Here is a 230,686-nt window from a genome sequence, read left to right as displayed (position 1 = left end):
CGGACAAAAACCTGCGTATTACAAAACGGGTAGCGCAACCGTGCAGCGGCCAGTGCTGCGCTACGACATCACGCGCAACATCCTGAAAATCATTGCCGCTGACCCCGACACGGCCAGCCAGAGCGCCAACGTAATGCTGTACCGCGGGGCCAAACGCTTGGCGCTGAAGCCCAGCTACACGGTGCAAGGCCAGAATACGTATCTGTTCGACCTGCGCGCCGGCTTGCCCGATTCCATGCAATTTGGCCGCACCACGCGCCGCTTCGACCGGCAGGCCATTATTCCGGCCGGCGAGGATTTTTCCTTTTCGAATGCCCATCTCAACCTGAGCTTCGGCCCGCAGACGCTGTTTGATACGCTCTACCTTCAAACTTCTTACAAAGACGGCCTCTGGACGGTGCAGAATCAGCGCACGCCGCTGGCGCAGCCGCTGCGCATGACCCTGAAGCCCGAGCAAGAGGTGGTAGATAAAGAGCGCTCGGCCGTGTACATGATCAATGCCAGCGGCGGGCGCCTCTACCAGGGTGGCAAGTGGAACGGCAACGAGATTACGGTGCCGATCAAGCTGTTTGGCTCGTTTCGGATTCTGGCCGACACCATTCCGCCCACGGTAAAGCTCACCCGCAAATCGCCGGCTGGCCTCAGCTTCCAGGTGGGCGACAACCTGTCTGGGTTGTCGAGTTACCGGCTGCTCGTGAACGGCAAGTGGCGCTTGCTGCGTTACGAATACAAAACGGCGACGCTCTTCACCGATAGCCAAGACCATACGGTACCCCTGACGGGCGAGGCCGAGCTTCACCTCACCGACCAAGCCGGCAACGAGAAAGTGCTCGCTTTTCGGATCTAGCTTTTAAATCTGCGTAAAAGCTGTGGGGGCTGTTTTGCCAGTAGGTAAGCAGTTTCCACGGCTTTTCGTTTACCATCCCTCCTACCCATGAAAACCCGCCGCCCTATTCTGCTTGCTGCCGCTGCCACGGCAGCCGTAGCCACTTCAACCTGGCTCTACAACCGTGCCCGCCAGCGGGCCTCCCTTCCCGTATCCCGCTACGTCGATCTGAAGCGCTATTCGGGCCTGTGGTATGAGATAGCCCGCCTGCCTACGCGCTTCGAAAAAGGCTGCCAGCACGTCACAGCCCACTACCACCTGCGCTCCGACGGCAAAGTTGACGTTGTTAATACATGCCACCAAGACGGCGTAAATGGCCCCGTAGAATCGGTGAAAGGCGTGGCCCGCGTGGTTGATCCTGAAACCAACGCCAAGTTGAAAGTCAGCTTTTTCTGGCCTTTCGAGGGCGACTATTGGATCTTGGATTTGGACCCGCTGGATTATCGCTACGCCTTGGTAGGCGAACCGGGCCGCAAAAACTTATGGCTTTTGAGCCGGACGCCGCAGTTGCCCCGGCCTACCCGCGATCACCTGGTGGGCATTGCCCGCTCGTTGGGCTTTCCGGTAGAAAACCTCATTTTTACAGCGCAACCCCTCATCACCAACCCCTAACGCTCTAGCCATGTCCCTGCAAGCCGGCGATCCTGCTCCCGCTATCGAAGCCCACGACCAAGATGGTAACCTCGTACGTCTCAGCGACTTCCGTGGCAAAAAAGTGGCGCTTTATTTCTACCCCAAAGACGATACGCCCGGCTGCACGGCTCAAGCCTGCAACCTGCGTGACCACCAGGAAGAGCTCACGGCCAAAAACGTGCAGGTAATCGGGGTGAGCGTCGACGATGAGAAATCGCACAAGAAGTTTGCGCTGAAATACGACCTGCCCTTCCCGCTGCTGGCCGATACCGATCAGAAAATCGTGCAGGACTACGGGGTGTGGCAGGAAAAATCGATGTACGGCCGCACCTATATGGGCACCGTGCGCACCACCTTTCTCATTGATGAGCAGGGCGTTATCGAAAAAGTTATTACCAAAGTCGATACGAAAGAGCATACGGCCCAGCTCGTATAAGCACGTTGCAAGGCAGCTTCTCGTAATCCCTTCATTATCAATAAAATACATAATTGATGATGAAGGGATTATTGCGTTATGGGAGTTTATTGCTCGATGTGGCTTGGGCTGCATCGGGTCGGACTCATTTCTACCTTTGCCACCGTTCAAAAGCAATAATCTTTTACACAATCGATTGTGTTGGCTTCAGCAAGAATACTAACTTTGCCCATCTACCCTTCTCAACCTAACCCAATGCAGGAAGCCCCTACCACTCCCGACGTACAACCCGAAATCCAATATAGGCAGCCGGAGCGCTCCGTGGCCGAGCTGAAACAGCTGGCGGCGCAGGTGCGGCGCGACATTGTGCGCATGGTGCACGCCGTTAATTCTGGCCACCCCGGCGGCTCGTTGGGCTGCACCGATTTGCTAGTGGCGCTGTACTTCCGCATCATGAAGCATAACTCCGAGTTCTCGATGGACGGCGTGGGCGAAGATCTGTTTTTCCTGTCCAATGGGCACATTTCGGCTACCCTGTATTCGGTGCTGGCGCGTTCGGGCTACTTCCCGGTGAGCGAGCTGGCTACGTTCCGCAAGCTCAACTCGCGGGTGCAGGGCCACCCAGCTACGGAAGAAGGCTTGCCGGGCATTCGCATTGCCTCGGGCTCGCTGGGCCAGGGCTTGAGTGTGGCAACGGGCGCGGCGCAGGCAAAAAAACTCAACAACGACGACCGCCTTGTGTACGTGCTCATGGGCGACGGCGAGTTGGAAGAAGGACAGGTGTGGGAAGCGGCCCTGTATGCCCCGCACCACAAAGTCGATAACCTCATTGCCATCGTCGACCGCAACGGCCAGCAAATCGACGGCCCGACCGACAAAATCGGGGGCCTCGGCGACTTGCGCGCCAAGTTTGAAGCCTTCGGCTGGCGCGTGCTCGAAACCGACGGCAACCAGTTTGAAACCTTGCTCCCGACCTTGGAAGAAGCCCGCAGCTATGTCGGCCAAGGCCAGCCCACGATGATTCTGATGGACACGCAGATGGGTTTCGGCGTCGATTTCATGATGGGGTCGCACAAATGGCACGGCGTAGCCCCAAACGACGAGCAACTGGAAAAGGCACTGCAACAATTGCTGGTGGAAGAAGCCAGCGATTACTAACGATTTGATAATGAGATATTTACTTGAGTAACAATACAATATATTGATACTCAAGCGTTTGTATTTGGTGTAAATTCCTTCGGCTTTAGGCTACGATAAAAGTATGCGCGGTTCAGGGGTTGTTGTTCGGTGGAGCCTGTTGCTGAGCTTCTGGTGGGCGCTTGGTGCGCCGGCACGCGCTCAAAACGCACCGCCTGAAAAGCCCCGCGTGACGCGCATTCTGTTTCTGCTGGATGCCTCAGGAAGCATGTTAGCGCCTTGGGAAGGCCGGCCGCGGATGGACGTAGCCAAAGGCTTGTTGGTCAAAATGGCCGATTCGCTCAACGCCTACCCCAACTTGGAGTTGGGTCTGCGGGTGTACGGCCATTTGTACCCGAAAGAAGAAAACAACTGCGAGGATTCGCGCTTGGAAGTGCCTTTTTCGGTCAAAAATGCCAAGGCAATAAAAGACAAGCTGAAGCAGATTGAGCCGCGCGGCAACACGCCGATCACGTACTCGCTGCAACAGGCCGCTAACGATTTTCCAACTGACAAAACCGCCCGCAACGTCTTGATTCTCATTACCGACGGCCTCGAATCGTGCAAAGGCGACCCGTGCGCTACTTCCTTGGCGTTGCAGCGCAAGCGCATTTTTTTAAAGCCGTTTGTGATCGGGATTGGGGCGGAACGGGAGTTTGGCAAGCAGCTCGAATGCCTGGGGCGCTACTACAACGCGGCCGATGTGAAAACTTTCCGCACCATCCTCAACGATGTAGTGGCCCAGACGCTGGCCAAAACCACGGTCAGCATCAACCTCACCGACGAAAACGGCCGCCCAGTGGAGTCGAATGTCAACATGACCTTCGTCAACAACGTGACCGATCAGCCGGAGTACAACTACGTCCATTTCCGCGACGCCAAAGGCACGCCGGATGTAGTTGACATCGACGCCTTACAGAGTTATGACCTGATTATCAACACGGTACCGCCAGTGCGGCAGGAGAACTTGGCGATTCGGCCGGGCAAAGCCAACGTGTTCAGCTACAAAACGCCGCAAGGTACGCTGTGGCTGCAACCGCCAAACCTGACGCCTAACCCCTACGGCACGATGCGCGCCGTGGTGCGGCAAGCGGGCAATCCGGCGACGGTGGTGGCGCTGTCGTTTGGCGCCAAACAGAAACTTTTGGCCGGTAACTATGAAGTGGAGTTGCTCACGCTGCCCCGCATCATGCGCCGCATCACGGTGAAGCAGGGCCAGGAAACGGCCGTGACCTACGATGCACCCGGCACGCTCAACATCATCACCGATCTGAAAGGCTACGGCAGCATTTATAAGCTCAACCAAGACGATTCGCAAACGTGGGTGTACAACCTCCCCGACGGTGGCAGCAGCAAAATCAACCTGCCGATGCAGCCCGGCCCCTACCGAATCGTGTTCCGCACGGCCACGGCTACGGGCAGCAAGTTTACCGATGTGCGGAGCTTCACCATCCGCAGCGGCCAAACAACTTCGGTTAACCTGTTTAATAAGTAATGCCACAAAACATTAATAATCAGGCATATAAAGAATCGTTTAAACGCGATGGCTATGCCATATTACCTGATCTGTATAGCTCAGAAGAAGTATTAGCCTTAGTAAACACAATCGAAAGCGCTCCGACTACAACTCCCAATTTTCGACGAAGCCAGGATTTGTTTGCGATTCGTAATCTGCTGCATGAGATCCCAGACTTAGCGCCATTACTCTGGACTGTAAAGCTTCGTCAATTACTATACTCGCTTTTCAACAGTACACCACAACTTGTCAAGGCAACTTACTTTGACAAGCCCGCTAAATCAAACTGGCTTGTTGCTTGGCATCAAGACCTGATGATTAGTGTCGATCGTCGCCAGGAAATACCTGGTTTCGGTCCTTGGACCAATAAGCAAGGCGACGTGGCCGTGCAACCAACTCGTGAGATCTTGTGGAAGATATTGTCACAGTGCGCATTCACCTCGACGACTGCGATGCTAGCAACGGGGCGTTGAGAGTAGTACCTAGCTCGCACAACTGCGGCGTTATCCGGAGCGAAAGCTTGCCGACATTAACACCAGAGGCAGTCCTATGCCCAGTGAAGTGCGGTGGCGTAATGCTAATGAAACCACTGCTTCTTCACACGTCTAACCGTAGCACCGCGCCGCTCAACCGGCGCGTTATCCACCTTGAATTCTCCTCTTTAACATTGCCCTCTGCTCTCCGTTGGCGCGAACAGTTTGATTTTTCTGCCCCAGCTAAGCATAGTGCATCTTACTGAAAATCATATTCCAACCTTCCTACATGAAAGAATTCCCCTACTCTGAATCAAAAGATACCCGCTCGGGCTTTGGTGCTGGCTTGCACGAATTAGGCAAGAAGAACCCCAATGTGGTAGCGCTCTGCGCCGACCTTACTGGCTCGCTCAAAATGGATGCTTTCAAAAACGACTTTCCAGAGCGTTTCTTCCAAGTAGGCATTGCCGAAGCCAACATGATGGGCCTCGCCGCGGGCATGACCATTGGCGGCAAAATCCCGTTTACGGGCACGTTTGCCAACTTCAGCACCGGCCGCGTCTACGACCAAATCCGGCAGAGCATTGCGTATTCGGGCAAAAACGTAAAGATCTGCGCTTCGCACGCCGGCGTGACGCTGGGCGAAGACGGTGCCACGCACCAGATTCTGGAAGACCTCGGGATGATGAAAATGCTTCCGCACATGACCGTCATCAACCCCTGCGACTTCAACCAAACCAAGGCCGCTACCATCGCCATTGCCGAGCACGAAGGCCCTGTGTACCTGCGTTTTGGCCGGCCAGTAGTGCCCAACTTTACGCCCGCCGATCAGGAGTTTAAAATTGGCAAGGCCGTGCTGCTGAACGAAGGCACCGACGTGAGCATTTTCGCGACGGGCCACTTAGTGTGGAAAGCCATCTTGGCCGGTAAAATCCTGGCGGAAAAAGGCATCAACGCCGAAATCATTAATATCCACACTATCAAGCCTTTAGACAGCGAAGCCATTTTGCAATCGGTGCGCAAAACGCGGTGTATAGTGTCGGCCGAGGAACATCAGTTCAACGGCGGCCTCGGCGACAGCATTGCGCAGCTACTAGCCCGCGAAGAGCCGTTGCCGCTGGAAATGGTCGGCGTCAACGACAGCTTTGGCGAGTCCGGCACCCCCGACCAATTGATGGAGAAATACAAGCTCAACGAAGCCGCGATTGTGGCCGCCGTCGAGAAGGTAATGAGCCGCCGGAAGTAGGTTGTAAGCCTAATGAAAAGAAGCCGCTCCGATTTCTGCTAAGCAATCGGGGCGGCTTCTTTTTGTTAAGTATCACGGCGGCTGTTAGGTTAGTATAAGCGCCAAGGCGGTCGTGTATTAGTATCTATTGCTTAGCGCCGCATTCGGCGCAAAACCGCTGATCAGCCTTTAAAGTAGTGCCGCAATCGACGCAGAACTTGTCTTTAGCCTGAGTGGCACTGGGCGTCCCACATTGCGGACAGAATTTTTGACCGGGGCTGAGCTTGCTTTGGCAGTTGCTGCATTGTACCAACCCGCCCCGGCTCAGGAAATCCAAGTCCTTGGTATAATCTTGCTGGCGCGTTTTGGTGTGGATTTGCTCACTGGTAGCCTGGGCCTGCTGAGCCGATAATTCCTCGTGCTCGTCGGGGGCACAGGATTCGCACAGGCCCGCTTGGTGGTTCCAGCACACATCGGGGCACACCCAATGCCCGCAACGGGTACACTGCTTAAAGTACTGCTTGCCTTCCTGCACCGCCTTTTCCAACGCGGCGTCGTGCGCTTTTCCGCCAACGGCACGCTGCACGTGGTAGGCGGCGCTCCCCGCATCGGAGAAGCTGCCACCAAAGAAGCTCCCGGCAGCTCGCATCAGCTCCCCAGCGATGCCAATGGCATTCGGCTGGAACTGCGACATATGCCCGTTATGACACTTGTCGCAGTAAAACTTAAACTGAAACCCTCGGTCAGTGGATAAATCGTCGTGGTTGGCGACGAACTGAATCATGTTGCTCATAGCTGAATAGCACAGGAAGTGAATGGCTAAAAGTAGCTATATCTCACTATTTATATATGCCTCAGGTGGTCCTTTCGAAGGAAATCAGACCGTATACTTGCATTCACTTCGAGGCCTTCGTCCTCATTGCCTATGCGCCTTTTGTATCTTCTGCTCTCCTGCTTCCTAGCCGTATTTCTCACTTCTTCCGCAAAAGCCCAAAACCAGCAACAGCGCGACACTACCCTTATCGTGTATACCGGCCAGCTGACGGGCGCGTACAGCCGGGGCGGCGTGAGCCGCACGTTATTATCTACTACACAGGCTGTTACGTTTACACGCGGGCAGCATTACGGATTGCCGCTAACGGGCAGCTTTATTTACGGCAAGCAGGACCAGTTGCTGAAAGAACGGGAGTTGCTGCTCAATGCCACGCCTTACTACTACAAAGGCCGATTTCGAGCCTACGCCATTGGCGGCTTCGAGCGCAGCAACCTGCGCGGCATCACCAGCCGCGTGCAGCTGGGCGCGGGGCCGGGCTGGGCCTTTTATTCCGATACGCTGGGCCGGGAAGTATCGGTGAGCAACCTCATCATACGCGAGAAAACCAACTTTCTCAACGGCACCGCCCGCCTTACCACCCGCAACTCGGCCCGCCTGAAAGTGGCTTATTCTCAGTCCTTTCTGACGCTTAGCTCGGTTACGTTCTACCAGCCATCCGTGGTGGATTTTGGCGACTACCGCTTCAGCAACCTTACCACATTGGCGCTCAAGCTGCCACACAAGTTTTCGGTCAACTTCAGCTACAACTACACCCACGAAAGCCGTGTGATCGAGGGCAAATTCCCCGACAACACCAACATCACGGTGGGCGTCGCCTACTCTACGACGCGCTGATCGCGCGATAAGCTTTTGCGCCACCCAACCGAAACCTATGGCCCGGTGGCGGGTTGTTTGGGCCAACACGCACCAACTCTCTGCTGTATGAAGCGCATCACCGACGAAGACATCCGGGGCATGGAAAAGGTCTTTCGCCTTAACCTAATCAACTCCGTGACGGGTTACAAACCGGCCAACCTCGTCGGGACGGCCTCGGCGGAAGGCGCTACGAATCTGGCTATTATCAGCTCGGTGGTGCACATGGGCTCCAACCCCGCCCTGATTGGTTTCATCCTGCGCCCTACCACCGTCGAGCGCCACACTTACGACAACATTCTGGCCACGGGCTGCTACACCATCAACCACGTGCACGCCGGCTTCGTGGGCGAGGCGCATTACACATCGGCCAAGTTTCCGCGCGAAGAATCGGAGTTCGATACCTGCGGGTTCGGAGCCGAGTTTTTGGATGGATTCGGTGCGCCCTACGTGCGGGAAAGCCGCATCAAAATGGGCCTGAAGCTGCTGGAAGAAGTGCCCATCAAAGCCAACGGCACCAGCCTGCTGATCGGTACGGTGCAGTCGCTGTACCTGCCGGAAGACCTGATCGCCGAAGATGGCTCCTTGGACTTAAACGGCGTCGAGGACGTCTGCATTTCCGGCCTCGACACCTATCATGCGGTGCGCAAAATCGCCGCGTTTGAGTACGCTAGAGTTGGCCAAGGACCAAAACACAAGTAATTGATGATCAATTACTTGTGTTTTAAAAAATACAACCTATTGTCGGCGCAAGGTTGGGGCGTCGCGCCAGGCGGGCAGCGTTTGACCTTTGGCGTTGGCGGTATACACTTCGGCCTTATCGGCATCGGGGCCGGTACCAATGAGCAACGACAGCGACTTAGCACTGCTCACGTATTCGGAAGCGCCGTAGGCCGTTTGCGTCTTGGTATCGATGGGCACTTCGGCCGCCACATAGAAACTGGGCTTTAGGTCGGCCGTGCCAGTGGTATAGGAAATGCGCTTGCCGCGCTCCGTCACCTCGGCGGCGTAGCGCAGCGTGGTAAAATTGCGGCGCGTAACCGTCAGTTTGTAGGTACGGTCGCCGGCTGAGGCTGCGTACACTACCGACTGGCGCTTAGGCAGTTCCGCCGGAAACGCCACTGAATCGTGCTCTCCGATGATTAGCCATTGGCCCCGCACCGAATACTTCTCGCGGTCCATGAGCTGCTTCAACTCTTGCAGAAACTGGGGCGAGAAATTCGTAGTATCCAGGGCAGTAGGCGGTGCACCGGGCTTGGTAGCCACCCGCGGGCGATTGGTTTCCGCAGGCATTACGTTGGAGTTGGGCTGCGAACGCTCATCTTGCAGGCTGCCGGTGCAGGAAGCCAGAACAGTGATGAGCGAAAAGGGAAGCAAGAAACGGCTGAAACGCATGCACGAATATCGGAATAGTTCGTACTTGCTGTTGATGCGGGTCACGTAAGCTATGCGCAGGAATCTTCGCAATGGAGTTCTAAAAACAGGGTAACCAATTGAATTTTATATAAATACCTTTTTGCATTTCTACTTAATTAAACCTTCCCCTCTCGCCCGCATCCAACCCGGTACTTACCCGCCGCCCCTAACCCTATCTCCTGCTTGGAAGACCAGGAAATCCTCGTCAAGTTCGCCGACCCTGCCGCCCGCAATGTGGCCTTCAACCAGCTGGTGCGCAAGTATCAGCAGAAGGTGTACTGGCACGTGCGCAAAATGGTGATCGACCACGACGATGCCGACGACCTAACCCAGGATGTTTTTGTGAAAGTGTGGAACCACCTGGGCAACTTCCGCCAGGATGCTTCTTTGTACACCTGGATTTACCGCATCGCTACCAACGAGTGCCTGAATTTCCTGTCGTCGAAGCGGCGCAAATTCTTTCTGCCGCTCAACGACATCACCACTGAATTGGCGGCCAAAGTAGAAGCCGACCCCGCGCTGGCCGGCGACGAGATAGAGCAAAAGCTGCAAAAAGCCATTTTGCGCCTTCCCGATAAGCAGCGCCTCGTTTTCAATATGCGCTACTACGACGAGATACCGTACGAGCAAATGGCCGAAATTACCGGCACCTCGGTGGGCGCGCTAAAAGCGTCTTACCACCACGCCGTCAAGAAAATAGAACAGTACGTTACCCAACATTCTTAAACCTTGTGCCTCGCAGGAGGTCAAAGAACTATGAAACAGGAATTTCGTCTGGACGATCACATTCGCCGGCCGCAGCCGCTGGCACCGCCCCCAGACGGGTATTTTGATCGGCTGCCCATGCAGGTGATGCAACGCGTGCAACCCGGCCCCGCGCGGCGGTCGGCAGGCGCCTGGGGCTGGCTAACCACGCTCCCGATGCCTCTGCGCACGGCGCTGGCTTCGCTGGTACTGCTGATTGGGTTTGCCGTCACGTTCTTCGTGAGCCAACCGCCTACTTCGTCTACCTCACCCGATGCTTCTCTGGCTGCGGTGCCCCGCGCCCAGGTCGAGCAATATTTGCTTTCCAACGACGACCGCTTAAGCCTGACGGACTTGGCCGAGTTTACGTCGTTGAATGCCGGCGACGTCGCCGATGGCTACCTCAGTGCTTCCCCCGACGAAGTACAGGCCGCCCTCGATGCGCAACCGCTCGACGAGAGCAACTATTTGTAACGCATTATCAATCAGTCACTTATTGCACGCCCTATGAATACTCTACTTCGCCGGTTGCTGGGAGTGCTGCTGGGCCTGGCCCTTATGGGGCAGGTGCATGCGCAGCAATCGCGGCAAGAACGGCTTAATCAGCTTGAAAACGCCAAAATCGCCTACCTCACCGACAAGCTTTCGCTTTCGCAGGAGCAGGCCCAACGGTTTTGGCCTGTGTACAATGAGTTTACGGACAAGCGCCGCGACCTAAACCGCCGCATGCGCCAGCTCCGCTCCACCCCGACCGACGGCCTTTCCGACAAGCAAATCCGTGACAACCTCACCCAGGGTCTTGCCCTGCGCCAAAATGAAGTAGACCTTGAAAAAGACTACTTCAACAAAGTGCAGAAAGTGCTGTCGATGCAGCAGGTCGGGAAGCTGTATGCCGCCGAACGCGAATTTACCAAAGTACTGCTTCGGCGCCTCGACGGGCGACGGGGTGCACCCGGACCGGCCGGCGAAGCCTCCAACTAATTGCAAATCAAATAATTACAAAAAAGGCTGCTTCGGCAGCCTTTTTTGTTGAATGGCGTTCGCATGATGTGGGTTCGCTAACTTGGCAGTCGCGGCCGTACCTTTGTCGGCCCCAATCTGTTACCTGCTTACCATGCCTACACCTCGCCAACTCTTTCTGCGCCACCAAGCCCAAACCTCCGATTTTCCGCTGTTGTTGGAAATCGAGCGGGCGGAAGGCGTGTACATGTACGGTTTCGACGGGCGGCGCTACCTCGATTTGATCTCGGGCATTGGCGTCAGCAACGTGGGGCATCGTCACCCGCGAGTTATCCAAGCCATTAAGGATCAATTAGATAAATACCTGCACCTGATGGTGTACGGCGAACTCGTGCAGGCTCCGCCCGCCGAACTGGCTTATGCCCTACACCAAACCCTGCCCGCGCACCTCGACGCGGTGTACTTCACCAATTCCGGCGCTGAAGCCGTAGAAGGCGCCCTCAAGCTGGCCAAACGCCACACGGGACGCACCGAATTTATTTCCTGCCACCGGGCGTACCACGGCTCCACGCACGGCGCGCTGTCGGTAACGGGTTCCGAGGGCTTCAAGAACAGCTACCGGCCGTTACTACCCGATGTTCGCCACATCGAATACAACGACTTCTCTGACCTTCAGCACATTACTGAGCGCACGGCGGCCGTCATCATCGAAACGGTGCAGGGCGAAGCGGGCGTGCGCGTGCCGCTCCACAACTACCTTCAGGCGGTGCGTCAACGCTGCAACGAAACCGGCACCTTGCTGATTCTGGACGAAATCCAGTGTGGCTTTGGGCGCACGGGCACATTCTGGGCCTTCGAGCAGTTTGGCATCGCGCCCGATATCTTGCTGTGCGCCAAGGGAATGGGCGGCGGCATGCCCATCGGCGCTTTTATTTCTTCGCAGGAAATTATGGCCGGCTTCAAGACCAACCCGATTCTGGGGCACTGCACCACGTTTGGGGGCCATCCGGTGTCGTGCGCGGCGTCTTTGGCCACGTTGCGCACCATTCAGGAAGAAAACTTGCTGGCGGGCGTGGCGGAAAAAGCGGCTTTGTTTCGACAGTTGTTGCAGCATCCGGCCATTCGGGACGTGCGCGGCTGCGGCTTATTGATGGCCGTGGAGTTCGACTCGTTTGAAGTGCTCAAACCCATTATCGACCGGGCCTTGGAGCACGAAGGCATCCTGACGGACTGGTTCTTGTTCTGCGACAATTCGTTACGCCTGGCTCCGCCCCTAATCATCACCGAAGCCGAAATCGTCGAAGCGTGCGCCGCCTTGTTGCGCGCCATCGACTACGTGGCGGGCGCAAAATAAAGCCATCTCGTTCAATGCCTTTCATGGCATCGAACGAGATGGCTTTATAGGTATTTGCTTATCAAGCAGTTAATAGGCTGCGCCTATAAGTGGCTATCGTTGTAGTTCAGGAAAGCCTGTGAGTCCTCCTTGATCTGTTCGCGGGGCAGGCCGTCTTTCACGCCCATTGAAATTTTGCGCACCAGCACGCCCACAATGGCTTTGCGAAAGCCCAGTTTTTCGGCCATGTTGATGCAAAAATCCATCTCGTGGTCGTCCACGACACCGTCGGCCAGCATCATGTCTACCAAGTCAAAGATCTGATCGAAGCGCTCGGAATCGTTCTCGGGAATCAGCATTTTCGTCCCGCCCGTGTTCGCCACGATGCTCCGTACCTCATCGGCTCGCATGCCATTTTTCTTACCTACCGCCACAATGAAGCTCATTTCACGTTCATCGATGTGGCCGTCGGCCTTGGCAAGTGCCGCCAAGTTCATCAGATGGCTTTTGACTTTTTTGGTCTGCTCATTTTCAAAAAAACCAAACATACGGGGCGTTGCTTAAGTAAGCGGAATGGACTACGGGGTGGGATTCCTGCCCGAAAGGGCAAAATGAGCGCAGCAGGGTGGGTAAGTTAGCCGAAACGCAGATTTGATCCTATAGCTCCGCATACGCAATTCGCAAAAAAATAGCCGTTGCGTTTCCCGTATTTTGCCTTTATCGTGGGCAGAGGCTTTACTTTCAAAACGGATTTGCCACCTTTGCGCCGCCCAATTCGGGCAGCATTTGCTTACCAAGATTATGATGAAACGCATTGCAGTTTTCACCAGCGGCGGCGACTCGCCCGGTATGAACGCCTGCATTCGAGCCGTCGTGCGGACGGCTGTGTATCACGGCATTGAAGTATACGGCATCATGCGCGGCTACAGCGGCATGATCAAGGGCGAATTTGTGAAGCTCGACTCGGCAGCCGTATCCAATACGGTGCAGAAAGGCGGCACCATTCTCAAATCGGCCCGCAGCCAAAAGTTCATGACCAAAGAAGGCCGTCAGCAGGCTTTCGACCAGCTCGTCAACAACGGCATTGATGGACTGGTGGCCATCGGCGGCAACGGCACCTTCACGGGAGCCATGCTGTTTGAGCAGGAATTTGGCATCCCGACGGTGGGCGCGCCCGGCACCATCGACAACGACCTGTTTGGCACCGACTACACCATTGGCTACGATACGGCCGTGAATACGGCGCTGGAAGCCATTGATAAAATCCGGGATACAGCCGACTCGCACGACCGCTGCTTCTTTATTGAAGTGATGGGCCGCGACTCGGGCTACATTGCCATTCCGTGTGCCATTGGCGGCGGCGCCGAGATTGTGATGGTGCCGGAAACCCAAATGTCGACGGAGGCCGTGATCGAAACGCTTCAGAACGGCTGGAAACGCTCCAAAACCTCGTTTATCGTCATCGTAGCCGAGGGCGAGGAAGAAGGCAACGTGCATAAAGTGGCGCAGCGCGTGAAGGAAGCCATTCCGGAGCTTGACACCCGCACGACCATCATCGGCCACATCCAGCGCGGTGGCTCCCCTACTGCCTCCGACCGCCTATTGGGATCTCAGATCGGCATTGCGGCCGTAGAAGGCCTCATGAACGGCATGCGCAACGTGATGGCCGGCATCGTGGACCGCAAGCTGGTGTACACGCCCTTCTCCGACACCATCCACAAGAAAAAGCTGCTAAACCAGAGCTTTATGCGCATGGTGGAGATTCTGTCGGTGTAATATTGCGTAGCCCAAAGAGTATTTAGGAAAGCCAACCGCAGCAACGCGATTGGCTTTCCGTCTTTTTAGCCAGCCTGTAAAATCTAATTTAATTTCTTAACAATCAACTACTTATCCACCACATGCTCACTCTGTAAGCGCCGCAAATGCCTCGTCGGGGTGCAGCCACTGGTAGGCCGGATCGCGGCGAAACCACGTTAGCTGGCGCTTGGCGTAGCGGCGGGTGTTGCGCTTGAGCAGTCGCACGGTTTCGGGCCAGTCGTGCAGCCCGTCCAAGTACTCGAAGATTTCCTGGTAGCCGACCGTGTGCAGCGCGTTGTGGGCACGATACGGTAGTAATGACTCCACTTCTTGCAGCAAACCAGCTTCCAGCATCTGGTCAACGCGCGTATCGATGCGGTGGTAGAGTTCTTCCCGTTCCCGCGTGAGGGCCACTTTCACGATGCGAAACGGCCGCGGGCCGCTCTTGGTTTCGGTGTGAAAGCTCGAAAATGGCTGCCCCGTACTTCGAATCACTTCTAGCGCCCGCAGCACGCGCTGGTGATTATGGCGGTCAATTCGATTATAGGTAACTATATCATTATCAGATAGTTCTACAAGCATGGCTTCTAGTCCTTTTTCAGCTAGCTCCTGGTGCAAAGCCGCCCGGATTGCGGGATTGGCAGCGGGCAGCTCGTCGAAACCTTCGGTGACGGCTTGCAGGTACAGCCCCGAGCCGCCCGTCAGAATGACCACTTCGTGCCGTTGAAACAATTCCTGCAACAGCTGCAAACAGTCCGTTTCGAAACGGCCGGCATTGTATTCTTCCGTAATGCTGTGTGAGTCAATGAAATGGTGCGGCACACCTTCCATTTCGGCGGCCGTCGGTTTGGCGGTGCCAATGCTCAGCTCGCAAAAGAACTGCCGCGAATCGGCCGAAACGACTTCCGTTTGGAAATGATGGGCCAAACGCACGCACAGCGCGGTTTTGCCCACGGCCGTAGGCCCGGCCACGACCAGCAAAGTAGGCTGGTGCTCGAATGCGGTCATTATACTCATGCGGAAATTGGTTGGGGAGCCCACAACGACTCATACAGTGCCAGCAAGACCTGCTCCTCGCGTTGCCAGTTCAATTCTTGGCGGGCGCGGCGGCAGTTTTCAGCCAGTTGGTGATAGCGCGCCGGCTCGTCGCGGAGCAGGCGGTTGAGGGCGGCCGCAACGGCTTGGGGCGTCAGGCTGACTACTTCAGCCACGTCAAACTGCTGATTCAGAAGGCTGTACTCCGGAAAATCGACAATTACCTGCGGAATACCGGCGTGCAAGTAATCGAAAAACTTGTTGGCCAGCGAGTAGTAATAGCTCAGGCCAGTGTTTTCGAGCAGCATAATGCCCACCGTCGCCTGTCGCGTTATTTCCTGCAAGGCCGCGGGCAGTACGTACCCTCGAAACTCTACCTTGCCGGAAGCCAGTAGCCCCAGCGCCGCCGCTCGCGCTCGCATGATCTCCGACAGATCGCCTTCGCCGCATATCAGCAACTTATTGTCTACCAGCGACATAGCATCCAACAACACTTCAAGCCCGCGCCCGACATTCAGGGCGCCTTGGTAAAGAATATAGCCCTGGGGCGGAGCAGCATCCGGCGCGGGCGGCAGGTTGCCGGGCGCGAGCCGGCTGATGTTGCGCACCACGGCAAATGCCCGCCCGTAACGCTGCCTGAATACCTCAGCCAGCGCCGGCCCCACGGTGTAGGCCAACGCGGTGCGGGGCACCACAAACCGTTCTACGGCGCGCCACACTCGTTGTACTGTCGGACGCGCCACTACTTCCGGCACTTCGGTAAACAGCTCATGGGCATCGTAGACGAAGGGTTGCTTGGCGAGCCGCGCCCGCAGCCACACGGGCAAGGCCGTGTCTAGGTCGATGGCGCACCAGGCGTCGGCACGCTGCCGCAGCAAATAAAAAAAAAGGCGAAGGTTGAACTCTAGGTAAAAGAACTTGCCTTTATTAAACCAACAACGCAACCGATGTTGGCGGTACCTTTGGGCCGTGAGCTTTTCCGACTTAGGCCGCTCCCGCCCCACCAGCAGCACCCGGTAGCCTTGCTGGGCTAAGCTACTGCAAATGCGCTGCATACGTTGGTCGTAGTTCAGATCGGTAGTTACCGCAAAGAGCAGGGAGCGCATAAGCAGAATACTTCCGTTGGGCGAGAGAGCAGGTGGTGAAAAACGTGTTTTTTTGGATATTTTTGACAAATTTAGAAAGTTAAAACCGCGCTTCGTCCGTAAGTACCGGTTTCTGGACTTACACCGCCGCTCTCATTACTTCTAATGCCTATTCCGCCTGTTTCATCAGCTTCCCCAACGGCTTCTAGTTCTCCGTCTACGAGGCCCGAGGATTTTTATCGTGCCCTCTTCGACGAAGCTTACGACGCCCTGCTGCTCTACGATGAGCACGGCACGCTGGTGGATTGCAACCAAACGGCCTTGCAGTGGCTGGGCACCACCCGGCCGGCATTGCTGAAATCAGACCTGATGGCGTTTGCCGTACCAGCTACCAATGGCTCCGGCGACTATTGGCGCTCGGCCACGGCGTTGCACGAAGCCATCCTTAGCACTGCCAAGACCGGCCGCACGTACGCGCGGTGGTGGCAGGGACGCCACTCCGCCGACCGGACGCCGCTTAAGGCGTGGGCCACGCTCCACCGCGTGCAGTGGCCCGGCGGCACAAGGGTGCAGCTTACCTTACGCACCGAAATAGCCGAAGAACAGCCCAAAACACAAGTATCTGATAGTCAAGTAGTTATATCGCATAACGCCATTCAGCAACGGATGCGCGACATGCTTAGCCGCGCGGATCTGGCTTACATTTTCTGCGACAACAACGGCATTATCCGGGAGGCCAATGATTTCTTCTTGGATTTTACGGAGTACCAGCGCGAAGAAATCATTGGCCGCAACTACCACGACCTGTTTACGCCGCCTTCGGAGCGCGCGCTGCGCCGCAAAGTATTTGCCTCAGCAGTAAGCGAAAAAAAGCTGTCGGAATACTACGAGCGCATCCTGCTGACGAAGGGGGGCCAGACCCGCATGGTACACTGGAACACGGAGCTCGCCTACGATGCCGAAGGCAATGTTAGCGGGCTGTGGTCCATTGGCCGCGACCTGACCGACCGCCACGTTGCGGCGCGCGCCCTCAACGACAACCGCAACCGCCTCCAGGATTTCCTCGACAATGCCCACGACCTGATTCAGAACCTAAGCATTGACAACCGCTTTCTGTTCGTGAACAAGGCTTGGAAGGAAAAGCTCGGGTACACCGACGCCGACCTGCCCCACCTCACGCTCAACAACGTGGTGCACCCCTACTACAAAGCCAAGCTGCTGTATCAGCTGCGCAACTTGTACAAGGGCGAAAAGGTGAATAAGCTGGAAACGGTGTTTCTGACCAAAACGGGCAAACCCGTGCACCTGATCGGTAGTATTTCGTGCTCGTGGCAGGACGAAGAGCCGGTAAGCACCCGCGCCATTCTGCACGACATCACCGACCGCATCAAGGCCGAGCGCTTGCAGAAGGTGTACTATAGCATTGCTAATCTGGCCATTAGCTCCAAAGACTTGCACTCGTTGTACGGGGCCATTCACCGGGAGCTGAGCAAGATTATCGAGACTAACAACTTCTACATCGCCCTCTGCGACGAGGATCGTACGCAGCTGCAGTTCGTGTACTTCGTCGATCAGAACACGCAGGGCGAGCAGACCGTCACTTCGCGGCCCTTCTCTTCGGGCATCTCGGAGTACATCATCCGGACCGGGCGGCCGCAGTTTATGCTCAAGGCCGAGCTTCAGGAACTCATTGCCAACGGCACCACCACGGCCTTTGGCCTGATGCCGGAGGTGATGCTGTGTTCGCCGCTGAGCATTGGCGAACGCATCATCGGCGTTATCGCCGTACAGGATTACCACAAAGCCGATGCTTACGCGACGGGCGACATCGAGATTCTGCACTTTATCTCCAACCAAGTGGCGCTGGCCATTGAGCGGAAACGCAACGAAGTCCAGATCAACAAGCAAAACGCACGGTTGAATGCCATTTTTGAAAGCGGCACCCACTTGATGTGGTCCGTGGACACGCACTCGCGCCTGACCTCTTTCAACCGCAATTACGCAGCGTATTTCCTGCGCCGCAACGGCGTGTACCCGGTCCTCAACGTCAATCTGTGGCAGGCCGACCTGGCCATGATGGAAGACGACGCCCGGCACTCCTTCATCGAGGGCTACAAAAAAGCGTTTCAGGGCCAACCCCAACGCTTCGAAGTGCGGCTGCGCGACTCGCGCGGGCTGGATACGTGGCGCGAAATCTACCTCAACCCGATTTACCTCGACGACGGCTCGTTCGAGGAGATTTCGGGCATTGCCCACGACATCACCGAGAAGAAAAGCTCGCAGTTGGAGCTGGCTTCGCAGGAAGAGAAGTTCCGCGCGATTTTCGAATCGTTTCAGGACATCTACTACCGCACCGACGACCACGGCCTGCTCACCATCCTGAGCCCTTCGGTAGAGGAAGTGTTGGGCTACAAGCCCGAGGAGGTGCTGGGCACACGCATCATCGATTATTACGTCGACCCGCTGGACCGTGATCGCCTGCTTGAGGAAGTCAAGCGCGGCGGTGGTGCTTTGCGCAACTTCGAAACGGCCATTCGCCACAAAGACGGGCACCCCGTTAGCGTCCTGATTAATGCGCGGGCCGTTTCGGGAGAAATGTCTGGTACTGAGGGCATTGCGCGCGACATCACCGATCTTAAACAGATCGAGGACGAGCTACGCCACGCCAAGGACGAGGCCGAACGCGCCCTGGATGCCAAGACGCAGTTCTTGGCCAACATGAGCCACGAGCTCCGCACGCCGATGAACGGCATCATCGGCATGATCGATTTGCTGCACCAAACCGTGGCTTCCGAAGAACAGGAAGACTACGTGGATACACTGCGCAAGTCGTCGGACGCGTTGCTGGCCATTCTCAACGATATCCTAGACCTGTCGAAGATTCAGGCGGGCAAGCTCGTGCTCAACGAAAGCGGCATCGACCTGCACTACACGCTCGACAAGCTGCATTCGTTGTTTGCCAACCGCGCCAACCAGAAGAATCTGCGCTTTACGTACCACATCACGCCGCACACGCCGCGCTTCATCATCACCGACGAAACGCGCCTGCTCCAGATCCTGTCCAACCTGACGTCCAACGCTATCAAGTTCACGCCGCAAGGCACAGTGAGCATCATCGTGTCGTCGGTTTCGACGGATGGGGAGGAACACACGTTGCGGTTTGCGGTGCAGGACTCGGGCATTGGCATTTCCTTGGAAAACGAAAAGCTGCTGTTCACCAACTTCACCCAGCTCGACACGACCCCAACCAAGTCGTTTGGCGGCACAGGACTGGGTCTGGCGATCAGCAAGCAGCTGGCGGAACTGTTGGGCGGTGATATTGGAATGATTTCCAACCCCGGCGATGGATCAACCTTCTGGTTCACAATACGTTGCCGCGTTGCTCTCAACGAGGATGCCATTGTACAGGAGCGCCTTGCTTCCCGCGATCGGTCGCAGGAAGTGGTCCGTTTCGAATCGTCGCCGCGGGTGCTGCTCGTCGACGACAACCCGATCAACCAGAAGGTAGCCATCCGCTTGCTCGACAAGCTGGGCTGCCGCGTCGATGTAGCTGGCGACGGCTTCGAAGCCATCAGCCGCGCGACTACGCCGAAGGTGAAGTACGACGTGATTTTCATGGACATCCAGATGCCGGAAATGGACGGCGTGACGGCCATGCGCGAAATCCGGGAGCGCCTGGGCGACCAGTGTCCGCCGGTAGTGGCCATGACGGCGTATTCGATGAAAGAAGATGCCGAGCGCTTTGTGCAGGAAGGCATGGACGACTACGTATCGAAGCCCGTCAAGACGCAGGACTTGTATGCGGTGCTACGCCGTTGGACCAATCCGGCTGCTACGCAGGACAAAGCCTCCGCGGCCTTGGGGCAAGCCGAGCCCGAAGAAGTCGCTCAGGATTCGATCTGCATCGACCCGGAAGTAGTTGAGCAGCTGCGCCAGCTGGGCGGCATCGACTTTGCGGCCGAGCTCTACACGGATTTTGAGCGCGAAGCCGGTCAGCTACTCGAAGAAGCGACCGCGCTAATGGACAAGCAGCAGTACGCCGAAATTCTGCCGCACCTGCACCAACTCAAAGGCACCGGCTTTACGCTGGGAATCAATGAGTTGGGCGAGCGTGCCAAATCATTGGAGCACGACATCAAAAAGGGACAATTCGCTACCGTCGAGCAGGACTTTAAAGATCTGCTGCGTTTATTTGCGCAATTTATCGCGGCTTACCCCGCGGTTACGCGGGCCAATTGAACTACTTTTCCTTAATCTTACTACCATACCACAACTAGCACCACAATTCCTCTCCCATGGCCGAGAATAAAACGATTCTAATTGCGGAAGACAGCTCCGTAATTCTAAACCTGACCAAGAAAATCTTGGAGCTCCAAAAATACCGCATTGTGTCGGCCAAAAATGGTGGCGAAGTAATCAAACAAGTTGAAAGCCAGCCAATTGACTGCGTGCTGATGGACATCAACATTCCGGTGAAAGACGGGATGGAGTGCACGCGGGAAATCCGTCGCAACGCCGATCCGCGCATTGCGCAATTGCCTATCATCGCCATCACCGGCAACGCCAACAACTACTCGATGGAGCAGTTTCGGGAAGCCGGCGTAACGGATTACTTACCCAAACCCCTTGATTTTGACGCACTTGTACGCGTGGTAAAACAATATGTAGGGTAAATACGGAAGTGAGATGCAGGAAGTGAGGTATGAGGCTAGCTTAAAGCAGAATCAGCGTATAGAGTCTCATCGCTCCCTTCTCAGTTCTAACTTCTAACTATGGAAATTACATTTCTCGGGACGGGCACGTCGCAGGGGGTACCCGTTATTGGGTGCCATTGCAACGTGTGCCGTTCCGTTGATTTTCGGGATAAGCGGCTGCGCGTATCGGTGCACCTGCGCGTGCAAGGCAAGAGCATCATCATCGACTCCGGCCCCGACTTCCGGCAGCAAGTACTGCGCGAGCGGATCGATCACCTTGATGCGCTGGTGTTTACGCACGAGCACAAAGACCATACGGCCGGCATGGACGACATCCGGGCGTACAATTTCCGGCAGCAGCAGGACATGCCGGTGTATGCCGAGCAGCGCGTACTCAACCAGCTGCGGCGCGAATACGAATACATTTTTGCCGAAAAGAAATACCCCGGCGTACCGCAGGTAAACACCATTCCGATTCTGAGCGACACCAACAGCTTTTCGGTAGAAGGGGTTGAATTTCAGCCTATTCGAGCACTGCACTACAAACTACCCGTGCTTGGGTTTCGGGTCGGCAACTTCACTTACCTCACCGACGCCAACTACCTCTCGCCTGAATCTCTGGAGCTAATGCGCGGCTCGGAAGTAATCGTCCTCAACGCGCTGCGCCACGAGAAGCACATTTCGCACTTCACGCTTCGGGAAGCCGTGGACATCCTGACCGATTTGGCCCCGCGCCGCGGCTATCTTACACACATCAGCCACCAACTGGGCCGTCACCGCGAAGTGGAAACAGAGTTGCCGGATTTCGTCCGGTTGGCTTATGATGGACTTCGGGTAAGCATCTAATTACAAATCACTTGCATAAATAATAACCCAATAGCCTACTTGGTAAGCTAACGCTCACACTCATGCACAACAACTACTATTTCCTGCGCCAGCTGGCCCCTGCACTCACGCGGCAACTCGCAGGTTTTAAAGTTGTTACTTGCTTTTCGCAGGAGAAGGACGAGTTGGTAATTGGTCTGACCAACGGCACCACCGAATTTTGGCTGAAGGCCCAGCTTTCGGCTACTTTCCCGGCGCTGGCACTACCCGATACGTTTCACCGTGCCCGCGCCAATTCCGTCGATTTGCTGCCGGATTTATTGGGCCGAACTGTAGCCGACGTGAGCGTATTCCCGCACGATCGGGTCCTGCGATTTGCCTTCGCTGATGGTGCTACGCTCCTACTGAAGCTGTACGGCCCGCGGCCCAACGCCGTATTTCGGGCTGCGCCGGATGCCGCGGCGGAGCTGTTTCATCAGCGATTTACGGCCGATGCTACGCTAGCGCCTGCTTTGCCGGCTACTCCCCTTGCACACACCGATCCGTTGAAGCGTTATCCGGCGCTCGGAGATCTCCCCCCCCGCTATCTGCGCACCCACGGCTACGACACGGCAGATGCGGCTGAGCGTGAGCATCTTGTAGCAGACGTCGTCGCGCGGCTCGAAAGCCCAACAGAATATTACCTCGTCTCGGTTGAGGGACGTACACGGCTGAGCTTGCTGCCTGTGGGGCACATCGAGCAAACGCTCCCAGCCCATCCGGTGGCCGCGCTACGAGCTTTCGTGCCGATGGTCTTGAGCCGTCGGGCCTATGAAACTGAGCTTAAGCAGCTGCGTCAAACCCTCGAACGCCGTGCCGAAGAAGCTACCAACAGCGCATCTCAGGCCCGGCAGCGGCTGCATGCCTTAGAACATGGCGCGAGCTACCGCCAGACCGCCGACCTGATAATGGCGCACCTGCACGAAATTCCGACGGGAGTAGCGCAGGCCGACCTGTTCGATTTTTACCAAGACCAAGTGCGTACGGTGAAACTCAAGCCCACCGAAACGCCCCAGCGCACAGCCCAAAATCTCTACCGCAAGGCCAAAAATCAGCAGATCGAAACGCGCCAGCTTCAGGAGCGCATCGAGCGGCGCGAAACGGAGGCGTTCTGGTGCCTCGAACGGCTAGAAGAACTCGCTTCCCTGACTGATTTGCGCGCATTACGCACCTGGCGCAAGCAGCACGCTCTGGAGCCTGAAACTAAAGCCAAAGTCGCCACGGAGTTGCCGTTTAAGGTGTTCGAAGACAGTGGCTTTACCATCCTGGTGGGCCGCAATGCTCAAAACAACGACCTGCTTACCCAACGCTACGCCCACAAAGACGATCTGTGGCTACACGCCAAGGACGTAACAGGCTCGCACGTCGTGATCCGGCACCGCGCGGGGCAAACCGTGCCCGACCCCGTAGTAGAGCGTGCGGCGCAACTGGCCGCTTGGTATTCGCGGCGCAAAAACGATTCGCTGTGCCCGGTCACGGTCACGCCCAAAAAGTTCGTGCGCAAACCCAAAGGCGCTGTAGCCGGGTCGGTAGTGGTGGAGCGAGAGCGCGTGGTATTGGTAGAACCGGTCAATCCGTTTGAGCGCAATAGCTAATCGACTCTGCTATCTATTGCTGCGCAAACTCTTGATACACAGAGGGTTATAACAAAAAAGCCCAACCTAAAAAGGTTGGGCTTTTGAATGTGCGCGCGGGGAGATTCGAACTCCCACACCCGGAGGGCACCACCCCCTCAAGATGGCGTGTCTACCAGTTTCACCACGTGCGCAGGGACTGAAGCAACGCTTTGTTAAACAGAAGCAAGTGCTTCCGGCTTCGCTGAGGCGGCGAAGCGAGGACAAAAGTAGATACTTGCGACAACCGGTGCAAGCTGGCCGGCATATTTTTTCAGCCTGAAGCTCTTAAGCGCAAGTTAAAAGCGAGCTTAGAAGCTTGTAATCAGCGGCAACGGTAGTTCATTAGCCGCTCATTTATTGGCCCTAATTTTAATTTTTTAATGGCGACTTGGACCACTTGCTCTTTGGCCGGTCACATAAAGGCATAATTTCTGCAAACGCTTTTACAGCACTTCTTTACCCTAACCTTCTCCCCACCTATGCAACAACTTCTGAAGGAAGAAAGAACTGAGAACAAAACGGGCACCTTTTCTTCCGCTATCGGGCGATTTGCAGAACAGATAACCAAGTTTTCCGGCTCTACGCTCGCTTTCAGCCTTGCCACGCTCCTCGTACTTGTGTGGGCGGTTACGGGCCCGGTGTTTAAGTATTCCGAAACGTGGCAGCTGGTCATCAACACCGGCACGACCATCATCACCTTCCTGATGGTGTTCCTGATTCAGCGGGCACAGAACAAAGACTCGCTGGTTTTGCACCTGAAACTCAATGAGTTGCTGGCGGCCACGCAAGGCGCCAGCAACCGCCTGATCAACGCGCAGGACTTCACGGAAGAAGAGATTAATACGCTGCATCAATATTTCTGCCTGCTGGCCGAAAAGGCCAAAGCCGATAAAGATTTGGGCCATACGCACTCCGTGGAAGAAGCCGAAGAAAACCACGAGAAGAAACGCAAGGCACACTTCCCTGCCGAAGCGAGTAAGTAATCCAACAAAAAGCCCCTGCCAAATATGGTAGGGGCTTTTTGTTGCGGGGTTGTTGGATGAGGGCTAGCTCTGGGCCAATGGGGTGTTAACCACATGTTCCGACAAGAACCACGCTTGCAACTCATTGGTCCGCATCACGTTGCTTACGAGCAAGTCGTTGGTACCGTCGTCGCCGGCGTCGGCCGCTTTCTTGGCGTAATCATGGCAGTTTTTCAGGATGATTCCGTGGGCTTTAGCCAAACGCGACACCTGCACCGGCGCTTCCTCCCGATCGCGAGGGATGCGCTCGAGGCTGGTTTGTTCGGCCACGTCGTGGGCCATTGCAATAGCAACACCACCCAAAATCTGGATGCGCTCAGCAATGGTATCGACCAACTCGTTTTGCTCTTCGTAGTGCTTGTCGTAGAGCAAGTGCAGCTGGTAGAAAGTAGGGCCTACAACCTGCCAGTGGTGCTTTTTGTACATGTCGCGCAGCGTGATGGTGTCGGCCAGCATCTGATTGAGCTGCGTTACGCTTTGCTGGCGCACATCGTCGGGCAACGCAATTTGCAGGCGTTGCTTTACGGTGCCGTAGCGCTGAAGCGCAGCGGGCGGATTTTGCTGCTGGTTCAGGATGGGCTGCACGCTTACTTCGGCGCGAGCATCAGTTGCGGGAGCCGCCTTTTTGGACGCCGTACGCGAAGCAGGAGCGGCGGCAGCTTTTTTGCTGGTGGTTTTGGTTGCCATAATAGATGAAGGGAATTATTCTCGGTTGTGAACGCTGTAAATCAGCAAGCTGAAGCGTGCTTTTCTATGCCTTACAGTACGCGGTAGCAACGAGCAGGTTAGGCCAACAGGCCAAATCTTCTGCTACCCGCCGTGTAATATTTTGCGGTCGGACAAATCCGGCATTGGGTGGGCCTTGTTTCTATCTTTGGCATCCCCACGCTTTTTGATCTTCCCTCCTCCAACCCGACTCTGTCCGTGAACGAAGCGCATATCCACCTGCTCCTGAACCATACACCTATTTTGGGCAGCTTATTTGGGCTGGTGTTGATGCTGGCGGGCATGATCCGCCAGAATGCCGTCGTGCTGCGTACGGGTTTGGTTACGTTGGTAGTGGCAGCGGTGCTGGCCATGCCCACCCAACTCACGGGCGAAGGCGCCGAAAAAGTAGTCGAACACCAGCCTGGTGTGAGCCGCAGCCTTTTGCACGAGCACGAAGAAGCCGCCGAGCTGGCTTTCTGGGTGCTGTCTACTACAGGTGCGCTGGCGTTGGGCAGTGTGCTCCTGCTCAACCACCAACACCGGCGGGCCGCGTTGCTCGCCCGCTTCACGCTCGCGGGTGCCCTACTCAGTTTCGGCCTGATGGCCCGGGCTGGCAACCTGGGCGGCCAGATTATGCATCCCGAAACCCGCAGCGATTTTGTATCGAATGCTTTCGAGAACGAGCACAACGCCTCCAACAAGTTGCCGTAAGTAGGTTGGCGGGCTAAAAAGACAAATTGCAAACATTTGATTATCAAACATTTATAAAAATGCCATTTCCATTCTTTGGTGACGACAAATCGACGGTAGCCCGTCTGCTGGCCACCCTCCCCCAGACGGGCCGCCTCGAATGGATTGGGATTCGGCCCGTGCGCCGCGAGCCACTCGTGTCGCTGCCCGAAGTCGAAGTCCTGACCGATGCGCACCTGCGCGGCGATCATGCTCGTATCAAGCCCGGTGGCAAGCGCCAGATCACGCTCCTACAGCACGAGCATCTGGCGGCAGTAGCAGGCTTTTTGGGGCTCGATGCGCCCGTTGAGCCGGGTCGGTTGCGCCGAAACTTGGTTGTTAGCGGCCTGAACCTGCTAGCGCTCAAGAACCGGCAGGTGCGCATCGGCGAGGAAGTAGTGTTGGAAATTACAGGCGAATGCCACCCGTGCTCGCGCATGGAAGAAGAGCTAGGCCCCGGCGGTTACAACGCCATGCGCGGCCACGGCGGCCTCACGGCGCGCATTGTGCAAGGCGGCCTCATCCGCACCGGCGACCCTGTGCGGGTAATGGAGTAACCCACAGCTAAATGCAGAATTGCAGTTTTTTTATGCTGCTTTTTAGCATAAAAAAACTGAGTTTATAGGGCAACGTTTCGAAGCAAACCCTTCTAGCTGAGAGGGTAATTTATTTATACAGAGAAGCTTATTACATCAACATAACATCCGCTCCAGTCGCGGGCAACGAATGGCAAAAGCCATCTTTTTACTTTTCAAATAATAAAGCAGATTGTTTGAAAAGCAGAAAAACGGCTGTACTTTGTTTCATGTCAGTGAAACGAGACGACAAGCGGGACCAAATTCTGAAGGCGGCTAGCCAGTGCTTTAGCCGGTTTGGGTTTGAAAAAACGACGCTGCAAGACATCGGGGCGGCGGCGCGATTTAATAAGGCGTCGCTGTATTATTACTTCAAAAACAAGGAAGATCTATTTATTCAGGTGGTGATGCTGGAGGCCGAGCATTACCTGAATGGGCTGCAAAAGCAGATAAAGCCGCTCGATCGTGCCGCCGATAAGATTGTAGCCTACCTCACCGGCCGCCTCGCCTACTACCGACAAGTCCTTAACCTGCACCAACTTAGCATCGAAAGCCTGCAACGCTTCGAGCCCATGTTCGACGACGTATACCAAGCCGTGCGCGAGCAGGAACTGGCATTTCTGAGCCAACTCCTGCGCGAAGGCGTCGAAGACCGCGAGTTTCTGAAGCTCAACGCCGAGCGCGCCGCCGACGCGCTGCTTACCGTCGCCGATGGCATTAAGCACGAGGCCGTGCAACGCTCCCGCACGGCTTTCGCGCAGGAAGTGGACTATGCGCCGGTGCAAGAAAAGTTGCAGTATACCCTCACGCTGCTACTAAACGGCCTACGGAAGTAAGCACATCTACTTCACTACCAGCATACTAACTGCCGACGGACGCTTGGCGTCGTGGTAGAGCCGGATGGTGGCTTTCTGGAAATCCTTGGCGTCGGCGGTTGGGATGTTCACGAACGTTTGGGGATTGCGGTCGACGAGCGGAAACCAGGAGCTTTGCACTTGCAGCATCAGGCGGTGGCCTTTTTTGAAGGTGTGCAGTGCGTCGTTGAGCTCGTATTTCACTTCGGCAACCTTACCGGGCTGGAAAGGCTCGGGCTTCTCGAAGCTGTTGCGAAATCGTCCGCGAATCACTTCCGCTCTTACAAGCTGCTGATACCCATTTGCTTGCGTATTCTTCGCATACGAGGCAGGAGCTGCTGCCCCGGCAGGCAGCACGTCGATGAGCTTGACTACAAAGTCGGCGTCGGTGCCCGTGGTGGTTACAAACAAGTCGGCGGTGAGCGGCCCAGCTAACGTCAGGTCTTCGGTGAGCGGCGCGGTCTGGAAGGTGAGCACGTCGGGGCGTTTGCTGGCAAAGCGTTGGTCTTCAACCATATACTCGTTGTTGCGGTGCGCGTACACGCCGTCGGTGTAGGGCACGGGATTGGCCGGGTCGCTGACGTATTCGTTGGAGCTTTCGGCAACGGTGGGTTTACTGAAGGAGAGCTGATTGGCGGGCTGAAAAAACAACGTGCGGGGCTGTGCGGCTTTGGGTGGCCACGTGTCGTAGGTTTGCCATTCGTTGATGCCCGTGTTAAACACCGTTGCTTCAGCCGCCCCGAACGAGCCTTTTTCTTTGAGGTAGTGGTTAAAAAACTGGGTTTCCAGCTTTTCGCGGTAGTATTTGGCCGTATTCTGCCCGAAATTCAGCGGGCCAAATTTGCTCCAGTCGGCACGGGCCCACGCGCCGTGCGTCCAGGGGCCCATTACGAGGCGGTTGTCGGTGCCAGGGTTCTGTTTCTCAAGGGCTTGATACGTTTTCAAAGCCCCAAACAAATCCTCGGCATCAAACCAGCCCCCGACCACCAACACCGCGGGTTTCACGTTTTGCAGGCTCGACCGGATGTTGCGGGCTTTCCAATACGCGTCGTAGGTGGGATGCGCCATGTACTCGTTCCAGGTTTTGGCGCGGTTGTTAAAATACTGGGCGCTGTTGGCGTTTTTGATGGGTCCCAGTTCCAGAAAGAACTTGTATAAGTCGGTGGGTTTGGCGGCGAACATCTCCGCGTACTCCGCCACGGGGCCTTGGCGGGGCGCGTCGAAGTAGTTCATAAACTCGAAGTTATCGAGCAGGTAAAACGCGCCGCGGTGGTTGGCATCGTCGCCGATAAACTCGTCTGTTACAGGTGCTTGCGGCGATACGGCTTTCAGGGCCGGATGTGCGTCGGGCAGCGCGGCCGTGGCGTAGAAACCCGGATACGAAATGCCCATCAGCCCCACGCGGCCGTTGTTGTTCGGCACGTTTTTGAGCAGCCATTCGATGGTATCATAGGTATCGGAGCTTTCGTCGGTTTGCTTGCCGCTGTTGCCGGGCACGTTGGGCGTCATTTCCTCAAACTGGCCCTCACTTTTGTACCGACCCCTAACGTCTTGATACACAAATATATACCGTTCACGCGAAAGCTCCTCGCTCGGACCCGGCCCGCGTTTGCGGTAATTCGACTCGCCGTAGGGCGCGGCCGAATACGGCGTGCGTTCCATCAGAAACGGATATTTCACGTTTGCCGCGTCTTTGGGCACGTAGATTACCGTGTAGAGCTTCACCCCGTCGCGCATCGGAATCTGGCGGTCGAGCTTGGTGTAGTTGGCGCGCATGAAAGCCGTATCGGCCGCCGGCGTAATCTGGAGTTGAGCCAGTGCCGTCGGGGCGCTGGCTAGGGCGACGAGCAGGGCCGCAACGGAAACAAGACGGGTCATGGAGGAAAGCTACGGAAACGGCGGAAGCTTTAGATGAAGCACGATTTCAACGCAACTAAATAAGCCCCGAAAATTCTGGGTTAACGCCAAAGCCTAAAGTAGGACTAGCAGCTAAAAGCCAGTTCCCCTCCTTAGTTAAGGAGGGGTTAGGGGTGGTTGGCAAGCATCAGAACTAATTCTAGTTCTAGATTCTAACTCTAACCTTTCAACCACCCCTAGCCCCTCCTCAGCTGAGGAGGGGAATTAGTTTTTAGACCTATGCATAATTCATTATTAATCAATAGCTTACCTATTCACCGCCATACCTGCTCTTTCCGCTTTTGCCGGCGTCCATGCGCACGATTTTGGGCGTAAACGAGCCCAGTACATCTACCAAATCGCGCTGGTGGGCCATTACTTGGTGAATGTCCTTATAAGCCATGGGGGCTTCGTCAAGGCCCCCGCCGATGAGTTCGATGCCGTGGTCGCGGAGGTAGCGGTGCACCTCCCCTTCCTTGAGTGTTTTCATGGCTTGGCCGCGCGACATCCGGCGGCCGGCGCCGTGCGAGGCCGATTGCAACGAATCGCGCTCGCCGCGCCCGCGCACGATGAAGCCGGGAGCCGTCATGGAGCCCGGAATGACACCGAGCACACCTTTGCCGGCCGGCGTCGCGCCCTTGCGGTGCACAATGGCTTCGCGCCCGTCCGATAGCGTTTCTTTCCAGGCGAAGTTGTGGTGGTTTTCGACTTGAGCTAATGCATTCTCGCCCAAGGCTTTGCTGAGCCGGCGGTGTATGTCGTGGTGACAGGCCGAAGCATAGTCACCGGCCAAGTTCATGGCCCGCCAGTATTCTTGCCCTGCTTGGGAGTTCATGTCGAGCCACGCGAGGTAGCGTGCTTCGGGCGGCAGCGGGCACTTGTTCATGGCCACTTTGGTATAGTGCTGCGCGATGGCGGCCCCCAGCCCGCGCGAGCCGCTGTGCGAAAGCAACCCCAAATACTGACCAACCGGAAGGTTCAGCTCGTTGTCTTCGGCCGATATCTCCACCACACCCCACTCCACGAAGTGGTTGCCGGAGCCCGACGAACCCATTTGGTTGATGGCAGCTTCGCGCTTGCCGCGCACCACCGCAATTTCCTTGAATTCCGGGCGCTCCAGCACTGGGTCGTCGGAGGGGTTTTTGAAGACTTCCTTGCCGCCAAAGCGGGTGTTGTTCAGCAGCAGCTTGCGCAACTCCTGCGCCCGTTGGTCGAGGTAGCGCGGCGGTAAGTCAAACACCGACAAGCACATCCGGCAGCCGATGTCCATACCCACACCGTACGGAATCACCGCATTATTCGCAGCCAGCACGCCGCCGATAGGGAGGCCATAGCCCTGGTGCGCGTCGGGCATGAGAGCGCCGTCGAGGGTGATGGGCAGCTGCATGGCCGTATCCATCTGCTTGCGGGCGCCATCTTCGATGAAGGCGTCGCCGTAACGACGATAATCCTTGATTTCGAGGTTGAGCTTGACGTCGCGGCTGGGCTGCGGCACGAGTTTCTGCGCCAAGGGCCGCCAATCTTCGTCGCGCACAAACTTGTACGGATCGGTTTGGATTTCCTGCAACAACGCCTGCGCGCTGCCTTTATCCAGCTTTCTAAACTGCCGCTGGTCCAAAATATCCAAGGCCAAACTGATGGCAGCCTCGTCGGTAAAACCGAGCTGCCGGAGGTCTTTGCTGTGCAGTTTGTTTGTCGCCTTGGCCATGATCTACAGTTGGTGGGTGGCGTCTGTAGTAGCGCGGGGAAGGCAAGTCAGGTTATAGCCGAGCTTGAGACGGTTGCTAACGCGCGCAGCCCATAGTCACATAATACATTGATATGCAGATAATTATGTAACCTGTTTTTTTAATCTTGCTGCGAAGGCAAGTGCTCGTGGGCTGGCGCGACGTCGCGGTGAAACAGGCGGTAAGTCAGGGCCAAGACTACGTTGTTTTTGGCCGAGGTATTCTGCGGGACGAACTGCCCTTGCTTCACAACGGGCAGGTTGTAATTGGCTTGATTTACCCAACCGGCTTGCAGGGTCAGGTGCTGGTTGAATTGATAACCGGCCCCCGCATACACTCGGTTGCGCTCAAACACAGGCCCTTTCGGGTTGAGAAATACCTCGTCGTAGATTGACAGGAAGACGGTTTTGGCGGCAATGGTTTTGGCATTCAGCGGGATGAAGGTGTTGAGCCGGTACCGGATGCGGTTGCGCGTCGCCGAACTGTCGCCGCGGTAGTCAAACCAGCGCTGCTCCATGCGGTAGCGGTGCTCGATCTTCACGCGCTCGAGGTACTGATTGAGCACCAGTTGCAGCCAGAGGCGTTTTTCCACGTTGAGCGGCCCGTCTTCGAGCGCTTTGTAGTCGGAGGTGGAGTAGCGGCCGCCGGCGAGCATCACCGTGAAGTTTTTGTCGAGGTCGTAGCTCACCCCACCTTTCAGCTCGTTGTAGAAATACTGCCGGAAAAGCGCGTTGGTGCGGGCCTGCACCTCCGCAAAACCGCCCCACTTCTTTTCCGGGCTGCCCGGCAGCTGTACCGTCCCGATAAACCAGCTGCCCAAGGGCTGGGCCGGGTTGGCGGGCGTTTGGGCCTGAGCAGCCTGCATGCCGCTGCCAGTTAACGCCATCACAAAACCCAACACGAGTAAGCACTTGTTCATCAACATGTTGGAAATGGATTTAAATGAACACAAGCGTTCCTGAACCCCACTACGAAAAATTGCTAACGGCCAGCACAAATATAGAGGTCGCTCAGAAGCGAAAGCCATCCCGCGGTTTCGCAAGTCGGGAAAGCAAAAAGGAGCACGGTAGAACCGTGCTCCTTTTCAGGTAACTTATTTTTGATCAACAACTTACATACTGGCACCTTCCATCCGCACAATGCGGGGCGTGAAGGTGCCGAGCACGTCCACTAACTCTTGCTGGCTTTGCATCACGGCGTGGATGTCTTTGTAAGCCATGGGTGCTTCGTCGAGGCCGCCGCCGATGAGCTCTACGCCGTGCTGGGCGAGGTAGCGCCGCACTTCGGCTTCGCCCAGCTCCTGCTTGGCCCGCGTCCGCGACATCCGGCGGCCGGCGCCGTGCGACGCCGAGGCCAACGATTCGGCCACTCCCCGGCCCCGCACAATAAAGCCGGGCGCCGTCATCGAACCCGGAATCATGCCGAGCACACCTTTGCCGGCCGGCGTGGCGCCCTTGCGGTGCACGATTACCTCGCGGCCGTCGGCCATGCGTTCTTTCCAGGCGAAGTTGTGGTGGTTTTCGACTTTCGCCAAAGGCTTCTCGCCCAGAGCTTTGGCAATGCGGTGGTGAATCTGGGAGTGGCACGCCGAGGCGTAATCACCGGCCAGGTTCATGGCTCGCCAGTATTCCTGCCCCAACTCCGTTTCGAGCGACAGCCAGGCGAGGTGCTTGGCTTCGGCCGGCAACTGGCAGTTTTCCATCGCGAGCTGCGTGTAGTGGTTGGCCACGCTGGCCCCCAAACCCCGCGAGCCGGAGTGCGAGAGCAAGCCCACGTACTGCCCCAGCGGCAGCCCCAGCTCGTTTTGCGGTTCGGTGATATCCACGATGCCGAACTCCACGAAGTGGTTGCCGCCCCCCGACGTCCCGATTTGTGCCGCGGCCGTGGCTTGCTTGTTGCGCAGAAAACCAATGTCCTGAAATTCATTGCGTTCGAGCACGGCGTGGTCCATTTTGCGGCCGTGCTGGAAACCGTCGCGGTTCCCGAACCGCGTGTGTTCGAGCAAAAGCTTGCGCAGCTCCTGCACCCGCTGCCCCAGAAACTGCGGCGGCAAGGGCAACACCGACAACGCCATCCGACAGCCAATGTCGACGCCCACGGCGTACGGAATCACGGCGTTATCTGTCGCCAATACGCCGCCGATGGGCAAGCCGTAGCCGTGGTGGGCGTCGGGCATCAGGGCGCCAGCTACTGTCACGGGCAGCTTCATGGCCGTTTCCATCTGATGGATAGCGCCTTGCTCGATGTGTTCGGCGCCGTACAGGGCATATTCCTTGCGCTCAGCCAGGGCAATGTGGCGGCTGGGCGGCGGCAAGAGCGCGGCGGCTACGTGGCTCCAATCGAGGTCGGTGGAGAACTCGGTGGGCGTTTGCAGCACCCGCTGCAAGAGCGTTATCTGATCGGTATGCGAGAGTTTTTTCAAATGCTTGCGCTGCAATTGGGCCAGCGCCAAGCCAATGGCCCGACCTTCTGGAAAACCAAGTTGCCGAAGGTCATTGCCGCGTAATTGTTGTGCCATAAAAGGGGAATTTTAAAAGGAGAAAAGCGAAGCCAGCGGGCTTGGGCAGGTTATCTATCCAAGCAGTTCAGGGCCGCAAAGCGGTGAAGATGCTTGCGGAAAATCCGCACGATGGCTTTTCTAAATTTGCTGATGGTAAATACGTTTTTCATATATATTTGATTATCAATTATTTATGAAATTACATTAACACAACTCGATACCCAATCACTGAGCACCCACTGGACGACATCCGGTGTTTGGGAAGGCTACGGAAAGGGGCAACGGGCGCTGAGTCTTCCTGCTCTACCCAACTGAGCTACCATCGGCCCAGGAGCCAATGAGCGGGACTCGAACCCGCGACCAGGCGATTAAAAGTCGAAGTAAGACTCGGCTACGGCACCCACCGGCGCATTTTTCACTGGGGCAACAAGCGCGCAACCATTGGTCCTGCCCTACCAATTTGCCAGCCGCAGTGCCGAAGCACTACTTCGGGAGTCGAACCCGCGACAGGACCTATTTTTGGAGCGAAGTACGGCTGCCCTACGGCACCCAGTGAAGTAGTTGACGACGATCAAACCGCGGGGGTAACTGGCGAGCAGCGGAAGTATACGGCCAAGGCCGCTCTGCTCTACCTACTGAGCTACTTTCGCAGCCTGAGCCAGTGTGCGAAAGGCGGGGCTCGAACCCGCGACCCGAAGTAACGCTGCTCTACGACACCCGGCGGATTGATTATGCATCTCTTGCCAACGGACAAGGGCAACAGGCGATCGGCGTTGATCTTACACTTGCTTGGCAGCAAGGCCGGGATTCGAACCCGCAGACGTGGCCTGGCTATTGAGCTGGCACGCCCGAAGAAAAATCCCGAAGTAACGCCTATCTACGGCACCTTGCGCGTTGGCGGAAATCAATAATTGATAATTGGCTAATCGATTGGTTTTCATTTTATTAACTAAGTAATTAAGACGTAGTGGGAACGGCAACCGCTTTCTTATTTGCCGCTCCCACGGCCGCGTGTTTACAATTCTATTTTTTCAATTTCGGTCAGGGCGGTGCCGCCGTTTTCCAGCGCGTGGAGCACGTCGAACACTTTATCCGACCAGCCCGCGATGAGGAAAACCCCATCGGCAGCCTGGACTTGCACCGGCGTGGTGCCGTGGCCGGCCAAGTCGAACAGGTAGAGCCGGGCTTGCGGGGCCACCGTGCGGCGGTATTCGCGCCACTCGTGGGCCAGCGTGTCTTGGTGGCCACGGCTGTCCCAGAGCTGGCAGTCGGTGAACACCAGCACTTTATCGGCCCGCTCGCGCTGCTCCCGCAGGTCGCGGATGACCAAGTGCCCGTTGGTGCTGTAGCCCACTTCGCCTTCGCGGCGGTACAACTCCTGCACGTTGCGCAACACTTGGCCCTGGGGCAACGCCACGCGCTTCCAACGGTCGCCGAACATGCCGGTAACTACCTGCTTACAACGGCTTTGTAGGAGCATGCCGAGCACCAAGCCCACGTCGTAGAGCAGTACTTTGCTGCGCGCCGACACCGGTTGCTGCATCGAGCCCGACACGTCGCAGGCTACTACCACACGGGTTTCGGAACCGAAGCCGCGCAAGTTGTCTGCCGAGTGCACGATAGCCGCTTCCAGCGCTGCCAATACGGCCGCTACGTGACCACCACGTAACCCCAAGGCAGTCAGCATCTTAGCTACCGGGCCCGTAGTCGTATTCATGGCCTCCACCTCGCGGTAAGCGGCCAAGAACCGAAACGGCAACTGCCGGGCCCGCGCCACCGCAAAGCGGTCGGCGAGCGTGGTACACACCCGATCCATTGCCTCGGCCGACACGTCGGCTTCGAGAATATTGCGCAGGTTGCGCAGCAAGGCCATGTAACCCAGCTTGCCACTCCCGATCAGCTCCTCCCACTTGGCGCGGAAGGCCGCGGCGCGTGCTTCGTCGTTGGCGAAGCTCCCCTGCCCCAGCGCCGACAACTCGGTTTCCCAAGTGTAAGGCGTTGGCAGCGTGCCCGCTACGAGCTGATCGAACAGGGCTTGTTGAGCCCCATCGCGGGCCGTAGGGTGCACCAGAAATAACGCATCGCGAAGGCGAATGGTGCCGGCACGGTCGTACTTAGCCAACTGGTAGCCGTCGAAACGGTTGAAGCTGAGGGCCAAGCCTTTCTGCAATTGCTTGGAGAGGCGGTTGAGGGTTTTGGTGCCGCCGCGGTCGTTGGCTTGGGCATAGAAAGCGAGCAACTCTGTGATTTCGTCGGCGCGCTGCACCACGCGGGCCACCAAGCGGCTCACGAGATTGTCGCCGCGGTGCAGACGGGCCAGCTCCACAACCAGCACCAAGGGCACTGAGCGCAGATAAAGCCGTTCGCGAGCGTATACCGCCAATTGGGCCACAAACAAAGGGTCGTTTTGCGCCACCAACTGACGCATCCGCGTCAGCCGCGTGTCGGCCTTTTCGTAGAACTGGTCGCTGAGCGCGGCAGTGGCCACGGCAGCATACAGTTCCAGCTGGGGCGTGAGCTGGTAAGCCGCAGCGCCTTCGTAGTTGATGGCGTTGGGCGGGGTTTTACGGAGGGTAAAGTTGAAGCGCATAAGGGTAAAAATGTGAGCTAGGAAATAGTGTAATGGTGCATCAATAGTTTATATAAAGCGATAAACTTTGCTCGACTTGTTGCCTTAATTATTAATTCGACTGTGTATTATTTTACTAAAAGAACACACCTCTTCCACCCCGAATAAAATCATTTTTTATTCGATTAATAAACATGAAAAAGGCCCGACTCTTGGGAGAGCCGGGCCTTTTTCACGGATACGTCACGTAATGATTACCGACGTAAATAATCCGACGAAAAATCCCGGCCACACCAATCCCAATGACGGCTTGTATGCCGTTTACTGGATTCTGATGTTGTAAATGGTAGCTGCTGGAGCATGGCCTGACGGGTAGAATGCGTTGTAAAACAAACAACCCGAACTGGTTAGGTTCGGGTCGCGGAAGTTTCAGAGGGAGTCTGCTACTGCCTAGCTATACCGAACCACGATAGAAGCCCATGGCTTCAGATCGTATTGGATGTGGGAGGTATTAAAGCAGCGTTGCATGGCGTTATTGATTTTGATGGGACAAATATGAAGGGTATTTTTCTAACGTGCAAGTAATAGTTAAAAATATTTAAAAATAATTTTTCAAAAACAATCAACTAAACAAAGGCTTTATTTCGAACGAATATAAATAGCCGTTCTTAACATTTATTAAACTCAGAATTCTTGTGCTTTTAAAGTCAGCGGTGGCAGCTAACTCGCTACCCTATTCCCTCCGTCGCGCTTATCAAAATACGTGGCTATTCTTCTGGTTTTTCGGGGCGGCCCCTTTCAGGTATGTGCAGGCGACTTGGGCGGCTTTGCTTTTAGCGCCAGAATGCGTAGCCTGCGTATACACGCTCCTGCCGCTCCTTCACACGCCTTTGCATGCCCTGCCTTGCCACTTCCGATCGTTATCTTCTGGACTTGCCGCCCGGTCATCGGTTCCCGATTGCCAAGTACGAGCTGATTCGCGAGCAGTTGCTGTGGCAAGGCATTGCGCCACCCGAGGATTTTTATGATCCGGGGCTGTGCGACCTCGACGATGTGCTGCGCGTCCACACGCGGGAGTATTGGGAGAAAGTGCGCGACCAGTGCCTCTCGCCGGCCGAAGTGCGCCGCCTGGGCCTGCCGCAGAGCGAGCAACTAGTGCGGCGCTCGCTGACGAGCTCGGCGGGGACGGTGCAGTCGGCGCGGCGGGCCCTGCGCGATGGTATCGGGCTCAATCTGGCCGGCGGCACCCACCATGCCTTTGCCGACCACGGCGAAGGCTTTTGCGTGCTCAACGACATTGCCATTGCGGCCGCTTACTTATTGCACCACGGCTTGGCCCGGCAGGTTCTGGTAGTTGATCTGGACGTGCACCAGGGCGACGGCACGGCGAGCATCTTCCGCGATGAGCCACGGGTGTTTACCTTTTCCATGCACGCCGGGGCCAATTACCCGCTGCGCAAGGAGCAATCGGACCTGGATTTGGAGCTGCACCTGGGCATTGAAGATGCGGCGTACTTGGCGTTGCTGCGCGTTACGCTGCCGCGCTTGCTCCAGAAGGTGCAGCCGGATTTTATCTTCTTCCAAGCGGGCGTCGACGTGCTCAAAACCGACAAGCTCGGCAAACTGGCGCTTACGCTGCGCGGCTGTCGGCAGCGCGACGAGTTTGTGCTCGGGCTGTGCCACCAGCACGGCCTGCCCGTCGCCGTAAGCATGGGCGGCGGCTACTCCGAGCGCATCGCCGACATCGTGGACGCACACTGCAACACGTTCCGGGTAGCCTACGAATTGTGGGGTGACGCCCCGTGCCAGCCGCTGGCGGTGTAGTTTTGCAAAAGCGATAACTGCTTAGCGAGCGTACCCAACCTATTCAGACGTTACGCATAACACCTTGTCATTCTAATCTTTACAAAGGACAATGGGTGTAAAAATCGAGCAATTGCTGTTTTCCCTTCCCCTATGCCCCACTCTTCCAATTCGCCGGCCGACCACCCAGACTTCTCCACCAGCCCAGCAGTGCACCACAGCAGCCTGCGCCCTGAGCCGGCCGATGAAGCGGTGGGCTCACCGGCCCAACGCGCTTTTCGGCAGGCGGTGCTGGACGTTGAGAACCTGCGGCAGCGCCTCCGCGACTTGGAGGCAGATCAGGCCGACGCCCGGCGGCGCTACTGGCAACACGTGGGGCCGCTGGCACAGGCTGTAGTGACGGCGCGGCAGGCCTTGTTTCCGCCGTTGGAAGAAGCGCTGTTGCTGCATTTTTTCAGCCGTGCCGAGGAGCAGCAGATTACGTCTCTGATCGTTGCCAATGCCCACTCCCTGCGCGACCGCTTTGGCGAGGACGCAACCGAAATTCTACAGCGGTATGCTACCTACCACAAGTCTCAAAATACAACTACCACTAAACCAGATAGTTATCAAGACGACGTAAACCAGGCTTCGGAGCCCCAACGCGGAGGCCAACGCCGCAAAACCAAAGCCCAGCGCGCCCAAGAAGCGGCCGAGCGCGAAGCCCAGGCCCAGCAGCAAAGTCTGCTGGGCAACACCAAAGCCGTCTATCGCCAACTGGCCCGCGCCAACCACCCCGACCTCGAACGCGACCCCGAACGCGCGCAGGCCAAAACCATCCGGATGCAGCAGATTACGGAGGCTTACGAAGCCAACGACTTGTACACGCTGCTCCAACTGCTCTCCGAACATTCCACGGATGCTGACGCCGCTTCCGACGACCTGCTGACGCGCTACACGCAGGCCTTACACCGGCAGCAAACCGAGTTGAAGCAACGCATGAACGAGCTGAAGTTGGGCGCCAACGGCTTCTTTGGCAGCACCGGCAAAAAACAAGAGGCCGAGCTGCGCCAGCTCAAGCGCCACCTCCGCGCCGAAGCCGAATATTTACAGCACATCGGGCACGTCATCACTGAGCCCAACGGCCTGCGCGACTTGCTGAAACAGCTGGCCGCCGAAGGCCACGAATCAATTTAACTAAGTCGGCGGGAGGCAAGCTCGTGTGCTTTCTCCGACCGCTTTTACGGCACGTCTTCATGTTGGATACAGCCAAAATCGGTAAGACCGATCCAGATACCTCTTGGAAAGTAGCCTTAATCTCTACCTTAGCTTCTCAACATCTTTCCAAGGCACTAAGGACAAAGCATGTTTTCACTTGAACAAACCGATAAAGATTTTATACTGAGCATTTTATTAGGTGGCTGTCTTTTAATTGTTGCCTTGCTACAATGGCGCAAAAAAGCCCACCTGTTGCAAAAGGGAATCGCGGCAGAAGGTGTAGTCATTCGAATGGAGAGAGCAGGCAACGAAGAGCACGAGTATCCTGTCATACGGTTTCTAACGCCGGAAAATGCCTGGATAACCGCCCGATACGAGCTGGGCACCACCCCGACGGGCTTTAAAGAAGGTCAGGCTGTCCGGGTACGCTTTGAGCCAACTGATCCGCATCAGTTCACGGTGGAGGAAGACGGAGCTGGCTGGGCACTTCTACTAATTGGAGCAGCTGGCATTGGCATACTTGTGATGGGAATTACAAAATACCTGAACACGTAAAACCAAAACGGCACGCGTTACAAACGTGCCGTTTTGGTTCTAGGACACGGCACTTACCGAAACCTAGCCAAATACGGTGCGGTGCGGCTTCCCTTGACTTTGGCAACGTCCGCTGGTGGGCCAGCGGCCACTACCTGCCCGCCTTCGTCGCCCGCGCCGGGGCCCATGTCGATTACCCAGTCGCTGCCGGCCACCACGCGCATGTCGTGCTCCACCACAATGACCGTGTTCCCGGCTTCGACCAGGCCCTCGAGCTGGGTCATCAGCTTTTCCACGTCGGAGGGGTGCAGGCCGGTGGTGGGCTCGTCGAGCACATAGAGCGAGTTGCCGCGTTGGGCCCGTTGCAGTTCCGTCGCCAGCTTAATGCGCTGGGCCTCGCCGCCCGACAGCTCGGTGGCCGGCTGGCCGAGGCGCAGGTAGCCCAGGCCCACTTCGCGCAGCACCGTAAGAGCCCGCAGCACCGTCGGCTCGTCGGCGAAAAACTCCCAGGCCGCGTCCACGGTCAGGGCCAGTATTTCGGCGATGTTTTTGTCTTTGTAGGTGACTTCCAACGTTTTGGCATTGTAGCGCGAGCCGTGGCAGACGGGGCAGGGTGCGTACACGCTGGGCAAAAAGAGCAATTCGACCATCACAAAGCCCTCGCCCTGGCAGTTTTCGCAGCGGCCTTTGGCAACGTTGAAGGAAAACCGGCCCGCGTCGTAGCGGCGGGCTTTGGCCATTTTGGTAGCGGCAAACAGCTTGCGTACGTGGTCGAACAACCCTGTGTAGGTAGCCATGTTGGAGCGCGGCGTGCGCCCAATGGGCTTCTGATCGACGCGCACCAAGCGTTTGAGGTGCTCCATGCCGCCCACAATGCGCCCTTCGGATGTGAATGAAGATTGAGCCATGAGAAATGCAGACGGGTCGTCGGCGGCTTCCTCGTCTGATTCCTCATTCTTCATTCCTAATTCCTCACTCACTAGCTCCACCAGCACCTGGCTCACCAAGCTCGATTTGCCCGAGCCCGATACGCCGGTGACCGTTGTGAGCACGCCCAGCGGAAACCGCACGTCCAGCTGCTGCAAATTGTTGCGCGTGACGCCCGCCAACCGCAACCAGCCCTGGGGCTGCCGGGGCGTGCGCGGCGCTTCGCTGTCATCCGAGACAAAAAGATAACGCCTTGTTTGTGAATCACTTACTTTATTAAGCCCGGCGGGTGGGCCGCTGTAGAGGACTTCGCCACCCTGTTCGCCGGCCGCGGGCCCGACGTCTACCAGCCAGTCGGCCTGCCGGATTACGTCGAGGTTGTGTTCGACTACGAACAACGAATTGCCGGCTTTTTTCAGGCTGGCCAGCGCCTTCAGCAAGGCTTCGGTGTCGGAGGGATGCAGACCAGCCGAGGGCTCGTCGAGCACGTACACCACCCCGAACAGGTTGGAATACAGCTGGGTCGCCAACCGCAACCGCTGCAACTCCCCCGGCGACAGCGTCGGTGTGCTTCTTTCCAATGATAAATACCCCAAACCCAGATCGAGCAGCACCGCGAGGCGCGCCACCAGATCGGCGGCAATTCGCTGACTCACAATTACTTGCTCGGGATGCGCGGCGTCGTGCTTTTTGCGTCCGGTGGCGGTGCCCTCGGCAAAGGGCCGTAGCAGCTGGGCCACACGCTTGAGCGGCAGCCCCGACATATCGGCAATGTCCAGCCCCGCAAACGTCACCGACAGCGACTCGGGCCGCAGGCGCTTGCCGTGGCAGAGCGGGCAGGCTGTGCTGATCATGTACTGCAACGCCCGCTTTTTCATCAGCGGACTTTGGGTGTTGGCAAAGGTGTGCAGCACGTGCCGCTTAACGCCCGTAAACGTACCCATGTAGTTGGGCGGCTCCTTGCGCCGCAGGGCGCGCTGCGTTTCGGCGGGCGAGTAGCCGGGGTACACAGGCACCACCGGCTGCTCTTCGGTAAACAGAATCCAGTCGCGGTCTTTTTGGGGAAGGTCGCGCCAGGGGGTATCTACGTCGTAGCCCAGCGTAACCAAGATGTCGCGCTGGTTTTGGCCGCCCCAGGCTTGGGGCCATGCCGCAATGGCTCGCTCCCGAATGGTCAGCGACGGATCGGGCACCATCGATTCTTCCGTGACCTCATAAATACGACCCAGGCCGTGGCAGGTCGGGCAAGCGCCTTCGGGGGTGTTGGGCGAAAACCCTTCAGCATATACAATGGGCTGATTAGCAGGGTAATCGCCGGCCCGCGAATACAGCATGCGCAACAGATTGGAGAGCGTCGTGACGCTGCCCACCGATGAGCGCGTAGTGGGCGTGCCGCGCTGCTGCTGCAGGGCTACGGCCGGCGGCAGCCCGTCAATCGAATCCACTTCCGGCACGGCCATCTGGTGAAATAGCCGCCGTGCGTACGGCGACACCGATTCGAGATAGCGGCGCTGGGCTTCGGCGTAGAGCGTGCCGAACGCCAGCGACGACTTGCCCGACCCCGATACGCCCGTAAACACCACCAGCGCATCGCGCGGAATGTCGAGATCGACGTTTTTCAGGTTGTGCTCGCGCGCACCGCGCACCCGCACGAAACCAGCAACCTGTTTACTATCAATGTTTTGCGAATAATCTGACATGAAGCAGAGCGTAAGAAACGGGCAATTGCTGCGTTGGCATACGCAACAAAGCGCCACTCCGGCCCAACGTCAATTCCGAAAACGGAAAGTTTGTGGCTCAGGGCTTGAGCAATCGGTTATGGATTGCGGCGTACAGGTGGGATGCCGTTCGGCAGCGTTTTAGGTTGGGACAGCCCAATAACCGCTTTGAATAAGAACGTTTGGCCCCTGGCTCGACTCAAGACTTTTACATAAACATATAATAACCAAGGTATTATAAAACAGCAATCCTTCTTGCTTCTAAGTATTAAAACATATAATTATGTGAATAATAAACAACGGCTTTGCGCTTTATGGGGCGCGGCCCCTTGCTTTCTGCTTACGACCGCCCGCCCGGCAGCGCATAAGTAGTTGCTCAATAGCTGCCGCCAGGAGCAGAATAGCCAAGCCGTTGCAGGGTAGCTAGAAGGAATTACTGTTTCATTGAACCAACTTCTCTAATGGCAAAGATTCTGCAAGTGACTGACACACAGAGTATTTTGGTTGAGGCGAGCGCCCAAGCGAAGCAAATGCTGAACGATGCTTTCACCCGCGTCAAGCAGTATCAAGACACAGCAGCCGGCGACCCACCGAAGCCGGACAAATTCTTTCCTAACGGGATTGAGCTGATTTACGTGAAAGTTGAGGCTGGACTGACCGAAAAAACCAAGGTAACCGTCGAGCTTAGGATAGCTGGAGAGAAGGGTGTGAAAGGACTAGCGGATGGCATTGAAAACACAGAGTCCAACCCCGGTAGCGTTGGTTGATCGGCAAGCTTTCTGGCACCCCGATTGCACTATGCAACTAATTGACAAACTGGTATTTATGAAATAACACTGGTAAGCTAGCCCCCTCTTTAAAACGGAGGGGGCTTAGCCCTACCCCTTGCTGTTCAACGGACTAACCGCGCATTACCGGTTCATGAGCAGGAAGAGCAGGTTGTGGTACAGAACGCCCAGCTCGCCGTCGTGGCGACCGTAGAGGCCGGCGTCCTCCATGAGGTCTTCCACCTCTTCGTAGTCCTGCACAAAATCCAGCTCTACGTCGTCGGAGGCATTGCTGAGGTAAGTCAGGGTGACGTAGCGGCGCTTGGCTTCCAGCGTCACAAACAGCTTCTGGCCAGGGGTTTGGGCAATCAGCAAGGCGTCGTGTTGCTGGATGCTGCCGGTTGCCGTTTGGGTTTGGATGGTCGTCTTTTCGCCTTCGGGCGTGTGCAAAAGAAAGGTGCTGCTGTCTAGGCTCATGCCCCAGTATACGGCAACGGCGGCAGATGCAACCAGAAGTCGCCATCACCATCGCCCAGGGAACCCGCGGCCACGAAGCCGACTTTAGGTAGTACATTCATTGCTGGTACTGTCGAAACGACCTATTCTTCCTTTATGTCCAACCCTTTCACCTTTTCGGGTGGGCGGCTGCTGGCGCACGCTCTGCTCACCTGTAGTCTTGCCGCCAACATGAACCCTACCCCCAGCCTTGCCCAAACCGCCCCCGCGGCGGGCTTCTCGGCCCGCGCCGATCTGAACCCGTTGCTGGCCCCGTGGGCCGGCCCCTTTGGCGGCGTGCCGGCCTTCGACAAAGTGCAGGTGTCACAGTTTAAGCCCGCTCTGGAAGCTGCCATGGCGCAGAATCTGACTGAAGTTCAGGCGATTGCCAACGACAAGAAGGCTCCGAACTTCGAGAACACCATTGCCGCATTGGAGCGGGCTGGCCACGCCCTCGACCAAGTGCAGACGGTGTACGGCGTCTGGACCGGCACCATGAACAACCCCGAGGTGCAGACGGTGCAGCGCGAAATGGCGCCGCGCATGGCCGCTTTCGGCGACCAGATCACGCAGAACGAGCCCTTGTTCAAGCGCATCGAAGCGGTGTACAACTCGCCCGACAAGAAAAAGCTGACGCCCGAGCAGCAGCGCCTGACGTGGGTGTATTACAACAACTTCGTGCGTTCCGGCGCCAAGCTCGATGCCAAAGCCAAAACGCGGCTGTCGGAAATAAATCAGCAGCTGGCAAGCTTGTTTACGCGCTTCAGCCAGAACGTACTGGCCGACGAAACCGACTCGGTGCTGGTGCTGAAAACGCCCGCCGACCTTGCTGGCTTGCCCCCGTCGCTCCGCGACGACGCGGCCAACGCGGCCACTGCGCGTAAGCTCACGGCGGCCGGTGTGATCACGAATACACGCTCGTCCATCGATCCGTTTCTGACGTATTCCGACCAGCGCAAGCTCCGGGAAAAGGCGTGGCGCATGTTCGTCAACCGCGGCGACAACGGCGGCGAGCACGACAACAACGCCCTGATCACTGAAATCTTGCAGCTGCGCGCCGAGCGTGCCAAGCTGCTTGGCTTCCCCACGCACGCCCACCTGCGCCTCGACAACACAATGGCCAAAACCCCAGAGAAGGCCATGGCCTTGATGGAGGAAGTGTGGACGCCGGCTGTAGCCCGCGTGAAAGAGGAAGTAGCTGATATGCAGGCACTTGCTAAAAAGGAGGGCGCCACCTTCAAAATAGAGCCTTGGGACTACCGCTACTACGGCGAAAAAGTGCGCAAAGCCCGCTACGACCTCGACCAAAACGAGGTAAAGCAGTATCTCCAACTCGACAAGATGCGCGAAGGCATGTTTTGGGTGGCTGGTGAGCTGCTCAACTTCAGCTTCACGCCCGCTCCCAACGTGCCCGTGTACCACCCCGACGTGAAAGTGTGGGAAGTGAAAGACAAAACCACCGGCAAGCACGTGGGCCTCTGGTACTTCGACCCCTATGCGCGTCCCGGCAAGCGCTCCGGCGCCTGGATGAATGCCTACCGCAACCAAGAGCGCATGGACGGCGAGGTAACTACCATTGTATCAAACAATTCCAACTTCGTGAAGGGCAAAGACGGCGCGCCCACGCTCATCTCCTGGACCGACGCCACCACGCTGTTTCACGAGTTTGGCCACGCCCTGCACGGCCTGTCTTCCAACGTCACGTATCCGTCGCTTGCGGGCACGAGCGTGGTGCGCGACTACGTGGAGTTTCCGTCGCAGCTGATGGAAAACTGGCTGCCGACGCCGCAGGTGTTGCAGCGCTTTGCCGTGCATTACCAGACCGGCAAACCTATTCCGCAAGCCCTCGTCGATCGCATTGAGAAGGCCTCGACCTTCAACCAGGGCTTCGAAACCACCGAGTTTCTGGGTAGTGCCCTCATTGACATGAAGCTGCACTTGGCCGGCGACCAGAAAATCGACCCCGATAAGTTTGAGCGCGAAACCCTTACGCAGCTCGGCATGCCCAGCGAGATCGTGATGCGCCACCGCACGCCGCAATTCTCGCATGTGTTTTCCAGCGACGGTTACTCGGCCGGCTATTACAGCTACCTTTGGTCGGTGGTGCTGGCGGCCGACGCGTTCGGCGCGTTCACCGAAGCCGGCGGCCCCTACGATAAAGCCGTCGCCAAGCGCCTGAAAGACAAGATTTTCTCCGTTGGCAACACCGTCGATCCCGCCGATGCGTATCGTTCGTTCCGCGGCCGCGACCCGAAAATCGATGCATTGATGCGCGAGCGCGGCTTCCCGATGAAAGACGCCAAAGTCAGCAAGCCCACCGACAAGAACGCGACAGGCAAAAAGAGCTAGCCTGCTGGCACTTCACACTTTGATTTAACCCACACAAAATCAACTAAATACCAAGAAGCCCCAGGTGCATCTGCATCTGGGGCTTCTTCTTTCATGCCTTTAATTCGAATCGCTTAGCGCGTGTGTGAGCTATTCGTTTTCGGCTCTTCGGCCTGTTCTTATTTCACCACTTCATCCGTTGCAATTGGGGCTTCTTGTGCGTTGAAACCGTAGTTATGCGCCCATCTAGCCTTGATTTCGGCGCGGCTTTCGATGAATTCTTTATCGGTGCCTTGGGCAATGGCGTCGAGGGGAAAGCGTAGCGGCCGAGTGCCGTCGGGCATCTCTACCAGCTCCAGCACGCCATCGGCAATGACTTGGGGGTTCATGTCGAACTCGGTCATTTTGCCAAACAGGCCCGCCCCGATGGTGTTGAACTTCTGGGTCGCGGCCTCACCGTAGGCGGCCACAATGTCGGCGCGGTCGGCGTGGATGCCGGCTTTGCTGCCGTTGTTCATCTCGGTGGGGTACACGCCGGGCTGGATGGTCACGTTCTCGATGCCGTAATCCCGGAGTTCGTCCTGCAAGGTTTCAGTAGCCGTTTCCACGGCAAATTTACTGATGAGGTAAGGCCCCATAAAGGGCACCGCGAAACCACTGGCCCCGGAGGTCAGGTTGATGACCAAACCGTGCTTAGCGGCGCGCATGGCGGGCAGCACGGCTTGGTAAGTTCGCAATACACCGAACAGATTGACATCGAGCATCTTGCGAATTTGGTCGAGCGAGTAAGCTTCCAGCAGCCCGAAGCCCGACATGGCCGCGTTATTCACCAGCACATCAATGCGGCCGTGGCGGGCCAGGGTGTCGGCTACGGCTTGCTGCACGGAATCTTCGAGGGTGATGTCCAGCTCCACCACATTCACGTTGGGCAGGGCGGCAAGTTCCTGAGCTACGGCGGCGTTTTTGCCGGTGGTGCCGCGCATGCCAGCTACTACAGTATGACCGGCTTGCGACAGAGTTTTGGTCATCAGTTTGCCAAAGCCCGTGCTCGTGCCGGTTATCAAAATGATCTTTTTCATGGGTTCTGAGAGGTGTTGTAGTGGATAAGTCGTTATCAGAGGTAACGATGCAAAGGTCCACTCAACGGCCCGCCCTGCCCTTGATATTTGGTAAGAACGCACTTGACATATGTCAAGCGGCGGCGCCTGACCCGGCCCGTTATTTTCGGGCGAGCTGCTTGCGAACGCGGCTGAGCGTTTCGGCGGTCATGCCCAAGTAAGACGCGATCATCGCCAGCGGTACCCGGTTGGCCAGATGCGGCGACGTGCGCAGAAAGTCCTGGTATTTCTCCTCCGCCGAATAGCTGATGGCGGCGTGAATGCGGTCCTGAATGACGTTGAAGCTGCGCGCCAAGATGGCGTTTATCATGTCCTGAAAAGCCGGAATTCGACGAAACAGCTGCTGAAAACTTTCGTCGGTAAACAGCAGCACCGTGCTGTCTTCCAAGGCGTCGACGTTGGACTGCGCCGGCTCGCCCGACAGCAAGCTCTGCCGATCGCCGATCCAGCCGTTTTCCACGGCAAACGAGATGATGTGCTCCTGTCCTTTCTCGTCAACCCGGTACAGCCGCAAACACCCCTGACACACAAAACAATGGCTGTGCCACCGTTCGCCGGCCTGCGCCAGGTATTGCCACTTGCGCAGGTGCTTCACCGTTGCCGCCGCCCGGATCAGCTCCAGCTCTTCGTCGGTGAGAGAAATCTTGGCGCGCAGGTAAGCTTCAAAAACTTCGAACATGGTGGCGTAAAAGAAAGCAAAAAGCTTCAACTCCGCTTGCCCTGAAAAGCTGCTCTTTCCCCAACGATAGTCAGCCACCAGTTCTCTTGAGGAAAGTCGGATCCAACTCACATACCCCTGATTTTCAAAAACTAACCCTTCCTAAGCTTCAGCTATTTTCGCAGAAGTATATAGCTTGCCTTCCTATTCTCACTCTCAAACCAAACGAATGCTACGATTTCTACTAAGCGGAACGTTAGCACTTGCTATGGCACTGCCAGTTTTGGCCCAAATGCCCAGCGCTCCACCTACTGCGCCCCTGGATATCGCTGCGGTAGATGCGGCCGTGGCGCGTACCCTCCAGGCCTTCGATGTGCCGGGCATGGCGGTGGCCGTGGTGAAAGATGGGCAGGTAGTGATGGCCAAAGGCTACGGTGTGCGCTCCTTGAACACCAAAGTGCCCATGGATGCCAACACGCTGTTTGGTATTGCTTCTAATACCAAAGCCTTCACCACGGCGGCCCTGGGCTTGCTGGTGGATGAGGGCAAGCTGCGCTGGGACGATAAGGTGACCGACTACATTCCGGAGTTTCGCTTGTACGATCCTTATGTCACGGCCGAGTTTACGGTGCGCGACCTGCTCACCCACCGCAGCGGCCTGGGGCTGGGAATCGGCGACCTGATGTTTTTCCCGGATTCGGCCGACTTCACCAACAAAGACATCATTCACAACCTGCGCTATTTCAGGCCGGCGTCTTCGTTCCGCAGCCAGTTTGCCTACGACAACAACCTCTACATTGTGGCGGGCGAGATTGTGGCGCGCGTATCGGGTCAGTCGTGGGCCGATTTCGTAGAATCGCGTTTGCTGAAGCCATTGGGGATGACACACAGTGCGGCTGGTTTTGCCCGCCTACACGATGCCAGCAACGTCATTGATGGCCATTCAATGGCCGATGGCCATCTGCAAGTGATTCGGCGTCATACGAGTACCTTGGATGGTGCGGCAGGCGGAATCTATTCCAGCGTAGCTGACCTCAGCATCTGGGTCCGCATGCTGCTTGGCGGTCCGGGCGCCCCACCTTCGCTGCTGAGCCCGGCCATACAGCGGGAACTCTGGACGCCGCAGACCATTCTGCCGGTTAACCCAGTGCCGACTCCCTTCAACACGCACTTCGCGGCTTACGGACTGGGTTGGTTTCTGCGCGACGTGCGCGGCTACAAAGAAGTATCGCACACGGGCGGACTGGAGGGTATGGTGACCAAAGTGACCCTGCTGCCCGAGCTGCACCTGGGTATTATCGTGCTCACCAACCAGGAAGTGGGCGCTGCCTACGCGGCAATTACCAGTGCTATTGAATTCCATTACCTGGGCCTCACTGGCCAGGATCCGGTGCAGACTGCAATAAACCAAGTTAAGGCTCGCCAAGCTGGCGCCGACCAAACCACGGCCTCCGTCTGGAAGCAGGTAGCTACCGCGCAGAAAGCCGCCGGGAAGCATCCGGACTACACCGCCTACGTTGGCCGCTACCATGACCAGTGGCTAGGCGACGTGAACGTGTACAAGCAAGGCGAGCAGCTGTGGCTGAAGGCCCAACGGTCGCCGCGGCTGGTAGGGCAACTTCTGCCGTATCGCGGCAGTACTTACGTGGTGCGTTGGCGCGACCGCAGCTTCAACGCCGATGCCTTTGCCGCTTTTGCCCTGGACGAGCAAGGTCAAGCCGCGAGCCTGAAAATGAAGCCCATCTCGCCGCTCACCGACTTCAGCTACGACTTTCAGGACCTGGATTTGCAGCGGGTAAAGCAAGGTACCCCCGTAGTTATAAAATGAGAACGTGACGTGCTGGGGTATGGTGAGTTGATGTGCCAGAGATTGGATTTTGGTACAAATGGCTCGTTGCTGTTCCAAGGTCGCGCTGTAGACTGCCTGGTTCGTACCTTAGTAGTTGAACTACGTTGGGCGTATGCCAGAGTTATCTGATAATCAATTAGCTACAGAAGGCTCCTCGAATCCTCGTCAATACTGCTTTGCCGGGGCCTCTATTTCCACACTCACCCGCGCCGAGGTGCTTCGGCACTGTCCTACTGCTTTTCTGGCCGATATTCACGCGCTGACAGCCATTCAGCCGAAAACGCTCACGCTGGATTTCGGCTCGTTTGGCAGCACAGCCTCAGTTTCCGGCTCGCTGGAGCTCCCGACGGTAGTAGTGGAACAGCAGGCCGAAGGCTTGCTCCTCTCCTGCGGCTGCACAGCCCCCAAAACGACCTTGTGCGAACACCAGGCCCAAGTGCTGCTCAGCATCCTGCAACGCCCGGAGCTGCGCGTATTCTTCGACCCCAAACAGCGCCGTGAGCTGTTGCAAGCAACCGCCCGCGACTACGGCCTCGAACACGCTCCCGACCTCGACGCCCACTTTCAGCTGACCTACGGCCGGCCTTCGGTGGTGGTTACGCCGCGCGAAGCGGGGCTGTGCCCGGTAACCACGGCCACCACCCAAGAGCTTGTGAATCAGCTACTTCCGCAGCGGCGCGAGGCAAAACCGGAAGTCATTAGTAATCAACGCATTATCATATTCGGCAAGCACAAGTATTACGGCCACTTGACCCTTCAGCTAGCAGAAGCGGCGCTTACGGCGGCGGGAAAAGTCAAAAACCCGGTGACGGTGCTCAACCCGCTCGACAGCATCTGGCAAACCTCCGACGCGGCCGAGCTGAAGTTTTATACCGGCCTGGCCCGCTTCCAGAACAACTACGACGACACCCGTTCCGCGGCCGCCATCGAGGCGCTGCGGGCCGTGCTGCACAACCCCCAGTGTCTGCCCGTTTTTGCCCACAACCCGACCGTGTCGGACAAGCTGACGGCCCAGGCGCTCACGCCTTTGCAGCTGCGCTTGGTGCCGACGGAGTTGCGCCTGTCAGTAACGGAGAAGGGCGAGTTTTACGAGGTGGCGGGCCAGATGCAGCTCGATGGCCAGCCGGTAGAGTTAAAGACGCTTTCGGTGCGTTTCGAGTATTTCGCAGCTGTCAACGGTATCTTATACCTACTTGACAATCAAGACATTTGGCGCATCATCGAGTTTTTCACAAAGCGCAACAACACGCTGCTCATTCACCGGAGCAAGTTCATCGAGTTTCGGCGCGACGTGCTGGCCAACCTCGAAGACCAGATCCACATCGACTACTCCTACACCCGGCCGGCCACCCGTGAGCAGCTCATCAGCCACGGCTTCGATAAGGCACCGGAGAAGCTGCTCTACCTCTCCGATGCCGGCGTGCACGTGGAGGTGCTGCCCGTGGTGCGCTACGGCCGCATCGAAGTGTCGATTTTGTCGCGCAAGCAGCTCTTCAGCATCGATGAGCTGGGCAACCCCTTCGCCCTGACCCGGGACGAGCCCGCCGAGCGGCACTTCCTGACGGCCCTGCTGCGCCACTACCCCGCGTTTCAGGAGCAGGTGCAGCAGTCGTCGTTGTACGTGCCCAAAGCGTTGTTTCTGGACGAAGAATGGTTTTTGACGGCCTTCGAAGACTGGCAGCAGGAGCAGATCACCATCCTGGGCTTTAACCAGCTCAAAAACAACACCTTAAACCCCAACCGCGCCCGCGTTACGGTGCGCGTTACGGGCGAAACCAACTGGTTCGACACCAAAGTGCGGGTAAGCTTCGGCAAGCAAAACGCCACCTTACGGCAGCTTCAACAGGCCATTCGCAACAAAAGCCACTACGTACGCCTCGACGACGGCACCCGCGGCATTTTGCCCCAGGAGTGGGTCGAGAAGTTTGCCCGCTACTTTGCGGCCGGGGGGGTGGTCGAGGATCGGATTCGCACGCCTAGTGTCAACTTCTCGGCCATTCTGGAATTGTACGACCCCGAAGCCTTAGCCGCCAATGCCAAAGCCCAGCTGGCGACCTACCAAGCTGCTGTAGAAGACTTTACGGGCATCGAGCCGGTGCCGGTGCCGCCGGACCTCCACGCGACCCTGCGCGACTACCAACAGCAGGGCCTGAACTGGCTGAACTTCCTCGATACCTTTCGCTTCGGGGGCTGCCTCGCCGACGACATGGGCCTGGGCAAGACGCTGCAAGTGCTGGCCTTCATCCTGTCGCAGCGGGCCAAAGGGGCCAGCGCCGCCAACCTGGTGGTGGTCCCGACGTCGCTGGTGTTCAACTGGCAGGCCGAGGTGCAGAAGTTTGCGCCTTCCCTGCGCGTACACGTGCTTCACGGCCCCGGCCGCCAGCACGACGCGGCCCTGTTCGACGCCCACGACCTCGTGCTGACGACCTACAACACGCTGGTCTCCGACATTCGTCAGCTCCGCCACTACTGCTTTCACTACGTCTTCCTCGACGAAGCCCAAGCCATCAAAAACCCCGATTCGCAGCGCTACAAGGCCGCTTGTCTGTTGCAGGCCCGCAACCGCGTGGTGCTTACGGGCACGCCCATCGAGAACAATACCTTCGACCTTTACGGGCAGCTTTCCTTTGCCTGCCCCGGCCTGCTGGGCACCAAGCAGCACTTTCAGGACCTCTACGCCGCGCGCATCGACAAATTCAAGGAGGACAAGCCCGCGCGGGCCCTGCAACGCAAAATCAGCCCCTTTGTGCTGCGCCGTACCAAAGCACAGGTAGCCAGAGAGTTGCCCGACAAAACCGAGATGGTGATCTACTGCGAGATGAGCACCGAACAGCGCCGCGTGTACGAAGCCTGCAAAAAGGAATTCCGCGACCTGATCATGGGCAACCACACCGAAACGCAGCTCAAAAGCAGCGCCCACGTGCTGCAGGGCCTCACCAAGCTGCGCCAGATCTGCAACTCCCCCGCCCTGCTCCCCGACCAGGAAAGCTACGGCCACCAATCGGCCAAGCTGGAGGCGCTGGTAGAGGAAATCCGCAACAAGGCCCCGCAGCATAAAATCCTGATTTTCTCGCAGTTCGTGAAGATGCTCGATCTGATCGGGCATGCGCTCCGGGCCCACGACATTCCGTTTGAGCAGCTAACCGGCCAGACGAAAAACCGCGCCGCCCGCGTGGGCGCCTTCCAGCAGAACGAGTCGGTGCGGGTGTTCCTGATCAGCTTGAAAGCGGGCGGCACCGGCCTCAACCTCACGGAAGCCGACTACGTCTACCTCGTCGATCCGTGGTGGAACCCGGCCGTTGAGAACCAGGCCATCGACCGCAGCCACCGCCTCGGCCAGACCAAAAAGGTGGTTGCCGTGCGCCTCATCTGCCCCGACACGATTGAGGAGAAAGTCATGCACCTACAACAAGCCAAACGCGAGCTAGCCGACGGCCTGATCAAAACCGACGTAGCGCTGGTGAAGTCGTTGACGCAGGAGGAGTTGCTGGAGTTATTTAGGTAAGCAATTACTATTCAATAATTTATAAGCAAATCACTTGCTATAACTTTCAATCACAGTTGTAATTACGGCATCTTCAGGGAGTGATAGCAGAAAAGCCAACCCCTTATCTGTACTCACTTCCAACAATGATTCGGCGCTGTATTCTCGTACGTGTGGATCTGAGTGAGTGCACAACCGAGCTAGCATTTGGCAAGTGTGCGCGTGCTTGAACACAGGCAGCGCACTAGCCAAATACTGAAGGGAAGTACCATTATTATCCTCCAACAGAAAAAGCAGTTCGTGCGGATCGGTTTTGCGGCGCTTTCGGCTGATGTATGAGAAAAGCGTAGCAATTTCATCTTCGTCTTTCGCAGCTTTAAGACGCTCTATCAATTCTGCAAAAGGCGGTACCGCTACCGGAGGCTCTATCTTCTCTCGTTTAATTCGTCCTTTTATATCCCCACGAGAAATACACATAGGGCAGACGCAAAGCGCGGTTTTAGTGTGACTATCAGGAGAATATCGCCAACCTACAGTTTGAGGAAGCGACACTGCTTTCAAAATTTCAGCTGGCTCGATTTTCCTTTCAATCAGAAATTCGTAGCCCAATTTGTCGTCTAACTGCATAAATGCACCTATTGCTTGCCCTAAAGGAGCCTTTTGGTGCTGTGTGCCGTATTTTCCAAACCAAACTTCCTCCTTATCGGGCAGTTTGAAATGAATACCAACGTAAGTTCTTGCTCCCCTACACCGCAACTCTCGCAGCCATTGATGCGAGACAAAAAAGTCAGGGGTTTGCGGCATGAAAAATACGCCATGCTCATACTTACCTATTTTTATTCCGCTTCGGAGAATGTGCTTTGCGTCCTTTTTGTCGGCTAAATGAATGAGTGTGGGCATATCAGCCGTGTTTTCCTAATTATGTCGTTTTGACGCAAGTAAATGAGCTAGGCTGTAAGGGCAGTAGCTAATCTGTTGAAATTTTAGCTCCTTCATGTAAACATGCTGAGCTAAAGTGAAGCATTCATATACTCTAGCAGAAAAATTGAGATTGGCGGGTAGCTTAAACATTAGTGGATTCGCTGTGGCACCATCGTGCTATTGAATTACTCGCTTCCTACAGCTGCCAAACGCTACAGAATAGAAAATTTGCTTATAGACTGTCTTCAACTTCAATGAATACTAATTCTGCATTCATCGATTCTAAGTGTACCTAATTGACACAATATGGATTCCCTGAAAATATTTTTAAGCGTTGGAGGGACAGCCAACGAAAAACAAGAATCTTTTATTCAGGCAATTGAAGAACGTCTAAGAAGCGAAAACCTAATTCCTAACACGGTTGGAAGAAATCAGTTTAGCGTAGACTCTCCTTTAAAAGCTGTTATTGAGTGTATGAAAACAAGTTCTGGAGCAATGATAATTGCTCTTGAAAGAACATATTTTCCTTACGGTATTGAAAAACGTGGTGGACCTAAAGAATCTGAACTAAAAGAAAAAAGGTATGCAACACCTTGGAATCAGATTGAGGCAGCATTGGCCTATTCCAAAGGCTTACCAATAATGATTATAGTGGAGGAAGGAATACAAGAAGAAGGTTTGCTTGAAAAAGGATATGACTGGTATGTTATGGCTGTCAAGCCCGATTTTTCGACACTTAATTCGAAGGAATTCAACGGAGTCTTAGCTAGTTGGAAAAAGAAGGTCGAAGCATTCCAAATAGAGAATGCAAAGGATTCACGCACAAGTGATCTTTCTCTACTGACAACAGGAGAATTTCTTAGGCTATTAAAACCGTCGCAAATCTGGGCGATCTTAGCGGCATTAGCTTCTCTACTTGCAGGAGCATTTGCATTAGGGGCTAATTTCCATACTCCTAAGTAGCGAACAACCCATTCCCAGTCGGCACCGAGCTAGAAGCTGAGTGTGACGCCTAGCACAGCATTCTGCACTATCCTAGGCCGCATGCAACAGGCCAAAAGGAAGATTAGATAAGAAAACAGCTACTCCAACCATTTAGAAACGCAGCCTTTGGAAAACGCGCCGTTGCCCTCAAAACCGCATTACGCCATCCTCGACGGGTTGCGCGGAGTCGCTGCGGTGTTGGTGGTGATCTTTCACCTTTTTGAAGCCCACGCCACCAGCCATCTCGACCAAATCATCAACCACGGCTACCTGGCCGTGGATTTTTTCTTTTTGCTGTCCGGCTTCGTGATCGGCTATGCCTACGACGAACGCTGGCAAAAAATGAGCATTGGCGAGTTCTTCAAGCGCCGGCTGGTCCGGTTGCAGCCGATGGTGGTGATGGGAATGATTGTGGGGGCCGTATTCTTCTATTTTCAGGCCTCCAAGCTGTTTCCGATGATCGCGGAAGTGCCCGTCTGGAAAATGCTGCTGGTGATGCTGGTTGGGTTTACGCTGCTGCCGCTGCCGCCGTCCCTGGATATCCGGGGCTGGCAGGAGATGCACCCGCTGGATGGCCCCGGCTGGTCACTGTTCTTTGAGTACGTCGCCAATATTCTCTACGCGCTGTTCGTCCGGAAATTCTCGAATACCGCCTTGGCCGTATTGGTGTTTTTATCCGCGTGCTTCCTGATTCACCTGACGGTTACCGGCCCGAATGGCGACGTTATTGGCGGCTGGTCACTGACTCCCGAGCAATTGCACGTGGGATTTGCGCGGGTTTTATATCCTTTTTTCGCTGGCCTGCTACTCTGCCGAACAGTTAAATTGACCCGCGTAAATAACGCTTTTCTATACTGTAGCTTGTTGATACTAGCCGTGTTCGCCATGCCCCGAATTGGCGGCGCCGACCGCTTGTGGCTGAACGGACTTTACGAGTCGTTCAGCATCATCTTTGTTTTCCCGCTGATTGTATTTCTGGGCGCGAGCGGCGCAGTAAAAAGCAATTTCTCGGCGCGGGTATGTAAGTTTTTCGGCGACATATCGTACCCGATTTACATCACGCACTACCCACTGATCTACACCTACACGGCGTGGGTGCAGGACAATAAAATTCCGATACGCGAAGCATTTCCGGTGGCCTTATTGGTGTTGGCATCCAGCGTCGCGTTGGCGTATGCGTGTCTTAAACTGTACGACGAGCCCGTGCGGCGGTGGCTGCAAAAGAAACTCTGGCCGGCTAAAGTCTATCAGAAAGCCTAATTTTTTAGTACTGGCTTACACTTGTTCTATACATAACATCTTATATATCAGCATCTTACAAATATGATCTCATCCTGCACCCCGCAGGATGAGAAAACGAGAACCTCGCATACGCTCCAACGACACCGTCCTACCATCCGCGATTGCAAACCCACACAGACAGCGTTCCTTAACAAACCAAGGCAATGGACTCGGGCACATACACAGGCAAAACTTCCCCGCAGGTTTACGCCCGAATCGGCGGAGTGCTTTATCTGGTTATCATAGCTACCGGCATCTTCGGAGAGCTCTTCGTCAGAGGCAAGCTTGTGGTATCCGGCGACGCTACCACTACGGCGCATAACATCATGGCTTCGCAGTTGCTGTGGCGCAGTGGCATTGCTGTCGACCTAATCACGCATATTTGCGATGTGCCGTTGATGCTGATCTTTTACGTGCTGCTGCGGCCCGTAAACAAGCATCTGGCGTTGCTGGCGTTGCTTTTCACGTCGATCCAGACCGCGGTTTTGGTTGCCTTCGACCTAAGCCTTTTGGTGGCTTTATTTCTACTGGGAAGCGCCGATTACCTAAAGGCATTCCAGCCCCAGCAGCTGCATGCGCTGGCCTATGTGTTTATCAAATCGTACAGCAACGGCTTTGGCATCGGCCTAATATTCTTTGGTTTTGCCTGCCTTGTGCTAGGGTATTTGATTTTCAGATCGGGTTATCTGCCCCGGTTTATAGGGGTGTTGATGCAGATTGCCGGCTTATGTTACCTCACCAATAGCTTTGCCCTGCTCCTGGCTCCCGCCGTTGCGAACCTGTTATTTCCCGCGATTCTGCTTCCTTCCTTTATCGGAGAATTGGCATTTTGTCTGTGGCTTCTCGTAAAGGGCGTCAACCTTCCGAAATGGGAAACCCACGTAAGCCCGGAACATGGCTGAGTGGCGTTATCGGCAATTCACGCCACCACTACTTCATTAGGACAAATTTCACCGCCAACCTCAAACTGCATAACTGCTTGAAAATCAATTTCATACTTCTACTGTCTTTTCTAAATAACTTATGCTTTGGCCAAACGAAGAAGAAGGCTCAAAACGCCGACCAAAGCCGGCCTTTTGTATTGGGGTCTGTCCGCGAAATACAGTCTAAAGTGTTGGCCGAGAAGCGAATCCTCAATATTTATGTCCCCGAAGGCTACAGCGATAAGGACACGACCCGGTATCCGGTGGTGTATCTGCTCGATGGCTCCGCGGATGAAGACTTCATCCATGTCGTAGGCCTTTACCAGTTCAATAATTTCCCCTGGATAGAACGGGTGCCGAAGTCCATCATTGTGGGAATTGCCAATGTGGACCGAAAGCGGGATTTCACCTATGCCACTACCATTGAGGCCGACAAAAAACGATACCCCACCGCTGGGCACTCGGATAAATTTATCGCCTTTCTGGAGAGCGAGTTACAGCCCTACATTCAGGCTAAATACAAAACAGCAGCTTCTAAAACCCTGATCGGGCAATCGCTGGCGGGGCTTTTGGCCACCGAGGTCCTGCTGAAAAAGCCCAATCTGTTTAGCTAATACATCATCGTCAGCCCCAGCCTTTGGTGGGACAACGGCTCGCTGCTCAACCTGGACCTTGAAGCGATGAACCAGGCCATCAAATCGCCCAAAGGCGTTTACATCGGCGTCGTAAAAGAGGGACTGGGTCCAAGCGACATTCCGCATGTGATGGAAGTTGATGCCAACCTACTGGTGGAAAAGCTGATGTTGCTCAAAAACCCAAATCTGCGCATCCACTTCGACTACTTGCCCGAAGAAAACCACGCGACCATCACGCACCAAGCCGTATTCAACGCGTTACGGTTGCTTAACCCAGTACCTAGTAAGAAATAGACTATCAGGCAGTTACAAGCTGTTGCCAAAATATCTGTATGAAAAAAGCGCCAACTGCATCGGCAGTTGGCGCTTTTTTCATACAGATGCTCTGCTCCGTTCAGGGCGCGGTGGAGTTGCCGGCTTGTTCTGCTTCATCTGAGTTCTGGTCCGGCTTGGCGGGGTTAGGGTTGTTCATGCCGATGCGCTTGGTCAGCGCATCGTCGGGCCGGTTGTGGAGCTCGAACTCGCCCGTGAAGGGATTTTGCTGGGTGTCGGGGTTGCGATTGGAAAGGTCTTCGCGACCGCCGCTGCTCCCCACGCCTCCGCGCTGTCCGCTTTGGTCGTATCCGCGATCTTCGTCGTTATTGAAACCGGCGCGGCCCATGCCTTCGCCGCGGCCTACGGCGCCGGAGTTGTCGCCGGTGCCGGCCGCGCCCTGGCGCCGCTGTCGGTCGAAGTCGGAGCCTTGGCCCATGTCCGAGCCGCCCGAGTTGGCGTCTTGCCGAGGACTGCGCAAGCCTACGCCATCGCGGAAATCACTGGCGCTTGCCCGTACCGTGGACATATCGCGCGGGTCGTCTTCGGGCTGCGAGACCGGGGCCTGATCCGCGCCGAGCTGGGCCGGATCGGTGGGGGTATTCAACTCGTCGTCGGGCTGATTGTGAGTAGCCATGATGCAGCAAAAAGTTGGGTGGGAAAACAGGACCTACTTTCTGCATACTACACTGGCTGAGGAAGGTTATACCCATTTTATCGGGCCTTATTTTCTTAATATAAATATTTGATTATCAATCACTTAACTATTAGCAAGAACAACAAACAAGTGGCCGTAAAACCAGTACTGCTCCACCCAACCAAGCTGCGGCGACTTGGAAGTGTTCCGGAATCCGGCGGGGAAAGCTAAATTTGCGGTCGGAAGAAGAAACAGAGCGGGCATTTGCCCTGAGCAGTCGGGGGTGCAGGAGAAAAGACAGCAAGGACCACAGCCGATGAGGGCGCAGCGGGCCGATAGTCTAACTATCTTTTCCGTCCCGCGTATTTTGCAAGCTCGACCGTTACCCCTTCTTCCTACCACAGTCCGCGCTGCTGGTCTGGTGCCGCTCCGCGGCGCAGAAAGCAGCAGCGCTACTTTTTTTCGTATGATTCACATTATTTACATGAGTCGGGCGGTACGGCCGCTTTCCGACGCCGATTTGCAGGCCTTGCTGGAGCAATGCCGCCGCGATAACGCCGCCCACAACGTCACGGGCGTCTTGTTTTACAGCCACGGCAACATCGCGCAGCTCATTGAGGGCGAGCCGGAAGTGCTGGAGCCACTGTTTGAAAAAATTGCGCGCGACGGTCGCCATTCTCACGTGGTGAAGTTGGCCGACAAGCCCATCGCTGCCCGCAGCTTCGCCGACTGGAGCATGGCCTTTCACCCCATCGAAACGGAAGGATTCCGGGCTTTGCAAGGGTTTTTTATGCCCGAAGAAGCATCCGTTGTACCCGACAACATGAGCATTGCCGACGCCCTGCTGGTGGACCTCGTGCGCCTGGCCGTTTTCGGCGCCAATAAGGCCCCAAGCGAGCCGGTTTCTGTCTAACCTTAGGTTTTTTTTACTACTCCTGCCCTCTTTCGTCGCGGTCGCTTTTGCTGCGGCCCTGCTACTTCCCCGCTCTGCCCCACCCTTTTGTCATGCACGAACCACAGCTACAGAAAATTCTTCGGCACATGCCGGCGGGCGTTGCCACGCTGCTCGGGCCGGAATTGCGCTACGGCTTTGTGAATGAAGTCATGCACACGGTGCTGGGGAGCGAAATGCCGCTTGGGCAGCCGCTATCGGAGAATCCGGGCGCCATCCCGGCCGATTTGCTGGAGGTGATGCAGCAGGTGTACCGCTCGGGCAGTCCGTTTGTAGCCAAAGCCTACGGGTTGCCCATTACGGAGCCCGGCGACGAGCATCCTACGCCCCGCTACTTCGATATCGCCCTCGAACCGACCAGTGACGATGCGGGCGCCGTGAACGGGCTGTTGTTGTTTGCCGTGGACGTGACGGTGCAGGAAGAAGCCCGGCAACGCGCCCACGAGCTGGCCCTCGAAACGCGCCGCCTCGATGCGCGCCTGCGCGTGCTCACCGAAACGGCCCCGCAGATCACGTTTACCGTGGATGCCGCCGGCAAATACGAGTACGTCAGCCCGCAGTGGTACTACTTTACGGGCCAGCCGCCTACCACCGACCTGAACGCCATCTGGCCGCTGCTGATTCACCCCGACGACCGCCTGCGGGTGCTGTATCAGTCGGAAGCAGCCCGGAAAGCCGGCATCGGTTGGAGCTACGAATACCGCCTGCGGCGCCACGACGGGCAGTACCGCTGGCTCCTGAGCCGCGCCCTGCCCGAGCTGCACGCCCCCGACAAGCCCGTGTTCTGGCACGGAGCCGTGACCGAGGTGCACGACCAGCGGGAGTTGGCCGAAGCCCTGCGCCGGGGCGAAGCCGAGCTGCGCTTCTTGGCCGACAGCATTCCGCAGCTGATCTGGACGGCCACGGCGGAAGGCCTCATCGATTACTACAACCAACACACCGGCCAGTACACGGGCCTCTCGACGCAGGAACTCGGACCTACGGGCTGGGTGGCGCTGCTAGCCCCCGACGAGCAGTCCGCTGCCGCCCGCCGCTGGGTGCAGTGCGTGGCCACGGGCGAAGAATACGAAGGCCTGTACCGGATGCGGCGCCACGACGGGCAGTACCGCTGGCACATCATCCGGGCGCGGCAGCTCACCGACAGCCGCGGCCCGCGCTGGTTTGGCGCCTGCACCGACGTCGATGACCAGCACCGCCTGCGCGAAGTGCTCCAAACCCAGTACGACGAGCTGGCCCGCACCAACCGCGACCTGGACACCTTCGTGTACACCGCTTCCCACGACCTGAAACAGCCGCTGCACAACCTTCGGGGCTTGTTTGAGGAGCTGCGCCGCGCGGCTTCCTTCCACGACCCCGACGAAGAACGCCTGCTGCAAATGGTGGAAGATTCGCTGCACCAGCTCGACGTTACGCTCTTCGACCTGGCCGCTACCGTGCAGGACCAACGCGAGCTATCGGCGCCGGTCGAGTCGCTGGATTTGCGCAGCGTGGCCGAGGAAGTGCTACTGGGCTTGCGCACTCAAGTGCAAGATGCCCAAGCTGTTGTCGATCTGGATTTTAGCCAGGCTCCTACGCTCACGTATGGCCGCGCCAACCTGCGCAGCGTGCTTCATAATTTGCTCAGCAACGCCCTCAAGTTTGCGCACCCCGAGCAGCCTCCGCACATCAAAGTAAGCAGCGCCCTTTCGGCCAGCGGGCAGCCCCAGCTTTGGGTGCAGGACAACGGCATGGGCATGGAGCTGAATGACACGCCGGAACTGGCGTTCAACCTCTTCGAGCGGCAGCACCCCGACTTGCCCGGCGCGGGCGTGGGCCTGTATTTGGTGCAGCGCATTGTGCACAATCGCAACGGGCACCTGGAAGTAACCAGCACCGTGGGCGAAGGCACTACGTTTGTGGTGCACTGGTTTGAATAGCCGACGCCGCAACTCACATAGCCTGAGCACTTAAGCGCCGGGCAGGCCAGCAGGAGGGTGCAGGACGGAACGGCGGCGCGATCTGGCGTCTTTGGTTATCGGATGAGGGCGCATTGGCCAAGCATCCACATAATCTATTGATAACCAAATAGTTGCATCTAGCCATGAAAAGGACTCCGAATTTGCTGTTTGCGGCCCTGAGCGCCACCCTGCTGCTGGCCGCGCCGGCCCATGCCCAAATTGGCAAGCGGTTTCCTTCGGAGCGCAAAGTAGTGAAAGACCCCGTGACGGGCACCCCGCTCACCTTCCTGACCAGCACGCCCAAGGGCGATTCCAAGATCTACCAGACGCATATGCAATGGACTTCGGATGGGCAGTGGCTTATTTTCCGCTCCGGGCGGGTGCCGGGCGAGGCCATGGCGGTCAATGAGAAAACCGGCGAGATGGTGCAGGTGACGGAAGGCGGCTACACGGGCATGCTCAACATTGCCCGCAAGTCGATGAAGCTGTATTTCATGCGCACGCCCACCAAAGACGATACCCCAAGCCCCGAAACCAGCGTGCAGATCATCGAGGTGGATTTGGCCAAGCTTTTTGCCGACAGCAAAGCCGGGAAGATGCAACCGGCCTCGGTATATCAGCGCGTGTGCGGTACCACGCCGCCCGAAATGGGCGCTGGCGGCGACATGGCGCTGGATGCCGACGAACAGGCAGTGTATTTCCGTGTAGGTAAAGCCGAAGCAGCCAAGCACTTAGCTGCGAACACTAAAGTTGAGGGCAACTTCGGGCCGCGCAACATGGGCGCCGGACCGGCCGGGCTGGCCAGCATGAACCTCAAAACCGGGGAGTTTAAGCACGTGGTATCGGTGCCGTTTCAGATTGGCCACGTGCAGACCAACCCCTGGGTGCCGGGCGAAATCGTGTTTTGCTGGGAAACCGGCGGCAAGTCACCCCAACGCACCTGGACGGTGCTGGCCGACGGCTCGGGCCTGCGCCCCCTCTACCCCGAGGCCGACTACGAGTGGGTGACGCACGAAGCCGTGATCACGCGCGATGAGGTGGCGTTTGCCATCATGGGGCACCGCAAAATCAACTTCAACAAAGAAGCGGCCACTGCCAGCACGCAGCCCAGCGACCCGCGCAATCCGGGTCAGGAAGCGGGCTGGGGCGAGGCCGGTACCCGCGAAAAACCAACGGGCCTGGGCATTGTAAACCTAAGAACGCGGGAAATGACCATCGCAGGCCAGACGCCCAGCGGCAGTGGCTTGTGGCACGTAAGCGGCTCAGCCGATGGCCGTTGGGCCGTGGGCGACGACTTTTCGCGCAGCCTCTACCTCATCGACCGGCACACGCGGGAAATGATCCTGCTGACCACTGGCCACAAAGAAACCGCCGCCGACCATCCGCATCCCACCTTCAGCCCCGATGGCACCCGCATCCAGATTCAGTCGGCGATGCTCTCGGCCGATAACCGCTCGATGAACATCTGCATTGTGCCCGTGCCCGAAGCCTGGCTGAAGCGCACGTACAAAGACAAAGCGAAGTAACTACCGGCTCCGCGCCGACTTGCCGGGACGCGGGCGCTCTTCGTCGCCGAGCAGCGTGGCCCACGGTTTCATCGGCTCGATGCGGTCGAAGACAATCTTCAGGATGGCAATGCCGGGCAGCGCCAAAAACATGCCCGGCACGCCGCCAATGGCATTCCCGACCAGCACTCCCACGATGGCCGCCAAGGCATTTACTTGCACTTTACCGGCCACAATGCGCGGTATAAGTATATGATTATCAATGAATTGTATAACCATATATACAACCACCACGCCAATGGCGTAGCCGTAGCTGTCTTTTGCCACGAAGGCCATGAGCACCGGCAGCAGAATGGCAATCAGGCCGCCGATGTAGGGAATGAAATTGAGCAAAGCGCCCAGCACACCCAGCAACAGGGCATACGGAATGCCCAGTAGCAACAGCCCAACCACGTTGAGCACGGCCACAATGCCCCCTTCAATCAGCAAGCCGACCATGTAGCTCTGGATGGTGCTTTTGCTTTCGTGTAGCACTTCTTCCACGCCCGTGTCGTGGCGGCGACCCGAAAACACTTGAATGAGGAAGGTAACCAGCCGCTCGCGGTAGAGCAGCAGCAGAAACACGTACACCGGCACCAGCGTAGCCACCACCAACAGCCCCGATACGGTCGTGAGCGTTTGGCCCAGCAGCGCGGTGCCCCGGCTGGTGCCTTCGCGCAGCCACCCCAGCAGGCGCTCGTTGGTGATGCCGAAATGGGCATCGAGCCAGCGGACCAGCTCTTGCTGCGCCTGTAACAGCTTGACTTTGAAGAGCGGCAATTGCGAGGCCAGCTGCGCGGCTTGCAGGTAAATAAAGTACAGCAGCCCAGCCAGCGCCACTACGCCAACCAGCACCGTCAGGCCGATGGCCAGCAGTTCCGGCACCCGGTGGCGGCGCAGCCATTGCTCAATTGGCAGCAGCAGAATCGCAAAAATGGCCGCAAAGAAGATCGGAAACAGAATTTCGCCGGCGATGTGCAGCGTAAAGACGAGTAAAGCCAAACCCAGCAGCACCAACGGCGCCTTGACATAAAATGGGAGGTCTACTTTGGGGGCTTCGTTCATCGGCAAGGCCTTAATGTATATTCCTGATACGCAGGCCCGTACCGGAAAGGTGCCCGAGCAGCCAGGGTCAAGCACAACATTGCTCTCAACCCTAAGCCGCAGTCACGGTCGAGCAGCGTTAAGGCAGATAAGCCAACGCCTCTTTCAGGGAGTCGGCCCGGTGGAACGTAATGCCAACTAATTGATCGGCAGGCACTTCTTCGTGAATCCAGGTGGCGTGGTACGGCACGTGCACGGCCCGCGCGCCCAGCTTGGCCACGGGCAGCACGTCGGATTTCAGCGAGTTGCCGATCATCACGAAGTCTTCGGGGCGCACTTGGTAGCGCATCAGGAGGCGGCGGTATGTAGCCTCGTTTTTTTCGCTTACAATTTCCACGTGGTCAAAGTAATCGCCGAGGCCAGAGCGGGCCAGCTTGCTTTCCTGGTCGAAAAGGTCGCCTTTGGTCAGGAGCATGAGCGGCACGCCGCGTTGTTTCAGTTCGGCCAGCACTTCTTCCACGTGGGGCAGCAGTTCGATTGGGAAATCGAGCAGGCGCTTGCCGTAATCGAGTATTTGCTGGATTTCATTGCCGGTCACGCGGCCGTTGGTAAGCTGAATGACTGTTTCTATCATACTGAGCATGAAGGACTTGGCTCCGTATCCGAACAGGTGCATATTTTGGCGCCACACCTCGTAGAAGCGGCGGCCCAAGGTATCGGCGTCGGCGTAGTGGGTGAGCAAGGCGTAAAGCTGTTCTTCGGCGTAGTCGAAGTGGGGCTGGTTGGGCCACAGGGTATCGTCGGCGTCGAAGGCAATGAGTTGGGGCGTCGTCATGGTTGGGTAGCAGCAAATCGGGCACGGGCGGCGCTACCCTCGGCGCAGAAACGGCCCGGGCGCGGGTGGCGCAGAGCCAGCAAAGTTACCGAACTTGCGCCCCCATGAAACACCTGATTGACCTGAGCACGTGGCCCCGCCGCGAGCACTTCGCCTTCTTTTCGGCGTTTGACGAGCCGTTTTTTGGCCTGGTAGCCGAGGTAGATTGCACCAAAGCCTATGCAAAATCGAAGCGGCTGGGCCTCACATTTTTTCTGTACTATCTCTACCAAGCCCTGCAAGCGGCCAACGAAATCGAAGAGTTTCGCTGCCGCATCGAAGACGGACAGGTGTACCGCTACGACCGCATTCACGCCTCCGCGACCATTGGCCGGCCCGATCGCACGTTTAGCTTTTCGTTTATAGAGCAGCAAGACACACTCGATAGCTTCCTAGCGGGCGCCAACGCGGAAATAGAAGCCGTGCAGCAAAGCTCCGGCCTGCGCCTAAGCGACTCTACCAGCCGCCCCGACGTGATCCATTTCTCAGCCATTCCGTGGGTCCGGTTCACGGGCCTGACGCATGCCCGCAGCTTCCAACACCCCGACAGCTGCCCCAAGATTTCGGTAGGCCAGTCGTACCAAGATGGCGCTTTTATGCGCATGCCAGTCTCCGTGAATGTGCACCACGGGCTGGCAGATGGCTACCACGTGGGCTTGTTTTTGGAGGCCTTTCAGCGCCTGCTTAATCAGTAGGTAGGCTATTGAGCAGGCCGCACAAATCAATATTTATTTAAATTATGAAAAGATTATTTCAAATTATTGATAAAATTCGCAATGGCATAGCGTATTTTACTCTTAGTATATTAATCACAGGTTCTGCTTATGCTTTATGGGATTTTTATTTAACAGCCCCTCGATTCATGCTTGGCGTTGAGGAACAACTTGCCTCAAATGCAAAATTCAGCAATATTATTGGAGACAAGAGTGGCAATCACTTTACCTATGGCAATGAAGCGCTTTCTGATGGAGATACTGCTTCATTTTCAGTAACAGTTACGGGCAGATGCGATAGTTCTTACGTAAAAGTGCTAGGATATTATTACAAAAGAGACAATAAAATCTTTAATATCATTACCGATACCATTATAAAATCTAAATGTAATAATTAAGAAGTCAAAGCGCATGCATTCCCAGTTACAGGATTTAAATTAATAATGATTAAAAAATAAGTTTCGAAAAAACAAATCAATAGTAAGTAATATTTGTACAGAAGCTGCTTTATAATTGGTTCACGTTAGTAGCCTGTGCCCAGCACTGAGGTGAAGGCTGCCCCCACTGCCGCACAAGTGGCACCGCACTCACACGTTACGACATCATCAAGAAGCCCTAGCCGCGTTAGCAACTGGGGCTTCTTTTGCTTCCGCCTGACCGGGGCAAAGCCACAAGGCGCATTTGTAATGGCAGCCAACCGCAAGTCAAGTGCTACTTCTGCCGTTTAAACGTCAGATAATCCAGATAATACAACACCTTGATTGACAAGGAGTTATTGTGTGGCGTGTTGATCGTGCGGTTGAAGTTGTCGAAGTACTGCGGCGTGGCCTCGTCGGCGAGCAGGAAGGAGGAGCCAGCGTTTTTCCAGACGATGTTGACCTGCGAGCCCGGCGCAAACCACCACGCGTACACGGCGTCCACGTTGAAGGCGTTGTAGGTGTTGTCGCGGTTGCGGCGGTAGTCGACGAGCGTCTCTTGGCCACCGGGCGCGAGTGTGGAGAAATCTTCGTAGCGCACGTTGCTGGTGTAGTGGCGCGTGCGCAGCGTAAACGACATGCGGTTGTTGAAGGTGTAGGCCACCGACACCACGTTCGACACCGTGGCCACGTCGCGTCGGCCCAGCAGAATCTGGTTCATAAACGGCTGATCGAGTGGCTCATCGGTGCTAAGGCCGCCGTTTACGAAGCCGATCTGGTTGTGCACGATGCTCCAGTCGAGGCTGTAACGAAACGTGAGGTGGTCGTTGACGCGGTAGCGCGGGTAGAAGCCGGCGAGGTACTTGATACGGCGGGGGCGCCCGAGCCGGTCGTCGAGGGCGAAGGTGCGGTTGCCCACGTTGACGCCATACGACAGCTTTTTGCGCGTGTCGGAGTTGGCAAACAGCACGAAGCCGGTGTTGGCGGGCAGGCGCACGTAGTACTTGCCCAGCGGGAAGGTGCGCGGCTCGTAAAAGTCGTGGCTGGCGGGGTCGGTATCGAAGTCGAAGCCGATCTGCAAAAAGCTTTTGGTGAAAGTCGTATTGGCGCCGAGGTACAGGTAACTGCTTTGGTAAAGCGTGGGCTTGTAGAGCAGGGAGTGGTTGATCTCGCTGAAAACGGAGAAGTTATTGACCTTCCAGAAGGGCTTGTAGATGCGGTAGGCGACGTCCAGAATCTGGGTGATGTTGTTGTTGCCAAACAGAATGCCCAAGTCGTTGGGGTTGTAGGAAGCCGACTCGATGCCCTGGCTCAGGCTCCAGGTGAAAGCGCCGCTGATTTTGCTCACTCCTACTTTGTATTTGTAGCCATCGCGGTCGTCGATTGGGGTAGCTTCCCCGAAGGTTTGACCGCGCCGCCGCGAGTACACCAGCTGCCCATCAACGGCGTAGGAGTTTTTCTTGTTAGCAAACCGAAACAGCCCGCCGGTCACATTGGCGTCGTAAGTGTTGCCGGCGCGCGTGACGTTGGTATTGATCAAACTCACATACGAGTTGTTTTTCAGCGACTGGTCGAGCACGAAGATGTTGTAATTGCTCAGTGGCTGGGTCATGACCCGGCGCTCCTTGCCGGTTTCCTCGTTGCGCACGGTGGCGTACATCTCGTTCGACACGGCATTGAACAGCCCGACGCCCAGCCCATTTTTCGTGCGGCCCGATATTTTGGTAGCGTTCAGCAGTCGGGTTTCGGCTGGGTTGCGCAGGATTTTTTCCTTGTCGCCCACCGCCACGTTGTAGAAGCCCACCGGCGTCGCGCCTACCCTGCGCGAATAGAAAAGATTGCCCTTGTTGAACAGCTCGGTGCCTTCGGTAAAAAACTGCCGGTTTTCGGTGAATTGCACCTCAAACGGCGACAGGTTCAGCACTTGGTTGTCGCTTTGCACCTGCCCAAAATCGGGCACCAGCGTGGCGTCCAGGGTGAAGCTTTCGTTGATGCCCCACTTGAGGTCGGCGCCCCCGTTGAAGGAAGTTGTGGTGCGGCGCGTGCCCTCGGCGTTGAGCGGATTGTGGTTGACATAAGCCGACACGTAGGGCGTCAGCGAGAGGCGCAGCGGCGGTTTGATGTCGCGCACACCGCGCAAATCACCCCACTGGTTCACGAAACCATCCACGGCGGGCTTCACTTCGTTCCAGAAAAACTGCGCGTTGTCGCGCTTGCGCTGGCGAGCAAAGTTGAGGCCCCACAGCTGCTCCGGTGCATTGCTGAAACGGATAGCCGAGTACGGAATGCGCATTTCAGCAATCCAGTCGGTGCCCCGGATGGAAGTGCGGGCGTCCCACACAGCGTTCCAGTTAAAGTCCTCGCCACCGGCTGGCGAATAGCGCCCGTCGAGCTGCACGCCCGACGTAGTAACCGTAAAATTGTAGCCGTTGAGCTGGTCGTGGTACGTATCCAGAAACACGGAGAAAAGGTCGGTGTTGCCGAAGTTGTCGCGCTGCGTGATCTCGTGCAAAATCGAGTCCGGCGACGAGTCGTGCATAATGGCCCCTACGTACAGCGCCGCGTCGTCGTAGAGCACGCGCACTTCGGTTTTGTGCTTTTCGGGCACGCCGGGGTTGGGCCGCTGCTGAATGAAATCGGAGGCGATGGGTGCCTGCTGCCACACGGCTTCGTCGAGCACGCCGTCGAGCTTAATCGCTTCCGTGATGCGCACGGCCTGAAGCTGGCGTTTGGGCCCCGGCGTGGCTGAAGTTGAAGCGGCAGGCGTCTGGGCGGAAGTTAGCCCGGTTCCCACTCCCCACATCAGAAGCAGAAAGAAACAACGCAGCGTACAAGTAAGCGACATAGCAGAAAAAGATTTGAAGGCACAGAGCGGATATGTCCTGGATCAGGCCATGGCATCGCCAGCCGCCACCAGCGGTTAGCAAGGGCAAAAACGGTGGAAGGGAAGATGAGTAGCGGACGCCAGGAAAAGATTGCCTGGGTAAGCTGAAGCCTAAAAAGCGAGCCTCAGCAGCTGAATTCGACGTGGATACCGCCCGATTTGGCGAAGGTTACAGCCGGCTCAAAAAATATTTTCGGGCAGCAGCACCGGGGTATAGAAAGGCGATTTTGACAGATCTATCTTATTTATATAAATTGCTGATTATCAATATTTTACTCAAATATTTTACAAACCTTAATAAGCCCTCTCCAAATGAGTGGTTTCCATTTGCTTCCAATTGCCAGTACCAGTGCTAGTTAGCCCCGCGCAAAGCCGTCAGGACTTCCTGGATCTCTGAGAACAGTGGTCGCGCCGTCGGGTCGGGATGGGCACACCGACGCTGGATCTCGTTGAGCGCCTGCACTGCTTCTGACGTGGCCGGGGCGTCGCAGCGTTCCAACAATTCTTCCAGCAAGCAGGCAAAAGCCCTGACTTCCAAGCGCTGCAAGGCATGCGCCACGGCTGGCTGATCCGGTTCGAAAAAGCAGGCGGCTCCAAAGTCACCCAACAAAGCCTCGCCGGCATTGGTAGTCAAGATGTTGTGGGCGTACAAATCGCCGTGCAGGATGCCGCGGGCGTGTAGGTGCTGGGCCGCCGCCGCTATGCCCTGCGCGATCCGCAACGCCGCTTCGAGGCCAAACGCGGTGCCCGCGGCATACTCGTCGCGGGTACACGAGGCGAAGCTGGGCGGACCAGCCAAGTTGCCAAAGGCCGGGTCAATCAGCTCCAGCACCAAGCCTTCAGCCCCAGCAGGGTGATGGCCAATTTTGCCCTCTACGGCAATCAAATTGGGATGCGTGCCCGCACTGATGCACGCCGACATTTCGCTGTGCGGCAAGCCATCGCTGGTTACTGCGCCCTTAAACAGCTTGACGGCCACTTCCTGAGCCGCCGCGCCCTGCGGCTGCCAGCGCGCCTGATAAATAACCCCGGACGCGCCTTCGCCAAGCTGTTGCTGCACGGCAAGTTGCTGCCAATGAATAACATCGATGGGGTACTGGGCCACGGCGGCCGCTTCGATGCGGTCGCAGAACGGGTTGCCAGCGTAGGCCAGCCACGAGAGCCGCGGCAACGAAAACAGCCATTCGGGCAAGGCCGTGAAGCAGTTGGCCGCAATGCGCAGCAACTCCAGCCGCGTACACGCAGTCATCGATTCGGGCAGGTGGCTTAGCTGGTTGCCAGCCAGCAGAAGCTTCTGTAAGTACGCGCAGTTGCCGATCTCAGCGGGAAGCTCATCTATCTGATTATCAGTCAGAATCAACCAGCGAAGCTTTGGCGGCAGGGCCGCGGCGGGCAGCGTCCGGATGCGGTTGGCTTTGAAGCCAATCATGCTCAGCTCGGGGCATTGGCCCAGCACTTCGGGCAACGTCGTGAACTCGTTATTAGAGCAAAACAGGATGCGCAGCTTGTGCAACCGCCCCAAATCGGCGGGTAGCGCCGCCAGCGCATTGCCCGTGAGATTGAGAATCTCCAGCGAATCGGCCAGGTCGAAAATCTCGATGGGAAACTCGGTCAGGCCACAAGACAGATCGAGGCGGGTGACGCCGGCCAATTCTCCGGCGCGCAGTTGGTCAAGCGTGTGCATGGCGCAAAGGTAGCCCACGCGCTCATACGCCTGCTTTTCTTCGACCGGAGGCACTTGCCAAAATGGTTGTAACCTACTCTGATAGAGATATTTACTTTCCTTGCAGCAAGTTGTATAAAATCCAGATTACGGCCATTGCCCCCATGATGTACCAGCCCCATCGGGCGTAGTTATCGGGTGGCGTGTCAAATTTCTTGGGCCGGGGTTTTAATCCTGGGAGGTTCATAACGCACAGCTTCGAGCTCTATGAAGATTTTCTCTTCATACGAGTAGTCCGGAGCCGATTGTTGCTGATTTATCTCGCAATCTATCAACACGTTGAGCTTTCTCACTGCACGAGCTGGGCAAACAATCGCTCTAATGTGGCGGCAGCGTCTTCGCAAAGGCCGGGGTGCACGCACGAGGTTTGCACCACGGTGCTTCGCGTGGCAGTCAGCCACCTAAATCGCTCAGCAATAGACAGTTGTCCAATTACTCCGCCCTCTGCCCTGCCCCGGCAAATTCGCTCGAAGGAACGCAGGCGCTCAGCTATCTCTTGCAGGTCTAGCTCTTCGCCGGCGAAGGCGCGCAACCGGGCTTCGGGCAACACATAGCGGGTTTGTAAAAAGCCCAGCGACCGGCAGTACAAGATGACGCCGACGTTGATAAATTCTTCGCGCTCCACGCGGGGCACCACGCGCAGCACGGCGTACTCAAATAAGTGCTTTCCGGGCATTCTGCGCTTCCTGAACAAAGGTGTTAGATGTGGCGAGGCGGCTTTCCAGAAACTGGCGGTAGGCCTCGCGCTGCTCGTGCGCCGAATCCGTGGCGAAAGCTTCCGTCAGCCACTCGTCGGGCACCAGCGCCACAATGGCCCGGATGCGCTCCGGCGTAAGCAACGCCCGGCTTTCGGCATCAACGGCCTCTAGCTCACTGGCTTGGGGCAGCAGCACATGGTCTTTCACTTGGCCAAACGAGCGCTGCTTTTCCGGCTGCGCCCAGCCCGGCCCGGCGTGGTGCACGTAGAGGGCCGCGCCGTGGTCGATAAGCCAGAGCTCTTTATGCCACATGAGCAGGTTGGTGTTGCGGGCGGTGCGGTCCACGTTCAGGGTCAGGCAATCGAGCCACACCACCTGGGAGGCAAGGTGCGCGTCGACGGTATTTACCAGCGCATCGAAGGTGCTGGCGCCGGAGAGGTAATGCAGGCCCAGATTAAGCCCGGTGCTGGCGCGCAGCAAATCCTGAATTTCCTCGTCGGGCTCGGTGCGGCCAAAGGCTTCGTCGAGCTCGCAGAACACCAGTTCCGGCACCCGCAAGCCCATCGTGCGCGCCAATTCGCCCACGATCAGCTCGGCAATAAGTGCCTTGATGCCCTGCCCGGCACCCCGAAACTTGAGCACGTACAAAAAGCCGTCGTCGGCTTCGGCGAGGGCCGGCAGCGAACCGCCTTCGCGCAGCGGCGTGACGTAGCGCGTCACTTCAACGGTGCGAAGCGATAGAGAATCAACCTGCATACAACACGGAAAAAAATCAGGAGTAAGGCGCGCAAATAACAAACATTGCCGGAAGATTCACCGCGACCCCAACCTCTTACAACACCAGAACGTCCAACTCCCCTCCCCAGATGAGGAGGGGATGCTTCCGCAAGCGGAAGCGGGGTGGTTGAGGTCGTTGTTTACGTAGGCGGTCATGCCGCAAACCGGTTGTTACTGTTCTCGCTCAACAACCTCAGCAACGATTCCACTACCCCAGCGGCAGCTTTGTCGCCGCGTCCCCTCCTCAGTTGAGGAAGGGAGTTGGACGTTCTGGGATTGTTTTAGGAGGTAATTTGCACTGTTTTTCGGCCAGCTTTGTCATGAGGGCTTCGATCTGAGCTGCCTCCGTCTGCTTCTAAATTCCCGACTTCATTTTGGCTTTCCGTAATCCAATACTACTTGGAGCAGCACGTATACGCCAAATGGGGTGCCCTATAGCATTCTAGTTAAATATGTCATTATCAAATAATTAACAAACAGCAATATTGCTGTTACGTCGTTCATGTCCAAGCAAAAGTACTTTTTCCTCATCCTGATTTTGGGCAGCCTTACAGCCCTTGGTCCTTTCTCCATCGACATGTACTTGCCGGGGTTTCCGGCCATTGCGCAGGACCTGAACACGACGGCAGCGCGCGTGGCCCTGTCCTTGTCGAGCTTTTTTATCGGCATTTCGGCGGGGCAGCTTTTGTACGGGCCGCTGCTCGACCGCTTTGGCCGCAAAACGCCGCTGTATCTGGGGCTGGGGCTGTACATCGCCGCTTCGGTAGGCTGCGCGACTATCCGTACGATCGACGGACTGATTGTATTGCGGTTTGTGCAGGCCATCGGGAGCTGCGCCGCGGGCGTGGCGTCGGTGGCAATGGTGCGCGACCTGTTCCCGGTGAAGGACAGCGCAAAAGTATTTGCGCTCCTGATGCTGGTAGTGGGCCTCTCCCCGATGATCGCGCCCACCGTGGGCAGCTACGTTACGGCCGCTTTTGGGTGGCAGGGCGTGTTTATTACGCTCGGCGTCATGGGCGCCATGATGCTGATTGCCAGCCGGTTGTGGCTACCTGAAAGCTACACGCCGGATACGTCGCTGTCCTTGAAACCAGGTCCCATTCTGACCAATTTTTGGGCCGTATTGCGCGAGCCGCAGTTTTACACCTACACTTTTGCGGGCGCGGTGGCGTTTAGCGGTCTGTTCGCCTACGTGGCCGATTCGCCCCTGGTATTCATGGATATCTTTGGGGTAGATGCCAAGGTGTACGGCTGGATTTTCGCCTTTTTGTCGATCGGCCTGATTGGTTCTAGTCAGGTAAACAGCGTGCTGCTGCGCAAATACCAAAGTCAGCAACTCATCTTTGCCGCCCTGATTTGCCAGGTCATCACCAGTCTGGTTTTCCTGGCCCTGACTTCCTTGGGCATGATTGGACTGGGCGGCACGATTGCGCTGCTTTTTATTTTCCTGTGCTGCCTTGGGTTTAGTAACCCCAATACGGCTGCGCTGTCGTTGGCGCCGTTTTCCAAGAACGCGGGCAGCGCTTCGGCCCTGATGGGCGCCATCCAGATGGGAATGGGCTCCTTGGCTTCGATGGGCGTCAGCGTGTTTAGCAACCACACGGCCGTGCCCATGGTCACTATTATGGCCGCTACCTCGCTGCTGGCCCTGCTCCTGCTGCTAATCGGCCGCCGACAAATTGTGGAGCAGGTAGAAGTGCCTGCTGGGCAGCTCGCGGCCCCAGTGCATTGATCCAACGCCACTTACTGTGTCCCGTTGCTACAACCACTCTTTAATCATTTGTCATGCAGAGCGCAGCGAAGCATCTCTCCCGTTTCGTTGAGTTACTACTCAGTAGAGATGCTTCGCTGCGCTCTGCATGACAGGTGTTTTTAGCCCGAACGTTTTAGGATAGAAGGCAGGAAAAAGCCGCTATGCCCCAACTAGACTTTACGAGCTGCACGACAACGTTGCGCAGCCGGGCTTGTGCCGTGCCCATTCGGGCCGTTTCGCTGCAAGTTCTTCATGCTCAGGCTGTTCGGCAAATGGGGTTTTGAGCACCTGCATCAGCGTATTCAGGTACGACAGATCGCCGGTTGCAGCAGCATCGATCGCTTTCTGGGCCAAGTAGTTACGCAGCACATACTTGGGGTTGGCGCTGAGCATGCTCTCGCGAATGGCTTCAGGGCCTGCCGTTTCTTGGCGGAGCCGCTGCGCATACCGCGCAAGCCATTGCAACAAGGCGCCATGCCCTTGGCTTTGTGGCGGCGCGTAGGAGTTGGCTTCGACCAAATCCCGCAGCAACGCCTCCTCGTTTTCCGGGCGGGTGAGCAAGGCCGGCGCCGTGTGCGAGAGGTTGCGGAAAAACAGCGTCATGTCCATTTCGGCGTCGGTCAGGGCTTGGGGCAAGGCTTCGAGCAGGCTCTGATCAGCATCCTGTGCGGTTGCCGAAGTAAGGCCCAGCTTTTTCAGCATCATCGCGTGCTGGGTTTTGGCCAATGTTTCGGCGTATACCTCCAGGCCCGCGTTGAGCTCTTTGGGATTTTCTACCAACGGCGTCAGGGCCCGGCCGAGTTGCGCTAGGTTCCAGAGGGCAACGTTTGGTTGCTGGCCGAAAGCATAGCGCCGGTAGCCAAAATCGGTGGTATTGGGCGTCCAGTCGGGGTCGTAGGGCTCCAGCCAGCCATAAGGGCCGTAGTCGATGGTAAGACCCAGGATGGACATGTTGTCGGTGTTCATGACGCCGTGCACGAAACCCACTGACTGCCAATGCGCTATCATAACCGCCGTCCGCCGACAGATTTCGTCAAACCACTTCAGATATACTTCCGGCGAGGGCTCGCCCAATTCGGGGTAATGGTGGCGAATAACGTAATCGGCTAAGGCGCGCAGGTTGTCGAGTTCGCCGGTAGCCACCATGATCTGGAAGTTGCCAAACCGGATGAACGTAGGCGCGACCCGCGCCACGATGGCGCCGGGCTCATCCTGCGGGTTGCCGTTGTAAAACATGTCGCGCACCACCGTATCGCCCGTGCCCACCAAGCTCAGGGCCCGTGTAGTGGGCACGCCGAGGTAGTGCATGGCCTCGCTGCACAAAAACTCCCGCAATGACGAGCGCAGCACGGCCCGCCCGTCGGCGCGCCGCGAGTACGGCGTAGGGCCGGCGCCTTTTAGCTGGATTTCCCAATTGGTACCATCGACAGCCGTGAGTTCGCCCAGGGAAATAGCGCGGCCATCGCCGAGCTGCCCGGCCCAGTTGCCGAACTGGTGCCCGCCGTAACGAGCCGCAAACGGCTTCATGCTCTGCGTGACCAAGTTACCGGCCAAAGCCGCCACGGCGGGGCCGCGCTCCGCTGGCTTTGCAACCCCCAGAAAAGCCGCCAAATCATCGGACCAGGCGAGCAAATGCGGGTCCTGCACCGGCGTGGGCTCGACGCGCGAATAGGTGTAGCCGGGCACCTGGCGCGGACTTTTGTTGCCGGAAGCTTCGCCGCGCAATTCTTCCACAAAGGAGTTCTGAAAAACGGCTTGGTCAAATTCCTGCTCGAGCTGCTGAGTCTGTATTTCCATAATGAAGAGGCGATCTGGTGAGCAGCGGAACATTTGGTGGTCGCTGCTAGATGCCCAACGCGAATCCGGTGCGCAGGATTCGGATGAGCTTCCAGATTTTGTATGGAAAGGCAGCGGCAGATCGTTTTAAGCGGTGATACCCACGTAGTTCGGAGCCTTTTGCGTTTCTTTCCGGTTCTTACATTATGGAATATTTCGTACCGAACCACTCGATCGTGCGCACCATTTGGGGCAAGGCCGATACGGTGCTGTTCATATTTGCTGGCGCGGCGGCCGAGTTTGCCCTCAACAAAGCTGTTGACTGGCTTTATTTCACCGGCCGGTTGCCCGCCGACCCGTTGGGCCGCCTGTTTTCCACCGTCGAGTACGCCCGCCAGATCGTGTTTGCCGAGCGTGCCTCGGCCGAGCGCGCCATCGACACCATCACGGCCATTCATGCCGCCGTGGAGGCCAAGCGCGGCGTAGCCATTCCGGCATGGGCGTACCGCGACGTGCTGTATTTGCTCATCGACTACGCCATTCGGTCGTTTGAGGCGCTGGAAAGGCCGCTTACGACGGCCGAAAAAGAGGAAGTTTTCGATGTTTTTGCCCGCGTGGGCCAGCGCATGCGCATTCCCGATTTGCCCTCGACGTACGCGGCGTGGCTGGTAGTGCGGCAACAACACCTTGCTGCTGACCTCGAATACAGCCGTTTCACCGCCGACCTGTACCAACAGTATCGGCGGCACTTGGGGCCTCTGCGCTACTGGCTGTTGCTGCAAGCCCAGCGCCTCGTGGTGCCGGCACCGGTTCGGGAGTTGCTGCGGCTGGGTACTTGGTCGTGGTTGCGGCCGGTCGTGCCCATTTACCGGCAGATTCAGCATCTCTCACTCAGCCGCTGGGTGAAAGGTGCGTTGCTCCCGTCTGAATACAAAGCTCAGATCGAGGCGTTGGACATAGAGCCGCCCAAGCTGAGCCTACGATAATACAACCTATTGATTAAAAGTTATTTACGCTCCAATACCTCATCAATGAGGCCATATTTCTTGGCCTCGTCGGCGCGGAGCCAATAGTCGCGGTCCGAGTGGTCGTGGATTTCTTGGTAGGTTTTGCCGGTGTGTTTCGCCAAAATCTCGTAGAGTTCTTTGCGCATTTTCAGGATCTCGCGGGCCGTAATTTCGATGTCGGCAGAAGGCCCCTGCGCCCCGCCCGAAGGCTGGTGAATCATGACCCGGGCGTGCGGCAAAGCCGAGCGTTTGTCCTTGGCCCCGCCCGCCAGCAGCACCGCGCCCATGCTCAAAGCCACGCCGGTACAAATGGTGGCCACATCGGGCCCGACGTATTGCATGGTGTCGTAGATGCCCAGCCCGGCATACACCGAGCCGCCCGGCGAATTGACGTAGAGCAGGATATCCTTCTTCGCATCCGCCGACTCGAGGAAGAGCAGCTGCGCCGTGATGATGTTGGCAATGTTGTCGTCCACGGCCGTGCCCAAGAACACGATGCGGTCCATGATCAGGCGCGAAAACACGTCGATTTCGGCAAAGCGCGTGGGGCGCTCCTCGATTACGGAGCGCGTCATGTTGGTGACCATTGGGTACGCCTGCCCGGCCACGTGCTGAAAGTATTGGTCAAAGGCCAAGCCGTTGATGCCGTGGCCTTTGACGGCGAATTTTCGGAATTCCAGGTGGTTTAACATCGCTAAAACGGTGAAAAGTGTAGGCAGAACGGTGCCTATGCGCTCCTGTGCAAAGGGGCGCTGAGTGGCAAGCAGCGTATGCCGATTGGAAAGAAAAAGGGAAACTGGCGAAACAGATATACCGCTATAAGTATTTGACAATCAAATACTTATATAAACCATAAAATTTACCGAGCCAACCGCTGCGCGGCGGGCCGTACAGCCGGTCGTGGATGGCGGTCAGCTCGCGGCGAAGCTGGCGCTGCCCGGCATTATATAGGCCCTGATACAGAAGCTGTTGCGCCTCGGCATCGGCGTGCAGGTCCGGATCGAGCAGCACCTGCACGTTCCAGTCGGGCGCGTCGGCCGGCTGCGATTCGCCGCGCAGGTGGCGCTCAATGCGTTGCAGACGTTCTAGTTCGGGCCGCATAACGTGTTAGTAGATAAGGGTTTCTGCGAGCACCGCCCGCACCGACTTACGCAACCGCTCCAGACACTTGAATTTCTGGACCGTGGCTGAACGCACGCTGCGGTAATGGTGCGTCTCGGCAATCTGCTGCAAGGGCTGCTGGAAATAGTAAAAAGAGAGCAGGATGCTTTTGCATTTCTCGCCTAGCTGCTCCACATATTCGAGCACCGACAAGGCCGTTTCGGACTCCGTTTCTGGCGCCGTTGGCTCGGCATCTTCCGGAAGATCGGTTTCGGTCAGCTCGCATTGCGGAGTGTGGCTGCGGCGGCTTAGCTCGCGGCGCCACAGGTTGCGGCAGACGCTCACCAAGTACGTGCTGGCCGAAGCCGTCAGGACCAGGGTGCCGCCCACGGCCTTCTCGTAGAAAATGACCAGCGCATCCTGAAACACATCTTGGGCATCGTGCACGGTGCCGCCGTTGTGTAGCACGTGCCGGCGCACCATCGGAAAAGTGCGTTGGTAGAGGCGCGTGAGGGTCCGTTCGCGGTCGGCAAGCAATGCCTGCCGGAGCTGCGCGGCGGAGTCGGCGGCGGGTAGCGCGGCGGTATCAAATGACTTCATCGGAACGAGTTGCATACTGGTTAATCCGATTTTCTCTCAACTATCACCCTCGATATTTACAGAAAAACAAATTACTGCTTAATATGCTCACGCCTTTGCCTAGCCCCGAACCGGAGACGAGTATACGGCTTAGCCAACCTGCCTCGTTTCACGTATGCTGACACATTCCGACTCAACAGAAAGCCGCGGAAATACCCGGCGCCATCGGAGCAAGCAGCATACCTTATGAAATTCTTGTCGCTCCGGCGTGTACTGGCTGTCGGATTATTGCTGGTGGTGCTGGGGGCTGGGCTGGCTTTGTGGCTGGTGGGCTCCAGCTTTGGCCGGCGCCATCTGACGCAACTGGTACGCGAGCGACTCGGCCACAACTCCGACTTGGTGTTGGCGCCTTTTGAAGTCGAAATATCGCCTTGGCGCGACTTTCCGCACCTCACCGCGTCATTGCGCCACCTCAGCCTAACGGATACTTCTTACCAGCAACCTGTGCAAGTGCTGCGCGTGGAACGGGCCGATATGCGCTTGGAGCTGAGCAGCTTACTGCGCGGCAAAATCCGCGGCACCCGCCTGGTCATCAGCGACGTGGATTTCCGCGAGCGCGTCGATTCGCTGGGCCATAGCTGGGGCCTGCACGGCAAGCGCAAGTCCCGAACGGGCTCTAGCCCGACGCTGGACTTCAAAATGGACTCGCTGATTGTCAACAACTTCCGCCTGACCACCCGCAACGACTACGCGCACAGCTCGTTTGGAGCCAGCGTGCGAAAGGCCCGGCTTACGGCGCACCTGCTACAAGGCGTGCTGCACGCAGGCGGCACCCTCGACGGCCAGCTCGACTACCTGCGCAATAGCAGCGGCGCCATTTTTGAGCGCGAACCGGTGAAAGCCTGGGTCAATTATCAGTTTAATTTTCCGAAGCGCGAAGGCTCTTTCCGGCGCACCCGCGCCACGCTCAACGGCGACACAGTGCACATCAGCGGCACGCACACGGCCACCGCCAACCAGCGTGCGGGCACCCTCATGAACTTGCAGTTTGAGGGCATGCAGCCCTTGATGGAAGTATTACATATCGCATTGCCTACCAACTTGTTACCGTATCTGGAGGGCGCGACTAGCCCCAGCAAGGCGCACATTCGCTATACCATTTCGGGGCAGAATGGGCCGACCGTCACTACGCACAACGTGCTGAGCTTTGGCTTGCGCAACGCCAGCCTGCGCTGGCCCGATTCGACGCGCCGCATCAGCCGCTGGGACCTCGCCGGCACCTACGACAACGGCCCCGAACACAATACCAAAACGACTTCATTAGCCCTACAGCACTGCCGCATTTATTCGTCGGCAGGTCAGCTTGATATCGCCTTGACGGTGAGCAACTTCGACAATCCGTTTGTGAGCGGACGCTTGCGGGGCCGCGCCGAATTGCCGGAGCTGGCGGCCGTGGTTTCGCCCGGGTTGTGGCGCGCCCGCAGTGGCATCGCCGACCTGGATGTGCAGCTGCACGGGCTCCTGCCGCCCACGCCGGGCCGCCGGACGCCGGTGCCCACCACGGGCCGCATGTCGGTGCGCGGCGGCGTAAACCTGCGCAATGCGTCGTTTGTGCTGCTGGACCGCGGGGCCGATATGTCGGAGCTGAATGTGCGCGTGGGCTTGCAGGACAGCATCTGGAACCTCTCCAACGCGTCGGGGGTGCTCGACAAGATGCGGTTTCGGGCCACGGCTACCACGGTCAACCTGCTCGACTACCTGACTGGCCAGTATCCTACCACTATGGTCACCGGCAATTTTGCCGTGGACGAGCTGCGGGTGGCCCGCCTGCGCGAGTTGCTGCGGCCCATGCCCCGCAGCACGCCCAAACCTGCCGCCACGCGCGCCGTGGCCCGGAAACGGACCAGCGCCACGCCGGCTTCCCGAGCCTCAAACTTTGGCAGCAGCCTGTTTCCGCCCGGTATGCGCCTCAACGTGGCCCTGCGCTGCAACCGCCTCGTGCTGCCCTACGACACGCTGCACCAACTGGCCGTAACCGTGCGCCACGATGGCAAGCGCGTGCAGCTGCGCAACTTGGCGGGCCGCGTGTGGGGCGGACAGGTGCGCGGGCAGGCGTCGTGGCCCACCGACACGATTCATCAGGTGTCGCCCATTGAGTTTCAGCTGGGTGTGCGCTTTGAGGCCATCAACTACCGCAACCTGCTTGCCAAGATGGCGCGGCCGGCGCAGCGCTCCGGCAAAACGCCGAGCAGTCCGGCCCTACGCGATTTGCTGCTGGCCGCCAACGGCCACGTGACCTGCGATGTAAATACACTGCTGCTGCCCGTGGGCGAAAATCTGCGTCACCTGCGCTTTCGCCTTACCAAAACCGGCAGCCGTCTGCACATGCCCAGCCTCGATTTTGCTACCACGCGCGGCGGCACGGGCCATGCCTCGGCGTCGGTGCGGGTGGCCGGCTCGCACTTAGCTGCGGCCGATGCCAGCCTCGATCTGCGCTACGCCATGCTCGACGTGCAACAGCTTTTGCAGCTACTTGCCAGCCTTAGCCCCGAAGAAGACCAGCGTACGCCCGACGTGCGACAAGCCGAGCGGGTAGCCAAACGCGCCCGCCCCGACACCCCCGACAACTCCTTGTTAACCAGCGATATACTCACGGCCGTCGTGCGTGTGCAGGCCGACCGTGTGCGCTACTCCGCCGTTACGGGCAGCAACTTCCGGCTGGTGTCGCACCTGCTCGACGGCGAAGCGCGCCTCGACGAATGTTCGGTCAATGCCTTTCAGGGGCGCATTCGGCTGCGCGGACGCCTGCTCACCCACGAAGGCCAGCAGCACCACCCGCTGCACGTCCAGACGGAGCTACAGGACATTCAATTGCCAGAGCTGTTTGCCGCACTCAAAACGATGGGTCTCAACGTGTTGGGCGGCGACAATGTACGCGGTTCGATGCGCTGCGCGGCCGACTTTCACACCGATCTCGACGGCACGTTTTTGCCTGTGTTCAGCGAAACGCTAGCGTACCTCAAAGCCGACGTTCGCGACCTGGAATTGCTAAACGTGGAGGCGCTGATGGAGGCGCTCAAATTCATGAAGGAAGAGCGCACCAGCCACTTATTTTTCGAGCCGGTGAGCACGCAGTTTGTGCTCAACCGCGGGCAGCTCATGATTCCGAGCCTGCGCCTGAACAGCAACCTGAGCAACCTCGAAATCAGCGGCAATTATTTCCTCGACGGGCGCACCGATCTGTACGTCGGCCTCAACCCGTTGCAGGCCCTGTTTGGCGACAACAAAAAGCGCATCGAGCGAATCCAAAGCGGGCAGCTCGTACGTAGCTCCCGAGGACGCCCGACGTACGTGAACCTGCACCGCTCGGCTGCCGGCAGCAAGTACAAAGTGCGGCTTTTTAAGAAGGAAGAACAGCGCCAGCAACAAGCCACCCTGCGCCAGCAATCGCGCGACTTGTTGCTCAGTCAGCAGCTGGATACCACGCTGCGTTTGCTACGGTAAGGCATTGGTAAATACTTTTTAGTAAATATATAAGTACTTGATTATCAAATATTTGTATAGCTACAATATTCCGGGTTTTTGGAAGATATAACGCCTCGGCGCTGACCAAACTCCCGGCTATCCGTAAAAGAAGAAGCCTCCGCTGCCTTGGGCAACATGCGGAGTGTACCAGCCTGAATAGCCAATGGAAAACAATACGCTGCTAGTGGAGAGCGAACGACGGTTTCGATCGTTGTTTGAGAATAATCCTGACCTGGTTCTTTTTCAAAATGAGCAAGGAACTATTCTCGATGCCAATCCTTCTTTTCTGGCGTTTGTAGGCAAGCCGAAACCGGAGGTGCTCGACCGGCCATTTTCCGATTTTCTGCCTTCCGAGCTTATCCCGTTGTTTAATGAGAAGCTAGCGGAAGCGTTTCGGGGTACGAAAGTGCAGTTTGAAACGACGGTGAAGTTTGAGAACCTGGAAGAGCCCAAGGTGCTGAACGTGACCAAGGTGCCGCTGAAAATCGACGGCTCCATTGCGGGGGTGCATATGGTGGCCCGCGACATCACTGAAGCCGCCATTTCGCAGCAGACTATCCAGCGGCAGGCCCAAAAGCTCAACACCATCTTCGAGAGCATCACCGACGCGTTTTTCCTGCTCGACAACGACTGGAATTTCACCTACATCAACCACGAAGTGGAGCGGTTGCTGCACATCGACCGGCAGGCCGAGTTGGGCCGCAACGTGTGGGATGTGTTTCCGGAAGAGCGCAACGGCCTTTTCCGCCAGCACTACCAGCAGGCCAAGGAAACGGGGCACGCGGTGCACTTCGAAGCGCTCTTCGAAAAAATGCAGATGTGGTTCGACGTGCGGGCTTTTCCGTCCGAAGAAGGCTTGTCGGTGTACTTTGCCGACATCACCGACAAGATCAAAGCCCAGCAGGAGCTATACCGCCAAAACAAAGATCTTCAGCAGTTTACCTACATCGTATCGCACAACCTGCGGGCGCCGCTGGCCAACGTCTTGGGCCTCGTGGACTTACTGGCTTCGACACACCGCAACTCCATCGATTACGAAAAAACGCTGGACCACCTGAAAACCAGCACCGAGCAGTTGGACACGGTGTTGCAGGACATGAACACGATTCTCTCGATTCGGGACATGCAAAACGTGGCCGAGCCAGAGCAGGTCGCGATTCTGGACGTGGTGCAGCAGGCCTGCGCAAACCTGGAAGAACCTTTGCAGCTCTGCGGCGGCCGCGTCACGCTCGACCTTCCTCCCGACCTCAGCGTGCGCGCCAACCGGGCTTACCTCTACAGCGTCTTCTTCAATTTACTCTCCAACTCCATCAAATACCGCTCGGAGGAGCGGCCGCTGCACGTGACCGTGACGGCCAGCCAGTCCGCGGCTGGCTTGCTCATCACCTTTGCCGACAACGGCTCGGGGTTCGATCTGGCCAAAGCCGGCTCCGATGTGTTTAAGCTCTACAAACGGTTTCATTCCCGTCCCACCGGCCGGGGCTTGGGCCTGTATTTGGTCAGGACGCACGTAGAAGCCATGGGCGGGCACATCGACGTACAGAGCGAGGTGAACGCCGGCACGCAATTCCTAATTTATTTACGCTGAGTGCTTTACGCTGAATCTTGCATGGATACCCTTCTGATCGACGACAACACCACCAGCATATTTCTCACCGAAAGGCTCCTGAAGCGGGAAGGGTTTTCGGAGGCGATTCTTTCTTTTGAATGCGCTGAAAAAGCGTTGGAATACTTGCGCGACACGCTGACCACCCAGATTCCAAAGGTGATCTTACTGGACCTGAACATGCCCGTCATGGACGGCTGGGAGTTTCTGGAAGCCCTCAAGCCCTACGAGTCGCAGCTCAGCGGGCACTGCCTGGTGTATGTGCTGACCTCGTCGCTGGCCCACTCCGACGCGGCCAAAGCCAATGCTTACGCCCTGGTAGCCGGCCTGATCCATAAGCCCATCGACAGCACCGACATTCAGGCGATCCGAGCGCAGGTAGAAGAAGCCAACCGCGCTTAGGTCTACTGCGCGTCCTTTTGTAGCTGCCGCAAAAACCGGATCATCGCGGCGTTGTCGTAGTCGCCCATGCCCTCGTGCCGATCGATGATATCGCCGTTTGGGGCGATAATAAAGGTAGTTGGAAGTACTTGTGTATCAAATACTTGCGGCAGTTCACTGGCGAGTGTGTACACGGGCATCGTGAAGCCGCGCCGGGCGGCAAAGCGGCGGGCTTTCTCAGGATTTTGATCTACCGAAAGCACCACCAGCGCAATGTTGTCGGGCTTTACTTTGTCGTGCAGGCGCTGCAAGCTGGGCATTTCGGCCACGCAGGGCGGACACCAGCTGGCCCACAGATTCAGCAAAATGACCTTGCCGCGCAGCTGCGAAAGCGAGACCGTGCGGCCATCCAGAGTGCGCAACATCAACGAATAATCGGCCTTGGCAATGGGAACCGCCTTCTTGGGAACGGCGCGGTTGAGAAGCCCCGTTGCCAGCACCACCTGTTGCGCCCGCCCGATCACCTCGGTATGCAAACCGGTGGCATAGAGCGTGGCGGGTACCAAAACGTAGAGAGCAGGGCGCCACAAGCGCCCGAGAAGCGTCGTCATTGGGTGCAAGATACGGAGCCGCACCCGTAGCCCGGCCTTGTAGGCCAGGCTGCAAAGAGTGAGGTCAATTACCGTCCGGCGTAAAAAGGCTAATTTCAGGCACCCAAAACTGAATCTATTTCCCTCCATGCTCAAACAAGCACTGCGCAAAGCAGGCGTCCTGGCGGTTTTTGTCCAGGTGCTGCTGCTGCAACCAACTCTGGCCCAGGTGGGGCCGGGCACCCAATGGACGAAAGACGGCTACGCCTACATGCACGTCCAGCAAGACGAAATCGTGCAGACCGACCTGCGCGACCCCAGCAAAGAAGTAACGCTGGTCAGCAAAGCCATGCTGACGCCGCAGGGCCAAACGGCCCCGATCAAGGTGCGCCGCTTCTCCTTTTCCGACGACGGCAACAAGGTTCTCATCCAGACGAACACCAAAAAAGTATGGCGCTACGACACCCGCGGCGACTTTTGGGTGTATGACATCAACGCTAAGTCATTCAAGCAGTTAGGCAAAGACCGTCCGGCTTCGTCGCTGATGTTTGCCAAGTTCTCGCCCGACGGCACGCGGGTAGCGTACGTGAGCGAGCACAACCTGTTTGTGGAGGATCTGGCCGCGGGCACCAACAAGGCCCTGACCACCGACGGCACCGATAAACTCATCAACGGCACCTTCGACTGGGTGTACGAAGAAGAGCTCGACTGCCGCGACGGTTTCCGTTGGTCGCCTGATGGTAAATCATTGGCTTACTGGCAGTTAGATGCTACCAAAACCAAAAACTACTTGATGCTCAACACCACGGATGCGCTGTATCCGTTTACGGTGCCCGTCGAGTATCCGGTGGTCGGCGAAGATCCCAGCCGCTGCCGCATCGGGGTGGTGCCCGCCCAAGGCGGCGCTACCAAATGGATGGACGTACCCGGCGACGCCGTGCAGCACTACATCCCGCGCATGGAATGGGCCGCAAACTCGAACGAGCTGATTATCCAGCAGTTGAACCGTCGGCAAAACGAAAGCAAAATCATTCTGTGCACAGCCAACACGGGCGCTTCGAAAGCCATCTCTACCGAAACCGACAAGGCCTGGATTGACGCCAAAGCCGAAGCCGTAGGCTGGAACTGGATCGAAGGCGGCAAGCGCTTCCTGTGGCTTAGCGAAAAAGACGGCTGGCGCCACATTTACGCGCTCAGCCGCGGCGGCCAAGAAAAGTTGCTTACCAAAGGCAACTACGACGTGATTAGCCTGGAAGCGTTCAACGAGAAAGAAGGCGTGATTTATTTCATGGCTTCGCCCGAAAACGCGACCCAAACCTACCTCTACAAAGTGGCCCTGAAAGGCGGCAATGCCGAGCGCGTCACGCCAAAAGACTTGGCGGGCACCAACGGCTACGACATTTCGCCCAACGGCCGCATTGCGCTGCACACCTTCTCGAACAGCTCGACTTACCCCGTTTCCGACGTGGTGTCGCTGCCCGAGCACAAGCGCCTGAACGGAGGCGAAACACCCGCTCAGGCCCGCAGCCTGAAGCTGCCGAAGCCTGAGTTCTTCCAGGTTAAAACCGTGGACGGCATCACGATGGACGGCTGGATGGTGAAGCCCACCAACTTCGACGCCACCAAGAAGTATCCGATCGTATTCTACGTGTACGGCGAGCCCGCCAGCCAAACGGTTACGGACCGGTTCGGGACGGGCGCCAACCGCCTCTACAACGGCAGCATGGCCGACGACGGCTACATCTACGTGTCGGTGGAAAACCGGGGCGCGCCGGCACCGAAAGGCCGCGAATGGCGCAAATCGGTTTACCATAAGCTGGGCCAGCTCAACATCCGCGACCAAGCCATGGCGGCCAAGGAAATCCTGAAGCGCCCCTACGTAGACACCACCCGCGTGGCGGTGTGGGGCTGGAGCGGCGGCGGCTCTTCGACGCTGAACCTGTTGTTTCAGTACCCGCAGATTTACAAGACCGGCATTTCCATCGCCGCCGTCGACAATCAGCTCAACTACGACAACATCTACCAGGAGCGCTACATGGGCCTGCTGCCCGAAGACCGCGACTATTTCGTGAAGGGCTCGCCTCTGAACTACGCCCAGAACCTGCGCGGCCACTTGCTGCTCATCCACGGCACCGGCGACGACAACGTGCACTACAACAACGCCGAGCAAATGATCAACGCACTAATTGCCAACAACAAACCCTTCCAGCTGATGGCTTACCCCAACCGGACGCACAGCATTTCGGAGGGCGAAGGCACCAGCCGCCATTTGGCTACTACCTACACGCAATTCCTGAAGGAGCACTGCCCACCCGGCGCCAGATAATACGCTGTCTATCAATATATTACAAAAAAGGCCACCGAATTGCTTCGGCGGCCTTTTTTGTTACACTCTCACCCACTGAAACCTCCCAGTGGTCTATTACAACTATTTAATAATCAAATAGTTGGGTCTGTGGGTGTAGAAGAGTTGTTTTCGCGCTCCACCCGAGGATACGGGAGGAAGTTGCGGTTGCGCTCTGCCCCCGTGGTGCCTGGGCCGGGGCGGCTAAAGCGGCGGCTGTCGTCGAGGCGGAAGCCTTGGAAGGCCAACTCTACGTAGCGGTTCCGCAGGATATCGGTCAGGATAGCATCCTGCGTGAGCGGGCCGGCATAGGCTGGCAGGCCTGCACCGGGAGGCGCCGTGGGCAGGTTGGTAGAGGTAACGGTAGCGGCGCTGCTGCTGGTGCGCACCCGGTTTAGCTCCGTGACGGCATTGGTCAGGTCATTCTTGCGGGCATAGGCTTCGGCCCGGATCAGCAGCATCTCGCCCGGCACATACACCGGAATAGGCGCGCCGGCCACCGTATAAAAACCAGTGCCCCGGTTTTGCGTGGCCGTGGGGTTGGCGCGGGTATAAAAGGGAATGCGCTTGTCGTTGGCCTCGGGGGCCAGCGCGCCGGTCAGCCCCAGATTGACGTCGGTGGGCTCAAACACGTTGCGGTTGCCGAACGCCACCTCAAACAGCGGGTTGCGGGTGTTGTCGTCGAAGTTGAACACCGAACGCTTCGTCAGGTCGACGCGGCCGGCAGCGGCAAGGGCTTTGTCGTAGTCGCCGGCTTGTAGGCTGTAGCGGGCAATGAGGGCCTGCACCGTGTTGGGCAGGTCGATGCCGGGCACAATCTTGGCGTTAAAATCGGTTGATGCAGGCGTAGTGGCCAGCTGCGTGGCCGCGGCTTCCAGCTGCGTCACGGCCGACTGCAACAACTGCACTCGCGGCACAAACGGCGCGTTTTCGCCCGTCGTGAGCGGTGCCTGCTCGAAGTATTGGGCCATTGTGCCCAGCGCCAGCGCCCGAAAGATGCTGGCGTAGGCCACAATGCCGCTGCGCGTGCCCGCATCGGGAGCGTTGCCGGCGTTCAGCAGCACCAAGTCTGCATTGGCGCGCACCAGCTGCGCTTGCCCCCAGAGGTTACGCACCACGCCGTTGCTGTTGGTCAGGTTGCCGGCCCCCAGGCTCACGTTGTACTCCTCGATGTTGCCGACGTTGATGATGGTCAGCTCGCGGGTGGTCAGACCGCCGGCCGCCACCGTGTTGTAGAGCACGCTGAGGGCACCGCCCGTGGTGTAACGGTATTGCAGGCCGTTGCAGACGGTAATCAGGCCGTCGGAAGACGTGAGCACCTGGGTCTCGCTGGCCGAGCTTGGGTTCAGGTATTCTTTGTTGCAGCTACCCAAACTCAGGGCCAGCAGCGAAAGCAGAAGGAAATATCTTTTCATGGCTAATACGCAGATTGAGAGTGGGTTAGAACGTAGCAGCGAGCTTGATCTGGTAAGTGCGCGGAATGGGCACGTTGCCAAAGTCGATGGCCCGCAGCAGGTCCGAGGAGCCGCCGGCGCTGGTTTCCGGATCGAAGCCGTTGTAGTTGTCCCACGAATACAGGTTGCGGCCCACCAACGAGAGCGTCAGCCCACTGATGTAGCTGGTGAACGTCGGCAATTCGTAGCTCAGAGCAGCTTCGCGCAGCTTCACGTAAGAGCCGTCGTCGATGCGGAATTCCTGCGTGTTGTAGATGGCGAAGATGTAGCCGCGCGGCAGCTCGCCCCGCAGCTCTTTCTCAGCCAGATCGCCCAGGCCGACGCCTTGCCGCGTGCGCTTGTCGGCGTTGAATACGTCCACGCCCTGCACCGCATCGAGCAGCACATGCAACGACAACTTCTTGTAAGTCAGGTTGGTACTAAACGATCCCGTCCACTTCGGATTGGGGTTGCCAATCACGATGTTGGCGATGGTCGTGCCCGCCGCGTAGCTGGGCTGGCCGCCACTCTCGCGGGCCGGAGTGAAGGTCGTAGAGCCTACGGCCTGGCCCGAAGTGCGCTCGTCCTGCGGGAAGCCCTGCGAGGTGAGCAGCAACGAGCCATCGGGGTTGCGGGCGTAGCCCGAACCGTAGAACACGCCCACTGGCTGGCCCGCCAGCAGGTAAACAGGTGCTCCCGCTACGTTATCAACCGAGATAGCCTGCTGCAAGCCGTTGGCGCCCGGCAAATCCACAATTTTGTTGCGGTTGCGGTTGTAGAGTGCCGTGAAATCCCAGGTGAAACTGCTCGTTTTCACGGGCGTAGCGCTCAGTTGAAGCTCTAAGCCCTTGTTTTCTAGGCTGGCAACGTTGGTCACGATGGTAAGGCCACCGGTAGAGGGCGCCAGGTTGCGCGCGGCCAGCAACGACTTGGTTTTCTGCTTGTAAACCGTGGCCCCCAAGCTCAACCGGTCGTTCAAAAAGCCCAGATCGGCGCCAACTTCCAGCTCGTTCAGGCGCTCGGGGCGCACTTGGGAGTTGGCCAGCTGCGAGCCGGGCAGGTAGGTATTCCGGCCCAAAAAGCCCACCGGCTGGTACTGGTAAAACCGATCGTAAGACCGGATGCCCGTCAGGCCACCGGCTTGCCCGTAGCTGGCACGTAACTTCAACGTACTGAATGCCTTAGCATACCCTGCATCCTGCCAGAAACCCAGATCAGACACCACCAGCGAGCCGCTCACCTTGGGGTAGTATTGGTTGGTTTCGGAAGCCGAGAACTTCGACGAACGGTCGCGGCGCACGGCTCCGGTCAGGAAGGCCAGGTTGTGGTAGCCGAGGGTGGCCTGCGCGTACGCCCCACTCAGGTCGAACTGCTCGGGAACGTCGAAGCTGGAAGTAACCGTATTACTGGCCGCTCCGCTGACCGTGGTAATAAACGGCGTCAGATTCTGGCCTCGCGTTTGGGTCAGTTCCTGCCGGACATACTGGTAGCTATACCCCGCCAGCACCGACACCTTAAATGCTTCGCCCAGCTGTCGTTCGTAGCCCAGGTTTATATCGGAGTTGAGTTGCAGGCCGTTGAGCAGGCCGTTGGAGGCGAAACCCAACGGGTAGCGAGCCGCGGGCAGACCGGCCGTGGCTTGGTACGGATACGGCCGGATGTAGCCCTGGCCAGCCTGGGCAATTACGTCGGCGCCGAGCAGGTAATCGATGGAGAAGCCCCGGAACGGCGTCAGGTTGAGTTGCAGGTTGCCGATGGTGCGGTTTACGCGCTGCGTAAACTTCATGTCCTCGATGGTCGACAGCGGGTTAACGCGGGTGGGCTCCACGGCCAGCAGGTCGCCTTTGGCATCGCGGCGGTTGATGTCGTAGATGTTGTTGGTGATGTTGACCGAGTTGATGGGGCTGTAAAACACGTTACCGTTGGCCTTCTCGTTGCTGAAGCTGTTGCTATACGACAGCCCGGCGGTTAGCTTGGCCCACTTGGTCAGGCGCTGATCGAGGCGGGTGCGCAGGCTGTAGCGCGTGAAGTCGGTGCCCTTGATGATGCCCTCGTTTTTGAGGTAGCCCGCCGATACGTAATACTGCGTGCCCTCCGAGCCGCCCGTCAGCGACACCCCGTCGTCGGTGCCGTGGCCGGTGCGGAAAATGTCGTCGAAATAATTGTAGCGGGTCACGTCTACGAGGTTGCTGGCCAGCTGCGTGGTCACGCCCGCCCGATTGATGCCGATGGTGGTAGTACCGGGGTTGGCAGCCAGCTGAGCCGGCGTCACGCCCCCAATTGGGTAGAGGCGCAGGTCGGCGAAGCCAAACTGCTTGCCGTAAGTATTTACCGGCACCATCTTGCGCAACTCATTGACATTGAAGCTAGTGTAAGCCGATACGCGTACCGCCCCGGCCTGCCCGCGCTTGGTCGTGATGAGCACCACGCCGTTGGCTGCCCGCGAACCGTACTGCGCCGCCGCCGCCGCGCCGTTGATGACGTTGATGCTTTCGATGTCGTTGGGGTTGAGGTCGGCGAGGCGGTTTTGGCCCACGTTGGCCGTGCCCACGTCGCTGGACAAAGCCAGCTGCGACACGTTGGTGCTGTTGTTGCTCACAATCACGCCGTCGATGACGTAGAGCGGATCGGAGGAGCCGGCCAGCGAGTGAATGCCGCGCAGCCGCACCGACATCGAGCCGGCCGGATCGCCGGAGTTTTGCACGATCTGCGCGCCGGGAACCTTACCTTGTAAGGAGTTCAGCACCGCGCCCGAGCCACTCTGCGTCAGCTCGCGGGCCGAAACCGTGTTGATGGAGTTGCCCAGTTCGCGTTTGTTTACGCTGACCGTCGAGCCCACCACCACTACCGCATCCAGGCTTTGCCGGGCCTCGGTAAGCGACACGTCGGTGGTTACGGTCGGGTTGCTGCCCAGTGTTACGGACCGCGTCGCCGCCCGGAAGCCGATGGTAGAAAATGTGATCGTGTAGCTTCCGGGCGCTACGTTTACGGTCAGGCTGTACCCGCCGTCGGCGTTGGTAGAGGCGCCGAGCGTGGTGCCCGTAATCAGTACAGTGGCACCAGGCAGGCCTTGCCCGCGCTCATCCGTGACGCGGCCCTGCAGCGTGTACGCCTGCGCAGAGCCCCCAGCCTGAGCCAGTGCCCGCGTGGGCAGCAGCAAGCCAAGACAGAGCCAACCCACCAGGGTCAGCGCAGCAATAAGGTATGTGTTCCGCATACTAGTAGGGGAAGTGGAGTGGAAAGAAGTGACAAAGCCAAGCTAATCCTCGGGTAATATAGGATATTGGCACCATCCTATATATAATCGCTTAAATACCAGCCAGCGGAAACAACGGCACTGTTCGGAAAGCGAGCCGGGCTTCCCAAATTCCGGCCGCCGAATGCCGCCGGTCCGTTCAGGGCTTTAGTTGAAAAAAGGTGCTGCGGTTGGTTGCTGAGTCTTTTTGCCGGGTTGTAGCCCAAGGAATTACTTAGCTTAAGTTTATCAACTAAACGCCTGATAATAAGATATTTATGTTTGCTTAATCAAGTTGAAGCGGTTTAGCAAGCGAAACTTGAATCGGGAATACAAAACAGCCAGTCCAAGAAGCCGTTGAAGCTAGCGGCAGCCGGTTGGGTGCGTCGGCAGGCGCTATCCACTGCGCTTACTGCACCCGTGGACTGGGGCACCCGCTATGTTGCTTTTTTATCACGCAGCTTATTCCCGTTATGTCTGATTCTGGTGCGCCTTCTACCACGCTGACCTCTGAGATGCGGGCATTATTTCCGCTCGATGAATTGTTAGAGTCCCTGCTCAACGCCTCGCTCACGGGCGTGGCGCTCTACCGGCCCATTTATGGCACCGAATCAGAAATAATTGATTTCGAGATCGTTCTGCTCAACCCCAAGGCGCAGAAAATGCTGCAGCTGCCGGCGCGGCCCACGCAAACGTACCTGCACCTGTTTCCGCACACGCAGGCTACGGGGGTTTTTGAATTTCATTGCCAGGCCTACAAATCGGGGGAGCACGCTTGTTACAGCATCAATTATCAGGGCGACGGACTCGACAATTACTTTCACCTGTCGGCAAAGCGCGTGGGTGATGGCCTGCTGGTGAGCTTCACCGATACAGCCGAGCACGACCGCACGGCCGTGGAAAAAGCCCTGCGCGAAAGCCAGGCCCGCGAACGCGCGGCCCTGGCGTTGGCCGAAAGCCAGCGCAACCATCTGGAGGCACTGTTGAACCAGACGCCGGTCGCAATTGGCTTGTTTGAAGGCCCGGAGCGGCGCATCAGTATGGCCAACCCCAAGATCTGCGCCATGTGGGGCCGACGGCCGGAAGAGGTACTGGGCAAAACCCTGCTCGAAGCGATGCCGGAGCTGCGCGGCCAGGGCTTCGATGAAGCCCTGGCCAACGTTTTTCGCACAGAAGTGCCTTTTGCAGGTACCGAAGCGCCCGCACAGATGCTGCGGCAGGGCCAGCTCCTGACTACTTACTATAACTTTGTATTTCAGCCGCTTTACGACGAGCAAGGCCGGCTGCTGGGCGTGGCGGATGTGGCCGTAGAGGTAACCGAGCAGGTGCAGGCCCGCCGGCAGATAGAGGAAAAGGAAAAGCAGCTCCGCACGCTGAATCAGGAGCTGGAAACGGCCAACGAGGACCTGGTTGCTCTCAACGAAGAACTGCGGGTAGCTAACGATCAAAACCGACTCAACATCGACGAGCTTTTTCGCGTGCAGCGGGCTTTGCAGCAGCTCAACCTAGAGCTCGAAGGCCGCGTGGCCGACCGCACCCACAAGCTCCGGCAGGCTTTGCAAGAGGCCCACGTTCAACGCGAGCGCTTCCGGTCGTTTTTGATGCAGATGCCCGCCCCGATGTGTACATTTCGCGGGCCGGAGCACGTGTATGAGCTGGTTAACCCCGCTTACCTGCGCACGCTGGGGTACCGCCCGTTGGTGGGCCTGCCCATAAAAGACGCGCTGCCGGAGCTGGAAGGACAGGGGTACTTTGAAATGCTGGATCGGGTGTTCCAGACCGGCGAGCCCTATTATGCCAGCGAATCATTGGTCTGGCTGACCGACCCCAACCAAGAAGGGGCGTTGCAGGAAGGCTTTTACAACATAGCTTGCCAAGCCACGCGCGATGAGCACGGCGTAATCGACGGCATCATTCAGTATGCCTTGGACGTGACTGAGTATGTCTTGGCAAGGCGCAAGATGGAGCAGAACGAGGAACGCCTGCAGCTGGCCCTAGAAGCCGGCAGTATGGCCACCGTCGACCTGGATTTGCTGACGAACAAAACCGAGCGCAGCGAGCGGCACGACCACTTGTTTGGCTACGACACGCCGCTCCGGGAATGGCACAACATGGATACGCTGCTGGAACACATGCTACCCGAAGACCACGCCCGCGTCATGGACCAGTACGATCGGTCGCTGACTTCGGGAGTGCTATGGCTGAATCCGCGCATTCAACTCCCCAACGGCGAGCACCGCTGGATGGAAGCTAAGGGCAAAGTTTTTTATGATGCCGAGGGAAAACCCATTCGCATTGCGGGCGTGGTAACCGACGTAACGGAGCGCCAGCAAACGCAGCAGCGACTCCAGGACCTGACCGAGCAACTGGCCAACACCAACGACGGCCTGCGGGTTGCCAACGCCGAGCTGGCCCTCGCCAACGAGCAGCTTACCCACACCAATCAGGAGCTAGATAACTTCGTATACACCGCCTCCCACGACCTCAAGCAGCCCATCAACAACATGGCCGGCGTATTTGAAGAGCTCAAGCGCACAGCCACTTTTCACGACCCGGAAGCGGCCCTGCTGGTGCAGATGTTTGAGAATTCGCTCAGCCAGATTCACGGCACCATTCAGGGCCTGGCCGAAGTGGTGCAGGTCGAGCGGCGCAACGAGGATTCGGCAATTGAAAACGTTGAGCTGCTGCCACTTACACGCGAAGTAATGCAGAGCATGCTCGACCAGGCCGTCGCGACCAAGGCCAGGTTTGAGGTGAATTTCAGCGCCGTGCCAGTCGTGCGCTTTGTGCGACTGAATCTGCAGAGTGTGTTGTACAACCTGCTCAGCAACGCCCTGAAATACGCGCATTCCGAGCGGGCGCCCGTCGTGCGGATCACTAGCGAGCTCTCCGACGAAGGCGCGCCGGTGCTGGTGGTGCAGGACAACGGCCTAGGCCTCGACTTGGCTCGCTACGGCCCCGACCTGTTCCAGATGTTTCGGCGCTTTCACGACCACGTTCCGGGTTCCGGCGTGGGCCTGTACCTCGTCAACCGAATGGTACGCCAGGTCGGCGGGCGTATCGAGGTGCAAAGCACACTGGGCGAAGGCACCACCTTCCGTATTTACCTCACGACCAGTACGTTGCCAGAACACTAAGGCTTTATTTTGATATAATCTTTTGATTATCAAATACTTATTTCTAAAATATTCGCATCCATTCTGCTTTCCAGGTCCCAGAATTCTGATTCTATTTGACCAAGCTCCACTGTTCGGAGCGCACGATTTGGGCCACTAGTGTCTCAGGCATTTGGCCCTCCAGAGGCAGTCGCAAGGCGTAGGCAGGCGGCTCCAAAGTGGCCAGCTGCGAGTCGAGTAAGGCGGCGCCCATGTAGTGCCCCTGGCGCGCCTGCAAGCGCGCGCGTAGCAGTTCGGCGGAGCCCTCGAGAAACACCCATCGCAGCGGATTCTGGGCCCCTGCTTGCAGAGTGCGGCGGTAACTTTCTTTCAGGGCTGAGCAGGCCAGCACCGCGCCGCCCGCTCGCTCCCAGCTCGTTATACCGGCCGCCAAGTCGGCGAGCCAGCCTTGCCGGTCGGCGTCGGTGAGCGGGGTACCGGCCCGCATTTTGGCTACGTTGGCCGCCGAGTGAAAATCATCGGCGTCGTAAAAGGGCAGCGCCAACTGGCCGGCCAGCAGGCGGCCGACCGTCGTTTTGCCGCTGCCCGACACACCCATCACAATGTAAACAGGACCAAGCGCCATACTGCGAAGTGTTAAATCAAGGGAATGCTTCGGTATACGGGAAACGCGACTGCTTTAACCAACGCCCGCAACCTCAACCCGGTCCGCGCTGTTGTATCCAACGCTTCGTAGCCCGCCGCAAGCCCGTTGGAAATCCAAAACTTATATGCCTGATAATCAGAACAATACAACATTAGTACTAGGAGCCGGCGCGGCCGGCCTGATCGCGGCCCGCGACTTGGCCCGCGCCGGAAAATCGGTAGTGCTGCTCGAAGCCCGCAGCCGAATCGGCGGCCGTATTCACACCTTTACTGGCCAGGGTTTTTCGCAGCCCACCGAGGCAGGGGCCGAGTTTATGCACGGTGAGGTGCCCCTGACGCAAGCTTTGCTTCGCGAAGCCGACATAGCCTGCCACGATACAGCGGGCCAGGCCTATGCGGTAAAGCAGGGCAAGGCGCAGAAGTCAGAAGAGTTTATCGAAAACATGCCTCTGCTGCTCTCGACGTTGCAGGCGCTGGAGCACGATATGCCGTTGCTGGACTTTCTGGACGAATATTTTCCCGACGATCGGCACCACAACCTGCGCGATTCGGCCATTCGCTTTGCCGAAGGCTACGACGCGGCCGATGCCGGCCGGGCCAGCACATTTGCCCTCCGCGACGAGTGGACCGCGGGCGGTGCCGAAGATTCGCCCCGGCCCGAAGGCGGTTATGGCCACCTAATCGAGCTGTTGGCCCAGCAAGCCCAGGCGGCCGGAGCCACGATTCAGCTGAGCACGGTGGCGCAGGAAATCCGGTGGCAGCGAGGCAAAGTCGAGGTTATCTGCGACCAGAACCGGCGCTACCAAGCGCAGCAGCTGCTCGTTACGGTGCCGTTGGGCGTGTTGCAAGCCACGAAAGGCCAGCCCGGCTACCTTCGCTTTACGCCAGAGCTGCCCGAACAACGCGCTGCGGCTGCGTCCATGGGATTTGGCCCTGTCATCAAGATTTTGCTGGAGTTTGACGAAGCCTTCTGGGATGCTAAGTCGGCGGAGGTTGTGCAGCCCACGCCCGAAATGGGCTTCCTGTTTTCCGATGCCCCCGTACCCACTTGGTGGTCGCAGTTGCCCAACCCGCAACCTTTGCTGACGGGGTGGCTCGGTGGCCCGGCCGCGGCCAAGCTACATGACGCTAGCGCAGAAGATATTGTTAATCAGTCACTTGACTCGTTAGCATATTGCTTCCAAACCACACCAGAATTCCTGCGCTCGCACCTACGGGGCCAACAGGTAATTAATTGGGGCGCCGATCCGTTTGCCCGCGGCGCCTATGCCTACGCTACCCTCGAGACGGCCAGCGCTCGCCCGATCCTCAACCAACCCCTCTACAACACGCTGTATTTCGCGGGCGAGGCGCTGTACGAAGGGCCTGCTATGGGCACGGTAGAGGCAGCCTTAGGCAGTGGAGAGCAAGCAGCTAAACTCATGTTAGATAAGTAGTTACGAACCCGCCAAATACGCTTTAATACCCTTACGCCAACAAAAAAGCCTCGTCGCTGGACGAGGCTTTTTTGTTGATTGGCTTAATCAATTAGCGACGGTAGCCGTAGTCGCGGTCGCGGCCGTGGTCGTCGTGGCGGCGCTGCGATTCGTAGCGGGCGCGCTCGGCAGCACGTCTCTGGTCTTCGCGGCGCTGAGCCTCGATGCGAGCGCGTTCTGCTTCGTAGCGGCGTTGCTTTTCCAGTTCCAGCTTGCGTTGGGCAGCTTCGCGGCGAGCACGTTCGGCAGCCATCTTCCGATCGTATTTGATAGCTTCTTTGCGGTCTTTATACGAATCGTGGTCGGGTGCAGCGGCGGCGAAAGAAGCGGTAGAAGCCAACAGGCCCAGAGCAGCGACGAGGGAAAACAAGGAGGTTTTCATGGGAAAGGAGGAAACAAAAATTGTGGGAGAAATAACCTTTTCCTAAGCAGATAAGGCTGTTTTTGATACATCAAGCGCTTGCCAGACAGTTTGCAAGCGCTATGCCAGCAACCTTCCTTTTCGGGCTTCCCTCCTACTTCACCTACGAATTGCCCAAGTTCATCTACCGGTTTGGTCTTCTCCTCGACCAGCCGCCGAGCCAAGGCTGCTCGTTGGCGTCAACAAAAGTCCCTTAGTGACGCCGCTCGCTGTCTAAGTGCGCCATTTGGGCGGCCGGATAACGGTCGCCGGCGGCAGCGGTCGGGGGCACGGCCGCTTCGATCTGGGCCAAGTCTGTGGACGTCAGGCTGAGAACCAACGCGCCAATGGCTTCGGTGAGGCGGTCGCGACGCCGGGCTCCAATGAGCGGCACAATGTCGTTGCCCTGCGCCAGCACCCAAGCAATCGCTAGCTGGGCCACACTAGCTCCTTTCGTTTCGGCGATAGCCGCTAGTGCATCTACCAAGGCCAGATTGTGCTTCAGGTTTTCGCCCTGAAACCGCGGCAGGTTGGCCCTAAAATCCGGCTGGCCGCTGCTGGCCAGCGTGGCGCTCTGAGTAGTGTTGCTGATCAGGCCGCGCGAGAGCACACCGTAGGCAGTCATGCCGATGCCAAGCTCGCGCAGCGTGGGCAGAATGTCGGCCTCTACGCTGCGAGTCATGACCGAATATTCGATCTGCAAATCGACCACCGGATGCACGCCGTGGGCCCGCCGGATGGTGTCGGCCGATACTTCGCTCAGCCCCAGATAGCGCACATGCCCCGCCTGAATAAGGTCGGCAATGGCGCCCACGGTTTCCTCAATGGGCACGTTTGGGTCGACGCGAGCCGGGCGGTAAATGTCGATGCAGTCGACGCCCAAGCGCTTGAGGCTGTAGGAAACAAAGTTTTTGACGGCTTCGGGGCGGGCATCGTAGCCCACGAAATTGCCTTTGGGATCGCGCAGGGCGCCAAACTTGACGCTGAGCATGGCCTTATCGCGTAAGCTACTGCTTGCTAAGGCCTTACCAATCAGCATTTCGTTGTGGCCCATGCCATAAAAGTCGCCGGTGTCGAGCAGGGTGATGCCCGCTTCCAGGGCCGCTTCAATGGTGGCTAAGCTTTCGGATTCGTCGGCGGGGCCGTACATGCCCGACATGCCCATACAGCCAAGGCCGAGGGCAGAAACGGGCTCCGCTACGCGTCCCAGCGTGCGGTGCGGCATAGTATTCTGGGGGGTCTGAAGTGCAGTTGTCATCTGAATAGTGGCGTTACGTATCGATTGCGATAAGGCAAAAGTACACGGGCCACCTCCCGGAAAACAGGTGAACTGTTCAGAAAGAATGGTGAGCTTTTCCGACTTGCAACTGCGGGACAAACGGTCAGTTCTGCGCGGTTTCCTGCTGCCGCAACTGCTTGGGCGTCAAGCCCATGTGGCGCTTGAAGTACTTCGTGAAGTTGGTCGGTTCGCCAAAGGTGAGCTTGTTGCTGATTTCGGCAATGCTGAGCGTAGTAGTGAGCAGCAGGCGCTTGGCTTCAGCCAGAAAGTAGCGGTTTACCCAATCGCACGGCGAGAGGCCGGTCTCGTGCTTCAGGGTGTTGCTCAGGTGCGTGGGGTGCACGTGCAGCCGATCGGCGTATTCGCTAATCTCCGGAATGTCGGGCAAGTCACCGCGCAACAGCGCCTGAAAATCCTGCTCCAGCTCCTGCTGAAACAGGTGTACCAGTTCGGCGGGCCGAGTCTGGTAAGTAACCGCGTACGGGAGCGTGCTATCCATGGCGATGTGGGTGAAAAGCCGGATGAATAACCTGTTGGATGCAGGTCGGTTGGCTAAGGTAGCAAAAGCGTAATTTCTCAAGGAATAATCAATTCATAAACCTTTGATTATCAAATATTTATGAATTGATATGTTTTAACGTTTCTAGCTGTAATTAGCAGAAGGCAAGAAAAAGGAAACCGCAGATTGCTTCGTGTATCTCCTTCTAATTCAGGTTATTGAGCGCTGCCGCTACTCTTCCGCCGTCTGGCCCAAGCTGCTCATGACGTCCTTCACGGCTTCGCTGAGGTACGACGGCAGCTCAGCCGCAGGCTGAATCATTTTCAGCAATCGCTGGTATTTGGCGCGGCCTTCGGCCAGCATGTACGGCGGCACTTCAACGGTGAAAATGCTGAACGGTTCCACCTTTTGCACCCCTACCAGCAGGAAACGATCGGCGTGCAAAGCATCGGTGTAGAAGGCTGCTTGCCGGTCGTAATCGTAGCCGCTACACTGAGACAAAAAGTGGTTGTAGTCGCGGGCCGCCGTAGTTTTGAAGTCCACAATGGTGTAGCCTTTATCGGTTTCGGCCGTGATCAGGTCGGCGCGCAACTTGCAGACGGTATTGGTGGTGGGCTCGGTGAAAATGCAGCTGGGCTCGGGCGTGCCGTTTTCCAGCAGCTTCAGCAAGTCGGGGTCCAGCTTCACGCCGTCTACCATCCACCAAATCAGGGTATCGTTGATGCCCGGCAGGCCCGGCTCGTACAGCTCAGGCTCCAGTAGCGCCGTGTGAAAAGCGGTGCCCAGGCCCAACGCCCCCGACATGGAGGTCGGCTTTTGGTAGCGCCCATTCAAGGCATCGCGCAAACGCGACAGGTCGGAGTTGGCAATAGCAGGCAGCGCCCGATAGTCGTCGTAGGTCAAACGAAGCAGATCGGGGCGGCGAAAAGAGTCGGTTATGGGCATAGATCTGTAACAATAAAAAGCCCTGGATAGCTCCGTAGCTTCTGAATTAATCCGCTTAATTCTGCCCAAACATCTGCCTAAAACGGGCTACAGGGTTTTGGTAAAGCTCACTTTGATACGGAGCTGAAAATCAGCGATTACCTTGAAAATCTCCTTGATGGTTACGCGCTCCACCTTAGTGAGCTTTTTGGGATCGATGTAGTTGTCGGGCTCCGATTTGTCGTCGATGATCTGGATGGCCTGCTTTTTCAGGCGCATGCCCATCAGGTAGTAGTACGATTGCAGCAGCTCCTGATACTCTTTGTCCGTGAACACGTCTTGCTCGCGCAGCGCCGCCAGCCGTTCGCCCGTGTTGGTGGCAAATACTTGATACTTAAGGGCATATACCCGCACCAAATCCACGATGGGCGTCATGGCCTTTTTCAGGTTGAACACCTGCTGATTGCCCTTCGCAAACGTGCGGATGTTGTTGAAAAACGTCAGCGGCGGCTCGTATTGCAGCGCGTTGTTGGCCATGTGGTAGAAGAATCGCTCCAGCGGCTTCTGCGATTCCTCGTTCAAAAACTCCTTGAGTTCGTCCATAATGGCCTGTTCGCCATACAGATAGCGGCAATCGAAGAAGGCCGAAAAGGTCTGGGCCGTTTCCGGCGTCGACTCGTGCATCCACGACACGTAGTTGCGCTTCCAGTGCGAAAGCGAGTGCGTCCACTTGGTATTTTTGGCCATGAAGCCGCCCTCGCAGAAGCTGAACCCAATGGAATTGAGGCGGTCAGAAACGGATTCGGCAAAACGCAGGAAATAGTCGCGCACCAGCTCGCGCTGTTCGTTGGCTTTGTCTTCGTAAATGATGGCGTTGTCTTGGTCAGTCAATAGCGTTTGCTCCTTGCGGCCTTCGCTGCCCAGCACCATAAAGACAAACTTGGCCGGCGGCGCCCCCAGTTCCGCGATCACGCCCTCGATCACTTTCTGCGCAATGGTATCGGCTACGGTGGTGATGACCTGGTTTACGATTTCGGACTTCACGCCCCGGCTCAGCAGTTGGTACACCATTTCGGGCACCTTCTCCCACCGGCTTTTCAGCTCGCGCACCGACTGCGCCAGCCTCACCGACTGGATGAACATAAACGGCGAATGTGCTTGGTCGCTCAGCAGCTGCGTCCGACTGATCATGCCCACGTACTCATCGTTGCGTTTGATGAGCAAGTAGCGCGTCTTGGTCTGGAACATGAGCAGAATGGCCTCGTACACGTAGGCGTCCGTGCTGATCGAAACGATCGGATTATCAAGCACTTCGCCTATCGGGCGCGTAACGTCTACTTGGCGGGCCACCACGTTGTCGCGCAGCGTAATATCGGTCACGTACCCGATGATGTGGCCTTCGTCGTTGGTTACAAACGAGCAGCTGTTGCGGGCCTCGGCCATGCGGCGGGCCACAGCATGAATAGGCGTCTGGTGCGGCGAAGCCACGATTTCGCGCAGCTCTACCGTCTCAATTTTGCGCGAATACAGCAGATCAGACGTGATGTAATTGCCCTCGCTGGCGTGCGACGGTTTCACGAAGTGCGCGTACTCGTCGTCGAGCATGCGCTGGCCGTACTGGGCCGTGAAGTAGTGAAAGAAATTATCGAAGCCTTGGCACAACGCCTTAAAGTCGTTGCGGTGAAGGAAATAAACGACCGTGCCTTTTTTGGCAATCACCGAGCGAATCGAGCGGCGCTTGTTTAGCAGAATGGAAATACCGCCGTAGCAACTACCTGGCTGATAATGCTTTATGAGACGCTTATTTTGATCGCTGTCGTAAAAAAACGCTTCGTACTCCCCTTCTACAATGATTTCCAGCCCGCGCAGCTTCGACACGTCCTGCAGGTACAGTACCGATTCTTTGTTGTGGGTCACTTCCTGCAACAGGTCGGCCACGCCCACCAGCACGTCTTCGGGCAGCAGGTCAAAGGGTTTTACGGTTTTGAGAAACTCTACTCGGTTATGCTGCATATAGCCAACTAATCAGAAGAATACCAAGGCCTTACAGGCCCAGCCACCGCAGCCAGCGGCGCGGAGGGCGCGGCGCCGGATACAACGAGCCCGAGTCGGGCTGCTGGTGCAGCACGATCTGCTCGTCAATATCGCCTTTACGCCACAATTCGAAGAAACACTCAGCTGTGGCCTGCACATCGACCCATGCATCATGCTGATTATTAAGCTTTTCATGAAACAACCGCTCGTAAAGCTGCCCTAGCGAGAGGTAGCGCTGCCGGCTGGGCCGCACAAATTGTGCGGTCACTTTCATGGTACAGAACGTGGGCAACTGCGGCAACGGGTTAATGAGGTCGCTCCGAAAAAAGCCCGCCCCGACCATGTGAAAATCAAGCTGCATGAAATGCCCTACCACCAACGGCCGGTACTCATACAAATCGTCTTGCAGCTGCTGAAGCACCACGTGCGGATCTTGGCCGTGCTGCTCCAAAAACTCGGGCGTGATGCCGTGAATTTGGCTTGACGTAGGGTTAATCGGGTGGTCGCCGATGCGCAGGTAGTGGTTTTCGCCCTTCACCCGCTCGCCGTCTTTGGTATACACCACCCAAGCCAGCTGCACGATGTAGGGCCAGTTGTCGTCCGCGGAATACGGCAGGCTCCAGTCGGCGGGCAGCCCCGACGTTTCCGTATCCACGAACAACAGATAATCTTTCACGTCTAGCAGGTCAAGTAGCCCAGGGGTAGAAAACTATAACCTGAGTGCCAGGCTCCCGGTTTTCAGATGTTGCTTCTACACCAGCACTTCGCTGCGCAGCGACGAAGTCCGGACGATCAGGTCGGGTTGCAGCACCACGTGGCGCGACTGGTGTTTGCCGCCTTTTTCCTCCAGCAGTTCCAGAAACAGCCGCACGGCCGACTGGCCCATCTGCTCGCAGCGCTGGTCAACGGAAGTGATCATGGGCTCCATCAGGTGCGTGAAGGTTTCGTTGCTAAACCCGACGAGCGCCACGTCCTGCGGTACGCTCATGCCCCGCGATTTGAGCAATTGCAGTGCTCCCATCACCGAAAAATCGCCGGCGCCAAACACCGCGTCGGGCGGGTTGGGCAACGCCAGCAATTGCTCCATGCTTTTCATGCCGGCTTCGAGCGTCATGTCGCAGTACACAATCAGCTCATCCTCAATGGGCAAGTTGTATTGTTGCAGGGCGTCGAGGTAGCCCTGACGGCGGTTTTTGTAGATGTTCAGTTGCTGTGGACCGGCAAAGTGCGCGATGCGCCGGCAGCCCTGCTCGATCAGGTGTTTGGTCGATTGGTAGCCGCCTTCGCGGTCGTTGAGCACCACGGCGTTCACATCGCCCGACTCCAGAATGCGGTCGAAAAACACCAGCGGAATGCCGCGTTTCTGCACCTTTTTGAAGTGTTTGAAGTCGCGTGTGGTGCGCGCCAACGACACCAAAATGCCTTCTACCTGCGCACTCATCAGCGTTTCGATGTTCTTGCGCTCGTGCGTTACGTCTTCGTTTGATTGGCAAATGAGCACGCTAAATCCTGCTTTGCTAGCCGCCGTTTCGATGCCATGCACCACCGACGGAAAGAAGCGCCCATCGATGTGCGGCACCATCACGCCCAATAGTTTGCTCTTGCCTTTGCGCAGGGCTGAGGCGAGGTGATTGGGCTGATAATTCCACTTCTTGGCCAGCTTTTGCACCCGCTTTTTGGTAGCCGGCCCAATGCTAAAGTGGTCGCTGAGCGCCCTAGAGATAGTCGTTACCGACACGCCCAGTTCCTTGGCCAAATCCGACATGGAAATCGGCGTATCCGATGAGTCTTTGCTCATGTTATTTCGTGAAGATTTACACAAATATTACGCAACGCTTTGCGTAAACCTAACTCTGGGTTCGAGCATTTTATTATAGTATTATCATATTTATATAAATATCTGATTATAAAGTATTTATGTGAAAAATTCATTTTAAGATGCAGCTATAAGATTACTTATTAATCCTAAAGCAGGTCCTTCAGACTGGCTAATTTCAACACAAATGGATCATTCTTCTGCATGCCCGGCACTGGAACTGCTAGTCATACCGAAACATAAATAAACACAAACGATTGTGCAAACCAACTAGCCTTTATACTTTGTGAGCATAACCTCGCCCGCACCCTCACTTCATCGCTTATGAAAAACCTGCTGACGGCATTGGCTTTCGTTCTCTGCATAAGCCAGTTAGCTACCGCTCAGGACACCAAATCCAAAGGGCTGATTCCGGCCCACGATCCGGTCATGATTCGGCAGGATGGCACGTATTACATGTTCTGCACGGGTACGGGCATTGCCATGTGGTCGTCGAAAGACATGCAGACGTGGAAGCAGGAGAAGCCGGTGTTTGCCGCGGCGCCAACCTGGGCGGTGCAGGCAGTGCCGGGCTTCCGCAACAATCACATTTGGGCGCCGGATATTTCGTTTGCCAACGGCCAATACAACCTGTTTTACTCAGTTTCGGCCTTCGGCAAAAACACATCCTGCATCGGGTTGGCGACAAACAAAACGCTTAATCCGGCCTCGCCCGACTACAAATGGGTCGATCACGGCAAGGTCATCCAGTCGGTGCCGGGCCGCGACATGTGGAACGCCATCGACCCCAATCTCGTCCGCGACGAAGCCGGCAAGCCGTGGCTGGCCTTTGGCTCGTTCTGGAACGGTATCAAGCTAGTAAAGCTCCAAGATGACCTGACCAAAGTGGCGCAGCCCGAGCAGTGGCGCACCGTCGCGAGCCGCCCCCGCGACCCTAAACTGACCGATTCGCTGGCCGGCGATGCCGCCATCGAAGGGCCATTCATCTTCAAGAAAGGTGGTTATTACTACCTGTTTACTTCCTTCGACTACTGCTGCCGCGGCCCGCAGAGCACGTACAAAATGATGGTTGGCCGCGCCAAAAACGTTACCGGCCCCTACGTCGATCGTTCGGGCGCGGGTCTGGAACAGGGCGGCGGCACGCTCGTGTTGCAAGGCGACAGCAACTGGTATGGCGTCGGGCACAACTCAGTCTATACTTTCGACAACACCGATTACCTCGTTTTTCATGGTTATGACGCAGCCGAGAAAGGCCGGCCCAAACTTCGGATCGAGAAGCTCAACTGGGACAAAGAAGGATGGCCCATAGTAGCAAAATAAATATGGCAATGGAACGAATAAAGAGGACAATTCATTGGAGGTTCTGAGCTATATTTGCAACGTATATTGGAAAGCTACCCCCCAAAACTCGTCTGTAACTTGTTGATCTTGAATTAGAACTCACAATTCAGGATCTCAACTCTGGCTAGCCTTCCGTATACGTCTAGTTCGACTCGCAAAAGGCCCTTTTGTTGAGCTGCAACTTGGCTTCGGTTCTCTCGTATTCTCTGCACCTTTTTCCTTTCTACTGCTATGATTACAACCAGTACTCCGGACATTCGCACGGAAGCCGACATCAAGACGCTGATCAATTCTTTCTGCCAGAAAGCCAACGGCGATGAGCTACTCGCGCCGCTTTTCTCAGCCGTCGCCCAGATTCACTGGCCCAATCACCTCACGGGCATGTATGACTTCTGGAGCAGCGTATTGCTGGGCACCAATCGCCACGCCGGCGATCCCATCCCCCGGCATTTGGCTTTGCCCGCATCGGGCCCGCACAGCCAGCGTTGGATCTCTCTGTTTTTCAAGGCCGTAGAGGACAATTTCACAGGATCGAAGGCCGAAGAAGCGAAGAAGAAAGCCAAGTCCATTGCGGCACAGATTCAGCAAAACACGCTTCGCTAAACCCGCTTCCGAAAACGTTATCCTTCTTATAGCAAACACCCGCGTCGGATGGTATCCGGCGCGGGTGTTTTTGTTTACGGCCACAGCATGTGTGCGTATTTCCTACATTTCGTTATCGAGTAATTGGACGTAAGCATACCTCATAACCTATTTATAATCAAGTATTTATGGATAAGTACCGACACTCATAGTGAGATAAAACTTGGCTTTTTTACACAAACGATTGTCTTATCATGTGGGGCTTTCTACTTTACAGGCTCAAACTGATCGCTTGGGCCGGGGCTTCCGGCTGCTTTCGTCCGACACTCACCCTTCTTTCTTTCCCACACTATGAATCTGAAAAAAGCTGTTGCTGCGACGGGTTTCTGCTTCGCAGTCTCCTTTGCGTCGCTGGCGCAAACGGTAAGCATGAGCGTGCAAGCCGGCGACCCTAAGTTGCAGATTAGCAAAGACATATACGGGCACTTTGCCGAACACCTCGGGCGCTGCATCTACGACGGATTCTGGGTCAGCGAGAGCCTAAACGTGCCGAAGAAAGACCGCATCCGCATGGATATTGTCGAGGCGCTCGTCAAAATAAAGGTGCCCAACCTGCGGTGGCCGGGCGGCTGCTTTGCCGACACCTACCACTGGCGCGATGGCATAGGGCCGCGCGCCCAACGCCCCCAATTTATCAACACGACGTGGGGCGACGTGGTGGAAGACAACAGCTTCGGCACGCACGAATTTCTGGAACTCTGCGACCTATTGCACTGCGATCCGTATCTGGCCGGCAACGTGGGCAGTGGCACGGTGGAAGAAATGTCGAACTGGATTGAGTACCTGAACTCCGACAGTGAAAGCCCCATGGCCCGGCTACGCCGCCAAAACGGCCACCCCGCCCCCTATAAAGTAAGCCTGTGGGGCGTGGGCAACGAGAGCTGGGGCTGCGGCGGCAACATGACGCCCGAGTTCTATGCCGACCAATACAAGCGCTACGCTACGTTCGCCAAAACTTACCCCGGCGCGCCCAAACTGAAGAAGATCGTTAGCGGAGCCAATGGCGACGATCTCAACTGGACTGAGGTCTGCATGAAAAAGATTCCGGTGGATCAGATGTGGGGCATTTCGCTGCATTACTACACGTTGCCTACTGGTAACTGGAGCAAGAAAGGCTCCGCGACGAGTTTTGATGAGCAGCAGTACTTCAACACAATGAAGAACTGCCTGAAAATGGACGACATCGTAACCCGAAACGCGGCCATTATGGACAAATACGATCCGCAGAAAAAGGTCGCGATGGTCGTGGACGAATGGGGCGTGTGGACCGACCCGGAGCCGGGTACCAATCCGGCGTTTCTGTATCAACAAAACACGTTGCGCGACGCGCTGGTAGCCGGCACCACGCTCAATATCTTCAACAACCACTGCGACCGCGTGCGGGTCGCCAACCTCGCACAGGCCGTAAACGTGCTGCAAGCGCTTATTCTGACGGACAAAGAAAAAATGCTGCTTACACCCACCTATCACGTTTTCGACCTGTATCAGGTACACCAGGACGCGCAATATTTGCCCGTGAAATTTCAGAGCCCTGACTACGTGCTGGGCGGCCAAAAAATTGCGGCCGTCAATGCGTCGGCTTCCAAGGATAGCAAAGGCGCCGTGCACATTTCGCTCGTCAACCTCGACCCAAACAAGAGCATTAAAGTAGAAACGGCGCTGGCCGGCGTCAACTGGAAAACCGTTACCGGCCAGATCCTGACTTCCGCCAAAATTACCGACTACAACACTTTCGACAAGCAGCCGACCGTGAAATTGGCTCCCTTCAAGGGCGCTAAAAAGCGCGGCAATGACTTGGCCGTAGAGTTGCCAGCCAAATCGGTAGTGGTACTGGAAATCAAATAACCTTGGAGGCGCTCAATTGCCTCTCCAAGGCGAGTAGGCAATAGCAAAGCGCACAATGAAATTTTTAAAGCCCCAGCGGCGCGACTCTTCCGTTCAACGGATTGCGTCGCCCCGCTGGGGCTTTGGTTTGACTAACGTGGCTTCTTTCCTAACCTTCTGCTTTGCTAATGCAAGTTGTGGACGTTGTTTCCCCTACTCGTCTTTTAGACCTCGTGTCCGTAATGGCTGAAGCTATTACTGAACTACCACTTTCTGGGTGGAAATGGCATTGCCGCTTCTCACGCGCACCATGTAAAGCCCGGGGGCGATAGCTGCATCTACCGACAGCTTCGTCTGACGCCCGAATTGCTGCTGATGAACCAAGCGGCCCTGCAGATTCAGGATTTCCACGCTGGTTTCACCTCGGGTGCCTGCTGCGGTCAAGTCGACTTCAAAGCGCCCCTGCACGGCCGGCACAGGGTAGATGGAGACTCCTTTTAAGGTATTAGCCGCTGCTGAGGCCAGCGTTGCACCGGGGGCGTTTACCAGCCAGCGCTGGCAGTTGCAGCCGTTGTAATCCCAAAGGCCCAGCTGCGTACCCGCGTCGCGCGAGGCGAAAGGCACTTCCACCACGCGGTTGCCGTCGACGGAGGAGAAAACAAAGCTGCCGTCGCTGGCCCGCTCGATTTTGAAACGCTGGCAAAAAGCCCCCGAATACGCCCCAAGTAGCAACTTAGCGCCGGCGGCTGGTGAGCAATCCTGCGTTCCGGCCGCCAGATCGCCAAGCGCGTTGGTGAGCTTGTAGTCGCCGTTGCCGAGGGCCGTGATGTTCCACTGCTGGCAGTTCTGGCCCGTTTTGGTGCCTTGCGCAATCGCTTGGCCGGCCGCACCAGAGCAGCCCAGAGACTCCCACACAAGACCGCTGTTTTGATTGGCAATCTCGTAGCGGCCTGCCGCCAGCCAATCACGTGAAATGACGGGCCACGCGTCGTTGTCCCAGGCCAGGGTACCAAGGCTCAGGCGCGGCGCGCCGTTGGTTTCGGCGTCGTAGTAGTGGTGACTCAGGTAGTTAGCGCCGTTCTCCTGAAACAAGCCCACACAACCTGGCCCGATGTATTTGCCTGATGACGACAGAATGGTAGTGCCGCCGCCGTTGTTGAGGTCGACGTTGCTTTTGTCGAGGTAAGGACCGGTGGGGCTAGTTGAGCGGCCCACTTGCACATGGTACGTGCTGTTGACGCCGTTGCAGCACGCGCCCCGGTTGATAAACAGGTAATAATAGTTGCCGTTGCGCACCACATACGAAGCCTCTGCATCGCCGCTGGCTAATGGAAAGCGGGTAGAATTCGCCGGTTTACCGGTGGTTTTGTCGAGCAGAGCGGCCCGGATACCACCGAAAAATGAGCCGTACGTGAGCCACAAATCTCCGTTGGCATCGGTAAACAAAGCCGGGTCGATGGCATTGACATCGCTGCTGCTGTTGGTCGAAACCACTTCACCTTGGTCCTGCCAACGGTAGTCGGGGCTGTTGGGGTCGAGCGTGGCGTTGGTAGCCAGCCCAATGGCCGAAACCTTCGAGCCAAACGTCGAGCAGGAGTAATACAGGTAGTATTTTCCATTCATGAACTTGCATTCCGGTGCCCAAAAAGTACCTTGAAAACCAGGCACTTTCGCATTAATCCAGCCGGGCCAGGCATTGGCCGCAAACACCGGCTTCGGGCCCGGCGTCCAGTTGATCAGGTCAGTGGAATACATGCCGTATACTCCGTCCCCCGTCGTAAATACCCAGTAGGTATTGCCACTCTTGACAATCGTAGATGGATCGTGGCACTGCGTAGCGCCTTGTAGTGCAAATGATTGATTTACAGATATATATAAAACAGCAATCACCAGCATAGTAGCCGTCCGCCACCACTTGCGGCTGCCCACTAATTTTGAGATAGCAAATAACTGCGCTAAATGGTCGTATCTACTGTCAGGCGCTAAGGGTAAAGTAATTTTCATAAGTGGGGAATTGTGTAGATGAAACCAGGCCCAGAATCAAGCGCAGAACAGAGTTTAATTTTGGGCTTTCAAGCAGGGTGATGCTGAGTATACTGCAACTTAACAATCTAGAAAGCCAAACACAAACGATTGTGTAGTTTACCACCCGATTACAACTAACAACCTATCCTTGTGCAGCCAAACCAGAAGAATCGAGTTGCGGTTAGTGCCCTGTTTTTTGTGGCAGGTCTGTGTTTTGCGAGTTGGGCTTCCCGCATTCCCGACATCCGGCTGAAGCTGGGGTTGAGCGAAGGCGAATTAGGCCAACTGCTTCTGGCCATGCCAGTCGGGTCGATGCTGGCGCTGCCGCTGGCCGGCTGGCTGGTGCACACCTACGGGAGCCGGACAGTAGTATTGGGAGCCGCGCTGCTTTACGCGGCCTTCCTGCCCCTGCTGGGTTGGGCTACGGACTTCTGGACTGCGGCCGTGGCGCTGGCTTTCTTCGGTGCGGCCGGCAACCTCATCAACATCTCTGTTAATACGCAAGCCATTGGGGTTCAAGACGTTTACGGCCGTCCCATCATGGGTTCTTTTCACGGCCTGTGGAGTTTAGCGGGCTTTTTGGGCGGCGCGTTGGGGGCGTTATTGATTGGCTGGGGACAGACGCCGCTTACTCACTTCCTGCTCGTGGCGGCGGTCTGCGCCTTCCTGACCCTGGCCGCCAACCGCCACACCCTGCAGCACGAGAGCAACGACAGCACCGGCAGCAGCGGCCTTACCTTGCGCAGACCCGATCCGTACCTGCTCCGCATCGGCCTGATTGCCCTCTGCGGCATGCTCTGCGAGGGCTGCATGTTCGACTGGAGCGGCGTGTATTTTCAGAAAGTGGTGCACGCCGAAAAAGCCATGGTTGCCAGCGGCTACGTAGCCTGCATGAGCACCATGGCCCTAGGCCGATTCGTGTCCGATTACTGCACTCACAGGTTTGGGGCCACGCGTATGATGCAGATTAGCAGCCTATTAATAACTATCGGCCTGTTACTTGCTGTGGCTTTTCCCTATCTCGTACCGTCGCTTATCGGGTTTTTGCTGGTGGGATTCGGCATTGCGTCGGTCACGCCGCTTTCGTACAGCGCTGCGGGCCGGGCCACTACCGTTTCGCCCGGCGTGGCGCTGGCCGTAGTCTCGACGCTGGGGTACCTAGGCTTTCTGTTTGGGCCGCCGCTCATTGGCTTGCTGGCCGAAGCTTTCAGCCTGCGCGTGTCCTTTACCCTTGTAGCAGTGATGGGGATGCTGGTTGGTATTCTGTCGGCTGTTGGCGCGGCGAAGGGAAAGGCCCAGCCTGTCGAGGCCTAAGGAATTTCTGTGCCCTGACTCTCGCTTACTTCTGCTTTCCTTTGGCGGCCGAGATGCGGTAAAATCCCGCACCATGGCGCCGGATGTAAGGCGCGAATTCACCTTTGAAAGCGCCGATGTTCTTGCCCGTCCAGAGGTTGCGGATGGTGCAGGAGCCATCGAAGCCCAGCTGCTTGAGCGGCACAGCTATCCGCGCTGAGTCGGGTGGCATGGGCTTAAAAGGGCTTTTGGTGAACACCAGAAAATTAACGGTGCCGCCCACATTTTGCGACGCGCCGGCATTGTCGAGGCCCGCAAGGGCTTTGAAGCGCGTGTACCCAGCGGGCAAGTCGTACTCGATTATAGAGTTGGCATGCGTACCGATGCCAGTCTCATATTTTTTGCCCGCCACCATCAGGTCGGCGCCCGAAACGCTTTTATTGGTGCTCACCTTGCCCCAACCGGCGGTGGCCTTTGTCCAGGTTAGCGAGGTCAGCGGCAGGGTTTGGGTGTCGTTGGAGAGCGTCGGAGTAAGCCAGTCGGCGTGGTCCCATGCGGTGTCGTCGCCACCATCGCGCACGTTCAGGTAAAGTTTTTGCGCGCCAGTAATGTCGATATCCACTGCTTTGCTCTGGCCAGGCGTTTGCCGATTAAGCAGCCCGCTGGCCCAGGCGGCTTCGCTTTCGTCGGCTAGCTGCTGATCGGAAGCGTTGAAAAGCGCCAAGTACTTGTCGCCAGTTTTCGGATCGTCAGCCGTCCACCCGATCAAGTCTCCGTTTCTGAATAACTGCTTGTTATTCTTACTGTTATGGTGCACCGCCAACACTTCCTTGTTGGTAATCAGCGACAGTGTAAAAGCGTCATTGCTGGGCAAATCGCCACCAAACATGAGCGGCGAGCGAAAAATCGACCACAACGTCATCAATGTATACTGCTCATCCTTCGTGAATTGCGACATGCGGTCGTTGCCCCGCTCGGCCCGGATGCCCAGCCGCCCCAAGGGCAGCATGTCTGCGTCGGGCCATGCGCCGGTCATGATGTAGGGCGCCCAGCGTTCGCACACGGCAAAATGCTCTTTGAGCTGGCCCCAGCTATCCCAGAAGTCGCCTACGGTGCGCCACATATTGGCGTGTTGCTGCACGTGTTTGGCCTGTGCAATGGGCGTTTCGCCTGGCGACGTGCTGAGTACCATCTTGCGCCCCGACAGGTCGATGGCCTTGCGGATCATCTCCACTTCCGGCGCGTGATACGGCGACGACAAATCATCCACTTTCACAAAATCGACGCCCCAGGAAGCATATAGTTTGAACAGCGAATTGTAGTACTCCTGGGCACCGGGTTTGCCCGCTACCACCGTGTACATGTCGTGCAGCCAACCCGCCTGGCCTTCTTTGGAATAGATATCGGCCGCCGTAGCGGTACTTCCCAAAATCGGCAGCTTGCGGTTCACGGCTACCACGGGCACTCCGCGCATGATGTGAATGCCGAATTTGAGTCCTTTGCGGTGCATGTAATCGGCTAAGGGCTTGAATCCTTGCCCATTAGCAGCTGAAGGAAACCGATTTACCGCTGGCGTAAATCGACCGTACTTATCAATAGAGAAATCGGGGTCTTTCTCGTTGTAGCCGTGGGCTGTGTCGTTGCCCACGTACCAGCGAATGTCCACCACCACGTATTCCCAGCCGCTGGTTTTGAGGTATTTGGCCATATAATCGGCATTGGCTTTTACCTCGGCTTCGGTCACGGTTGGGCCGTAGCAATCCCAGCTGTTCCACCCCATCGGCGGCGTGGCGGCCCACTGGTGAAAATCAGTTTGCGGTTTGACGGCTTGCGGGAAGGCTGGCGTAGCAGCGGCAAGCAGAGAGAAGCCAATCAACGCATTGGGTAAATACTTCATTATCAATTAGTTATTGATAGATAAAAAGCTGGTTTCCCGCCTCGACTGAAGCGGGAAACCAGCTTTTAGTTTTACTCTGATTTAGCGCCTACCAGGGATGCGCAATACCGTGAAGGAGTTCGGAGCCAGCGTGTAGGTTGTGGTAGCGCCCGCCGAAAACTTCTCCTCTTTAGGCGACACGTTGGTTGGTTGATCGAGCGTGTTCACCGCCTGCAAGTCACTGCTTGACAACACGATGGCTTTACCAGCTTTGCCTACTTTTTTAGCGCCAGTAAGGCTGATTTTTACCGGACGCGGCGAAGAAGAGTAGTTCACCAGCTTCACCACGATTTCGCCGGCTTGGTCGTCGGCGACGGCGCTGGTGAAGAGGTTATCCTGGCCATTCTTGTTTTCTACGGGCAGCATCGTGGTGCCTTTGTTGAGGCTGAACAGCTTCTGCACGTAGTAGTTAGGCGTACCGTACGAGCGCAGGTTGTCAAACCAGATCATGTTGGGCGTCCACTGCCACGCATCAACGTGGGCAAACATCGGGGCGTACGAGGCCATGCCCACTACGTCGGCGTTGCGTTCCAAACCCGTCATGAAGGCCGCTTCCGAGATGGCGCAATCCCAAGTGTTTTTGTTGTCGGGGCTGCCAATAGCCACACTTTGAGCGGCGTACTCACCTGCAAAAATCTTGGGGCCGGTGCGCGCATATTTGTCGTAGCGATCGACGTGCTGCCGGAACCAGTCGGGCTTGGCGTAGTAGTGCTCATCTACGTATTCCGCTTTCAGCTCCGCCAGACGTTTGCTGGCTTTATCGAACAGTTCGCCGTCGGGGCTGGGGCCGGCGCTGCTCACGATCTGAATCGCGGGGTACTTGGCTTTTACGGCCTTTGCAAACGGCTCGTAGCGCTCGAGGTACTGTGGGCCCCACTGCTCGTTGCCGATGCCGATGAGCTTGAGGTTGAAAGGAGCCGGATGGCCCATCGCCACGCGTTTGGCGCCCCATGTGCTGGTAGCCGGACCGTTAGCAAATTCGATGAGGTCAAGCGCATCCTGAATAAAGGTTTCCAGCGTGGGGTCATCGGCGTTGGCTGTGGCATTTGGCCCTCCGGCTGTGCTGCTCATCGGCGCCAGCTCGGCCGAATTGAACTGACAAGCCATGCCCACGTTTAGAATAGGAAGTGGCTCAGCACCAATATCTTCTGCAAGCTGAAAATATTCAAAGAAGCCCAACCCGAACGATTGGTAGTAGTCGGGGGTGGAGCGGTGCTTGAACTCCATGTTCCAGCGGTTGATGAGCGGCACACGCGAGGCCACGTCGCCAATGGTTTCCTTCCATTGGTAGCGCTCGGCCAGCGTACGGCCTTCCACGATGCAGCCGCCAGGGAAGCGCAGAAAACCCGGTTTCATGTCCTTGAGCAGCTGCACCAAGTCGGTGCGCAGGCCGTTGGGGCGGTTTTGCCAGGTGTCTTTCGGAAACAGCGACACCACATCGAGGTCGGCAGTACCGGCCCCGTCGAGGGTAATCTTTAGGTGGCCCCGGCTGCTGGTAGCCGAGGGCCGGAGCGGCACTGCGTACTTTTTCCACTCGTTTGTCAGGCCCGAAATTTGGGCTTGCGCCAGGGAGTTCCCCTTTTCGTCTTCCAGCGTCACAGTCAGTGCACTGACGCTGCCAGGACCGCGCCGGGCATACAGCGAAAACGTGTATTCGGCGCCCTGCTTGAGGCCCATGCCGCGGAAGCCTTCGTTGGTCAAGCCAGCATCGGGGCTGGCCGTGCGGGTGGTGAGGCGCACGAAATGCGAGTTGGTGGCGCTGATGGGCTGCTGGTTGAGCACGGCGTAGGTTTCGAGACCCGCGCCGCCTTTCAGCGCTTTCCACCCAACCAAGTGCTCGGTGGTCTCAAACGACTTGTTCTTCACCAACTCGGGGTACAAACCTCCGTCGGCGGCGAAGTTGATGTCTTCAAAAAACAGGCCGTACATGTTCTTCGGCACCGGTTTGCCGGGCTTGTTTACTTGCACCGTGACGGTGGTTGGCGCGGTGGTTTGAGCCTGGGCAGTAGCGCTCGACAACAGACCAAGCGCCAAGAGGCTTTTCGCAATAGCTTGCGCAGAATGGGCGGAAATGTTCAGCATAAGTATTTGATTACCAAAATTTTGCGTACAAAGCCGTAATCAGCATGAGTGTCACGACAATCAGCGACATAGTTTGCGGACTCACGCGGAACATGCGCACGTCGAGATGCAGGGCTTTCGCATTGACCACCGGCCCAACCAGGCTCATACCGATCATTAGCAGAGCGGTGAAAACGAATGACCAGCCCATGCAGATCAGGAAGGGGATTTCGTAGCCGCCGTGCCCGTTGGGCAAAGCCGACCAGAGCAGCGTTTCGTTGCCGAACCAGGCCGGCGCGAAGTTGTTGAAGAACACCGACAGCACGAAGCCCGACAGGATGCCGGCGATGGCCGCCGAAGCAGTGGTGCGCTTCCAGAACATGCCCAGCACGAAGATGGCCACGATGCCGGGCGAGATGAAGCCCGTGTACTTCTGGATGTAGGTGAAGCCGCCCGCGCTACCGATGCCCAAAAGATCTTCCCACGTTAGAGCAATCCCCAAGAACATGGCGGCAAAAATGGTGACGCGTCCGATCCATACCTGCTGTTTTTCTGAAGCGTCGGGCTTGAGATATCGCTTGTAGATGTCGAGGGTGAAGATCGTCGAGATCGAGTTGACTTTGCCGGCCAGCGAGGCCACAATGGCCGCCGTGAGCGCCGCCATCGACAAGCCTTTCAGGCCGTTGGGCAAGAACGTTAAGATCGCGGAATAAGCGTTGTCGGGGTTAAACTGGCCCGTGGCCGAGGACATTTCCTGCTGCAAACCACCGTTTTTGTAAAGCACGTACGCTGCAATGCCGGGCAACATCACGATAACCGGCATGAGCAGCTTGAGCAGGCCGGCAAACAGAATCCCGGTGCGGGCCGTCTTGAGGTCGGCACCCAGAGCGCGCTGCGTAATGTATTGATTACAACCCCAGTAGTTAAGATTTACAATCCATTGGCCAGCCAAATACATCGTCAGGCCGGGGAGCATCAGGTACTTATTGATCTCGCCTTGCGGAGCGCCAGGGTCGGGTTTGTGAATGATCATGTGAAAGTGATCGTTGGCGTCGTGCATCAACGCCCCAAACCCAGCTATTGCATTGCTACCCAGGCCAAAGCGTTCGCTCACCAGCGTAAGGGCCACGTAGGTAGTGACCAAGCCCCCGATTACCAGCACCACCACCTGCACCACGTCGGTATACCCAACCACTTTCATGCCGCCCAGCGTGATGATGAGCGCAAACACGGCCAGGGCCACCATAATCAGGTGAAAGCTGCCGCCCCCGATCAGGTTGCTGATGGCCAGCGCTCCGAGGTAGAGGATGGAAGTCAAGTTGACGAGCACGTACAGAAACAGCCAGAAGACGCTCATAATCAGGCTCAACGTAGAGTTGTAGCGCTGCTCCAGAAACTGCGGCATCGTGAAGATTTTCTGCTTCAGATACACCGGCATAAAGAACACCGCCACAATGATAAGTACGATGGCGGCCACCCATTCGTAAGCGGCCACCGCGGCACCCACCGTGAAGCCGTTGCCGGACATGCCAATGAATTGCTCAGCCGAGATATTGGAAGCGATCATGCTCGCCCCGATGGCCCACCACGTCAGCGAGCCTTCCGCGAGAAAGTAATCCTTGGTGTCGGTCTGGGCTTTCTGCTTGCTTTTGTAGACGTAGTAGCCATAGGCCGACACCCCCACAAGGTAAACGAGGAAGACGCCTAAGTCGAGGACCGTTAATTTGTTCTGCATGAGGTAGATAGGAGCAGCAAATCAAATATGGATAGTATCTCTATCGCCCGCCAAAAGCGACTTCGTTGTAGCGCAGCTCGTTTTTGAAGGTGCGCAGCTTCGTTTCGTCGTCGATGAGCACGTATTCGATACCGGCCATTTCGGCGAAGTCTTCCAGGTATTCCGGGGTCAGGTTTTGGCTGAAACCGGTGTGGTGTGCCCCACCGGCATAAATCCAGGCGGCCGCGCCGGTATTCAGGTCCGGCTTTACCTTCCACAGCACGCGCGCTACCGGTAGCTTCGGCAATTCCTGCTCCGGTTCCACAGCTTCTACCTCGTTGACGATCAAGCGGAACCGGTTGCCCAAATCGACAATCGTTGCGTTCAGCGCCGGGCCAGCCGGGCAGTTGAACACCAGCCGCACCGGATCGGCTTTGCCGCCAATGCCCAACGGATGTACTTCGGCGCGCACCGTGCCGGTCGAGATCGTGGGGCAGATTTCGAGCATATGCGAGCCCAATACCTGGTTGTTGTTGGGGGCGAAATGGTAGGTGTAATCCTCCATAAAGGAGTTGCCGCCGGGCAACCCCGCTCCCATCACTTTCATGGCGCGCACCAGCGCTGCCGTTTTCCAGTCGCCTTCGCCGCCGAAGCCGTACCCATCGGCCATCAGGCGCTGGGTGGCAATGCCCGGCAATTGGGCCATGCCGTGCAGATCCTCGAAGGTATCGGTAAAGCCTTTAGCGCCAGTATCTTGCAGGAAGCGCCTCATACCCAACTCGATACGTGCCGCCTCGCGCAGGGAGCTGCGCATGCCGCCCTCCGGCTTGAGGGTATCGGCCAGCTCGTATTCGGCTTCGTAATCGACCATCAATTCCTCAATCTCACCGTCGCTTACGGCATTGATCACGGCAACCAAATCGCCGATGCCGTAGGTATTCACGGAGTAGCCAAACTTGATTTCAGCTTCTACCTTATCTCCTTCAGTAACAGCCACATAACGCATGTTGTCGCCGAAGCGCACAAAGCGGGCGCCCTGCCAGTCGGCCCAGGCACTGGCCACGCGCGACCACACGCTCAGGCGCTCATGCACCGCAGGGTCTTGCCAATGCCCCACCACTACCTTGCGGTTCAGGCGCATGCGCGTGCCGATGAACCCAAACTCGCGGTCGCCGTGCGCCGACTGGTTGGTGTTCATAAAGTCCATGTCGATGTCGCCCCACGGAATGTCGCGGTTGAACTGCGTGTGCAGGTGCGCCATTGGCTTTTGCAGAATTTTCAGCCCGTTGATCCACATTTTGGCGGGCGAAAACGTGTGCATCCAGGCAATCAGGCCCACGCAGTTGGGCGTGGTATTGGCTTCCTGCATCAGCTTGTAAATCTCGTCGGGGCCGGTCAGCACCGGCTTAAACACGATTTTGATGGGCAATTGCTGGTTCAGTGCCTCGGCGATTTGTTGGGAGTGCTCGGCCACCTGCTTGAGGGTTTCGGGGCCGTAGAGGTGCTGGCTGCCGGTGATGAACCAGGCTTCGTATTGCTTAAGATCAATCATGCGGTTGGGAAGGAAGAGATAAGAGTATTTATCAGGCGGAGCGCTGCCGAAACATCATTACTAAATCGTAACCTATTGCTAATCAATTATATAGCTTTCGTCACTTGACACAACTTTCTTCCTAAAGAAGCAGTTGAGATGCTTCGGCTGCGCCCTGCGGGACGTTCTGAAGTTTGCGGACAAGACTACTTCTGTCCGTAGTAAGAATTGGCGCCGTGCTTGCGCTCGTAGTGCTTCTGAATGAGGGCGTCTTTGAGGCGCGGCACGTCGGGGCGCAGCGTGGAGCTGAGGTACGCCATGCGGGCTACTTCTTCCAGTACGGCGCTGTTGTAGACAGCTTTTTCCACGGTTTTGCCCCAGGTGAAGGGAGCGTGGTTGCTGAGCAGCACCATCTCCACTTCCGCGGGCGAAAGGCCGCGCCGCTGAAATTCGTTGATGATTTGCCAGCCCGTCTGGTGTTCGTAATCGCCCGCAATCATATCGTCGGACATGGGCGGCGCGCACGGAATATCGGCCGTGAGGTGGTCGGCGTGCGTGGTGCCCAGAATGGGGATGTCGAGCTGCGCCTGCGCCCAGGAAGTGGCGTAGGTGGAGTGCGTATGCACGATGCCGCCGATCTCTTCCCAGTGCCGAAACAGTACCGCGTGCGTTTTGGTATCCGACGACGGCCGCTTGGTACCTTCGACCGGGTTGGCGTCAAAGTCCACGATTACAATGTCTTCGGGGCGCAGCGTGTCGTAGGGAACGCCGCTGGGTTTGATGGCAAACACGCCTTGCTCGCGGTCGACGACGCTGGCGTTGCCAAACGTAAACAGCACCAGCTCAAGCTTGGGCAACTGCATGTTGGCCTCGTAGCAGGCCTGCTTTAACTCCTGGTATTGGCTCATGCTTGGTCGTCGACTAAGGTTGTTTCGGCCACTTCGCCCTCGCCCAGCGTCACTTCTTCCACAAAGCGTCCGAAGGTTTTGTACTGCTCGTAGCGAGCTTGGTAATCGGCGACGCGCGCCGGATTGGGCTCGTAGGTTTCGGCAAAACCGCTGCCCATTTCCTTTTGAGCGGTTAGCACATCGGGGTGCACGCCGGCGGCTACGGCTGCGTAAATAGCGGCCCCCAGCGCCGGCGCCTGCTCCGATACTGCAATTTTGATGGGGCGGTTGAGCACGTCGGCCAACGTCTGCATTACAAACCGCGACTTCTTAGCCACGCCCCCGATGCCAATTACTTGTTTGATCGGAATACCTTCATTCTCAAAGCGTTCCACAATTTGCTTGGAACCGTAGCAGATGGCTTCGACCAGTGCCCGGAAGATTTGGGGGGCGTTGGTGCCCATCGTCAGGTTCATGATGGCGCCTTTCAGGCCTTGGTTGGCGTCGGGCGTCCGACGGCCATTTACCCAGTCCAGCGCCAATACTGCCGACTCAGCCGGGTCGACCTGTTCGGCAGCGTTGGCAAGCTCCACCAGAAGGTTATTGCTAATCTCTTCACGCAGAGCATGTTGCAATTCCGGCGTCAGCACTTTCGAGTTGGGCAGCATGGTACGCAGCGGCCATTCTACAATCTGTTTAAACCAAGCCAGCAAGTCGCCGAACGCCGACTGCCCCGCCTCCAGGCCCATCATGCCCGGAATTACCGAGCCGTCGACCTGCCCGCAGATGCCGTGCACGAGCCGATCTCCCACCTCGTTGCTGGGCGCCACCACGATGTCGCAGGTTGAAGTACCCATCACCTTCACCATCGAATAGGCATCGATTTCGCCGGCTACGGCGCCCGCGTGGGCATCGAAGCTGCCCACGGCCACAACCGTGTTGGTAGTAAGGCCCAGGCGCGTGGCCCACTCTTCCGACAGCGTACCCGCCGATTCGTCGGCGGTGTAAGTGTCTTGGTACAGATGACCGCGCAGATAGGTCAGCTTGGGCTCCAGATGCTGAATAAACTCTTCCATCGGCAGGCCACCCCAGCTCTCGTGCCACATGGCTTTGTGGCCGGCGGCGCACCGGCTGCGCTTGAACGTAGCTAAGTTGCTACCTGTCAGCATCAACGTGATCCAGTCGCAGTGCTCCATCCAGGAGTGAGCAGCTTGCGCCACGGCCTCGTCTTCGCGCACCACGTGCATGATCTTGGCCCAGAACCACTCCGAGGAGTAGATGCCGCCTTCAAACTTGGTGTAATCGTCGCCGCCCCAAGTGCGCGCTTTCAGGTTGATTTCGGCCGCCTCTTCGAGGGCCGTATGGTCTTTCCAAAGCACGAACATAGCGTTCGGATTCTCTTCAAAACCGGGCGTAAGAGCCAGCGCTACCCCTTGTTCGTTCACCGCGCCCGGGGTCGAGCCGGTGGTATCCACGGCGATGCCCACGATTTGCTCGGCGGGTACTTCCTGCGCCACTTTGCGCACGGTCGCCTCCAACCCTTCGATGTAGTCGAGAGGATGCTGGCGGAACTGATTGCGGGCCGGGTTGCAGTATTGCAGGGTTTTCCAGCGCGTGTAGTAGTGCACAGCCTGCGCTACCTCCTGGCCCGTGCGGGCATTCACCAGCAGGGCGCGCACCGAATCCGTGCCGTAGTCGATGCCGATCACGTAGGCTTCCGAACCGGAAACCGTTGAGTTGGGATTTTGCACAGCTAAGTGGTCTGTTATCCTTTATTTACAACTTACTCTAAATCAACTACTTGCGCACACCGAATTTGTACACGGTCGTGGAGTGCAACGTGTCGCCGGGCTTGAGGAGGGTGCTTGGGAATTTGGTTTGGTTGGGCGAATCGGGGAAGTGCTGGGTTTCCAGGCAGAAGCCCGCGTGCTTGCCGTATACCGTGCCGCCCTTGCCCGTAAGCGTGCCGTCGAGGAAGTTGCCGGTGTAGAACTGCACCCCGGGCTCGGTGGTGGTCACGTCCATCGTGCGGCCCGACGCCGGGTCGTACACGCTGGCCGCCGCGTGCATACCGCTGGCGTTGTTCAGCACCCAGTTGTGGTCGTAGCCGCCGGGCACCTGGGCGATGCGCTCGCCGATGGCGTGGGGCGTGGTAAAGTCAAAGGGCGTGCCCTTCACCGGGCGCAGCTCGCCGGTCGGGATCAGCGTGGCGTCCACGACGGTGTAGCGATCGGCCGGGATCGTTACCTCATGGCCCAAGATGTCTTTGCCCTGGCCGTGGTTGAGGTTGAAGTAGCTGTGGTTGGTCAGGTTGACGGGCGTGACTTTGTCGGTCGTGGCCGAATAGTCGATCTTCAGCTCGTCTTGGTCGGTGAGGGTGTACACGACCGTTACGTTCAGGTTGCCGGGGTACCCTTCCTCGCCGTCTTTGCTCACATACGTGAGCTTCAGCGTTTGGCCTTCAGCCGAGCTGCCAGGTTCAGCCTTCCATACCACTTTGTCGAAGCCCTTCCGGCCGCCGTGCAACGAGTTCGGCCCGTTGTTTTTGGCCAAGGTGTACGCCTTACCATCTACCGTAAACTTGCCGGCTTTGATGCGGTTGCCGTAGCGCCCGATCAAGGCCCCGAAATACGGGCCCGACTTCAGAAACGCCGGGCTTTGGTAGCCACTCACGTTGTCGAAGCCCAGCACCACATCCCCCAACTTGCCGTTTTTGTCGGGCACCAGCAGGCTCGTGACCGTGCCGCCGTAGTTGGTGATGGTGGCTTTCATGCCGTGGGCATTGGTGAGCGTAAACAGCTGCACCTCCGTGCCATCTTGGGTTTTGCCGAAAGACGAGGAAGTGGGTTTCATAGCAGAAGCGTTGGCGGAAGATTGGGTGGAATCGGCAGCGGCCGTTTGGTCGGCAGTCGTTTTGCTAGTATCCGACGATTGGTTGCAAGCGCTGGTCAGACCTACGAGCATGACACCGGCGATCAGTCCGGCAGAAGAAGTTTTTTTCATGGAGAGAGGTGGGAAAGGACGGTATGAAAGTGACTATTTCAGCCCCTGACTGGGAGGAGCCCCAAAGTGCGGTTGGTAAGTATACAGCTCAATATTAGGCACTTTCTGATTTTCTGAAGCGACCGTATCGCTGATTACGGTTGTAAAGTAAAGATTCAATCCGACTTACACAATCGATTGTTTAAACTCACAGGACAAATTCTCGTTGAAATAGGCTTTGCTCTGGATTGACAGCTTCGCGAAACTCATTCGCCTCCGGGCCGGGGCAGGGCCGTGTTGATGGCCACCGGCGTCCCGAAATTGGGAGTGCCATCGGTGTTCCAGCTAAACTTCTGCATGCGCGGGTTGCGCTTTTCCACACAGCCCTCGTTGGGGTTGGAGTTTGCGTGGTAAATGATCCAGTCTTCCTGTCCGTCTTTGGAAGTGAAAAAGCCGTTGTGGCCCGTGGCATAGGCGCGGTGGCTGGGGTCAGACGAGAAAACGGGCTTCGCCGACTTCGCCCACGACGCGGGCAGCAGCGGATCGGCTGTGCTGGAAGCCGTGAGCAGGCCCAGCGAATAGTAGTCGGTGCCGCAGAAGCTGGCCGAATACACCAAGAACGTTTTGTTGCCGTGCTTCAGGATCTCGGGGCCTTCGTTTACATACGGCGGCCCTACGGTTTCCCATGCATATTCGGGGTGCGAAAGCTCCACGCGCGGCCCGGTCAGCGTCCAGGGGTTGCTCATTTCCGAAATATAAAGGCGCTGAATGGCGTCAATTCCGTTGTGCCCCGACCAGATGAAATAGCGCTTGTTGTTCTGCTCCAGCACCGTGCCGTCGATGGCCCAAAAATCGGCCGCAGCGCTGAAAATACGGCCCTTGCTGGTCCAGGTGCCGGTAGTAGGGTCGGCGGCGGAGTTCTCCAAAACCCAGGTGCGCTGCTGCCCTAAGTCGGTGCCGTTGGGCCCCGCAGAGTAATAGATATACCACTTACCGTCAAACTGATACAGCTCCGGCGCCCACAGGCTGCCCGAAGCTACCCCGGTGGCCGGCGGCGTCCAGACGACCGTGCTGTTGGCGTTGCCTAGCTCCGACATCTTCGCCGTTTTCCAGATGCGCAACTGGGTATTGAGCGTGTGCATGTAGTAATACGAGCCGTCCTTTTGATATACCCACGGATCGGGGCCGGAAGGCAACAGCGGATTGGTGAAGGTGGCAGCTGTGCTTGGCGGCGTCACGACTGGTGGAGCCGGCGTTACAGGGGTATCGCCGCCTTTACTGCACCCCAGCAAGCCCAGCGCCAGCAGCAGCGCCAGCCAGTGCAAACGGGAAAAGCTTATTTTACAATTCATTGATATTCAATTATTTATAAACACTCAAATACAACATTCGTTCGCCCAAACAAAACAGCCGTTCCGGATTGCGGCCCGGAACGGCTGTCTCACGTTCTGCTGATCAACTGGCAGAATTAGTAGCCAGGATTCTGCTTGATGTTCGGGTCAATGTCGATATCTGATTGCGGAATGGGCAGCAATTTCGACTTGCCCAACACGAAGTTGACAAAATCAACGTCGCGGGTTTTGAGGTCGTCGATGCCGGCCTGGTTGTCCAGCAAGCCCCAACGCAGGATATCAAACCAGCGCTGGCCTTCGCCGGCCAACTCCTTGGCCCGCTCGTTGCGCATTTGCAAGCGCAGGCTGCTTTGCGTGAAGTTAGCAGCAGTCAACGGGGCCAAACCTACACGAGCCCGCACCTGGTTGACGAGCGGCACCGCCGCCGAAGTCTGCCCAAGTTCGTTGAGGGCTTCGGCTTGCAGCAGCAGCACATCGGCGTACCGAATCACGCGGAAGTTGATGCCCGACGTAAAGTTTTCGGGTGTCGTGCGGGTGCGGTCGTTTAGGTACTTGCGCCAGTATTGCTGGCTGGGGTTGTAGCCCAGCTCCGTGAAGGTTTTGCCGTAAAACTTATCCGGATTGACGCTGCTGATGATCGAAATGTCGCGGCGCGGGTCAATTAGGTGCTTTTTGGTGCTGCCGGGAGCGAAGGCCACCGTCGAGTCGGTGTAAGCATCAAGCAACCATTTGCGGGGTTGCACGTCGGAAAACGAGTAGATCGGCGGACCAAAGAAGTTCGGGCGGTCGTAGGCTTCCGAAGCCGAAGCGTTGTCCTGACCCTGACCTACATCCAGCGGCAAACCAGTGTATTGCACTTCAAACACCGATTCGCTGTTGTTTTCGTTGGTTTCGGTGAAGTTGTCCAAATAGTTGGGTACCAGCGAATACGTGTTCGAATTGATGATTTGGCCGAGCAGCGCGGAAGCTTCGCTCCACTTGCGCTGCTGCAAGTACATCTTGGCCAACAATGCCTGCGCGGCGCCTTTCGTAGCCCGGCCCTTGTCGACGCCGCTGTAAGTCAGGGGCAAATCGGGAATGGCAGCCTGCAAATCGGCAATAACCTGAGCCTCCACCTGGGCCGGTGTAGCCTGCGGAGCGCGGGTCGTTACCACCGATTCGGTAGTGATCAGGGGTACGTTGCCGAAGAACGAATCCAAATCAAAGTACATGAGCGCCCGCACAAAGCGAGTTTCGGCCAGCAGGCGCTTTTTCAGCGTTTCGTCCATGCTGATTTCCGGCACGTGCGTCAGTACCTGGTTGGTCCGGTAGATGGTGCGGTAATAGTCGTTCCAGGCGAAAGACGAAATGAAGAAGTTGTTATCGGCCTGAATGAAACGCGTGAAGATGGCCAGGTCCACGAACGGGCTCTGGCTGTACGATTCGTCGGAGCGGGCCGTGATGAATTGCCAGGAGTGCCCGTAGCAAGCGTACTGCTGAATGCCTGAGTAGCAGGAATATACCCCTTTGATGGCATCGTCCTGGGTTTTCCAGAACTGCGACGTGGAGGGGGCGTTCGGGTTCGTTTTATCCAGCAGGTCTTTCTCGCAGCTAGTGGCCACAAAGAGGCTGGCCGCTAGCAAGAAAGCTGGTAACTTATTGATTTTCATATCGTTGTCAAAAGAAGAGGGTTTGATTCGAGACTGGGAGTTATCGCAACAGCTTCGAAAAAATTAGAAGTTGACCTGAACGCCTCCGGTGAACGTGCGCACGTTGGGATACGAGCCGTCGTCGATGCCACGGCCGTAGAAGCCGGTGCCGGGTGTTTCTGGGTCAAAGCCCGAGTACTTAGTGAAGGTCAGCACGTTACGACCCGTTACGTACACCCGCACGCTGCCGAGGCTAGGCACTTTGCTGGTCAGCGTTTTGGGGAACGTGTAGCCAATCTGGATGTTCTTTAGGCGCAGGTAGTCGCCGTCTTGCAGCCAGCGCGTGGTGTTAAACAGCGCGTTGGAAGAAGCCGCCAGGCCCAGGTCGCCGGCTCCCCCACCCTGCAACAGGCGCGGTGTAGTCGTCGAGCGGTTTTCGGGCGTCCAGGGGTGCACGTCGCTTTCGTAGTTGTTGGGGCCGTTGTAGTATTCTAGGGCAGCCTTGGCGCGGTTGAATACCTGGTTGCCGGTTACGGCTTGCAGAAACACCGAAACGTCGAAGCCTTTATAGGCGGCGTTTAGGTTCAGGCCCATTTGCAGCTTAGGGAAGGGGCTGCCCACAAACACGCGGTCTTTGGTATCAATTACACCGTCGTCGTTGGTGTCCTTGTAGCGCACGTCGCCGGCCGAAGCATAGGGCTCGATAACTTTCCCCGACGAGCTCTTGTAGTTGTTCACCTCGTCTTTCGATTGGAAGATGCCGTCGAACGGAATCAGGAAGAACGCGCCTACTGGCTGGCCTACCTGCGTACGGGTCAGGCCGATACCGTCGGAAAACGACTGGCCTTCGGTTGGCACCTTCGTTACGCGGTTTTTGATCGTAGTCAGGGTGAAATCAGCGCCGTAGACGAAGTCGTGGCGGTTTTCGTGGTAGCCTAATGCAAACTCAAAGCCGCGGTTTTCGAGGTTACCGGCATTCTGGAATACAGCCCCGCCGAAGTTGCCCAAGTACACCGGAATTACGACCGGTGCCAGCGCTTTTCTGGTTTCAGAGATGTAGTAATCGGCTGAAACCGTCAGTCGATTTTCCAGCAAAGCCAGGTCCAGACCGGCGTCTTTGGTGTAGCGCTCTTCCCACTGAATGTCGGGGCTGCTGAGCGTAATCTGGGCCGAGCCGTTTACAATGTTTCCGGCACCATCTACGTAGTTAACGTTCTGGTTGATAATGGGTGACGTCAGGTAGTTGCCGCCGTAGGCACCGCCCAGGCCGTCGTTACCGTTCACGCCGTAGCTAGCCCGCAACTTCAAGTTGCTAACCATGGGCACGGCATCTTTGAAGAAATCTTCTTCGCTGACGCGCCATCCCAGCGAGCCGGCTCCGAAGTTGCCCCACCGGTTGGCCTTCGAAAACTTCGAGGAACCATCGCGGCGGAAGCTGCCCGAAACCAAATAGCGGTTCTTGTAATCGTAGGTGACCTGCGAGAAGTAAGACCGCTTTGAGTTTTCGATCGTCGAGCCGCCGCTGATGCCTGCGTTGGGGCCCGCATCAAGCTGGAAGTAGTACTGCGGAACACTGGTGTAGCCCTGCCGCTGCACCGTGGTGTTGTGCTGCAGGTAGCTTTGCTCGGAGTAGCCTACCAGCGCGTTTACGTGGTGGTTACCAAACGTTTTGTTGAAATTGAGGGTGTTCTCAGCCAGCATGAACACGTCGTAACCCTGAAATTCGCTCAGCGATGAGGTGTTGATGGCCGTGTTCTGGCGAATAATGCCGGCTTTCTGAGTGTCTCTGTTGTTGTACACGTGGCCGTCCATGGCCACGTTGAGGCGGTAGGTCAGGAAGTCGAAGAAGGAATAATCAACGCCGATGTTGCCGGCCAACCGGTTGTCGTTTTGCCGGCGGTTGAGCAGCGATTGCGCACCAATGGGGTTGGTTGCAAACGTGTTGAGGGTAGTGGAGCCCGTGCCAAAGCCCCCATTGTTGTTGGGGTCATACACCGGAATGCTGGGCAGCATCAGCAGCACGTCGATGAACGGAAAGCCGTTGAGCAGCGTCGTGTTGATGTGCGTTAGCTGCGCATTTTCCTGAAACTTGAAGCGACCACGGGTCAAGCCCGAATTGAGACGCAAGCTATAGCGCTCAAAATCAGGGCCTTTCACAATACCCTGCTGGTGAAAGTACTCGCCGGACACCAGGAAATTGGTCGCGTTCTTTTCCGAGGCCGTACCACCGGAGAAGGTCACGTTGTAGTCTTCCACCTTACCGGTACGGAAAAATTCTTTCTGCCAATCCGTATCTACCGAGGGGTCAAACTTTCCACCGGGGCCTTTCACGGCGCCCGCCAAGCTGTTCTGTCCGGCGTTCAGGGGATCAAGCCCAGCGTTGGCGTAGGCTTGTACTGCGCGGTCGGCCCATTCGCTGGCATTGGTCAGCTTATAGCGTTTGTACACATTGTCGACGCCCGCGTAGGCATTAAACCCAATGCTGGGTGCGCCCGACTTGCCTTTTTTGGTTGTGATCTGCACCACCCCGTTGGCGCCGCGCGAACCGTAAATAGCCGTTGAGGAGGCGTCTTTCAGTACGTTTAAGGTTTCAATGTCATTGGGGTTCAGATCGCGGATGTTGTCCGTCCATAAGCCATCGATCACGTAAAGTGGGGCGCTGCTGGCGTTGCCCAGCGTACCAATACCGCGAATAGTGATCACCGGCGAATCGCCGGGGCCGCCGGTGCCCTGCACCTGCACACCGGCTACCCGGCCTTGCAGGGCCTGGGTAGCGGTGGCCACAGGAGCTTTGGTAGCTTCCTTCACATCAAGACTGCTGACGGCGCTGGTCACGTTCTGCCGGTTTTCGGTCAGGTAACCCACCACCACTACTTCCGACAAGGCTTTGGCATCGGGAGCCAGAGAAACATTAACGGTTGTGCGACCGCTTACGGGCACTTCCTGCGCCGTGTAGCCTACGTAGGAGAAGACCAGCGTCGCATTGTCAGGGGCCGTAAGCGTGTACCGGCCGTCCACATCGGTTTGGGTACCGTTGGAAGTGCCGCGCACCACTACGTTTACGCCCGGTAGGCCGGAGCCTTTTTCATCTACTACGCGACCTGTTACGGTTACATCGGCCTGCAACAAGCCGAGCATATGGTTCGCTTTGGGCACCGGGATGCCTGCCTCCGTCAACAGGGGCAGGCAGCAGAGTAATGCTGGCAGGGTTAGCCGGCTCAATTTGGGTACTGGCTTTTTCATAAAGTATTATGGGGGAATTGTTGGGGGAATGACACACAAACGATTGTGCAAAAAAACATCACAAACGATTGTGAAATGACTCAAAAAAAAGTTGCTAGCTGTACCTCCTATGATTTTGAAAACCAACCGAAGGCAACGTAACTACTTGTTATACAAAGATTTGTGAGGGGTGGTAAAACAAACGGGAAGCGGCACGGCGCTTCGCTTTGGGCAACTACACCGTAAGAATAGCAGAAAACAAAAAAATAACAAAAGAAATTGTGAGGTTTTTAGACGCAGTAGCATAAAGCCTAGTACCGATTAGAGGACCAGGTATACTACCTTACAAAATATCGCCAACCGGACACAGTTTGGTTGTAGCTCATCAGAGCATGCGGACAAGACGGCGAAGGACCTCTTCCCGCTGGATTTCTGTGTTTTTAAAACCTGATTACGACTTTTGCAGGGCGCTTTTCGCGCTTTTCGTCTGTTGTCGTAAAAGAATGATTCAGCTTCTTATCTACTTACTGGTTACCGTAGTAGTCCGCACAAATGGCCATCATGGCTTGGACTATGTTGCGCCGGCCCCGCAGGCACTGGTTTGGCAGGAGCCCCTCACGATTACGCGCGGGGGTACGTACCGTGGCAACTACCGCAGCCTGGACAGCAATATGCCCGCGGTGCGCATCCGAACTACGCAACCCGTTACCCTCGACGGCGCCAACGTGTACGGGGCGGGTGACTTGATCGACGCTAAGTTTAAGAACAATCACCTGACCATCGTCAACACCCATTTGTGGGCTGGCCCCCAGACGCTTAACAACAAGCGCCGCGGCAAAACCCTCGACGCCAACGGGACGCGCTACCTCAAATTTGAGCACAATTACATCGAGCGCACCAGCGGTATCTACTTGGCAGACATGCAGGTAGATGACCCTTCCATTGCGAAACACCTCAGCATCAGGTACAACATCTGCCGCAACATCGATGGGCGATACCGTAACGGCGGGCGCGAATCCGCGCAGTTTGTGCAGCTCAACAGCTGTGGCGGCCTGAAGCAATCGGAGATCGCTTGGAACATGGCCGTCAACGAGCCTTTCGTATGCGACACGGAAGATTTTATTAACATATTCCAGTCCTGGGGCGCCTCCATGTCCGACGCGCTGCTCATTCACGACAACTTCTGCCTCGGCACCTATCCCAACCCACCGCTGGACCCAGTGCATAGCGGCGGCGGCATTATGCTGGGTGATGGCGGAAAAGGGCCAAACTCCAACCACAACATCAAGTGCTACAGCAACCACCTGCTGGAAACCAGCCAGTACGGCATTGCCTTGGTGCGCGGCTACAACATCTGGTGGTACGACAATCGCATCGTGGCTACGGCCCTCACTCCCGATGGGCAGCGGGTCCCGGGTTTCAACGTCGGGATGTATTGCTACAACGACAATCGCTCGCTCAACGGAAATACTTACTTCTACAATATCCGGGTATTTCGCAATGGCGTTTGCTACAACACGTATAAGTATAACCACCAGCTACAGAGCAACTTATTTGACTTCAGCAGCTATGTAAAGTCACAGATATACTTTCCGGAAACCGGGCCGGATGCCAATTATAGGCTGTACCCCGGGCTTGCCACGGCAGCTACCATCGCGGCCGAAAAAGAGGTGTGGCGACAAAAAGTACTGGCTAGCCCATATACCTTAGGACCTCTGAATGAATAGCTTATGGATAAGGCTGATACTGATCTCCTTACGCAAATACCGGCACATCGACCTGAGGCCCGCCTGTATTGACCGGGCCGGTGGGAATAATAGGATCTAGGCTTACGTCAAAGCCTCCGTTCAAAGGAGAGCCCTGGGTGATCGCGAGGGCTACCTGCAACGGAACGAAGGCGGCCGCATCCGTATCAATGCTTCTCTCTAAAGCGGCAAGGCCACCTTCAGTATACAAAGCCTTGATACAGAAGCATATAGAGGCCGCCAATATTTCCGGCTCCAGCGGCACTACCGACCCTCTGAGCCCCGCCCAGTGGTAGGTATCAGCCCTGGCCAGCTCGATGGATTCGTAAGCCCGGTCAAGCAGAGGCCCTAGGACGTCTACTCCCCTTTCCTGCCGAAATCCAGCAATACCAACCTCACTTATTGCTTTGATATACAGAAAAATAGGAATATTCAATCGACCAGCTCCGGATGCTCTTAGCGCTGCTAACTCCTGCCCTCCTTCCCGAAGCCTATCGTACGCACCCGCGTATCTGGTGTCGACTTGCGAGAGGTAGGCCAGCCGCAACAGCTCGTAGAGATACTCGTCTGGAGAAATCCCCAGCAGATAATCCTCCGAAATATCGTTAGACATGAAACTATCGGGCTGTTCGGCCAACAGATCCGAATCCAGACCGCATATGGCTGCAACCTTCCAGAACGGGTGATTTAGCTCTCGGTACGCCCGCGCTGCCTGGCTAAAAAGACTTTTGGATGCTGCTGGCGTCAGTAAGGCATTTAAAATCGCGGCCAGCAACCAATTGCTAGCCAGCCAAGGCCCAATGGCAGCATTTTGTTTATTGCTGTCCTCACTTTTATCAAATTCATCTTGCATAAAGCCTGCATAGCCCCCGTATGCATCCGCTACATTTCGCACATCCTCTGCCGGCAGCCCCAAAATGTCAGTATAGCGGCTCATACTTCACAACAATTCACGGATATTAATAAAATCATCGGGCCGGGAATAAGCCGAATTTGTAATTACAGCACTTATTGGCACCGGTTTTCTTCTGTTTTTTAATTCACGAAGTGCCGAAGGACCATCATATTCCTCTGCTTTCTCAATTTGAGCCGATGGAATCACGACTTTAGCCATAATTTCTCCTTCGTGGTGATACGGAAAATAATATTGATAAATATGTAGCTCTCGTACTTCTTCTGCAAATTGCTCGAGTGTAATAGCTGCCTTTCCTAGTGTAATAAGATAGGCATAAAACACAAACCCACTTGCAGTAAAATTATTAGTAGCAAAGCAAAGTGCCGTAATAAACGGATCAAATAAAATATTTCTTCTGTGAAATGCGTCTCGCTGAATGGCACCCGCCGTGGTTGAAATAAAGGGTGACACGTCGCCATACGATGTTCCCAAATGCGCAAGAGAATGTCCCGAAGGCAGCTTATGGTTGTAATGGTTCAGGTGATGGAATATATTACTATCAACTAAGTTGGACTTAATTTCTTCCTTAGTGATAGTAACGGCATTACGCCACCAGTTACAGACTATACCATTTGCCTCCACAATGGCCTGCGCCTCGTAGCTGCTTATATTGGCAATGCCTTTAACTACTTTTTGAAAGAACATAATTTCTTACTTTAAGCACACATACTTTATTTATTGAATTTTCGAATCTAGATCTTTAAGTATTTTACCTAGTTCATAATATCTATCCGTACCAACCTGAAGCGAGGCTTGAAAAGATTTAAGCCTGTTTACCAGTGTGTTATCGATTGAGTGATCCAAGCGATTAGCAATTAGTTTTCCCAAAGCCTGAATAGCCCAGTACTGTCCGAAAGGCTTATCTTCGACTAGAATTAAACTATTGATTAAATTAGCTAACTGCGAAAATTCAGGGCGCGCAAATAAATATGCATACGCTGTGAGTCGAATTCCCCGATCTTCATTATTTAACGCATTAGGCACGTCATAATCGTGTAGTTCAGGCGCCAAATTGGTCATTTGACGCACAATGGAAGTCATCGCTATGGTACGCTCATTGCCAGACGGCAGCCGCTCCCGCAGGTTATTATATTCTTTGGCGAGTTCTAAAAGCTTACTTGTAGCAGAAGGCATGTCCTGAAGTTTAGGCGACCTTGCTGCTTTAGGAACCGACGGTTCTGCAATTGCGAAGTCTGATTTTCGGTCGGCACTTTGGGCAACCCCTTGTACTTGCTCTACTTTGTCCTTCAGCTCTTGGAACTCTAACTTCCCTACTCCTGGCACTTCAATGCTTTTTATGATTGGTGCCAACCAAGGAACTACACTCAGGATCAATAAGCCCAGCGTAATAGCATCAATTCTGATATCGGGGCGGACCAAATGCACAACGATTAGAAATAACGCTACGACAGATATAATTATTCGCAGGATATGTATCTGTGCCATGATTATTGCCTTTTAACCCAAGGATATAATACTGTATACAGAAATTATTATTTTAATAAGATTCATGAGTAAGCAACCTTTGCCCTCTATTCACAGTCACAAAAACTAAATTTTATATCAATAATATTAAATAAAAAAGCCAATAAAGTCAATCATGACTTTATTGGCCTGAGTAGCAGCTAATGGTAGTAGCTGCAATTAATGAAGTGGTTCTATCTTCAAATATTTATTATGAGCAGAGAACATGCCATAAGTAAAAATTCATTTAAGCCCTCTTTTGCGTTTGAACTAGCTGCTAGTTTACTACTTACACTATCAAACAGCTTGTGCTTGCAATCGGAAGAGCATGTAAGCGTCAAGAAACAGTTGCATTGGCCAAAGAGCGTGATTACCGTGATCAAACAAAAAAGTCCCTCAGTGCAATACTGAGGGACTTTAGTGATTCCGCTGGGATTCGAACCCAGGACCCATACATTAAAAGTGTATTGCTCTACCAGCTGAGCTACAGAATCGTTTTCTTTGTGTTGTGGAACCGTGTTCCTTTATTGTGGGCACAAAAGTAGAGGGCTCACCCTTACACTCCAAACGTTTTGCTAAAAAAAGCACAGTTTTTTTTCCTCTTTTGGTTAATTTTTAGCCAACCGCTTCTGGCCCAAAAAGATAGCGCAGTACTTCCAAAGGCAGATTCTTTGTTTGGTGCGGGCAACTACGAGGCAGCTTACCCGCTTTATCAGCAATTCTTGCGGCAGAACCGGCAGACTTCACCGCGTATCCTTTTGCGCATGGCCTATGTGCAGGAGGGCCTGGGTCATTATCCTGCAGCCTTGTATTATTTGGGCCTAGCTCATGCCCGCCAGCCGCAGCAAAGCACGTGGCGAAAAATGGTGGAACTGGCTCAGCTTTACCGCCTTACAGGTTATCCAAACACGTGGCGCCAAGCAGTTGCGATTGCCTTTCAGCGGTATTATTATCGACTTCTACAGGCCCTTCTGATTGGGGCAGTTGTGGTGGGGATGATGCTTTTTCTCCGCCGTCAGCGCCTTTCCGGCGGCTGGTGGGTGGCGTACAGCCTATATCTGGGGGTTATCGGCTTGTATCTGAACCTGCTGGAGCCGGAGGTTGCGGGAATAGTAGCTCGACCTCGCGCTGCAATCATGGCAGGCCCCAGCGCCGGAGCTTCTTGGCTCACCACAGCGGCCGCGGGCGACCGATTGGTGGTGCTGGGTCGGCAGGATGTGTGGTATCGCGTGCAATGGCAGGGCGGCGATGCTTATATCCGGCGGCACAATTTATTGCCATTGCGTTGATAATCAGAATTTTATATAATTATCATTGATCTTCTCCCTGCTAAAGCTGTTAAAGGCTTTTAGCTGATTCAAAACAGAATCCCGTCGGAGATTCGCGTAATGACGAAACCCCGACGGGACCAAAATCTAATTGCCTTTTATCGCTGCTGGTGTACCGATAGGCCTTCTTCTTTGCGGAAGTGATTGAGAACCAACTTATCCGAGAGGCCTGGAAACCATTTATTCAACAATACCGTGACCTTGCCAAGGGTAGTAAGAACCAGATCGCGCCGGCGCTGCTGCACGGCCTTAAGAATGTGCTGAGCCACTTCCTCGCTGCTCATCATTTTGCCTTCGTCGCGCGGCGACTCGCCCTGCGCAGAACCGTCGGCAGCCAAGGCCGTTTGGCGGATATTGGATGCGGTGAATCCGGGGCAGGCCACTAGCACATGCACGCCCTGCGGCAATACTTCCGTACGCAAGGCCTCCAAAAACCCTTGCATGGCAAACTTGGAGGCCGAATAGCCAGTCCGGCCCGGTAATCCCCGATACCCGGCAATGCTGGAGATACCCACAATCGACCCTTTGCTGGCCAGCAAATGCGGCAAGGCGAACTTGGTCGTGTACACCGTGCCAAAAAAATTCGTCTGCATCAGCCGGCGAATGACGTCCAGATCAGCATCCTGAAACAAGGCGCGCATAGAGATACCAGCATTGTTGATCAGAACATCTAAGCGACCGAAAGCTTTAACTGCTTCACTGACAGCACGTTCTGAGTCTGCCTCCACTCCTACGTCAGCGCGCACGGTATGATGGGCAATGCCCAGACGGACAAGTTCCTGAGCCGTTTCGGCGAGGCGGGCTTCGTCGCGGCCCGTGACTACTATTTTGGCGCCAGCCTGCCCAAATGCTACGGCGCAAGCCCGGCCAATGCCGGAGGTGCCGCCGGTGATGAGAACTACTTTTTCTTTCATAAAAATCAGATAAACCCAAGCCAAGAGCATTGGCCAGACAAAACTAGGAGTTTTGGCGCGGCCAGAAGGCGATTTTCGTTGCGAACAGCCCTTAAAAACAGCTTCCTTGGGTACCGGGTGTTCCTCGAAGACGGTTATATTTAAGCACTGTATTCTCCTATTTTTTCAAAGGCACTGTTTCATATGACCAAACTGTTACGCTTACCGGATGGTGCCTTTCCTCTGCTGCTAGTTATTTGCGGAATCTTCTCGCTACTGCCGGCGCAGGCGCAGCAGAATTGCCCGGCCGCGGCGAGCGCCTGCACGCCCGGAGCGGCTCCTGCGGCCAATCTGCGGTTTGGGATGGGCATCACGCAAGTGCAGCTTGAGTCGATCCAGAATACGACAGCAGGCGCGCAGGACGGATACAAAGATTATTCCTGCACGGTGGGCACCACGCTCGTGCCGGGCAAGGATTATCCAATTACGATCACCACCAACGCGAGTGTGAATGAGAACGTGCGCGTGTGGCTGGACCTTAACAACGACGGAACCTTCAACGCTACCCAAGAACTGCTTTTCAGCTCAAAGGCCCAGGGGGTACACAAAGGCAGCATCCGGGTGCCTAGTACGGCGGTAGTCGGGCAGCGCCTGCGGCTGCGCATCGCCGCCGATTATGCGCTTTCGCCAGTGCCTACGCCGTGTTCTACGCCCGAATATTCTCAAACGGAAGACTATAGCATTACGCTGGCTGCCAATACTAGTGCGCCAACAGCGGATTTTACCGTTGATCAGCCCGTGTCCTGTACGGGCTGCGTACAGTTCACGGACCTGAGCCAGAACCTGCCCGCCACGTGGCAATGGAGTTTTGGCGATGGCACGAGCAGCACCGAGCAACATCCGCGGCATTGCTACGCCGCGCCGGGTACTTACACCGTCAGTCTGGCTGTTACCAACGCCGCCGGCACGAACACACTTACGCGCGCCGGCTACATTTTCTACGATACGGCTCAGCCGGTTGCGGCCAGTTGCACGCCTACCACGGCGGAGCACGGCTTCGGGATTACACGCTTCACATTTGGGCCTTTCATCAATAACACGCCTACCGGACAAGCTGGGTATGAGGACTATACCTGCAATGGCAAGATCCGGCTGACGGGCGGCTATCAATACCCCATCGCGGTTGCGACCGAAAGTGGCAGCCCACAGGACACACGGGTGTGGCTAGACGCCAACAACGACGGCATCTTCGAGCCGGTGAAAGAACTGGTGTTTGAAGCCCTTAGCAAAGCCAACCCGAGCGGCACGATCACGCTTCCTTACGTGACTGCTGCCAGCCAGCCAATGCGCCTGCGCGTGATCAGTGATTTTGCGGGCGCGGCCGCTGGCCCCTGCACCAATCCGCGGCTGGGGCAGGTAGAAGATTATACCTTGGTTATTTTGCCCGTGACGCAACTGCCTGTGGTTCAATTCGCTTCCAACCACATTCAGGGTACTTGCATCCGCGAGATCCGTTTTACGGATCAAACCACCAACTTCCCCAGTAGCTGGCGCTGGGATTTTGGCGATGGCAAAACCAGCACCGAAAAATCGCCGCTGCACACCTACGCCGCGCCCGGTCTGTATTCGGTATCGCTGACGGCCACCAACAACGTGGGCACCGTTACCCTGAGCCAGCCCGACTACGTGTACATCACACCCGAATGCCTCCAGTATTGCACCTCAACGGGAACCAGCACGTTTGCGTGGATCAGCAAAGTGAGCGTCAATAACTCCGCCGGCGCTACGGTCTTCACGAGTGCTTCGGCCTCGGAACCAACCGGTTACGGCAATTACCTGACGCGCTTCATCCGGGTGCAGCCCCAGGAAACCTACGCCATGAGCGTGGCGTTCGGCACTACTACCGCAGTTACCCAACACACCACGGCTGTGTGGCTGGACGGCAATCGCAACGGCATTTTTGAGTCGACGGAACTCCTGTACACGACTTACGAGGCCGGGCTGGAACACAAGCTGACCTTCAAAATACCCACCCAGTTGCCCGCTGGTGCCGCTACGCGCCTTCGCGTGCAGGTCAATACCAGTGCCTTGCCGCCAAATCCGTGTAGCATCAGCACGTCCAACCTGGAAACGGAAGATTACACGCTGGTGGTCGGGCAGCAAGCATTGGCTACGGCTCCCGCGCAGGCACTCGCGGCCCTGACGGTGTATCCGAACCCTACCTCGGATGGCACTTTGCACCTGCGCCTCGCTGATGGAAACCGGTCAGGGACCTACGCTGCCACGGTCGAAAACCTGCTCGGCAAGCGTCTAGCGGCGTCTGTGGTGCGCCTGACGCCGGATGCCGAAGCTACTATGCAGCTACCAGAGTTGCCACACGGCCTATATTTACTCCGGCTGCGTGACGCCAACGGCAACACAACTGTGCGTCGTTTTGCGCGGGAATAGCTTTGCTATTTCACAAGATCTTGTTAATCAGACATTTACACGCATCTCCCCTACATATGCAGCCACATTTACTGCGCATTTTTTTCATTTTGGTGACGATACTTGGCTTGGGAGCGCGACCGGCGGCGGCTACGCACCTGCTCGGCGGCGAAATGGGCTATCAATACCTCGACGATAAAGGGCCGGTGGGTCAACCGTTTCGGTACCGCATCACGGTGTTTGTATACTTCAATGCCGATGTCACTTCCAATTTTCCCAACGGCCGCGACGTCATCCCGATCGGGCTGTACAGCAAATCGCCAAACGGCACGCGCATTGGTGTGTACAGTTTTCCGCGGGTAAGCAACGCACTGATCAAGCCGGCCACCTCGGGCGACTGCGCGGCGGGCAGCACCAATAGCCCCGTGCCGGTGCGGCTGTGCAAGTACGAACTCATTGTGAATCTGCCGGTTTCGGCGGCGGGCTACTACGCCTTTTACACTGAATCGGCGCGTAACAACGACATCCGCAACCTCTCCAACCCCGGCGGCACCGGCCTGACGCTCTACACTGACATTTCGCCGCCCCTGATCCCGAACAGCACGCCAACTTTCTCGGATACGGCCGTGGCCGTCATCTGCCAAGGCGATACAAGCATCATCATCAACAACGCCTACGACGCCGACGGCGATCGGCTGGTGTATTCTTTCGGCACGCCCTACGGGGGCAACCTCGGCAACACGCCGCCCAGTTTTTTCAACCCACCTCCCACATCGGTAGTGTATGCGAGTACATACAATGTGGCGCAGCCTTTCGGGCCGGGCCGGGGCAGCTATGCTTTTCTCGATCCTCAAACGGGCCTGAGTCGCTATGCCGCCCCATTTCTGGGCAAATACGTGGTGGCGGTCGATGTGAAAGAGTACCGCGTTATCAACGGACAGGAAGTACTCGTCGGGACGACCAGGCGCGATATTCAATTAATTGCCCAAACCTGCCAACCCAATCAGGCCCCGCAGTTTACGGCCTCTACCACCGCCATTAAAGAATTTACCATCGAAGAAGGACAGTCGCTCAGCTTTGATCTGGCCGCTCGCGACCCGGAGCTTAAAACCCTATCGCTGCGAGTCAACAGCGTGCTGCTCGACGGGCCAGGCGGCTTTGATGCCACCTTCGCCAACGACGTGGGAACCGTCAGCAACGGCAGCGGCTCCGCCCTGATCTCTGGCACGGGCAACGTCTCCGGCACCTTTCGCTTCAACTCGCGGTGCGGCAACGCCCGCACCACCCCTTACGACGTCGTCGTGACGGCTGCTGACCAAGCCTGTGGCAGCAAAAGTGTGGCTCAAATCATCCGAATTACGGTTAAGCGGGCCAGCCCGCCCACCGCCATCACCGGCGACGCCCTTGTCTGCGATCAGTCGAAACCCAGCACCTACACCGTAACGGGCACCAACGCGAGCAGCTACTTGTGGCGCGTCCGGGGCGGTGCCATTCAGGGGCTGGCCACTGGCAGCAGCGTATCGGTTTTGTGGAATACGGCTGGCACTGGCACTTTGTCTGCGCGCGGCATAACGGCCTTTGGCTGCACCACCGACTCGGTAGCCCGCACGGTGGAAGTACGGCCCGTCAGCACCCTAAGCGTGAGCGCCGACGTGGCCATTTGCGTCGGCACCTCGGCTACGCTCACCGCCAGCGGCGGCCAGAACTATACCTGGACCGGCGGCGGCCAGACGTTTACCGGCGCGTCTATCACCGTAACCCCTAATACTACAACCATTTACACCGTCACTTCAACCGATGGCCTTTGCAGCAACTCGCGCCAAGTAACCGTGACGGTGCGCCCCCAAACCGCGGCCGATGCGATTACGGGAAGTCGTTCGGTGTGTCCCACCGTGCAGGGTGTTACATATTCAGTAGTAAATCCACAGAACACTGATTATCAATGGACTGTGCAGGGCGGCAATATTGTAAGCGGCCAAGGCACGACCAGTATTACCGTGGCTTGGGGTGCTACCAACGCCAATGCTAGCGTGCAGGTCGTGGGCCGCAATGCGTTTGGGTGCCTGACTGCTCCCTTTGTGTTGCCGGTACGGATCAATGAGCTGCTGGCCACGCCCAAGCCCAACGGGCCGCTGCGCGTATGTCAGACCGACGGACCGTTTACCTACCAAACGCAGTTCACCAACGGCTCTAGCTACGCCTGGCAGGTGATTGGCGGCACCCAAGTCGCTACCAACCAAGCTTCTATCCAAGTCAACTGGACGCGGCCCGGCATTGGCAAACTGGTCGTGACCGAAACCAGCAACCCCAACGGCAGTGACATTCGTTGCCTCGGCCAGTCGGACACGCTTTACGTGACGGTGCTGCCTTCGCCGGCCGCCAACTTAGCCATCACGGGCCCCGACCGAGTATGCGCCAACAGCGGCCCAGTTAGCTTTACGCTGCCTGGCTTAGCGACGTCCACGTATCAGTTTACCTTACAAAATGCTGCCCAGCAGAACGTTGCCTTCACGGCGGCGGGCAATACGGTAAGCGTCGCGACGTTCGCGACACCGGGCGTGTACACTCTCACGGCGCGCGAAACAAGCGCTGCGGCCTGCGCTGGGCCAGTGTATATCAAAACCTTTACCGTCGATCCGCTGCCCGTGGTCACCATCACGGGGCCGGCCAACGTGTGCCCGGAAGGCCTTAACGGCCTGCGCTATTCGGTGCCCGGCGCGACGGGCGCTTCTTTCCAGTGGACGGTCACGGATGGCACTATCGTTTCGGGGCAGGGCACGAGCGCCATCACCGTCAACTTTCTGGCTAGCAACATTACCAAAACGGTAACGGTGGTGCCCACTTCGTCCTTTGGGTGCACCGGCGCTTTGGCCTCCTTTTCGGTGAAACCCGACAACGCCGCGATTACGCTAAATGTCGCAACGGTCGATCCGCAGAATGACCACCAAGTGTTGCTTTCCGTGCCCAACCTGGGCGACAACGGTAGCCGTACCCGCGTGCTGCGTCGTGATGCGGGCTCTACGGGTGCATTTGCCGTGGTACCGGCCATCCTTACGGGCACGCGATTCGCTGATGCCTCTGCCGACGCCGATGCCAAAGCCTACACCTATCGGGTCGAGCTCACAAATGCCTGCGGCACGGTCATAGCCAGTCAGGAACACACAATCATCCATACCGAAGCCGTAGCCACTGAAGGCAAAGGCGGCCGTAGCGAAGGCGAAGTCAGCATACAATGGTCTGATTATAAAGGCTTTGCAGTAAAGCAATACCAGGTCTTCCGCCACGTCGATAACGCCAAGGATGAATTGGTAGCGACCATACCGGCGGGCCAGCCGTTGCAGTATAAGTTGAGCACTGGCAGCCAAGGCTTTAACCAATGCTTCCGCGTAACAGCCGTCAGCGACGACGCTTCGGCCTTGCTGACGTATTCCAACGACGCCTGCGTGACGTTTGAAAACAAAATCGCCCTCTACAACATCATCACGCCCAACGGCGACGGCAAAAACGACGTCTTTTTTATCGACAACGTGCAGCTTTACGCCGGCAACCAATTGGCCATTTTCAACCGTTGGGGCAAGGAAGTGTACAGCACCACCAACTACCGCAACACCTGGGGCGGCGAGGGGCTGGGCGCCGGCATGTATTACTACTTGTTCAAGCTGCCGAGCGGCACTTCGTACAAAGGCTGGTTTGAGATCGTAAAAGATAATTAATTGATTACAAGCCCATTACAAAGAGGCCATTTGCTTTCGCAAATGGCCTCTTTGTTGTCAAACCAAAGCGTTTCTCATAGATTAAGAAGATCGGTGGGCATTTGGTCAAACCTCGGACTGGGGGCTGAGCGTGCGGCAAATGGTTCTTACCTTTGCGCTTGTGAACAAAACAGCGAAAAAAATCCCTGCGGACGCACTCCGCGAAGTCGAGATTACCGACATGGTGGCCGAGGGCAAATGCCTCGTGCGCCACAACAACATGGTCATTTTCGTGACCGGCGTCGCGCCCGGCGACGTGGTTGACTTGCGCGTCACCAAAGCCAAAAAGAACTTCCTGGAAGCGGTTCCTACGCGCTTTCACAAATACTCTGAGCTGCGCGTTGAGCCGTTTTGCCAGCACTTCGGCACCTGCGGCGGCTGCAAATGGCAGCACATCAGCTACGATACGCAGCTAAAATACAAGCAGCAACAGGTCGAGGACACGCTGCAACGCATTGGCAAAGTGGCACTTCCGGAGATTCCGCAGATTCTGCCTTCGGCGGAGCGCACGTATTACCGCAACAAGCTGGAGTTCACGTTTAGCCACAACGGCTGGATCACGAACGAGCAGATCCAATCGGGCGAGGAATTTGATCGCCGTGTATTGGGGTTCCACACGCCCGCCCGCTTCGACAAGATCATCGACGTGGAGCATTGCTGGTTGCAGCCTGAGCCCAGCAATTCGATCCGGTTGGCCATCCGTGATTATGCACGCGATAACGATTTGCCTTTCAACGACTTAGTAAAGCAAACGGGCTTTCTGCGCAACCTGATCATTCGCACGGCCAACACTACCGGCGATCTGATGGTGATTGTGCAGTGCTACTACCGCCACGACGCGCTGGAACCGCTGCTCGACTATGTCTATGAGAAGTTACCGCAGATCACGTCGCTGAATTACGTTATCAATGACAAGGGCAATGAGACCTTTCATGACCTAGAGGTAACGTGCTATAAAGGAGAGCCTTACATCCACGAAGAAATGGAAGGATTGCGCTTTCGTGTTGGGCCGAAGTCGTTTTACCAGACCAATTCCGAAGGCGCTTACAACCTGTACAAGCTCACCCGCGATTTCGCCCAACTAACTGGCAATGAGTTGGTTTATGATTTATACACGGGTGCCGGTACCATCGCCAATTTCGTGGCCCGACAGGCTAAGCACGTGGTTGGCGTGGAGTATGTAGAGTCGGCGGTGAAGGACGCGTACCTCAACTCCGAAATCAACGGCATCAAAAACACCGAATTCTACGCCGGCGACATGAAGGACGTGCTCTCGGCCGAGTTCATCGCCCGGCACGGTCGCCCCGACGTGGTCATCACCGATCCGCCGCGTGCCGGCATGCACCCCGACGTAGTCGCGCGTCTGCTCGAAATGCGTGCTCCGCGTATCGTGTACGTGAGCTGCAACCCCGCCACGCAAGCACGTGATTTAGAACTTCTTGACGAAGCTTATAAAGTCACGCGCGTGCAGCCCGTGGATATGTTTCCGCACACGCACCATGTGGAGAACGTAGTAGCATTGGAGTTGCGGTAAACCCAACACTCCTTCCGCCTGGCATTCCTCGCAATTCTCAGAATGACAAGCGTTTTGAGATAAAGCTTATTAACTACAATTCAATGGATTACGCTAACGACCCCGAACTAAATGGCAAATACCTTGGCACCATCACCAAGGATTTCGCCACTGTTTCGGATACCCTGATGGAAGCTTCTTCTCAAATTCGGAAGAGCGATATTTCTAAGTACCCGATTTTTGTGTTTGCGCGGCAGCAAGTGCCGCTGGGTGCTTTGCTGGTGAACGCCGACGATTTAAATCTGGAATGGCATGTGTTTGCTTCCTATGCCGAACTCTTTGTGCAACAAGGCATTATAAACGAAGAAGGCATACCGGCTTTTCAGCAGACGTATAAGGACCCAAATGAATACTGCTGCTTGTTTGTGTTGGATGAGGAGTTTACCAACTTCGTATTCGTGCCGTATCCAGAGGACTAAGCCCTTTTGAGTTTAGAAAGAAAAAGCCCCGCTATTCACATAGCGGGGCTTTTTCTTTCCTTATAAGTAAGTTGGTTAACAATGCCGCTAAAAATGCTGCCAGCCTTGTGCACGCAACGGCACGGGTTGGCCGGCTTTGGTAATGAGGTTAACGCCGTCGCTTTTCTCGGTGATGTGGCCGATAATGGTGATGTCGGGGTGGTTTTTGAGCTTGTCGTGGGCCGAGAGCGGGACGGTGAACAGCAGTTCGTAGTCTTCGCCGCCGTTGAGCATGCACATGATGGGGTCGAGGTTGAACTCCGCGGCGACTTCCAGCGTGGGATTGGCGATAGGCAGGTTTTCGGAGAACACCCGCGCGCCCGTGCCCGATTGCTGGCAGATGTGCAGCACTTCCGAAGCGAGCCCGTCGGAGATGTCGATCATGGCCGTTGGCACTACGCCGAGGTCGCGGAGTTCGTGGATGACGTCCATGCGGGCTTCGGGGCGCAATTGGCGCTGCACGACGTACGTGTACTTCTCCAAATCGGGCTGCATCTCGGGGTCGGCCATGTAGGCTTGCTTTTCGCGCTCCAGCACCTGCAAGCCCAGAAATGCACCGCCCAAATCGCCGGTCACGCAGATCAAATCGTTGGGGCGGGCCCCTCCTCTTTTAACAGCTTGACCATGAGGCACTTGCCCCATTGCCGTAACACTGATGGTGAGGCCGCCGCGGCTGGCCGTGGTGTCGCCGCCAACCAAGTCGACGTTGTAGGCTTCGCAGGCCAGCCGCATGCCTTCGTACAATTCTTCAATGGCTTCCACCGAATAGCGGGCGCCAACTGCAATGCCCACGACCAATTGCGTCGGAATGGCGTTCATGGCAGCCACATCGGACACATTTACAGCTATTGCCTTGTAACCCAAGTGCTTAAGCGGGCAAAAAGTGAGGTCGAAGTGCACGCCTTCAACCAGCAAATCGGTGCTGACGACCAAATCGTGGTTGGCGTCGGGCGTAATAATGGCTGCGTCGTCGCCGATGCCTAACGAAGTGCTGGCCTGCCGAAGCGTAACGGTTTGTTGAATGCGGCGGATCAGGCCGAATTCGCCGACTTTATCGAGGGGCGTGATGGAATCGCTCATAGCTTACATACGTGAAGGCGCAAAGGTAGAAAGAACTCCTGCGTACGCTGACGCGGGGAAAGGAGTGATATTTTCTCGTTTGGAAATTGGCGGCACCATTTCGTGCGGTAGCTTCCCCCTGATCTCGGCGACAAGCTTTTTATAATCAGTTGCTTATGTGCAGCTTGCAGCTACGTATTTATTACGCAACCTAGGTTTGCTAACGAACGTTAGGAACCATAACTTTGTTAGCAACTTGTATGGAAACTACTGCCTCCACTCTTTCGCGCAAAGCCCAGATTGACCAGACGGCCACGGCGCTGTTTCGCACCCGCGGCTTTGCGGCCACCAGCATGCGTGAGTTGGCTACCGCTTTGGGCATTGAGGCAGGCAGCATTTACTCGCACATTCGCTCGAAAGAGGAGATTTTACACCGCATCTGCTTTCGCATGGCGGACCAGTTTTTTGCCGGTTTTGCCAACGCTACGCAGGACGACACCCAACCGGCCGCTGTGCGGTTGCGTCGCGCCATCGAAAGCCACGTGCGTGTGCTTACGCTGGACGTAGCGGCTTCGGCCGTGTTTCTGCACGAGTGGCGCCACCTTTCGGAAGCGGCCCGCAATGAGTTTTTGACGTTGCGCGAACGCTACGAGGTCAACTTTCGCCGCCTGATTCAGCAAGGAATAGAGGCGGGCGAACTGCACGCACCCGACGCGGCCTTTGCGGCGCTTACGCTGCTGGCCAGCCTCAATTGGCTTCCCAACTGGTTTAAGCCCGATGGCAAGCTTACCCCCGACGACATTGCGCATCGCCTCGCCGACCAGCTGTTGCTCGGCCTTGCTCATTCCTAACGACACCCACCCAAATCCCACCCCCGATGTACGGCTCCGCAAGCACCCACGACATCCCAGCCAACGCCGCCACTGGCTTGGAGAACGAAGACCCGATTAAGCTGGCCGAATTTGAAGCTCGGATTGCCCGCGGCGAGAAGATTGAGCCAAACGATTGGATGCCAGGTCTTTATCGCAAGCAGCTCACGCGCATGATCGAGCAGCACGCCCACTCCGAAATCATCGGTTCGTTGCCGGAGGGCACTTGGATTACGCGCGCGCCTGGCTTTCGCCGCAAAATGGCCCAGATGGCCAAGGTGCAGGACGAAGTGGGCCATGCGCAGCTGTTGTATTCGGCCGCTGAAACGCTGGGCAAAACGCGCGAGCAAATGCTGTCGGATTTGATTAACGGCAAGAGCAAGTATTCAAACGTTTTCAACTATCCGGCTTTCACTTGGGCCGATTCGAACGTGATTTCGTGGTTGATTGACGCGGGTGCCATTGTCAACCAAATGGCCAATGCGAAAGGCAGCTACGGCCCGTATTGCCGGGCCCTGGAGCGGATTTGCGCCGAAGAATCCTTCCACCTGAAGTACGGCCACGACGCCGTGGTGCACCTTGCCACCGGCACTCCCACCCAGCGCCGGATGATTCAGGAAGCGCTCAACCGTTGGTGGCCGCCGATCATGACCTTCTTCGGGCCTTCGGACAAGATGAGTACGCACACCGAAATTCTGATGCGCTGGAAAGTCAAGATGGCTTCCAACGATGAGTGTCGCCAGCAGTTCTTGGACATGTACGTGCCCAAAATATGGGAACTGGGCCTCACGGTACCTGACCCCAAGCTGCGCAAAAACGAAGACGGCGTGTGGGAGTTCACCGAGCCCGATTGGGAAGATTTCAAGCGCGTCATCAACGGCGATGGTCCTTGCAACAAAGAGCGCTTGGCTGTGCGTCGCGCCGCCGAAGAAAACGGCGCTTGGGTGCGCCGCGCCTTGCTTTCGCCGAAGGCGAAGTACGTGCGCCCGCTGGCGTAGGTATTCGTTCACAACCCACCTAAGTGTCATCATTCGCTGCTCTCTGGATGACACTTGATCCGGAAACTTTACACCGAAATGTCCCTCTCCTCCCTCGATCCGCGCATCAACCGCTTGGCCTTGCCCGATGCGCCTCCACCCCCACCCGACAAGCCCGAACTAGACCAGTTCGAGACGTACGAGGTCTTTCATCAGAAAAAAGAAGGCACTGCATACGCCTACGTAGGGCCGGTGCACGCGCCGTCGCTGGACGTGGCGTTTCTGTTTGCGAAGGAGCAGTATAGCCGCCGGTTTGCCTGCACGGGCATGTGGGTAACGCCTACGCGTTGTGTGCAAGTATCTGACTATGTGAATGATACAGAGTCAATATACGACACGCTCCCTACTGAAACCGGCGAAACTCCAACGCCGGTTTCTGAATCGAAGGAAGAAGAACTCGCTTACGCAGCCGGCGAAGAAGACTATGATATTTTCCACCTCAAGAAACGTGGCAAGGCGCATGTGCACGTGGGCAAAGTGCGGGCTTCGAGTCCGCGAGAAGCGTTGACGGTAGCCAAATCCGTGTTTGGCGAACAGCGCCCCGTGGTGAATGTGTGGGTGGTGCGCTCGGCCGATATCCTGCGCTCCGACGAAGACGATCGCGACATCTGGAGCACCACGCCCGACAAAAAATACCGCGACGCCATTGCGTACAAAGTGATGGACAAAATCGAACGGTTCAAACAAGAACAACAGCCAAACGCTCCGCAGGCATGAACACCGACGCGCTTAAAGACCTCCTCTACCGCTTGGCCGACGACCAGCTTATCTTGGGGCACCGCAACTCGGAGTGGAACGGCCTGGGCCCCATTCTGGAAGAAGACATCGCGTTTTCGTCGATGGCCCAGGACAAGTTGGGCCACAGCTTGCAGTTGTACTCGTTGCTGCACCAACTCGGCGAGGCGGAACCAGATACGGTTGCTTTCACGCGCAACGCCCCGCAGTTTCATTGTGCACAGCTGGTCGAGTTGCCCATCGGCGAATACGACTTCAGCCTGATCCGCCATTTTCTTTACGATCACGCCGAACTGCTTCGCTTTGAGGCACTTGCGCAAAGTAGCTACGAGCCGCTGGCGCAAGTAGCCCGCAAGCTGAAAGGCGAGTTGAAGTACCACACGTTGCACGCCAATACGTGGGTAAAGCAGCTAGGCTCGGCTACGGAAGAAGCCATTGAGCGCCTTCAGAACTCGCTGAATTTCACCTTGCCCTACGCGTTGGGCTTGTTTGAGAAAACTGCTCAGGAAGAAGCCATTATCGCCGACGGCATTTTTGTAGGTGAAGACGCGATCAAGACGCGCTGGGAGGAAAACATCACGAAAGTGCTCAACCAAACAGCGTTGGAAATGCCTGATTTGGCTTCACTTACGCCGATATATGGCGGACGCACGGGCCATCACACCGAGTACTTACAGCCCCTGCTCGACGAAATGGCCGAGGTATTCCGCCTCGACCCCACGGCCGACTGGTAATTATCTGATTATCAATTACTTCTAAAACCATTACCCGTGTACTCCAAAGCCGACATATTTTCCTGGCTCGAAGCGGTGAAAGACCCGGAAATCCCGACGGTTTCGCTCGTGGATTTGGGGGTGATTCGGGCCGTGGAGGTAGAGGATTCGGGGCGAGTAGTGGTCCGCATGACGCCCACTTTCGCTGGTTGTCCGGCCATGGATTACATGCGCCGCGACGTGGAGCAAACCCTTCGCGCACACGGCGTGCCGGAGGTGCAGGTAGAAATAAGCCTGGCGGAAGCGTGGTCGTCGGATATGGTGACGGAAAAAGGCCGCGCCGGCTTGCGCCAGCACGGCCTGACACCGCCGCCGATGCTGGAAGGCCAAGTCCTCGACCTCGACTTTTTGGAATACGCCGAGTGCCCCCGCTGCCACGGCCACAACACCGAGTTGCGGACGCCGTTTGGGGCTACGCTGTGCCGTGCTGTGCACTACTGCCACGACTGCCGCCAAATCTTCGAACAATTTAAACCGCTGTGAATATTTTGCCCCTTTTCGACGTTATTGGCAGCATGAGAAAAATTTTGCCGCTGGCCTTGCTCCTGCTCTTGGCCGGCCTCGACGCTTGTAACCGCACTCCTAAAGCCGTAGATCCCGCTTCGCCACAGGCCGCCAAAGTTCAGCTGGACGTGCTCCGCGACACCGTGGATGCGCGCTGGGCCGAGATGATCGCCAGCGACGACGCCAAAGTAACGGCTACCAAACAAGTGCTGCGCGAGTTGGAGTTGCAGCCCGGCACCGACCGCGCTCAGCTTCAGCAGCTTGCCCACGCCAACGACCGCCTGAAGCGCATTCGCTACGACCAGCAATCGATGGCGGCTTCGGATAAAATCGACGCTTACGACTCGGCACAAGATTCGCTGTTGCATGTGCTGTATACGGTGGCCTTGCCCAACAACGGCCAGCCCACGGAAGGCGTAAAAACCTTAACGCAAGAAATACAAGATACTGATAATCAAGTAGTTGGTTTCAGAGTCCGCTATGACCAAGCGGCCAAGCAATTCAACAATTACTTGCAGCTCCACCAAGAAGAGATTAGCTCGTTGGGCGGCAAATACAGCAAGCTACAGCCGCTGCCTCTTTTCGAATTAAAGCAATAACTGCATTTGATGCCGCGCTTGTGGTAAGCCCCTTGGTTGCTTGTAAAGGCAGCCAAGGGGCTTCGGCTTTTAAATGAGCTCTAGCAATTGGGATCGAGCCAAAAAGTTTGGGCGCTTTGCAACTTCCTTTTTATGGTCAGTATCTCCAGTGCAGATACTCAACTACTAAGCCTGTCACAGATGCAACTCTCTAGCTTCACGTTCCACTATAAAGTTGTTTGCACGCTAGCCTTGGGTGCCGGTTTCGTCCTGTTAAGTGCGTGCCAAGATGAAAAAAGCGCAGATCCTGCTTGCTCCACTCCCGCCACCATCCACGACTTAACTGGCCTCGATGGGTGTCGGTTTGTACTCGAACTTAGCTCTGGCAAACGCCTCGAGCCCGCCGGCGAGGCTTGGACAGCTTACACGCCCCACGACGGCGAGAAAGTATACATCGCCTACACCGACGACCCACGGGCAAGTATCTGCATGGTTGGGCAAACGGTGAAGCTTGTTTGCATCCGTGCTAGGTAAGGCTAGCTCTGCTGTTGCGAATTTGTTTCTACTTGATAATCAGGCATTAATAGCAAACTATTTTTTGCCACGCAACCCGAAGGCCGTGTTTCAGATCATCATGCCGTATACTTTGCTGCCCGGCTTTATTGGTATGGTTTATTGCTTGTAGAAAGTCTTTATGCAGGGGTTATCAGTAGAAAAGGCGGCCGGATTGCTCCGGCCGCCTTTTACGTTCTTGATCGGTGGGTGCAGCTTACAGCTTGGCCATTTCTTCGCGCACGAAGTCGGCTAGGGTGCGCAGGTACTCGGTGCTGAAGTCGAAGCGAATGCCTGCGGCGGCATAGATTTCGCCAATTGGGGCGGTATAACCCAAGGCCAAGGCCCGCTTGTACGCCTCCAATCCTTCCTGCGGATTCTGGCGGAAATTGCGCCACACGGCAATGGCCCCGAGTTGCGCCATCGCGTACTCGATGTAGTAGAAGGGCACTTCGTAGAGGTGAAGCTGCTTCTGCCACAAATAAGGCTTAAAGCGCTCCAGGCCTTTCCAGCTTACCGTGCGCTGGTTGAATTCGTCAAAAACCTGCGTCCAACGGGCGTGGCGCTCTTCCACGGTATGCTGCGGATTTTCGTACACCCAATGCTGAAACTTGTCGATGGTGGCTACCCACGGGAACGTCTCCAGCACACTTTCGAGGTGGGTTTTCTTGGCGCGGCGCAACTCGTCTTCGTCCGGAAAAAACAGCCCCCAGTGGTCCATCGAAATAAGCTCCATGCTCATGGAGGCTAACTCTGCTACCTCTGACGGCGGATGCTTATCGGCGGAAAGCGGCAGGGCACGGGTCAGGAAGCTGTGTACGGCGTGGCCGCCTTCGTGCAGCATGGTCACCACGTCGCGCAACGACGAAGTCGCGTTCATGAAAATGAACGGCACGCCGGTTTCATCCAATGGATAATTATAGCCGCCAGGTGCTTTGCCTTTGCGTGATTCCAAGTCAAGATGACCCATCTGGCGCATCGTCAGGAGACAATCGCCCAGAAAGCCATCGAGGCGTTGAAACACAGTAATGGTTTTTTCCAGCAGCTCTTCTCCGGTGTCGAAGGGGCGCAGGGGCGCTTTGCCACTCACATCCACATCGAGGTCCCAGGGGCGCAGCTCTGGCAGGGCCAAATCCTGGCGCCGTTCCAGATCCAAGTCATCGATGAGCGGCACTACCGTTTCGCGAATGGCACGGTGGAAAGCAAAGCAATCTTCCGGCGTGTAATCGAAGCGGCCCAGCGCGGCAAACATGTAGTCGCGGAAGTTGGGGAAATCGGCGTTCAAAGCCATTTGGTGCCGCAGAGACACCAGTTCAGTGAACAGCTGATCGAGCGGCTGCGAGTCCTGCAAGCGGCGCTCCTGAATCGCCCGATACGCTTCTTCCCGGATGGCGCGATTGGGGTTTTTCAGGCGGTCGGCGGCGCGGGGCAGCGTAATCTCTTCACCGTCAAGGGTTACCGTCATGGCACCCACAGTAGCGGCGTATTGCTGCTGCTTGGTGCTGATGTCGGTTTTGAGGGGAATGTTTTCCGCACGATAAATTTCGAGGGCTTGCCGTACCGAACGCAGGAATACGCCGTAGCGCTCCTGATCGAGACCCGGCAAGAACTCCGAGTGCATCATCTTCTCGTTGAGCGCATGGTCGTAAGGTGCAACGTTTGGCTCGATCTCGTTGACAAAGAACTGAAACGCTTCGGCCCGCTCCTGGTCCTGCGTGTCGCAGGTCATGCGGATGTAGCGCCACGCAAGATCCTCACTCAGAATGCTTTCCAGCTCGCTACGGTCGAGCATCCATTTTTCCAACTCGTCGGAAGAAGCAAGGGTGCGGTCGCGTAGCTCGACAAAATACGGTTCGAGAGAGGCCCAATCGCTGACAGTGAACGCTTCGGGCAGAAAATGACGCGGCGGACGCTGCGTATCCGTAGCCGAAGCCACTTGGGTATCGAGGGCGGAATTCATCATAAATACAAGATACGCCAGTAAAACAGAGAAAGGAAAGAGTTGCTACAGCTCAGCTTACGAATATGTCGAATTGAGGAAAATAAGCCAACTGCAACCCTAAAACTCCGGCGTGACGCAAGCTCCCTTCTACGCAAAAAACGGCTGCGCGTTGGGCAAATCGGCCACCGATTTGCGCTTCAGCGTTACCCAATCTCCAGCACAACGTCGCTGGTGAGTGGGTGGCCTACGCACAACAGCACGTAACCTTGCTTCATTTCCGAGTCGGACAGGCCCTCGCGCTCGTCGAGGTGCACCTTGCCCGAAAGGCACTTGCCGCGGCACGCCGTGCACAAACCCGCCTGGCAGCTATACGGCAGGTCGATGTCCTGATCGAGCGCGGCTTCGAGTATCGTTTGGGAAGGCTCAACGCTGACTTCGTACTCCGATCCTTCGTAATTGATTGTGACAGTGCGCGTTACGATTTCATCAGTATCGCTGTCCGATACGTCGCCGTGGCCGTTGGGCTGAGCGGCGGCAGCTTCCTGGGTTTCGGCAGCCGCCACAAAGCTTTCGCGGCGAATTTGAGCGGCGGGCACGCCCAACAAGTCGAGGGCGGCGCGGGCTTCGGTCATCATGCCCTCGGGGCCGCAAAGGAAATACTCGGCTTGTGCTGCCGGAAATTGGTGCAGTTGCTCCAGGATGCGCAGCAGCATGGTGCGGTTGAGGCGACCGGTATGCTGGCTGGCGGCAGGGTTAGCGGGCTGGCTAAAAACGTGCTCAATTTGTAAGCGGCGGCCGTATTGCGTTTGCAATTGGTGGAGCTGCTTGGAAAAAATCACGGCCGCTTCGTTGCGGCTGCCATACACGAGCAGCACGTGGCTGTTGGGCTCTTCGCGCAACACGGCTTTCAGAATGCTCATGAGCGGCGTGATGCCACTGCCTGCCCCAATCAGCACAATGGAGCGCGCGGCCTTCGGATTGGTTTTGATCGTAAAGTTGCCCAGCGGAGCCATGGCTTCAATCTGCTGGCCAACCTGCACTGTATCAAGCAGATAATTACTCACCAACCCACCCGGCACGCGCTTTACCGTAACCGAGAGGCGCGGTGCTTCGTGGGCCGTGCTGCTGAGCGAATACGAGCGGCGCTCTTTCTTGCCGGCTGGGCCGCAAGGCAAAATCAGGGTAAGAAACTGGCCCGGCTCACTGGCTACGGGCTGACGGCCAGGCGTTTCAAGATGGATGGTAACGGTATCGGGCGTTTCGTGGGTAAGCTCGACGACGTTGAGCGTAAGATAGGGGCTGCTCATGCGGGTTGATGAACTGGTGGGTGTGGAGTAAGCTAACCGAAAAAGGGTGCTGCGGGTTGGCAAGCGATGCTACAAATGTAACGCATAGCTTTGTAGGCTACAGGGCATGTTAGGGCCTCAACATTTCTATTTACGTTTCGTTTCTCGGTAGCTGCCACCCAAGTTTGCGTTCTTCCCCGTTTTTCTATGTCGCTTTCTGCTCTTCTGCGTCGTCATTCCGCTGAGTTCGGGCCGGTTTTGCCCGTCGATCTCAACTCGCCCCAAGTGGCTCGCCTCGATTTTACGGCTGCCAATCCCCTGCTCGATCATGCCGACCTGCGCGATACGGCCGCTTTTGAAGAGCTGGTGCAACAGCTACTCGACGCGCAGGAAGCACAGATTGGCGTGGGTGGCTACCTCGAAAACCGCGTGATCTACCGGCGCAGTCCGGGCGTATTTGGCGACCCAAGCTCCCCGTCTCGTTCGCTGCATTTGGGCGTCGATGTGTGGCTACGGGCCGGTACGCCGGTATTGGCGCCGCTCGATGCCGTCGTGCACAGCGTGGCCGACAACAATAATTTCGGCGATTACGGCCCGACGGTAATTCTCGAACACAGCTTGGAGGGCACGACGTTTTACACGCTCTACGGACATTTGGGGCGCCGCGAAGTAGCCCTGTTGCGGCCCGACATGATAGTGGAGAAAGGAACCACGTTTGCTGAAGTCGGGCCGCACCCCGAAAACGGCGATTGGCCGCCCCACCTGCATTTTCAGATCATCGCCGACATGCAAGGCCGGCAAGGTGATTTTCCGGGCGTGGCGTTGCCGGAAGAAAAGAAAACATGGGCCGCGCTATGCCCCGACCCCAACTTGATTCTGCAAAGTCAGCATTTGATTTGAGCCACGACTGGTTTAACCTGCTTACCTGCCTTTTCAGCAAAAAGCCCATTCTGTTCACACAGAATGGACTTTTTGCAAGCACTTGATTATCAAACGATTACAAAACTAATGTTCGTCCACAAAATCCGTGGTTCAAACATCAATCGAACTTAATCGCGGCTACCGGGCGAATGCGTGAGATCAGGTAGGTCGGAATCAGGACGGCCAGCAGGGACGCCAGAAACGTGGCGGCGTTCAGCAGCAGAATCATTTTCACGTCCCAGTAAATCGGAACCCGGTTCATGTAGTAGTTTTCGGGGTCGAGCGGGATGAGGTGAAAATAATATTGGAGCGCGCAGAATCCCAGGCCTACCAAATTGCCGTAGAGCATGCCGCGCACCGTCAGCGACATGCCGCGGAAAAAGAACATGCTGCGAATCTGGTTGTCAGTAGCCCCGATGGCCTTGAGCACCCCGATCATGTTGGTGCGCTCCAGAATCATGATAAAGATCGTAGCCACCATGTTAAACGTAGCTACGAAAATGATGAGTATCAGGAAGATAACTACGTTGCGGTTCAACAGCTTCAGCCAGTCGAAAAGCTGGGCGTATTGTTCGGTGATCTTGTCCAGCTTAAGATCGTAAGGCAGGCTTTCGTACATGCGATCGAAGGTGGGATCGAGCTGCGTGAAGTCGCGCAGCATCACTTCTACACCACCCACCAGCGAATCGGGCCACGAATTCAATTCGCGCACCTGCCGAATATCGCCGATCACGTAAGCCTCATCGAACTCGTCGAGGCCGGTCTGGTAAATGCCGCTCACGGTGAACTTGCGCACCCGCGGCGGATTCTGGATAAAATAAAACAACGCCTCGTCGCCGACTTTCAGCCGGAGCTTGTCGGCAATTTTGCGGCTGAGCAACACGTCGTTGCTGGCAGCCGTGTCGGAGAACGTGATGAATTTGCCCGCCACCAGGTTTTGCCGCATCGACGAAAGACCGTTTTTCTCGTCAATTCCCTTTAAGGCCACGCCCATCACCTCATCTTTGGTCTTGATGATGGCGGTTTTGCGAGCGAAAGGCTGCACATTCTTTACCTCCGGAATGCGGTGCAGCGTCTGGAGCAAGCGCACACTCCCGATGGGCTCGACTTCCAGCGAGTTGTTGGTGTCGTACTTGCTGATTTGGAGGTGCGCGCCAAACGAGAAGATCTTACTTTGGATCTCGTTGCGGAAACCTTCCAGAATCGCAAACGAGACGACCATTACCGCCAGCCCGAGGGCAATGCTGATAATGGCTATTTTTGTCACCGAGGAGGTAAAAGAACCTGAATCGGCACCCTCGATCTTGTGGGATATATACCGCGAGACATTCACTGCCGTAAAGCTACGCGTCTACGGCCAGTTTTCTAGTTTCGTTCCTAATGACTTCAACCCTGCTTACCAGCCTGCTAGGTTTCACCGTTTTGTTCGCCGATTGCAGCCGTCCTAGCACCGGCTCCGCCCAGTCGGCTGCTACCACGCCGGTACCGCCGGTGGTGGTTACGTCCGCACCTCAGGTTGTGCTCGATGCCGCTACGCAAGCGCCGGCCAGCCTGCAAGTGGGCGCGGCGCAGTTTGGCCGCTACGTGCCGCAGCTGCGCGGCAAACGCGTAGGCCTCGTCGTCAACCAGACCGCTCGCGTTGGGCAGGCCTACCTCGTCGATACCTTGCTTACGCAGGGCGTGCAGGTGAAAATGATTTTTGCGCCCGAACACGGCTTCCGGGGAGAAGCTGCCGATGGCGCCACCATCAAAGACGGCCGCGACAGCCGCAGCGGCTTGCCCGTTCGCTCGCTTTACGGCTCCACCAAAAAGCCAACGCCGGAAATGCTCCAGGACGTTGATGTGTTAGTATTTGATATTCAAGATGTTGGCGCACGCTTCTATACATTCATCAGTACGCTGCACTACATCATGGAAGCCGCCGCGGAGCAAGGCAAGGAAGTACTGGTGCTGGATCGCCCCAACCCCAACGGTTGGTACGTCGATGGGCCGGTGCTAGAGCCGGCGCACAAGTCGTTTGTGGGCATGCACCCCATCCCGATTGTGCACGGCCTGACGGTAGGCGAGCTCGCGCAAATGATCAACGGCGAAAAGTGGCTGGCCGATGGCCGGACTTGCCGCCTCACGGTGGTGCCGGTGGCCGGTTACACGCACGCCATGCACTACCAGCTCCCGGTGCGGCCTTCACCTAACTTACCGAATGCGCATTCGGTGGTGCTTTATCCTACCGTGTGCATGTTCGAAGGCACCGACGTGAGTGTAGGCCGAGGCACCGATATGCCTTTTGAAGTGATTGGCGGCCCAGCCCAGCCGACGAGTCGCCCTTTCAGCTTCACGCCCCGGCCCAACGCAGGTTCGCCCACGCCACCCCAAAACGGGCAGCTTTGCTACGGCCTCGACCTGCGGAAAGTGGAAGTCAAAGAACCAACTGGCTTCACGCTTAAGTATCTGATCGATTTTTACAAGCAGAGCACCAACAAGGAGAAGTTCTTCGGAAAATACTTCGAGCAGCTCAGCGGCACTTCCACGATGCGGCAGCAAATCATCGCTGGGAAGTCCGAACAGGAAATCCGCGCGTCGTGGGAGCCGGCGCTGTCGCAGTACAAACAGATGAGGAAGAAGTACTTACTGTACCAGGATTTTTAGGGCTAGAACTAGTCCTACCCCTCATCTTTTTGGTTTCCTTAATAATGATGAATTCTACTTCTCCTCTCCGCCTCATTTTCATGGGTACGCCCGAATTTGCGGTGCCGACGCTCGAAACGCTGCTGACTTGGCCCGGCTGCCAAGTGGTGGCCGTTGTGACGGCGCCGGATAAGCCCGCGGGCCGCGGTCGGCAACTCGCCGAATCGGCCGTGAAGCAGGCAGCGACGCGGCATAACTTACCCGTGCTACAACCCACCAACTTGAAATCACCGGAGTTTCAGGCGGAGCTGCGGAGCTATGAAGCGGATTTGCAGGTGGTAGTGGCTTTCCGGATGTTACCGGAGGCAGTCTGGAACATGCCGCGCCTGGGCTCCATCAACATCCATGCTTCGCTGCTGCCCCAGTACCGAGGAGCGGCGCCCATCAACTGGGCGCTGATCCAAGGCGAAACGCAAACCGGCGTCACTTCCTTCTTTCTGCAACACGAAATCGACACTGGCGACCTGATTTTGCAGGATATGGTACCCATTTCCGAAGAAGACAACTTCGGCACGCTGTACGAAAAGCTCAAGGCTTCTGGCGCGGCGCTGGCCTTGCGCACGGTGCAGGCGATAGCAGCCGGCAATGTGCCCACTACGCCCCAAACGGCCACCGAATCGCTGCGTTCGGCCCCCAAAATACAGAAGGAAACCGGCCGGCTCGATTTCACGCAATCCGCACCTGCCTTGGCGAATTTGGTGCGCGGCCTCTCCCCCATCCCGACGGCCTTTACGCAACTCCCGGATGGGCGCACGCTGAAAGTTTTTCGGGCGCAAGCTATGGCCGACGACGCCGATAGCGGACCCGGCGCGGTAGCGCCGCCCGGCACCTGGCTCACGGATGGGCGCACGTACCTCCGGGTGCAAACCGGAGCCGGCCTGCTCGATCTGTTGGATGTGCAGCTGGAAGGCAAGAAGCGTCTGCCTGTTTCCGACTTCCTACGCGGCTTCAATGCCAGTACCCTAACTCCGCCCACCGCATGATCGCTTTAGTAGTAGCCGTTGCCGAAAACGGAGTAATTGGGCGCGACAACCAGCTCATTTGGCACCTTCCCGCCGACTTGAAGCATTTCAAGCAACTCACTCTGAATCACCCGATTGTGATGGGTCGCCGCACGTTCGAAGCCATCGGCCGGCCGTTGCCGGGACGCACCAACATTGTGGTTACCCGACAACCCGATTGGCACGCAGAAGGCTGCCAAGTCGCCTTTTCGGTACCCGAGGCGCTGGAACAAGCGCAGGCTCTGAACGAAGATGTGTTCGTGATTGGGGGAGGTGAAATTTACCGCCAAGCCTTGGCCGCCGCCGACACCGTGTTCCTTACCGAAGTCCACAACAGCTTCGATGGCGACGTAATTTTTCCCGAGCTCAACCACACCGAGTGGCGCGAAACAACCCGCGAACGGCACGAGCCAGATGCCAAGCACGCCTATGCCTTCAGTTTCGTAACGATGCAACGGCGCTAGATTTATAAGTAATTGATTATAATCTACTTATAAATCTAACACCGCGTGTCATCCAGAGCGCAGCGAAGGATCTCTCCCGCTTCGTTCGGTGTATTACTTGTGTAGAGATCCTTCGCTGCGCTCTGGATGACACGCGGCGGCGAGAGAAAATAAAGAGGCCGCCCAAATTGGGCGGCCTCTTTATATCTATCTTTTAATCAAACGCTTACCTCAACAAAACCAGCTTACCCCAGTCTTTCTTAAACGACTTATCACCAGCGGTGATGCGGTGCTCAAAGGGCTTGTTGGCGGTGTCGAGCATGACGCGGTAGAGGTAAGTACCGTTGGCCAAGCGGTCGCCGAACTCGTCGGTGCCGTCCCAGGCAAAATCGGTAATGTTGTTGCCGATGCGCAACGGCCCCAGCTCATCCATCATGATCTCCCGTACGACTTTGCCCGTGAGCGTCATGATCTGGATTTTCATGTTGCGCGGCAACTCCGAGCCCGTCAGCGTAAAGACAAACTTGGCCTTGCTCGTGATCGGGTTCGGATACGGGTAAAGATTGGTGATGGTAGAAGCGCTAATCACTTGGAAGGCAACCTCGTACGCTTCCGTACCGGCGGCTACGCCGTTGGCGCCGCGGCCTTGCGCCCGCAGGGTGTAGGTGCCGTCGGCGAGCGGCGCGGCCTTGCCAGGCTGAAAGTCGATGCGGGCCGTGCCTTTGAGCGAATCGTAAGCAAAAACCACGTTGGAAGCTCGCACGTCAATCTTAATGGTAGGCTGCCCCGATTTGGTTAAGAACAGATCGAAGTTTGCCGGGTCCTTGATCGCCCGTCGCCGGTCGCTGCTTTGCAACTGCACCGTAATCACCGGCACTGGCGACACGATGTCACCATTGAGAATGTGTTGACCGTCAAAGGCTACGTCCAAAACAGGCGGCACGGTGTTGCCGGGCACATTGAAGGCCGGCAGCAGAATTTCATTATTGAAGAAGTACTGCTCAGGCACCGGCACCGTGTTGACGATTGCCCGGCCTGACACCCGGCCTGAGAGGCCAAACACGTTCACTTTCATCTTGAAAGTAGCCGTGCCGTCGGCTTTTAGCACGTCGGGGGTCGCCGCTACCGTTTGGGTAGCTGACTTGCCATTTTCGTCCAGCAACGAAACCTGCGTTTGCAGCGGCTTGCCGAAATCGAGGGGAGAAACGTTGTCGAAAACGACCGGAAACTCCACGTAGCCGGTGCTGGCCGCTTGCTGGGCCAACGTGGCCGCTTCGTAGGTAGACGCGGCTACTTTGTCCGGGCGGGCCACGCCTTCGGGCACGCCTTGGTAGGTCACGAGCCACTGTTTGAGTTGTGGAGCCGTGCCGCTTGAGGCATCGCGTACCTCCAGTTCCAGTTGCAAATACGGGTAGGCCGCCGCCGAAATGCTAGCTAATGAATACACCCGATCCTTTATATCGGGGTTTAGCACGGTCTTTTTATTATTGGCATCCACCCCAATCAGGCGTAGCGTGTAGCTGCCGGATGGCGCGGTGCGCACCGTTTGGTAGAGCGAATTCCATTGCTGAGCCCGCCCGATCAGCGTTGATGTGATCGTGCCCTGTGTCGTGTTGGCGAAACTCCACTTGCCGGAGGGCGCTGCATTGCTCAGGCCCGCTTGCTTATCGCGCGCGAATTGTCCGTAATGGCTTTGCGACCAGCCGCCCGTGCTGCCGTTGATGACACGGAACGAACTTACGGCCCACTCCGGGTCTTCGCCAACCTGCGGGGTTTGCAGGCGCAAACGCCAGTACCACACCACGCTGTCGCGGTTGACGGCGGGCAGCGTAACCTGCCATTGAGGTACGTAGGCATCCTGTACGACCCGGTTTTGCAATACGTTGCTGTTGAAGGTGGGCACCGTATCCAACTGCATTTCAAAGCCCCGGGCGGTCTTGCCCGGCAGGTTGGATTGTCCTACCAAACGCACCGTCGTGCTGGGCACAATGGCAAACTCGGTCGGCATGAGGGCGGTTACGCCCCCCTGCAACAGGTTGATGTTTAGCTCGGCTTGGTTGTTAGTTTCGCTAAGCTCATCAACCATATTTTTGTCGTCGAGGGTCACAACAAACCGGTTGGCGCCAAAGCTGCTGCCCGATGTGGGCGGTGTGTTAGGAATAGCCAAAACGTAAGTCGAATCCTGCCGGCCTTGCCGCATCGTGAAGTGGTAATCGACGCTGGCCGGGCTCGCCCCTGCCGGATAGAAGCGCGTTACCTTAATATCCACGTTTTCGGCGCCGCACAAATTGCCCGTGTTGCTTTCGCGCAGGTTCAGGTTGAAGCTCGCAGAAGTGGCTTGAGCCACGCCCCCGTTGCCATCCTGAAGTTGAAGATTATCGTTGGAAGTGACAAAATCGGGCTTGGCGGGCGAGTAGAGGCGCAACGCGGGGTCGCCTTGCCACACAGTGCTTATCAGCAGGGCCGTTCCGAAAGGATAGCTGGCCAGCCGCGGCTGCAACCGCCGTGCTACTTCGTTGTATACTTCCGTCATCGGCTTACCGTACCAGTTTGGGTCGTTGAAGAGCTCCTGGTACATGGTGCTGCAATACTCGTTCAGATCCGAATCGAGCCCCTCTACGGCGCTGGCCATGAAGCCCACCGCGCCTTTATCGCCGACCAGCGTCCAGTTTTCGCCTACCGTAATGTGCTCGGTATAGCTGTAGCCGCCGGCACAGCCATTGATGATAAAGACTGGATACTTGCCTTTGTTGTTGTAGTTGGTGCTCGGATTGTAGGGTGAACCCAAGTTGAGGTCGTAGAATTCGGGCGAACCATGGCCGAAATACGTAATCAGGCTTAGCCCGGCGTTCAGTTCCGGCGCAATGTTGATATCAACAAGGTTTGCCCCGGCCTCGGGTGGGTGCACGTAGGTTTTTATCACTTTGCCCCCAAAGCACGGCTTCTCGACAGAGTTCTTGTACCTGTTCATATAACCCTGAAACTGAGCAGTTTCCACAGCATCGTGCCCGCCTACTAGATGCAGCACGTTTTTGCGCCAGGGCTCCGCGCCCAGCGCCTCGTGCTCCTTCAGCTTGCTTAGGTAATTCAGAACCTGTTGCGGCGTATTGGCCTGAATGCGGCCCGTAGGAATGCGGGCGATGTATTCGTCTTTCTCCCAATCGGCCGAGAAAAAATTATCCGATGGCCCACGCGTGCTCGTTGGCACCAAGTCCTTCACCGAATACTGCTCCGGAAACTGCCGATACAGCGCTCCATTGCCGGCTCTCTCCCCGGTATGCACGCCTTTGCCCAGCAGCAGCAGGTATTTGGGGCGGGCATTGGTCAACATCCATTGCGCGAAGTGCCGAATGGCCAAGGCCGAGTATTCGCCGTAGTGAAACTGGTCGAAAAGCTGCTGGCTGGTCACAACGAGAGTGTCGTATTTGCCGCCCGCGGCCGAGCCGCGGTACTCGGCGTACGCCCGCACCGGGTTGGTGACGCTGCCTACTGGCTTCATCAATACCCCGTTACTGATAATCAGAAAGTTATAGGCACTTGGCGTGATGGTACGGAACGTAATCCGCTTCGCCGGACCCGGAACGAACGGGCGGGCTTCGTCGGCAAGCAGCAGCGTATGCGTGCGATCGGTGGCGCCGGGAAACACGAAGCCGCGCTGGGTGCCAGCCGTGGCCACGCCCTCAACCCGCTGCACGTTGTAAGGGTCCGTTATGTCGAAGCCGGCAACGGTATTGGGGATGCTGTCGAGGACGTAATAAGCGGGGCTGCTCAACGTCGAGTCGTTGGCAAACGAAACGCTCCGCTGCCGCGCAAACCACCGGTTGGCCTGCGAATAAAGTACCCGGATGTTGGCGATGCGCGAACGGTCGCGGGGCGCGGATGGGTCGCTGGGGCCCGCCGCCTGGAACTGCAGTTTCACCTTGCCATCGGTGCCGATATCAGAGCGTTGCAGCGAAAATGTTCGCTTGCTGCTCGAGTAATCCTTATACGTCATGGCGCCCAGTAGCCGCGCTTGCCCGCTTGGCGGCACCACCGACACGTTGCTGATGTGCTCGGTGGCCATCCGGCTATGTCCTACCAGCGTCACCTCTACCCGAATGCTGGAACCGGCCACGATGTTGCGGATCGAATCGATTTCCTGCACCGTGGTAACCCCCAAATCGGAAGATCCAAAACCGTACGAAGGCGACAAAAAGCCTTCTCCGGCTTCGGCCCACGGGAAATATACCTGAGTAGCTACATCGACGTTTGAGAAGGCATTTGCGAAAATGCGTAGCCGATTCTGTACCCGGTATGGCTGTGCCGCGCCGGTAGCCGACGCGCTGGGTTGCGCCATGCGCTTGCCTGCCCGTCCCGCCGACCACGTCAGGAAATATGCCGCCGTGTCGGTGTAGAGGCTGTAGAGGTTCTGCGGCTGATCCGTGGGCTTTTTGTACATGCCCCGGTCCAGCTGACCGTCGTTGCGCTGGCCGTAAAACTCGATGAAGGTGTTGGCGTCGAACGTAGCGGGATTGCCGCCCACGTAGATGGCTACCTCTTTGCCCCGACGCCAGAGTTGAAACTGGCTGGGCTGAACGCCCGCCACACCTGAGTTAGTAAGATATTGATAATCAAGACGATGTAAACCATCGTAAGTAACCTTGATTTTATAGTATTGCTGACCGGGCACAATCCATTCGTTGCCGAAGGGCCCAGACTGCGCTTTCGCCTGGAAGCCGCCTACTAGCAGCAACAGGCAAATGCTCCAGCGAAAGAAGATTGTCAGCTGGTAGTTTTGTTTCATGTGTATAGAGCAATGCCAAACCCAAGCAGATTATAACTGCTTATCAATCAATATTTTACAACAAGACTTATTTAAATCCGTACCCCAGCGACACGATGATGGAGTTGGCCTGCCCGGTTTTCTGGCCTGCGATTGAGCCTACTGCCAGCCGCGAGAAGGCCATGTCTAGGCGCAAGCCGTTGGTGGCCACGCCTACGCCGAAGCTAGGTTGGGCATACCACTCTTTTTGGCCAGTGAAGCTCTTGAGCTTCTGAAAGTTGCTGATGCCACCACGCAAAAACACCACGTTGTTGTAGCCCACTTCCAAGCCCGCGCGCGGGTCGATGCTGACAAGGCTGGTCGAGATGGGCGTTTCGCGCTTGCCGTCGGTGGTCATTTCCAGGTCGGCGGCTACGAGCGCGGTAAACTGCCCCGGCAGCTTCACCGACCGGCTCGCGCCCAATACGAAGCGCGGCAGCGTGATTTCGGTGCTGTTGGTCGGAATGGAATCGCCGGTGAGGGTGGTGTTCTGGAATTTTTCTGAGTTGATCGTCCAGGCCGTGAACGTCGTCGTGACGTCGCGAGCGGTCAGGCCAAACTGCCACCCGGCGTGGTTGTAGCGAAGGCCGGCATCAATGCCAAATCCCCAAGCGTTGGCGAAGCTGCCGATGTTGCGGTAGATGATCTTGCCGCTGCCCCCGATGGTCAGCCCTTCCACGTTCCCGATTTTGCGGGCGTACGACACCAGTAGGGCATAATCGGCAATGGAGAAATACTGAATCTTGTTATAGTCGATGTAGCCGTACTCGTTGATCAGGTTGCGGGTGTCGGCAATGTCGTCGACGCCGAGGCGCACCAAGCTCACGCCAATGGCACTTTTGTCGTCGAGGGGCGTGGAAAAGGCTGCGTAGTCGTTCTTCACAATGCCCGAAAACAGTTCCGAGTGCATGAGCACCGCGTCGTACTTGGTTTTCTGGCCCAGCAGGCCGGCGGGGTTCCAGTAGCCGGCGGTGGCGTCATCCGCCAAACTTACCTGCACCTTTCCCATGCCGAGGGCGCGACCACCCACGCCGATGTTGAGGAATTCGTTGCTGTACTTGGGCGTGTTGTCTTTGCTCTGCGCTGTGGCCACGGTGGTCAGGCCGGCGCTCAGACCCAGCCCAATACAGAAAGTGACAATTCGGGAAACGTGCGTCATAGCGTAACCAACTGAATAAAAGGATAATCGCGGGAGCGGGAACGCAAGATACTCATTTCCAAAGCGAGCTTTTTGCGCCTTAGCGGCCTTTGTTTAACACAAAATGCCCTGCTAGTGCATATTCCCTTCATAAGTCCAATTCAAAAAAAAGACCGTCCTAAACGAAACCAAAAATATTTTTCGCTAGTACCTTGCGTTACATAGTACCTTCTATTATCTTTGTCTCATTCTTCACCGATATCTGCCTTAGCCCATGAAAGTAGAGAACACCCAAGTGCAGATGCGGAAGGGCATCCTTGAGTTCTGCATCCTGGAAATCATTGCCCGCGGCGAGGTCTACGCGTCGGATATGCTGGAAGAGCTTACCTCTGCCCGCATGATCGTGGTAGAAGGCACGCTGTATCCGCTCCTCACGCGCCTCAAAAACGCCGGCTTGCTGGATTACACCTGGAAGGAGTCGACGTCCGGGCCACCCCGCAAGTACTACACCCTCACTCAGGCCGGGCAGGAGTTTCTGCACCAATTGCGCCTCACCTGGGAAGAAGTGCAGGACTCGATCCGCATCATCCGCCAGAAACCTCACTCCAATGGTAGCGGAACTGTGGAGCTGCTGTAAGCAGACCGCCAGTTCTCACCGAGTTTTTCCCGAATAGTTGCAGCATCCACGATGAAAAAGAACATCAGCATCAACCTTCAGGGCATCATCTTCCACATCGAAGAGGATGGCTACGAAATCCTTAGCCGCTACCTGGCTGAAGTGAAGGCTCATTTTTCTGGCTACCGTGGCCACGAAGAGATTGTGGCCGATATCGAAAGCCGCATCGCCGAGCTGTTTTCGATGCGCCTGTCCAGCACCAAGCAAGTCATCACGCTGGAAGACGTAGAGGAAATGGTGGCCAAAATGGGCCGCGTCAGCGACTTCCAATCGGCCGACGATGCCGAAGACGACGAAGAAACCCTGGCTTCGGCCGTAGCCGCTGGCACCGCTGCCGGCAGCTACACCTACAGCAGCGGCACGGGCAGTGGCCCCTCGGCCACCGGCGCTGCTTCGGCAACCGCTGCCACCGACGAGCCCCGTCGCCTCTACCGCGACATGGCCAACCGCAAGATTGCGGGCGTAGCCGCTGGCATTGCTAGGTACTTCTCTATCAATCCGTTGTGGATTCGGTTAGGATTCCTGGTTCTGTTTTTCATCAACCCCGTGTTCCGGCACATGACGCCCTTCGACAACACGCATTTCGACCTGGCTGGTCTGGTGCTGTTGGCCTACGTCATCCTCTGGATTGCGCTGCCCAAGCGCTACGACACGCCGCCCACCGATGAAGATCCGACCTTCAAAAAGCTCTACCGCGACACCGACAACGGCAAAGTCGGTGGGGTTTCGGCCGGCCTGGCAGCGTACTTCAAAGTTGACGTAGTACTGGTTCGCATCCTGTTCATCGTCTTCATCTTTGCCGGCGGCTTCTCCATTCCGGTCTACATTATCCTCTGGATTTTGCTGCCCGAAGCCAAAACCGTATCCGATAAGATGCGCATGCGCGGCGACGCCGTTACGCTCTCCGGAATAGATAACTCCTTGCGTAACAATGCGTTTGAGGCAGGAGCGGTTCCTTCCAGCAACCGCCCAGTAGGCACCTTTCTGGAAGAGCTGTTCCGCAACGTTCGGCCTTTGATCAACTTTCTGGGCAACCTGATTCGCTGGGCTGCCGGCGCTCTGCTCGTTGTCATTGGCTTCTCCATGCTGCTGGGCTTTACCATCGCGCTGGGCGTGGCCTTGGGTTGGATACCGGAGTCGCAGGGCTTTGTGCACACGGGCCCCTTCCCTCCTTACCTGTTCATGAACAGCGTGCCTACCTGGGCGCTCTTCGCCTTCTACGCTACGGCTGCTATCCCTGCGTTGGCCATGCTGCTGCTGGGCATCGGGCTGCTGCTACGCCGCTCGGTACTGAGCCGCACGGCGGGTCTGTCGCTGCTGGGCTTGTGGTTGCTGAGCGTTGTAGGCTCTAGCATTGCAGCCGCCCGCATCAGCCGCGACTTTCAAGACCGCGGTACGTACTCAACCACCCGCAGCTTTGCGCCGGTGCCGTACCCTACCGTAATGCTGGCCATGCGGGATTTTGAAAACTCGATGAGCCGTCCGAACATCACTTTGGTCTCTGCCGACAGCGGCCAAGTGATCCGGATGGAGCAGGAAGTATCGGCTAACGGCGCTACCGAAGAGGCAGCTATTCAATCGGCTGCCAACAGCATCACCTACGGCGTGCAGCAACGCGACTCGGTGCTGACCTTCGACGAGAGCTACCGCTTCCGGCCCAACGCTACCTTCCGCGATCAGCGGGTGTCGCTGGTGCTGCACTTGCCCAAAGACAAAACCTACCGCTTGAGTGAAAACTTTAGCTATCTACTTAATAGCGAGTCATTTGTAAATGACCATCGCCCCGAGGATATCGCCAGCCGCCGGTTCCGTTTGCGTGGCAACCAACTGGAGTGCATCAATTGCACAGCCGAGGAAATGCGCGACAAAAACGACAAAGACGGCGACGATGTGAATGTCGACATGAACGATAACGACGGCATCAATGTGCACGTCAACACCGACGACGATGAAAACGGCGACGTGAGCGTGAAGATTGATCTGGGAAAAACCAGCTTTCCTACCGATCTGGGCGCTTACGGTTCGGGCCGCCGCAGCTTCAACCTCAACGGCTTTGAGCGCATCGAAGCCAACGGCGCCTACCGAGTGTATGTACGCCAAGGCAGCGAATTCAAAATCGAAGCCGCCGGTGACGAGCGCGACCTAGGCAACCTGCGCGTTGATACCAACGGCGAAGAGCTGGTCATCCGGCCGCGTAACACGGGCTCTTGGTTCAACTTTTCTTCCCACAACAACAAGCCTGTGTTGGTGCGCGTCACGCTGCCTACGCTCCGGGGCCTCGACCTAAGCGGCGCCTGCCGCGCCGATGTAGCCGGGTTTAGCGGCGAGTCGCTTTCTGTAGAGCAATCCGGAGCCTGCTCCGCTACGCTTAATGTCGATGTACCACGCCTCGACCTCGACCTGAGCGGCGCCTGCCACACCGATGTCCGCGGCAGCGCCACTGAGCTGCATGCCGAAGGCTCCGGCGCCTGCCAGATTCAGGCGTTAGGCCTGCAAACGCAGCGCACCACCCTAGACCTCACAGGCATGAGCCAGGCCCAGGTACGGGTCTCGGATGAGTTGCGCACCGATCTGAGCGGGGCCAGCCACGTCGAATATGCCGGCAACCCGTCTACCATAAAAAACGACGTTTCGGGCTCGTCACGCGTAAAGCGCATTGAGCCAAACAATTAATCCTGTCACGCCCTTCATTATTCTCTCATCTGCTGAAGGGTAAATTGCCGTCACAAAAAATAAGATGCCAGCCGGGCAACCTACCGGTACCGACTGGCATCTTTTCTAAACAATTCGCGAGTTATTGGGTCTTTTGGTGAGTGAAAGGTTGACCCGGAGGAAGCCCTTTTGCCTTTCCTAGCTGCAACAGGAAGGCAAAGGCTTCCTCAAATTCGTTTCGGACCTTCCCGTCGAGGATGGCTTCCAACAATGCGTCTTTGAGTTCGCCTACCTCACGCGAAGGTTTCAGGCCGAACGTTTCCATAATGACTTCGCCCGTAATCACGGGCTTGAAGTTGCGCAGGTGGTCTTTCTCCTCTACCTCCTTCAGCTTTTGCTCCACCACGTCGAAGTTGCGCAGGTAGCGCTGCACCCGGTTGTGGTCTTTGCTGGTAATGTCGGCGCGGCACAGCGTCATTAACCGATCGATCTCGTCACCGGCCTCAAATAGCAAACGTCTTACGGCTGAGTCGGTTACAGTTTCTTTTACCAGCGCAATCGGCCGCAAGTGCAGCCGAACCAGCTTTTGTACCTGGCGCATTTCTTCGCCCAGCGGCAGCTTCAGCTCGGTGAAAATCTGCGGAACCCATCGCGCGCCTTTGTCTTCGTGGCCATGAAACGTCCAGCCTATTTTTGGGTCGAGGCGTTTGGTAGCCGGCTTGGCAATATCGTGCAGGATGGCGGCCCAGCGCAGCCACAGATCACCGCCTGCAACTACCACATTATCAAGCACTTGCAAAGTGTGGTAGAAATTGTCTTTGTGGGCGTGCTGCCCCACCCGCTCGACGCCGTAGAGTTGCGCCATCTTGGGGAAGATAAGCTGCAATAATCCCGACTGAAACAGCAATTTGAAGCCATAGCTTGGCTTCGGCGCCATAATGATCTTGTTCAGCTCGTCGGTGATGCGCTCCTGCGACACAATTTTGATGCGCTCCTTATTGCGAGCCAGCGCGTCGTAGGTATCGGGGTCGATGTCGAAATTGAGTTGCGCGGCAAACCGGATGGCGCGCATCATGCGCAGCGGATCGTCGGAAAACGTAATATCCGGGTCGAGGGGCGTGCGAATGGTTTTGCGCCGTAAGTCGCCCATGCCATCGTACCGATCGACGAGCGCCCCAAAATCCTGCGGGTTTAGGCTCAACCCTAACGCATTGATTGTAAAGTCCCTACGGGCCAGGTCTTCTTCCAAGGTGCCGGCTTCTACCTCGGGCTTACGCGACTCGGCGCGGTAGCTTTCCTTGCGGGCGCCCACAAATTCGATTTCGACCTCCGGCGTGGGCAGCATGGCCGTCCCGAAGTTTTTGAAAACCGTTACGCGGGGTTTGTTGGGCAATTTTCGGCCCACGGCTTGGGCAAGCTTAATCCCATCGCCTACGCATACAACGTCCACATCTTTGCTGGGCCGCTCCAGGGCCAAGTCGCGCACAAATCCACCGATTACATAAGCCGGATACGCCAGTTCGCCGGCGGCTTCGGCAATGGTTTGGAACAACGGAAGATCAGGGAGTTGCGGAGATTTCATGAGCGACGAGGGATTGCAAAACGGCCGCAAAGGTAAGAACTCCGATTTTGGGAGATTTATCGCCTTGCCCATCATCGCTCCTATTTATCCTAATAGCAAAGCATAGAGGTTTATTCCCGCACTACTTCCAGCCTTCCATCAGCGGCTAAGCGCACTACGCGCGACGGCGCGACGGTTGTGGTATCGTCTTGCCGCCAACTCACGACGTAATCTGCCTTCCTAATTATCAGCGGATCGACTTGCGCATAGGTAGCGGGCGTTGGATTGCCGCTGAGGTTGGCCGAGGTAGATACCAAGCCGTGCCCCAGTCGGCGCACTACTTTGTGGCAAAACTCATCCTGTGCAATGCGCAGCCCGATGGTGCCATCGGACGCTACAAGCAGCGGAGCCACTTGCTTCGAGGCCGGCAGTAAATAAGTGGTAGGGCGCGTCTGGGCAGCCAGCAACTCAGCCAGCCCATCGGGTACTGCCGAAGCGTATCGGTGCATCATGTCCAGGTCAGCGACCAGCACGATGCTGGGCTTGTCTTCCGGGCGGCCTTTCAGCTTATACAAGCGCTCCACCGCCCGCGGCACTTCGGCATCACAGCCTAAGCCCCACACCGTATCGGTCGGGTACAGAATAACTTGCTGCATGAGCAAGGCATCTACGGCCATTTCTACTTCCTGCTGAAAAAGCGTCATATAGTTGATTATGAATCAGTTATATAATACAGCTACAATGAGCCATTCCCTACCCGATTTCCTGGCATAGTTCTACCAATACGCCCGCCGCGCTCTTTGGGTGCACAAAGCACACGAGCTTGTTGTCGGCGCCACGTTTGGGCTCTTCGTTGAGCAACACAAAACCCTGTTCGCGCAACCGCGCCATTGTAACTCGGATGTCGGCTACTTCAAAAGCTACGTGGTGAATGCCCTCGCCTTTCTTGGTCAAATATTTTGTGATGGCGCTCTCCGGCGTTGTGCCTGCTAGCAACTCAATTTTGGAACCGCCGACTTTAAAAAACACGGTATCAACGCCCTCACTGGCAACGTGTTCGCGTTTATAAGGCGGTTCGCCGAGCAGCGTTGTATAGAGCGCAGTGGCTGCTTCAAGATCCTGTACGGCCAAGCCGAGGTGTTCTAAGTTGGTGAGCATGCGAGAAGTGGCGCGCCAAGTTGCGCGGCTTGTTTGGATTCTTTCTACTTTTGCAAAGCAAAGTAAAACCTGTTCGCTGGTTTTTGTGTTCTACCGGAGAATCGTTCTCCTTTGGTTTCTGCTGATTTACCAACTCCGAGCCATGCTCAAGCTACCTATTTACTTCGATAACAACGCGACTACTCCGCTGGACCCGCGCGTTCTGGAAGCCATGATGCCCTACCTCACCGAGGTATTTGGCAACGCCGCGTCCCGTAACCACCCGTTTGGCTGGGCTGCTGAGGAAGCCGTGGATTATGCCCGCGAACAGATTGCTGCCCTGATCAAATGCGACCCCAAGGAGATCATTTTCACCTCGGGCGCTACCGAATCCGACAACTTGGGTATTAAGGGTGTGTTCGAGATGTATGCCCAGAAAGGCAACCACATCATCACGGCCACTACCGAGCACAAAGCCGTTCTTGACACCTGCAAGCACCTCGAAAAGCTGGGCGCTCGGGTAACGTACCTGCCCGTTAACGAAGAAGGCCTGATTAGCCTCACCGAATTGGAAGCTGCTATGACGCCCCAGACCATTCTGGTGTGCATCATGTACGCTAACAACGAAGTAGGTGTGATTCAGCCAGTTAAAGAGATCTCCCGCATTGCCAAGCAGCACGGCGCGCTGTTTATGACGGACGCTACGCAGGCCGTCGGTAAGATTCCGGTAGACGTAAACGCCGACGGCATTGACCTGATGGCTTTCAGCGGTCACAAAATGTACGGCCCCAAAGGCGTAGGCGCACTGTATGTTCGTCGCAAAGCCCCGCGGGTGAAGGTTACCGCCCAGATGGACGGTGGCGGCCACGAACGCGGCATGCGTTCGGGTACGCTCAACGTTCCCGGCATTGTAGGGCTTGGCAAAGCATGCGAACTCTGCCGCCTCGAAATGGAAAGTGACTCGCAGCGTATCAGCACCATGCGCGACCGCTTGGAGCGTGAATTGCTCACGTTGGAAGAAAGCTACGTCAACGGTTCGCGTGAGCACCGCTTGCCGCACACTACCAACATTTCTTTCAAGTACGTAGAAGGTGAAGGCTTGATGATGGGCGTAAAAGACATTGCCGTATCTTCCGGCTCGGCTTGTACCTCAGCTTCTTTGGAGCCATCTTACGTACTTAAGGCACTGGGCCTTAGCGACGATCTGGCGCACTCGTCTTTGCGATTCGGCCTGAGCCGTTTCACTACCGACGAGCAAGTTGATTACGCTATCAACCACGTAAAAGAAGCCGTAACCAAGCTGCGCGAAATGTCGCCGCTGTGGGAGATGTTCAAAGAAGGCGTCGACCTCAGCAAGATTGAGTGGGCAGAACATTAAGATCGAATCGGGAATGAGGGAGTGAAGCGATGACCCTCACTTTTATCATTCCTCCTTCTTCATCCATCATTTTTCATCAAGACAATGGCTTACTCCGATAAAGTAATCGATCATTACAGCAATCCCCGCAACGTGGGCACGCTGGATAAGAGCAAAAAGAATGTGGGTACTGGCTTGGTAGGTGCACCTGAGTGCGGCGACGTGATGCGTCTCCAAATCGAAGTGGACGAAACCACCAACACCATCACCGACGCTAAATTCAAAACCTTTGGTTGTGGCTCGGCCATTGCTTCTTCGTCGTTGGCCACCGAATGGCTGAAAGGCAAGAGCATCGACGAGGCCCTCGCCATCGACAACATGGAGATTGTGGAAGAGCTGGCCTTGCCGCCCGTTAAAATCCACTGCTCGGTATTAGCTGAAGATGCCATTAAGTCGGCCATCAACGACTACCGCGTGAAGAACGGTCTGCCTGCTTTCGAAGAAGCCAAGACGCATCACTAAGCTATTACCCGTTGTGAGTTGCTGGCCTTCTGTTTCGCAACGGATAGCTAGCAACTCACACTTCGTAATGGGCAACTGCTAAGCCATGGAAGTTACCCCCACCGACGTCCACGTTGAGAGTGCACGCATCCAGCGGCAGATAGAAGAGCATTTGGGCATGCCGCCCGGCAACCTGCTTTTTGAGTTTCGGCAACTGGACGGGCAAACTCGGTTGGATTTGGTTACGGTAAATCCCAGACACCACCAGAGCTTTCTGTTTCGCTACGAAACGGGCTATGACAAGCTCGACGTGCTGCGCAAAATGCTGGCTTATGTCAAGGGCTTCCGTGATACCGAAAGCTCCTATACCATTCAGTGGCGGGCGCGCGGCGACAAAGAGTTGCAGACGTCCTATTTTCGGGCTCACAACGCCTACGAAGCACTGGATAAGCTTTATTACGGCCGCGACCTCAATACCATTACGGTGTTCAGCGTGGTTCTGAATCCTTCTTCTTAGTTATTTGTTGTCAATACAGAACCACAAGCGCTTTTGCTACTGTTGGTATTTCGTTGACAACCGGCAACTAACACTTGACAACTGTTATGATCACTGTTTCTGATAAAGCCAAAGAAAAGGTCGAGCGCCTTATGGCTGATGCCAGCCTCGACGAAACGTACCGCCTACGTGCTTCGGTGGCCGGTGGTGGCTGCTCGGGTTTGTCGTACAAGCTTGATTTCGATAACGAAGTGAAGCCCATGGACCAGGAGTTCGAAGACAAAGGCGTTCGCGTGGTAGTGGATATGAAAAGCTTCCTCTATCTCGCTGGTACTCAGCTCGACTTCTCCGACGGCCTGAATGGTAAAGGCTTCTTTTTCGATAACCCCAACGCATCGCGTACCTGCGGTTGCGGCGAAAGCTTCTCGGTGTAGTAAACTTTACATAGCGCTACCTCAACGCAAAAGCCCGACCAGTTGGTCGGGCTTTTGCGTTGGTGAGTGCATCAGTATTTTGAACTACTCCTTAGTCTAACTCTCCTTGCTTAATAAGCAGCAGCTACGGCGCCCGAATTCATAAACATCTTATTATCAAATGGTTACATATATATGTTTTCCAAACAAAAGGCCTCCCGATTGGGAGGCCTTTTGTTTGGAAAACGATGTAAGAAGGGCCTTACTCCTTGACAATCTTACGAGTGACTTTCTGAGCACCCTCACCGATGGTTACGATGTAGGTACCGGCTTGCAAGTCGCTTATATTCAATTGGCCATCAGCACTTAATACCTGACGACGTACAGCGCGACCAGTCAGATCGGAGATGCGTACCGTTACACCTTCGGTCGAGCCTGCCAAGCGGATGTTTACCACATCGTGTGCAGGGTTCGGGTAGAGTGACACTTCACCGCTGCCGCCGTTTGTAACGCTGACAACTGATGAGAGAGTGGACTTGCCATCTGCATCGATTTGGTTCAGGCGGTAGTAAGAAGTACCAAACAGGGGTTCTTGGTCAACAGCGGTATAAGTGATCTTATTAGAGCTATTGCCATGGCCTTCTTTGAAGAGGATAGTCGAGAAGGTTTTGCCGTCTTGGCTACGTTGTACTTCAAATCCTTTGTTGTTCTTCTCCATCGCAGTCACCCAGTTCAGGTCGACGCGGTGGTTGCGCAGCTTGGCAGTGAACGAAACTAGCTCAACAGGCAGCGCTGCATCGGGAGGAATAATGGCATCAACTGGTACTAATTGGTTAGGCGGCGTAGGCGTGCGGTAGTTTTCAGCACCCGGCACTGACAGACGCTGACCAGCGCTGTTGGTAGCTACGTAGTTGTAATCGAACACGTAGAAGTAGTAAGCCTTACTCGGATCCAGACCTTTTACGATGGCCTGGTCACCCGTACCGGTGTATACCGAGAAGTACCCATTTGCCAGCACCGTACCCTGACCGAATGTTCCATCGGCTGCTAGGTATGATTGTCCATCAGTAGGCTGGTTGTTACCGGCCAACTGGTTGCTGAGGCTAGCAATGATCAGACGACCTTCGCCGGCACCGTTTATAGTGCCGCCCTGCGCAGGCGAGAAGGTAACGGTTGCCGTTGAGCCATTCCGCACAACATTGATGGTAGTCTGTGCTGTTGGCTGCGTGTCGAGTGCTTTGCCGAGCAGTGATCCGTTCGCTGGAAAATCCTGGAAGCCGGAATTGATAAAGTCACTGCTTCTGAACTGGAGCTTCGAAGTTGCATTGCCAATGTGAGTAGGCTTGTAACGCACATACACTACCTGATCAATGCTGTACGTGCTTGCATTCGGGCTGAAAGTAACAACGCTACCAAAGCCAGCATCTGGCTTGAGCGAAATCTCAAACTGATCCTGAAGCGGGTTGTTAAACTGCGTAGGCTGCGTCAGCACTTCCGAAACCGTGATAGCCTGACGTACCCGCACAGCGTGCACTGTAACCGCCACCGGGTTAGACAATGTGTTGATCTCAACGTTTGCGATCTCAGGAATCGAAGACTGAATTTCGACCGAAGGAGCGCTATAGCCTTGTACCTGAATTGTAGCACCGATTGCTGGCTCACTTGTAACCGCTATCGGGCCGCTGTCCGGCTGCTGAGAAGCAATGCTAGGCAAGTAGCGAACGTACACGGGTACAGGGTTTTTGAAGCCGTCGCCAGCATCATTGTTACGTACCACCGTGATGGTGTTTCCAGTGGCACCATTCAAAGCAGCAAAATCTGCTTCGTTGAGCGCAATCTGGAATAGAGCGGGGGCTTTCACCGTGATGTCACGAATCAAGCCTTGACCGTTTACTGGGAAAGATTGCGCAGCAGATGCTACGCCCGGAACTGTAGAGAAAGGCTGCAGCGTGTTGTCGGCACTAACCGTAGCCGAAGTACCGTTGCTGGTTGCGATTACGCGCACTGCTTTGCTTGGAGTTCCGTTGCTGGAAGCCGTGATGGAGCCTTCGTAGTTACCCAATGCCAGCGGGCCAGTTAGGCGAACTTCGATAGTGCGTTCCGTTACGCTGCCGTTGACAGGTTGGAAAGTGAGCGGGCCGGTCTGGAAATCACCGACGTTCGCTTCCCGAATCTCAATGTTGGCGTTGGAAGAAGTAGAGCTGGCGGGAGTTAGCACCAAAGGGTTGGTCCCGATTAAGGTAGCACCAACTTGGAAGGTCAGAATTTGCGATGAGCCGTTCGACGATACCGTCTGGAAATCGAGGGTAGCCGGATCGGGCGTAATGAAGATTTCGTTGGTGGCTGCTAAGCCATTGCCGCTTACCTGCAAAATGGAGTTAACAGTAGTACCAGAAGATGCAGCGATAGTAGCGTTGCGCGGCCCTACTGTGGAAGGAGCAAATTGCACCTGTAGTTCGGTAGCAGCCAAAGTGCCGTTTGTACCGTTCAGAATGACGGATGAGCCAAAGGCACCTGACCGACCCAAACGAATCAGAAATTCGTTTGATGGTGAGCTAACAGTTACCGTGTTATTATCCAGATTTTGTCCGCTTACATAAAATGATGCTGGCGTAGCAGTACGACCGATACGCGTATCGGGGAAACCAATGGTATTGCTGTTGGCAGTAGGCGGATTCGTGGTCGAAACCGTTACCACTGGCGCCGGCGCGACGCCCGCACCGGTTGCACCCACAAACCGTGTGGTAGCACCGTTGCTTACGAACGATACATTACCGTTGAAATTTCCTATGGTTGTCGGAGCCAAACGGATCTCAACATCAGCATTAACGCTACCACTTGCCTGAACCAGCGTTAGGGTTGTACCAGAGGCTAAGAAAGTTGCATCACCAGATTTGCGGAATATGTACCCAGTTGGAACCTGAACGCTGATGTTATCGGTAAGATCGGAACCTACAATGGAGATAAACTGACTCGAAGACTGCGTATTAACCTCTACGTTGCCGTAAGTCAACGTTGCAGGATTTACAGTGATGTTTGGGGTAACAACGGTGCCCGTAACCGAGACAAACCGGCTGGCAGCACCACCACCAACAAATGAAATCTGTCCGGTTGGCTTAGTTGGCGTTGGGGTCGTAGGATTGAAAACTACCTCAACTTTGGTGTCGATGTTACCATTAGTCCGGGTTAGCGTGAGCGTAGCGCCATCAGCCAAGTAAGCAGCATCGCCTTGTTTGCGAATGCGGAAACCAGTAGGTGCTTTAACAGCAATGTCGCTAGTCAGCCCGCTACCAGCAACCGAGATGCTTTGGAGAGTTGAAATTGAGTTTACTGCAGTTCCAGGGAAAGTAAGATCAGGAGGTGATACAGCAAAGTTTGGCGTCGTTACGCCCGAAAGTACCACATCATCAATGGCGATTCTTACGGAGGAGCCTAACCGACGGAAACGCAATGCCGTCGTACGACTAACGACACCGTTGAAAGGGTTGTTGATGGTTACTTGACTCCAGCGGTTGGTTGCTAAAGAAGGAGTGGCGATGGTAGTGTACGTATCGCCATCAAGGGTGTATTCCACCACAAAATCTCCTGTATTAGCGAATCCTACTGGAGACACAAACAGCCTAAAGCTTAGTTGAATATTGGTTAGATACCTAGTATCAATTCCAGCAATGGAGAAGGTGCGTATATCACTCGTTCTTCCCGCATCCAGATTACCAAAATATATAAACGACCCACCACCTGGTGAAGCAGGGATGGTTGACGTTCCGATTAGCAATGATGTATTCGTGCCATCATCATCATAAAAGAACTTACCGCTATTGTCAAAATCCCCATTGTCAGCAGCAGTCGTTACCGTCTCAGGTCCTTTGGTACCGAAGGTTTCAGTGAACGTCTGAGCCCAACCCAATAGAGGCAAGGCCAAAAGCACCAATAAAATTGCCCAAGCCCGAGGTCGTAATGCTCGATTTGGGTTACTTAAGTATTTGTTTTTCATGTGTATGGAATGAAAGAAAGGTTACGAAAGGAAACGCTTATACTATTCTGTAATCAGCGGTATTTTACGGATTTCAAAATCTTATGGACAAGGAATTTTTTTTGATAAAATATAATTATTCAAAGTATAAAGTTGGCGTTTGTTGTGGATTAGGTTGCGCTCGCCTTCATATTTCATGCCAGACAGGCTGCGAATTTTTATGACTTCGGCTGTGTTTCCAGAGCAATAATATCATTTATCTGACACTCACATCAGTTCTCCTCCTAACCTAAAGCCAGGTTTATCCATTCAATGTCACGGCGCAAATTTGCACGTTTTCTAGTGCAATCGCTAGCACTATTTTTTCATTTTCCCTTGTTTAGATAGGTGTGCTCATCACTATTCGCTATAGTTTGCGAAGACGTAAAGTAGCTTGTGCTTCAGGGAAAGAGGTTTCATATTTTAAATCAACTGCCGCCGCCAAGGATCAACTATAGATAGGAAACCAATCTCAATTTCAAATAACATGATAATTACCTACAAAATTTGCATTATTTAAATACACAACCTATGTTTAATGAAATCACATTATAAAGCCAACGGGGAAATGTGTTTATAATTATTTAACGTCTTTATTTTTTTCGAATTCTATATTTTAACTGTCGAGTTGGCGCTATCGACTATTTAGGAATTATTCAAGGTTCTTCTTTATAAACTACTGCTTTTCAGAAGCTTACTCAACGCTGTACGATGAGGAGCGAATTTTCGAGTCAGGAGGTAAGCAAGTGGGGCACAAACTCAGATAGGTTGGTCATGAAACCTGTATCGCGGCGAAACCCTAGCGCGCAGGCTTCGCCAGCCCAAAATACGCCGGCTTGGTAATACCTTCCCTGCTCGTCAAGCGGCAGTTCAGCCCGCCGTTGGTATACCTGGGCTTGAGTTTCGTAGTCTCCAGCTATTTCATTGACAGTTAACCCATTATGAATATCAGCCACATTTTGTCCCTCACGCCCAAAAAAGGGCTTGCGAACATAATGCCCCGACAAGGGCTGCAACGACGATTCGAGCAGCAAAGGATGCTGCGGATAAACTTGCCATAACCACGCCAAAATGCCTTTGCTTTGAAAAAGCAAGGCGTAAGCAGGATTGGCAATTATTACGTCGCGGCTGAGCAGCAATTGGGTTAAATCAGTGGTTAGAGCAGGCTCTTCCTCGGCCAAGATCTCCCAAGGCACTAGCTTAAACACAAAACTGAAGCGCAACCATTGCTCGGGGCCCACCTGCGCCCAAATGCCGCGCTCCTCCCCTGCCACTGATACCTGCATATCGTCGACGGGGCGAATGTGCACTTCGGTGAAACCGGCAGCCCGCGCGGCCTCGGCTAGTACGGTGCAGTTCGCTTCGTCTTCGGCGCTGTCAGGCAGATGCACTAATAGCAGACTTGCCTCTAGGTCAGCGTTTAGCGTCAGCCATTGTCGAAACTGTGCTTCCAAGCCTTCGAACAAACCGTTGGCTTGGCGCTCATCTTCCGACTGCCGGGCGGCAACCAAGCTGGCCCATTGCACTACGGCTGTTTCGGGGATGCTGGTGGCTGTATCGGCGTTGAATTCCAACAGTTTAGGGCCTTCCGGGGTGCTTACTATATCAAAGCGACCGTAGAGGTGCCAATGCCGGTCGTCGTTCCAGGAGTGGCGGATGGCAGCCCAAAGCATCGGCGGAATGGCAAGCAACCGCAGCAGCTCATCCGGAACAGGGTCTGGGATGGCTTGGACGAGCATCCCATATAAAGTATCGGCGGCCGCCAACAGCGTATCGGCTTCCTCTTCTGGAAGTGCCACTGCTTCACGTGCCACGTAATTTTCGCAGGCTTCCTCTATGGCCCAATCCCAACCCAGCGCGCGCACGGCAGGTGCAACATCGCCTGAAAGCGGCAAAAGCCGAACTATACTCATAACTACAATGTAATCAACAATTTACCCGCCAAAGCCTCTGCCACCGAAGCCACGGCTGCCAAACCCACTGCTGCGCCCCATACGCGGTGCGCTGCTACGGTAGGCCGAACGCGAAAATGTGCGGCTTTCCCGCACCCCAGCCGTGCGCGATGTGCGATTGCCCGAAAAGCCCCGGCCGTAAAATCCACGCCCTTGGGTTTCGCGCTCGCGGGTTACATTTTGCCGCCAGGCCGAGTTTTGCTGCACCAAGCCCGGGTTGGCGTAGTAACCCGCATTGGGCGTCATGTAGCGGCCGGCCATGTAGCCAATGCCGCTCCACATGAGCACGTCCATCATGCCGGCGCTGCCTACCCGATTTTCGGGGTAGCGACGGCTGTAGTCTTGCATCTGGCGTTGCAGGGCCTGGCCCTGGAGTGTATCTACCTTGCCATCAAAGTGATGCATCACGGCGGCTACTTCTTCCTTGCCGGCAGGCCGCTCGGCCGTGATTTTCCACTCGCCGGGTTGTACTTCCGTCATCTCCGTAATGACGCCTTCGCTGTAGGTTTCGCCGCTCCACTCGTCGGCATTCGGATCGTGCCGCTCGTTGTTGCTTGAGCAGGCAGGTAATACCGCCAGCCCCAGGCTCGCAGCGGCGGCGAGCAACAAAGCATTCCGCCGCCAATCGCCTAAACGATAGTATTTCTTTTTCATAATTATCTCATTATAAATTACTTATCACTTTTACTCCCACAGCGGATAATGCTCCAGATGCACTTCCTGGCCGAAAAAGATGCGGGTGCTTTCTTCAAACGAGCGGGTAAAGTCGGAGACGTAGAAGTGGTGTACCGGTGCCAAAGAAGTAGGTTTCGCTGCTAAGTGGTTGTCTTCCAGATACTTTTTCAAGTGTTTGGCTACTACATCTGAAGCATCCAGCACCTGTACTTTGCCTTGGTAAATGTCGGCGATTTGCTCCTTAATTAAGGGGTAGTGTGTGCAGCCGAGCACCAAGGCGTCGATGTTGCTCAGCTCAGGGTTGTTGAGGTACGCGCGGATGATGTTGTCGCTGATGGTGTTGTTGAAAAACCCTTCTTCGATCATGGGCACCAAAAGCGGCGTAGCCAGCGACTGGAGCTGCACTCCGGCGTCGAGGTCGTCGATTTTCTTCTTGTATACGTTGGAGTTGACGGTTTGCTTCGTGCCGATCAGGCCCACGTTTCGCTCCGCGTAGGCTTGGCCGATATGCTCCACAATTGGGTCGATTACGTTGAGCACGCGAGCTTTCGAGCCTACATATTCGCGCACCAACTCGTAGGCCGCGGCCGAGGCCGAGTTGCAGGCAATCAGGATGACTTTGCAGTGTTGGCGCAGCAGCAAATCGCAGATTTTGATGCTGTACGCCTGAATGGCAGCCGTTGATTTGTCGCCATACGGCAGATGTGCTGTGTCGCCGAAGTAAATCAGGCGCTCGTGGGGCAGCATTTTATTGACGGCGTGCGCGACGGTGAGGCCGCCGATACCGCTGTCGAAAACCCCGATGGGCCGGGTGCTAAGGTCGGGTGTTGAGGTAGGCATAGGCGGGCAAGTAACGACTAACATTTAACATTTGACAAGGCCATACCGCGCACGGGCGTGGTATTGAGCCGATTTGCATTGGGTGGCAGAAGTTGTATTCCTAATATTTATTGCCCATTCTTACTTTATAATTCCTTATCCGCTCGCTCTACTCCCCGTTCATGAGTACAATACTGGAAGAAATTGAACGCGCCCTGGCTACCTTCGATTCCAGCCGCGGCCGCCCGGTTGCCATCGAGTTGGGCGAACGCAAATACACCCAACTAGTGCTCGACGTGGCCCAGAAGTACAGCGACGGCGGCGAGCTGACCACCAACACCGGGCGGCCGCTGGCTTACAAAGGCCTCGAAATCCTGCGCGACGACTTACACGTTGACCGGGTAAGGGTGATTTGAGGTTACCTTTGCGGCATGAATCTGCTTTCTGCCGAATCCATTTCGAAAAATTACGCCGACCGCTGGCTCTTCCGCGACCTCAATTTTGGGTTGCAACAAGGCCAACGTGTAGCCCTGGTGGGCATCAACGGCTCTGGTAAAACTACCCTTCTACGCATCCTGGCGAACCTCGAACAGCCTGATACGGGCTCTGTTAGCGTTCGTAAAGACATTCGTGTGGCGTTCTTGGGCCAACAGCCCGTGTTCGACGAAAGTCTGACGGTGGAGCAAACCATCTTCGCCAGCCAGAACGATACGCTGGCTGCCATTCGCGACTACGAGCACGTTCTCAACCAGGAAGAACACTCGCCCAACGACCTACAGCGCGTGATGGAGCGCATGGACGCCCTCAACGCCTGGGACTACGAAGCGCAGGTAAAACAAATCTTGGGCCGCTTGGGCATCCTGGGTGAGTTGCTGGAACGCCGCGTCGATAAGCTCTCGGGCGGCCAACGCAAACGCGTGGCCTTGGCCCGTGTGCTTATCGAAGAGCCTGAAATCCTGATACTTGACGAGCCCACCAACCACCTGGATCTTGACACGATCGAGTGGCTGGAAAACCGCTTGGCGTCGCCATCGCTGACGCTGCTGATGGTTACCCACGACCGCTACTTCCTGGACAAGGTGGCCAACGAAATCGTGGAGCTCGACCAGGGCAAAGTGCACCGCTACCAAGGCAACTACTCTTATTTTGTGGAGAAGAAAGCCGAGCGCGAGCAAATGGAAGTGGCCGAGGTAGAAAAAGCTCGCAACCTGCTCCGCAAAGAATTGGAGTGGATGCGTCGGCAACCGCAGGCCCGCGGTACCAAGCAAAAAGCCCGCATCGACGCTTTCTATGAAACGCAGGAGAAGGCCAAAACCAAAATCGGCGGTCCACAACTGGAGCTTTCGGTGAAAACCACGCGCCAGGGTGGCAAAATCATTGAGGTAGAGCACCTGCACAAACAGTTCGGCAACAAAGTCGTGCTCGCCGACTTCAGCTACGTGTTCAAGAAAAAGGATCGCATTGGCCTGATTGGGCCAAACGGCGCCGGCAAATCGACGTTGCTGAACATGCTCACCGGCAAGCTCCAGCCCGACAGCGGCGCGGTGGATGCCGGTCAGACGACGGTATTTGGCTACTACACCCAGACCGAGCTGGAATTCGACGAAAGCCAACGCGTCATCGACATTGTGAAGGAAGTAGCCGAAGTAGTGGAAATGGCTAATGGTGAAGTAGTTACGGCTTCACAATTTTTGCAGCATTTTCAGTTTCCGCCGGCGCAGCAGTACACGCTGGTCAGCAAGCTGAGTGGGGGCGAAAAGCGTCGCTTGCAACTGCTGCGCGTGCTCATCAAGAATCCGAACTTCCTGATTCTTGACGAGCCTACCAACGACCTGGATATCATCACGTTGAATATCCTAGAGGATTTCCTGCTCAACTTCAGTGGCTGCCTGCTGATTGTATCGCACGATCGTTACTTCATGGATGCCTTGGTAGAGCATGTGTTTGTGCTGGAGCCAGGCGGCCAGATTCGGCAATTCCCCGGCAACTACACCGACTACCGCGAATGGCAGAAAGAGAACAACTCGGCCGAATACGCGAAGGAAGTGGCCAAAACGGCCAAAGCCGCTGCCGGTGTGGCGCCTTCGGCAGCCCCAGCCCAAGTTGCCCCGGCAACCGCTCCGAAGCGCCGCGCCAGCTACGCCGAAAAGAAAGAATACGAAACCCTAGAAAAGGATATCGAACGTCTCGAAGAGCAAAAGCAACAGCTTATCAATCAGCTTAATGCAGGCACCGGCTCGCACCAAGAGCTGGCCGATTGGGCTGCCCAGCTCAAACGCACCGACGCCGAACTAGACACGAAAGGGGAACGCTGGCTGGAACTAGCCGACCTAGTGTAGACAGTAAAAAAACGCCAAACAAAAAGCCCCACTGCACATGCAGCGGGGCTTTTTGTTTGGGCTTTCATGACAGTCAACCGGGGCCAGGGTCGGCCGGGTTTTATAAATCCGTAGGCAAAACAAATGCACCGGCTTCGGTAGCCGCCAAAGGCCATACCCGCGTGACAGCCGCCAGCGGAATCGGGCCGAATACATGCGCAAAAGCCTCGCCCCGAGCCTCTACCCATTCGCGCTCAATGCGCACGCCGGCGGCGGCCAATCGGGCTTCGTCAATCTCCAAGAGAAGCAAGTCGGCGCGGCCGGCGTAATAGCGCTGTGCGGTTTCGAGCACCTGATGCCGCTCGGAGCTATGGATGAATCCTTCGGCCGCCAGATCGGCGCTGGCAAACGTGCCAGTAGCATCAGCCGCTCGCCAATCGGCTACTTCAGCAATTCTATAAAGCATTGGCTATCATTTATTTACAAAATAAAAATCGTTTACCCTCCTGGGCTCAGGAGGATAAACGATTCATTCAATCAATTGCGTTTAGAAGCTTTTACGCCTTCCAAACTTCTTGCTTTACGGTTTTGCCCACCGTGAGTATTACACGCGTGGGGTTTGGCAACAGCGTCAGGCGAGCTTCTTTGCTGGGGTACTTCTCCGAATCGATCCAGACGCCTTCCTTCGGTGATACGTCCCCGTCGATGCGACTGGGTAGGTAAGCCGTAGGCAGCAACACGTCGGTATCGGAGCCGAGGTCAGCATGAACTTTTTCGAGGGCTTCTTCGAGGAACGTGCCGTACTGTTCGTTGAAATCATCTTCGAGGTCGTGCAGTTCCTCCTCCAGATCATCGTAGCGGTCGTCGCTGTAGGGCAGCACCTGAAGCTCCTGCTTCTTCTGGATGAGCGTAACGAGGGCGCGGTTGAGGTCTTCGGTGTTCATAAAAAGCACGGATACGTAAAATGGATAAACAAAGGTGGCAAGTATTCTGCAATTCTAACACACGTCCGGCAAATGTAGCGCCCGCTTCCCTGCCCGGTGGAGCGTATGGCAACAAAGCCTTATTTTTACCTCGATTCCGTTTTTGCCACCCAACCTATTTCCCACCCCATGGAAACCATGACTTCGCCCGCTGTGCAGGCCCACCCTGCGCACGATTTTCTCCCGCTCAACGGCACCGATCACCTCGAGTTTTACGTCGGCAATGCCAAGCAGTCGGCGTATTATTACCAGGCTGCATTCGGCTATCAACTAGTGGCTTACGCTGGCCCCGAAACCGGTCTGCGCGACCGCGCCAGCTACGTATTGCAACAGGGCAAAATCCGGCTGGTACTCACCACTTCCCTCCTGCCCGATTCCGAAATTACGGAGCACGTGCGCCAGCACGGCGACGGCGTGAAAGTGATGGCGCTGTGGGTCGACGATGCCCGCAAATCCTTTGAGGAAACCACCAAGCGCGGCGCCAAGCCTGCTTTCGAGCCCTATACCCTTAAGGATGAGCACGGCGAAGTCACGCTGGCCGGCATTTATACCTACGGCGAAACCATCCACACTTTTGTCGAGCGCATCAACTACAGCGGGCCCTTTCTGCCCGGCTTCGTAGCCAAAACCAGCAACGTTCCGCAAGGCGAGCCCGTGGGCCTCGAGTACATCGACCACTGCGTGGGCAACGTGGGCTGGGGCGAAATGAACCAGTGGGTGAAGTTTTACGAAGACGTGATGGGCTTCAAACTGCTCATCACCTTCGACGACGACGACATCAGCACGGAGTATTCGGCGTTGATGTCGAAAGTGGTGAGCAACGGCAACGGGTTTGTCAAATTCCCGATTAACGAGCCGGCCGAGGGCAAGAAAAAGTCGCAGATTGAAGAGTATCTCGATTTCTATCATTCGCCTGGCGTTCAGCACATTGCCATCATCACCCACGACATTCGCCGCACCGTAACGGAGCTGCGCCGCCGGGGCGTCGAGTTTCTGAGCGTACCCGAAACGTATTACGAAGACCTGCTCGACCGCGTAGGGGCCATTGAGGAAGACCTAGAATCGATTAAGGCCCTGAACCTGCTCGTCGATCGCGATGAAGAAGGCTATCTGCTTCAGATTTTTACGAAGCCCGTAGAAGACCGCCCGACGGTGTTCTACGAGATCATCCAGCGCAAAGGCGCCAAAAGCTTTGGAAAAGGCAATTTCAAAGCCCTGTTCGAAGCCATCGAACGCGAACAGGCATTGCGGGGTAATTTATAAAAAGCTAATCCGTTGGCTGACAGCACTCTACAGCCAATATAAATGTAAAGCCCTAGCTTCCGAACCCGGAGGTTGGGGCTTTTTTTTAAGCCAGATACAACGCATTGACGCCCGTGGCCCCCAAGCTATTTGGAGCTTGGTGAAACACAACGAGGCGGACCGCCGTTCTGCCGTGTTGCGCCGGCTTGTCAGTGGGCGCTGGTTTGTGGGCGAATACGACCGCTACCGGGATGAGTAGCAGCACGAGCAGCACCACGATCATCAGCAGGTTAATGAGGCGATGAATCTGTTTCATGGCATTGAAAGAGTAATCCGAGAGGGCTACACTACCACCTGAGGCCGTGCTGTTTAGCCCATCCACAGCACGGCCATTTTCCTTCGCAAGTGCGGAAAAAAAAGCCAACATTTCAATCGCATATTCATGTGACCTTGGGCTCACACTACCATGCTTCGGCATTTTCTTCTTTCTTTGAGTCTCCTACTCTGAACCTTCGCTTTTACCCCCTCCCTACATGGCGCTGACTACCGAAATCCAAGAAAAGATAAATACCTGGTTATCAGGTAATTATGACGAAGAATCAAAGGCTAATATTCGTCAGTTAATGGCGGATGGCAGCCAGGAAGAAGCCCTGAGCGACGCTTTTTACCGCAATCTGGAGTTTGGCACGGGCGGCCTGCGCGGCGTAATGGGCACGGGCTCCAACCGCATGAACCGCTACACCCTGGGCATGGCCACGCAAGGGCTTTGCAACTACCTCGTGAAATCTTTCCCGAACCAGGAAATTAAGGTGGCCATCGCCCACGACTCGCGCAACAACAGCCGGGAGTTTGCGCGCATTGCGGCCGGCATTTTTTCGGCCAACGGCATTACGGTGTATCTGTTTGAGGATCTGCGACCTACGCCGGAGCTATCGTACACGATTCGGCATCTGGGGTGCCAGAGTGGCGTCGTGGTCACGGCTTCGCACAACCCCAAAGAGTACAACGGCTATAAGGTGTATTGGCAGGACGGCGCGCAAGTAGTTGCGCCCCACGACAAGAACATCATCCACGAGGTCAACGCCATTCATTCCGTTGACGAAGTGAAGTTTCAGGCCGACGAGTCGCGCATCCACATGATCGGCGCCGATTTGGACGATGCATATCTTACTGAAGTACAGAAACTTAGCATCAACCCGGCGGCGATTCAGCGCCAGCACGATCTGAAGATCGTGTACACGCCCTTGCATGGTACTGGTATCACGTTGGTACCCAAGGCATTAGAGCGCTTCGGGTTTACGAATGTGCACATCGTGCAGGAGCAGGCCACCCCGGACGGTAACTTCCCGACGGTGGTTTCGCCCAATCCCGAGGAGAAAGCGGCCATGCAAATCGCCCTCGACCAAGCCAAGCAGCTTGACGCGGATATTGTGCTGGCCACCGACCCCGACTCGGACCGGGTAGGCATCGGCGTAAAAAACAGCAACGGCGAATGGGTGCTCGTCAACGGCAACCAGACGGCAGCTTTGCTGACGCACTATTTGCTGTCGGCCCGCAAACAGGCCGGCAAAATGACCGATCAGGACTTCATCGTCTACACCATCGTAACCAGCGACGTGCTCGGCGATATTGCGTATGCCCACGGCGTAAAGGCGTACCAGACGCTCACGGGCTTCAAGTACATTGCGGGCATCATCCGCGATCTGGAAGGCAAGGAAACGTACATCGGCGGCGGCGAGGAGAGCTACGGTTACATGATCGGCAGCTTCGTGCGCGACAAAGACGCAGTGTCGGCCTGCGCCCTTATTGCCGAGATGGCCGCCGTGGCCAAAGACCGTGGCCAGTCGCTGTACGAGGCAATGGTAGCCATGTACGCCGAGTACGGGCTGTATAAGGAAGACTTGATTTCGATCACGAAAAAAGGCCAGCGCGGCGCCGAGGAGATCCAGGAAATGATGCGCGATCTGCGGGCCAATCCGCCCGCTACTATTGCCGGCTCACCGGTGGTAGAAGTGCGTGATTATCAGAAAGGTACCCTACATGACCTGCGGACGGGCATCGAAACCCCAACGGGCCTGGAAGCCTCCAACGTGCTACAATTCATCACCGCCGACGGCAGCAAGATTTCAGCCCGCCCATCGGGTACCGAGCCGAAGATCAAATTCTATTTCAGCGTAAAACAACCGCTAAAATCGGCCGTGGATTACGAGATGGAAAACCGCATCTTAACCGAGCGCATTGCCCGCATCATCGACGACATGAAGCTACGGTAGATTACAAATTCCTTTCAAGTAAGAAAAAAAGCCCCGGCGCGTGCGCCGGGGCTTTTTTTCTTACTTGAAAGCGCGGTTTCTTTGAAGTTGAATATTCCTGTTGTTCTATTTTCAGTATCTGTTGCCAAAACTCTACTTTTTTTACGTGAAGTCATTTGTTTTACTAGCAGCCTTTGGGCTCACTGCGTTTGCGGCTACCGCCCAGCGTGTTAATCAGGATTACCTTGTTACTGCTGGCGGCGACACCTTGCGCGGCCGACTGCAAATACCGCATAAGCTTAAAACCGTACGGCTATTTCAAGGGGGTAAAAGCATTAGCGAATTCACTCCTGTTGAAGCCGTTAGCTACGGCGACGCTTCCGGTCCTATTGGGGTCAGTAAGCGTATTGGGCCCCATGGTCCAGCCCAATTTGTAGCGCCCTTGGTACTAGGGTATGTCAGCTTGTATGCCGGGGACGACACCAAAGGTGATCACCGCTACTACTTGCAAGCAGCTGATTCGGCGTATGTAATTGAAGTACCGCCCGCCACGGCAACCCTGGTGCTCAATCGCCATTTGGGCGGTTGCGCAACGCTACAGCTTGGTACTGAAGAGAGCAATAGACGTTATCGTTATAAGTATGTCGGAATGAGCCGGCTGATTATGGATTACAATGCCTGCCGTCAGCCACAGCAAGCCAGTCACTTAATGAAACCCAGTAAAGGTTGGCATGCCTCTTATGGTATAAAGCTGGGAATCAATGCATCGCGCTTTGCCTTTTCACATGACCCGTATATGGGCAACCATAGCAAACTAATTGGCTATCAAGCTGGTGCGTCTTTGCACCTAACTAATAAAACCGCGTTTTCAGTACAATTAGAAGCTACCTATTTGTCTTTGCGCAGCCTTTATGAGCCTACTCCGGTTTCAAATCCCACCGTTACGACGTCTATAGACTATTCACAGCTTCAACTCCCATTGCTTCTGCGCTACACAATAGGTCATGGTACGGTGCGCCCCTACTTAAATACGGGGCTTAGTGCTGGGGTGAATTTCAAGAACTATTCTACCGATCTTTATCAGTATTCGACCCAAGCCGATATATCGATAAAGAAGCCTATTTCAGCACTTGGTAATTTCAGCCTAGGAGCGGCGGCAGGCATGGGTATTATGATCTCACGGCCTTCGATGCCTACGCTTAGCCTTGAGGCACGTTACGACCGCATGTTAGATGGCTTTTCCTATGTCTATTTTACCCCTAATCATGAGTCCCTGCGCCTTGAATTAGGCATTAGTTTCTAGACTTAGCGGGTGCTGTTGCAAGTGCAGAATTAGCATCTCCTGAAGCGTTCTTGATGCTAACATGCTGTAATGTTTATCACTACCATCCAATCTAGAGGCTTCGTAGCGCGCTGGGGGTTCCCGTTCCTGCTTGCTTTAGGATTAACGTGTTGCGTGATGGCGACGCAAAGCAATTCGGCTTCTATCGCCCGCATGTTCGCCACGCTGGCCATCATCAGCCTCATAGTGGCCTGTGTTCTTGGTTTCAGCAGCACTGATTTTGCCCTTGATCCTTCCAGAAGACGTTATCGGTATTTTGCTACAGTCCTCGGAATGGAAGTTGGCACTTGGCAGCCGCTTCCCCCTGTAAATCGGGTAGTGGTTAAGTTTTTTTCGGAGCTTCCAATTGCCGGCAGACGAGGTTGGCAGGTCAACAATCCCGTTCACTATTACATAGTTATGTTATCGGTGGGACAGTCGGCGAAAGGTATTATTGTGAAGAAGTTTCACGAATCAGCAAAGCCAGAGGCCTTGGAATTGGCCGATGAACTGGCTGCCTATCTCGACGTCGAGGTCGCCTTGTTCGAGCAGGCGTAAGGCACAATGCAGGCGGGCCTATCCGGCTTGGGCTTTTCAAAAGTGATGAATCTGTACTCAGTTTGCTTAAAGCGAAACCTTCGATTTGCCGGCCAGACAGCGATAGTTTGGGCGCTGGTCTTAGTTGCTGCAATGCTAGCGGCAGGTAATTACATGATTGAAACGAGCTTTTGCTTGCTACTGGTTTATCCGATAACTCCGCTTGAGCAAGGGATTTCGTTTGATTTTACTAACAAAAGATACCGCTTCTATACTCGTTTCGCTGGCATAGCAGGTGGCCAGTGGGATGCCCTCCCCGATATCGTCCGGGTGGTTTTGAAGTATTACGCTTACGGAACTACATCCACAACCAAGGTCGGCCAAGTCGTGAATAAGAAGCATGCAGGATATATCCTACTGCTATCAGTCCGCGACTCGGCCCAAGGAATTGTTGTGCAAGAATACGACTTGCAGAAGCGTATGGAAGCAGTGGAGAAAGCCGCTTTGTTAGCTCAGTATCTGCAAGTTGAAGTAGCCGATTACAGCCAGGGCTGAAGCGGTTGCCAAATTTTATTTCCAATCCTCGGTAAACCCTGGCGCTGCCCTACGTATACGCAAGGATTCACACCAACTCTTTTGTTATGGCCTCCACTGAATCCAACAACGCAGCGACGACCTCGTCGGACGCTTCGAGCCAAGCCGAAACTGCCCAGCAGGAACTGCATCGCCGGGTAAAGCAGGCGCAGGAACGGCGTCGGCAAAAGCGCAAGCGTATTCACGCGCACTAAGTTTGCTCGTAGCTCTCTGAGCAAAATCGCCCCACTGGTTACTAACTAGTGGGGCGATTTCGTGTCAGAACAAGCCTTTCCGTTACTCTTTCCGCTTTCGGGTGCCCAGAATAAGCAGCACCAACAGCAGAAACGACGTGATACTAAACCCCCACCACGTAATAACCGGCATGCCGCGGTAATATGGCATGTCGGCCGTGTAGTGCCCCAGCAAGCTCAGCCCCGAAAACAGCAAAAAAGCCACGGCCAGCAAGGCAATGATCGTGCGGCTGACCAACTGGTCAGCCTTGCGCATAAGCAATTGATATCCAGATAGTTCTACCCGAACCCGCAAATCGCCTCGACTGATTTTGCGCATGATCTGGCGGATATCCGTGGGCAGCGTCTGGATCAGGGCCAGCAACTGGGTGCCGGTGTACTGCGCTTCGCTCAGGATGTTTTCGGTAGAATATTGCTCGGCAATGATGCGCGCGCCGTAGGGCCGCACAAACTCGAAGGTGTTGAACGACGGGTGCAAAACCTTGCCAATGCCCTCCAGAATCACCAGCGCCCGCAGGATAAGAAACACTGCCCCAGGCACTTGCAGCTTGTAGTCGTAGATGATGATTTGCAAGCGATCGGCGAGGTCCGACATGCTCATTTCCTTCACGTCGAGCATCGTAAAGTCTTCGATGAGGTCGGTGAGGTCGGCTTCGAAGGCGCGCATGTCGGGAATGTCGGCCGTGAGCGCGAGGCGGCGAAAATTCAGCGCCATGCTGCGCGCATCCTGCCGGGCCATGCCAATAAACACGCCGGCAAAGGCGTACTTCTGCTGCTTGGTAAGTTTCCCTACCATCCCGAAATCAATGAGCACCAGCGTGCCATCGGGACGCACCAGCACGTTGCCAGGGTGCGGGTCGGCGTGGAAAATCCCGAACTCGAAGATTTGCGTCAGGTAGATGTCCATGCCGGTTTCGGCGACTTTCTCCGGGCTCAGTCCCCAGGCCAGCAACTGCTGCTTATCCGAGATCTTGCAGCCACTCACAAACTCAATAATGAGAATCTTGGCCGTTGAGAACTCGCGGTAAGGCTTTGGAATATAGAACGTTGTGTAGCTCTCGTAGAGCTTCCGAAACTGTTCCATACTCCGCGCTTCGGAAGTGTAGTCTAGCTCCTTCATCATGCTGCGCTCAAACGCATCCACGATGTCTTGGGGGTTGGAAAGGCCTTGGTTGCGCAAAAAACCGGCGGTCAGGCGTACCAGTTCGTGCAGCAGGTTCAGGTCGGTGCGCACCTTTTCCTGCACGTCGGGGCGCTGCACTTTTATCACCACGGCCTCGCCCGTCAGCAGCCGCGCCCGGTGCACCTGCCCAATGCTGGCCGAGCCCAGCGGCACATCGTCGAACTCGGTAAACACCTCCGAAATCGGGCGGCCCAATTCCTGCTCGATGATTTGCTTGGCCATCTGCACATCAAAAGGCGGCACGTCGCTTTGCAGCTTCTGAAACTCGTCGATGAGCGGTTCGGGTAACAGATCAGGGCGGTTGCTAAGGGCCTGCGCCAGCTTGATGAACGTGGGGCCGAGCTCCTCAATCACCATCCGGATGCGCTCCCAGCGCGTCGTTTCAAATACCGGGCGCTCGGCGTGCTGCCACGAGAGGCGGCGTTTCTGGGGCACGAGGCGGCGCAACGTTGTGTTGGTTACCACATCCTCAAAGCCATAGCGCACCAGCACTTCCACTACTTGCCGAATACGGCCCAGATTGGAAATCGTGTTTTTGAACATGCGTGCGGCAACTGGCTAAGTGGGAAGGAACTGCAAAATACAGGGATAAGAGAAAAGCCAGCATCCGCTTCGAGGGCGGCACTGGCTTTTCTCAGGTATCAGACGCAAAATGCGGCCGGCTTACGAAGCCGAGTCGGCGCTGCCATTGTCGGCAGCCGAGGTTGACTGTTTGGAGTTGGTTTTGGCAGCGCCAGCTTTGCCGGCCGCCGATTTTTGGGCCGTGCTGGCAGCAGCGCTGGTTTTGGTCGCGGCTTTCTTGGTAGCGCCGGCTGCTTTGCTAGCTGCGCCAGCGGCCGTAGCAGTGGCCGATTTGCTGCCACCTGACTTGCTAGCGCCGCTTTTAGAAGTACTTGATGCTGAAGAACTTGCAGACTTAGAGCCGCTGCCTTTCACGGTGCGTTTCAGCTCTTCCACGTCGGCGTTGGTCGCGACGCCCATGCTTTTCATCACGCGCGAGGCAATGCCGTTGATTTGCTTTTCGAGCTCTTTGCGCTTGGTGTCGGTGTTTTTCTTCAGATCGTCCATGATCTTCTTTCCCTCCTGCTCCGACAGCTTGCTTTCCTTCACGAGGGCGTCGATGGTGGTTTGCACACGATCAGTGGTCAGCGACACGAAACCGACGCCGGCGTTGATGAACTTTTTGAATAGATCTTCCATGAGGCTGAATGATTAAAAGGGTTGGTGGGAATAAAAACAATGCGACAAGTCTGCCAGCGCCCAAAAATAGTATGCAAGCCGACTACTTATCGCAAACCTACAAAATCATAACTATATAGCAGACTATGCAGAAACAATTTTTTTGGCGGGTGGCCGCTTGTCATATTCAAGGCCATAATAAGCTGATTATAGGGCATTTGAAGCTAGGAAATAGTTGTGTTTCTGCCTACATCGGTCGCTATTTTTTGCAGTTCCTGCATTCATCTTAGGCGGCCAGCACCGACCGTCGCCGCGGCCGTGACACTGCTTTTTCAGACCGGCTCTGAGCCGCCCAGATTTCCTGCACAAACCCAGCAACTTGGTTGAGTGCCTCGCTGGCTTCGGGCACAACGCGCCAGAACAGATGCCACCAATGCACCAGCCCCGGAAAAACTTGCAGCGTAGCATCTACGCCGGCCGCCTGGGCTTTTTGCACGAAAGAAAGGCCATCGGCACACAGCACTTCGGCATCGGAAAGCTGAATGAGCAGCGGGGGCAAATCGTGCAGGGAGGCGTGAACCGGCGAAATAAGCGGATGCGTCAGCGGGGTATCGCCGGCGTAAAGCGGTCCCCAACCACGGATTTCCAACGCCTCGAGAAGCTGGGCTTCTTCGTGGGCCAAGTGCTGAAGCGCGCTATGGGGCAGTACAAGGTCGGTCCAGGGCGACAACCCAACGACCGCGGCCGGGCAAGGATCGCCGGCATCGCGCAGGGCAATGGCAAGCGCCAACGCCAAGCCGCCCCCGGCGGAGTCGCCGGCCACGACGATGTCTTGCGCACGGTAGCCTTCGCGCAACAGCCAACGGTAGGCCGTGAGGGCATCTTGTAAAGCAGCCGGAAAAGGATACTCGGGTGCTTTGCGGTAGTCGATGGCGAGGGCAGTAAGCCCGCAACGCTTTGCTAACGAGCCGATTAGGGCCCGGTGCGTATTCAACGAGCCCATTACGTAGCCACCACCGTGCAGATACAGCAATACGCGACGGGCATCGGCAGCTTCGGGCCGAATCCATTCGGATGTAATACCTTCTACATCAGCATCTTCCAAGTGTACGCCCCAGGGCATAAATTGAAAAAGCGTGCTCATCTCCAGCGCCAGGCGCATGGCAGGAAGACGGGGCCGCCTGCGCGCCAGAGGGCCCGTAGCGGCCGTGACAAACTGCTTGAGTACGGAATGTTGGGTGGAGGGCATCGGGTGGGAATTGGGACGCTGAGCGTAGAATTCAGCAAGTGGATGGCAGGTCGGGTATTTTCATAATTATTTGAATTACAAATAGTTATGAAAAATTTGTTAAACTTTATAACTCATATCTATTCCTATACCTCCGGCTTACGGCTGTTGAGGTGGTGACTTGCGAAGCGTGTTGCCTTTGTACCCTCGCAAGGCAATAGGAATCCAACCTAATACGGGAATGAAGAAGTACAGGGTGTGGGGGTTGCGCCAAATCATGCGGAGCCACGCGCCCGGCCGGGTCAGATCCATCTGGAAGTCGCGGCAGCCTTCACGGACGTATAATCGCTCGAACTCGGCAAACATGGCTGGCCACGCAAAAGGCAGGAAAAACGGGAAATAGCGCCAGTTTTGCTTGATGCGCTGCCACATTTCCCCCAAGCGGTACGGCGATCGGCCGTGGGCTTTCACGGCGGCGTCCATTTCGGTTTGCATGCGCTGGCGCACTTGTTCCGACAAGGTTTCGTACTCTTCGCGGGTGATCTGGTCGTGGGGCTTGTCGGTGAGTTCGTAGGGCTTGATGCGCGAACCGAGCACAAAGGTGAGCTTGGCCGGATAGGCCATGTAAAAGCACCAGGGCTGCAACAAAACCAGCAGCACAATAGGGCCCAGCGGCAAAAACGGAATCCCGATTTTCTTGGTCTTGTCGTTGAGCCAGCGCCAGCTATACGCGAAGGGATTGAGATACTCGCCGTTGATGGTGTAAAACGGCACGATGTCGGTGCGGTGCTGAATGCCCAGCCGGATCATGCTGGTGGCCAGACGCTGCAACTGGTACTTGCGATTGAACCCTTTGCCAATGCCGGGCACGCCCTCCGGATACAGCATCAGGTTGTGGTCGGTGTAGTACATCATCGTTTCGAAGTTGAGCGTGGTGGCATCTACGCAACCACACTTCTTCCAGAAGTTCTTGACTAAGAAGGGGTTCATCAGCACCGATTGCGAGAGCATGGGCGCCGACAATGGGCGCGGCAGGTCGCTGGGCTTGGGCAGGCAGCGCATCAGGTGGGCGAGCGCCACCATAGCGTCCCAGGGGAAAGCCATGCCCGAATGGTTGCTGGCGAAAATGAGTGGCCGCTCGGGGTTGTTGCGCTGCGGAAAATCCTCGAAGCCCACCAGCTTGGAGCGAAACCAGATCCGGTCCAGCATCTGCAGGATGTTTTCGTCGAGGCTACGGGCAAACTCTTCGTCGAAATAATCGCTGTAGATGTGCTGGTTATCGCGAATGGCAGGCGGCAGCGCGGGCGAAGGAGCCGTGGGCATTGGGCGGCGGAAAAGGACGAGTGGGAGGAAAAAACAGCGAAGTTTTTAAATGTAAGGATTTTGCAAGCCTTTCGTGCGGCGGTGATTTACTCAGATCTGGCGTTTTAGCTGCAGAGCCGTCGTGTACATGTGCCCATCGCTGCGTCGCACAATCAGGAGCAGCAGGCGGCCATCGGCGGAGTGCAGCAGGCGGCTGATCTGGGTCAGACTCATGCTGGATGCCGGTTGCAGGTTGATGGAAACGATCTCGTCGTTGGGGTGCAGGTTGGCCGCCGAGGCGGGTGAATCGGGCTGCACTTTCATGATGATGTAGCGGCGCAAATCGGGGCCAGTCGCCATCAGGTCGAAGCCGCTCATGTCGTGCTCAAACGGGTCGCGGTACAGGCCATTGGGCCGCAACATCAACTGCGCGTGCGGGTAGTCGATGATCATGTTGAAGCGCTTCAACAGCTCGAAGCCCACGTTGCCGTTGCGCGGAATATCGACGCGCTGCTGCACGTTGTCGGCGTCGGGGAAGGACGTAAGCAGCGATTTGAGGCGGTATTTGCCGATCTGCAGGGCCGTCACGCGCCCCAGAAAACCGTTGATGTACCCGCTCAAACCGCGGCCGAGCTGCGAGCGCAGGCGGGTGGGCGGCAATTGTAGGCGCGGGTCGGAGCCGACTTCCAGCGACAAAGCATGTCCCGCACCCGTATCCAACACCAATTTCAAGGGCAACGCAAGTTGGTCATTCACAACCACTTCCGTTGTGATGTAGGCTTTATTGCCTTGCAGCTGCAACGGTATAGTAGTCCAGCTGCGGCCCTGCGGTTGCCGAAACATATAGGGGTCGTGAAACCGAAGCACTAACTCAACGGGCCGCACCTCAACCACAAAGCTGCGGAATATATCGTAGCCCAGAATGCCGTGAATGGGCACGCCCACGTAGCCCGACAGGTTGAGCACATCTTCCGACAACACTAAAAAGGAGAGCGCCGGCGCTACTACCCCGGGCAGCTCCACGCGCACGCCGTCGCTCTGGAAGGCCTGAATGGCGTTTTCCTCACCCGCGCCGGCCACCTGAAAGCGGTTGCCGATGGGCAGGTTCAGCGTCTGCCGAAGCGATGGGTCGGTGATGAGCGAAATGCCCACCCCCGTATCAAGCAGAAAGTTGTACGGCCCTTTGCCATTGAGCTTAGCACTCACCACAATGAGGTTGCGCTGCAATTCGAAGGGAATCCGGACGGCCTGTTTTTTCTGATTTACGATGGTAAAAGGCGCCCCCGAATCTTGGGCCGAAAGGGGCACAAAGGGCATACACAACAGCAAAATGAGCAAGCCAAAGCATGTCCACAGGGGCCGAGTACGGCCCGAAACCAGCATGGCAAACAAGCGCGGGGCGGACATAAGAAAGGGAAGGCGGGTCCGGTAATTTACTAAAAAAAGCCGCTAATTGTCTGCCCCTTGTATCACCCCGGTAACTCCCAGTGCGTCTGTGGATTATAATACAGCTGACCGGCCTCGATGTAAAGCGGCGCCGCCAAATTATTGTGATATAGCTGCCCCGTACCGAGCCCTTGGGCAAAGCCAAGCCGTGCGTATTGCCCGGCCAGCTGGCTGATTGCGTTCAGGCCAATGTTCGACTCCAGCGCCGACGTAAGCCACCACGCGATGTCCAGGGCTTCGGCGGTAGCTACCCATTCGAGGGTGGCTTGCAGCCCCCCCACCAAGGTGGGTTTAAGGATGATGTAGGCCGGTTTGATGCGCTCAAGTAACGCTGTTTGGGCCGCGGGCTGGGTGACGCCGATCAGTTCTTCATCCAGCGCCACGGGCACGGGCGAGCGTTGGCACACGGTCGCCATGCGCTCGATTTGGCCGGCCCCAATGGGCTGCTCAATGGAATGCAGCTCGAATTGGGCCAGCCGTTCGAGCTTCGACAAGGCCTCGTCGGGGGCAAAAGCGCCGTTGGCATCTACGCGCAACGTGAGTTCGGCCGGACCCGCCACGGCTCTGATTTCGGCCAGCAGCCGCAGCTCGGTCTCGAAGTCGAGGCTCCCGATTTTGAGTTTCAGGCACGAATAACCATCGGCCAGCTTCTTTTGAATTTGCTCGCGCATGAAGCCGGCATCGCCCATCCACACCAAGCCGTTGATGGGCACTCCTGCTTCGCCCCGGCTGAATGCGTTGTCGTAGAGGTGGCGTCGGGCGCCGTGTTGCCAGTCCAGGGCGGCGGTTTCCAGTCCGAACCGCAGCGCAGGCCATTCGGGACCTACGAACTTGGCTATCTCCTCCGGCTCTAATGCGCTTGTATTCAGATTATTAAAATCAGAGCATAGCTTCTGGAGCTGCGCCTCAAACCCGGGCTTGTAGTCGGGGCTTAGCCCCGCTAGCGGGGCGGCTTCGCCTATGCCTTCTCGACCGGGTTGGGCCGGGTCGAAAAGATGCAGATACCACGCAACGTGTTCGGTGAGAGCCCCGCGCGACGTACGGGCCGGAAAATTGAAGCGCAGAACACGCTGCGAGTAACGGAGTTGTAGCATACGGATATCCTAACAGGCAAACAGCCGATAAGTAACGCCGAAATAACTTACCGCCGAAACAAAGCTTATATCAGGCACAGTATAACAATCTTATAATCAAACACATAAAAAAAGCCTCTACGCAGGGCGCAGAGGCTTAAGAAGGCGGTCTTACCGGCCGAAAGGGGACGAATTACGAGCGGGCAGCAGGGCTGCTTGGTTCGTTACGCGTACGGTTGGACATGCCGCCTTTACGGCCGGCAGCACGCGCCTCTTCCGAAGTAAACCGGTGGCCGCGGCCGCTGGCGTGTGAGGCTTTGCCGCCTTCGCTGGCAATGCGTTTCTGCTGGGCCGGATCCATGGCAGCAAAACCGCGGGTGCTCTTGCGGGCAGAAGCGGCGCTCTGACTGCTTTTCTGCCCTTTTGTAGCCGCAGCAGCGCCGCGTTGGGGTACATCATTTGTTATCATAGCCCAGTGTTTTTGGAGGTGGAATCGGGAACGAACAGTGCTGCTTCAACGGGCAGCCCAACGGCAATAGCTGAAAAAATATCCAAAATATTCTCGCTATTGCACAAAATACCACTTACTACTGACGACCTTCTACGTACTAAAAAGCAAGTGCTGCGCTAAATACTGGTCGAGCTTAGCTCGTGCCGCTCTTGCTTTTGTAGCTATTGGACAAAACTTCACGTACGTTCTGAGGTTACCTCAGCACTGTCCTTTCCTTGCTTGCCATGTCGACTTCACAACCTACGCCAGCTACTGCCTCTGTCAGGGTGCCTGCCTCTCTGCTGGACCGCTACCAGGCAGTGCGCCGCCAAACCGAAACTCTGTGCCGCCCGCTGCTCCCCGAAGACACTGTGGTACAGCCCATTATCGACGTTAGTCCGCCGAAGTGGCATTTGGCGCACACTACCTGGTTTTTCGAGACTTTTTTGCTAGGCGAATACCTGCCGGGGTACCGCGTATATCACGCCGACTACGCGTTCCTGTTCAATTCGTACTACAATTCGCTGGGCAGCCGCGTCAACCGCGCCGACCGCGGCACGCTGTCGCGCCCGCCGCTGCAAGATGTGTATGCGTACCGCGCCCACGTCGACGAGCACATGCAACAGCTTTTGGCTACTACCGACACGCTGCCGGCGGCCTTTAGCACCGTGTTTGAGTTGGGCCTGCAACACGAGCAGCAACACCAAGAGCTGCTGGTAACGGACATCAAATACATCCTGAGTACCAGTCCTTTGGCTCCGGCTTACCAACCGCTGCCGGCGGCTTTGCAGGGGGCGCCGGCTCGCACCCTGCCCCTGCAATGGCTGTCCGTGCCCGGCGGCGTGCACCGCATCGGCTACGAAGGCACAGGCTTTTGCTTTGATAATGAACAAGCGCCGCACGAAGTGTACGTAGCCGATTTCTCGCTTCAAAACCGCTTGGTTACCAATGCCGAATACATTGAGTTTATCGAAGCGGGTGGCTACCAGGATTTTCGCTACTGGCTCGGCGAAGGCTGGGATCTGGTGCAGGCAGCCCACTGGGAAGCGCCGCTGTATTGGGTGCGGAAAGACAACGGCTGGCACCGCTTTACGCACTCGGGGTTGCAGCCCGTCAACCCGGCAGCGCCCGTCACGCACGTCAGCTTTTACGAAGCCGATGCGTACGCGCACTGGGTGGGTGCCCGCCTGCCCACCGAGCAGGAATGGGAAATAGCGGCCCGCCACTTTGCCCCTCGGGCGGCCAACGGCACCTTCGTGGAAAGCGGCCTATTCGACCCGCAGCCCGTATCGCCGGACGCCGATCCCGCGCAGTGCCACCAGTTGCTCGGCGACGTTTGGGAATGGACGTATTCGGCTTATCACCCCTACCCTGGCTACGAGCGGGCGGCAGGTGCGTTGGGCGAATACAACGGCAAATTCATGATCAATCAGATGGTACTGCGCGGCGGCTCCTGTGCCACGCCCGAAAGCCACATCCGGCTTACCTACCGTAACTTCTTTCAGGCCGACAAGCGCTGGCAATTTACGGGCATTCGGCTGGCTAAATAGCAACTACTTGATTATCAGAAACATAAACTGAACAGGCAATTTTGCTTGCTGTACCCCCTATGCGCACTTCCACTGCCCACGATTCTGCTTTGCTTCCGGTCACGTCCACGCAACTTTTGGCCCAACACGTAGCCCAAGGTCTGAGCCGTACGCCCAAAACGCTGTCGTCGATGTACTTCTACGACGACGCAGGCAGCCGCCTGTTTCAGCAGATCATGGCGCTGCCGGAGTATTACCCCACGCGCACCGAGTTTGCCCTGCTCACGGCGCACTGCGAAGCCATCGGGAAGGCCTTGCGCCCGCAAGAGGCTGACGAACCCTTCTTTTTGCTGGAACTAGGCGCCGGCGACGGCCTGAAAACCAAGATCTTGCTGCGGCACCTGCTCGAAACCGGGGCGCAGGTTACGTATGTGCCCGTTGATATTTCTGCCGCCGCCCTCGATGGGCTGGTAGCCAGCTTACAGGCCGAGCTGCCCGACTTGCCGGTTGAGCCCGTTGTAGCTGACTACGCCGATGCGCTGGCCCTGATGGCCGCCCGGCCAGGCCGCAAAGCCGTGCTGTTTTTGGGCTCCAACATCGGCAACTTCCTGCCCGACGAGCGCCTGCGTTTCCTGCGGCGCTTGGCACGCCCGCTCACTTCCGACGACCGTTTGCTAATCGGCTTTGACCTGCAAAAAGACCCACGCGTCATCCGGGCGGCTTACGACGATGCACAAGGTGTCACGGCTTCGTTTAATCTTAATTTGCTCGTGCGGCTCAACCGCGAACTGGGCGCCGATTTTGACCTGACCCACTGGCAGCACTACACCGACTATGACCCGCTTGACGGTGCCGTCAGGTCATTTTTGGTCAGCACGAAGGCCCAGACCGTGAACGTTAGGGCGTTGCAACAAAGCTTTGAGTTCGCGGCGTGGGAAGTTATTCACACAGAAAATTCTTATAAGTTCACCCGTCCCATTCTCGACAATTTGGCAGCGCAATCTGATCTACAAATTCTTGAATATTTTACCGATGATAAGGATTATTTCGTTGACGCTATTTTTAATGTAATTAGCTAATCAATTGAAGGTAAACATTTTATAAATTACTCCCGAAGCTCCTATTTTTATACTTCGCAAAGATTGCTAAGTTCACGTGCTTTTTAACACAATTGCACATGCACAGCGCGGTCATTAGCCTAGCATCCGGCTATGGATATTTCCCGACTCCGACGGTGGCCGTCGAGGCTGCGACGCGCCTTATTCAGGGCGGGCAGCTATCAGTAAGCCCCATCGAAGGCCTGCCCGCTTTGCGCGAAGCTTTGGCCAGCACTTACCGCCGCTCGAGCGGCTATGGCGTCTCGCCGCAACAAGTAGTGGTGACGCCGGGCGGCAAAGCGGCGCTGTTTGCCTTGTTCAAAACGTTGCTGCGCCCCGGCGACGAAGTACTGGTGCCAACCCCGGTGTGGTTTGGGTTTAAAAGCTTGATTGAGCAGGCCGGCGGAAACATGCGCCCCCTCCCGCTCAACAGCGCCGACGACTACACCCTGACGCCGGCCGCTGTGAAAGCAGCTATTGGGCCGCGCACGCGGATTTTGTTGTTTAGCAACCCGAACAACCCCACGGGTCGCATTTACAAACACGCAGAAGTAGAAGCCATTCTGGACGTGACCCGGCAACACCCGAATCTGATGGTGATTTCGGACGAAATCTACGATTTGGTATCGTTCAGCACGGAGCCGGTGCCTTCGCTGCTGGAGTTTGCCGACCCGCACGCCCAGCACGTTGTCGTCAACGGATTCTCCAAATCGCTGGCGTTGGTAGGCTGGGGCGTGGGCTACTTGGTGGCCCCGACGGCCGTGGCGCAGGTGTGCGCGGCCTGGCAATTTGCCACCGCCGCGGCAGTTCCTACGCCCAACCAGCATGCAGCGTTAGCCGTCACCAAAGCCTCGGCCAGCATTACCCGTGAGTTACTTGCACAGCTGGCCACAACACGCAACATCTTGCTGGATGGCCTGGCAGACCTGCCCAATGTGCATTGCCACATTCCTGAAGGCACGTATTACGCCTTCCCGGATTTTACCGCTTACCTAACGCCTCGCATCGACCCAATTATCGCGTCGGCCAGCTTAGTAACGCGCTTGCGCAAAGCCGGCGTAGACGTCGTAGACGGGGCCAGCTGCGGCGCCCCGGGGTTCGTCCGGCTGTCGTATGCCGTACCCGAGGAGGCGTTGCGAGAGGCGCTACGTCGCATCCGGAAGGCACTGGCCTCGGCCCCTGTGTTTTAGGGCAACTGGTTTTCGCCGGAACATCTTGACAAAGCGGGAATACCCGCGGCGGGCGTCGTACCTTTGCGGCCCAATTCCACCCGTCCTAGTTATGCAGTTTTCCTCGCTCCGCCCGCATATCAAGCCTACGCTTTTACTTGCTTATCCTGTGGTACTGAGCCAGTTGGGCCACGTCTTGGTCAACGTGTGCGACAGCGTGATGGTAGGCCAAACCGGCAAGATTCCGCTGGCAGCCGTGTCGTTGGGCGTGAGCGTGAACACAGTGGTGATGGTGCTGGGTCTGGGTCTCTCGATGGGAATTACGCCCCTGGTGGCTGCTGCCGACGGCAAGCGCGACGTTCGCCGCCTCGGCGAGCTGCTTGTGCACGGCGTGTGGCTGAGCGCGGTGGCGGGCCTGGTGCTGGCTGGCGTCGGCTTCCTGATTGCGCCCTTGCTGCATCACCTCCACCAGCCGGCCGAAGTGGTAGCGCTGGCGGCCCCGTGGGTGCGGGTGCTGTTTGTGTCGTTGCTGCCGCTGATGGTGTTTCAGGGCTTCAAGCAATTTGCTGAGGGCCTGGGGCTTACACGCCAAGCCATGTTCCTGTCGATCATGGCCAACATCATCAATGCCTTGTTGTGCTACGCGCTCATTTTTGGGCACTTTGGCGCTCCGCGTCTGGGCTTGATGGGCTCGGCGTGGGCAACCCTTACGGCCCGCATTCTGATGGCTTTGTTTATGGGCTTGTACGTGTTGCGTGCGGCGCGCCTGCGGCCGTACCGCGAAGCCGCCGGCCATTGGCTGCACCCCGAAGCCGCCGTACTGCGTCGTCTGATCGGGTTGGGTGCCCCAATTGGCGTGCAGATGATGTTCGAGATGGGCGCGTTCAGCTTTTCAGCCATCATGATTGGCTGGCTCGGCGCTACCTCCCTTGCTGCTCACCAGATTGCCATCAACGTGGCGTCGGTGACGTACATGGCGGCCAGTGGCATCGCAGCGGCGGCGACTATTCGGGTGGGCAACCTGCGCGGCCTCGGTGACTTATCGGGCGCGCGGAACGCGGGTTTCACTTCCTACACGCTTACGTTCTTGTTTATGAGCACGATGGCGTTGGTGCTGATTGCGGGCCGGACCCATATTCCATATTTCTACAACCACGACCCGCAGGTGGTGGCTTATGCTTCTAACCTGCTGCTCATTGCGGCTTTATTTCAGGTTTCCGATGGCCTTCAGGTGGTGGGGCTTGGTGCGTTGCGCGGCCTCGAAGACGTGAAAGTACCTTCGGTGGTGGCGTTGCTGGCGTACTGGGCAGTGGCGTTGCCGCTGGGCTACGCATTGGGCTTTCTGCTGCATCTGGGCGCGACGGGCGTCTGGATTGGGTTGCTGACGGGCCTGTCGCTGGTGGCAGGCGTCTTGTTGTGGCGCTTCCGGCAGCACAGCGCCGTACATGTTCGGCAAGAAGCCCTTTTGGCTCGCTAGCCGACTCCAAGCTTATTTATATAAATAACTGACAATCAAACATTTATATAAATTAATTCGAGGAGAAATAAAAAGCCTTTGCACTTCTGCTCACGAACTAGAACTTAAAGGTTGTACGTTGTAGTGCTTTCTGACTTACTACTGACCTGGTAATGCCCGTTTTCTCCTTTCTCCTTCCGCTGCTGTTTTGGCTGCCGATGGCTTCCACACCAGCCCCGCAAAACACAGTTGTGGCCGCCGACCCCGCTACGCTGATTCCGTGGTCGCCGACCCGGCCGCTGGCTTGGTCCGATTTCAAGAGCAAGCCCACACCCGCCGATAAGCTGGCCGCGCTCACTACCGCCACCATCGACGTAAAAGCCGGCTGCACCGATTTCGTTTTCAACTACAGCGTGCGGGCCGTGTTTTCGCCCACCGAATCGTGGGTGCGCGAGGCTACCAAGTCCAACGAGTCGCTGCTGAAACACGAGCAGCTGCACTTCGACATCACGGAGTACCACGCCCGCAAGCTGCGCCAAAAGCTGAGCACGCTGCACCTCAACTGCGCGCACTTGCAGCCCGGATTTAAGAACGTAACCAACGCCGCATTTGCCGAATGGCAACGCGACGAGGCGCGCTACGACGCCGAAACAAACCACGGCCTGAACACGCCCAACCAGAAGAACTGGGAAGGCCAGATCAAGCTGAAGCTGGCCCAACTCGATCGGTTTGCCGTCGCGCCCTGACGCGCGCTTTTCTACCTTGCCTGCATGGAATCAGCTTCTCCCGTTATTTCGTGGGCCGATTTTGAGCGCGTGGACATCCGCGTGGGCACCATTTTGGAAGCCCGCGAATTTCCGCAAGCCCGAAAGCCAGCTTACCAGTTGCTCGTCGATTTAGGCCCCGAAATCGGCCACAAACGCTCCAGCGCCCAGATTACGCGCCATTATCAGCCTACAGACCTGATAGGCCGCCAAGTGCTGTGCGTGGTCAATTTCCCGCCCAAACAAATCGGCCCTTTTCGCTCCGAAGTACTCGTGACGGGCGCGGCCGATGCTAACGGTGATATTGTACTGGCTTCTCTGGCGGCGCCCGTGCCCAACGGCCACCGCTTACTTTAGCGGCTTGGCTTGCGTCGCGGCTCTGGCTTTTTCCTCGCGTTTGGTCAGGCTATCGATTACGCTGCCGTAGATGTTGTCGAGGTCTTTGTTGTGAATGGCGTAGTAGCGGTAGCTCTGCTTAAACACCGAATCCGTAATGCCACGACGCTGAAACACTTCTTTTTGCAGCGTGTTGTAGAGTGCCCGCGCCGAATCCTGCGGAAGGTTGACGGCATCGACTCGCGCTTCCAAAATATGCAGCTCCGTTAGCAGGCTCTCCATCTGCTCTTTGGGCAAAAGCCGAGCGGGCGGCGTAGGTTCTTCGGGACGCTGACAACACGCTAGCGCAAGACTCAAAAACAGCAGAAAACCGGCAGGAAGCTTTTTCACGGTGACAAAGTTAGTTCGAAACCCGTAGTTTAGCCGAAATGAATTCGCCCGCCGCCACACCGTTCCAGCAACTCGTGCGCAAGCTTCGGCAAATGGAAATCCGCATCCTGAAGGCTGTGGACGCGCAATTGCAAGGCGATTTTCATTCCGTGTTCAAGGGCACAGGGTTGGAGTTCGACGACGTGCGCCTCTACCAATACGGCGACGAGGTACGCGCGATCGACTGGGCCGTATCGAGCAAGGGCCACGGCACGTTCGTAAAGACCTACAAGGAAGAGCGCGAACAATCGGTGCTGCTGCTGCTCGACGTTAGCGCCTCGCAACGCGTAGGTGCCGAAGGCCGCCGCAAGCTAGACGTGGGCCGCGAAATCTGTGGGGTGCTGGCGCTCTCGGCCGCTCGGCAAGATGCGCAGTTGGGCATCCTGGCCTTTTCCGATCAAAAGGAATTGTACCTGGCACCCGGCAAAGGCGTGAGACACGCGTATGCGCTTATCAAACAGCTGTTTGCGTTGGAGCCTCGCTCCCGTCATACGGCTGTGGCGGCTGGCATCAAGCAGGCGCTGGGGCTGCTCAAGCGCCGGAGCATTGTGCTGCTGATCTCCGACTTTATCGACGCGAATTACGAGCGCGAACTCACCATGCTGGCGCGCAAGCACGATTTGGTCGTGCTACAGTTGCTCGACAAGCGCGAGCGCGAGTTTCCACCGCTGGGCATCGTGCCCTTGCACGACCAAGAATCGGGGCGCACGGTGTGGGTGAACACTTCTTCGGAAGCCTTTCGGGCGCGTTACCGGGCTACCTACGAGCAGAACCGCGAGCAGATCGGGCAAATCTGCCGGCGCCACCGCACCGAATACTTATCCATTGCCACCAACACCGACTACCTGCCGCAGTTGGTGAATCTGTTTCGGCGGCGCAATCAGCGGGGAGGCCGTGCGTAAGGTTGGCGTAAGCTTCTTTAAGAAGCTGTTTTTGAGCAAGATGCATTGGACCATAGCTGCCGCATGGTTGCTAGCGCCGTTGGGCGCGCTGGCCCAATCGCCGCCAGATCAGCCGCAAAGCCGCTTTTTGCGCCCATCAGTACGTATAGGCGAAGTAATTGATTATGAGCTACTTCACAATCATGAGTCTTCCCTGGAAGTAATCTTCCCAGATTCGACGGCCAAGTTTGAGCCGTTTGAGTTCGTCGGCAAAACCTATTATCCCACCCGCACCCGCAAAGGCCGCAGCCTCGACCGCACCGTGTACCACCTGCGCACCTTCGCGCTCGATTCGGTGCAGCGGCTGAGCTTGCCCACCACGGTTTTGCACGGCCGCGATACCCTTACTATCACTACGGCACCGGCCACCGTGCGGCTGAAGCGTACGGCTCCAGCACCGGCCTTCGACACTCCGCCCGTCTTGCGCCAGAATACTGCGCTATTGCCTGTCGAACAGCGTTTCAACTATCCGTATTGGTTGGCGGGTGCGGCGGCCGTAATCTTGGTAGCGCTGGGAATTGTGGTGGGTTTTGGCCGCACTTGGCGGCAGCGGTATCAGCTGTATAAGCTGCGCAAAAACCATGTGTATTTTCTGGCCCAATACGCCCGCCACGTCGAGCGCTTCACGTTGTCGCGGTCGCTGACCAATATGGAACGCGCCATCACGCTGTGGAAAAACTATCTGACAACTCTAGAAAACAACGCCATTAACAGCCTCACTACCAAAGAGATAGTGGAGCACTACCAAAATAACGGCGACGTAAAGCAAGCCCTGCGCATTGCCGACCGCGTAATTTACGGCAACCAGCTCACCGACGAAGAAGAAGAAACGGAAGAAGCCTTTTCGCTATTGCGCAACTTTGCCGAGCGCCGCTACGACATGGTCACGACCCGATTCTTTTAACTCTTATCTACCTGATTCTAAACCTCATGCCCGACCAGCTTTGGCAACGCTTCCTGGCTCCTTTGCTCGACGGGCTTCGCTATGCTACGCTGGCAAGCTACACGTGGGCGCAGCCGCGGCTGTTGTTGTTGCTGCCCGTGATTCCGCTGCTGTTTTTGGGGCGTTGGCTGCTGGTGCACCGGCGGCGCCCGCGCCTCGATGTAGCTTTTGTGGCCGGGCAACTGCGCCGCGACTGGACGGCGGGCCTCCGCTTTTTGCCCGATTTGGTGTTGGGCCTGAGCATGGCCTTCGGCGTGGTAGCGCTGGCGCGCCCGCAGCGAACGGATGAGCGCGTGGTGCAAACCGGCGAGGGCATTGACATTCTGTTGGTGCTCGACGTATCGGGCTCGATGGAGCTGGGCGACCTGAAACCCAATCGCTTAGAGGCCGCCAAGCGCGTGGCCCGCAACTTTATCGACGGCCGCGTCGGCGACCGTATTGGGCTGGTAGTCTTTGCCGGCGACGCGTATTCGTTGGCGCCCCTTACTACTGATTACGACTTGCTGCGCGAAAACCTCAGCAGCCTGCATCTGGGCATGATTGCCAACGACGGCACGGCCATCGGTACCGCCTTGGGCGTAGCGACCAACCGCCTGCGCGACTCCCGCAGCCGCACCAAGGTGTGCATTCTGCTATCCGACGGCGAGAACACAGCCGGCAACCTCGATCCGCTCACGGCCGCCCAGTTGGCCCATGCCTTTGGGCTGAAGCTATACACGATCGGGCTGGGAAAAGACGGCGTGGTGCCGTACGGCACCGACGAAGCCGGGCGCCCGCGCTACGTAGAAACGCGCCTCGACGAAACCACCATGCGCCAACTGGCTCAGGCCGGCGAAGGCCAGTTTTTCCGTGCCACCGACAATGCCGCCCTCAACCGCGTCTTCCGCCAGATCGACCGCTATGAAAAATCAGAAATCAAGCAGACGCGTTTTCGCAACACCAAAGATTATTACCGTATTTATTTGTTCTGGTGTGTGGGCTTATGGTTGCTGTGGCTGGGGCTGAAAAACACGTTCCTGACCAACGCATTAGAAGACTAACGCTAGGCGCGCACCGCTCCCCTACTTTTACATCATGAGTATTGCCGATAACATTCGTCACTTCGAACAAGAGCTTGCGGGCACCAACTGCCGCTTGGTAGTCGTCACCAAAACCCACCCGGTTGAGAAGCTACAGGAAGCTTACGCGGCGGGCGCCCGGCTCTTCGGCGAAAACAAAGTGCAGGAACTCGTAGCCAAACAGCCCGAGCTGCCGGCCGACATTGAGTGGCATCTCATCGGCCATCTGCAGACCAACAAGGTGAAATACATCGCGCCGTTTGTGCACACTATCCAAAGCATCGACAGCCTGAAGCTTTTGCAAGAAATTGATAAACAAGCAATTAAAAATAATCGAGTACTGAACGGCTTGCTTCAGTTTCACATCGCTGAGGAAGAAACCAAGTTTGGCCTGAGCCTGCCGGAAGCCGAAGAAATCCTGCAATCAGAGGCGTTTCGGGCCTTGCGCAACGTGCAGCTCACCGGCGTGATGGGCGTGGCCACCAACACCGACGACGAATCTCAACTGCGGCGGGAGTTTCGGGAACTACGCAGCTATTTCGACTTGCTGAAAAGCCGGTACTTCGCCGATCAGCCCGCTTTCCGCGAAATCTCGATGGGCATGAGCGCCGATTATGCGCTCGCCATTGAAGAAGGCAGCACACTTATTCGGGTGGGCAGCGCTATTTTTGGAGCCCGTAATTACGGGACGCACTAACTCTCACATTCTGAACATGACAGCTCGTCTGATTATTCAACTGGCGGCCCTGCTTGGCGCCTTGGGCGTAGGCATCGGGGCGTTTGGGGCGCACGGCCTACGGCCCATGCTGGAGGCTTCCGGCCGCTTCGACACCTTCGAAACGGCTGTTCGCTACCAGTTTTACCACACGCTGGCGCTGCTGGCCATTGGCATTTTGCTGCAAGTCCGTCCCGAGCTGCGGATGCTGGGCACTACCGCGTGGCTATGGCTGGGCGGCGTCATTATTTTCAGCGGCTCGCTGTATACCCTGTGCTTCACGGGCATCACCAAAATGGGCGCTGTTGCGCCTGTTGGCGGCCTGTTGCTGATTGCAGGCTGGATCAGCTTGCTACTCGCCGCTCGTCAAGTGTAAATATTTGACAATCAATTAGTTATACAGCAACCAACAAAAAAAGGCGCCTCGCTTTCGCGAGGCGCCTTTTTTTGTTGCGACAAAGCGACTAGTGCTTACGACTTGCGCTTTGCTTTGATTTTGCTGTCGTTGGATTTGGTCTTTTGCTTGCCGTCGGCGTCGCTCGAAACATCGCTTTTGGCAGGGACCGCTTGGGTAGTAGCAGTGGCAGCGTCTTTTACTTCGCCCACCAACGACACCATGGCGTTACCGGCAGCCGAGTTCGACTCCACGGTCAACACTTTGTTTTGCATGCCGATTTTGCCGGTGCTGTTGAACTTAGCTGTTACGATACCCGATTTGCCGGGCATTACGGGGTCTTTGGTCCAATCGGGAGTGGTGCAGCCGCAGCTCACACCAATGTTGGAAATAACGAGCGGCTGCGTGCCGACGTTCTTGAACTTGAAAGTATGCTCTACAATATCGCCTTGCTTGATAGAACCGAAGTCATACTTCATTTCCTCAAACTGAATTTGCGGGCCGGCAGCTTTGGTTTGCGCGTTGGCAGGCTGCACAGCCGTCGACTGAGCCTGAGCGGCAAAGCCAGCGAAAGCGAGCGACAGGGCCAGAACGAGTGCTTTTTTCATGGTTGATTCCGTTAAAGAGTTGCAGTAAACAAAGTTAAGGTTTTCAGGCGCTGGGCCAATTATCCTGCCAGATTTCGGCGGCGCCCATGTGCATTGGATGAAGCCAAAAGGGAACTCCCAGCTTCAGCTGAGGCCGGAGAAGTATAGTTCCTACTGCTCCGACAACAGCTTTTGATTGAAGTTAAGCAAAAACAGCCGGTCGGCGGCGCGCGTGATGGCCGTGTAAAGCCAACGCGCAAATTCGGCGTTTACCATATCATCTTTCAGAAAGCCGTGGTCGACAAATACGGCTTGCCACTGACCGCCCTGCGCTTTATGGCACGTAAGCGCGTACGCAAACTTCACCTGTAACGCGTTGAGAAACGGATCTTTACGCAAGGCCGCCGTCTTTTCGCGCTTGGTGGGCAGATGCGCATAATCTTCCAAGATGGCTTGGTAGAGGGCGTTACTACGGTCGGCGGGCAGGGCCGGCGACTCGGTGTGCAAGGTGTCGAGCAGCAGCTTCACTTCGATTTCGGGCTCGTCGGGGTAGTCGACAAACCGCAGGCGGGCATCGGCAAACCGGAACCCAAACTCCTCGGTACGGCGCACGATTTTGGTGATCTGCACAAAGTCGCCGTTGGCCAAAAAGCCCATTTCCGAGTCTTTTGGCAGCCAGAAATAGTTGTTGCGCACCACCATCAGGTAGTCGCCCGCTTCAATTTCGTCTTCCGCGTCGAACAACGTCCGCCGAATCATCTGGTTGTAGAGGTTCGCATTTTTGTTGGAGCGGCAGATGATGGTCGTGTTCTCGTGGCCGAAGGTCTTGTACGCCCAGCGCAGCCCATCTTCGAGCTTGTCGCCACCCATTTTATAAATGTCTGGGTAGCCTTTGGTAAAGAACTGAATCACAGGTTGTTCCTCGCGAAGCTCTTCGCGTAAAACTGTCGCGTTCATCAGAATCCCCGATTCTTCGGCTTGGCGCATTACCTGGCGCAGCTCTACCGAGCCTACTTTCGCCCGAAACCGGTGCGCGAGCAGCTCCGGATCCAGGGCCGGGCTGAGCAGCTGACCAACTGGCGGCAGCTGGGCCGTATCGCCGATGAGCAAGAGGCGGTTGGTGGGCTTTTCAAACACGTAGCCCATCAAATCGTCGAGCAGGCCGTTTTCGCCGAAGGCTTTCTCATCCGAAATCATCGAGGCTTCATCGACGATATAAAGCGTGTCGGCGGTGCGGTTGGGCTGGCGCTGAAAAGAGAGCCGCTCGGAGGGCGAGCCGGAAGTTTGGCGATAAATCTTCTTGTGGATGGTGCTGGCGGGCACACCCGAATAGGCGCTCATTACCTTGGCTGCGCGGCCCGTGGGGGCCATCAGGGTGTATTTGCGGCCCAACTTGTGCAGCCACTGCACGAGGGCGCTCACGACCGTGGTTTTGCCCGTGCCCGCGTAGCCGCGCAGCACAAACACTTTGCGCCCCGGCAGATCGTCTTTCAGGAACTCATCCAGTTGCTGAAAAAGCATGGATTGGTCCTGCGTGGGTTCGTAAGGGAAATAATCGCGGACAGAAGGCGTGCGAACGGAGAGCATTATTTGTATTGGACTTAAATCAAAACAATGAAGATACATGTTCTCGCGACTGTCATCCTGAGGCACGAAGGACCTTATCACAGTAGAACAACACCTTTTAGCTTGCTAAAAACTCCCACCCTGCATTCTGGCTTGCGATTAAAACTTCTTTTTTTGCTCTCGTCCACCCTTTCAACTCTTTTTCGCGGGCGATAGCTATTTTGCTATCTGTGTACTGCTCAAAGTAGACGAGGTTGTAGCAGAAGTACTTACCTGCGAAAGTTTGGGGTGTGCCCCGGTTGGCATAATGCTCAGCCATGCGTTGACTTAAGTTGCGGGTTACGCCAATATAGAGCACATTTCGTCCGGGGTTGGTAGTAACATAAACGTAATAAAACATGCTCTACCGTAAGAAGGTCCTTCGTGCCTCAGGATGACAGGTCGGCATGATTAATTGCTTATTGCGGCTCTACCACCGCCATCGTTGCGGAGGCTTTGGCAATCAGCTTGTCGTCGCACCACACTTCCGACTCGCAGAAATGCAACCGGCGACCTGCTTTCAGTACCCATCCTACCGCCCGCAGCTTCTTTCCCACGCCGGGATGCAGATAAGACGTCTTCAGCTCCACCGTCACAACACCCACAGTATCAGGCACTAGCGTAACGGCTGCAAAACCAGCCACCAGATCGGCCATGGTTGCAACTAGGCCGCCGTGGGCAAAGCCGCGGTGCTGCTGGTGCTTTTCTTCCAATAGCAGTTCTGCCTCGACGCGGCCGGGCTCAATGGTCGTCAGGTTGGCGCCGATGTGGTGCATAAAACGCTGACGCACAAGCTTGCGGCGGATGCGATCAGCAAGAGATTCGTTGGCCAAGGCCGGATTTGTAAGCTCATTCATCACCCAAAGGTACCGCCCGCCTTGCGCCAAACCGCACAGTTGCCCGCTGAATATACCACCCGCCATGCGCTCGACGTTAGGAAAGATGCTCGTACGCGCAGGCCGCGGAGCAGTTTGTGTATCCCCAGCGCCGGTTCCGCCGTAGCTGGCACACGCACCGCAACTGGCTGGTCGTCCCAGCCGCTCCTATCTCCACAAAATCATGTCCGAAGTTACCTCCTCCGCTATTCCTGCCGAATCTCTATTGAGTGCTTACACCGGCCAAGTACGCGTGCGCGTCTGCGGGATGCTGGTGCATGAAGGCGCCCTCCTGCTCACAGCACACCGCGGCATGCTGGCCGACGAGCAACCTTTTTGGTCGCCTCCGGGCGGCGGCTGGCAGTTTGGCGAAACCATACAGGACTGCTTAAAGCGGGAATTTCTGGAAGAAACGGGCGTAAAAGTTACTGTGGGCCGTTTTCTACACTTGCACGAATTCAAAAACGATACGCTTCAAGCGCTGGAGCTTTTCTTTGAAGTAAAGCTTGAAGATGAAACCGCCGTACCAACTCTCGGCTCCGACCCCGAGCATGCTGCTGACTCGCAGCTGCTTACCGAGCTGGCTTTCCTCACGCCGCGTCAGCTGGTAGGCATGTCCGTGTTGCAGTTACACCCCGTACTGCGCCACGTCATCAGCCCCGACGACGTGTACATTCCGCACATTCAGTTTTGTTAAAGGCTTGCACGAAAAACAATTTATATATAATTTATTGATAATCAATGTATTATCTAATTAGTAGGCGGGAGGCAAATTGGAAAACGTTCGATACATTTTCCATTTAACTTTTACCTTTAATGGCCTGATTGGCGCTACTTCTTCCTTAGCCCGTGCCCGCATCCACTTCTACGTCTCCCCTTGCTTCTGCTGCTCCGTTGCCCACTGCCTTGTCTCGTCTGCGCGATGAAACACTGGATGCCAGCAACTTAGCGGCCTATAACCTGTACCTGACGGCGGGAGCGGCCGGCATTCGCGTGGGGGTTGCCGATGCCCGCCGCAACAAGTTTGTGCTGCTCGAAGACTATTCGCCCGTTTCGGCTACGTCGCTGGCCGGGCAGCTGCAAGCACTGGCAGCCCAGCACGACTTGGTAGGCCAGCAAGGCTGGAACAGCGTGCGCTTAGCCGTGCAGAACCGTTTTTTTACGTTGCTACCGTCCCCACTTTTCCGTGCCGGCGACGAAGCGACGTACTTGCGCTTGCACCACACCGTGGATGCGGGCCACGAAAGCGTACACCGCTACACGCACCCAAGCCTAGAGATTGTGAGCGTCTTTGCGGCCGAAAAAGCATTGGCCGACTGGTTTCAGCACACTTATCCGGCCGGTAAAGTTTTGCATCAATCCAGTTCTTTGCTGGAAGGCGTGATCCATCAGACCGAGCAGAGTGCACCGCGCCGCCTGTACTTAAGCATTAGTAATCAGGAGCTTACCATTCTGGCCATCCGCGACAAACGCCCGGAGTTCTGCAACGTCTTTCCCTTCGCGACGCCCGAAGATTTGATCTATTACGCCATTCTGGTGATGCAGGAGTTGCAGCTCAACCCCGACCAAGACACGGTAGTCGTGTGGGGCGACATTATGCACGACTCGGAGCTGTTCACGATTCTGCGCAAGTATATCCGCAACATCCGCTTCGGCAATCGCCCTTTCGACCTGAGCTACAGCTATCGCCTCAACGACGTATTTGAATACCGCTTTTTTGAGCTTTACGCTCTGCATTTGTGCGAATAAGCTAGTTCCCTGATCGTGACTTTATGAAGCGAATTGCCCTGTTTCCCGGCTCATTTGATCCCTTCACCAATGGGCACCTGGACGTGGTGCAACGCGGAGCAACGCTGTTCGACGAGATTATCATTGCCATCGGCAACAACAGCAGCAAAGTGCGCTATATACCTGTCGATCAGACCATTACCATGATCGAGCAGTTATTTCAAGATGAGCCGCGCGTGTCGGTGCAGGCCTACAAAGGACTGACGGCCGAATTTGCGCGCGAAACCGGGGCTCGCTTTCTGCTGCGGGGCCTGCGCAACACCACCGATTTTGAGTACGAAAACACCATTGCCCAAGCCAATCGGCACGTCAACTTAGGCTTAGAAACGGTTTTTCTGATTACTTCGCCGGCTTTGGCGGCCATCAGCAGCACCATTATCCGCGAAATTCACCGCTTTGGAGGCAACGTCGATGACTTCGTGCCCTTCGCGCTGCCACCTTACGAAGGCAGCTAACGGCGCGGAATTATTCGAAGGCCAGTTATGCGGTCGAGGGATTTGGGATCGCCGACGGGCAGCACGATATAGCGGGAGTCGTAGAGGCTGAGGTTGGCCTGCTGCATTAATTCTTCCTCGTCCGTACCCGGCAGCACGATGTCCACCACCTTGCGGGTGCGCGCATTGAACGTGACGATGAGGGTAGACCTGTTCTTCTCAAACGTATTCACCCAGTTTTCAACCTTGGCGGCGGTGCCCGAATCCCGTGCGCCAGGCTCCGCCGCACTTCCTTCCCCCTGCAATTCGCGCGGCGGCCCAATCAAACGGCGCAAGCTGTCGATGTTTTGCACGAGCAGCGCGGGCAAATCGAGCGCAGGTGTAGTGTTCCGGCGGGGTTGGGAAGCCGTAGGAGCCGGAACAAGCCTTTCGTAAGCGTTTTGGGAATTGGTGCAGCCCATCAGCCACAAGCAACTCACCACTATTGAGTAGCGAATTAGACGCATAGGCAAAGGGCTACTGTCGAGAGTTATTTCTCTTTCGCGGATTCTTTGGCCGACTTTTCGCCGGCTACTTCGCTCAGGTAATGCCGCACCACCAGCGCGATAGAGGCATACGCCTCTTCCAGCACAGTCAGGGCTTCCTGCGGCGTCATCCAGCGTACTTCTTCAATGTATTCTTCGGCTTGGGGCTTCATCAGCGTATCGTCGGTGCACTGCATGATGTACCAGTTGGTCTTCTTGAGAATCTTGTTGCCGTTGTAGGCATACGAATGCCAAGTGCTGGGCAGCTTCTCGCCGATGTCGATTTTGATGTTGCACTCCTCTTCCACTTCGCGCAGCGCACCCAGCGCCGGGTCTTCCTCCTTCTTGAGCTTGCCTTTCGGCAAATCCCATTTACCCAAGCGGTAAATCATCAGTACAAGGCCATCCTTCACCACGAGGCCGCCGGCGGCCTTCACGATGCGGAACTGATCTTTGAGGTGCAGGATAAGCCGCGATTTCTTGCGCGCCAGCAACGTCAGCGACTTCAGCTTTTTGAGCTTTTTCACCTCCATCAGGCGCAGCAGACGGTCGAGGAAGCTGTCCGTGACGTCGCGCACGAGCACATCGCCGACCAGGTCTTTGGAAGAAAAATCATCCTCAGAGGTCAGAATGAGATCGTATTTATGCTTGTACACCTTCTCGCTGTTCTTCTTGATAATCAGCGGGATGTCGTTGATGAAAACATTCATCGCGGGAAAATTCTGGGAGGCAAAAATGAATTGTGGACAGGAGCCTACGCTGCAAAACACAGCATAAATTTCATCAAACGAAAATAGGCGAAAGACGGGCAAGATACGAGATGCAACCGGTTCGGTTGTTTGAAAGTTAAGAGTTCGGAGGTTTGGAAGTGCCGAACCGGAGTCAGTCCCCGTTCTTTGCATCTCCAACGCCTTTATTCCTACCTCGCTCCCTCCGGCATGAAAAAAATCGGCTTGCTCTCCGATACCCACAGCTACCTCGACGACCGCATTCTGCATCACCTCAGGGGCTGCGATGAAATCTGGCATGCCGGCGATTTTGGTTCGGCAGACGTCGTGGAAGAACTCGCCGCTCTGGCACCGCTGCGGGGCGTATACGGCAACATCGACGGCCGCGATGTACGTGCTACTCAGCCGCTTACCCAGGAGTTTGTCATCGAAGGGCTGAAGGTTCTGATGATTCACATCGGGGGCTACCCTGGCCATTATGCCCCGGCGGCGCGGCCCTTGGTGCAAGAAACGCGGCCCGGTTTGTTCATCACCGGCCACTCGCACATTCTGAAAGTAATGCCCGACCCGAAGTTAGGCCTGCTGCACCTCAACCCCGGTGCTGCGGGCCGACATGGCTTCCACAAGGTGCGGACGCTGTTGCGCTTCGAAGTAGAAAACGGCAAGGTGCAACAGCTGCAAGCGATCGAGCTGGGGCTGCGCACATCATAACTATTTACTAATCAAATAGTTACAAAAAAACACCTTCCCCGTATGGAGAAGGTGCTCTTGTATTACTTAGCCAACCGACACCGGTGGCGGCCTTTTTACAGGGCGATTTCCGGCTTGGGGTGCTCGCCTTCCTGACCGTCTTCGTTGACGGGCTTGGTGATGGCCTCAGCTTCGTCGAAACCTTCCGTACCGGTCTGGTTTACCTGAGCTGGCTTGTTGGACGTCGAAGCGGCTGCGGGAGCCGAAGCTACGGCTGGAGCAGCAGCAGTGGGGTTGCCGCCGTTGAAGCGCGATTTCAGTTCGTCGAGATCCACGTTCTTCAGAACGGGCGTCAGGAGCAACTGCTTGATAACGCGCTGCTTGTTGTTTTGGCGGGCAATGTTCTTGCGATGCTTCCGCTTGAGGCGAGTAGTGCTCATATCCGGGTCGGTTTAAGTCTTTTTATAAAGGAGGGGCAAAAGTAAGTCTTATTTTTGAATCCTGAAACCTGCACCCTAATCTCTATGGCTGACCCAATTATCGATTTGCGCTCCGATACCGTGACGCGCCCCACTCCGGCGATGCTGGAGGCCATGTTCAACGCCCCGGTCGGCGACGATGTATACGAAGAAGACCCAACCGTGCGCGCCCTGGAAGAGACGGCTGCGGCCCGCTTTGGGCTGGAGGCCGGCCTGTTCTGCCCGTCCGGTACCATGACCAATCAAATTGCGATTAAGGCTCACACCGAGCCGCTATCGGAAGTTATTTGCGAGCAAACGGCCCACGTTTATTTGTGGGAAGTCGGCGGTATAGCCTTCCACTCGGGGGCTTCGGTGGCGTTGTTACCCGGCGATCGTGGCCTGCTCACGGCCGCGCAGGTAGAAGCAGCCATCCGGCCCGCTAACAACGTGCACTACCCCGACACGCGCCTTGTGTGCCTCGAAAATACTCACAACCGGGGCGGCGGCAGCTGCTATTCACTCGAAACCATTGCCGAAATCGCCGACGTGGCGCGCCGTCACAACCTAAAGCTGCACCTCGACGGCGCCCGAATTTTTAATGCCTTGGTAGCTACCGGTCAGCAAGCCGCCGACTACGGCCGCTACTTCGACTCTATCTCGGTGTGTTTGTCGAAAGGCTTGGGCACGCCAGTGGGTTCGGTGCTGCTGGGCTCGAAGGAATTTATCCGTAAATGCCGCCGCATCCGCAAAGCGATGGGGGGCGGCATGCGGCAGGCGGGTTACCTCGCCGCGGCGGGCCTGTACGCCCTGGAGCACAACGTGGAGCGCCTCGCCGACGACCATCGGCGCGCGCGTCAGCTAGCCTCGGCGCTGGCCGATCAGCCCTATGTCGATTTTGTGCTGCCCGCCGAAACGAACCTCGTTATTTTCCGGCTGAAAGACGAGATGCCTGCCGACAGCTTCCTGCGGCATCTGGAGCAGCAAGGCATTCGGGCCTCGTCGTTTGGGCCGCAAATGATCCGCTTCGTAACGCACCTCGACGTTGATGATGCCATGGTTCAGCGCATCGAAGATGCGTTGGTCGCCTTGCAGCCTGTAGCTTAGGCAGTTCTTATCCCCGTTGCAAAACCCCGACTTGCCCTAAGTCGGGGTTTTGCTGTTAGTATTGTCTTTGCTTTGCTGCCCTGTAGCAACGGCCGCGTAACGCCGCTTTGATGGAAATCTACAACACCCTGACTGTCTTGCTGGTAGTTGCGGCCGTATTCGGCTATGTCAACTACCGGTTCTTACGCCTCCCAAGCACCATTGGCCTCATGATTTTGTCGCTGGTGTCGTCGTTGGTGGCCGTGGGGCTAGGTCGGCTGGGTGTACCGTGGATAGTAACAGTGAGCCAGTTGGTGCGCAACATCGACTTCAACCAAGTGCTGATGCAGGTGATGTTGAGCTTTCTACTGTTTGCCGGCGCCATCCACGTAGACGTGCGGCAGCTGGGCGCCCAGCGCCTGCCGGTGGCTGCGCTAGCTACCGGCGGCACCCTACTTTCGACGGGGTTGGTGGGCGTGGCTATGTATTATTTGTTGCCGCTGTTTGGCATCCCAACGCCCCTGATTCACTGCCTGCTCTTTGGGGCGCTCATCTCCCCCACCGATCCGATCGCGGTATTGGGCATTCTGAAAAAAGCCAGAATACCTAAGTCTCTAGAAATCAAAATAGTAGGCGAGTCTCTGTTCAACGACGGAATTGCCGTTGTCGTGTTTGTAAGCCTGTACCAAATTGCCGTTGTCGGCGCCGACGAAGCCGGGCCGGCCTCCATTGGTCTGCTTTTTCTCCGCGAAGCCGTCGGCGGTATGGTCTTGGGAGCGATCCTGGGGTACGTTGCTTTCTGGGCGCTGCGCTCGATTGATCATTACCAAGTAGAAGTACTTATTACACTGGCACTTGTGATGGGCGGCACGGCACTGGCCACCGCTCTGCACACCTCCGGACCACTGGCCATCGTAGTGGCCGGACTCATCGTGGGCGACAAAGGCCGATCTTTGGGCATGTCGGACGTGACTCGCGAGTACCTGGACAAGTTTTGGGAATTGCTGGACGAGGTACTCAACGCCATCTTGTTCGTACTGATCGGGTTGGAAATGCTGGTGTTGGACATCTCAAACACCACCCTGCTCATCGGAGGCGTAGCGATTGTAGTCGTGTTGCTGGCTCGCCTCATTGCCGTTGCAATTCCTTTAGGGCTGCTGCGCTACCGGTACCATTTCGACCGTGCCACCCTGCGCATCCTGACGTGGGGCGGCCTGCGCGGCGGTATTTCGGTTGCCCTGGCGCTCTCGTTGCCCAGCACCATGCCCCGCGACCAAATTGTGGGCGTGACTTACATTGTAGTAATCTTTTCCATTTTGGTACAAGGCCTCACCATCGGGCCTTTGGTAAAGCGGCTCGGGTTGCGCACTGTGGCTGAAGGAGTTACAACTGAGCATTGAAGCATAATTACATCCTCATCAATATTTGTTTTAAGTTGGTTTTAAACTTGCCGAAACCGCTCTCCCGTTCCACTGCCATTCCCACTTTAGCAAAGGGCTGATAACCATGAATTTATTTGTTATTGGCGACGTACACGGCTGCTACCATACGTTCATGAAGCTGCTACAGCAGTGGAAGCCCGACGAAGAGGTCCTGATTCAGGTCGGCGACCTTGTGGACCGCGGCAACTATGTTCCCGGCACCGTGGCGGCAGCCATTGCCTTGGATCTTCAGCATCCGGGCAAGACTTTCTTTCTGAAAGGCAACCACGAATACGGCATGATTCGGCACTACGGTCCGCAAGGGCCGTATGCTGGCTGGCTACAATGGGGCGGCAAATCGACCATTCAGCAGTACCAAGTGTACTCGCAGCTTTTGCTTCCGCATCTGATCTGGTTGGCGCAGCGGCCGTTGGTGTGGGAAAATGAGCACATCCTCATCAGCCACGCCGGAGTTGCCGATACCACCAACCCCTATGATCTGGAGCATCCCGACGGCATCCTGTGGCGCCGGGGGCCGCTCAAAGCGGTTGGTAAGCTGCAAGTTGTAGGCCACACGCCCACCAATGGCATGCCCTACGAAGACCACGAACGCAACGCCATTTACATCGACACCGGGGCTTATCTTGGCCGCTACCTTACGGGCGTAAAGCTCAGTGCCCAGGGCGAGATCTTGGAGTACCTGGCGGTAGAAACCCACGCCGCTGATATTGCCTGATTTTCAGAAAGTTATGCCTGCCAACAGCTCTGCTTTACAACACCTGCGCCAAGCCGACCCAATACTGGCTGCCCTCATCGACCGAGGCCTGCCAATTCGGCCCAGCGCCCACGAGGATATTTATTTGGCGTTGTTGAAAGCCATTGTAAGTCAGCAGATTTCGACCAAAGCTGCCGCAGCCATCTGGCGCAAAGTTGAGGGCCTGTTTCCGCCCGACGGCTACCCAGAACCCGCCGCCGTGGTAGCACTATCGGACGAGGAACTGCGGGCGGCGGGCATTTCTAAGCAAAAAGCCGGTTACCTACGCGCCATCGCCGACTTTGCCCAGCAAGACCAGCTTGATTATCAGCACATTACTAACCTAGATGAAGACGCCCTGACGCGCCACCTCACCTCCATCAAAGGCGTCGGGCGCTGGACGGCGCAAATGATCCAGATGTTTGCTTTAGAACAGCCAGACGTGTTTTCGGAAGGCGATTTGGGCATTCAGAATGCCATGCGGCGGCATTACAACCTGGAAGAAACCGGCAAAGCGCTGCACAAGCGCATGATCGAAATCGCCGAATCGTGGCGGCCTTACAGAAGCTTGGCTTGCAAGTACTTATGGCAGTCACTAGACAACACGCCCGCTCCCAAACAGTAAGGCAATGTTTTTACTTCGCGTTCGCACTACGAGGCCCTTTATATAACCGAGCAGCCGTCTATCTAAACCTATCGCACTTTGCCGCGTTTCACCAAATAAGCATATAATACCTTATCGAATGGTTCGCGGATGTCAACTGGGACAAAGTCAATTTTGTACTGGCCGCAGCGCAGGGCCAATTCCTGCTCGTACTTGTGCATGGCGGCTTGGTACTGCTCGCGGACTTGGGCGGGTTGCAGCTTAATCTGCTCGCCGGTCTCGATATCTTCAAACAAATAAGGCCGGTCGGCGAAGGCAAAATCCGATTCGGTGGCACGGTCCATCACGTGAAACAGCAGCACCTCGTGGTGCTGGTGCCGCAGGTGTTGCAGCGCCGATAACGCCTCGGTTTGCTCGTCGGGAGCGCGGCCCAGCATGTCGCTGAACAACACGACCAACGACCGTTTCGGAATCTGCTGCGCGATGCGGTGAATAACGCCAGCCACGTCGGTGGGGCGGCGCGTAAGCGGCCTTTCGAGCAGATTTTGCAGCGTCAGCAGTAAGGTGTGCCGGTGCGTACTCGTCGAGCGTACCGGCGTCTGTAGTTCAATTTGGTCGGCAAAGGTGACGAGGCCCACCGCATCGCGCTGCTTTTGCAGAAGCGTGGTAAGGGCCGCAGCACACAGCACCGAAAAACGCAATTTATCGTGCGACGGCTCCGGGTAATACATCGACGGCGACACGTCTAGTAGCAGGTGGCAGCGCAGGTTGGTTTCCTCTTCGTAGCGTTTTACAAAAAGCTTGTCGGTGCGGGCCAGCACTTTCCAGTCGAGGTGGCGCGTGCTCTCGCCGGGATTGTAAAGCCGGTGCTCCGAAAACTCCACCGAAAACCCGTGGTAAGGCGATTGGTGCAATCCGGTAATAAAACCTTCCACCAGCTGACGCGCCAAAAACTCCAAGTTTCCAAACGATTGAACGGCGGACAGATCCAGAAGCTTCGACATAACCATTTGATTTATAAATATTTACAAATACGCCTATTTCAGCAGCATCCGCAAGCCTGCAACACCCGAAAAAGATCATTTTATGGATAAACGATCCTTATTAGGATTTTGGCATTTTAATTGACTAAAACGCGCTTTAACAAAGATACCGCAGGCTATTGTGGAAAAATTACCTTCTTAAAATTTTTATATTCACAGTAGGCCACGTACCTTGTACAGCAATTCACTCATCTTGGAATAAAACAAATACAGAAGGAACCGTGGAAGACCGTCACGATCAGGAAGAAATTTACACCCAGCGCATCAAAGCCGGTAAGCGCACCTACTTTTTCGACGTGAAAGCCACGCGCGGACAAGATTATTACCTCACCATCACGGAAAGCAAACGCAAGCTCCGCGACGATGATACTTTCACCTACGAGAAACACAAAATTTTTCTTTACAAAGAAGACTTTGCCAAGTTCGTGGATGCGTTGCAAGATGCCGTAGAGTACGTGCGCGAAGAACTGCTGTCGGAAGATGAAGTAGCCGAATTGGATCGCCCGCGCCAGTACAACGACGACTCTTACAACACCACAAGCGACGACAACTACTAACCTTTCGCTGCCTATCGAAGCACACCTACTCGATTTTTCTCTCTGCCGCACAGCGCGGCTCTGCATTGCAGAGCCGCGCTGTGTCTTTTATAGGCTTGTAGGCGGCATTTTTGCCTTTACTAGCCGCTCACTTTTACCCTATACCGTATCACCGGGCAGAGGGCACGTTTTCCCCGAAAGTTAGCCGTACCTTTGCACCCGAATTGTGCCTTTGGCCCAACTCGTAATCTTTAATCCAACATTTCTACTACATAAGATGGGTCTCCGCTGCGGAATCGTCGGTTTGCCGAACGTGGGTAAGTCCACGCTATTCAACGCCCTTTCGAATGCCAAGGCCGAATCGGCCAACTATCCTTTTTGCACCATCGAGCCCAACGTGGGCGTGATTACGGTGCCCGACGAGCGCCTCCAGATTCTGGAAGCCCTCGTGAACCCCAAGCGTGTGCTGCCCACGATCATTGAGTTTGTGGACATTGCTGGCCTCGTAAAAGGCGCCAGCCGCGGCGAAGGCTTGGGCAATAAGTTCCTGGCCAACATCCGCGAAGTCGACGCCATCATTCACGTAGTGCGCTGCTTCGACGACCCCAACATCGTGCACGTAGCCGGGGGTGTCGATCCGGTATTCGACAAGGACGTGATTGATACAGAGCTGCAAATCAAGGACTTGGAGAGCGTTGATAAAAAGCTGGCCAAGTCGGAGCGCAGCGCCAAGGGTGGCGATGCGGCCGCCAAGAAAGAAGTAGCCGCTTTGCAACGCTTCAAGGCAGCTCTGGAAGCGGGCCAGAACGCCCGCGCCGTGGATGCCTCTGCCGACGAACTGGAAGCCGTTGCCGATTTGCAATTACTTACTATTAAGCCAGTTATCTACGTGGCTAATGTTGACGAAGCCAGCATCATCAGCGGCAATGCCCACGTTGAAGCGCTGCGCGAGCACGTCAAGAACGAAGGCGCGCAGGTAGTACTGGTTTCGGCCGCTATTGAGTCGCAGATTGCCGAGATCGAAGATCCCGAGGAGAAAGAGATGTTTTTGGCCGAGTATGGCCTGAAAGAGTCGGGCCTGAACCGCTTGATCCGCGCTTCGTACGAGTTGCTCAACCTGATTACCTACTTCACCGCCGGCATACAGGAAGTACGTGCCTGGACCATCCATCGCGGCGACAAAGCCCCAGCGGCGGCTGGCGTTATCCACTCCGATTTCGAGAAAGGCTTTATTCGCGCTGAGGTAATCAAACTACCTGATTACCAAGAATATAAGACCGAAGTAAAAATCAAGGAAGCCGGTAAAATGGCGGTCGAAGGCAAAGACTACGTGGTACAGGATGGCGACATCATGCACTTCCGTTTTAACGTTTGATCTGGGCCCTTTGATTTCTTCAGCAGGTCTGTAATTTCAATGCCCCAACCGATTCTCGGTTGGGGCATTCTTGTGTATATCTTCCTCTATGAAAAACGCGTTGTGGCTGCTCTGCTTAGCATTGTTATCAGCAAGTTGTGGGCATCAGCCGCAAGTCTTGCACGAAAAGGGAATCTTGGTACTGGACAACGCACGAAATTGCATGAGCTATGATTACTTCATTCCATGCGACATCAACGATACGATTTCTCTTGGTAAAAATGTTGAATCGGTAAACTCGCACACGGCACGCCATATAAGCGCAGGGCAACTTCAGTTCGCCTTGCTAGATGCATCCTGGCCAAGTTCGGCTGACTCCTTTTATGTTCGAGGCCACCAAGCGCGGCGGAAGTATTTATCTGCTGTTGAGCTCACTCTTAAACGCGTCGATGATATGTCGGTCGACACAGTACAACGCATAAATCCTCAACGACTGGCAGGAACAATTACTATCAACCAGTTTTATCCAGGATACTATCGGATTACCCACGCCAAAAAGATTATTTTGCTCGAGTAAGCTCAGAAAACGAAAGGGGCACTTATTTCAATAAGTGCCCCTTTCGTTTTCTATTAGCAGTAGGGATCACTTCCCAACCACCTTATACAATTGCCCAGCCGTAAGCTTGTCGGTGGTTTTCATACCGTTTAGAATAGCGAGTTCTTCGTAGCGCTTCGAGGGCACGCCATTGGCAGCCAAGGCCGATGCCAGTGTGGTGCTGGTTTTGGCAGTTTTGATGCGCACCCGCTCGGGCTGGCGGTTGAGCTTGTCGGCGGCGGTGAGGCGCTGGAAGCCTTGGGCCGTACGCTGAAATTGCGGAGCGTAAGTTTCGAAAGTTGAAGGTGCTGTGAGGCCCACGAGCGCATACAGCGTCTGGCCGTCCTGAATGATGTAGCTAAGCGTGCGGGCCGTGATGCCTTGCTGGCCCGTTTGCTGATCCTGCCCGACTTGGTCGCCCTGAATAACGGCAGCGGGGAAGCCATTGATCGTCGTTTTCTGGGCTTGCGGCGACTGCAGGTTCAGCTGCTTCGCTAGTGCCTGAGCAGTTTCATCAAGCGATTTGTTGCCGGCTGGCAGCAAAACCATAACGGCCTTCCCGTTGGGCTCCGCCATCTGAAACTGACTGGGTGAGTTCTGGCTTTGCCAGCCCTGCGGAATCGGAAACTGAAATTTCAGCTCGGGATGATAAAACACGCTGTTTTCCACGAAGCCCTCGCGCGGGTTGTCGCCGTAGGCTAGGCCATCGAGCAGGCGCAAATATTGATCGCGGTTGATGGCGAGCTGACGACCGGCCTGCTGCTCAGCCGTAACAGCCAACTTCTTCACACGCTCGTAGCGATCGGCAGAATTGGGGTGAGTGCTCAGGAAGGTGGGCACGCCGGCCGCACCGCTTTGCTGCTCGGTGCGCTGCAACGTCAGAAAGAAATCGGCCATGTGAGCCGGGTCGTAACCGATTTTGCTGGAGTATTTTACGCCCAACACATCGGCCTCATTTTCCGCATCGCGACCGTATTTAAGCAGGCCAAGCCCCACCGCCTGCGTGAGCGGCTGCCCAATCGACTGCATCACGCGGGGGGCAATGATGGAGCCCAGTATCATACCTATGCCAGCGGCCGTGTTGCGGGTTTGCTGCTTCTGGCCGTGACGGGCCGTAATATGTCCGATTTCGTGCCCCAGCACGCCCGTAAACTGGGCCTCATCGTTGAGGTACGCCATAATGCCGCGCGTAAAGTACACGTGGCCATCGGGCGTAGCGAAGGCATTGACGATGGGCGAATCGACGATGGTGAAGCCCTTTACGTCGGCCGGGCGATCGGAAACACGGCCCATCTGCTGCCCTTTTTCGTTCATGTAGCTTTGCAGCTTGGCGTTGTCGAGCAACCCAAATTGGGCGATGACCGCCGGATCGGGTTGGGCACCCTGAACGGGGGCAGAGGGTTTTGGCTGGTTTGCAGTGGGGCTTGTGGAGCTAACCAACGGCAAGAGCAGCAAGGACAGGGCGGCGGTGTGTAAGCCGCGAAAGGATGGGATTTTCATGGCGAGAGAGCGTAATTCCGCCGCTAATGATACGGCAGATGTGCTAGCAACGAACCCTAAAAGAAAGGGTTACGCCGGCTGGTATGCACATAGCATGCCTAAGTTTCGGTGCGTTCATTAAACGCACACGCAGTGCAGCCTATCTATGCGGCTTTTGTTAGCTTAAACCAAAGCCCTAATCCTAAATACAAACAGCTGATTATCAGATGTTTGTACATGCCAAATCTTAAGGCCGCCGGCTATTTACCGTGACCGACTGATATCCAATCAACAAATCGGCGCGGGTGCCGGGCGGGCGGTAATACACCAGCAGATCGTACTGATTTTCGGTTTCCTGATGGCTGCCTTCGAAGTATACATCGTCGGGGGCGGCATTGGGTTTGCCTACCACGTAATAGTAGTTGTAATACCCTTGCTTGAGCAGCGCCTTGCCCGTATACTGCTGGCTGGCAACGTCATACGTGAGCTTAAACTCATCTTTTAGCTGCCAGTCGGTGAGGGCGCCGAATACGTAAACCGGGCCGGGTGCGGCCTGCTCGGCGTGCAGTTGAAACGTGACGTTGGCGTAATCAGCGTTGGTGGCACCGTTTCCATACTCGCGGTTTTCAAATACGCGCTGCCCATTAATGTCCTCGTACTGCGTGTAACCTTGCCCGGCGCGGGTGCCTTCCAGCGTCAGCAGTACTTCGCGCGGCGAGGCCGCACCGTCGAGCTTGGCCATGCCTACTCCCAACGTACGCAGCGAGCGCGTGTCGAAAAAGCGAAACTCGCTGCTGCCCGGAAACGCGTTCTCGAAGTTAAAATACTGGTACTCCAGCACCCGTTCGGCATCGCGCACAAAGGTCGGGCGCAGGTTCACTTTGGCGTTGTCCCACCGGAAATTCTGCCGGAGCATCACCTTCACCTCTTGAGCCGGATTCACCAGATTGGCGCTGGCGTAGCGAATGCCAAAATCAAGCTGCTGCAACGTGTAACGCTCCTGTCCGGCCACCGGAATGCCTTGTTTCAGAGACACTTCCACGCCATTATCGTACACCAGCACCCGACGGCTCACCACGGGTACATTGCCCGCTCCCTGCACCACCAGCAAGTAATTGCCGCTCAGCTTCACGCGCGGCATCTGGAGCCGGTAGTGGTAGTAAGGCACTTTGGTGTTGATGGAAGTGCGGTAGTCGGTGATCAGAAACTCGTTGATCTCGTTGAGGAACTGCATGTCCGTCAGCGCCGACGGTTTCCAGTCGACATCACAGTGAATTAGCTTGCCCGTCAGGCGCGGCGCCTGAGCGCTTAGCATATCAAACTCTAACACCACGGCTTGCCCCTGCGCCATAGGCACAATGGGCGGGTTGAATACCTCCGTTGGCTGGCCCGTAGCGACGTAGCACTGCACCGAACGCACCTCCGGGCTGTAGGTGTAATCTTGGTAGCGCAGCGCTTTGTCGGCATAATATTCCGGCGGACGCTGCTGCCCGCCGGGCTGACGCGCTGCATTCGGGTCGGTGATGGGCGTGCCCAACGGAACACACGCGGTAGCAACAAGTAAAGACAACGCTACAACAAGGCGGTATACATGCATACTTAAAACTAGTGCTAAAAGGCAAAAAGCAGGACCAAAAGTTAAGCTCTCCTCCTTTTTTAAGGAGGGGCTGGGGGTGGTAAAACCCGTTGAACGATAACTAGCTCTAGTTTCCTAATTCTAATCTAACCACCCCCAGCCCCTCCTTGAAAAAAGGAGGAGAGCTAGTGTAATAACTAGCTCCCCTCCTAAACATCTTATTATCAATAACTTACTTTACTCGCAGTTCCAGCCCTTCTACTTTTTCGGCTAAGGCTTCCCAGGTGTTGTTCACTTTGGCTAGCTCTTTTTTCACCTGCTCAAACTTCACGGTAGTGTCTTTCAACTGTGAGGTGTTGTTGTAGATGCCGGGGTCGGCGAGCTGCTTTTCGTAGATGGCCAGTTCCTTCTCCAGCGTCGTGACGCGGGCTTCTACCTCTTTCAGCTCTTTGTTGGCCTTTTTCAGCTCCTGCTGGGCAGCGTCGCGCTCGGCGTTGGAGTACTTTTTGGGTTCTTCCGCAGCTTTTGCAACTGGCTTAGCAGCAACGGGTTGCGCGGCGCCGTTTTTCTTGTCGGCTTTGGCGCGGTCTTCCTGCCACTGCTCGTACTCGGTGTAGGTGCCGGGGTATTCTTTGAGCTGATAATCTTCGATATACCAGATTTTATTGGCCACATTTTCCACGAAAAAGCGGTCGTGGCTGATGACGATGTAGGTGCCTTCGTACTGGTCCAGGGCCTGAATCAGGATGTTCACCGACTGCATGTCCAAGTGGTTGGTCGGTTCGTCGAGCAGCAGGAAGTTGGCTTCTGAAATCAGGGTTTTGGCCAACGCCACGCGGCTTTTCTCACCGCCCGACAGCACCCGGATTTTCTTGTACACCTGATCGCCGGTGAAGAGGAAGGAGCCGAGCACCGAGCGCAGTTCCATCTCGTTGCGCCGCGAGCCAGCCTCGTTCATCTCCTGAATGATCTCGTTTTCCACGTTCAGCGATTCGAGCTGGTGCTGGGCGTAGAACGACATAATCACGTTGTGGCCAAGCTGGTGGTTGCCGTTGGTAGGCGCCTCATTGCCAGCCACTAAGCGCATCAGCGTCGATTTGCCTTTGCCGTTCGCCCCGATCAGGGCAATCTTGTCGCCGCGCTCGATGTGCACGTGCGTATCGCGGAAAATCAGCTTGTCGCCGTATTTCTTGCCCACGTGCTCCATGCGCAGGATGTGACGACCCGGCTGCACCGTAAACTGAAACTTGATGTTCACTTTCGCCGCGTCGTTGGCCACGTCGTCGATGCGCTCCAGTTTGTCGAGCATCTTCACGCGACTTTGCGCCTGCTTGGCCTTCGAGGCTTTGGCTTTGAATCGCTCAATAAAGCGCTCGGCCTGCCGAATCTGGGCCTGCTGATTCTCAAAAGCGCCTTTCTGAATGGCGTTGCGCTCTTCCTTCTCTTCCAGATAGAACGAGTAATTACCGGCATAAGGCACTAGTTTTCCGCCACTTACCTCCACCGTAGTGTTGGTGGTGCGGTCCAGAAATTCGCGGTCGTGGGATACGATGATCACGGCGCCTTCGTACCCGGCCAGGTAGTTCTCGATCCATTTGATCGAGGGCAAGTCCAAGTGGTTGGTTGGTTCGTCGAGCAGCAGTAACGATGGCTTTTGCAGCAGGATTTTGGCCAGCATCACGCGCATGCGCCAGCCGCCCGAAAACGTGCGGAGCGGGCGTTGCAGCTCATCGGTGCTAAAGCCCAGACCCTCAAGTATTTCCTCGGCCTGCGCCTGCATGGTGTAGCCGCCCAGCGCCTCGAAGCGCTCCTGCATGTCGGCCAGTTTTTCCACGAGGTCGTCGTGGTAGTTGGTTTCGAATTCGAGCAGAATCTCGTCGATCTTCTTTTGCAGGCTCAGCGCTTCCTCAAAGGCCTGCATGGCCACCGTCAGAATGCTTTCGTGTGTGTCGTAGCTGAGCAAATCCTGGTTGAGGAAGCCCAGCGTTACGTCTTTGCTCATCTGAATGCTGCCGCCGTCGGGTTTGTATTCGCCGACCAGTACGCGCAAAAGCGTCGATTTGCCCGTTCCGTTCAGCCCGATCAGGCCGATTTTGTCTTTGGGCTTTATGTGGAGGTTGGCCTTGTCGTAGAGGGTACGCGAGCCAAAATGGAAATCTAAGTCGTTGATGGAAATCATCCTACTTTGCTATAAGGGTGCAAAGGTAGTGGGTTTCGAAGTTTTACCCTTGCGCTTTTCGCACCTCGCTGCTGGAATGGGCGCGGCGCGTTTCGCAAACCAAACAAATTCGCTATTGGTTTGATTCAGTGATAATTACGACCAAATCCACTTCCAAGCGATCGGGTGCGGCTGGGTTAGCTTACCGCAACTTGGCCCTGAACTTCGCCTCTGATTCGGCGTAAACTTGCAGCAATCTGCTGTTCTTGGCTGTGCACGAGTACGCTTTTTATTCAAATACAACGCTTTGATGATCAACCAATTAAATAACTACTTTAGGGTTTCTTCCTTCGCTTTGGCCTTGCTGCTTGTGCCGGCTTGCACCGAAGACAGCGACATTACGCCACTGGTGCTGGGCGCCGACGTGATAAAGTTCACCCAGGATGGCTTGTATCCCGAGGGTGTGCAGTACGATTCGCAGCGCAAGCGCTTTCTGGTGAGTTCGGAAACGCGCGGCAACATCGGCCAAGTGCAGGACGACGGCAAGGGAAACGGCACTTACCAGCCTTTTGCCGCCGATCAACGCCTGATTTCTACGGTCGGGCTGAAGCTGGATGCCACGCGCAACCGGCTGCTGGCGGCCGTATCCGACCCCGGCTACAACACGGCTTTTTCTACGGCCGCGACGAAGGGCAAACTGGCGGCGCTGGCAGTCATTGACTTGAATGGCGGCGCCGTGGCTTCTTACGTCAATCTTAGCAACCTGCGCCCGACGGATGCCGGGCATTTTGCCAACGATGTGGCCGTTGATAACGCCGGCGCAGCTTATGTTACCGACAGCTTCGCGCCCGTCATTTACCGCGTTGGGTTTGCCACCGATGGCACGCCGACCGCAAACGTACTTGTAGAAAACCCGCAATTTCAGGCTCCTGCGGGCGCATTTGGGCTCAATGGCATCGTGTTTCACCCAGATGGCTATTTGCTGGTGGCCAAGTCCAACGACGGCACTTTATACAAGGTGACGCTGACTTCGCCGGCTACGGTTACCAAAGTAACGACGAGCGCCAGCCTAGTCGGGGCCGACGGCCTGCTGCTACAGGACAATAACACGCTGCTCGTCGTAACCAATAGCCAAAGCAAAGTGTATCGCCTGACTACCAGCGACAACTGGGCGAATGCAGCCTCCAACGCCAGCGCTACTACCACAGCCGGCGTGTACCCAACCACGCTCACCAAGCGGAGCAGCACCGAAACTTACGTACTGTACTCGCACCTCAACGCGCTGCAAAGCGGCCAGACCCCAGCCGTAACGGAGTTTACCATCAACAAAGTCGCGTTTTAGCAAAAGCCTGTTTTCCCGAAACAAGAAAGGCCGCCTCAGTTGAGGCGGCCTTTCTTGTTTTTATACAAATACCTGATAATCAAGCATTTACACAAATAAACTTTCCTTTCTATTTGGAGAGGGCTTTGCGCAGTTCCTGCACTTCGCGTTCCAGTTCCAGGTTGCGGAAAGTCACTTTCACCTCCAAGTCGGAGTAAGCGCGCTCCAGATCCTGTTCGCGTTCGCGCAGGGCAAACTCAATCAGTTTCTGATCGTGGATGTCGGTGCAGGTGCCGTACCACTGCTTGATCTGCCCTTGCTCGTCGTACTGCGGCCGGGCTTGGCCCAAAAACCAGCGATAGTCGCCTTGGCGGGACTTAAAGCGGTATTCGATTTCGTAAAACTCGCCCGTCGCCAACGAATGGCCCCACACTTGGCGGGCGCGCTCACGGTCGTCGGGGTGCAGCAGGTTGTTCCACATATCCGGCCCCACGCTATCGGCTAGGGTGTAGCCGGTGTAGTCGGTCCAGCGCTGGTTGAAATAGGTGTGAAAACCCGTCGGATCGGTAAACCAGACCAATTGGGGAATAAAATCGGCCAGGAAGGTCAGTTGTTCTTCCGCCTGCTTTCTCAGGCGCTCATCCTGCGGAATGGGTTGGGTAGGGACCATAAAAGAAGCAATCAACAGGGCTGGGAGAGCAGCAGCTCCATGCCCGACTGAAAATACAAGCTAAGTTGACTTTGCAAGCCGTCGGCGGAGCGCCGCAGCCGCGTAATAAGCGCCCGGGTTTCTTCCTGCAGCAATTGCAGCTCCAGGTAAGGCCGGTTCAGCAGCGAATCGCGCTCCACAGTCCAGTTGCCGGTATCCTGGAGCTCCGGCGCCTGCACCTTGAGCGTACCGGGCTGCAAATAAAAATGCGTAGCCTGCGCCAAAGCACTGTCCGGGTTATTGCGGTTGAGCACGCGGCTGGCAACGCACCAATCCCCCGTCAGGTACTCGTCGGGCAGCTGCTGCAAATTAACGTCGAATAGAATTTCGGACATACAGTGTGATCAACGAAACGGCAGAGCGACTGCCGTATAAAATCGCTTTTATATGCTGCTACAGCCGTGCTTTTCCTACGATCACCCCGGTTGCAGAGACAAAATTAGCAACACTCAAACACCTCACGCAATCATAAGTTCCGGGCAAATAAGCTAAGCAGTATAACCGCTTGACTAGTAATTACTTATTAAAACAAGGCCTGATTCGGCTTTCTCGCGGCTTGCTTGTTCTCTACACAAGCCACTCTCATAGCGCTTACTTATTCGCTCTCGCTAAGGCTCTTAGCCAGCTTGCCCGGCACGCCGATGCTGTTGAGCAAGCCACTCACCACACCCTGTCGCCACAGCGAAAACACCGAAAAGCGCGGGTCGCGGGCACTTTGGATTTTGCCGGGCTTGAGGGCTTTGTCGTCGCGACGC

At 56.3% G+C, this 230,686-nt stretch carries 198 protein-coding genes and 2 tRNA genes (2 of these 200 cut by a window edge); 106 read left to right on the top strand and 94 right to left on the bottom strand.

From position 1 onward, the window contains the following. From H9I52_RS07340 to H9I52_RS07305, 8 genes are all read left to right on the top strand, one after another. Window positions 1-847, top strand: the final stretch of a protein-coding gene (locus tag H9I52_RS07340; protein WP_187453332.1) for a M23 family metallopeptidase. It extends 1,115 nt beyond the left edge of the window; the window shows 847 of its 1,962 coding nt (coding positions 1,116-1,962); the start codon falls outside the window, past its left edge; it ends in the stop codon at window positions 845-847. 87 nt (window positions 848-934) lie between these two features. Continuing rightward, a complete protein-coding gene (locus H9I52_RS07335; protein ID WP_187453331.1) occupies window positions 935-1,498 on the top strand; it encodes a lipocalin family protein in 564 nt (187 codons plus the stop codon). A gap of 10 nt (window positions 1,499-1,508) precedes the next feature. Then, complete coding sequence (gene bcp / locus H9I52_RS07330; RefSeq protein ID WP_187453330.1) at window positions 1,509-1,955, top strand: thioredoxin-dependent thiol peroxidase; 447 nt, start codon at window positions 1,509-1,511, stop codon at window positions 1,953-1,955. A 234-nt stretch (window positions 1,956-2,189) separates the two neighbouring features. Continuing rightward, the gene (locus H9I52_RS07325) at window positions 2,190-3,092 is read left to right on the top strand and encodes a transketolase (protein WP_187453329.1); all 903 of its coding nucleotides are present in this window, start codon (window positions 2,190-2,192) and stop codon (window positions 3,090-3,092) included. Window positions 3,093-3,195: 103 nt separating this feature from the next. Beyond that, on the top strand, window positions 3,196-4,605 hold the full coding sequence (locus H9I52_RS07320) for a vWA domain-containing protein (RefSeq protein WP_187453328.1): 1,410 nt from the start codon (window positions 3,196-3,198) through the stop codon (window positions 4,603-4,605). Further along, the gene (locus H9I52_RS07315; RefSeq protein WP_187454018.1) at window positions 4,605-5,099 is read left to right on the top strand and encodes a hypothetical protein; all 495 of its coding nucleotides are present in this window, start codon (window positions 4,605-4,607) and stop codon (window positions 5,097-5,099) included. Before H9I52_RS07320 ends, H9I52_RS07315 begins: the two co-directional genes overlap by 1 nt. Then, on the top strand, window positions 5,036-5,365 hold the full coding sequence (locus tag H9I52_RS23295; protein WP_187453327.1) for a phytanoyl-CoA dioxygenase family protein: 330 nt from the start codon (window positions 5,036-5,038) through the stop codon (window positions 5,363-5,365). The genes H9I52_RS07315 and H9I52_RS23295 overlap by 64 nt, the downstream gene beginning before the upstream one ends. Before the next feature lie 23 nt (window positions 5,366-5,388). Next, window positions 5,389-6,345: a transketolase family protein gene (locus H9I52_RS07305; protein WP_187453326.1), complete on the top strand. Its 957-nt coding sequence runs from the start codon at window positions 5,389-5,391 to the stop codon at window positions 6,343-6,345. Window positions 6,346-6,469: 124 nt separating this feature from the next. On the opposite strand, the gene H9I52_RS07300 is transcribed toward H9I52_RS07305, so the two are convergent. Beyond that, a complete protein-coding gene (locus H9I52_RS07300; RefSeq protein ID WP_165699426.1) occupies window positions 6,470-7,108 on the bottom strand; it encodes a zinc ribbon domain-containing protein in 639 nt (212 codons plus the stop codon). A gap of 141 nt (window positions 7,109-7,249) precedes the next feature. Between H9I52_RS07300 and H9I52_RS07295 the strand changes: the two genes are divergently transcribed. Together H9I52_RS07295 and H9I52_RS07290 are read left to right on the top strand one after the other, a co-directional pair. Beyond that, window positions 7,250-7,993: a DUF481 domain-containing protein gene (locus H9I52_RS07295; protein ID WP_187453325.1), complete on the top strand. Its 744-nt coding sequence runs from the start codon at window positions 7,250-7,252 to the stop codon at window positions 7,991-7,993. Between the two features lie 87 nt (window positions 7,994-8,080). Then, on the top strand, window positions 8,081-8,713 hold the full coding sequence (locus H9I52_RS07290) for a flavin reductase family protein (protein ID WP_187453324.1): 633 nt from the start codon (window positions 8,081-8,083) through the stop codon (window positions 8,711-8,713). Between the two features lie 36 nt (window positions 8,714-8,749). Here the strand turns inward: H9I52_RS07290 and H9I52_RS07285 are convergent, their stop codons facing one another. Then, window positions 8,750-9,406 carry a hypothetical protein gene (locus H9I52_RS07285; protein WP_187453323.1) on the bottom strand — a complete coding sequence of 219 codons (657 nt, stop codon included), beginning with the start codon at window positions 9,404-9,406 and terminating at the stop codon, window positions 8,750-8,752. A gap of 204 nt (window positions 9,407-9,610) precedes the next feature. Between H9I52_RS07285 and H9I52_RS07280 the strand changes: the two genes are divergently transcribed. The 4 genes from H9I52_RS07280 to H9I52_RS07265 all read left to right on the top strand — a co-directional run bounded on the left by H9I52_RS07280 (window position 9,611) and on the right by H9I52_RS07265 (window position 12,485). Next, on the top strand, window positions 9,611-10,153 hold the full coding sequence (locus H9I52_RS07280) for an RNA polymerase sigma factor (RefSeq protein WP_139516677.1): 543 nt from the start codon (window positions 9,611-9,613) through the stop codon (window positions 10,151-10,153). Between the two features lie 30 nt (window positions 10,154-10,183). Next, complete coding sequence (locus tag H9I52_RS07275; protein WP_187453322.1) at window positions 10,184-10,645, top strand: hypothetical protein; 462 nt, start codon at window positions 10,184-10,186, stop codon at window positions 10,643-10,645. Between the two features lie 33 nt (window positions 10,646-10,678). Further along, entirely contained in the window at window positions 10,679-11,152 is a 474-nt protein-coding gene (locus H9I52_RS07270; protein WP_187453321.1) for a hypothetical protein, read from the top strand. A 133-nt stretch (window positions 11,153-11,285) separates the two neighbouring features. Continuing rightward, window positions 11,286-12,485 (top strand): aspartate aminotransferase family protein, encoded by a 1,200-nt coding sequence (locus H9I52_RS07265; protein WP_187453320.1) that lies wholly within the window; start codon window positions 11,286-11,288, stop codon window positions 12,483-12,485. Window positions 12,486-12,568: 83 nt separating this feature from the next. Here the strand turns inward: H9I52_RS07265 and H9I52_RS07260 are convergent, their stop codons facing one another. Further along, on the bottom strand, window positions 12,569-13,012 hold the full coding sequence (locus H9I52_RS07260; RefSeq protein WP_139516673.1) for a TerB family tellurite resistance protein: 444 nt from the start codon (window positions 13,010-13,012) through the stop codon (window positions 12,569-12,571). A 256-nt stretch (window positions 13,013-13,268) separates the two neighbouring features. On the opposite strand from H9I52_RS07260, the gene pfkA reads away from it, so the two are divergent. Further along, entirely contained in the window at window positions 13,269-14,240 is a 972-nt protein-coding gene (pfkA, locus tag H9I52_RS07255) for a 6-phosphofructokinase (RefSeq protein WP_139517861.1), read from the top strand. A 126-nt stretch (window positions 14,241-14,366) separates the two neighbouring features. Here pfkA and miaA read toward each other — a convergent pair whose 3' ends face one another. After that, complete coding sequence (gene miaA, locus H9I52_RS07250) at window positions 14,367-15,278, bottom strand: tRNA (adenosine(37)-N6)-dimethylallyltransferase MiaA (RefSeq protein WP_262385984.1); 912 nt, start codon at window positions 15,276-15,278, stop codon at window positions 14,367-14,369. Continuing rightward, window positions 15,275-16,402 (bottom strand): glycosyltransferase, encoded by a 1,128-nt coding sequence (locus H9I52_RS07245; protein WP_187453319.1) that lies wholly within the window; start codon window positions 16,400-16,402, stop codon window positions 15,275-15,277. Before H9I52_RS07245 ends, miaA begins: the two co-directional genes overlap by 4 nt. Before the next feature lie 144 nt (window positions 16,403-16,546). Between H9I52_RS07245 and H9I52_RS07240 the strand changes: the two genes are divergently transcribed. The 4 genes from H9I52_RS07240 to H9I52_RS07225 all read left to right on the top strand — a co-directional run bounded on the left by H9I52_RS07240 (window position 16,547) and on the right by H9I52_RS07225 (window position 23,534). Beyond that, window positions 16,547-20,620, top strand: a complete 4,074-nt coding sequence (locus H9I52_RS07240) for a PAS domain S-box protein (RefSeq protein ID WP_187453318.1) — start codon at window positions 16,547-16,549, stop codon at window positions 20,618-20,620. Between the two features lie 56 nt (window positions 20,621-20,676). Further along, window positions 20,677-21,054, top strand: coding sequence for a response regulator (locus H9I52_RS07235; protein ID WP_139516670.1), 378 nt, complete (start codon window positions 20,677-20,679; stop codon window positions 21,052-21,054). 99 nt (window positions 21,055-21,153) lie between these two features. Then, complete coding sequence (locus H9I52_RS07230; RefSeq protein WP_187453317.1) at window positions 21,154-21,921, top strand: MBL fold metallo-hydrolase; 768 nt, start codon at window positions 21,154-21,156, stop codon at window positions 21,919-21,921. A gap of 62 nt (window positions 21,922-21,983) precedes the next feature. Continuing rightward, window positions 21,984-23,534 carry an NFACT RNA binding domain-containing protein gene (locus H9I52_RS07225; protein WP_187453316.1) on the top strand — a complete coding sequence of 517 codons (1,551 nt, stop codon included), beginning with the start codon at window positions 21,984-21,986 and terminating at the stop codon, window positions 23,532-23,534. 90 nt (window positions 23,535-23,624) lie between these two features. Here H9I52_RS07225 and H9I52_RS07220 read toward each other — a convergent pair. Then, a tRNA-Leu gene (locus H9I52_RS07220) sits at window positions 23,625-23,707 on the bottom strand. Between the two features lie 327 nt (window positions 23,708-24,034). Here H9I52_RS07220 and H9I52_RS07215 point away from each other — a divergent pair. Further along, entirely contained in the window at window positions 24,035-24,538 is a 504-nt protein-coding gene (locus H9I52_RS07215) for a low affinity iron permease family protein (protein WP_139516667.1), read from the top strand. Between the two features lie 63 nt (window positions 24,539-24,601). Here the strand turns inward: H9I52_RS07215 and H9I52_RS07210 are convergent, their stop codons facing one another. Beyond that, window positions 24,602-25,264, bottom strand: a complete 663-nt coding sequence (locus H9I52_RS07210) for a Dps family protein (RefSeq protein WP_139516666.1) — start codon at window positions 25,262-25,264, stop codon at window positions 24,602-24,604. 237 nt (window positions 25,265-25,501) lie between these two features. Between H9I52_RS07210 and H9I52_RS07205 the strand changes: the two genes are divergently transcribed. The 3 genes from H9I52_RS07205 (at window position 25,502) to H9I52_RS07195 (ending at window position 27,425) form a co-directional block, all read left to right on the top strand. Continuing rightward, the gene (locus tag H9I52_RS07205) at window positions 25,502-25,996 is read left to right on the top strand and encodes a hypothetical protein (RefSeq protein ID WP_187453315.1); all 495 of its coding nucleotides are present in this window, start codon (window positions 25,502-25,504) and stop codon (window positions 25,994-25,996) included. 59 nt (window positions 25,997-26,055) lie between these two features. Further along, window positions 26,056-26,571 (top strand): MOSC domain-containing protein, encoded by a 516-nt coding sequence (locus tag H9I52_RS07200; protein ID WP_187453314.1) that lies wholly within the window; start codon window positions 26,056-26,058, stop codon window positions 26,569-26,571. Window positions 26,572-26,819: 248 nt separating this feature from the next. Beyond that, window positions 26,820-27,425 (top strand): TetR/AcrR family transcriptional regulator, encoded by a 606-nt coding sequence (locus H9I52_RS07195; protein ID WP_187453313.1) that lies wholly within the window; start codon window positions 26,820-26,822, stop codon window positions 27,423-27,425. 6 nt (window positions 27,426-27,431) lie between these two features. Here the strand turns inward: H9I52_RS07195 and H9I52_RS07190 are convergent, their stop codons facing one another. From H9I52_RS07190 to H9I52_RS07170, 5 genes are all read right to left on the bottom strand, one after another. Further along, window positions 27,432-29,321: a CocE/NonD family hydrolase gene (locus H9I52_RS07190; protein ID WP_187453312.1), complete on the bottom strand. Its 1,890-nt coding sequence runs from the start codon at window positions 29,319-29,321 to the stop codon at window positions 27,432-27,434. 289 nt (window positions 29,322-29,610) lie between these two features. Continuing rightward, a complete protein-coding gene (locus H9I52_RS07185) occupies window positions 29,611-31,047 on the bottom strand; it encodes an RtcB family protein (RefSeq protein WP_187453311.1) in 1,437 nt (478 codons plus the stop codon). Window positions 31,048-31,187: 140 nt separating this feature from the next. Next, window positions 31,188-31,985, bottom strand: coding sequence for a DUF2490 domain-containing protein (locus H9I52_RS07180; RefSeq protein WP_187453310.1), 798 nt, complete (start codon window positions 31,983-31,985; stop codon window positions 31,188-31,190). Window positions 31,986-32,177: 192 nt separating this feature from the next. Continuing rightward, complete coding sequence (locus H9I52_RS07175) at window positions 32,178-33,584, bottom strand: RtcB family protein (protein ID WP_187453309.1); 1,407 nt, start codon at window positions 33,582-33,584, stop codon at window positions 32,178-32,180. A gap of 997 nt (window positions 33,585-34,581) precedes the next feature. After that, entirely contained in the window at window positions 34,582-36,156 is a 1,575-nt protein-coding gene (locus H9I52_RS07170) for a TROVE domain-containing protein (RefSeq protein ID WP_187453308.1), read from the bottom strand. Window positions 36,157-37,029: 873 nt separating this feature from the next. Here H9I52_RS07170 and H9I52_RS07165 point away from each other — a divergent pair. From H9I52_RS07165 to H9I52_RS07155, 3 genes are all read left to right on the top strand, one after another. Then, a complete protein-coding gene (locus tag H9I52_RS07165; RefSeq protein ID WP_187453307.1) occupies window positions 37,030-37,959 on the top strand; it encodes a histone deacetylase in 930 nt (309 codons plus the stop codon). A gap of 132 nt (window positions 37,960-38,091) precedes the next feature. Beyond that, window positions 38,092-39,114 carry a hypothetical protein gene (locus H9I52_RS07160; protein ID WP_187453306.1) on the top strand — a complete coding sequence of 341 codons (1,023 nt, stop codon included), beginning with the start codon at window positions 38,092-38,094 and terminating at the stop codon, window positions 39,112-39,114. Window positions 39,115-39,282: 168 nt separating this feature from the next. Beyond that, the gene (locus H9I52_RS07155) at window positions 39,283-39,690 is read left to right on the top strand and encodes a DUF3592 domain-containing protein (RefSeq protein ID WP_187453305.1); all 408 of its coding nucleotides are present in this window, start codon (window positions 39,283-39,285) and stop codon (window positions 39,688-39,690) included. Between the two features lie 53 nt (window positions 39,691-39,743). Here the strand turns inward: H9I52_RS07155 and uvrA are convergent, their stop codons facing one another. Then, complete coding sequence (gene uvrA / locus H9I52_RS07150; protein WP_187453304.1) at window positions 39,744-42,296, bottom strand: excinuclease ABC subunit UvrA; 2,553 nt, start codon at window positions 42,294-42,296, stop codon at window positions 39,744-39,746. 479 nt (window positions 42,297-42,775) lie between these two features. Here uvrA and H9I52_RS07145 point away from each other — a divergent pair, with 479 nt between their 5' ends. Beyond that, window positions 42,776-43,081 (top strand): hypothetical protein, encoded by a 306-nt coding sequence (locus H9I52_RS07145; RefSeq protein WP_187453303.1) that lies wholly within the window; start codon window positions 42,776-42,778, stop codon window positions 43,079-43,081. A 144-nt stretch (window positions 43,082-43,225) separates the two neighbouring features. Here the strand turns inward: H9I52_RS07145 and H9I52_RS07140 are convergent, their stop codons facing one another. Continuing rightward, window positions 43,226-43,558: a hypothetical protein gene (locus H9I52_RS07140; RefSeq protein WP_187453302.1), complete on the bottom strand. Its 333-nt coding sequence runs from the start codon at window positions 43,556-43,558 to the stop codon at window positions 43,226-43,228. Between the two features lie 135 nt (window positions 43,559-43,693). On the opposite strand from H9I52_RS07140, the gene H9I52_RS07135 reads away from it, so the two are divergent. After that, a complete protein-coding gene (locus H9I52_RS07135; protein ID WP_187453301.1) occupies window positions 43,694-45,925 on the top strand; it encodes a M3 family metallopeptidase in 2,232 nt (743 codons plus the stop codon). 158 nt (window positions 45,926-46,083) lie between these two features. Here the strand turns inward: H9I52_RS07135 and H9I52_RS07130 are convergent, their stop codons facing one another. Further along, a complete protein-coding gene (locus H9I52_RS07130) occupies window positions 46,084-46,983 on the bottom strand; it encodes an SDR family oxidoreductase (RefSeq protein ID WP_187453300.1) in 900 nt (299 codons plus the stop codon). A gap of 139 nt (window positions 46,984-47,122) precedes the next feature. Beyond that, window positions 47,123-47,701, bottom strand: coding sequence for a Crp/Fnr family transcriptional regulator (locus tag H9I52_RS07125; protein WP_187453299.1), 579 nt, complete (start codon window positions 47,699-47,701; stop codon window positions 47,123-47,125). A 247-nt stretch (window positions 47,702-47,948) separates the two neighbouring features. On the opposite strand from H9I52_RS07125, the gene H9I52_RS07120 reads away from it, so the two are divergent. Together H9I52_RS07120 and H9I52_RS07115 are read left to right on the top strand one after the other, a co-directional pair. Next, the gene (locus tag H9I52_RS07120; RefSeq protein ID WP_262385983.1) at window positions 47,949-49,508 is read left to right on the top strand and encodes a serine hydrolase; all 1,560 of its coding nucleotides are present in this window, start codon (window positions 47,949-47,951) and stop codon (window positions 49,506-49,508) included. 133 nt (window positions 49,509-49,641) lie between these two features. Beyond that, window positions 49,642-53,034: a DEAD/DEAH box helicase gene (locus H9I52_RS07115; RefSeq protein WP_187453297.1), complete on the top strand. Its 3,393-nt coding sequence runs from the start codon at window positions 49,642-49,644 to the stop codon at window positions 53,032-53,034. Window positions 53,035-53,064: 30 nt separating this feature from the next. On the opposite strand, the gene H9I52_RS07110 is transcribed toward H9I52_RS07115, so the two are convergent. Next, the gene (locus H9I52_RS07110; protein WP_187453296.1) at window positions 53,065-53,913 is read right to left on the bottom strand and encodes a HEAT repeat domain-containing protein; all 849 of its coding nucleotides are present in this window, start codon (window positions 53,911-53,913) and stop codon (window positions 53,065-53,067) included. A 327-nt stretch (window positions 53,914-54,240) separates the two neighbouring features. Here H9I52_RS07110 and H9I52_RS07105 point away from each other — a divergent pair, with 327 nt between their 5' ends. The 5 genes from H9I52_RS07105 to H9I52_RS22995 all read left to right on the top strand — a co-directional run bounded on the left by H9I52_RS07105 (window position 54,241) and on the right by H9I52_RS22995 (window position 58,051). Continuing rightward, the gene (locus H9I52_RS07105; protein ID WP_187453295.1) at window positions 54,241-54,897 is read left to right on the top strand and encodes a hypothetical protein; all 657 of its coding nucleotides are present in this window, start codon (window positions 54,241-54,243) and stop codon (window positions 54,895-54,897) included. Between the two features lie 147 nt (window positions 54,898-55,044). Then, window positions 55,045-56,178: an acyltransferase family protein gene (locus tag H9I52_RS07100; protein ID WP_187453294.1), complete on the top strand. Its 1,134-nt coding sequence runs from the start codon at window positions 55,045-55,047 to the stop codon at window positions 56,176-56,178. Between the two features lie 185 nt (window positions 56,179-56,363). Continuing rightward, window positions 56,364-57,101, top strand: a complete 738-nt coding sequence (locus H9I52_RS07095; RefSeq protein WP_187453293.1) for a DUF4386 domain-containing protein — start codon at window positions 56,364-56,366, stop codon at window positions 57,099-57,101. After that, complete coding sequence (locus H9I52_RS07090; RefSeq protein WP_316248009.1) at window positions 57,035-57,736, top strand: alpha/beta hydrolase; 702 nt, start codon at window positions 57,035-57,037, stop codon at window positions 57,734-57,736. Before H9I52_RS07095 ends, H9I52_RS07090 begins: the two co-directional genes overlap by 67 nt. Before the next feature lie 66 nt (window positions 57,737-57,802). Next, window positions 57,803-58,051 carry a hypothetical protein gene (locus H9I52_RS22995; protein ID WP_262385982.1) on the top strand — a complete coding sequence of 83 codons (249 nt, stop codon included), beginning with the start codon at window positions 57,803-57,805 and terminating at the stop codon, window positions 58,049-58,051. Window positions 58,052-58,151: 100 nt separating this feature from the next. Here H9I52_RS22995 and H9I52_RS07085 read toward each other — a convergent pair whose 3' ends face one another. Further along, the gene (locus H9I52_RS07085; RefSeq protein WP_187453292.1) at window positions 58,152-58,706 is read right to left on the bottom strand and encodes a hypothetical protein; all 555 of its coding nucleotides are present in this window, start codon (window positions 58,704-58,706) and stop codon (window positions 58,152-58,154) included. A gap of 466 nt (window positions 58,707-59,172) precedes the next feature. Here H9I52_RS07085 and H9I52_RS07080 point away from each other — a divergent pair, with 466 nt between their 5' ends. From H9I52_RS07080 to H9I52_RS07070, 3 genes are all read left to right on the top strand, one after another. Beyond that, window positions 59,173-59,619, top strand: a complete 447-nt coding sequence (locus H9I52_RS07080; RefSeq protein WP_187453291.1) for a BLUF domain-containing protein — start codon at window positions 59,173-59,175, stop codon at window positions 59,617-59,619. A gap of 92 nt (window positions 59,620-59,711) precedes the next feature. Then, window positions 59,712-61,574 (top strand): PAS domain-containing sensor histidine kinase, encoded by a 1,863-nt coding sequence (locus H9I52_RS07075; RefSeq protein ID WP_187453290.1) that lies wholly within the window; start codon window positions 59,712-59,714, stop codon window positions 61,572-61,574. 164 nt (window positions 61,575-61,738) lie between these two features. Then, complete coding sequence (locus tag H9I52_RS07070; RefSeq protein WP_187453289.1) at window positions 61,739-63,121, top strand: hypothetical protein; 1,383 nt, start codon at window positions 61,739-61,741, stop codon at window positions 63,119-63,121. Here the strand turns inward: H9I52_RS07070 and H9I52_RS07065 are convergent, their stop codons facing one another. Then, window positions 63,122-64,204 carry an AI-2E family transporter gene (locus H9I52_RS07065; RefSeq protein ID WP_187453288.1) on the bottom strand — a complete coding sequence of 361 codons (1,083 nt, stop codon included), beginning with the start codon at window positions 64,202-64,204 and terminating at the stop codon, window positions 63,122-63,124. It lies immediately after the preceding gene. A gap of 118 nt (window positions 64,205-64,322) precedes the next feature. Further along, a complete protein-coding gene (locus tag H9I52_RS07060) occupies window positions 64,323-65,018 on the bottom strand; it encodes an HAD family hydrolase (RefSeq protein WP_187453287.1) in 696 nt (231 codons plus the stop codon). Between the two features lie 104 nt (window positions 65,019-65,122). Between H9I52_RS07060 and H9I52_RS07055 the strand changes: the two genes are divergently transcribed. Together H9I52_RS07055 and H9I52_RS07050 are read left to right on the top strand one after the other, a co-directional pair. Then, window positions 65,123-65,752 (top strand): chloramphenicol acetyltransferase, encoded by a 630-nt coding sequence (locus H9I52_RS07055; protein WP_187453286.1) that lies wholly within the window; start codon window positions 65,123-65,125, stop codon window positions 65,750-65,752. Between the two features lie 44 nt (window positions 65,753-65,796). Continuing rightward, complete coding sequence (locus tag H9I52_RS07050; protein WP_187453285.1) at window positions 65,797-66,168, top strand: hypothetical protein; 372 nt, start codon at window positions 65,797-65,799, stop codon at window positions 66,166-66,168. Between the two features lie 313 nt (window positions 66,169-66,481). Here the strand turns inward: H9I52_RS07050 and H9I52_RS07045 are convergent, their stop codons facing one another. From H9I52_RS07045 to H9I52_RS07030, 5 genes are all read right to left on the bottom strand, one after another. Beyond that, window positions 66,482-69,031 carry a DUF5916 domain-containing protein gene (locus H9I52_RS07045; RefSeq protein WP_187453284.1) on the bottom strand — a complete coding sequence of 850 codons (2,550 nt, stop codon included), beginning with the start codon at window positions 69,029-69,031 and terminating at the stop codon, window positions 66,482-66,484. Between the two features lie 391 nt (window positions 69,032-69,422). Further along, complete coding sequence (locus H9I52_RS07040; protein ID WP_316248007.1) at window positions 69,423-70,808, bottom strand: leucine-rich repeat-containing protein kinase family protein; 1,386 nt, start codon at window positions 70,806-70,808, stop codon at window positions 69,423-69,425. Window positions 70,809-70,845: 37 nt separating this feature from the next. After that, window positions 70,846-70,980, bottom strand: coding sequence for a hypothetical protein (locus tag H9I52_RS22990; RefSeq protein ID WP_262385981.1), 135 nt, complete (start codon window positions 70,978-70,980; stop codon window positions 70,846-70,848). Window positions 70,981-71,082: 102 nt separating this feature from the next. Then, the gene (locus H9I52_RS07035) at window positions 71,083-71,469 is read right to left on the bottom strand and encodes a DUF3037 domain-containing protein (RefSeq protein ID WP_187453283.1); all 387 of its coding nucleotides are present in this window, start codon (window positions 71,467-71,469) and stop codon (window positions 71,083-71,085) included. After that, window positions 71,447-72,247 carry a HipA family kinase gene (locus H9I52_RS07030; RefSeq protein ID WP_139516636.1) on the bottom strand — a complete coding sequence of 267 codons (801 nt, stop codon included), beginning with the start codon at window positions 72,245-72,247 and terminating at the stop codon, window positions 71,447-71,449. Before H9I52_RS07030 ends, H9I52_RS07035 begins: the two co-directional genes overlap by 23 nt. Before the next feature lie 523 nt (window positions 72,248-72,770). Here H9I52_RS07030 and H9I52_RS07025 point away from each other — a divergent pair. Further along, window positions 72,771-74,000 (top strand): multidrug effflux MFS transporter, encoded by a 1,230-nt coding sequence (locus tag H9I52_RS07025; protein WP_187453282.1) that lies wholly within the window; start codon window positions 72,771-72,773, stop codon window positions 73,998-74,000. Between the two features lie 198 nt (window positions 74,001-74,198). On the opposite strand, the gene H9I52_RS07020 is transcribed toward H9I52_RS07025, so the two are convergent. After that, entirely contained in the window at window positions 74,199-75,818 is a 1,620-nt protein-coding gene (locus H9I52_RS07020) for a protein adenylyltransferase SelO (protein WP_187453281.1), read from the bottom strand. Between the two features lie 185 nt (window positions 75,819-76,003). Between H9I52_RS07020 and H9I52_RS07015 the strand changes: the two genes are divergently transcribed. After that, the gene (locus H9I52_RS07015; RefSeq protein WP_187453280.1) at window positions 76,004-76,783 is read left to right on the top strand and encodes an oxygenase MpaB family protein; all 780 of its coding nucleotides are present in this window, start codon (window positions 76,004-76,006) and stop codon (window positions 76,781-76,783) included. 20 nt (window positions 76,784-76,803) lie between these two features. Here the strand turns inward: H9I52_RS07015 and H9I52_RS07010 are convergent, their stop codons facing one another. From H9I52_RS07010 to H9I52_RS07000, 3 genes are all read right to left on the bottom strand, one after another. Continuing rightward, window positions 76,804-77,496 (bottom strand): ClpP family protease, encoded by a 693-nt coding sequence (locus tag H9I52_RS07010; RefSeq protein ID WP_139516632.1) that lies wholly within the window; start codon window positions 77,494-77,496, stop codon window positions 76,804-76,806. 124 nt (window positions 77,497-77,620) lie between these two features. Continuing rightward, complete coding sequence (locus H9I52_RS07005; protein WP_187453279.1) at window positions 77,621-77,905, bottom strand: hypothetical protein; 285 nt, start codon at window positions 77,903-77,905, stop codon at window positions 77,621-77,623. A 6-nt stretch (window positions 77,906-77,911) separates the two neighbouring features. After that, on the bottom strand, window positions 77,912-78,520 hold the full coding sequence (locus tag H9I52_RS07000; RefSeq protein WP_262385980.1) for an RNA polymerase sigma factor: 609 nt from the start codon (window positions 78,518-78,520) through the stop codon (window positions 77,912-77,914). A gap of 210 nt (window positions 78,521-78,730) precedes the next feature. On the opposite strand from H9I52_RS07000, the gene H9I52_RS06995 reads away from it, so the two are divergent. The 3 genes from H9I52_RS06995 to H9I52_RS06985 all read left to right on the top strand — a co-directional run bounded on the left by H9I52_RS06995 (window position 78,731) and on the right by H9I52_RS06985 (window position 84,017). Next, a complete protein-coding gene (locus tag H9I52_RS06995) occupies window positions 78,731-81,988 on the top strand; it encodes an AsmA-like C-terminal region-containing protein (RefSeq protein ID WP_187453277.1) in 3,258 nt (1,085 codons plus the stop codon). 184 nt (window positions 81,989-82,172) lie between these two features. Continuing rightward, complete coding sequence (locus H9I52_RS06990) at window positions 82,173-83,597, top strand: PAS domain-containing sensor histidine kinase (protein ID WP_187453276.1); 1,425 nt, start codon at window positions 82,173-82,175, stop codon at window positions 83,595-83,597. A gap of 21 nt (window positions 83,598-83,618) precedes the next feature. Further along, entirely contained in the window at window positions 83,619-84,017 is a 399-nt protein-coding gene (locus H9I52_RS06985) for a response regulator (RefSeq protein ID WP_187453275.1), read from the top strand. A gap of 2 nt (window positions 84,018-84,019) precedes the next feature. On the opposite strand, the gene H9I52_RS06980 is transcribed toward H9I52_RS06985, so the two are convergent. Continuing rightward, a complete protein-coding gene (locus tag H9I52_RS06980; protein WP_165699423.1) occupies window positions 84,020-84,607 on the bottom strand; it encodes a TlpA family protein disulfide reductase in 588 nt (195 codons plus the stop codon). A gap of 127 nt (window positions 84,608-84,734) precedes the next feature. Between H9I52_RS06980 and H9I52_RS06975 the strand changes: the two genes are divergently transcribed. Beyond that, a complete protein-coding gene (locus H9I52_RS06975) occupies window positions 84,735-86,912 on the top strand; it encodes a S9 family peptidase (protein WP_187453274.1) in 2,178 nt (725 codons plus the stop codon). A gap of 113 nt (window positions 86,913-87,025) precedes the next feature. On the opposite strand, the gene H9I52_RS06970 is transcribed toward H9I52_RS06975, so the two are convergent. Together H9I52_RS06970 and H9I52_RS06965 are read right to left on the bottom strand one after the other, a co-directional pair. After that, on the bottom strand, window positions 87,026-88,345 hold the full coding sequence (locus H9I52_RS06970; protein WP_187453273.1) for a RagB/SusD family nutrient uptake outer membrane protein: 1,320 nt from the start codon (window positions 88,343-88,345) through the stop codon (window positions 87,026-87,028). Between the two features lie 25 nt (window positions 88,346-88,370). Next, window positions 88,371-91,580 carry a SusC/RagA family TonB-linked outer membrane protein gene (locus tag H9I52_RS06965; protein ID WP_187453272.1) on the bottom strand — a complete coding sequence of 1,070 codons (3,210 nt, stop codon included), beginning with the start codon at window positions 91,578-91,580 and terminating at the stop codon, window positions 88,371-88,373. Between the two features lie 491 nt (window positions 91,581-92,071). On the opposite strand from H9I52_RS06965, the gene H9I52_RS06960 reads away from it, so the two are divergent. After that, entirely contained in the window at window positions 92,072-94,735 is a 2,664-nt protein-coding gene (locus H9I52_RS06960) for a PAS domain-containing protein (protein ID WP_187453271.1), read from the top strand. A 91-nt stretch (window positions 94,736-94,826) separates the two neighbouring features. Here H9I52_RS06960 and H9I52_RS06955 read toward each other — a convergent pair whose 3' ends face one another. Continuing rightward, window positions 94,827-95,339 (bottom strand): gluconokinase, encoded by a 513-nt coding sequence (locus tag H9I52_RS06955; protein ID WP_187453270.1) that lies wholly within the window; start codon window positions 95,337-95,339, stop codon window positions 94,827-94,829. 145 nt (window positions 95,340-95,484) lie between these two features. Between H9I52_RS06955 and H9I52_RS06950 the strand changes: the two genes are divergently transcribed. Beyond that, window positions 95,485-96,795 (top strand): flavin monoamine oxidase family protein, encoded by a 1,311-nt coding sequence (locus H9I52_RS06950; protein WP_187453269.1) that lies wholly within the window; start codon window positions 95,485-95,487, stop codon window positions 96,793-96,795. 91 nt (window positions 96,796-96,886) lie between these two features. Here the strand turns inward: H9I52_RS06950 and H9I52_RS06945 are convergent, their stop codons facing one another. The 7 genes from H9I52_RS06945 to H9I52_RS06915 form a co-directional block, all read right to left on the bottom strand. Further along, window positions 96,887-97,216 (bottom strand): hypothetical protein, encoded by a 330-nt coding sequence (locus H9I52_RS06945; protein ID WP_187453268.1) that lies wholly within the window; start codon window positions 97,214-97,216, stop codon window positions 96,887-96,889. 232 nt (window positions 97,217-97,448) lie between these two features. Next, window positions 97,449-98,492, bottom strand: coding sequence for an aldo/keto reductase (locus H9I52_RS06940; RefSeq protein WP_262385979.1), 1,044 nt, complete (start codon window positions 98,490-98,492; stop codon window positions 97,449-97,451). Between the two features lie 124 nt (window positions 98,493-98,616). Continuing rightward, window positions 98,617-99,012: a helix-turn-helix transcriptional regulator gene (locus H9I52_RS06935; protein ID WP_187453267.1), complete on the bottom strand. Its 396-nt coding sequence runs from the start codon at window positions 99,010-99,012 to the stop codon at window positions 98,617-98,619. 231 nt (window positions 99,013-99,243) lie between these two features. Continuing rightward, window positions 99,244-99,957: a PD-(D/E)XK nuclease-like domain-containing protein gene (locus H9I52_RS06930; protein WP_187453266.1), complete on the bottom strand. Its 714-nt coding sequence runs from the start codon at window positions 99,955-99,957 to the stop codon at window positions 99,244-99,246. An 87-nt stretch (window positions 99,958-100,044) separates the two neighbouring features. Further along, a complete protein-coding gene (locus H9I52_RS06925) occupies window positions 100,045-101,949 on the bottom strand; it encodes a DUF294 nucleotidyltransferase-like domain-containing protein (RefSeq protein ID WP_139516613.1) in 1,905 nt (634 codons plus the stop codon). A 31-nt stretch (window positions 101,950-101,980) separates the two neighbouring features. Further along, a complete protein-coding gene (locus tag H9I52_RS06920) occupies window positions 101,981-102,646 on the bottom strand; it encodes an exonuclease domain-containing protein (RefSeq protein ID WP_187453265.1) in 666 nt (221 codons plus the stop codon). Window positions 102,647-102,721: 75 nt separating this feature from the next. Next, a complete protein-coding gene (locus tag H9I52_RS06915; RefSeq protein WP_139516611.1) occupies window positions 102,722-103,768 on the bottom strand; it encodes a LacI family DNA-binding transcriptional regulator in 1,047 nt (348 codons plus the stop codon). Window positions 103,769-104,110: 342 nt separating this feature from the next. Between H9I52_RS06915 and H9I52_RS06910 the strand changes: the two genes are divergently transcribed. The 3 genes from H9I52_RS06910 (at window position 104,111) to H9I52_RS06900 (ending at window position 107,614) form a co-directional block, all read left to right on the top strand. Continuing rightward, window positions 104,111-105,106 (top strand): arabinan endo-1,5-alpha-L-arabinosidase, encoded by a 996-nt coding sequence (locus tag H9I52_RS06910; protein WP_187453264.1) that lies wholly within the window; start codon window positions 104,111-104,113, stop codon window positions 105,104-105,106. 252 nt (window positions 105,107-105,358) lie between these two features. Next, on the top strand, window positions 105,359-105,730 hold the full coding sequence (locus tag H9I52_RS06905; protein ID WP_187453263.1) for a group III truncated hemoglobin: 372 nt from the start codon (window positions 105,359-105,361) through the stop codon (window positions 105,728-105,730). Between the two features lie 330 nt (window positions 105,731-106,060). Continuing rightward, window positions 106,061-107,614 carry an alpha-N-arabinofuranosidase gene (locus tag H9I52_RS06900; protein ID WP_187453262.1) on the top strand — a complete coding sequence of 518 codons (1,554 nt, stop codon included), beginning with the start codon at window positions 106,061-106,063 and terminating at the stop codon, window positions 107,612-107,614. A gap of 234 nt (window positions 107,615-107,848) precedes the next feature. Here H9I52_RS06900 and H9I52_RS06895 read toward each other — a convergent pair whose 3' ends face one another. Further along, a complete protein-coding gene (locus H9I52_RS06895) occupies window positions 107,849-109,597 on the bottom strand; it encodes a family 43 glycosylhydrolase (RefSeq protein WP_187453261.1) in 1,749 nt (582 codons plus the stop codon). A gap of 171 nt (window positions 109,598-109,768) precedes the next feature. On the opposite strand from H9I52_RS06895, the gene H9I52_RS06890 reads away from it, so the two are divergent. Further along, entirely contained in the window at window positions 109,769-110,932 is a 1,164-nt protein-coding gene (locus tag H9I52_RS06890) for an MFS transporter (RefSeq protein ID WP_187453260.1), read from the top strand. A gap of 25 nt (window positions 110,933-110,957) precedes the next feature. On the opposite strand, the gene H9I52_RS06885 is transcribed toward H9I52_RS06890, so the two are convergent. The 10 genes from H9I52_RS06885 to H9I52_RS06840 all read right to left on the bottom strand — a co-directional run bounded on the left by H9I52_RS06885 (window position 110,958) and on the right by H9I52_RS06840 (window position 128,245). Beyond that, window positions 110,958-112,808, bottom strand: a complete 1,851-nt coding sequence (locus H9I52_RS06885) for an NPCBM/NEW2 domain-containing protein (protein ID WP_187453259.1) — start codon at window positions 112,806-112,808, stop codon at window positions 110,958-110,960. Window positions 112,809-112,889: 81 nt separating this feature from the next. Further along, window positions 112,890-114,929 (bottom strand): alpha-L-arabinofuranosidase C-terminal domain-containing protein, encoded by a 2,040-nt coding sequence (locus H9I52_RS06880; protein WP_187453258.1) that lies wholly within the window; start codon window positions 114,927-114,929, stop codon window positions 112,890-112,892. Window positions 114,930-114,939: 10 nt separating this feature from the next. After that, window positions 114,940-116,643, bottom strand: a complete 1,704-nt coding sequence (locus H9I52_RS06875) for a sodium:solute symporter family transporter (RefSeq protein WP_187453257.1) — start codon at window positions 116,641-116,643, stop codon at window positions 114,940-114,942. Between the two features lie 40 nt (window positions 116,644-116,683). Further along, on the bottom strand, window positions 116,684-118,174 hold the full coding sequence (gene araA / locus H9I52_RS06870; protein ID WP_187453256.1) for an L-arabinose isomerase: 1,491 nt from the start codon (window positions 118,172-118,174) through the stop codon (window positions 116,684-116,686). Between the two features lie 185 nt (window positions 118,175-118,359). Continuing rightward, window positions 118,360-119,061: an L-ribulose-5-phosphate 4-epimerase gene (locus tag H9I52_RS06865; protein WP_187453255.1), complete on the bottom strand. Its 702-nt coding sequence runs from the start codon at window positions 119,059-119,061 to the stop codon at window positions 118,360-118,362. Continuing rightward, the gene (locus H9I52_RS06860; RefSeq protein WP_187453254.1) at window positions 119,058-120,791 is read right to left on the bottom strand and encodes a ribulokinase; all 1,734 of its coding nucleotides are present in this window, start codon (window positions 120,789-120,791) and stop codon (window positions 119,058-119,060) included. Before H9I52_RS06860 ends, H9I52_RS06865 begins: the two co-directional genes overlap by 4 nt. 46 nt (window positions 120,792-120,837) lie before the next feature. Continuing rightward, window positions 120,838-122,043 carry an aldose epimerase family protein gene (locus H9I52_RS06855; protein WP_187453253.1) on the bottom strand — a complete coding sequence of 402 codons (1,206 nt, stop codon included), beginning with the start codon at window positions 122,041-122,043 and terminating at the stop codon, window positions 120,838-120,840. Between the two features lie 245 nt (window positions 122,044-122,288). After that, window positions 122,289-123,374 (bottom strand): family 43 glycosylhydrolase, encoded by a 1,086-nt coding sequence (locus H9I52_RS06850; protein WP_187453252.1) that lies wholly within the window; start codon window positions 123,372-123,374, stop codon window positions 122,289-122,291. Window positions 123,375-123,490: 116 nt separating this feature from the next. After that, window positions 123,491-125,023 carry a RagB/SusD family nutrient uptake outer membrane protein gene (locus tag H9I52_RS06845; RefSeq protein ID WP_139516597.1) on the bottom strand — a complete coding sequence of 511 codons (1,533 nt, stop codon included), beginning with the start codon at window positions 125,021-125,023 and terminating at the stop codon, window positions 123,491-123,493. A gap of 63 nt (window positions 125,024-125,086) precedes the next feature. Then, on the bottom strand, window positions 125,087-128,245 hold the full coding sequence (locus H9I52_RS06840) for a SusC/RagA family TonB-linked outer membrane protein (RefSeq protein WP_187453251.1): 3,159 nt from the start codon (window positions 128,243-128,245) through the stop codon (window positions 125,087-125,089). A gap of 482 nt (window positions 128,246-128,727) precedes the next feature. Here H9I52_RS06840 and H9I52_RS06835 point away from each other — a divergent pair, with 482 nt between their 5' ends. Further along, a complete protein-coding gene (locus H9I52_RS06835; RefSeq protein WP_187453250.1) occupies window positions 128,728-129,951 on the top strand; it encodes a hypothetical protein in 1,224 nt (407 codons plus the stop codon). A gap of 28 nt (window positions 129,952-129,979) precedes the next feature. Here H9I52_RS06835 and H9I52_RS06830 read toward each other — a convergent pair whose 3' ends face one another. The 4 genes from H9I52_RS06830 to H9I52_RS06815 all read right to left on the bottom strand — a co-directional run bounded on the left by H9I52_RS06830 (window position 129,980) and on the right by H9I52_RS06815 (window position 132,882). Next, window positions 129,980-130,906, bottom strand: a complete 927-nt coding sequence (locus H9I52_RS06830) for a hypothetical protein (RefSeq protein ID WP_187453249.1) — start codon at window positions 130,904-130,906, stop codon at window positions 129,980-129,982. A 3-nt stretch (window positions 130,907-130,909) separates the two neighbouring features. Continuing rightward, window positions 130,910-131,569: a hypothetical protein gene (locus H9I52_RS06825; protein WP_187453248.1), complete on the bottom strand. Its 660-nt coding sequence runs from the start codon at window positions 131,567-131,569 to the stop codon at window positions 130,910-130,912. Between the two features lie 30 nt (window positions 131,570-131,599). Next, entirely contained in the window at window positions 131,600-132,304 is a 705-nt protein-coding gene (locus H9I52_RS06820) for a hypothetical protein (RefSeq protein ID WP_187453247.1), read from the bottom strand. Between the two features lie 505 nt (window positions 132,305-132,809). Further along, window positions 132,810-132,882: transfer RNA gene (locus H9I52_RS06815), tRNA-Lys, on the bottom strand. 270 nt (window positions 132,883-133,152) lie between these two features. Here H9I52_RS06815 and H9I52_RS06810 point away from each other — a divergent pair. Further along, window positions 133,153-133,677, top strand: a complete 525-nt coding sequence (locus H9I52_RS06810) for an SH3 domain-containing protein (protein WP_187453246.1) — start codon at window positions 133,153-133,155, stop codon at window positions 133,675-133,677. Window positions 133,678-133,814: 137 nt separating this feature from the next. Here the strand turns inward: H9I52_RS06810 and H9I52_RS06805 are convergent, their stop codons facing one another. Beyond that, window positions 133,815-134,630, bottom strand: coding sequence for an SDR family oxidoreductase (locus tag H9I52_RS06805; protein WP_187453245.1), 816 nt, complete (start codon window positions 134,628-134,630; stop codon window positions 133,815-133,817). Window positions 134,631-134,813: 183 nt separating this feature from the next. On the opposite strand from H9I52_RS06805, the gene H9I52_RS06800 reads away from it, so the two are divergent. The 4 genes from H9I52_RS06800 to H9I52_RS06785 all read left to right on the top strand — a co-directional run bounded on the left by H9I52_RS06800 (window position 134,814) and on the right by H9I52_RS06785 (window position 142,780). Further along, window positions 134,814-137,057, top strand: coding sequence for a GEVED domain-containing protein (locus H9I52_RS06800; RefSeq protein WP_187453244.1), 2,244 nt, complete (start codon window positions 134,814-134,816; stop codon window positions 137,055-137,057). Between the two features lie 56 nt (window positions 137,058-137,113). Next, the gene (locus H9I52_RS06795) at window positions 137,114-140,749 is read left to right on the top strand and encodes a gliding motility-associated C-terminal domain-containing protein (RefSeq protein WP_187453243.1); all 3,636 of its coding nucleotides are present in this window, start codon (window positions 137,114-137,116) and stop codon (window positions 140,747-140,749) included. 160 nt (window positions 140,750-140,909) lie between these two features. Further along, window positions 140,910-142,322 (top strand): 23S rRNA (uracil(1939)-C(5))-methyltransferase RlmD, encoded by a 1,413-nt coding sequence (rlmD, locus tag H9I52_RS06790; RefSeq protein WP_410403019.1) that lies wholly within the window; start codon window positions 140,910-140,912, stop codon window positions 142,320-142,322. A gap of 83 nt (window positions 142,323-142,405) precedes the next feature. Beyond that, window positions 142,406-142,780 (top strand): hypothetical protein, encoded by a 375-nt coding sequence (locus H9I52_RS06785; protein ID WP_187453241.1) that lies wholly within the window; start codon window positions 142,406-142,408, stop codon window positions 142,778-142,780. Window positions 142,781-142,867: 87 nt separating this feature from the next. Here the strand turns inward: H9I52_RS06785 and thiL are convergent, their stop codons facing one another. Continuing rightward, entirely contained in the window at window positions 142,868-143,899 is a 1,032-nt protein-coding gene (gene thiL, locus H9I52_RS06780) for a thiamine-phosphate kinase (protein WP_187453240.1), read from the bottom strand. A gap of 239 nt (window positions 143,900-144,138) precedes the next feature. Between thiL and H9I52_RS06775 the strand changes: the two genes are divergently transcribed. From H9I52_RS06775 to H9I52_RS06745, 7 genes are all read left to right on the top strand, one after another. Continuing rightward, window positions 144,139-144,729 carry a TetR/AcrR family transcriptional regulator gene (locus H9I52_RS06775; RefSeq protein ID WP_139516585.1) on the top strand — a complete coding sequence of 197 codons (591 nt, stop codon included), beginning with the start codon at window positions 144,139-144,141 and terminating at the stop codon, window positions 144,727-144,729. 26 nt (window positions 144,730-144,755) lie between these two features. Further along, a complete protein-coding gene (gene paaA, locus H9I52_RS06770) occupies window positions 144,756-145,745 on the top strand; it encodes a 1,2-phenylacetyl-CoA epoxidase subunit PaaA (RefSeq protein WP_139516584.1) in 990 nt (329 codons plus the stop codon). 78 nt (window positions 145,746-145,823) lie between these two features. Then, window positions 145,824-146,501, top strand: a complete 678-nt coding sequence (locus H9I52_RS06765; protein WP_187453239.1) for a phenylacetic acid degradation b — start codon at window positions 145,824-145,826, stop codon at window positions 146,499-146,501. Beyond that, window positions 146,498-147,253, top strand: coding sequence for a 1,2-phenylacetyl-CoA epoxidase subunit PaaC (gene paaC / locus H9I52_RS06760; protein WP_187453238.1), 756 nt, complete (start codon window positions 146,498-146,500; stop codon window positions 147,251-147,253). The genes H9I52_RS06765 and paaC overlap by 4 nt, the downstream gene beginning before the upstream one ends. Before the next feature lie 36 nt (window positions 147,254-147,289). Then, window positions 147,290-147,775: a 1,2-phenylacetyl-CoA epoxidase subunit PaaD gene (gene paaD / locus H9I52_RS06755; protein WP_139516581.1), complete on the top strand. Its 486-nt coding sequence runs from the start codon at window positions 147,290-147,292 to the stop codon at window positions 147,773-147,775. 32 nt (window positions 147,776-147,807) lie between these two features. Continuing rightward, complete coding sequence (locus H9I52_RS06750; RefSeq protein WP_187453237.1) at window positions 147,808-148,395, top strand: hypothetical protein; 588 nt, start codon at window positions 147,808-147,810, stop codon at window positions 148,393-148,395. Window positions 148,396-148,575: 180 nt separating this feature from the next. After that, window positions 148,576-148,908, top strand: a complete 333-nt coding sequence (locus H9I52_RS06745) for a hypothetical protein (RefSeq protein ID WP_187453236.1) — start codon at window positions 148,576-148,578, stop codon at window positions 148,906-148,908. Window positions 148,909-149,143: 235 nt separating this feature from the next. Here the strand turns inward: H9I52_RS06745 and H9I52_RS06740 are convergent, their stop codons facing one another. Beyond that, on the bottom strand, window positions 149,144-150,889 hold the full coding sequence (locus tag H9I52_RS06740) for a M3 family oligoendopeptidase (protein WP_262385978.1): 1,746 nt from the start codon (window positions 150,887-150,889) through the stop codon (window positions 149,144-149,146). Between the two features lie 182 nt (window positions 150,890-151,071). Continuing rightward, window positions 151,072-152,175 (bottom strand): ferredoxin--NADP reductase, encoded by a 1,104-nt coding sequence (locus H9I52_RS06735; RefSeq protein WP_187453235.1) that lies wholly within the window; start codon window positions 152,173-152,175, stop codon window positions 151,072-151,074. 186 nt (window positions 152,176-152,361) lie between these two features. On the opposite strand from H9I52_RS06735, the gene H9I52_RS06730 reads away from it, so the two are divergent. Next, on the top strand, window positions 152,362-153,054 hold the full coding sequence (locus H9I52_RS06730; RefSeq protein WP_187453234.1) for a peptidoglycan DD-metalloendopeptidase family protein: 693 nt from the start codon (window positions 152,362-152,364) through the stop codon (window positions 153,052-153,054). A 139-nt stretch (window positions 153,055-153,193) separates the two neighbouring features. Here H9I52_RS06730 and H9I52_RS23215 read toward each other — a convergent pair whose 3' ends face one another. Then, window positions 153,194-154,342: an ABC transporter permease gene (locus H9I52_RS23215; RefSeq protein ID WP_316248006.1), complete on the bottom strand. Its 1,149-nt coding sequence runs from the start codon at window positions 154,340-154,342 to the stop codon at window positions 153,194-153,196. A gap of 113 nt (window positions 154,343-154,455) precedes the next feature. On the opposite strand from H9I52_RS23215, the gene H9I52_RS06720 reads away from it, so the two are divergent. The 3 genes from H9I52_RS06720 to H9I52_RS06710 are packed head-to-tail and all read left to right on the top strand — an operon-like array spanning window position 154,456 to window position 157,225. Further along, window positions 154,456-155,721 carry an exo-beta-N-acetylmuramidase NamZ domain-containing protein gene (locus H9I52_RS06720; protein WP_187453232.1) on the top strand — a complete coding sequence of 422 codons (1,266 nt, stop codon included), beginning with the start codon at window positions 154,456-154,458 and terminating at the stop codon, window positions 155,719-155,721. Window positions 155,722-155,768: 47 nt separating this feature from the next. After that, window positions 155,769-156,743: a methionyl-tRNA formyltransferase gene (gene fmt / locus H9I52_RS06715; RefSeq protein WP_222940428.1), complete on the top strand. Its 975-nt coding sequence runs from the start codon at window positions 155,769-155,771 to the stop codon at window positions 156,741-156,743. Next, window positions 156,740-157,225 (top strand): dihydrofolate reductase, encoded by a 486-nt coding sequence (locus tag H9I52_RS06710; RefSeq protein ID WP_187453231.1) that lies wholly within the window; start codon window positions 156,740-156,742, stop codon window positions 157,223-157,225. Before fmt ends, H9I52_RS06710 begins: the two co-directional genes overlap by 4 nt. A gap of 205 nt (window positions 157,226-157,430) precedes the next feature. Here the strand turns inward: H9I52_RS06710 and H9I52_RS06705 are convergent, their stop codons facing one another. Both H9I52_RS06705 and H9I52_RS06700 read right to left on the bottom strand, forming a co-directional pair. Continuing rightward, a complete protein-coding gene (locus H9I52_RS06705; protein ID WP_187453230.1) occupies window positions 157,431-161,987 on the bottom strand; it encodes a C25 family cysteine peptidase in 4,557 nt (1,518 codons plus the stop codon). A gap of 67 nt (window positions 161,988-162,054) precedes the next feature. Continuing rightward, window positions 162,055-163,164, bottom strand: coding sequence for a PorV/PorQ family protein (locus H9I52_RS06700; RefSeq protein WP_187453229.1), 1,110 nt, complete (start codon window positions 163,162-163,164; stop codon window positions 162,055-162,057). A gap of 253 nt (window positions 163,165-163,417) precedes the next feature. Between H9I52_RS06700 and H9I52_RS06695 the strand changes: the two genes are divergently transcribed. Then, window positions 163,418-163,780 carry a PadR family transcriptional regulator gene (locus H9I52_RS06695; protein ID WP_139516570.1) on the top strand — a complete coding sequence of 121 codons (363 nt, stop codon included), beginning with the start codon at window positions 163,418-163,420 and terminating at the stop codon, window positions 163,778-163,780. Window positions 163,781-163,831: 51 nt separating this feature from the next. Next, a complete protein-coding gene (locus tag H9I52_RS06690; protein ID WP_187453228.1) occupies window positions 163,832-166,492 on the top strand; it encodes a PspC domain-containing protein in 2,661 nt (886 codons plus the stop codon). A 121-nt stretch (window positions 166,493-166,613) separates the two neighbouring features. Here the strand turns inward: H9I52_RS06690 and H9I52_RS06685 are convergent, their stop codons facing one another. The 3 genes from H9I52_RS06685 to mce all read right to left on the bottom strand — a co-directional run bounded on the left by H9I52_RS06685 (window position 166,614) and on the right by mce (window position 169,190). Further along, on the bottom strand, window positions 166,614-168,053 hold the full coding sequence (locus H9I52_RS06685; RefSeq protein ID WP_139516568.1) for a CCA tRNA nucleotidyltransferase: 1,440 nt from the start codon (window positions 168,051-168,053) through the stop codon (window positions 166,614-166,616). Window positions 168,054-168,163: 110 nt separating this feature from the next. Beyond that, window positions 168,164-168,736: an L-threonylcarbamoyladenylate synthase gene (locus H9I52_RS06680; protein ID WP_139516567.1), complete on the bottom strand. Its 573-nt coding sequence runs from the start codon at window positions 168,734-168,736 to the stop codon at window positions 168,164-168,166. A gap of 49 nt (window positions 168,737-168,785) precedes the next feature. Then, the gene (gene mce, locus H9I52_RS06675; protein WP_187453227.1) at window positions 168,786-169,190 is read right to left on the bottom strand and encodes a methylmalonyl-CoA epimerase; all 405 of its coding nucleotides are present in this window, start codon (window positions 169,188-169,190) and stop codon (window positions 168,786-168,788) included. 142 nt (window positions 169,191-169,332) lie between these two features. Here mce and H9I52_RS06670 point away from each other — a divergent pair, with 142 nt between their 5' ends. From H9I52_RS06670 to H9I52_RS06655, 4 genes are all read left to right on the top strand, one after another. Beyond that, window positions 169,333-170,547: an IscS subfamily cysteine desulfurase gene (locus H9I52_RS06670; protein ID WP_187453226.1), complete on the top strand. Its 1,215-nt coding sequence runs from the start codon at window positions 169,333-169,335 to the stop codon at window positions 170,545-170,547. An 84-nt stretch (window positions 170,548-170,631) separates the two neighbouring features. Continuing rightward, complete coding sequence (iscU, locus tag H9I52_RS06665; RefSeq protein ID WP_139516564.1) at window positions 170,632-171,048, top strand: Fe-S cluster assembly scaffold IscU; 417 nt, start codon at window positions 170,632-170,634, stop codon at window positions 171,046-171,048. An 85-nt stretch (window positions 171,049-171,133) separates the two neighbouring features. After that, window positions 171,134-171,544: a hypothetical protein gene (locus H9I52_RS06660; RefSeq protein WP_139516563.1), complete on the top strand. Its 411-nt coding sequence runs from the start codon at window positions 171,134-171,136 to the stop codon at window positions 171,542-171,544. A gap of 86 nt (window positions 171,545-171,630) precedes the next feature. Further along, a complete protein-coding gene (locus H9I52_RS06655; protein ID WP_139516562.1) occupies window positions 171,631-171,957 on the top strand; it encodes a HesB/IscA family protein in 327 nt (108 codons plus the stop codon). Between the two features lie 241 nt (window positions 171,958-172,198). Here H9I52_RS06655 and H9I52_RS23210 read toward each other — a convergent pair whose 3' ends face one another. The 4 genes from H9I52_RS23210 to murI all read right to left on the bottom strand — a co-directional run bounded on the left by H9I52_RS23210 (window position 172,199) and on the right by murI (window position 179,415). Next, window positions 172,199-175,549: a T9SS type A sorting domain-containing protein gene (locus H9I52_RS23210; RefSeq protein ID WP_187453225.1), complete on the bottom strand. Its 3,351-nt coding sequence runs from the start codon at window positions 175,547-175,549 to the stop codon at window positions 172,199-172,201. Between the two features lie 1,130 nt (window positions 175,550-176,679). Further along, on the bottom strand, window positions 176,680-177,861 hold the full coding sequence (locus H9I52_RS06645) for a glutathionylspermidine synthase family protein (protein WP_222940427.1): 1,182 nt from the start codon (window positions 177,859-177,861) through the stop codon (window positions 176,680-176,682). 21 nt (window positions 177,862-177,882) lie between these two features. Beyond that, on the bottom strand, window positions 177,883-178,554 hold the full coding sequence (locus H9I52_RS06640; protein ID WP_187453224.1) for a hypothetical protein: 672 nt from the start codon (window positions 178,552-178,554) through the stop codon (window positions 177,883-177,885). A 30-nt stretch (window positions 178,555-178,584) separates the two neighbouring features. Further along, entirely contained in the window at window positions 178,585-179,415 is an 831-nt protein-coding gene (gene murI / locus H9I52_RS06635) for a glutamate racemase (protein ID WP_187453223.1), read from the bottom strand. A gap of 161 nt (window positions 179,416-179,576) precedes the next feature. On the opposite strand from murI, the gene H9I52_RS06630 reads away from it, so the two are divergent. Next, window positions 179,577-179,810, top strand: coding sequence for a hypothetical protein (locus H9I52_RS06630; protein WP_139516557.1), 234 nt, complete (start codon window positions 179,577-179,579; stop codon window positions 179,808-179,810). Window positions 179,811-179,825: 15 nt separating this feature from the next. Then, window positions 179,826-181,733: an ABC-F family ATP-binding cassette domain-containing protein gene (locus H9I52_RS06625; protein WP_187453222.1), complete on the top strand. Its 1,908-nt coding sequence runs from the start codon at window positions 179,826-179,828 to the stop codon at window positions 181,731-181,733. Window positions 181,734-181,833: 100 nt separating this feature from the next. Here H9I52_RS06625 and H9I52_RS06620 read toward each other — a convergent pair whose 3' ends face one another. After that, complete coding sequence (locus tag H9I52_RS06620) at window positions 181,834-182,178, bottom strand: DUF952 domain-containing protein (RefSeq protein ID WP_187453221.1); 345 nt, start codon at window positions 182,176-182,178, stop codon at window positions 181,834-181,836. 91 nt (window positions 182,179-182,269) lie between these two features. Beyond that, window positions 182,270-182,656 (bottom strand): hypothetical protein, encoded by a 387-nt coding sequence (locus H9I52_RS06615; protein WP_139516553.1) that lies wholly within the window; start codon window positions 182,654-182,656, stop codon window positions 182,270-182,272. A 168-nt stretch (window positions 182,657-182,824) separates the two neighbouring features. On the opposite strand from H9I52_RS06615, the gene hppD reads away from it, so the two are divergent. Next, on the top strand, window positions 182,825-183,958 hold the full coding sequence (gene hppD, locus H9I52_RS06610; RefSeq protein ID WP_187453958.1) for a 4-hydroxyphenylpyruvate dioxygenase: 1,134 nt from the start codon (window positions 182,825-182,827) through the stop codon (window positions 183,956-183,958). Window positions 183,959-184,043: 85 nt separating this feature from the next. Here the strand turns inward: hppD and H9I52_RS06605 are convergent, their stop codons facing one another. Beyond that, complete coding sequence (locus H9I52_RS06605) at window positions 184,044-184,253, bottom strand: hypothetical protein (RefSeq protein ID WP_139516552.1); 210 nt, start codon at window positions 184,251-184,253, stop codon at window positions 184,044-184,046. Between the two features lie 217 nt (window positions 184,254-184,470). On the opposite strand from H9I52_RS06605, the gene H9I52_RS06600 reads away from it, so the two are divergent. From H9I52_RS06600 to H9I52_RS06580, 5 genes are all read left to right on the top strand, one after another. Further along, entirely contained in the window at window positions 184,471-186,210 is a 1,740-nt protein-coding gene (locus H9I52_RS06600) for a phospho-sugar mutase (protein WP_139516551.1), read from the top strand. A gap of 121 nt (window positions 186,211-186,331) precedes the next feature. Next, window positions 186,332-187,492 (top strand): porin family protein, encoded by a 1,161-nt coding sequence (locus tag H9I52_RS06595; RefSeq protein WP_187453220.1) that lies wholly within the window; start codon window positions 186,332-186,334, stop codon window positions 187,490-187,492. 69 nt (window positions 187,493-187,561) lie between these two features. Beyond that, a complete protein-coding gene (locus H9I52_RS06590) occupies window positions 187,562-188,068 on the top strand; it encodes a hypothetical protein (protein ID WP_187453219.1) in 507 nt (168 codons plus the stop codon). Between the two features lie 45 nt (window positions 188,069-188,113). Then, on the top strand, window positions 188,114-188,602 hold the full coding sequence (locus H9I52_RS06585; protein WP_187453218.1) for a hypothetical protein: 489 nt from the start codon (window positions 188,114-188,116) through the stop codon (window positions 188,600-188,602). 86 nt (window positions 188,603-188,688) lie between these two features. Next, complete coding sequence (locus H9I52_RS06580) at window positions 188,689-188,835, top strand: hypothetical protein (protein WP_165699419.1); 147 nt, start codon at window positions 188,689-188,691, stop codon at window positions 188,833-188,835. An 82-nt stretch (window positions 188,836-188,917) separates the two neighbouring features. Here the strand turns inward: H9I52_RS06580 and H9I52_RS06575 are convergent, their stop codons facing one another. From H9I52_RS06575 to H9I52_RS06545, 7 genes are all read right to left on the bottom strand, one after another. After that, the gene (locus H9I52_RS06575; RefSeq protein WP_187453217.1) at window positions 188,918-190,600 is read right to left on the bottom strand and encodes an ABC1 kinase family protein; all 1,683 of its coding nucleotides are present in this window, start codon (window positions 190,598-190,600) and stop codon (window positions 188,918-188,920) included. A 120-nt stretch (window positions 190,601-190,720) separates the two neighbouring features. Beyond that, complete coding sequence (locus H9I52_RS06570; RefSeq protein ID WP_187453216.1) at window positions 190,721-191,257, bottom strand: phasin family protein; 537 nt, start codon at window positions 191,255-191,257, stop codon at window positions 190,721-190,723. Window positions 191,258-191,522: 265 nt separating this feature from the next. Next, a complete protein-coding gene (locus tag H9I52_RS06565) occupies window positions 191,523-192,485 on the bottom strand; it encodes an alpha/beta hydrolase (RefSeq protein ID WP_187453215.1) in 963 nt (320 codons plus the stop codon). Between the two features lie 138 nt (window positions 192,486-192,623). Next, window positions 192,624-193,787, bottom strand: a complete 1,164-nt coding sequence (locus H9I52_RS06560; RefSeq protein ID WP_187453214.1) for a hypothetical protein — start codon at window positions 193,785-193,787, stop codon at window positions 192,624-192,626. Window positions 193,788-193,877: 90 nt separating this feature from the next. After that, window positions 193,878-195,173 (bottom strand): aspartyl protease family protein, encoded by a 1,296-nt coding sequence (locus H9I52_RS06555; protein WP_187453213.1) that lies wholly within the window; start codon window positions 195,171-195,173, stop codon window positions 193,878-193,880. A gap of 62 nt (window positions 195,174-195,235) precedes the next feature. After that, window positions 195,236-196,306: an o-succinylbenzoate synthase gene (locus H9I52_RS06550; protein ID WP_187453212.1), complete on the bottom strand. Its 1,071-nt coding sequence runs from the start codon at window positions 196,304-196,306 to the stop codon at window positions 195,236-195,238. 172 nt (window positions 196,307-196,478) lie between these two features. Beyond that, window positions 196,479-196,754: a KGG domain-containing protein gene (locus tag H9I52_RS06545; RefSeq protein ID WP_187453211.1), complete on the bottom strand. Its 276-nt coding sequence runs from the start codon at window positions 196,752-196,754 to the stop codon at window positions 196,479-196,481. A 266-nt stretch (window positions 196,755-197,020) separates the two neighbouring features. On the opposite strand from H9I52_RS06545, the gene egtB reads away from it, so the two are divergent. From egtB to H9I52_RS06515, 6 genes are all read left to right on the top strand, one after another. Further along, complete coding sequence (gene egtB, locus H9I52_RS06540) at window positions 197,021-198,325, top strand: ergothioneine biosynthesis protein EgtB (RefSeq protein ID WP_187453210.1); 1,305 nt, start codon at window positions 197,021-197,023, stop codon at window positions 198,323-198,325. A gap of 59 nt (window positions 198,326-198,384) precedes the next feature. Beyond that, window positions 198,385-199,383 carry an L-histidine N(alpha)-methyltransferase gene (egtD, locus tag H9I52_RS06535; protein ID WP_187453209.1) on the top strand — a complete coding sequence of 333 codons (999 nt, stop codon included), beginning with the start codon at window positions 198,385-198,387 and terminating at the stop codon, window positions 199,381-199,383. 98 nt (window positions 199,384-199,481) lie between these two features. Continuing rightward, the gene (locus H9I52_RS06530) at window positions 199,482-200,591 is read left to right on the top strand and encodes a pyridoxal phosphate-dependent aminotransferase (RefSeq protein WP_187453208.1); all 1,110 of its coding nucleotides are present in this window, start codon (window positions 199,482-199,484) and stop codon (window positions 200,589-200,591) included. Window positions 200,592-200,682: 91 nt separating this feature from the next. Beyond that, on the top strand, window positions 200,683-202,047 hold the full coding sequence (locus H9I52_RS06525; protein WP_187453207.1) for an MATE family efflux transporter: 1,365 nt from the start codon (window positions 200,683-200,685) through the stop codon (window positions 202,045-202,047). Between the two features lie 152 nt (window positions 202,048-202,199). Beyond that, the gene (locus tag H9I52_RS06520; RefSeq protein WP_139516536.1) at window positions 202,200-202,772 is read left to right on the top strand and encodes a DUF922 domain-containing protein; all 573 of its coding nucleotides are present in this window, start codon (window positions 202,200-202,202) and stop codon (window positions 202,770-202,772) included. Between the two features lie 24 nt (window positions 202,773-202,796). Continuing rightward, window positions 202,797-203,147, top strand: a complete 351-nt coding sequence (locus H9I52_RS06515; protein WP_187453206.1) for a tRNA-binding protein — start codon at window positions 202,797-202,799, stop codon at window positions 203,145-203,147. Here H9I52_RS06515 and H9I52_RS06510 read toward each other — a convergent pair. After that, a complete protein-coding gene (locus H9I52_RS06510; protein WP_187453205.1) occupies window positions 203,139-203,516 on the bottom strand; it encodes a DUF4296 domain-containing protein in 378 nt (125 codons plus the stop codon). The two genes, H9I52_RS06515 and H9I52_RS06510, sit on opposite strands and share 9 nt — an antisense overlap. A 38-nt stretch (window positions 203,517-203,554) precedes the next feature. Between H9I52_RS06510 and H9I52_RS06505 the strand changes: the two genes are divergently transcribed. Genes H9I52_RS06505 through H9I52_RS06485 form a run of 5 tightly spaced genes read left to right on the top strand, consistent with a single transcriptional unit; the run spans window position 203,555 to window position 207,588 of the window. Continuing rightward, window positions 203,555-204,457 (top strand): DUF58 domain-containing protein, encoded by a 903-nt coding sequence (locus tag H9I52_RS06505; RefSeq protein WP_139516533.1) that lies wholly within the window; start codon window positions 203,555-203,557, stop codon window positions 204,455-204,457. Window positions 204,458-204,497: 40 nt separating this feature from the next. Then, complete coding sequence (locus H9I52_RS06500; protein ID WP_187453204.1) at window positions 204,498-205,400, top strand: hypothetical protein; 903 nt, start codon at window positions 204,498-204,500, stop codon at window positions 205,398-205,400. A 26-nt stretch (window positions 205,401-205,426) separates the two neighbouring features. Beyond that, a complete protein-coding gene (locus tag H9I52_RS06495) occupies window positions 205,427-206,479 on the top strand; it encodes a vWA domain-containing protein (protein WP_165699418.1) in 1,053 nt (350 codons plus the stop codon). A gap of 34 nt (window positions 206,480-206,513) precedes the next feature. Then, a complete protein-coding gene (locus H9I52_RS06490; RefSeq protein WP_187453203.1) occupies window positions 206,514-207,194 on the top strand; it encodes a YggS family pyridoxal phosphate-dependent enzyme in 681 nt (226 codons plus the stop codon). A 16-nt stretch (window positions 207,195-207,210) separates the two neighbouring features. Further along, on the top strand, window positions 207,211-207,588 hold the full coding sequence (locus tag H9I52_RS06485) for a DUF423 domain-containing protein (protein WP_187453202.1): 378 nt from the start codon (window positions 207,211-207,213) through the stop codon (window positions 207,586-207,588). Window positions 207,589-207,683: 95 nt separating this feature from the next. On the opposite strand, the gene H9I52_RS06480 is transcribed toward H9I52_RS06485, so the two are convergent. The 4 genes from H9I52_RS06480 to H9I52_RS06465 all read right to left on the bottom strand — a co-directional run bounded on the left by H9I52_RS06480 (window position 207,684) and on the right by H9I52_RS06465 (window position 210,655). Then, on the bottom strand, window positions 207,684-208,214 hold the full coding sequence (locus H9I52_RS06480; protein ID WP_187453201.1) for a DUF1573 domain-containing protein: 531 nt from the start codon (window positions 208,212-208,214) through the stop codon (window positions 207,684-207,686). Window positions 208,215-208,364: 150 nt separating this feature from the next. Beyond that, window positions 208,365-209,780 carry an ATP-dependent RecD-like DNA helicase gene (locus H9I52_RS06475; RefSeq protein ID WP_139516528.1) on the bottom strand — a complete coding sequence of 472 codons (1,416 nt, stop codon included), beginning with the start codon at window positions 209,778-209,780 and terminating at the stop codon, window positions 208,365-208,367. A 97-nt stretch (window positions 209,781-209,877) separates the two neighbouring features. Then, window positions 209,878-210,159 carry a GIY-YIG nuclease family protein gene (locus tag H9I52_RS06470; RefSeq protein WP_187453200.1) on the bottom strand — a complete coding sequence of 94 codons (282 nt, stop codon included), beginning with the start codon at window positions 210,157-210,159 and terminating at the stop codon, window positions 209,878-209,880. A gap of 58 nt (window positions 210,160-210,217) precedes the next feature. Continuing rightward, window positions 210,218-210,655, bottom strand: coding sequence for a PaaI family thioesterase (locus tag H9I52_RS06465; protein ID WP_187453199.1), 438 nt, complete (start codon window positions 210,653-210,655; stop codon window positions 210,218-210,220). 202 nt (window positions 210,656-210,857) lie between these two features. On the opposite strand from H9I52_RS06465, the gene H9I52_RS06460 reads away from it, so the two are divergent. From H9I52_RS06460 to coaD, 3 genes are all read left to right on the top strand, one after another. Then, window positions 210,858-211,370, top strand: coding sequence for an NUDIX domain-containing protein (locus tag H9I52_RS06460; protein ID WP_187453198.1), 513 nt, complete (start codon window positions 210,858-210,860; stop codon window positions 211,368-211,370). Window positions 211,371-211,522: 152 nt separating this feature from the next. Next, window positions 211,523-212,422: a DUF3822 family protein gene (locus H9I52_RS06455; protein WP_187453197.1), complete on the top strand. Its 900-nt coding sequence runs from the start codon at window positions 211,523-211,525 to the stop codon at window positions 212,420-212,422. A gap of 23 nt (window positions 212,423-212,445) precedes the next feature. After that, a complete protein-coding gene (gene coaD / locus H9I52_RS06450) occupies window positions 212,446-212,916 on the top strand; it encodes a pantetheine-phosphate adenylyltransferase (protein ID WP_139516524.1) in 471 nt (156 codons plus the stop codon). Here the strand turns inward: coaD and H9I52_RS06445 are convergent. Together H9I52_RS06445 and H9I52_RS06440 are read right to left on the bottom strand one after the other, a co-directional pair. Beyond that, entirely contained in the window at window positions 212,913-213,401 is a 489-nt protein-coding gene (locus H9I52_RS06445) for a hypothetical protein (protein WP_187453196.1), read from the bottom strand. The two genes, coaD and H9I52_RS06445, sit on opposite strands and share 4 nt — an antisense overlap. A gap of 23 nt (window positions 213,402-213,424) precedes the next feature. Next, window positions 213,425-214,129, bottom strand: coding sequence for an NUDIX hydrolase (locus tag H9I52_RS06440; protein ID WP_139516522.1), 705 nt, complete (start codon window positions 214,127-214,129; stop codon window positions 213,425-213,427). 228 nt (window positions 214,130-214,357) lie between these two features. On the opposite strand from H9I52_RS06440, the gene H9I52_RS06435 reads away from it, so the two are divergent. After that, entirely contained in the window at window positions 214,358-214,858 is a 501-nt protein-coding gene (locus H9I52_RS06435) for a metallophosphoesterase family protein (protein ID WP_187453195.1), read from the top strand. Window positions 214,859-214,953: 95 nt separating this feature from the next. Here the strand turns inward: H9I52_RS06435 and H9I52_RS06430 are convergent, their stop codons facing one another. Continuing rightward, window positions 214,954-215,277, bottom strand: a complete 324-nt coding sequence (locus tag H9I52_RS06430; RefSeq protein WP_187454017.1) for a hypothetical protein — start codon at window positions 215,275-215,277, stop codon at window positions 214,954-214,956. Between the two features lie 84 nt (window positions 215,278-215,361). Between H9I52_RS06430 and ltaE the strand changes: the two genes are divergently transcribed. The 4 genes from ltaE (at window position 215,362) to H9I52_RS06410 (ending at window position 219,181) form a co-directional block, all read left to right on the top strand. Beyond that, entirely contained in the window at window positions 215,362-216,402 is a 1,041-nt protein-coding gene (gene ltaE, locus H9I52_RS06425) for a low-specificity L-threonine aldolase (RefSeq protein WP_187453194.1), read from the top strand. 110 nt (window positions 216,403-216,512) lie between these two features. After that, window positions 216,513-217,781 (top strand): cation:proton antiporter, encoded by a 1,269-nt coding sequence (locus H9I52_RS06420; RefSeq protein ID WP_187453193.1) that lies wholly within the window; start codon window positions 216,513-216,515, stop codon window positions 217,779-217,781. Window positions 217,782-217,887: 106 nt separating this feature from the next. Beyond that, window positions 217,888-218,538 carry a metallophosphoesterase family protein gene (locus tag H9I52_RS06415; RefSeq protein WP_187453192.1) on the top strand — a complete coding sequence of 217 codons (651 nt, stop codon included), beginning with the start codon at window positions 217,888-217,890 and terminating at the stop codon, window positions 218,536-218,538. 13 nt (window positions 218,539-218,551) lie between these two features. After that, a complete protein-coding gene (locus H9I52_RS06410) occupies window positions 218,552-219,181 on the top strand; it encodes a DNA-3-methyladenine glycosylase family protein (protein ID WP_187453191.1) in 630 nt (209 codons plus the stop codon). A 68-nt stretch (window positions 219,182-219,249) separates the two neighbouring features. Here H9I52_RS06410 and H9I52_RS06405 read toward each other — a convergent pair whose 3' ends face one another. Further along, window positions 219,250-220,164, bottom strand: coding sequence for a DUF58 domain-containing protein (locus H9I52_RS06405; protein WP_139516515.1), 915 nt, complete (start codon window positions 220,162-220,164; stop codon window positions 219,250-219,252). Window positions 220,165-220,424: 260 nt separating this feature from the next. On the opposite strand from H9I52_RS06405, the gene H9I52_RS06400 reads away from it, so the two are divergent. The 3 genes from H9I52_RS06400 (at window position 220,425) to H9I52_RS06390 (ending at window position 222,670) form a co-directional block, all read left to right on the top strand. Continuing rightward, on the top strand, window positions 220,425-220,760 hold the full coding sequence (locus tag H9I52_RS06400; RefSeq protein WP_139516514.1) for a DUF3276 family protein: 336 nt from the start codon (window positions 220,425-220,427) through the stop codon (window positions 220,758-220,760). A 256-nt stretch (window positions 220,761-221,016) separates the two neighbouring features. Beyond that, window positions 221,017-222,114 (top strand): redox-regulated ATPase YchF, encoded by a 1,098-nt coding sequence (gene ychF, locus H9I52_RS06395; protein ID WP_187453190.1) that lies wholly within the window; start codon window positions 221,017-221,019, stop codon window positions 222,112-222,114. 88 nt (window positions 222,115-222,202) lie between these two features. Further along, the gene (locus tag H9I52_RS06390) at window positions 222,203-222,670 is read left to right on the top strand and encodes a hypothetical protein (RefSeq protein ID WP_187453189.1); all 468 of its coding nucleotides are present in this window, start codon (window positions 222,203-222,205) and stop codon (window positions 222,668-222,670) included. Between the two features lie 66 nt (window positions 222,671-222,736). On the opposite strand, the gene H9I52_RS06385 is transcribed toward H9I52_RS06390, so the two are convergent. From H9I52_RS06385 to H9I52_RS06375, 3 genes are all read right to left on the bottom strand, one after another. Next, window positions 222,737-224,188, bottom strand: coding sequence for a M48 family metalloprotease (locus H9I52_RS06385; RefSeq protein ID WP_187453188.1), 1,452 nt, complete (start codon window positions 224,186-224,188; stop codon window positions 222,737-222,739). 226 nt (window positions 224,189-224,414) lie between these two features. Then, window positions 224,415-225,737, bottom strand: a complete 1,323-nt coding sequence (locus H9I52_RS06380) for a DUF5103 domain-containing protein (RefSeq protein WP_187453187.1) — start codon at window positions 225,735-225,737, stop codon at window positions 224,415-224,417. 238 nt (window positions 225,738-225,975) lie between these two features. Then, on the bottom strand, window positions 225,976-227,922 hold the full coding sequence (locus tag H9I52_RS06375; protein ID WP_187453186.1) for an ABC-F family ATP-binding cassette domain-containing protein: 1,947 nt from the start codon (window positions 227,920-227,922) through the stop codon (window positions 225,976-225,978). Window positions 227,923-228,256: 334 nt separating this feature from the next. On the opposite strand from H9I52_RS06375, the gene H9I52_RS06370 reads away from it, so the two are divergent. After that, on the top strand, window positions 228,257-229,243 hold the full coding sequence (locus tag H9I52_RS06370; protein WP_222940425.1) for a gluconolaconase: 987 nt from the start codon (window positions 228,257-228,259) through the stop codon (window positions 229,241-229,243). Window positions 229,244-229,352: 109 nt separating this feature from the next. Here H9I52_RS06370 and H9I52_RS06365 read toward each other — a convergent pair whose 3' ends face one another. The 3 genes from H9I52_RS06365 to H9I52_RS06355 all read right to left on the bottom strand — a co-directional run. After that, a complete protein-coding gene (locus H9I52_RS06365; protein WP_187453184.1) occupies window positions 229,353-229,892 on the bottom strand; it encodes a PAS domain-containing protein in 540 nt (179 codons plus the stop codon). A gap of 11 nt (window positions 229,893-229,903) precedes the next feature. Beyond that, window positions 229,904-230,266 carry a hypothetical protein gene (locus H9I52_RS06360; protein WP_187453183.1) on the bottom strand — a complete coding sequence of 121 codons (363 nt, stop codon included), beginning with the start codon at window positions 230,264-230,266 and terminating at the stop codon, window positions 229,904-229,906. A 260-nt stretch (window positions 230,267-230,526) separates the two neighbouring features. Then, window positions 230,527-230,686, bottom strand: the 3' portion of a protein-coding gene (locus H9I52_RS06355; RefSeq protein WP_187453182.1) for a hypothetical protein. The gene runs 2,027 nt beyond the window's last position; 160 of the gene's 2,187 nt are visible here — the last part of the coding sequence; its start codon lies beyond the right edge, outside the window; the stop codon is at window positions 230,527-230,529.

Source organism: Hymenobacter sp. BT491, from assembly GCF_014349165.1.
In the GTDB taxonomy this organism is placed as follows: Bacteria; Bacteroidota; Bacteroidia; order Cytophagales; family Hymenobacteraceae; genus Hymenobacter; species Hymenobacter jejuensis.
This window is presented reverse-complemented; position numbering and strand designations above follow the sequence as displayed.

Excerpts from the sequence above, each read along its gene's own strand:
- paaA (WP_139516584.1), top strand. The coding sequence starts at position 144,756 with ATGTACGGCTCCGCAAGCACCCACGACATCCCAGCCAACGCCGCCACT.
- H9I52_RS07335 (WP_187453331.1), top strand. The coding sequence starts at position 935 with ATGAAAACCCGCCGCCCTATTCTGCTTGCTGCCGCTGCCACGGCAGCC.
- fmt (WP_222940428.1), top strand. The coding sequence starts at position 155,769 with ATGAATTCTACTTCTCCTCTCCGCCTCATTTTCATGGGTACGCCCGAA.
- H9I52_RS06565 (WP_187453215.1), bottom strand. The coding sequence starts at position 192,485 with ATGCCCTCCACCCAACATTCCGTACTCAAGCAGTTTGTCACGGCCGCT.
- H9I52_RS07060 (WP_187453287.1), bottom strand. The coding sequence starts at position 65,018 with ATGACGACGCCCCAACTCATTGCCTTCGACGCCGACGATACCCTGTGG.
- H9I52_RS06830 (WP_187453249.1), bottom strand. The coding sequence starts at position 130,906 with ATGAGCCGCTATACTGACATTTTGGGGCTGCCGGCAGAGGATGTGCGA.
- H9I52_RS07035 (WP_187453283.1), bottom strand. The coding sequence starts at position 71,469 with ATGCCCGGAAAGCACTTATTTGAGTACGCCGTGCTGCGCGTGGTGCCC.
- hppD (WP_187453958.1), top strand. The coding sequence starts at position 182,825 with ATGGAAACCATGACTTCGCCCGCTGTGCAGGCCCACCCTGCGCACGAT.
- H9I52_RS06605 (WP_139516552.1), bottom strand. The coding sequence starts at position 184,253 with ATGAAACAGATTCATCGCCTCATTAACCTGCTGATGATCGTGGTGCTG.
- H9I52_RS06970 (WP_187453273.1), bottom strand. The coding sequence starts at position 88,345 with ATGAAAAGATATTTCCTTCTGCTTTCGCTGCTGGCCCTGAGTTTGGGT.
- H9I52_RS06980 (WP_165699423.1), bottom strand. The coding sequence starts at position 84,607 with ATGACGACGCTTCTCGGGCGCTTGTGGCGCCCTGCTCTCTACGTTTTG.
- H9I52_RS07240 (WP_187453318.1), top strand. The coding sequence starts at position 16,547 with ATGCCTATTCCGCCTGTTTCATCAGCTTCCCCAACGGCTTCTAGTTCT.
- H9I52_RS07135 (WP_187453301.1), top strand. The coding sequence starts at position 43,694 with ATGTCCAACCCTTTCACCTTTTCGGGTGGGCGGCTGCTGGCGCACGCT.
- H9I52_RS07055 (WP_187453286.1), top strand. The coding sequence starts at position 65,123 with ATGAAACACCTGATTGACCTGAGCACGTGGCCCCGCCGCGAGCACTTC.
- H9I52_RS06840 (WP_187453251.1), bottom strand. The coding sequence starts at position 128,245 with ATGAAAAAGCCAGTACCCAAATTGAGCCGGCTAACCCTGCCAGCATTA.
- H9I52_RS06445 (WP_187453196.1), bottom strand. The coding sequence starts at position 213,401 with ATGCGTCTAATTCGCTACTCAATAGTGGTGAGTTGCTTGTGGCTGATG.
- H9I52_RS06545 (WP_187453211.1), bottom strand. The coding sequence starts at position 196,754 with ATGATAACAAATGATGTACCCCAACGCGGCGCTGCTGCGGCTACAAAA.
- H9I52_RS06985 (WP_187453275.1), top strand. The coding sequence starts at position 83,619 with ATGGATACCCTTCTGATCGACGACAACACCACCAGCATATTTCTCACC.
- murI (WP_187453223.1), bottom strand. The coding sequence starts at position 179,415 with ATGCCTACCTCAACACCCGACCTTAGCACCCGGCCCATCGGGGTTTTC.
- H9I52_RS07130 (WP_187453300.1), bottom strand. The coding sequence starts at position 46,983 with ATGAAAAAGATCATTTTGATAACCGGCACGAGCACGGGCTTTGGCAAA.
- H9I52_RS06735 (WP_187453235.1), bottom strand. The coding sequence starts at position 152,175 with ATGAGCAGCCCCTATCTTACGCTCAACGTCGTCGAGCTTACCCACGAA.
- H9I52_RS06750 (WP_187453237.1), top strand. The coding sequence starts at position 147,808 with ATGAGAAAAATTTTGCCGCTGGCCTTGCTCCTGCTCTTGGCCGGCCTC.
- H9I52_RS06940 (WP_262385979.1), bottom strand. The coding sequence starts at position 98,492 with ATGACAACTGCACTTCAGACCCCCCAGAATACTATGCCGCACCGCACG.
- H9I52_RS07265 (WP_187453320.1), top strand. The coding sequence starts at position 11,286 with ATGCCTACACCTCGCCAACTCTTTCTGCGCCACCAAGCCCAAACCTCC.
- H9I52_RS06700 (WP_187453229.1), bottom strand. The coding sequence starts at position 163,164 with ATGACGCACGTTTCCCGAATTGTCACTTTCTGTATTGGGCTGGGTCTG.
- H9I52_RS07115 (WP_187453297.1), top strand. The coding sequence starts at position 49,642 with ATGCCAGAGTTATCTGATAATCAATTAGCTACAGAAGGCTCCTCGAAT.
- H9I52_RS06690 (WP_187453228.1), top strand. The coding sequence starts at position 163,832 with ATGAAAAAGAACATCAGCATCAACCTTCAGGGCATCATCTTCCACATC.
- H9I52_RS06855 (WP_187453253.1), bottom strand. The coding sequence starts at position 122,043 with ATGAAAAAAACTTCTTCTGCCGGACTGATCGCCGGTGTCATGCTCGTA.
- H9I52_RS07245 (WP_187453319.1), bottom strand. The coding sequence starts at position 16,402 with ATGCGCTCCCTGCTCTTTGCGGTAACTACCGATCTGAACTACGACCAA.
- H9I52_RS06365 (WP_187453184.1), bottom strand. The coding sequence starts at position 229,892 with ATGGTCCCTACCCAACCCATTCCGCAGGATGAGCGCCTGAGAAAGCAG.
- H9I52_RS07305 (WP_187453326.1), top strand. The coding sequence starts at position 5,389 with ATGAAAGAATTCCCCTACTCTGAATCAAAAGATACCCGCTCGGGCTTT.
- H9I52_RS06390 (WP_187453189.1), top strand. The coding sequence starts at position 222,203 with ATGAAAAACGCGTTGTGGCTGCTCTGCTTAGCATTGTTATCAGCAAGT.
- H9I52_RS07175 (WP_187453309.1), bottom strand. The coding sequence starts at position 33,584 with ATGGCACAACAATTACGCGGCAATGACCTTCGGCAACTTGGTTTTCCA.
- H9I52_RS06435 (WP_187453195.1), top strand. The coding sequence starts at position 214,358 with ATGAAAAAAATCGGCTTGCTCTCCGATACCCACAGCTACCTCGACGAC.
- H9I52_RS06910 (WP_187453264.1), top strand. The coding sequence starts at position 104,111 with ATGAAAAACCTGCTGACGGCATTGGCTTTCGTTCTCTGCATAAGCCAG.
- H9I52_RS06685 (WP_139516568.1), bottom strand. The coding sequence starts at position 168,053 with ATGAAATCTCCGCAACTCCCTGATCTTCCGTTGTTCCAAACCATTGCC.
- H9I52_RS06480 (WP_187453201.1), bottom strand. The coding sequence starts at position 208,214 with ATGAAAAAAGCACTCGTTCTGGCCCTGTCGCTCGCTTTCGCTGGCTTT.
- ychF (WP_187453190.1), top strand. The coding sequence starts at position 221,017 with ATGGGTCTCCGCTGCGGAATCGTCGGTTTGCCGAACGTGGGTAAGTCC.
- H9I52_RS06515 (WP_187453206.1), top strand. The coding sequence starts at position 202,797 with ATGGAATCAGCTTCTCCCGTTATTTCGTGGGCCGATTTTGAGCGCGTG.
- H9I52_RS06475 (WP_139516528.1), bottom strand. The coding sequence starts at position 209,780 with ATGCTCTCCGTTCGCACGCCTTCTGTCCGCGATTATTTCCCTTACGAA.
- H9I52_RS06745 (WP_187453236.1), top strand. The coding sequence starts at position 148,576 with ATGCAACTCTCTAGCTTCACGTTCCACTATAAAGTTGTTTGCACGCTA.
- H9I52_RS06375 (WP_187453186.1), bottom strand. The coding sequence starts at position 227,922 with ATGATTTCCATCAACGACTTAGATTTCCATTTTGGCTCGCGTACCCTC.
- H9I52_RS06785 (WP_187453241.1), top strand. The coding sequence starts at position 142,406 with ATGGATTACGCTAACGACCCCGAACTAAATGGCAAATACCTTGGCACC.
- H9I52_RS06405 (WP_139516515.1), bottom strand. The coding sequence starts at position 220,164 with ATGTCGAAGCTTCTGGATCTGTCCGCCGTTCAATCGTTTGGAAACTTG.
- H9I52_RS06945 (WP_187453268.1), bottom strand. The coding sequence starts at position 97,216 with ATGAAAACCTCCTTGTTTTCCCTCGTCGCTGCTCTGGGCCTGTTGGCT.
- H9I52_RS06570 (WP_187453216.1), bottom strand. The coding sequence starts at position 191,257 with ATGGAAGATCTATTCAAAAAGTTCATCAACGCCGGCGTCGGTTTCGTG.
- H9I52_RS07315 (WP_187454018.1), top strand. The coding sequence starts at position 4,605 with ATGCCACAAAACATTAATAATCAGGCATATAAAGAATCGTTTAAACGC.
- H9I52_RS22995 (WP_262385982.1), top strand. The coding sequence starts at position 57,803 with ATGAACCAGGCCATCAAATCGCCCAAAGGCGTTTACATCGGCGTCGTA.
- H9I52_RS07000 (WP_262385980.1), bottom strand. The coding sequence starts at position 78,520 with ATGCAACTCGTTCCGATGAAGTCATTTGATACCGCCGCGCTACCCGCC.
- H9I52_RS06885 (WP_187453259.1), bottom strand. The coding sequence starts at position 112,808 with ATGAAGTATTTACCCAATGCGTTGATTGGCTTCTCTCTGCTTGCCGCT.
- H9I52_RS06950 (WP_187453269.1), top strand. The coding sequence starts at position 95,485 with ATGCCTGATAATCAGAACAATACAACATTAGTACTAGGAGCCGGCGCG.
- H9I52_RS06470 (WP_187453200.1), bottom strand. The coding sequence starts at position 210,159 with ATGTTTTATTACGTTTATGTTACTACCAACCCCGGACGAAATGTGCTC.
- H9I52_RS07080 (WP_187453291.1), top strand. The coding sequence starts at position 59,173 with ATGATTCACATTATTTACATGAGTCGGGCGGTACGGCCGCTTTCCGAC.
- H9I52_RS06740 (WP_262385978.1), bottom strand. The coding sequence starts at position 150,889 with ATGATGAATTCCGCCCTCGATACCCAAGTGGCTTCGGCTACGGATACG.
- H9I52_RS06705 (WP_187453230.1), bottom strand. The coding sequence starts at position 161,987 with ATGAAACAAAACTACCAGCTGACAATCTTCTTTCGCTGGAGCATTTGC.
- paaC (WP_187453238.1), top strand. The coding sequence starts at position 146,498 with ATGAACACCGACGCGCTTAAAGACCTCCTCTACCGCTTGGCCGACGAC.
- H9I52_RS06850 (WP_187453252.1), bottom strand. The coding sequence starts at position 123,374 with ATGAATTGTAAAATAAGCTTTTCCCGTTTGCACTGGCTGGCGCTGCTG.
- H9I52_RS07065 (WP_187453288.1), bottom strand. The coding sequence starts at position 64,204 with ATGAACGAAGCCCCCAAAGTAGACCTCCCATTTTATGTCAAGGCGCCG.
- H9I52_RS06575 (WP_187453217.1), bottom strand. The coding sequence starts at position 190,600 with ATGTTCAAAAACACGATTTCCAATCTGGGCCGTATTCGGCAAGTAGTG.
- H9I52_RS06530 (WP_187453208.1), top strand. The coding sequence starts at position 199,482 with ATGCACAGCGCGGTCATTAGCCTAGCATCCGGCTATGGATATTTCCCG.
- H9I52_RS07095 (WP_187453293.1), top strand. The coding sequence starts at position 56,364 with ATGGACTCGGGCACATACACAGGCAAAACTTCCCCGCAGGTTTACGCC.
- H9I52_RS06900 (WP_187453262.1), top strand. The coding sequence starts at position 106,061 with ATGAATCTGAAAAAAGCTGTTGCTGCGACGGGTTTCTGCTTCGCAGTC.
- H9I52_RS06500 (WP_187453204.1), top strand. The coding sequence starts at position 204,498 with ATGCATTGGACCATAGCTGCCGCATGGTTGCTAGCGCCGTTGGGCGCG.
- H9I52_RS06775 (WP_139516585.1), top strand. The coding sequence starts at position 144,139 with ATGGAAACTACTGCCTCCACTCTTTCGCGCAAAGCCCAGATTGACCAG.
- pfkA (WP_139517861.1), top strand. The coding sequence starts at position 13,269 with ATGAAACGCATTGCAGTTTTCACCAGCGGCGGCGACTCGCCCGGTATG.
- H9I52_RS06805 (WP_187453245.1), bottom strand. The coding sequence starts at position 134,630 with ATGAAAGAAAAAGTAGTTCTCATCACCGGCGGCACCTCCGGCATTGGC.
- H9I52_RS07075 (WP_187453290.1), top strand. The coding sequence starts at position 59,712 with ATGCACGAACCACAGCTACAGAAAATTCTTCGGCACATGCCGGCGGGC.
- H9I52_RS06800 (WP_187453244.1), top strand. The coding sequence starts at position 134,814 with ATGACCAAACTGTTACGCTTACCGGATGGTGCCTTTCCTCTGCTGCTA.
- H9I52_RS06620 (WP_187453221.1), bottom strand. The coding sequence starts at position 182,178 with ATGCTTTATAGAATTGCTGAAGTAGCCGATTGGCGAGCGGCTGATGCT.
- H9I52_RS06865 (WP_187453255.1), bottom strand. The coding sequence starts at position 119,061 with ATGAGCCAATACCAGGAGTTAAAGCAGGCCTGCTACGAGGCCAACATG.
- H9I52_RS06680 (WP_139516567.1), bottom strand. The coding sequence starts at position 168,736 with ATGACGCTTTTTCAGCAGGAAGTAGAAATGGCCGTAGATGCCTTGCTC.
- H9I52_RS07210 (WP_139516666.1), bottom strand. The coding sequence starts at position 25,264 with ATGGCAACCAAAACCACCAGCAAAAAAGCTGCCGCCGCTCCTGCTTCG.
- egtD (WP_187453209.1), top strand. The coding sequence starts at position 198,385 with ATGCGCACTTCCACTGCCCACGATTCTGCTTTGCTTCCGGTCACGTCC.
- H9I52_RS06615 (WP_139516553.1), bottom strand. The coding sequence starts at position 182,656 with ATGAACACCGAAGACCTCAACCGCGCCCTCGTTACGCTCATCCAGAAG.
- H9I52_RS07045 (WP_187453284.1), bottom strand. The coding sequence starts at position 69,031 with ATGTCGCTTACTTGTACGCTGCGTTGTTTCTTTCTGCTTCTGATGTGG.
- H9I52_RS07020 (WP_187453281.1), bottom strand. The coding sequence starts at position 75,818 with ATGGAAATACAGACTCAGCAGCTCGAGCAGGAATTTGACCAAGCCGTT.
- H9I52_RS06730 (WP_187453234.1), top strand. The coding sequence starts at position 152,362 with ATGTCGCTTTCTGCTCTTCTGCGTCGTCATTCCGCTGAGTTCGGGCCG.
- mce (WP_187453227.1), bottom strand. The coding sequence starts at position 169,190 with ATGCTCACCAACTTAGAACACCTCGGCTTGGCCGTACAGGATCTTGAA.
- H9I52_RS07005 (WP_187453279.1), bottom strand. The coding sequence starts at position 77,905 with ATGCGGCCCGAACTAGAACGTCTGCAACGCATTGAGCGCCACCTGCGC.
- iscU (WP_139516564.1), top strand. The coding sequence starts at position 170,632 with ATGGCTTACTCCGATAAAGTAATCGATCATTACAGCAATCCCCGCAAC.
- H9I52_RS07270 (WP_187453321.1), top strand. The coding sequence starts at position 10,679 with ATGAATACTCTACTTCGCCGGTTGCTGGGAGTGCTGCTGGGCCTGGCC.
- H9I52_RS07295 (WP_187453325.1), top strand. The coding sequence starts at position 7,250 with ATGCGCCTTTTGTATCTTCTGCTCTCCTGCTTCCTAGCCGTATTTCTC.
- H9I52_RS06835 (WP_187453250.1), top strand. The coding sequence starts at position 128,728 with ATGATTCAGCTTCTTATCTACTTACTGGTTACCGTAGTAGTCCGCACA.
- H9I52_RS06905 (WP_187453263.1), top strand. The coding sequence starts at position 105,359 with ATGATTACAACCAGTACTCCGGACATTCGCACGGAAGCCGACATCAAG.
- H9I52_RS06960 (WP_187453271.1), top strand. The coding sequence starts at position 92,072 with ATGTCTGATTCTGGTGCGCCTTCTACCACGCTGACCTCTGAGATGCGG.
- uvrA (WP_187453304.1), bottom strand. The coding sequence starts at position 42,296 with ATGTCAGATTATTCGCAAAACATTGATAGTAAACAGGTTGCTGGTTTC.
- H9I52_RS06930 (WP_187453266.1), bottom strand. The coding sequence starts at position 99,957 with ATGCCCATAACCGACTCTTTTCGCCGCCCCGATCTGCTTCGTTTGACC.
- H9I52_RS07180 (WP_187453310.1), bottom strand. The coding sequence starts at position 31,985 with ATGAACAAGTGCTTACTCGTGTTGGGTTTTGTGATGGCGTTAACTGGC.
- H9I52_RS07015 (WP_187453280.1), top strand. The coding sequence starts at position 76,004 with ATGGAATATTTCGTACCGAACCACTCGATCGTGCGCACCATTTGGGGC.
- H9I52_RS06925 (WP_139516613.1), bottom strand. The coding sequence starts at position 101,949 with ATGCAGCATAACCGAGTAGAGTTTCTCAAAACCGTAAAACCCTTTGAC.
- H9I52_RS06695 (WP_139516570.1), top strand. The coding sequence starts at position 163,418 with ATGAAAGTAGAGAACACCCAAGTGCAGATGCGGAAGGGCATCCTTGAG.
- H9I52_RS07170 (WP_187453308.1), bottom strand. The coding sequence starts at position 36,156 with ATGCGCTTCAACTTTACCCTCCGTAAAACCCCGCCCAACGCCATCAAC.
- H9I52_RS06895 (WP_187453261.1), bottom strand. The coding sequence starts at position 109,597 with ATGAAAATTACTTTACCCTTAGCGCCTGACAGTAGATACGACCATTTA.
- H9I52_RS07030 (WP_139516636.1), bottom strand. The coding sequence starts at position 72,247 with ATGCAGGTTGATTCTCTATCGCTTCGCACCGTTGAAGTGACGCGCTAC.
- H9I52_RS06415 (WP_187453192.1), top strand. The coding sequence starts at position 217,888 with ATGAATTTATTTGTTATTGGCGACGTACACGGCTGCTACCATACGTTC.
- H9I52_RS06490 (WP_187453203.1), top strand. The coding sequence starts at position 206,514 with ATGAGTATTGCCGATAACATTCGTCACTTCGAACAAGAGCTTGCGGGC.
- H9I52_RS07155 (WP_187453305.1), top strand. The coding sequence starts at position 39,283 with ATGTTTTCACTTGAACAAACCGATAAAGATTTTATACTGAGCATTTTA.
- H9I52_RS07010 (WP_139516632.1), bottom strand. The coding sequence starts at position 77,496 with ATGTTAAACCACCTGGAATTCCGAAAATTCGCCGTCAAAGGCCACGGC.
- H9I52_RS06600 (WP_139516551.1), top strand. The coding sequence starts at position 184,471 with ATGGCGCTGACTACCGAAATCCAAGAAAAGATAAATACCTGGTTATCA.
- H9I52_RS07215 (WP_139516667.1), top strand. The coding sequence starts at position 24,035 with ATGCAACAACTTCTGAAGGAAGAAAGAACTGAGAACAAAACGGGCACC.
- H9I52_RS06935 (WP_187453267.1), bottom strand. The coding sequence starts at position 99,012 with ATGGATAGCACGCTCCCGTACGCGGTTACTTACCAGACTCGGCCCGCC.
- bcp (WP_187453330.1), top strand. The coding sequence starts at position 1,509 with ATGTCCCTGCAAGCCGGCGATCCTGCTCCCGCTATCGAAGCCCACGAC.
- H9I52_RS06670 (WP_187453226.1), top strand. The coding sequence starts at position 169,333 with ATGCTCAAGCTACCTATTTACTTCGATAACAACGCGACTACTCCGCTG.
- H9I52_RS07140 (WP_187453302.1), bottom strand. The coding sequence starts at position 43,558 with ATGAGCCTAGACAGCAGCACCTTTCTTTTGCACACGCCCGAAGGCGAA.
- thiL (WP_187453240.1), bottom strand. The coding sequence starts at position 143,899 with ATGAGCGATTCCATCACGCCCCTCGATAAAGTCGGCGAATTCGGCCTG.
- H9I52_RS06765 (WP_187453239.1), top strand. The coding sequence starts at position 145,824 with ATGTCCCTCTCCTCCCTCGATCCGCGCATCAACCGCTTGGCCTTGCCC.
- H9I52_RS07225 (WP_187453316.1), top strand. The coding sequence starts at position 21,984 with ATGCACAACAACTACTATTTCCTGCGCCAGCTGGCCCCTGCACTCACG.
- H9I52_RS06630 (WP_139516557.1), top strand. The coding sequence starts at position 179,577 with ATGAGTACAATACTGGAAGAAATTGAACGCGCCCTGGCTACCTTCGAT.
- H9I52_RS06520 (WP_139516536.1), top strand. The coding sequence starts at position 202,200 with ATGCCCGTTTTCTCCTTTCTCCTTCCGCTGCTGTTTTGGCTGCCGATG.
- H9I52_RS07200 (WP_187453314.1), top strand. The coding sequence starts at position 26,056 with ATGCCATTTCCATTCTTTGGTGACGACAAATCGACGGTAGCCCGTCTG.
- H9I52_RS07070 (WP_187453289.1), top strand. The coding sequence starts at position 61,739 with ATGAAAAGGACTCCGAATTTGCTGTTTGCGGCCCTGAGCGCCACCCTG.
- H9I52_RS07285 (WP_187453323.1), bottom strand. The coding sequence starts at position 9,406 with ATGCGTTTCAGCCGTTTCTTGCTTCCCTTTTCGCTCATCACTGTTCTG.
- H9I52_RS06965 (WP_187453272.1), bottom strand. The coding sequence starts at position 91,580 with ATGCGGAACACATACCTTATTGCTGCGCTGACCCTGGTGGGTTGGCTC.
- H9I52_RS06495 (WP_165699418.1), top strand. The coding sequence starts at position 205,427 with ATGCCCGACCAGCTTTGGCAACGCTTCCTGGCTCCTTTGCTCGACGGG.
- H9I52_RS07300 (WP_165699426.1), bottom strand. The coding sequence starts at position 7,108 with ATGATTCAGTTCGTCGCCAACCACGACGATTTATCCACTGACCGAGGG.
- H9I52_RS07320 (WP_187453328.1), top strand. The coding sequence starts at position 3,196 with ATGCGCGGTTCAGGGGTTGTTGTTCGGTGGAGCCTGTTGCTGAGCTTC.
- H9I52_RS07050 (WP_187453285.1), top strand. The coding sequence starts at position 65,797 with ATGAAAAGATTATTTCAAATTATTGATAAAATTCGCAATGGCATAGCG.
- H9I52_RS06555 (WP_187453213.1), bottom strand. The coding sequence starts at position 195,173 with ATGTCCGCCCCGCGCTTGTTTGCCATGCTGGTTTCGGGCCGTACTCGG.
- H9I52_RS06585 (WP_187453218.1), top strand. The coding sequence starts at position 188,114 with ATGAATCTGTACTCAGTTTGCTTAAAGCGAAACCTTCGATTTGCCGGC.
- H9I52_RS06465 (WP_187453199.1), bottom strand. The coding sequence starts at position 210,655 with ATGAATGAGCTTACAAATCCGGCCTTGGCCAACGAATCTCTTGCTGAT.
- H9I52_RS06525 (WP_187453207.1), top strand. The coding sequence starts at position 200,683 with ATGCAGTTTTCCTCGCTCCGCCCGCATATCAAGCCTACGCTTTTACTT.
- H9I52_RS07260 (WP_139516673.1), bottom strand. The coding sequence starts at position 13,012 with ATGTTTGGTTTTTTTGAAAATGAGCAGACCAAAAAAGTCAAAAGCCAT.
- H9I52_RS06430 (WP_187454017.1), bottom strand. The coding sequence starts at position 215,277 with ATGAGCACTACTCGCCTCAAGCGGAAGCATCGCAAGAACATTGCCCGC.
- H9I52_RS07085 (WP_187453292.1), bottom strand. The coding sequence starts at position 58,706 with ATGGCTACTCACAATCAGCCCGACGACGAGTTGAATACCCCCACCGAT.
- H9I52_RS06915 (WP_139516611.1), bottom strand. The coding sequence starts at position 103,768 with ATGAGCAAAGACTCATCGGATACGCCGATTTCCATGTCGGATTTGGCC.
- H9I52_RS07110 (WP_187453296.1), bottom strand. The coding sequence starts at position 53,913 with ATGCCCACACTCATTCATTTAGCCGACAAAAAGGACGCAAAGCACATT.
- H9I52_RS06580 (WP_165699419.1), top strand. The coding sequence starts at position 188,689 with ATGGCCTCCACTGAATCCAACAACGCAGCGACGACCTCGTCGGACGCT.
- H9I52_RS06420 (WP_187453193.1), top strand. The coding sequence starts at position 216,513 with ATGGAAATCTACAACACCCTGACTGTCTTGCTGGTAGTTGCGGCCGTA.
- H9I52_RS06825 (WP_187453248.1), bottom strand. The coding sequence starts at position 131,569 with ATGTTCTTTCAAAAAGTAGTTAAAGGCATTGCCAATATAAGCAGCTAC.
- egtB (WP_187453210.1), top strand. The coding sequence starts at position 197,021 with ATGTCGACTTCACAACCTACGCCAGCTACTGCCTCTGTCAGGGTGCCT.
- coaD (WP_139516524.1), top strand. The coding sequence starts at position 212,446 with ATGAAGCGAATTGCCCTGTTTCCCGGCTCATTTGATCCCTTCACCAAT.
- H9I52_RS07195 (WP_187453313.1), top strand. The coding sequence starts at position 26,820 with ATGTCAGTGAAACGAGACGACAAGCGGGACCAAATTCTGAAGGCGGCT.
- H9I52_RS06645 (WP_222940427.1), bottom strand. The coding sequence starts at position 177,861 with ATGAGTATAGTTCGGCTTTTGCCGCTTTCAGGCGATGTTGCACCTGCC.
- H9I52_RS07145 (WP_187453303.1), top strand. The coding sequence starts at position 42,776 with ATGGCAAAGATTCTGCAAGTGACTGACACACAGAGTATTTTGGTTGAG.
- H9I52_RS06505 (WP_139516533.1), top strand. The coding sequence starts at position 203,555 with ATGAATTCGCCCGCCGCCACACCGTTCCAGCAACTCGTGCGCAAGCTT.
- H9I52_RS06660 (WP_139516563.1), top strand. The coding sequence starts at position 171,134 with ATGGAAGTTACCCCCACCGACGTCCACGTTGAGAGTGCACGCATCCAG.
- H9I52_RS06995 (WP_187453277.1), top strand. The coding sequence starts at position 78,731 with ATGAAATTCTTGTCGCTCCGGCGTGTACTGGCTGTCGGATTATTGCTG.
- H9I52_RS06560 (WP_187453214.1), bottom strand. The coding sequence starts at position 193,787 with ATGCCCACGGCTCCTTCGCCCGCGCTGCCGCCTGCCATTCGCGATAAC.
- H9I52_RS06640 (WP_187453224.1), bottom strand. The coding sequence starts at position 178,554 with ATGAAAAAGAAATACTATCGTTTAGGCGATTGGCGGCGGAATGCTTTG.
- H9I52_RS07165 (WP_187453307.1), top strand. The coding sequence starts at position 37,030 with ATGCCCTGCCTTGCCACTTCCGATCGTTATCTTCTGGACTTGCCGCCC.
- H9I52_RS06875 (WP_187453257.1), bottom strand. The coding sequence starts at position 116,643 with ATGCAGAACAAATTAACGGTCCTCGACTTAGGCGTCTTCCTCGTTTAC.
- H9I52_RS07275 (WP_187453322.1), top strand. The coding sequence starts at position 10,184 with ATGAAACAGGAATTTCGTCTGGACGATCACATTCGCCGGCCGCAGCCG.
- H9I52_RS07105 (WP_187453295.1), top strand. The coding sequence starts at position 54,241 with ATGGATTCCCTGAAAATATTTTTAAGCGTTGGAGGGACAGCCAACGAA.
- H9I52_RS06845 (WP_139516597.1), bottom strand. The coding sequence starts at position 125,023 with ATGAAAATCAATAAGTTACCAGCTTTCTTGCTAGCGGCCAGCCTCTTT.
- H9I52_RS07325 (WP_187453329.1), top strand. The coding sequence starts at position 2,190 with ATGCAGGAAGCCCCTACCACTCCCGACGTACAACCCGAAATCCAATAT.
- H9I52_RS06410 (WP_187453191.1), top strand. The coding sequence starts at position 218,552 with ATGCCTGCCAACAGCTCTGCTTTACAACACCTGCGCCAAGCCGACCCA.
- H9I52_RS07190 (WP_187453312.1), bottom strand. The coding sequence starts at position 29,321 with ATGACCCGTCTTGTTTCCGTTGCGGCCCTGCTCGTCGCCCTAGCCAGC.
- H9I52_RS06990 (WP_187453276.1), top strand. The coding sequence starts at position 82,173 with ATGGAAAACAATACGCTGCTAGTGGAGAGCGAACGACGGTTTCGATCG.
- H9I52_RS06625 (WP_187453222.1), top strand. The coding sequence starts at position 179,826 with ATGAATCTGCTTTCTGCCGAATCCATTTCGAAAAATTACGCCGACCGC.
- araA (WP_187453256.1), bottom strand. The coding sequence starts at position 118,174 with ATGATTGATCTTAAGCAATACGAAGCCTGGTTCATCACCGGCAGCCAG.
- H9I52_RS22990 (WP_262385981.1), bottom strand. The coding sequence starts at position 70,980 with ATGAACCTCCCAGGATTAAAACCCCGGCCCAAGAAATTTGACACGCCA.
- H9I52_RS07160 (WP_187453306.1), top strand. The coding sequence starts at position 38,092 with ATGCCCCACTCTTCCAATTCGCCGGCCGACCACCCAGACTTCTCCACC.
- H9I52_RS06710 (WP_187453231.1), top strand. The coding sequence starts at position 156,740 with ATGATCGCTTTAGTAGTAGCCGTTGCCGAAAACGGAGTAATTGGGCGC.
- miaA (WP_262385984.1), bottom strand. The coding sequence starts at position 15,278 with ATGAGTATAATGACCGCATTCGAGCACCAGCCTACTTTGCTGGTCGTG.
- H9I52_RS06810 (WP_187453246.1), top strand. The coding sequence starts at position 133,153 with ATGGCCTATGTGCAGGAGGGCCTGGGTCATTATCCTGCAGCCTTGTAT.
- H9I52_RS06590 (WP_187453219.1), top strand. The coding sequence starts at position 187,562 with ATGTTTATCACTACCATCCAATCTAGAGGCTTCGTAGCGCGCTGGGGG.
- H9I52_RS07120 (WP_262385983.1), top strand. The coding sequence starts at position 47,949 with ATGGCACTGCCAGTTTTGGCCCAAATGCCCAGCGCTCCACCTACTGCG.
- ltaE (WP_187453194.1), top strand. The coding sequence starts at position 215,362 with ATGGCTGACCCAATTATCGATTTGCGCTCCGATACCGTGACGCGCCCC.
- H9I52_RS07290 (WP_187453324.1), top strand. The coding sequence starts at position 8,081 with ATGAAGCGCATCACCGACGAAGACATCCGGGGCATGGAAAAGGTCTTT.
- H9I52_RS06955 (WP_187453270.1), bottom strand. The coding sequence starts at position 95,339 with ATGGCGCTTGGTCCTGTTTACATTGTGATGGGTGTGTCGGGCAGCGGC.
- H9I52_RS06385 (WP_187453188.1), bottom strand. The coding sequence starts at position 224,188 with ATGAAAATCCCATCCTTTCGCGGCTTACACACCGCCGCCCTGTCCTTG.
- H9I52_RS06485 (WP_187453202.1), top strand. The coding sequence starts at position 207,211 with ATGACAGCTCGTCTGATTATTCAACTGGCGGCCCTGCTTGGCGCCTTG.
- H9I52_RS06460 (WP_187453198.1), top strand. The coding sequence starts at position 210,858 with ATGTCCGAAGTTACCTCCTCCGCTATTCCTGCCGAATCTCTATTGAGT.
- H9I52_RS06975 (WP_187453274.1), top strand. The coding sequence starts at position 84,735 with ATGCTCAAACAAGCACTGCGCAAAGCAGGCGTCCTGGCGGTTTTTGTC.
- H9I52_RS07125 (WP_187453299.1), bottom strand. The coding sequence starts at position 47,701 with ATGTTCGAAGTTTTTGAAGCTTACCTGCGCGCCAAGATTTCTCTCACC.
- H9I52_RS06720 (WP_187453232.1), top strand. The coding sequence starts at position 154,456 with ATGACTTCAACCCTGCTTACCAGCCTGCTAGGTTTCACCGTTTTGTTC.
- H9I52_RS07025 (WP_187453282.1), top strand. The coding sequence starts at position 72,771 with ATGTCCAAGCAAAAGTACTTTTTCCTCATCCTGATTTTGGGCAGCCTT.
- H9I52_RS06655 (WP_139516562.1), top strand. The coding sequence starts at position 171,631 with ATGATCACTGTTTCTGATAAAGCCAAAGAAAAGGTCGAGCGCCTTATG.
- H9I52_RS06440 (WP_139516522.1), bottom strand. The coding sequence starts at position 214,129 with ATGAATGTTTTCATCAACGACATCCCGCTGATTATCAAGAAGAACAGC.
- H9I52_RS07235 (WP_139516670.1), top strand. The coding sequence starts at position 20,677 with ATGGCCGAGAATAAAACGATTCTAATTGCGGAAGACAGCTCCGTAATT.
- H9I52_RS07185 (WP_187453311.1), bottom strand. The coding sequence starts at position 31,047 with ATGGCCAAGGCGACAAACAAACTGCACAGCAAAGACCTCCGGCAGCTC.
- H9I52_RS06880 (WP_187453258.1), bottom strand. The coding sequence starts at position 114,929 with ATGCTGAACATTTCCGCCCATTCTGCGCAAGCTATTGCGAAAAGCCTC.
- H9I52_RS06360 (WP_187453183.1), bottom strand. The coding sequence starts at position 230,266 with ATGTCCGAAATTCTATTCGACGTTAATTTGCAGCAGCTGCCCGACGAG.
- H9I52_RS06795 (WP_187453243.1), top strand. The coding sequence starts at position 137,114 with ATGCAGCCACATTTACTGCGCATTTTTTTCATTTTGGTGACGATACTT.
- H9I52_RS06550 (WP_187453212.1), bottom strand. The coding sequence starts at position 196,306 with ATGCTACAACTCCGTTACTCGCAGCGTGTTCTGCGCTTCAATTTTCCG.
- H9I52_RS07230 (WP_187453317.1), top strand. The coding sequence starts at position 21,154 with ATGGAAATTACATTTCTCGGGACGGGCACGTCGCAGGGGGTACCCGTT.